The sequence below is a fragment of the Kitasatospora sp. HPM-01-4 genome (assembly GCF_051374625.1).
Taxonomy (GTDB): Bacteria; Actinomycetota; Actinomycetes; order Streptomycetales; family Streptomycetaceae; genus Kitasatospora.
Map to the genome: position 1 here is coordinate 4,976,264 of NZ_JBPQGP010000005.1, position 228,267 is coordinate 5,204,530.

The 228,267-nt window shown below is 72.0% G+C and carries 197 protein-coding genes, 5 tRNA genes, 3 pseudogenes and 1 riboswitch (2 of these 206 only partly in view); of the genes and pseudogenes, 138 read left to right on the top strand and 67 right to left on the bottom strand.

All coding sequences use genetic code 11. The features are described 5' to 3' along the window. Both ACSMTC_RS21660 and ACSMTC_RS21665 read right to left on the bottom strand, forming a co-directional pair. Positions 1–170 carry the start of a peptidylprolyl isomerase gene (locus ACSMTC_RS21660; protein WP_436561366.1) on the bottom strand. The gene continues 505 nt to the left of window position 1, outside the view, so only the first 170 of its 675 coding nucleotides appear in the window; the start codon lies at positions 168–170; its stop codon lies off the left edge, out of view. Positions 171–266: 96 nt separating this feature from the next. Next, positions 267–905, bottom strand: coding sequence for a TetR-like C-terminal domain-containing protein (locus tag ACSMTC_RS21665; RefSeq protein ID WP_436561367.1), 639 nt, complete (start codon positions 903–905; stop codon positions 267–269). A 116-nt stretch (positions 906–1,021) separates the two neighbouring features. On the opposite strand from ACSMTC_RS21665, the gene ACSMTC_RS21670 reads away from it, so the two are divergent. Then, positions 1,022–1,687: a CatB-related O-acetyltransferase gene (locus ACSMTC_RS21670; protein ID WP_436561368.1), complete on the top strand. Its 666-nt coding sequence runs from the start codon at positions 1,022–1,024 to the stop codon at positions 1,685–1,687. Positions 1,688–1,895: 208 nt separating this feature from the next. Here the strand turns inward: ACSMTC_RS21670 and ACSMTC_RS21675 are convergent, their stop codons facing one another. Together ACSMTC_RS21675 and ACSMTC_RS21680 are read right to left on the bottom strand one after the other, a co-directional pair. Beyond that, the gene (locus tag ACSMTC_RS21675; RefSeq protein WP_436561369.1) at positions 1,896–2,105 is read right to left on the bottom strand and encodes a DUF397 domain-containing protein; all 210 of its coding nucleotides are present in this window, start codon (positions 2,103–2,105) and stop codon (positions 1,896–1,898) included. Further along, a complete protein-coding gene (locus ACSMTC_RS21680; protein ID WP_436561370.1) occupies positions 2,102–2,935 on the bottom strand; it encodes a helix-turn-helix domain-containing protein in 834 nt (277 codons plus the stop codon). Before ACSMTC_RS21680 ends, ACSMTC_RS21675 begins: the two co-directional genes overlap by 4 nt. A gap of 113 nt (positions 2,936–3,048) precedes the next feature. Between ACSMTC_RS21680 and ACSMTC_RS21685 the strand changes: the two genes are divergently transcribed. Both ACSMTC_RS21685 and ACSMTC_RS21690 read left to right on the top strand, forming a co-directional pair. Beyond that, a complete protein-coding gene (locus ACSMTC_RS21685) occupies positions 3,049–3,405 on the top strand; it encodes a hypothetical protein (RefSeq protein ID WP_436561371.1) in 357 nt (118 codons plus the stop codon). 74 nt (positions 3,406–3,479) lie between these two features. Further along, a complete protein-coding gene (locus ACSMTC_RS21690; RefSeq protein WP_436561372.1) occupies positions 3,480–3,968 on the top strand; it encodes an NUDIX domain-containing protein in 489 nt (162 codons plus the stop codon). A gap of 275 nt (positions 3,969–4,243) precedes the next feature. Here ACSMTC_RS21690 and ACSMTC_RS21695 read toward each other — a convergent pair whose 3' ends face one another. Continuing rightward, positions 4,244–5,278, bottom strand: coding sequence for a hypothetical protein (locus tag ACSMTC_RS21695; RefSeq protein ID WP_436564760.1), 1,035 nt, complete (start codon positions 5,276–5,278; stop codon positions 4,244–4,246). Positions 5,279–6,107: 829 nt separating this feature from the next. Between ACSMTC_RS21695 and ACSMTC_RS21700 the strand changes: the two genes are divergently transcribed. The 18 genes from ACSMTC_RS21700 (at position 6,108) to ACSMTC_RS21785 (ending at position 27,791) form a co-directional block, all read left to right on the top strand. Then, on the top strand, positions 6,108–6,467 hold the full coding sequence (locus tag ACSMTC_RS21700; RefSeq protein WP_014137597.1) for an NADH-quinone oxidoreductase subunit A: 360 nt from the start codon (positions 6,108–6,110) through the stop codon (positions 6,465–6,467). 62 nt (positions 6,468–6,529) lie between these two features. Then, on the top strand, positions 6,530–7,084 hold the full coding sequence (locus ACSMTC_RS21705; RefSeq protein WP_436561373.1) for a NuoB/complex I 20 kDa subunit family protein: 555 nt from the start codon (positions 6,530–6,532) through the stop codon (positions 7,082–7,084). After that, positions 7,081–7,881: an NADH-quinone oxidoreductase subunit C gene (locus ACSMTC_RS21710; RefSeq protein ID WP_436561374.1), complete on the top strand. Its 801-nt coding sequence runs from the start codon at positions 7,081–7,083 to the stop codon at positions 7,879–7,881. The genes ACSMTC_RS21705 and ACSMTC_RS21710 overlap by 4 nt, the downstream gene beginning before the upstream one ends. Next, positions 7,881–9,224 carry an NADH-quinone oxidoreductase subunit D gene (locus ACSMTC_RS21715; protein ID WP_436561375.1) on the top strand — a complete coding sequence of 448 codons (1,344 nt, stop codon included), beginning with the start codon at positions 7,881–7,883 and terminating at the stop codon, positions 9,222–9,224. The genes ACSMTC_RS21710 and ACSMTC_RS21715 overlap by 1 nt, the downstream gene beginning before the upstream one ends. Continuing rightward, positions 9,221–9,973, top strand: coding sequence for an NADH-quinone oxidoreductase subunit NuoE (nuoE, locus tag ACSMTC_RS21720; RefSeq protein ID WP_436561376.1), 753 nt, complete (start codon positions 9,221–9,223; stop codon positions 9,971–9,973). The genes ACSMTC_RS21715 and nuoE overlap by 4 nt, the downstream gene beginning before the upstream one ends. Then, positions 9,973–11,331 carry an NADH-quinone oxidoreductase subunit NuoF gene (gene nuoF / locus ACSMTC_RS21725; protein WP_436561377.1) on the top strand — a complete coding sequence of 453 codons (1,359 nt, stop codon included), beginning with the start codon at positions 9,973–9,975 and terminating at the stop codon, positions 11,329–11,331. The genes nuoE and nuoF overlap by 1 nt, the downstream gene beginning before the upstream one ends. Then, positions 11,328–13,859, top strand: a complete 2,532-nt coding sequence (locus ACSMTC_RS21730; RefSeq protein WP_436561378.1) for an NADH-quinone oxidoreductase subunit G — start codon at positions 11,328–11,330, stop codon at positions 13,857–13,859. Before nuoF ends, ACSMTC_RS21730 begins: the two co-directional genes overlap by 4 nt. Then, positions 13,859–15,193, top strand: a complete 1,335-nt coding sequence (nuoH, locus tag ACSMTC_RS21735) for an NADH-quinone oxidoreductase subunit NuoH (protein ID WP_436561379.1) — start codon at positions 13,859–13,861, stop codon at positions 15,191–15,193. The genes ACSMTC_RS21730 and nuoH overlap by 1 nt, the downstream gene beginning before the upstream one ends. Before the next feature lie 63 nt (positions 15,194–15,256). Further along, positions 15,257–15,811 (top strand): NADH-quinone oxidoreductase subunit NuoI, encoded by a 555-nt coding sequence (gene nuoI / locus ACSMTC_RS21740; protein WP_436564761.1) that lies wholly within the window; start codon positions 15,257–15,259, stop codon positions 15,809–15,811. Further along, complete coding sequence (locus ACSMTC_RS21745; protein ID WP_436561380.1) at positions 15,808–16,668, top strand: NADH-quinone oxidoreductase subunit J; 861 nt, start codon at positions 15,808–15,810, stop codon at positions 16,666–16,668. The genes nuoI and ACSMTC_RS21745 overlap by 4 nt, the downstream gene beginning before the upstream one ends. Continuing rightward, on the top strand, positions 16,665–16,964 hold the full coding sequence (gene nuoK, locus ACSMTC_RS21750; RefSeq protein ID WP_436561381.1) for an NADH-quinone oxidoreductase subunit NuoK: 300 nt from the start codon (positions 16,665–16,667) through the stop codon (positions 16,962–16,964). The genes ACSMTC_RS21745 and nuoK overlap by 4 nt, the downstream gene beginning before the upstream one ends. Before the next feature lie 16 nt (positions 16,965–16,980). After that, a complete protein-coding gene (nuoL, locus tag ACSMTC_RS21755) occupies positions 16,981–18,879 on the top strand; it encodes an NADH-quinone oxidoreductase subunit L (RefSeq protein ID WP_436561382.1) in 1,899 nt (632 codons plus the stop codon). A gap of 151 nt (positions 18,880–19,030) precedes the next feature. Continuing rightward, positions 19,031–20,647: an NADH-quinone oxidoreductase subunit M gene (locus ACSMTC_RS21760; protein WP_436561383.1), complete on the top strand. Its 1,617-nt coding sequence runs from the start codon at positions 19,031–19,033 to the stop codon at positions 20,645–20,647. Continuing rightward, complete coding sequence (gene nuoN / locus ACSMTC_RS21765) at positions 20,644–22,281, top strand: NADH-quinone oxidoreductase subunit NuoN (protein ID WP_436561384.1); 1,638 nt, start codon at positions 20,644–20,646, stop codon at positions 22,279–22,281. Before ACSMTC_RS21760 ends, nuoN begins: the two co-directional genes overlap by 4 nt. Before the next feature lie 298 nt (positions 22,282–22,579). After that, positions 22,580–23,593 (top strand): polyprenyl synthetase family protein, encoded by a 1,014-nt coding sequence (locus tag ACSMTC_RS21770; RefSeq protein WP_436561385.1) that lies wholly within the window; start codon positions 22,580–22,582, stop codon positions 23,591–23,593. Between the two features lie 241 nt (positions 23,594–23,834). Then, on the top strand, positions 23,835–24,497 hold the full coding sequence (locus tag ACSMTC_RS21775; RefSeq protein WP_436561386.1) for a LuxR C-terminal-related transcriptional regulator: 663 nt from the start codon (positions 23,835–23,837) through the stop codon (positions 24,495–24,497). A gap of 281 nt (positions 24,498–24,778) precedes the next feature. Then, positions 24,779–26,737, top strand: a complete 1,959-nt coding sequence (locus tag ACSMTC_RS21780; RefSeq protein ID WP_436561387.1) for a 2-oxoacid:acceptor oxidoreductase subunit alpha — start codon at positions 24,779–24,781, stop codon at positions 26,735–26,737. Then, on the top strand, positions 26,730–27,791 hold the full coding sequence (locus ACSMTC_RS21785) for a 2-oxoacid:ferredoxin oxidoreductase subunit beta (RefSeq protein ID WP_436561388.1): 1,062 nt from the start codon (positions 26,730–26,732) through the stop codon (positions 27,789–27,791). Before ACSMTC_RS21780 ends, ACSMTC_RS21785 begins: the two co-directional genes overlap by 8 nt. 144 nt (positions 27,792–27,935) lie before the next feature. Here the strand turns inward: ACSMTC_RS21785 and ACSMTC_RS21790 are convergent, their stop codons facing one another. Beyond that, positions 27,936–29,444 (bottom strand): CehA/McbA family metallohydrolase, encoded by a 1,509-nt coding sequence (locus ACSMTC_RS21790; protein ID WP_436561389.1) that lies wholly within the window; start codon positions 29,442–29,444, stop codon positions 27,936–27,938. Positions 29,445–29,665: 221 nt separating this feature from the next. Continuing rightward, positions 29,666–30,331: a TetR/AcrR family transcriptional regulator gene (locus ACSMTC_RS21795; protein ID WP_436561390.1), complete on the bottom strand. Its 666-nt coding sequence runs from the start codon at positions 30,329–30,331 to the stop codon at positions 29,666–29,668. 115 nt (positions 30,332–30,446) lie between these two features. Here ACSMTC_RS21795 and ACSMTC_RS21800 point away from each other — a divergent pair, with 115 nt between their 5' ends. Continuing rightward, the gene (locus ACSMTC_RS21800) at positions 30,447–31,892 is read left to right on the top strand and encodes an MFS transporter (protein ID WP_436561391.1); all 1,446 of its coding nucleotides are present in this window, start codon (positions 30,447–30,449) and stop codon (positions 31,890–31,892) included. 7 nt (positions 31,893–31,899) lie between these two features. On the opposite strand, the gene ACSMTC_RS21805 is transcribed toward ACSMTC_RS21800, so the two are convergent. After that, positions 31,900–32,289, bottom strand: coding sequence for a winged helix-turn-helix transcriptional regulator (locus tag ACSMTC_RS21805; RefSeq protein WP_436561392.1), 390 nt, complete (start codon positions 32,287–32,289; stop codon positions 31,900–31,902). A gap of 98 nt (positions 32,290–32,387) precedes the next feature. Here ACSMTC_RS21805 and ACSMTC_RS21810 point away from each other — a divergent pair, with 98 nt between their 5' ends. The 3 genes from ACSMTC_RS21810 (at position 32,388) to ACSMTC_RS21820 (ending at position 35,039) form a co-directional block, all read left to right on the top strand. Then, positions 32,388–33,236, top strand: a complete 849-nt coding sequence (locus ACSMTC_RS21810) for an SDR family oxidoreductase (protein WP_436561393.1) — start codon at positions 32,388–32,390, stop codon at positions 33,234–33,236. Between the two features lie 236 nt (positions 33,237–33,472). Next, positions 33,473–34,450 (top strand): EamA family transporter RarD, encoded by a 978-nt coding sequence (rarD, locus tag ACSMTC_RS21815; protein ID WP_436561394.1) that lies wholly within the window; start codon positions 33,473–33,475, stop codon positions 34,448–34,450. A gap of 196 nt (positions 34,451–34,646) precedes the next feature. Further along, positions 34,647–35,039 carry a hypothetical protein gene (locus ACSMTC_RS21820; RefSeq protein WP_436561395.1) on the top strand — a complete coding sequence of 131 codons (393 nt, stop codon included), beginning with the start codon at positions 34,647–34,649 and terminating at the stop codon, positions 35,037–35,039. On the opposite strand, the gene ACSMTC_RS21825 is transcribed toward ACSMTC_RS21820, so the two are convergent. The 3 genes from ACSMTC_RS21825 to ACSMTC_RS21835 are packed head-to-tail and all read right to left on the bottom strand — an operon-like array spanning position 35,029 to position 38,157. Continuing rightward, positions 35,029–35,937 (bottom strand): ABC transporter permease, encoded by a 909-nt coding sequence (locus tag ACSMTC_RS21825; protein WP_436561396.1) that lies wholly within the window; start codon positions 35,935–35,937, stop codon positions 35,029–35,031. The two genes, ACSMTC_RS21820 and ACSMTC_RS21825, sit on opposite strands and share 11 nt — an antisense overlap. Beyond that, positions 35,924–36,937 carry an ABC transporter ATP-binding protein gene (locus ACSMTC_RS21830; RefSeq protein WP_436561397.1) on the bottom strand — a complete coding sequence of 338 codons (1,014 nt, stop codon included), beginning with the start codon at positions 36,935–36,937 and terminating at the stop codon, positions 35,924–35,926. The genes ACSMTC_RS21825 and ACSMTC_RS21830 overlap by 14 nt, the downstream gene beginning before the upstream one ends. After that, on the bottom strand, positions 36,937–38,157 hold the full coding sequence (locus ACSMTC_RS21835) for a LolA family protein (RefSeq protein ID WP_436561398.1): 1,221 nt from the start codon (positions 38,155–38,157) through the stop codon (positions 36,937–36,939). Before ACSMTC_RS21835 ends, ACSMTC_RS21830 begins: the two co-directional genes overlap by 1 nt. Before the next feature lie 219 nt (positions 38,158–38,376). Here ACSMTC_RS21835 and ACSMTC_RS21840 point away from each other — a divergent pair, with 219 nt between their 5' ends. Both ACSMTC_RS21840 and ACSMTC_RS21845 read left to right on the top strand, forming a co-directional pair. Continuing rightward, on the top strand, positions 38,377–40,941 hold the full coding sequence (locus ACSMTC_RS21840; protein WP_436564762.1) for a bifunctional FO biosynthesis protein CofGH: 2,565 nt from the start codon (positions 38,377–38,379) through the stop codon (positions 40,939–40,941). 330 nt (positions 40,942–41,271) lie between these two features. Beyond that, entirely contained in the window at positions 41,272–42,393 is a 1,122-nt protein-coding gene (locus ACSMTC_RS21845; RefSeq protein WP_436561399.1) for an ADP-ribosylglycohydrolase family protein, read from the top strand. Between the two features lie 71 nt (positions 42,394–42,464). Here ACSMTC_RS21845 and ACSMTC_RS21850 read toward each other — a convergent pair whose 3' ends face one another. From ACSMTC_RS21850 to ACSMTC_RS21860, 3 genes are all read right to left on the bottom strand, one after another. Next, positions 42,465–42,674 carry a DUF397 domain-containing protein gene (locus tag ACSMTC_RS21850; protein ID WP_436561400.1) on the bottom strand — a complete coding sequence of 70 codons (210 nt, stop codon included), beginning with the start codon at positions 42,672–42,674 and terminating at the stop codon, positions 42,465–42,467. Continuing rightward, positions 42,671–43,528: a helix-turn-helix domain-containing protein gene (locus ACSMTC_RS21855; RefSeq protein WP_436561401.1), complete on the bottom strand. Its 858-nt coding sequence runs from the start codon at positions 43,526–43,528 to the stop codon at positions 42,671–42,673. The genes ACSMTC_RS21850 and ACSMTC_RS21855 overlap by 4 nt, the downstream gene beginning before the upstream one ends. A gap of 435 nt (positions 43,529–43,963) precedes the next feature. Continuing rightward, positions 43,964–44,701: a GOLPH3/VPS74 family protein gene (locus tag ACSMTC_RS21860; RefSeq protein WP_436561402.1), complete on the bottom strand. Its 738-nt coding sequence runs from the start codon at positions 44,699–44,701 to the stop codon at positions 43,964–43,966. Between the two features lie 324 nt (positions 44,702–45,025). Here ACSMTC_RS21860 and ACSMTC_RS21865 point away from each other — a divergent pair, with 324 nt between their 5' ends. Continuing rightward, entirely contained in the window at positions 45,026–47,497 is a 2,472-nt protein-coding gene (locus ACSMTC_RS21865) for a serine hydrolase (RefSeq protein WP_436561403.1), read from the top strand. A 132-nt stretch (positions 47,498–47,629) separates the two neighbouring features. Here ACSMTC_RS21865 and ACSMTC_RS21870 read toward each other — a convergent pair whose 3' ends face one another. The 3 genes from ACSMTC_RS21870 to ACSMTC_RS21880 form a co-directional block, all read right to left on the bottom strand. Next, positions 47,630–48,406, bottom strand: coding sequence for a polyprenol monophosphomannose synthase (locus ACSMTC_RS21870; RefSeq protein WP_436561404.1), 777 nt, complete (start codon positions 48,404–48,406; stop codon positions 47,630–47,632). A gap of 39 nt (positions 48,407–48,445) precedes the next feature. Next, on the bottom strand, positions 48,446–49,981 hold the full coding sequence (locus ACSMTC_RS21875; protein ID WP_436561405.1) for a glycosyltransferase family 39 protein: 1,536 nt from the start codon (positions 49,979–49,981) through the stop codon (positions 48,446–48,448). Between the two features lie 149 nt (positions 49,982–50,130). Beyond that, positions 50,131–51,651 (bottom strand): carboxyl transferase domain-containing protein, encoded by a 1,521-nt coding sequence (locus ACSMTC_RS21880; protein WP_436561406.1) that lies wholly within the window; start codon positions 51,649–51,651, stop codon positions 50,131–50,133. 423 nt (positions 51,652–52,074) lie between these two features. On the opposite strand from ACSMTC_RS21880, the gene ACSMTC_RS21885 reads away from it, so the two are divergent. Further along, positions 52,075–52,147: transfer RNA gene (locus ACSMTC_RS21885), tRNA-Arg, on the top strand. A gap of 193 nt (positions 52,148–52,340) precedes the next feature. Here the strand turns inward: ACSMTC_RS21885 and ACSMTC_RS21890 are convergent. Further along, a pseudogene (locus ACSMTC_RS21890) lies at positions 52,341–52,739 on the bottom strand (Uma2 family endonuclease); the annotation flags it as partial. Positions 52,740–52,874: 135 nt separating this feature from the next. Beyond that, complete coding sequence (locus ACSMTC_RS21895) at positions 52,875–54,263, bottom strand: FtsW/RodA/SpoVE family cell cycle protein (RefSeq protein ID WP_436564763.1); 1,389 nt, start codon at positions 54,261–54,263, stop codon at positions 52,875–52,877. Between the two features lie 298 nt (positions 54,264–54,561). Between ACSMTC_RS21895 and ACSMTC_RS21900 the strand changes: the two genes are divergently transcribed. Beyond that, positions 54,562–55,701 (top strand): cytochrome c oxidase assembly protein, encoded by a 1,140-nt coding sequence (locus tag ACSMTC_RS21900; RefSeq protein WP_436561407.1) that lies wholly within the window; start codon positions 54,562–54,564, stop codon positions 55,699–55,701. Between the two features lie 46 nt (positions 55,702–55,747). Here ACSMTC_RS21900 and ACSMTC_RS21905 read toward each other — a convergent pair whose 3' ends face one another. Next, positions 55,748–56,383 (bottom strand): CGNR zinc finger domain-containing protein, encoded by a 636-nt coding sequence (locus ACSMTC_RS21905; protein WP_436561408.1) that lies wholly within the window; start codon positions 56,381–56,383, stop codon positions 55,748–55,750. 237 nt (positions 56,384–56,620) lie between these two features. Here ACSMTC_RS21905 and lpdA point away from each other — a divergent pair, with 237 nt between their 5' ends. Both lpdA and ACSMTC_RS21915 read left to right on the top strand, forming a co-directional pair. Then, positions 56,621–58,021, top strand: a complete 1,401-nt coding sequence (gene lpdA, locus ACSMTC_RS21910; protein WP_436561409.1) for a dihydrolipoyl dehydrogenase — start codon at positions 56,621–56,623, stop codon at positions 58,019–58,021. A gap of 221 nt (positions 58,022–58,242) precedes the next feature. After that, a complete protein-coding gene (locus ACSMTC_RS21915; protein WP_436561410.1) occupies positions 58,243–59,100 on the top strand; it encodes a metallophosphoesterase family protein in 858 nt (285 codons plus the stop codon). Positions 59,101–59,156: 56 nt separating this feature from the next. On the opposite strand, the gene murJ is transcribed toward ACSMTC_RS21915, so the two are convergent. Then, the gene (gene murJ / locus ACSMTC_RS21920) at positions 59,157–61,118 is read right to left on the bottom strand and encodes a murein biosynthesis integral membrane protein MurJ (RefSeq protein WP_436561411.1); all 1,962 of its coding nucleotides are present in this window, start codon (positions 61,116–61,118) and stop codon (positions 59,157–59,159) included. 388 nt (positions 61,119–61,506) lie between these two features. After that, the gene (locus ACSMTC_RS21925) at positions 61,507–62,310 is read right to left on the bottom strand and encodes a phosphatase PAP2 family protein (RefSeq protein WP_436561412.1); all 804 of its coding nucleotides are present in this window, start codon (positions 62,308–62,310) and stop codon (positions 61,507–61,509) included. Positions 62,311–62,687: 377 nt separating this feature from the next. On the opposite strand from ACSMTC_RS21925, the gene ACSMTC_RS21930 reads away from it, so the two are divergent. Both ACSMTC_RS21930 and ACSMTC_RS21935 read left to right on the top strand, forming a co-directional pair. Further along, a complete protein-coding gene (locus ACSMTC_RS21930; RefSeq protein ID WP_436561413.1) occupies positions 62,688–63,659 on the top strand; it encodes a sigma-70 family RNA polymerase sigma factor in 972 nt (323 codons plus the stop codon). A 116-nt stretch (positions 63,660–63,775) separates the two neighbouring features. After that, positions 63,776–63,955 (top strand): hypothetical protein, encoded by a 180-nt coding sequence (locus ACSMTC_RS21935; RefSeq protein ID WP_436561414.1) that lies wholly within the window; start codon positions 63,776–63,778, stop codon positions 63,953–63,955. A 55-nt stretch (positions 63,956–64,010) separates the two neighbouring features. Here ACSMTC_RS21935 and ACSMTC_RS21940 read toward each other — a convergent pair whose 3' ends face one another. The 4 genes from ACSMTC_RS21940 to ACSMTC_RS21955 form a co-directional block, all read right to left on the bottom strand. Further along, positions 64,011–64,319 carry a hypothetical protein gene (locus ACSMTC_RS21940; RefSeq protein ID WP_436561415.1) on the bottom strand — a complete coding sequence of 103 codons (309 nt, stop codon included), beginning with the start codon at positions 64,317–64,319 and terminating at the stop codon, positions 64,011–64,013. A 182-nt stretch (positions 64,320–64,501) separates the two neighbouring features. Further along, complete coding sequence (locus ACSMTC_RS21945; protein ID WP_436561416.1) at positions 64,502–64,810, bottom strand: FmdB family zinc ribbon protein; 309 nt, start codon at positions 64,808–64,810, stop codon at positions 64,502–64,504. 136 nt (positions 64,811–64,946) lie between these two features. Continuing rightward, positions 64,947–66,236: an MFS transporter gene (locus ACSMTC_RS21950; protein WP_436561417.1), complete on the bottom strand. Its 1,290-nt coding sequence runs from the start codon at positions 66,234–66,236 to the stop codon at positions 64,947–64,949. Positions 66,237–66,535: 299 nt separating this feature from the next. After that, entirely contained in the window at positions 66,536–68,020 is a 1,485-nt protein-coding gene (locus ACSMTC_RS21955) for a potassium/proton antiporter (protein ID WP_436561418.1), read from the bottom strand. Positions 68,021–68,272: 252 nt separating this feature from the next. On the opposite strand from ACSMTC_RS21955, the gene ACSMTC_RS21960 reads away from it, so the two are divergent. Continuing rightward, the gene (locus tag ACSMTC_RS21960) at positions 68,273–70,999 is read left to right on the top strand and encodes a penicillin acylase family protein (protein ID WP_436561419.1); all 2,727 of its coding nucleotides are present in this window, start codon (positions 68,273–68,275) and stop codon (positions 70,997–70,999) included. A gap of 121 nt (positions 71,000–71,120) precedes the next feature. Here the strand turns inward: ACSMTC_RS21960 and ACSMTC_RS21965 are convergent, their stop codons facing one another. Then, a complete protein-coding gene (locus ACSMTC_RS21965; RefSeq protein ID WP_436561420.1) occupies positions 71,121–71,702 on the bottom strand; it encodes a 5-formyltetrahydrofolate cyclo-ligase in 582 nt (193 codons plus the stop codon). Positions 71,703–71,790: 88 nt separating this feature from the next. On the opposite strand from ACSMTC_RS21965, the gene ACSMTC_RS21970 reads away from it, so the two are divergent. From ACSMTC_RS21970 to ACSMTC_RS22005, 8 genes are all read left to right on the top strand, one after another. Further along, positions 71,791–72,795 (top strand): GGDEF domain-containing protein, encoded by a 1,005-nt coding sequence (locus tag ACSMTC_RS21970; protein ID WP_436561421.1) that lies wholly within the window; start codon positions 71,791–71,793, stop codon positions 72,793–72,795. A 69-nt stretch (positions 72,796–72,864) separates the two neighbouring features. Continuing rightward, positions 72,865–73,785 carry a UTP--glucose-1-phosphate uridylyltransferase GalU gene (galU, locus tag ACSMTC_RS21975; RefSeq protein ID WP_436561422.1) on the top strand — a complete coding sequence of 307 codons (921 nt, stop codon included), beginning with the start codon at positions 72,865–72,867 and terminating at the stop codon, positions 73,783–73,785. 59 nt (positions 73,786–73,844) lie between these two features. Then, positions 73,845–75,167, top strand: coding sequence for a molybdotransferase-like divisome protein Glp (gene glp / locus ACSMTC_RS21980; RefSeq protein ID WP_436561423.1), 1,323 nt, complete (start codon positions 73,845–73,847; stop codon positions 75,165–75,167). A 158-nt stretch (positions 75,168–75,325) separates the two neighbouring features. Continuing rightward, positions 75,326–75,766 carry a cyclic pyranopterin monophosphate synthase MoaC gene (gene moaC / locus ACSMTC_RS21985; protein WP_436564764.1) on the top strand — a complete coding sequence of 147 codons (441 nt, stop codon included), beginning with the start codon at positions 75,326–75,328 and terminating at the stop codon, positions 75,764–75,766. Further along, positions 75,763–76,323: a MogA/MoaB family molybdenum cofactor biosynthesis protein gene (locus ACSMTC_RS21990; protein ID WP_436561424.1), complete on the top strand. Its 561-nt coding sequence runs from the start codon at positions 75,763–75,765 to the stop codon at positions 76,321–76,323. Before moaC ends, ACSMTC_RS21990 begins: the two co-directional genes overlap by 4 nt. Next, the gene (locus ACSMTC_RS21995) at positions 76,320–76,946 is read left to right on the top strand and encodes a GNAT family N-acetyltransferase (protein WP_436564765.1); all 627 of its coding nucleotides are present in this window, start codon (positions 76,320–76,322) and stop codon (positions 76,944–76,946) included. The genes ACSMTC_RS21990 and ACSMTC_RS21995 overlap by 4 nt, the downstream gene beginning before the upstream one ends. 152 nt (positions 76,947–77,098) lie before the next feature. Then, positions 77,099–78,187, top strand: a complete 1,089-nt coding sequence (gene sepX / locus ACSMTC_RS22000; protein WP_436561425.1) for a divisome protein SepX/GlpR — start codon at positions 77,099–77,101, stop codon at positions 78,185–78,187. 114 nt (positions 78,188–78,301) lie between these two features. Then, positions 78,302–78,375: transfer RNA gene (locus ACSMTC_RS22005), tRNA-Ala, on the top strand. A 111-nt stretch (positions 78,376–78,486) separates the two neighbouring features. Here the strand turns inward: ACSMTC_RS22005 and ACSMTC_RS22010 are convergent. From ACSMTC_RS22010 to ACSMTC_RS22020, 3 genes are all read right to left on the bottom strand, one after another. After that, the gene (locus tag ACSMTC_RS22010; RefSeq protein ID WP_436561426.1) at positions 78,487–79,197 is read right to left on the bottom strand and encodes a TNT domain-containing protein; all 711 of its coding nucleotides are present in this window, start codon (positions 79,195–79,197) and stop codon (positions 78,487–78,489) included. 215 nt (positions 79,198–79,412) lie between these two features. Next, on the bottom strand, positions 79,413–80,300 hold the full coding sequence (locus ACSMTC_RS22015) for a peptidase (RefSeq protein ID WP_436561427.1): 888 nt from the start codon (positions 80,298–80,300) through the stop codon (positions 79,413–79,415). 2 nt (positions 80,301–80,302) lie between these two features. Beyond that, the gene (locus ACSMTC_RS22020; protein WP_436561428.1) at positions 80,303–81,634 is read right to left on the bottom strand and encodes a VWA domain-containing protein; all 1,332 of its coding nucleotides are present in this window, start codon (positions 81,632–81,634) and stop codon (positions 80,303–80,305) included. A 537-nt stretch (positions 81,635–82,171) separates the two neighbouring features. On the opposite strand from ACSMTC_RS22020, the gene ACSMTC_RS22025 reads away from it, so the two are divergent. Beyond that, positions 82,172–83,653 carry an APC family permease gene (locus ACSMTC_RS22025; RefSeq protein ID WP_436561429.1) on the top strand — a complete coding sequence of 494 codons (1,482 nt, stop codon included), beginning with the start codon at positions 82,172–82,174 and terminating at the stop codon, positions 83,651–83,653. A gap of 186 nt (positions 83,654–83,839) precedes the next feature. Then, positions 83,840–85,402: a N,N-dimethylformamidase beta subunit family domain-containing protein gene (locus ACSMTC_RS22030; RefSeq protein ID WP_436561430.1), complete on the top strand. Its 1,563-nt coding sequence runs from the start codon at positions 83,840–83,842 to the stop codon at positions 85,400–85,402. A gap of 35 nt (positions 85,403–85,437) precedes the next feature. Here ACSMTC_RS22030 and ACSMTC_RS22035 read toward each other — a convergent pair whose 3' ends face one another. Both ACSMTC_RS22035 and ACSMTC_RS22040 read right to left on the bottom strand, forming a co-directional pair. Beyond that, positions 85,438–87,117 carry a penicillin-binding transpeptidase domain-containing protein gene (locus tag ACSMTC_RS22035; protein ID WP_436561431.1) on the bottom strand — a complete coding sequence of 560 codons (1,680 nt, stop codon included), beginning with the start codon at positions 87,115–87,117 and terminating at the stop codon, positions 85,438–85,440. A gap of 131 nt (positions 87,118–87,248) precedes the next feature. Continuing rightward, entirely contained in the window at positions 87,249–89,102 is a 1,854-nt protein-coding gene (locus ACSMTC_RS22040) for a dolichyl-phosphate-mannose--protein mannosyltransferase (RefSeq protein WP_436561432.1), read from the bottom strand. Positions 89,103–89,315: 213 nt separating this feature from the next. Here ACSMTC_RS22040 and rsmI point away from each other — a divergent pair, with 213 nt between their 5' ends. The 7 genes from rsmI (at position 89,316) to ACSMTC_RS22075 (ending at position 96,020) form a co-directional block, all read left to right on the top strand. Further along, positions 89,316–90,164, top strand: coding sequence for a 16S rRNA (cytidine(1402)-2'-O)-methyltransferase (gene rsmI / locus ACSMTC_RS22045; protein WP_436561433.1), 849 nt, complete (start codon positions 89,316–89,318; stop codon positions 90,162–90,164). Positions 90,165–90,502: 338 nt separating this feature from the next. After that, the gene (locus ACSMTC_RS22050; RefSeq protein ID WP_436561434.1) at positions 90,503–90,910 is read left to right on the top strand and encodes a hypothetical protein; all 408 of its coding nucleotides are present in this window, start codon (positions 90,503–90,505) and stop codon (positions 90,908–90,910) included. A 106-nt stretch (positions 90,911–91,016) separates the two neighbouring features. After that, positions 91,017–92,636 (top strand): methionine--tRNA ligase, encoded by a 1,620-nt coding sequence (gene metG, locus ACSMTC_RS22055; protein WP_436561435.1) that lies wholly within the window; start codon positions 91,017–91,019, stop codon positions 92,634–92,636. Beyond that, the gene (locus ACSMTC_RS22060; RefSeq protein ID WP_436561436.1) at positions 92,636–93,514 is read left to right on the top strand and encodes a TatD family hydrolase; all 879 of its coding nucleotides are present in this window, start codon (positions 92,636–92,638) and stop codon (positions 93,512–93,514) included. Before metG ends, ACSMTC_RS22060 begins: the two co-directional genes overlap by 1 nt. A gap of 85 nt (positions 93,515–93,599) precedes the next feature. Further along, positions 93,600–94,199: a Uma2 family endonuclease gene (locus ACSMTC_RS22065; protein ID WP_436561437.1), complete on the top strand. Its 600-nt coding sequence runs from the start codon at positions 93,600–93,602 to the stop codon at positions 94,197–94,199. A 28-nt stretch (positions 94,200–94,227) separates the two neighbouring features. After that, the gene (rsmA, locus tag ACSMTC_RS22070; RefSeq protein WP_436561438.1) at positions 94,228–95,112 is read left to right on the top strand and encodes a 16S rRNA (adenine(1518)-N(6)/adenine(1519)-N(6))-dimethyltransferase RsmA; all 885 of its coding nucleotides are present in this window, start codon (positions 94,228–94,230) and stop codon (positions 95,110–95,112) included. Then, positions 95,109–96,020: a 4-(cytidine 5'-diphospho)-2-C-methyl-D-erythritol kinase gene (locus ACSMTC_RS22075; RefSeq protein ID WP_436561439.1), complete on the top strand. Its 912-nt coding sequence runs from the start codon at positions 95,109–95,111 to the stop codon at positions 96,018–96,020. Before rsmA ends, ACSMTC_RS22075 begins: the two co-directional genes overlap by 4 nt. A 95-nt stretch (positions 96,021–96,115) precedes the next feature. Here the strand turns inward: ACSMTC_RS22075 and ACSMTC_RS22080 are convergent, their stop codons facing one another. Continuing rightward, on the bottom strand, positions 96,116–96,457 hold the full coding sequence (locus ACSMTC_RS22080) for a DUF6191 domain-containing protein (RefSeq protein ID WP_436561440.1): 342 nt from the start codon (positions 96,455–96,457) through the stop codon (positions 96,116–96,118). Positions 96,458–96,583: 126 nt separating this feature from the next. Between ACSMTC_RS22080 and ACSMTC_RS22085 the strand changes: the two genes are divergently transcribed. The 3 genes from ACSMTC_RS22085 to ACSMTC_RS22095 all read left to right on the top strand — a co-directional run bounded on the left by ACSMTC_RS22085 (position 96,584) and on the right by ACSMTC_RS22095 (position 99,322). Then, positions 96,584–97,219, top strand: a complete 636-nt coding sequence (locus tag ACSMTC_RS22085; protein ID WP_436561441.1) for a hypothetical protein — start codon at positions 96,584–96,586, stop codon at positions 97,217–97,219. A 75-nt stretch (positions 97,220–97,294) separates the two neighbouring features. Next, positions 97,295–99,103 (top strand): ABC-F family ATP-binding cassette domain-containing protein, encoded by a 1,809-nt coding sequence (locus tag ACSMTC_RS22090; protein WP_436561442.1) that lies wholly within the window; start codon positions 97,295–97,297, stop codon positions 99,101–99,103. A 78-nt stretch (positions 99,104–99,181) separates the two neighbouring features. After that, positions 99,182–99,322 (top strand): hypothetical protein, encoded by a 141-nt coding sequence (locus tag ACSMTC_RS22095; RefSeq protein ID WP_436561443.1) that lies wholly within the window; start codon positions 99,182–99,184, stop codon positions 99,320–99,322. 7 nt (positions 99,323–99,329) lie between these two features. Here the strand turns inward: ACSMTC_RS22095 and ACSMTC_RS22100 are convergent, their stop codons facing one another. Then, complete coding sequence (locus ACSMTC_RS22100; protein ID WP_436561444.1) at positions 99,330–101,168, bottom strand: FUSC family protein; 1,839 nt, start codon at positions 101,166–101,168, stop codon at positions 99,330–99,332. Positions 101,169–101,626: 458 nt separating this feature from the next. Between ACSMTC_RS22100 and ACSMTC_RS22105 the strand changes: the two genes are divergently transcribed. Beyond that, complete coding sequence (locus tag ACSMTC_RS22105; RefSeq protein WP_436561445.1) at positions 101,627–103,003, top strand: MFS transporter; 1,377 nt, start codon at positions 101,627–101,629, stop codon at positions 103,001–103,003. A 40-nt stretch (positions 103,004–103,043) separates the two neighbouring features. On the opposite strand, the gene ACSMTC_RS22110 is transcribed toward ACSMTC_RS22105, so the two are convergent. Then, complete coding sequence (locus ACSMTC_RS22110; RefSeq protein WP_436561446.1) at positions 103,044–103,640, bottom strand: flavodoxin family protein; 597 nt, start codon at positions 103,638–103,640, stop codon at positions 103,044–103,046. Between the two features lie 146 nt (positions 103,641–103,786). Here ACSMTC_RS22110 and ACSMTC_RS22115 point away from each other — a divergent pair, with 146 nt between their 5' ends. From ACSMTC_RS22115 to ACSMTC_RS22140, 6 genes are all read left to right on the top strand, one after another. Beyond that, positions 103,787–104,185: a winged helix-turn-helix transcriptional regulator gene (locus tag ACSMTC_RS22115; RefSeq protein WP_436561447.1), complete on the top strand. Its 399-nt coding sequence runs from the start codon at positions 103,787–103,789 to the stop codon at positions 104,183–104,185. A gap of 121 nt (positions 104,186–104,306) precedes the next feature. Beyond that, positions 104,307–104,379 (top strand) — tRNA-Thr (locus ACSMTC_RS22120). 212 nt (positions 104,380–104,591) lie between these two features. Then, a complete protein-coding gene (locus ACSMTC_RS22125) occupies positions 104,592–105,260 on the top strand; it encodes a LuxR C-terminal-related transcriptional regulator (RefSeq protein ID WP_436561448.1) in 669 nt (222 codons plus the stop codon). A gap of 283 nt (positions 105,261–105,543) precedes the next feature. Next, positions 105,544–106,647 carry a galactose-1-phosphate uridylyltransferase gene (gene galT, locus ACSMTC_RS22130; protein WP_436561449.1) on the top strand — a complete coding sequence of 368 codons (1,104 nt, stop codon included), beginning with the start codon at positions 105,544–105,546 and terminating at the stop codon, positions 106,645–106,647. Further along, positions 106,644–107,612, top strand: a complete 969-nt coding sequence (gene galE / locus ACSMTC_RS22135) for a UDP-glucose 4-epimerase GalE (protein WP_436561450.1) — start codon at positions 106,644–106,646, stop codon at positions 107,610–107,612. Before galT ends, galE begins: the two co-directional genes overlap by 4 nt. Positions 107,613–107,809: 197 nt before the next feature. Further along, entirely contained in the window at positions 107,810–108,682 is an 873-nt protein-coding gene (locus tag ACSMTC_RS22140; RefSeq protein ID WP_436561451.1) for a LuxR C-terminal-related transcriptional regulator, read from the top strand. Positions 108,683–108,780: 98 nt separating this feature from the next. Here ACSMTC_RS22140 and ACSMTC_RS22145 read toward each other — a convergent pair whose 3' ends face one another. The 3 genes from ACSMTC_RS22145 to ACSMTC_RS22155 form a co-directional block, all read right to left on the bottom strand. Continuing rightward, positions 108,781–109,275, bottom strand: coding sequence for a MarR family winged helix-turn-helix transcriptional regulator (locus tag ACSMTC_RS22145; RefSeq protein ID WP_436561452.1), 495 nt, complete (start codon positions 109,273–109,275; stop codon positions 108,781–108,783). A gap of 139 nt (positions 109,276–109,414) precedes the next feature. Beyond that, positions 109,415–110,017: a TetR family transcriptional regulator gene (locus tag ACSMTC_RS22150; RefSeq protein WP_280701072.1), complete on the bottom strand. Its 603-nt coding sequence runs from the start codon at positions 110,015–110,017 to the stop codon at positions 109,415–109,417. A gap of 200 nt (positions 110,018–110,217) precedes the next feature. Continuing rightward, the gene (locus ACSMTC_RS22155; RefSeq protein ID WP_436564766.1) at positions 110,218–111,177 is read right to left on the bottom strand and encodes an acyl-CoA desaturase; all 960 of its coding nucleotides are present in this window, start codon (positions 111,175–111,177) and stop codon (positions 110,218–110,220) included. A 221-nt stretch (positions 111,178–111,398) separates the two neighbouring features. Here ACSMTC_RS22155 and ACSMTC_RS22160 point away from each other — a divergent pair. The 6 genes from ACSMTC_RS22160 to ACSMTC_RS22185 all read left to right on the top strand — a co-directional run bounded on the left by ACSMTC_RS22160 (position 111,399) and on the right by ACSMTC_RS22185 (position 116,287). Next, positions 111,399–111,469 (top strand) — tRNA-Gln (locus tag ACSMTC_RS22160). A 154-nt stretch (positions 111,470–111,623) separates the two neighbouring features. Then, complete coding sequence (glmU, locus tag ACSMTC_RS22165; protein WP_436561453.1) at positions 111,624–113,087, top strand: bifunctional UDP-N-acetylglucosamine diphosphorylase/glucosamine-1-phosphate N-acetyltransferase GlmU; 1,464 nt, start codon at positions 111,624–111,626, stop codon at positions 113,085–113,087. A gap of 204 nt (positions 113,088–113,291) precedes the next feature. Next, entirely contained in the window at positions 113,292–114,269 is a 978-nt protein-coding gene (locus ACSMTC_RS22170) for a ribose-phosphate diphosphokinase (RefSeq protein WP_436561454.1), read from the top strand. A 277-nt stretch (positions 114,270–114,546) separates the two neighbouring features. Beyond that, positions 114,547–115,131 carry a 50S ribosomal protein L25/general stress protein Ctc gene (locus ACSMTC_RS22175; RefSeq protein WP_436561455.1) on the top strand — a complete coding sequence of 195 codons (585 nt, stop codon included), beginning with the start codon at positions 114,547–114,549 and terminating at the stop codon, positions 115,129–115,131. Positions 115,132–115,229: 98 nt separating this feature from the next. Then, positions 115,230–115,811: an aminoacyl-tRNA hydrolase gene (gene pth / locus ACSMTC_RS22180; protein ID WP_436561456.1), complete on the top strand. Its 582-nt coding sequence runs from the start codon at positions 115,230–115,232 to the stop codon at positions 115,809–115,811. A gap of 245 nt (positions 115,812–116,056) precedes the next feature. Further along, positions 116,057–116,287, top strand: a complete 231-nt coding sequence (locus tag ACSMTC_RS22185; RefSeq protein WP_436561457.1) for a hypothetical protein — start codon at positions 116,057–116,059, stop codon at positions 116,285–116,287. 140 nt (positions 116,288–116,427) lie between these two features. On the opposite strand, the gene ppc is transcribed toward ACSMTC_RS22185, so the two are convergent. Next, on the bottom strand, positions 116,428–119,295 hold the full coding sequence (gene ppc, locus ACSMTC_RS22190; protein WP_436561458.1) for a phosphoenolpyruvate carboxylase: 2,868 nt from the start codon (positions 119,293–119,295) through the stop codon (positions 116,428–116,430). Positions 119,296–119,629: 334 nt separating this feature from the next. Here ppc and ACSMTC_RS22195 point away from each other — a divergent pair, with 334 nt between their 5' ends. After that, positions 119,630–120,922 (top strand): histidine kinase, encoded by a 1,293-nt coding sequence (locus ACSMTC_RS22195; RefSeq protein WP_436561459.1) that lies wholly within the window; start codon positions 119,630–119,632, stop codon positions 120,920–120,922. A 31-nt stretch (positions 120,923–120,953) separates the two neighbouring features. Here ACSMTC_RS22195 and ACSMTC_RS22200 read toward each other — a convergent pair whose 3' ends face one another. The 7 genes from ACSMTC_RS22200 to ACSMTC_RS22230 all read right to left on the bottom strand — a co-directional run bounded on the left by ACSMTC_RS22200 (position 120,954) and on the right by ACSMTC_RS22230 (position 129,394). Further along, positions 120,954–121,523 (bottom strand): Uma2 family endonuclease, encoded by a 570-nt coding sequence (locus ACSMTC_RS22200; protein WP_436561460.1) that lies wholly within the window; start codon positions 121,521–121,523, stop codon positions 120,954–120,956. 87 nt (positions 121,524–121,610) lie between these two features. After that, positions 121,611–123,479: an AfsR/SARP family transcriptional regulator gene (locus ACSMTC_RS22205; RefSeq protein ID WP_436561461.1), complete on the bottom strand. Its 1,869-nt coding sequence runs from the start codon at positions 123,477–123,479 to the stop codon at positions 121,611–121,613. A 243-nt stretch (positions 123,480–123,722) separates the two neighbouring features. Further along, on the bottom strand, positions 123,723–124,013 hold the full coding sequence (locus tag ACSMTC_RS22210) for a hypothetical protein (RefSeq protein WP_436561462.1): 291 nt from the start codon (positions 124,011–124,013) through the stop codon (positions 123,723–123,725). A gap of 173 nt (positions 124,014–124,186) precedes the next feature. Beyond that, a complete protein-coding gene (locus tag ACSMTC_RS22215; RefSeq protein WP_436561463.1) occupies positions 124,187–126,262 on the bottom strand; it encodes a prolyl oligopeptidase family serine peptidase in 2,076 nt (691 codons plus the stop codon). Further along, on the bottom strand, positions 126,246–127,631 hold the full coding sequence (locus ACSMTC_RS22220; RefSeq protein ID WP_436561464.1) for an MFS transporter: 1,386 nt from the start codon (positions 127,629–127,631) through the stop codon (positions 126,246–126,248). The genes ACSMTC_RS22215 and ACSMTC_RS22220 overlap by 17 nt, the downstream gene beginning before the upstream one ends. A 25-nt stretch (positions 127,632–127,656) precedes the next feature. Beyond that, positions 127,657–128,847 carry a radical SAM protein gene (locus ACSMTC_RS22225; RefSeq protein WP_436561465.1) on the bottom strand — a complete coding sequence of 397 codons (1,191 nt, stop codon included), beginning with the start codon at positions 128,845–128,847 and terminating at the stop codon, positions 127,657–127,659. Positions 128,848–128,929: 82 nt separating this feature from the next. Further along, positions 128,930–129,394 carry a hypothetical protein gene (locus ACSMTC_RS22230; protein ID WP_436561466.1) on the bottom strand — a complete coding sequence of 155 codons (465 nt, stop codon included), beginning with the start codon at positions 129,392–129,394 and terminating at the stop codon, positions 128,930–128,932. Between the two features lie 203 nt (positions 129,395–129,597). On the opposite strand from ACSMTC_RS22230, the gene ACSMTC_RS22235 reads away from it, so the two are divergent. The 8 genes from ACSMTC_RS22235 to ACSMTC_RS22270 all read left to right on the top strand — a co-directional run bounded on the left by ACSMTC_RS22235 (position 129,598) and on the right by ACSMTC_RS22270 (position 139,047). Beyond that, positions 129,598–130,695, top strand: a complete 1,098-nt coding sequence (locus ACSMTC_RS22235) for an IS701 family transposase (protein WP_436564625.1) — start codon at positions 129,598–129,600, stop codon at positions 130,693–130,695. Between the two features lie 418 nt (positions 130,696–131,113). Next, entirely contained in the window at positions 131,114–132,214 is a 1,101-nt protein-coding gene (locus tag ACSMTC_RS22240; protein ID WP_436561467.1) for a radical SAM protein, read from the top strand. After that, positions 132,211–132,933, top strand: coding sequence for an iron-containing redox enzyme family protein (locus ACSMTC_RS22245; RefSeq protein WP_436561468.1), 723 nt, complete (start codon positions 132,211–132,213; stop codon positions 132,931–132,933). The genes ACSMTC_RS22240 and ACSMTC_RS22245 overlap by 4 nt, the downstream gene beginning before the upstream one ends. Further along, on the top strand, positions 132,930–133,133 hold the full coding sequence (locus ACSMTC_RS22250; protein WP_436561469.1) for an aroma-sacti cluster domain-containing protein: 204 nt from the start codon (positions 132,930–132,932) through the stop codon (positions 133,131–133,133). Before ACSMTC_RS22245 ends, ACSMTC_RS22250 begins: the two co-directional genes overlap by 4 nt. Positions 133,134–133,178: 45 nt before the next feature. Next, positions 133,179–136,367 carry an AAA family ATPase gene (locus ACSMTC_RS22255; protein WP_436561470.1) on the top strand — a complete coding sequence of 1,063 codons (3,189 nt, stop codon included), beginning with the start codon at positions 133,179–133,181 and terminating at the stop codon, positions 136,365–136,367. Next, the gene (locus tag ACSMTC_RS22260; protein WP_436561471.1) at positions 136,364–137,200 is read left to right on the top strand and encodes a S8 family peptidase; all 837 of its coding nucleotides are present in this window, start codon (positions 136,364–136,366) and stop codon (positions 137,198–137,200) included. Before ACSMTC_RS22255 ends, ACSMTC_RS22260 begins: the two co-directional genes overlap by 4 nt. After that, positions 137,197–137,817, top strand: a complete 621-nt coding sequence (locus tag ACSMTC_RS22265) for a GAF domain-containing protein (RefSeq protein WP_436561472.1) — start codon at positions 137,197–137,199, stop codon at positions 137,815–137,817. Before ACSMTC_RS22260 ends, ACSMTC_RS22265 begins: the two co-directional genes overlap by 4 nt. A gap of 27 nt (positions 137,818–137,844) precedes the next feature. After that, positions 137,845–139,047, top strand: coding sequence for a cytochrome P450 (locus ACSMTC_RS22270; protein WP_436561473.1), 1,203 nt, complete (start codon positions 137,845–137,847; stop codon positions 139,045–139,047). A gap of 8 nt (positions 139,048–139,055) precedes the next feature. Here the strand turns inward: ACSMTC_RS22270 and ACSMTC_RS22275 are convergent, their stop codons facing one another. Next, positions 139,056–140,111: a helix-turn-helix transcriptional regulator gene (locus tag ACSMTC_RS22275; RefSeq protein WP_436561474.1), complete on the bottom strand. Its 1,056-nt coding sequence runs from the start codon at positions 140,109–140,111 to the stop codon at positions 139,056–139,058. Positions 140,112–140,552: 441 nt separating this feature from the next. On the opposite strand from ACSMTC_RS22275, the gene ACSMTC_RS22280 reads away from it, so the two are divergent. Then, positions 140,553–140,873, top strand: a complete 321-nt coding sequence (locus ACSMTC_RS22280; RefSeq protein ID WP_436561475.1) for a hypothetical protein — start codon at positions 140,553–140,555, stop codon at positions 140,871–140,873. Positions 140,874–141,044: 171 nt separating this feature from the next. Here ACSMTC_RS22280 and ACSMTC_RS22285 read toward each other — a convergent pair whose 3' ends face one another. Both ACSMTC_RS22285 and ACSMTC_RS22290 read right to left on the bottom strand, forming a co-directional pair. Next, the gene (locus ACSMTC_RS22285; RefSeq protein ID WP_436561476.1) at positions 141,045–141,347 is read right to left on the bottom strand and encodes a hypothetical protein; all 303 of its coding nucleotides are present in this window, start codon (positions 141,345–141,347) and stop codon (positions 141,045–141,047) included. Beyond that, on the bottom strand, positions 141,344–141,784 hold the full coding sequence (locus ACSMTC_RS22290) for an ATP-binding protein (RefSeq protein WP_436561477.1): 441 nt from the start codon (positions 141,782–141,784) through the stop codon (positions 141,344–141,346). Before ACSMTC_RS22290 ends, ACSMTC_RS22285 begins: the two co-directional genes overlap by 4 nt. Before the next feature lie 251 nt (positions 141,785–142,035). On the opposite strand from ACSMTC_RS22290, the gene ACSMTC_RS22295 reads away from it, so the two are divergent. The 3 genes from ACSMTC_RS22295 to ACSMTC_RS22305 all read left to right on the top strand — a co-directional run bounded on the left by ACSMTC_RS22295 (position 142,036) and on the right by ACSMTC_RS22305 (position 143,534). After that, the gene (locus tag ACSMTC_RS22295; protein WP_436561478.1) at positions 142,036–142,893 is read left to right on the top strand and encodes a helix-turn-helix domain-containing protein; all 858 of its coding nucleotides are present in this window, start codon (positions 142,036–142,038) and stop codon (positions 142,891–142,893) included. A 28-nt stretch (positions 142,894–142,921) separates the two neighbouring features. After that, positions 142,922–143,131 (top strand): DUF397 domain-containing protein, encoded by a 210-nt coding sequence (locus tag ACSMTC_RS22300; RefSeq protein ID WP_436561479.1) that lies wholly within the window; start codon positions 142,922–142,924, stop codon positions 143,129–143,131. Positions 143,132–143,309: 178 nt separating this feature from the next. After that, positions 143,310–143,534, top strand: a complete 225-nt coding sequence (locus ACSMTC_RS22305) for a DUF397 domain-containing protein (protein WP_436561480.1) — start codon at positions 143,310–143,312, stop codon at positions 143,532–143,534. 66 nt (positions 143,535–143,600) lie between these two features. Here ACSMTC_RS22305 and ACSMTC_RS22310 read toward each other — a convergent pair whose 3' ends face one another. After that, on the bottom strand, positions 143,601–144,101 hold the full coding sequence (locus ACSMTC_RS22310) for an SUKH-3 domain-containing protein (RefSeq protein ID WP_436564767.1): 501 nt from the start codon (positions 144,099–144,101) through the stop codon (positions 143,601–143,603). A gap of 48 nt (positions 144,102–144,149) precedes the next feature. Continuing rightward, entirely contained in the window at positions 144,150–144,614 is a 465-nt protein-coding gene (locus ACSMTC_RS22315; protein WP_436561481.1) for a YwqJ-related putative deaminase, read from the bottom strand. A gap of 336 nt (positions 144,615–144,950) precedes the next feature. Here ACSMTC_RS22315 and ACSMTC_RS22320 point away from each other — a divergent pair, with 336 nt between their 5' ends. From ACSMTC_RS22320 to mfd, 8 genes are all read left to right on the top strand, one after another. Next, positions 144,951–146,138 (top strand): Gfo/Idh/MocA family protein, encoded by a 1,188-nt coding sequence (locus tag ACSMTC_RS22320; protein ID WP_436561482.1) that lies wholly within the window; start codon positions 144,951–144,953, stop codon positions 146,136–146,138. Then, positions 146,135–147,112, top strand: coding sequence for an NAD-dependent epimerase/dehydratase family protein (locus tag ACSMTC_RS22325; protein WP_436561483.1), 978 nt, complete (start codon positions 146,135–146,137; stop codon positions 147,110–147,112). Before ACSMTC_RS22320 ends, ACSMTC_RS22325 begins: the two co-directional genes overlap by 4 nt. Positions 147,113–147,146: 34 nt before the next feature. Next, on the top strand, positions 147,147–148,274 hold the full coding sequence (locus tag ACSMTC_RS22330) for a DegT/DnrJ/EryC1/StrS family aminotransferase (protein WP_436561484.1): 1,128 nt from the start codon (positions 147,147–147,149) through the stop codon (positions 148,272–148,274). Between the two features lie 180 nt (positions 148,275–148,454). Beyond that, positions 148,455–149,555 (top strand): DegT/DnrJ/EryC1/StrS family aminotransferase, encoded by a 1,101-nt coding sequence (locus tag ACSMTC_RS22335; protein ID WP_436561485.1) that lies wholly within the window; start codon positions 148,455–148,457, stop codon positions 149,553–149,555. A gap of 351 nt (positions 149,556–149,906) precedes the next feature. Further along, complete coding sequence (locus tag ACSMTC_RS22340) at positions 149,907–150,905, top strand: SMI1/KNR4 family protein (protein ID WP_436561486.1); 999 nt, start codon at positions 149,907–149,909, stop codon at positions 150,903–150,905. A 52-nt stretch (positions 150,906–150,957) separates the two neighbouring features. Next, positions 150,958–153,552, top strand: coding sequence for an SUKH-4 family immunity protein (locus ACSMTC_RS22345; RefSeq protein ID WP_436561487.1), 2,595 nt, complete (start codon positions 150,958–150,960; stop codon positions 153,550–153,552). 342 nt (positions 153,553–153,894) lie between these two features. Continuing rightward, a complete protein-coding gene (locus tag ACSMTC_RS22350; RefSeq protein ID WP_436561488.1) occupies positions 153,895–155,112 on the top strand; it encodes a coiled-coil domain-containing protein in 1,218 nt (405 codons plus the stop codon). 589 nt (positions 155,113–155,701) lie between these two features. Further along, the gene (gene mfd / locus ACSMTC_RS22355) at positions 155,702–159,325 is read left to right on the top strand and encodes a transcription-repair coupling factor (RefSeq protein WP_436561489.1); all 3,624 of its coding nucleotides are present in this window, start codon (positions 155,702–155,704) and stop codon (positions 159,323–159,325) included. 145 nt (positions 159,326–159,470) lie between these two features. Here mfd and ACSMTC_RS22360 read toward each other — a convergent pair whose 3' ends face one another. Further along, positions 159,471–160,064: a DUF4352 domain-containing protein gene (locus tag ACSMTC_RS22360; protein WP_436561490.1), complete on the bottom strand. Its 594-nt coding sequence runs from the start codon at positions 160,062–160,064 to the stop codon at positions 159,471–159,473. Positions 160,065–160,269: 205 nt separating this feature from the next. Between ACSMTC_RS22360 and ACSMTC_RS22365 the strand changes: the two genes are divergently transcribed. The 5 genes from ACSMTC_RS22365 (at position 160,270) to ACSMTC_RS22385 (ending at position 166,944) form a co-directional block, all read left to right on the top strand. After that, entirely contained in the window at positions 160,270–162,423 is a 2,154-nt protein-coding gene (locus tag ACSMTC_RS22365; RefSeq protein ID WP_436561491.1) for an N-6 DNA methylase, read from the top strand. Between the two features lie 152 nt (positions 162,424–162,575). Next, positions 162,576–163,112: a hypothetical protein gene (locus ACSMTC_RS22370; RefSeq protein ID WP_436561492.1), complete on the top strand. Its 537-nt coding sequence runs from the start codon at positions 162,576–162,578 to the stop codon at positions 163,110–163,112. Beyond that, positions 163,109–164,947 carry a protein kinase domain-containing protein gene (locus tag ACSMTC_RS22375; protein ID WP_436561493.1) on the top strand — a complete coding sequence of 613 codons (1,839 nt, stop codon included), beginning with the start codon at positions 163,109–163,111 and terminating at the stop codon, positions 164,945–164,947. Before ACSMTC_RS22370 ends, ACSMTC_RS22375 begins: the two co-directional genes overlap by 4 nt. A 166-nt stretch (positions 164,948–165,113) precedes the next feature. Continuing rightward, a complete protein-coding gene (locus ACSMTC_RS22380; RefSeq protein WP_436561494.1) occupies positions 165,114–165,758 on the top strand; it encodes a SurA N-terminal domain-containing protein in 645 nt (214 codons plus the stop codon). A 187-nt stretch (positions 165,759–165,945) separates the two neighbouring features. Beyond that, complete coding sequence (locus ACSMTC_RS22385; RefSeq protein ID WP_436561495.1) at positions 165,946–166,944, top strand: nucleoside triphosphate pyrophosphohydrolase; 999 nt, start codon at positions 165,946–165,948, stop codon at positions 166,942–166,944. Between the two features lie 136 nt (positions 166,945–167,080). Here ACSMTC_RS22385 and ACSMTC_RS22390 read toward each other — a convergent pair whose 3' ends face one another. Beyond that, entirely contained in the window at positions 167,081–167,497 is a 417-nt protein-coding gene (locus ACSMTC_RS22390) for an SDR family NAD(P)-dependent oxidoreductase (RefSeq protein WP_436561496.1), read from the bottom strand. 329 nt (positions 167,498–167,826) lie between these two features. On the opposite strand from ACSMTC_RS22390, the gene ACSMTC_RS22395 reads away from it, so the two are divergent. The 7 genes from ACSMTC_RS22395 to ACSMTC_RS22425 all read left to right on the top strand — a co-directional run bounded on the left by ACSMTC_RS22395 (position 167,827) and on the right by ACSMTC_RS22425 (position 176,070). Further along, positions 167,827–169,080, top strand: coding sequence for a cytochrome P450 family protein (locus ACSMTC_RS22395; protein WP_436561497.1), 1,254 nt, complete (start codon positions 167,827–167,829; stop codon positions 169,078–169,080). Positions 169,081–169,391: 311 nt separating this feature from the next. Beyond that, a riboswitch (cyclic di-AMP (ydaO/yuaA leader) is annotated at positions 169,392–169,573 on the top strand. A 4-nt stretch (positions 169,574–169,577) separates the two neighbouring features. Further along, positions 169,578–170,432, top strand: a complete 855-nt coding sequence (locus ACSMTC_RS22400; protein ID WP_436561498.1) for a transglycosylase family protein — start codon at positions 169,578–169,580, stop codon at positions 170,430–170,432. A 242-nt stretch (positions 170,433–170,674) separates the two neighbouring features. Next, positions 170,675–171,961, top strand: coding sequence for a phosphopyruvate hydratase (gene eno / locus ACSMTC_RS22405; protein WP_436561499.1), 1,287 nt, complete (start codon positions 170,675–170,677; stop codon positions 171,959–171,961). Between the two features lie 216 nt (positions 171,962–172,177). Continuing rightward, entirely contained in the window at positions 172,178–172,654 is a 477-nt protein-coding gene (locus tag ACSMTC_RS22410; RefSeq protein ID WP_436561500.1) for an FtsB family cell division protein, read from the top strand. Positions 172,655–172,670: 16 nt separating this feature from the next. Further along, positions 172,671–173,306 carry a DUF501 domain-containing protein gene (locus tag ACSMTC_RS22415; protein WP_436561501.1) on the top strand — a complete coding sequence of 212 codons (636 nt, stop codon included), beginning with the start codon at positions 172,671–172,673 and terminating at the stop codon, positions 173,304–173,306. Beyond that, positions 173,303–174,241, top strand: a complete 939-nt coding sequence (locus ACSMTC_RS22420) for a Ppx/GppA phosphatase family protein (RefSeq protein WP_436561502.1) — start codon at positions 173,303–173,305, stop codon at positions 174,239–174,241. Before ACSMTC_RS22415 ends, ACSMTC_RS22420 begins: the two co-directional genes overlap by 4 nt. Before the next feature lie 458 nt (positions 174,242–174,699). Next, a complete protein-coding gene (locus ACSMTC_RS22425; protein ID WP_436561503.1) occupies positions 174,700–176,070 on the top strand; it encodes an NAD(P)/FAD-dependent oxidoreductase in 1,371 nt (456 codons plus the stop codon). 392 nt (positions 176,071–176,462) lie between these two features. Here ACSMTC_RS22425 and ACSMTC_RS22430 read toward each other — a convergent pair whose 3' ends face one another. Together ACSMTC_RS22430 and ACSMTC_RS22435 are read right to left on the bottom strand one after the other, a co-directional pair. Next, entirely contained in the window at positions 176,463–179,036 is a 2,574-nt protein-coding gene (locus ACSMTC_RS22430; protein WP_436561504.1) for an ABC transporter permease, read from the bottom strand. A 58-nt stretch (positions 179,037–179,094) separates the two neighbouring features. After that, positions 179,095–179,868, bottom strand: a complete 774-nt coding sequence (locus tag ACSMTC_RS22435; protein WP_436561505.1) for an ABC transporter ATP-binding protein — start codon at positions 179,866–179,868, stop codon at positions 179,095–179,097. Positions 179,869–180,240: 372 nt separating this feature from the next. Here ACSMTC_RS22435 and ACSMTC_RS22440 point away from each other — a divergent pair. The 3 genes from ACSMTC_RS22440 to ACSMTC_RS22450 all read left to right on the top strand — a co-directional run bounded on the left by ACSMTC_RS22440 (position 180,241) and on the right by ACSMTC_RS22450 (position 181,776). Next, positions 180,241–180,325: transfer RNA gene (locus ACSMTC_RS22440), tRNA-Leu, on the top strand. A 117-nt stretch (positions 180,326–180,442) separates the two neighbouring features. After that, positions 180,443–181,321, top strand: a complete 879-nt coding sequence (locus ACSMTC_RS22445) for a Bax inhibitor-1/YccA family protein (RefSeq protein ID WP_436561506.1) — start codon at positions 180,443–180,445, stop codon at positions 181,319–181,321. A 116-nt stretch (positions 181,322–181,437) separates the two neighbouring features. Then, entirely contained in the window at positions 181,438–181,776 is a 339-nt protein-coding gene (locus tag ACSMTC_RS22450; RefSeq protein WP_436561507.1) for a hypothetical protein, read from the top strand. A 145-nt stretch (positions 181,777–181,921) separates the two neighbouring features. Here ACSMTC_RS22450 and ACSMTC_RS22455 read toward each other — a convergent pair whose 3' ends face one another. The 3 genes from ACSMTC_RS22455 to ACSMTC_RS22465 all read right to left on the bottom strand — a co-directional run bounded on the left by ACSMTC_RS22455 (position 181,922) and on the right by ACSMTC_RS22465 (position 186,083). Further along, a complete protein-coding gene (locus ACSMTC_RS22455) occupies positions 181,922–182,887 on the bottom strand; it encodes a hypothetical protein (RefSeq protein WP_436561508.1) in 966 nt (321 codons plus the stop codon). A 647-nt stretch (positions 182,888–183,534) separates the two neighbouring features. Then, a complete protein-coding gene (locus tag ACSMTC_RS22460; RefSeq protein ID WP_436561509.1) occupies positions 183,535–184,755 on the bottom strand; it encodes an acetyl-CoA C-acetyltransferase in 1,221 nt (406 codons plus the stop codon). 86 nt (positions 184,756–184,841) lie between these two features. Next, complete coding sequence (locus ACSMTC_RS22465) at positions 184,842–186,083, bottom strand: SGNH/GDSL hydrolase family protein (RefSeq protein WP_436561510.1); 1,242 nt, start codon at positions 186,081–186,083, stop codon at positions 184,842–184,844. A gap of 149 nt (positions 186,084–186,232) precedes the next feature. On the opposite strand from ACSMTC_RS22465, the gene ACSMTC_RS22470 reads away from it, so the two are divergent. From ACSMTC_RS22470 to ACSMTC_RS22510, 9 genes are all read left to right on the top strand, one after another. Next, positions 186,233–187,633 carry a cystathionine beta-synthase gene (locus ACSMTC_RS22470; protein WP_436561511.1) on the top strand — a complete coding sequence of 467 codons (1,401 nt, stop codon included), beginning with the start codon at positions 186,233–186,235 and terminating at the stop codon, positions 187,631–187,633. 548 nt (positions 187,634–188,181) lie between these two features. Continuing rightward, positions 188,182–188,517, top strand: a complete 336-nt coding sequence (locus ACSMTC_RS22475; RefSeq protein ID WP_436561512.1) for a hypothetical protein — start codon at positions 188,182–188,184, stop codon at positions 188,515–188,517. 233 nt (positions 188,518–188,750) lie between these two features. Beyond that, complete coding sequence (locus ACSMTC_RS22480) at positions 188,751–190,025, top strand: L,D-transpeptidase (protein WP_436561513.1); 1,275 nt, start codon at positions 188,751–188,753, stop codon at positions 190,023–190,025. Positions 190,026–190,131: 106 nt separating this feature from the next. After that, positions 190,132–191,070 carry a helix-turn-helix domain-containing protein gene (locus ACSMTC_RS22485; protein ID WP_436561514.1) on the top strand — a complete coding sequence of 313 codons (939 nt, stop codon included), beginning with the start codon at positions 190,132–190,134 and terminating at the stop codon, positions 191,068–191,070. Between the two features lie 73 nt (positions 191,071–191,143). After that, positions 191,144–191,620, top strand: a complete 477-nt coding sequence (locus ACSMTC_RS22490) for a DUF1203 domain-containing protein (protein ID WP_436561515.1) — start codon at positions 191,144–191,146, stop codon at positions 191,618–191,620. 202 nt (positions 191,621–191,822) lie between these two features. Further along, positions 191,823–192,977, top strand: a complete 1,155-nt coding sequence (locus ACSMTC_RS22495; protein ID WP_436561516.1) for a cystathionine gamma-synthase — start codon at positions 191,823–191,825, stop codon at positions 192,975–192,977. A 111-nt stretch (positions 192,978–193,088) separates the two neighbouring features. Beyond that, a complete protein-coding gene (ilvA, locus tag ACSMTC_RS22500; RefSeq protein WP_436561517.1) occupies positions 193,089–194,300 on the top strand; it encodes a threonine ammonia-lyase in 1,212 nt (403 codons plus the stop codon). Positions 194,301–194,557: 257 nt separating this feature from the next. Beyond that, complete coding sequence (locus ACSMTC_RS22505; RefSeq protein WP_436561518.1) at positions 194,558–195,568, top strand: ATP-binding cassette domain-containing protein; 1,011 nt, start codon at positions 194,558–194,560, stop codon at positions 195,566–195,568. A gap of 1 nt (position 195,569) precedes the next feature. Next, the gene (locus tag ACSMTC_RS22510; protein WP_436561519.1) at positions 195,570–196,433 is read left to right on the top strand and encodes an ABC transporter permease; all 864 of its coding nucleotides are present in this window, start codon (positions 195,570–195,572) and stop codon (positions 196,431–196,433) included. A 76-nt stretch (positions 196,434–196,509) separates the two neighbouring features. Here ACSMTC_RS22510 and greA read toward each other — a convergent pair whose 3' ends face one another. Then, entirely contained in the window at positions 196,510–197,007 is a 498-nt protein-coding gene (gene greA / locus ACSMTC_RS22515) for a transcription elongation factor GreA (RefSeq protein WP_436561520.1), read from the bottom strand. A 391-nt stretch (positions 197,008–197,398) separates the two neighbouring features. Continuing rightward, positions 197,399–197,815, bottom strand: coding sequence for a DUF4307 domain-containing protein (locus ACSMTC_RS22520; RefSeq protein WP_436561521.1), 417 nt, complete (start codon positions 197,813–197,815; stop codon positions 197,399–197,401). A gap of 151 nt (positions 197,816–197,966) precedes the next feature. Between ACSMTC_RS22520 and mca the strand changes: the two genes are divergently transcribed. The 12 genes and pseudogenes from mca (at position 197,967) to ACSMTC_RS22580 (ending at position 205,406) form a co-directional block, all read left to right on the top strand. Next, on the top strand, positions 197,967–198,851 hold the full coding sequence (gene mca / locus ACSMTC_RS22525; protein WP_436561522.1) for a mycothiol conjugate amidase Mca: 885 nt from the start codon (positions 197,967–197,969) through the stop codon (positions 198,849–198,851). Positions 198,852–198,930: 79 nt separating this feature from the next. Beyond that, positions 198,931–199,122 (top strand): hypothetical protein, encoded by a 192-nt coding sequence (locus tag ACSMTC_RS22530; protein WP_436561523.1) that lies wholly within the window; start codon positions 198,931–198,933, stop codon positions 199,120–199,122. 226 nt (positions 199,123–199,348) lie between these two features. Beyond that, a pseudogene (locus ACSMTC_RS22535) lies at positions 199,349–199,507 on the top strand (DUF255 domain-containing protein); the annotation flags it as partial. Positions 199,508–199,687: 180 nt separating this feature from the next. Then, entirely contained in the window at positions 199,688–200,041 is a 354-nt protein-coding gene (locus ACSMTC_RS22540; RefSeq protein ID WP_436561524.1) for a hypothetical protein, read from the top strand. Next, positions 200,038–200,289, top strand: a complete 252-nt coding sequence (locus ACSMTC_RS22545) for a hypothetical protein (RefSeq protein ID WP_436561525.1) — start codon at positions 200,038–200,040, stop codon at positions 200,287–200,289. The genes ACSMTC_RS22540 and ACSMTC_RS22545 overlap by 4 nt, the downstream gene beginning before the upstream one ends. Before the next feature lie 156 nt (positions 200,290–200,445). Further along, the gene (locus ACSMTC_RS22550; protein ID WP_436561526.1) at positions 200,446–200,730 is read left to right on the top strand and encodes a hypothetical protein; all 285 of its coding nucleotides are present in this window, start codon (positions 200,446–200,448) and stop codon (positions 200,728–200,730) included. Between the two features lie 72 nt (positions 200,731–200,802). Continuing rightward, a pseudogene (locus tag ACSMTC_RS22555) lies at positions 200,803–200,958 on the top strand (DUF255 domain-containing protein); the annotation flags it as partial. Between the two features lie 180 nt (positions 200,959–201,138). Then, positions 201,139–201,492, top strand: a complete 354-nt coding sequence (locus tag ACSMTC_RS22560; RefSeq protein WP_436561524.1) for a hypothetical protein — start codon at positions 201,139–201,141, stop codon at positions 201,490–201,492. After that, positions 201,489–201,740: a hypothetical protein gene (locus tag ACSMTC_RS22565; RefSeq protein WP_436561525.1), complete on the top strand. Its 252-nt coding sequence runs from the start codon at positions 201,489–201,491 to the stop codon at positions 201,738–201,740. The genes ACSMTC_RS22560 and ACSMTC_RS22565 overlap by 4 nt, the downstream gene beginning before the upstream one ends. A 156-nt stretch (positions 201,741–201,896) precedes the next feature. Next, positions 201,897–202,181, top strand: a complete 285-nt coding sequence (locus ACSMTC_RS22570) for a hypothetical protein (RefSeq protein ID WP_436561526.1) — start codon at positions 201,897–201,899, stop codon at positions 202,179–202,181. A gap of 72 nt (positions 202,182–202,253) precedes the next feature. Next, positions 202,254–204,299: a thioredoxin domain-containing protein gene (locus ACSMTC_RS22575; RefSeq protein WP_436561527.1), complete on the top strand. Its 2,046-nt coding sequence runs from the start codon at positions 202,254–202,256 to the stop codon at positions 204,297–204,299. A 102-nt stretch (positions 204,300–204,401) separates the two neighbouring features. Continuing rightward, positions 204,402–205,406, top strand: a complete 1,005-nt coding sequence (locus ACSMTC_RS22580) for a GNAT family N-acetyltransferase (protein WP_436561528.1) — start codon at positions 204,402–204,404, stop codon at positions 205,404–205,406. 10 nt (positions 205,407–205,416) lie between these two features. On the opposite strand, the gene ACSMTC_RS22585 is transcribed toward ACSMTC_RS22580, so the two are convergent. Beyond that, the gene (locus ACSMTC_RS22585) at positions 205,417–206,349 is read right to left on the bottom strand and encodes a hypothetical protein (protein ID WP_436561529.1); all 933 of its coding nucleotides are present in this window, start codon (positions 206,347–206,349) and stop codon (positions 205,417–205,419) included. Positions 206,350–206,611: 262 nt separating this feature from the next. Between ACSMTC_RS22585 and ACSMTC_RS22590 the strand changes: the two genes are divergently transcribed. The 3 genes from ACSMTC_RS22590 to ACSMTC_RS22600 all read left to right on the top strand — a co-directional run bounded on the left by ACSMTC_RS22590 (position 206,612) and on the right by ACSMTC_RS22600 (position 208,666). After that, entirely contained in the window at positions 206,612–207,268 is a 657-nt protein-coding gene (locus ACSMTC_RS22590) for a papain-like cysteine protease family protein (RefSeq protein WP_436561530.1), read from the top strand. Between the two features lie 10 nt (positions 207,269–207,278). Then, positions 207,279–208,112, top strand: a complete 834-nt coding sequence (locus ACSMTC_RS22595; RefSeq protein ID WP_436561531.1) for a hypothetical protein — start codon at positions 207,279–207,281, stop codon at positions 208,110–208,112. A gap of 305 nt (positions 208,113–208,417) precedes the next feature. Then, the gene (locus tag ACSMTC_RS22600; protein WP_436561532.1) at positions 208,418–208,666 is read left to right on the top strand and encodes a hypothetical protein; all 249 of its coding nucleotides are present in this window, start codon (positions 208,418–208,420) and stop codon (positions 208,664–208,666) included. A 43-nt stretch (positions 208,667–208,709) separates the two neighbouring features. On the opposite strand, the gene trhA is transcribed toward ACSMTC_RS22600, so the two are convergent. Further along, the gene (gene trhA / locus ACSMTC_RS22605; protein WP_436564768.1) at positions 208,710–209,348 is read right to left on the bottom strand and encodes a PAQR family membrane homeostasis protein TrhA; all 639 of its coding nucleotides are present in this window, start codon (positions 209,346–209,348) and stop codon (positions 208,710–208,712) included. 390 nt (positions 209,349–209,738) lie between these two features. Between trhA and ACSMTC_RS22610 the strand changes: the two genes are divergently transcribed. Then, a complete protein-coding gene (locus ACSMTC_RS22610; RefSeq protein ID WP_436561533.1) occupies positions 209,739–211,562 on the top strand; it encodes a phosphoenolpyruvate carboxykinase (GTP) in 1,824 nt (607 codons plus the stop codon). 120 nt (positions 211,563–211,682) lie between these two features. Here the strand turns inward: ACSMTC_RS22610 and ACSMTC_RS22615 are convergent, their stop codons facing one another. Then, a complete protein-coding gene (locus ACSMTC_RS22615) occupies positions 211,683–212,897 on the bottom strand; it encodes a pyridoxal phosphate-dependent aminotransferase (RefSeq protein WP_436561534.1) in 1,215 nt (404 codons plus the stop codon). A 314-nt stretch (positions 212,898–213,211) separates the two neighbouring features. On the opposite strand from ACSMTC_RS22615, the gene ACSMTC_RS22620 reads away from it, so the two are divergent. Then, complete coding sequence (locus ACSMTC_RS22620) at positions 213,212–213,841, top strand: prepilin peptidase (protein ID WP_436561535.1); 630 nt, start codon at positions 213,212–213,214, stop codon at positions 213,839–213,841. A gap of 295 nt (positions 213,842–214,136) precedes the next feature. Further along, a complete protein-coding gene (locus ACSMTC_RS22625) occupies positions 214,137–215,612 on the top strand; it encodes a S41 family peptidase (protein WP_436564769.1) in 1,476 nt (491 codons plus the stop codon). Positions 215,613–215,698: 86 nt separating this feature from the next. Here the strand turns inward: ACSMTC_RS22625 and ACSMTC_RS22630 are convergent, their stop codons facing one another. After that, positions 215,699–217,312 (bottom strand): chitinase, encoded by a 1,614-nt coding sequence (locus ACSMTC_RS22630; RefSeq protein WP_436561536.1) that lies wholly within the window; start codon positions 217,310–217,312, stop codon positions 215,699–215,701. Between the two features lie 383 nt (positions 217,313–217,695). Between ACSMTC_RS22630 and ACSMTC_RS22635 the strand changes: the two genes are divergently transcribed. The 4 genes from ACSMTC_RS22635 to ACSMTC_RS22650 all read left to right on the top strand — a co-directional run bounded on the left by ACSMTC_RS22635 (position 217,696) and on the right by ACSMTC_RS22650 (position 223,357). Continuing rightward, positions 217,696–218,490 carry an isoprenyl transferase gene (locus ACSMTC_RS22635; protein WP_436561537.1) on the top strand — a complete coding sequence of 265 codons (795 nt, stop codon included), beginning with the start codon at positions 217,696–217,698 and terminating at the stop codon, positions 218,488–218,490. Positions 218,491–218,897: 407 nt separating this feature from the next. Beyond that, the gene (locus tag ACSMTC_RS22640; RefSeq protein ID WP_436561538.1) at positions 218,898–220,232 is read left to right on the top strand and encodes a PhoH family protein; all 1,335 of its coding nucleotides are present in this window, start codon (positions 218,898–218,900) and stop codon (positions 220,230–220,232) included. A gap of 482 nt (positions 220,233–220,714) precedes the next feature. Further along, on the top strand, positions 220,715–221,416 hold the full coding sequence (locus ACSMTC_RS22645; RefSeq protein ID WP_473965318.1) for an aggregation-promoting factor C-terminal-like domain-containing protein: 702 nt from the start codon (positions 220,715–220,717) through the stop codon (positions 221,414–221,416). Between the two features lie 603 nt (positions 221,417–222,019). Continuing rightward, on the top strand, positions 222,020–223,357 hold the full coding sequence (locus tag ACSMTC_RS22650; RefSeq protein ID WP_436561540.1) for an AI-2E family transporter: 1,338 nt from the start codon (positions 222,020–222,022) through the stop codon (positions 223,355–223,357). A 99-nt stretch (positions 223,358–223,456) separates the two neighbouring features. Here ACSMTC_RS22650 and ACSMTC_RS22655 read toward each other — a convergent pair whose 3' ends face one another. Together ACSMTC_RS22655 and ACSMTC_RS22660 are read right to left on the bottom strand one after the other, a co-directional pair. Further along, positions 223,457–223,993 carry an alkyl hydroperoxide reductase gene (locus ACSMTC_RS22655; RefSeq protein WP_436561541.1) on the bottom strand — a complete coding sequence of 179 codons (537 nt, stop codon included), beginning with the start codon at positions 223,991–223,993 and terminating at the stop codon, positions 223,457–223,459. 2 nt (positions 223,994–223,995) lie between these two features. Continuing rightward, positions 223,996–224,547, bottom strand: coding sequence for a peroxiredoxin (locus tag ACSMTC_RS22660; RefSeq protein WP_436561542.1), 552 nt, complete (start codon positions 224,545–224,547; stop codon positions 223,996–223,998). Between the two features lie 124 nt (positions 224,548–224,671). On the opposite strand from ACSMTC_RS22660, the gene ACSMTC_RS22665 reads away from it, so the two are divergent. From ACSMTC_RS22665 to ACSMTC_RS22675, 3 genes are all read left to right on the top strand, one after another. After that, complete coding sequence (locus ACSMTC_RS22665) at positions 224,672–225,622, top strand: LysR substrate-binding domain-containing protein (RefSeq protein WP_436564770.1); 951 nt, start codon at positions 224,672–224,674, stop codon at positions 225,620–225,622. Positions 225,623–225,710: 88 nt separating this feature from the next. Next, positions 225,711–226,787, top strand: coding sequence for an AAA family ATPase (locus ACSMTC_RS22670; protein WP_436561543.1), 1,077 nt, complete (start codon positions 225,711–225,713; stop codon positions 226,785–226,787). Then, complete coding sequence (locus ACSMTC_RS22675; protein WP_436561544.1) at positions 226,784–227,530, top strand: HNH endonuclease; 747 nt, start codon at positions 226,784–226,786, stop codon at positions 227,528–227,530. The genes ACSMTC_RS22670 and ACSMTC_RS22675 overlap by 4 nt, the downstream gene beginning before the upstream one ends. 32 nt (positions 227,531–227,562) lie before the next feature. Here the strand turns inward: ACSMTC_RS22675 and ACSMTC_RS22680 are convergent, their stop codons facing one another. Beyond that, positions 227,563–228,267: the end of an ATP-binding SpoIIE family protein phosphatase gene (locus ACSMTC_RS22680; RefSeq protein ID WP_436561545.1), read on the bottom strand. Its footprint extends 1,059 nt past the window's final position; only the last 705 of its 1,764 coding nucleotides appear in the window; the start codon falls outside the window, past its right edge — the gene reads right to left on this strand; it ends in the stop codon at positions 227,563–227,565.

The window sequence follows — 228,267 nt, forward strand, 5'->3', positions numbered from 1 at the left end:
ACCGGTATGCCCTTGAAGTTGTCGGCCGGGACGGCCGGTGTGTAGGTGCAGGTGGCGGGCGCGGGCGTGGGCGCGGGGCTGGGGGTCGCCGCCTCGGCTCCGGTGGTGGTGAGGCCGAGGGGCAGGGCGATGGCGGCGGCGAGTGGCAGTGCCCAGTGCTTGTGCTTCATACGGGGTTCCCTCCCGGGTTGTGTGCCAAGGCAGTTGGCATGGCGTACTCACTGATGCCCTGGGGGTGAGCCCGGTATGCGTGGGGCGGACGGGTGTCAGAGAGGCTGCGGGGAGGCGGAGTCGGACTGCGGCTGGGCGGGGAAGAGACCCGCGCGTGCGGCGAGCAGGGCGGCGGCCGCGGCGCGGGCGGCGGTGGGCTCGTCGAGGGGTTCGCCGGTCAGGAAGAGGCGGTGGTAGAGGGGGGCGGTCGCGGCCCGGACCAGCTCCACCGGGTCGGTGCCGGACGGGAGTTCGCCGCGTTCGACGCCCCGGGCGGCAACCGCGGAGGCCTGCCGGTGCCGGGCGGTGAAGAAGGCGTGCAGAGCCTCGGAGCCCTGGGGTGAGCGGAGGGCGGCGGCGATCAGGGCGGTCGGGGTGGTGCGCAGTCCGGGGTCGGTGAAGGTGGCGTACACCTCGTGGGCGAGCAGGCGGACGTCCTCGTCGACCGAGCCGGTGTCGGGGATGGGCCAGGGCTGTTCGGCGGAGGTGGTGAGGGCCTGGGCGATCAGGCCGTCCATGCCGCCCCAGCGGCGGTAGAGGGTGGCCTTGTGGACGCCGGACCGGGTGGCGACCGCGTCCACGGTGAGCCGGTCGTACGGCTTCTCGGTGACCTCGGCGAGGGTGGCCGCGACGACGTCGGCCAGGACGCGGGCGCTCCGGCCGCCCGGGCGGGGTGTCGGGGTGGCGTTAGACAAAGTCGACTCCAGTCGCATTAAGAGTTGCCAGGCCGGTGACGACGCTGGCATGATCCATATTAATGCGACGTTGGTCGCGTTAGGTCTGACCGAGTCCGAGTTCCGGAGGTGCCGCTGTGCCCGATGTGATCCCCGACCCCGCCGTCCTGCACCCGCTGGCCGGGCACGACCGCGTCGTCCTGCTGCGCAACCTGGTCACCGATCCGCGGATCGAGGTGGGCGAGTACACCTACTACGACGACCCGGACGGCGCGACCGGGTTCGAGCGGCGCAACGTGCTGTACGCGTACGGGCCCGAGCGGCTGGTGATCGGCCGGTACTGCGCGATCGCGAGCGGTACCCGCTTCCTGATGGCGGGCGCCGAGCACCCCACGATGGGCGTTTCGACCTTCCCGTTCACCATGTTCGGGGGCACCTGGACCGAGCGGACGCTCGACCTGGTCACCGGGATGCCGAGCCGCGGCGACACGGTGGTCGGGCACGACGTCTGGTTCGGCTACGGCGTCACGGTGATGCCGGGGGTGCGGATCGGCGACGGCGCGATCATCGCGACCGGCGCGGTGGTCACCGCGGACGTCGCGCCGTACACCATCGTGGGCGGCAATCCCGCGCGGCCGATCCGGCGGCGGTTCGACGACGAGGACGTCGAGCGGCTGCTCAGGGCCGCGTGGTGGCACTGGCCGGTCGAGCTGGTCACCGAGCACCTTCGCGTGATCATGTCGGGTACGCCGGCGGAGATCGAGGAGATCGCCCGGCGGAACGGGCTGCTGGGCGAGGGATAGCGGCGAAGGGCGCTCGGGGGCGCAGGGCGGGCGCTGTGCGGGCTCACTCGCGTACCCGGCGGGCCAGGGGCGGGATCAATCACCGTATGTGTCAGGGCGGTTGGGCCGTCAGTCATCGATCGGCAGTGCCGCGAGCGCATCCACTGAGACGCAACGAGACCCCACCAGAAACCTTCACCGGTGGAGTCCCGCCCTGTGCTGTCGTTCGTCAGACGGCGCCGTACTCACCGCTCTTCACGCCTGCCACGAAGGCGGCGAAGGCGTCGGTGGAGAAGATCAGAGAAGGTCCCTCGGGGTCCTTCGAGTCCCGGACGGGGACGACTCCGGGGAAGTCGGGCGAAACCTCCACACAGGTACCGCCGTTGCCGCTGTAGCTCGACTTGAACCAGGAAGCGCCGGACAGGTCTGGGTCGGTCATTGCTGAAGTTCCTTTCGTGCCTTGCGGATGAGATCGAGGGATGCGGCTCTGGTCAGCGCTTCCACCTGCAGCCGATCGTAAGCCCTCTCCCAGTCCCTGACAGTCTCGTCCTTCCGCACGACGTAGCCCTGTTCCGCTGATTCGGTGTAGCCGACCACGGACCGGTCAGCAAAGGTCAACAGGGTGATGACGGACCGAAACGGAGCATGCTCGGCCAAGGCGTACGGAGCCACCTGGAGTAGCACGTGAGGGCGCCCTGCCAGCTCGGCCAGGTGGTCAAGCTGTGCGTGCATGGTCTCCAGGCCGCCCACCGGCCGACGGATGACGCTCTCGTCCATCACCGCGTGGATGAGTGGGGGTGTTGGCCGCTTGAGAAGGCGCTGCCGGGTGGCCAGGAACTTTACGCGCTCTTCCGCCTGATCTGGCGTGGTACTACCGCGCTGGACTGCCGCAGCTTCCAGGGCAGTGGCGTACGCCCGGGTCTGGAGCAGGCCTGGGACCATGTTCGGTTCGAAGATCCGGATCTCTGCCGCGCGGGCCTCCTGGGCAGCGTGCTCCGGGAACCCTTCGATGAATCCCTTGCGCCGCAGGCCGATCCACATCAGTTCGAGTGTCTGACCGGTTCCGAACGCCTTGTCAGCCGCTCTGGCGAAGTCACGGGAGGTGGATTTACGACCCGTTTCTACGGCGGAGATGTAGCTGTCCGAGTACCCTCCCATGCGCTCGCCCAGCTCGCCCTGGGTCCAGTCCCGTGCTTCGCGTGAGCTGCGAAGTTGTGCGCCGAACGCTGCACGCGGGGATGACTTCGGGTCAAGTTCCCTGCGGTTCAAAGGCCATGTCCTATTCCACCGGTGTGCGGGACAAGTTGAACAGTCCCAGATGGTAGGGGACAGTGAGTCGCCGTCGGTAGCGGAACGCAACGACCTCGGGACGGAGTGTGCACATGAGTGGGCTGGAGAGCGAGACGAACAGACTCCGCGAGTACCGCGCGGAAGCCGAGGCGGCGGCGGATGCCGTGGAGACCGCCTGGCAGCTCGCGGGTCTGCCGTCCGGCATCGACGTGATGCCCGTCGTGAGCGGGCGCGGGGTGCACGAGGGGCCTCACGTCTCGCTCGGAGGCTGTCACGCACGTGTGGCGCGGGCGCTGGCCGAGGTGCTGACGGAATACGCCAGGCTGACCGGCCGGCTGATCGACGGGGAGTCCTGGTCCCTGGTGGCTCGCATGCTCGCCGACTGCGGCGTGGCCCCCGCTCTTCCGCGTGACGGACTGTACGTCGTCGGGCGGGAGTTGAGCGCGTAGCGGTCCGCCGTGCGACACCCTGCCGCCCCGTGCGGGGCACCACCTACTGGCGCAACCGAGAGTGAGAAGCGCTGATGGCGCACGCTGACATCGCCCCTGGCGAACAGTCCCGGATCCGGGTGGGATGCCAGGCCCTGATCACCAATCCGCGAGGCTTCGTCCTGCTGGTCAACCGGGACGACCAGGACGGCTGGACCCTGCCCGGCGGTATCGCCCGCCAGGGTGAATTGCCGCACCTCGCCGCCACGCGCACCGTACGAGCGAGAACCGGGCTGGACCTGCCCTTCGCCGACGCCCTCATCATCGACGTCACGCCCGGGATGCACGCACTCCAGAGCATCGACCACATCTTCACCGCCCAGGTCTCCGCGCAGACTGCCGCCACCGCCACCATCCCGGCCAAGGCGCTCGCCGCCATCAGCGAAATCGCCTGGGTCGAACCCGACTTCATCCCCGACCGCTGCACCGACGACCAGACCCACCGCATCTGGTCCGCCCTGCTGCGCCTCACCGACCCGTTCGCGCCCGTCTACCACGTCGAAGGCCGCGCCATCGCGGACTGACGGCGACTCGAGCCCCCGCCACCGCAGCGCCACTGCCGGTCGCGGGCGCCGTGGAGGGTTCCTGGATCTCCCGAAGCGGCAGGCCGGAACAGGGGATCGGGCTCCCCGAGGACCGGCCGACCACCCCGGCCAGGCCACTTGTGCACGGCCTGGCCGGGGCCCATCGCGATCCCCCGAGAGGCCTGCCCTCTGAGGGCCGGATTGGTCCCAACTCTCCCGTGATGGAGTGAACTTCGAGCGACCATGGGGCCGGTGAGCCAGTGAGCCGGCGGTCGTCACGCGGGTACGGCCACGGACCACCTGGAGTTCGACCCCGAGGCCGACCCGGAGGCCGGACCGCCTCTGACCGCGCGCATTGCCGCTCTGACGCGTGCGGCCCCGGCGGCGGCCACCAGGGCGCCGCCGCCGACCGCGACCGTCGGCGTGCCGAGGCCCGCACAGGCGCGGCAGATGCCCGGCGAGGGCACGGGATCGTGGCACTCGGCGCACTCGGAGTACCGGGCCGCCAAGGGCAGTCCGGGGTCGGGGGCGGATCCGGGAGTGGGCGGCATCTTGCGCTTCAGGCGGTCGCGGACCACTCCTGCGGGGCAGTGCACGATGGCGGGCAGGCCGGGCAGCAGGGCCTGGGCCAGGTCGCCGGGGGTGCTGCCGCGATCCAGCCACTGGGCGACCAGCGGCGCGAGTTCGACGGCTTCGGCTTCACCCAGGCGCAGGCGCGGTTCCGGTCGGATCACCCGGAACAGCGTCGCGGCCGCCTGCCGGATCTGTTCGTCCGGTACCGGTGCGGCCGGAGGCTGTTGAACGGGATCGGCAGGAGCAGCAGGAGCAGCGGGAGCGGCGCGAGCGGCGGGTTCGTGGTGCTGATCGGGATCGCCGCACTCCTCCCGCCCCTCGGGCCGGTCGGCCGCCTCGCCGGCCTGCTCGGCCCGCTCGGCCTGCTCGGTCAAGTCGGCGGGGTGGGTGGGTACTTGGTACCGGTCCTTTACAAGAGGGCTGTCAGCGCGGCCGGTTGCCGCTTTGCCGGAGACCGGACGGGTGACACTCGGTACCGCCGGCAGCTGCGGGACCTCGTAGACGTGGGCCTGCGAGCGGATGGTGCCGTCGGGCATGCGGACCTTCTCGATCCGGTAGTGCCCGGCCTCGATCAGCTCGCGGAGGGCCTTGCGGACCGCGGCGCGCCCCTGCGGGCTGGAGTCGGCCATCTGCCGGCAGTCCTCGCGCCAGCCGTCCGGGCGGGAGAGGAGATCGCCCAGCAGGCCACGGGCGGTGTAGCTGAGTCGACGGTTCTGCAGCACGTGGTTCGACAACACGAGGAAGTTACGCGTGTGTTCGGTACGATGTACGCGCATCGGAGTTCTGGCTCCTGGTGCCGGACCCCGGGGTGTTGTAGCACCGCCGGGGTCGCCCATGTTCTGTTGATGTCACGGAACGTAGCACATTGATGGCGCAGGGTACCAAGCCGCTGGTCGGCAGCCTTGATCCGCGTCCTGGCGTAGTGAAGTGCACCGGTTTCAGAGGGGTTTGACCCCCGGAAGGGGGCCGTCCATCCTCCCTTCCGGGACTGCGGGATGCCGGCCGCAGGGGTGGCCGGGCGGGCAGCCACGAGGACCGCGTCGGCACCCCGAGGGCGCCCGCGCGACCGTGGCGCCCGCGAGCGCGACGCGAATCCTCATGCAGATTTTCGTACAGGAGTTCGTTCTCCCCGCCTCTCGTGAGCTTGTGAACGAAAGGTCAAGCGCGCGTTCGAGATGATCCACCCTGGCGAGTGAGCCCCTTTATCACGTCAACATGAAGCCATGGGATTTGCGTGGCACGCCGCATCATTGATATAGGCAGGTGCCTCTGACCAGTCGCTTCACAGGAGAATGCGACGGTATGTGTTCATTTGCCTTCGTTGCGTTGATGAATCGTGGCTTGATCGCCTTGGCGATCGTTTGTCAGGTGGCGTAGATCACAAAGATCGACGGGAACTGCGTGTCGCAGATCACAAGCGGACGGGCATAGGATGCGCTCGATCCGGGGCTTTGTGAACTGCCTCACATGAGGCGGGTCCGGGGAACCGGATCGCGGGTTCACCGCAGTGTGACCCGTCGGTTCCGATCTGCAGTCAAGGACGACTGGACGGAGGGAGCGGGGGCTATGAATGCCTACGCGCCGATCCTCGTACTCGGTGCCATCGCGGCGGCGTTCGCGGTCGGCTCCGTCGTGATGGCCTCACTCACCGGTCCCAAGCGGTACAACCGGGCCAAGTTGGAGGCCTACGAATGCGGCATCGAGCCGACCCCGCAGCCGGTGGGCGGCGGTCGGTTCCCGATCAAGTACTACCTGACGGCGATGCTCTTCATCGTCTTCGACATCGAGATCGTCTTCCTCTATCCGTGGGCGGTCAGCTTCGACGCCCTGGGGATCTTCGGGCTGGTCGAGATGCTCCTGTTCATCGCCACCGTCTTCGTCGCGTACGCCTACGTGTGGCGCCGCGGCGGTCTGGAGTGGGACTGAGCGAACCCGGTTTGTGAACGGGGGGACAAGCCACCGGACTTGAGAAGACTGAGAGGGATCTGATGGGTATCGAGGAGAAGCTGCCGAGCGGCTTTCTGCTCACCACCGTGGAGACCGCGGCGGGGTGGGTGCGCAAAGCCTCGCTCTTCCCGGCCACCTTCGGACTGGCCTGCTGCGCGATCGAGATGATGACCACCGGGGCCGGCCGCTACGACCTGGCCCGGTTCGGCATGGAGGTCTTCCGGGGATCGCCCCGGCAGGCGGATCTGATGATCGTGGCGGGTCGGGTGAGCCAGAAGATGGCCCCGGTGCTGCGCCAGGTGTACGACCAGATGGCCAACCCGAAGTGGGTCATCTCGATGGGCGTCTGCGCCTCCTCGGGCGGGATGTTCAACAACTACGCGATCGTCCAGGGTGTCGACCACATCGTTCCCGTGGACATCTACCTGCCGGGCTGTCCGCCCCGTCCGGAGATGCTGATGGACGCGATCCTCAAGCTGCACGACAAGATCCAGCACGAGCAGCTCGGTGTGAACAAGCGCCGCGCCCAGGAGGCGGCCGAGGAGCTCGCCCTGCGGGCCACCCCGACCAGCGAGATGCGGGGGCTGCTGCGATGAGCGACACCAACGGTGCGGGCGGCACCGCCAAGGACACCGGCGCGGGCGGCACTGCCAAGGACACCGGCGCGGGCGGCACCGCCAAGGACACCGGTGCGGGCGGCGCCGACGTCCCCGCCACCCGCACCGAGCTCCCGGTCGAGGTGATCGGCAAGCGCCAGGGCATGTTCGGCGCCAAGGACACCGGCGACACCTCCGGTTTCGGCGGCCTCGCCGCCCCGATCGCGCTGCCCCCCGCGAGCACCCGCCCGTACGGTCACGGCTTCGACGAGGTGGCCGACGAGTTCGAGGGCGCGCTGGAGGAGCAGGGGCTCGATCCGGCGGACGTGATCGAGAAGACCGTCGTGGACCGGGCCGAACTCACCTTCCACATCGCCCGCGAGCACCTGCTGAGGGCGGTGCGGATCCTGCGCGACGACCCGGCGCTGCGCTACGAACTCTGCCTCGGCGTGAGCGGCGTGCACTACCCGCACGACAGCGGGCGCGAGCTGCACGCGGTGTACCACCTGCGCTCGATCACCCACGGCCGGCTGCTGCGGGTGGAGGTCAGCGCACCGGACGCCGACCCGCGGATCCCGTCCGTGGTGAGCGTCTACCCGACCAACGACTGGCACGAGCGCGAGGCGTACGACTTCTTCGGGCTGGTCTTCGAGGGCCACCCGGCGCTGACCCGGATCATGATGCCGGACGACTGGCTGGGCCACCCGCAGCGCAAGGACTACCCGCTCGGCGGCATCCCCGTCGAGTACAAGGGCGCCCAGATCCCGGCACCCGACCAGCGGAGGTCGTACAGCTGATGCCAATCCAATCCGAGCACGGGGCCGAACACGAGGCGGCTGCCAGGGAGACCACCGAGGGCCGGGTCTTCACCGTCACCGGTGGCGACTGGGGCGAGGTGGCCGAGGCCGTCGCGCGCGCCGACGACGAGCGCATCATCGTCAACATGGGTCCCCAGCACCCGTCCACCCACGGGGTGCTGCGGCTGATCCTGGAGATCGACGGCGAGACGGTGAAGGAAGCCCGCTGCGGCATCGGCTACCTGCACACCGGCATCGAGAAGAACATGGAGTTCCGCAACTGGGTCCAGGGCACCACCTTCGTGACCCGGATGGACTACCTGACGCCGCTGTTCAACGAGACCGCGTACTGCCTGGCCGTCGAGAAGCTGCTCGGCATCGGCGCCGACGTCCCCGAACGGGCGAACGTCATCCGGGTGTTGATGATGGAGCTCAACCGGATCTCCTCGCACCTGGTCTGCCTGGCCACCGGCGGTATGGAGATCGGCTCCACCACGCTGATGATCTACGGCTTCCGGGACCGCGAAGTCATCCTGGACGTCTTCGAGTTGGTCACCGGACTGCGGATGAACCACGCGTACGTCCGGCCCGGCGGGGTGGCCCAGGACCTGCCGCCCGGGGCCATCGACCAGACCCGCGAGGCGGTCCGGCTGCTGCGCTCGCGGCTGCACGAGTACGACAAACTCGCCACCGACAACCCGGTGTTCAAGGCCCGCCTGGTGGACGTCGGCTTCCTCGACCTGCCCGGCTGCCTCGCCCTCGGCGCCACCGGACCGATCCTGCGCGCCACCGGACTGCCGCACGACCTGCGCAAGACCGATCCCTACTGCGGGTACGAGGACTACGACTTCGAGGTGGCGGTCGCCGAGAGCGCCGACTCCTACGGGCGGTTCCTGATCCGGCTGGAGGAGATCAGGCAGTCGCTGCGGATCGTCGAGCAGTGCCTGGACCGGCTGCGGCCGGGGCCGGTGATGGTCGCCGACAAGAAGATCGCCTGGCCCGCCCAACTGGCGGTCGGCCCGGACGGACTGGGCAACTCGCTCGACCACATCCGCAAGATCATGGGCACCTCGATGGAGGCCCTGATCCACCACTTCAAGCTGGTGACGGAGGGCTTCCGGGTCCCGGTCGGGCAGGCGTACGCGGCGGTGGAGTCGCCCAAGGGCGAGCTCGGGGTGCACGTGGTCAGCGACGGCGGCACGCGGCCCTACCGCGTCCACTTCCGCGATCCCTCGTTCACCAACCTGCAGTCGATGGCGGCGATGTGCGAGGGCGGCCAGGTGGCCGACGTGATCGTCGCGGTGGCCGGGATCGACCCGGTGATGGGAGGCGTGGACCGGTGACCGATTCTCAGGGCAGCGTCGAACTCGGCCTGCCGGCGCTGCCGGCCAAGCCGTACCCGCCCGAGGTGCACGACCGGCTGGCGGCGGACGCGCGCGAACTGATCGCCCGCTACCCCGTCGCCCGCTCCGCGCTGCTGCCGCTGCTGCACCTGGTGCAGGCCGAGGAGGGCTACGTCAGCGCGACCGGAATCCGTTTCTGCGCCGAGCAGTTGGAGCTCACCACCGCCGAGGTCACCGCCGTCGCCACCTTCTACACCATGTACCGCCGCCGCCCGGCCGGGACCTACCACGTCGGGGTGTGCACCAACACGCTCTGCGCGGTGCTCGGCGGCGACCAGATCTTCGCCGAGCTCAAGGAACACCTCGGGATCGAGAACAACGAGACCACCGAGGACGGCGCGATCTCCATCGAGCACATCGAGTGCAACGCGGCCTGCGACTACGCGCCCGTGGTGATGGTCAACTGGGAGTTCTTCGACAACCAGACCCCCCAGAGCGCACGGCAGTTGGTGGACCGGCTGCGTGCGGGTGACGAGGTGCGGCCCACCCGGGGCGCCCGGCTGTGCGGCTTCAGGGAGACCGCGCGGATACTGGCCGGCTTCCCCGACGAGCGGGCCGACGCGGTGGACGAGTCCGGTGCGGGCGGTGCGCCCTCGCTGGCCGGGCTCAGGCTCGCCAGGGGCGAGGCGCTGCCCGGTACTTCGGGAACCAAGGTGGTCTCCCCCCGGCACGAAGGGACGGACGCGTGATGACCTCCGTGGAGCCGGCCGAGAAGCTGCTCTCGCCGGTGCTGACCGCGTCCTGGGACGACACCCGTCCCTGGACGCTGGCCACCTACCGCCGCCACGACGGCTACCAGGGCCTCCAGGCGGCCCTCGCCATGCCCCCGGACGACGTGATCGCCCTGGTCAAGGACTCGGGGCTGCGCGGACGCGGCGGCGCGGGCTTCCCGACCGGGATGAAGTGGCAGTTCATCCCGCAGAACGACGGCAAGCCGCACTACCTGGTGGTCAACGCCGACGAGTCCGAGCCGGGCACCTGCAAGGACATCCCGCTGCTCTTCGCCAACCCGCACTCGCTGATCGAGGGCATGGTCATCGCCTCGTACGCGATCCGCTGCGACCACGCGTTCATCTACCTGCGCGGCGAGGTCGTCCCGGTGCTGCGCCGGCTGCACGCGGCGGTCGCCGAGGCGTACGAAGCCGGGTACCTGGGCCGGAACATCCTCGGCTCGGGGACCGACCTGGACATCACCGTGCACGCGGGCGCCGGGGCGTACATCTGCGGTGAGGAGACGGCGCTGCTGGACTCGCTGGAGGGACGGCGCGGCCAGCCGCGCCTGCGGCCGCCGTTCCCGGCGATCGCCGGTCTCTACGCCTGCCCGACGGTGGTCAACAACGTCGAGTCGATCGCCTCCGTGCCGTCGATCCTGGCGCGCGGCAAGGACTGGTTCAAGACGCTGGGCACCGAGAAGTCCCCGGGCTTCACGCTCTACTCGCTCTCCGGGCACGTCACCAACCCCGGCCAGTACGAGGCGCCGCTCGGCATCACCCTGCGCCAGCTGCTGGAGATCAGCGGGGGAGTGCGGGCCGGGCACCGGCTCAAGTTCTGGACCCCGGGCGGCTCCTCGACGCCGATGTTCACCGACGAGCACCTGGACGTCCCGCTCGACTACGAGGCCGTCGGCGCGGCCGGCTCGATGCTCGGCACCAAGGCGCTGCAGATCTTCGACGAGACCACCTGCGTGGTCCGGGCGGTCACCCGCTGGACCGAGTTCTACGCCCACGAGTCCTGCGGCAAGTGCACCCCGTGCCGCGAGGGGACGTACTGGCTGGTCCAGCTGCTCAAACGGATCGAGGCGGGCGACGGCGTCGAGGGCGACCTGGAGAAGCTCGCGGACATCGCCGACAACATCAACGGCAAGTCCTTCTGCGCCCTCGGCGACGGCGCCGCCAGCCCGATCGCCTCCTCACTCAAGTACTTCCGCGCCGAGTACGAGCAGCACCTCGCCGAGCGGCGCTGCCCCTTCGACCCGGCGGCCGCCACGGTCTGGGCCGACCGGCTGGACGCCCACCCGTCCGCCACCGAGAGGGAGGTGCACGCGTGAGTGCCACCACCGGGACCGAGACAACCACCGACCTCGTCACGCTCACCATCGACGGCGTCCAGGTCCAGGTCCCCAAGGGGACCCTGGTGATCCGCGCCGCCGAGCAGATCGGCACCCAGATCCCGCGCTTCTGCGACCACCCGCTGCTGGATCCGGCCGGTGCCTGCCGCCAGTGCATCGTGGAGATCGAGGGCCAGCGCAAGCCGGTCGCCTCCTGCACCATCCCGGTGGCCGAGGGCATGGTGGTCCACACCCAGCTCAGCTCGCCGGTCGCCGAGAAGGCGCAGCGCGGCGTGATGGAGCTGCTGCTGATCAACCACCCGCTGGACTGCCCGATCTGCGACAAGGGCGGCGAGTGCCCGCTGCAGAACCAGGCGATGACCAACGGCCAGGCGGACTCCCGCTTCGAGGGCATGAAGCGCACCTACGCCAAGCCGATCCCGCTCAGCAGCCAGGTGCTGCTGGACCGGGAGCGCTGTGTGCTCTGCGCCCGCTGCACCCGCTTCTCGCAGCAGATCGCCGGGGACCCGTTCATCGAGCTGCTGGAGCGCGGTGCGCTGGAGCAGGTGGGCATCGGGGACGGCGACGAGTTCGAGTCGTACTTCTCCGGCAACACCATCCAGATCTGCCCGGTCGGCGCGCTGACCTCGGCGGCCTACCGGTTCCGCTCCCGCCCGTTCGACCTGGTCTCCTCGCCCGGCGTCTGCGAGCACTGCGCGTCCGGCTGCGCTCAGCGCACCGACCACCGCAGGGGCAAGGTGCTGCGCCGCCTGGCGGGCGACGAGCCCGAGGTGAACGAGGAGTGGAACTGCGACAAGGGCCGGTTCGCCTTCCGCTACGCCCAGTCGCCGGACCGGATCACCACGCCCCTGGTACGCGCCGAGAACGGCGAACTCGTGCCCGCCAGTTGGCCCCAGGCGCTGGAGCGCGCCGCCGAGGGGCTGCGCGGGGCGCGGGCCGCGGTGCTCACCGGCGGCCGGGTGACGGTCGAGGACGCGTACGGCTACGCCAAGTTCGCCCGGGTGGTGCTCGGCACCAACGACGTGGACTTCCGCTCACGGCCGCACAGCGGTGAGGAGGCGGACTTCCTGGCCTCGGTGGTCGCCGGGCACGGGGTGGACCTGGACGGAACCGGGCTGTCGTACCGGGAACTCGAGGCGGCGCCCGCCGTGCTGCTGGTCGGCTTCGAGGCCGAGGAGGAGTCGCCGATCGTCTTCCTGCGGCTGCGGAAGGCCAACCGTGCCAGGGGACTCCAGGTCTTCTCGATCGCCTCGCACGCCTCCCGGGGGCTGGCCAAGCTGCACGGTGCGCTGCTGCCCGCCGCGCCCGGCACCGAGGCGGAGTGGCTGACTGCGTTGGCCGCGCCCCGAGCCGCTGCCGAAGTGCCCGGAGGCGAGCGGGCGAGCAGCCAGGAGGCGGTGCTCACGGATGACGCCGGCCGCGCCGCCGACGCGCTGCGCAGCCCCGGCGCGGTGATCCTGGCCGGTGAGCGGCTGGCGTCGCTGCCCGGTGCGCTGACCGCCGTGGTGCGGCTCGCGCGGGAGACCGGGGCCCGGCTGGCCTGGGTGCCGCGCCGGGCGGGGGAGCGGGGGGCGATCGAGGCCGGCGCGCTGCCCGGGCTGCTGCCCGGCGGCCGTCCGGTGTCCGTCCCGGCCGCCCGGTCCGACGCCGCCGCCCTCTGGGGTGTGGCCGAACTCCCGGCCCCGCTGGGCCGGGACACCGACCGGATCCTGTCCGCCGCCGCACGCGGCGAGCTGGACGCGCTGCTGGTCGGCGGCGTCGGCCTGGACGATCTGGCCGACCCGGCGCTGGCCGGGGAGGCGCTGGCCCGGGTGCCGTTCGTGGTGTCGCTGGAGCTGCGTCCGTCCGCCGTCACCGAACGGGCCGACGTGGTACTGCCGGTGGCCGCGGTGGCGGAGAAGGCCGGCACCTTCCTGGACTGGGAGGGCCGGGTGCGGATGTTCGAGGCCGCGCTCAAGGCCGACCAGCTGATGCGTAGTCAACTGTTCTCGGACGTAAGGGTGCTGGACATGCTGGCGGACGCGATCGGCCGGCCGCTGGGCCTGCCGGACGTCCGGGCCGCCCGGCTGGAGCTGGACCGCTTCGCGCCGTGGGCGGGCGAGTGCCCGGCCGCGCCGGCCGCGCACCCCGCCGCGCTGCCCCGTCCGGCCGGCGGGCAGGCGGTGCTCGCGGGCCACCGGCTGCTGCTGGACAACGGCACCCTGCAGCAGGGCGACGAGCATCTGGCCGGTACCCGGCACGCCGCCGTGGTCCGGCTCTCGGCGGCCACCGCCGAGGAGATCGGCGCCGTCCGGGCCGTCCGGGTCACCGGACCGTCCGGTTCGCTGGTCCTGCCGCTGGAGGTCACCGAGGCGATGCCCGACCGCACCGTCTGGCTACCGCTGAACTCCACTCCTGGCGGTGCCCATCGCACGCTCGGCACCACGGTCGGCCACCTGGTCACCATCGCCGCGGCCGACTCGGCCCTCGCCGTCTCGGACCCGGCAGTCCCCGCGGAGGAGTCATGATGCTTGCCGCGTACGAAACCCTCGGTTTCTTCGGCCGCGACCCGTGGTGGCTGGTCCTGCTGAAGGCGGTGTTCTGCTTCGCCTTCCTGGTGCTCACGGTGCTGATCGCGATCGTCTGGGAACGCAAGGTCGTCGCCTGGATGCAGCTGCGGATCGGCCCCAACCGGCACGGGCCCTGGGGCATGCTCCAGTCGCTGGCCGACGGCGTGAAGCTGGCGCTGAAGGAGGACCTGGTCGTCAAGCACGCCGACAAGGTGGTCTACGTGCTGGCGCCGATCGTCAGCGCGATCCCGGCGTTCATGGCCTTCGCGGTGATCCCGTTCGGCCCGGCCGACGACGAGGTGTCCGTCTTCGGGACCCGTACCCCGATGCAGCTCACCGACCTGCCGATCGCCCTGCTCTACATCCTGGCGGTGGCCTCGGTCGGCATCTACGGGATCGTGCTGGCGGGCTGGTCCTCCGGTTCGACGTATCCGCTGCTCGGCGGTCTGCGTTCGGCGGCCCAGATGGTGAGTTACGAGATCGCGATGGCGCTGTCCTTCGCGGCGGTGTTCATCTACTCGGGCTCGATGTCCACCTCGCAGATCGTCGCCTCCCAGGAGCCGACCTGGTTCGCGGTGCTGCTGCCGGTCTCGTTCGTCGTCTACATCATCGCGATGGTCGGTGAGACCAACCGCGCCCCCTTCGACCTGCCCGAGGCCGAGGGCGAGCTGGTCGGCGGCTTCAACACCGAGTACTCCTCGCTGAAGTTCGCGATGTTCATGCTGGCCGAGTACGTCAACATGGTCACCGTCTCCGCCGTCGCCAGCACCCTCTTCCTGGGCGGCTGGCGGGCACCGTGGCCGGTCTCCGGCTTCTGGCCCGGGGCGAACCACGGCTGGTGGCCGCTGCTGTGGATGGTCGTCAAGATCCAGCTGCTGCTGTTCTTCTTCATCTGGCTGCGCGGGACCCTGCCCAGGCTCCGCTACGACCAGTTCATGAAGCTGGGCTGGAAGGTGCTGCTTCCCGTCTCGCTGGTCTGGCTGGTGATGGTGGCCAGTGTCCGGGCGCTGCGCAACGAGGGCTACGACTTCGGCCAGGTGGTGCTCTACGTCGGCGCGCCGATCGGGGTGATCCTCCTGCTGGCACTGCTGCGGGACTTCGTCCGCAAGCAGCCCGAGCCCGCGGCAGCCGACCACGGGGCCCCGCCGGGCGGGGAGTTCGACCCCATGGCCGGCGGCTATCCCGTGCCGCCGCTGCCGGGCCAGCAGCTTCCGCCCGTACCGCGCCGCCGCAGCCGGGCCCCGCAACTCCAGGACGCCCTCAACGGGCCCGACCATTCCGAAGGGAGCTGAACCGGGATGTCGGACGACAGGACTGACAGGACCACCGGGCCCGAGCCGACGGCCAGGCCGTCGATGCTCGGACCGGCCGCAGGCTTCGGCGTGACCTTCAAGGCCATGTTCAAGAAGCGGCTGACCGAGCAGTACCCGGAGTACCACAAGCCCACCGCGCCGCGCTTCCACGGCCGCCACCAGCTGAACCGGCACCCGGACGGCCTGGAGAAGTGCGTCGGCTGCGAACTCTGCGCCTGGGCCTGCCCGGCCGACGCGATCTACGTCGAGGGCGCGGACAACCGCGACGAGGAGCGCTACTCGCCCGGTGAGCGCTACGGCGCGGTGTACCAGATCAACTACGCCCGCTGCATCCTGTGCGGGCTGTGCATCGAGGCCTGCCCGACCAGGGCGCTCACCATGACCAACGAGTACGAGCTGGCCGACGACTCCCGCGCGGACCTGATCTTCACCAAGGAGCAGTTGCTGGTGGGGCTGAGCGAGGGCATGGTCGACACCCCGCACGCCATCTACCCGGGCGCCGACGAGGGCGCGTACTACCGGGGCGAGATCACCGCCGCCGCGCCGGGCACGGAGCAGCAGGAGCGCACGGCACGGGACCGGGAGGTGCGGTCGTGACCTCCACCGGAGAGGCCGTCCAGTTCTGGGTGCTGGCCGTGGTCGCGGTCGGCGGTGCGCTCGGGATGCTGCTGATGAGGAAGGCCGTGCACAGCGCGCTCTGCCTGGCGGCGACCATGCTGGCGCTGGCCGTCTGCTACCTGGCGCAGGGCGCGGTGTTCCTGGGCGTGGTGCAGATCGTCGTCTACACCGGCGCGATCATGATGCTCTTCCTGTTCGTGGTGATGCTGGTCGGCGTCACCTCGGCGGACTCGATGAAGGAGCAGCTGAAGGGCCAGCGGATCGCCGCCGCGCTCTGCGGCCTCGGCTTCGGTGTGCTGCTGATCGCGGGCATCGCCAACGCGAAGCTGGGGCACTTCACCGGGCTGGCCGAGGCCAACGCCGAGGGCAATGTGCAGGGGCTGGCCAGGCTGCTGTTCACCAAGTACGTCTGGGCGTTCGAGGTCACCGGCGCCCTGCTGATCACCGCCGCGATCGGCGCCATGGTGCTGACCCACCGTGAACGGGTGAGGGCCCGCAGCACCCAGCGCGAGCTGGCCGCCCAGCGGATCAGGGACAACATCCAGGTGCCGCCGCTGCCCGCCCCCGGCGTCTACGCCCGGCACAACGCGGTGGACGTCCCGGCCCTGCTGCCGGACGGCACCGTCGCCGAGGACTCCGTGATGGGCACCCTGCGCGAGCGCGGCCAGATCCGCGACGTCAGCCAGGAGATGCTGCGGCGGATGGCCGAGCTGGAGTCCGCCACCGCCGACTGGCTGGGCCGCCCGCCGTCCGCCCGCCCGCCGGTCACCGGGCCGCACAAGGCACTGGAGACGGTCCCCAAGAAGGCTCCGAAGAAGGAGGAGGACGAGACGTGAATCCCGTCAACTACCTCTACCTGGCCGCACTGCTGTTCACCATCGGCGCGAGCGGCGTACTGGTCCGGCGGAACGCGATCGTGCTGTTCATGTGCGTCGAGCTGATGCTCAACGCGTCCAACCTGGCCCTGGTCACCTTCTCGCGGATGCACGGCAACCTGGACGGCCAGATCATCGCCTTCTTCACCATGGTGGTCGCGGCGGCCGAGGTCGTGGTCGGCCTCGCCATCATCGTCAGCATCTTCCGGACCAGGCACTCCGCTTCGGTCGACGACAGCAACCTGATGAAGCTGTAGGCGGAGGGCCCAACACGTGAACTCACTCATTCCGCTGCTGGTCGCGGCTCCGCTGGCCGGTGCGGCCCTGCTGCTGCTCGGCGGCCGGTCCTTCGACCGGACCGGGCCCTGGCTGGGCACGCTGGCCGCCGCGCTCTCCTTCGTCTTCGGCGCCGTGCTGTTCGCGGACATGCTGGGACGGCGGGCCGAGGCGCGGGCGGTGCACCAGCACCTGTTCAGCTGGATCCCGGTGAACGGCTTCCAGGCCGACGTCTCCTTCCAGCTCGACCAACTGTCCGTCACCTTCGTCCTGTTGATCACCGGCGTCGGCACCCTGATCCACCTCTACTCGGTGGGCTACATGGCCCACGACGAGAAGCGCCGCCGCTTCTTCGGCTTCCTCAACCTCTTCCTGGCAGCCATGCTGCTGCTTGTCATCGCCGACAACTACCTGCTGCTGTACGTCGGTTGGGAGGGCGTCGGCCTCGCCTCGTACCTGCTGATCGGGTTCTGGCAGCACAAGCCGAGCGCCGCGACGGCCGCCAAGAAGGCGTTCATCGTCAACCGGGTCGGCGACATGGGCCTGTCGATCGCGATCATGCTGATGTTCACCGAGTTCGGCAGCTTCGCCTTCGGGCCCGTCTTCGGGGCCGCCGGACAGGCGAGCGAGGGCAAGCTGACCGCGATCGGCCTGATGCTGCTGCTCGCGGCCTGCGGCAAGTCCGCCCAGGTGCCGCTGCAGTCCTGGCTCGGCGACGCGATGGAGGGCCCGACCCCGGTCTCGGCCCTGATCCACGCGGCCACCATGGTGACCGCCGGGGTCTACCTGATCACCAGGTCGGCCGCCATCTTCAACCTGGCCCCCGACGCGCAGACCGCCGTGGTGGCGGTCGGCGCGGTGACGCTGCTCTTCGGTGCGATCGTGGGTTGCGCCAAGGACGACATCAAGAAGGCGCTGGCCGGCTCCACCATGTCGCAGATCGGCTACATGGTGCTGGCGGCCGGTCTCGGCCCGATCGGGTACGCCTTCGCCATCATGCACCTGGTCACCCACGGCTTCTTCAAGGCCGGGCTCTTCCTCGGCGCCGGGTCGGTCATGCACGGCATGGACGACGAGGTGAACATGCGCCACTACGGCGCCCTGCGCAAGTACATGCCGGTGACCTTCGTGACCTTCGGCCTCGGCTATCTGGCGATCATCGGCTTCCCCGGCCTGTCCGGCTTCTTCTCCAAGGACAAGATCATCGAGGCGGCCTTCGCCAAGGGCGGCACCGAGGGCTGGATCCTCGGCCTGTGCGCACTGGTCGGCGCCGCCGTCACCGCGTTCTACATGACCCGGGTGATGGTCATGACCTTCTTCGGGGAGAAGCGCTGGCAGCCCTCGGCGGAGACCGGCCAGGAGCCGCACCCGCACGAGTCGCCCGCCGTGATGACCGTCCCGATGATCCTGCTGGCCGTCGGCTCGGTGTTCGCGGGCGGACTGTTCGCCCTGAACAGCGCGTTCCTGAAGTGGCTGGAGCCCGTCACCGGCCACTCGGAGGGCCACTCGCCGCTGCAGCCGCTCACCGTCACCCTGCTCACCACCCTGTGCATGCTGGCGGGCGTGGGCCTGGCGTACCTGATGTACGGGCGCTCGCCCGTCCCGGTCGCTCCGCCGGTCGGCTCGCCGCTCACCCGGGCGGCCCGCCGCGACCTGCTCCAGGACGACTTCAACCACGCCGTCCTGGTCCGCCCCGGCGCCGGGCTCACCGCCGCGCTGGTCTACCTGGACAGCAAGGGCCTGGACGGCTTCGTCAACGGCCTGGCCGCCACCATCGGCGGCCTCTCCAGCCGCCTGCGCCGGATCCAGACCGGGTTCGCCCGCTCCTACGCGCTCTCGATGTTCGGCGGTGCGCTGCTGCTGGCCGCCACCACTCTCCTGATGAGGTCCGTCTGATGACTGCTACTCGCCCGCTCGCCTCCGGGCGCTCCAACCCGGCGCCGACAGTCGTCGCTCCCGCGCTCCCTCCTTCGTCGCTCGCTTCCTCGTTCCTCCCTTACGGCACCGGCGCGCCCTTCGGCTCGGGGCGGGAACGGGAAGGACGGCCATGAGCTACCTGCTGACCGCGACCTGCGCCGTCCCGGCCGTCGGCGCGGTGCTCACCGCGGCGCTGCCGGCCGGCTCCTCCGAGGCCCGCCGCCGTACCAGCAAGGGTGTCGCGCTGGCCGTCTCGGCGGCCACCCTGGCGCTGACCGCCGCCGCCGCCGCGAGCTTCAGGCCCGGCGGGCCGCGCTACCAACTCGTCGAGTCCCACCCCTGGATCCGCAGCTTCGGGATCGGCTTCTCGCTCGGGGTGGACGGCATCGCGGTGGTGCTCGCGCTGCTCACCGCCGTCCTGGTCCCGATCGTCATGCTGGCCTCCTGGAACGACGCGGACCCGGTCCGCACCCCCGACGGCACCTTCGAGAACGTCCGCCGCACCCAGGGCTTCTTCGCCCTGATCCTGGCGGTGGAGGCGATGGTGCTGGTCTCCTTCCTGGCGACCGACGTCTTCGTCTTCTACGTCTTCTTCGAAGCCATGCTGATCCCGATGTACTTCCTGATCGGCGGCTTCGGCGACCGCGCGGGCGGTGCGGACTCCGGCGCCCAACGCTCCTACGCGGCCGTGAAGTTCCTGCTCTACAACCTGCTCGGCGGCCTGGTCATGCTGGCCGCCGTGATCGGCCTGTACGTGATCGCGCAGGACCAGGGCCAGGCCACCTTCGACCTGCCGGTGCTCACCGACGCCATCGCCGGCGGCAAGCTGGTGATCGACCCGACCGCGGAGAAGCTGCTCTTCCTGGGCTTCTTCTTCGCCTTCGCGGTGAAGGCCCCGCTCTGGCCGCTGCACACCTGGCTGCCGAACGCGATGGGCGAGTCCACCGCAGGGGTCGCGGTGCTGATCACGGCGGTCGTCGACAAGGTCGGCACCTTCGCGATGCTCCGCTTCTGCCTCGGCCTCTTCCCGGACGCCTCCCGCACCTTCGGCCCGTACATCCTGGTGCTCTCGCTGGTCGGGATCGTCTACGGCGCGCTGCTGGCGGTCGGTCAGAAGGACATCAAGCGGCTGGTGGCGTACGCGTCGATCTCGCACTTCGGCTTCATCATCATGGGCATCTTCGCCTTCACCAGCCAGGGGCAGTCCGGCGCCACCCTCTACATGGTCAACCACGGCCTCTCCACCGCCGTGTGGATGCTGGTCGCGGGCTTCCTGATCTCCCGCCGGGGCTCGCGGCTGATCTCGGACTTCGGCGGGGTGCAGAAGGTCGCCCCGGTGCTGGCCGGGACCTTCCTGATCGGCGGCCTGGCCACGCTCTCGCTGCCGGGGATGGCGCCCTTCGTCAGCGAGTTCCTGGTCCTGGTCGGCACCTTCGCCAAGTACCCGGCGGTCGGCGTCATCGCGACCTTCGGCATCGTGCTCGCCGCGCTGTACGCGCTGCTGCTCTACCAGCGCACCATGACCGGCCCGGTCAAGGCCGGGGTCGAGGGCATGGCCGACCTGCGGCTGCGCGAACTCCTGGTGGTGGCACCGCTGGTGGCGCTCACCCTGTTCCTCGGCGTCTACCCCAAGCCGCTCACCGACCTCGTCAACCCCGCGGTGAACGCCACGCTCTCCCAGGTCCACCAGACCGACCCGGCGCCCGCCCACCCGGTCGCCGCCACCACCGGAGGTGAGCACAAGTGAGCCAGTCCCTGTGGCTCGCCGCCGCTGGCGGCAACAGCCCCAGCATCCCGGCCCCGCACATCGAGTACGGCCAGCTCTCCCCGATGCTGGTGGTCTTCGGCGCCGCGATCGCGGGCGTCCTGGTGGAGGCCTTCCTGCCCCGCCGCCACCGCTACGTCGCCCAGGTGGCCGTCTCCCTGCTGGGCCTGGGCGGCGCCTTCGCCGCCGTGGTGGTGCTCGCCGCCCAGGGGCACGCCACCACCAGGTCCGGACTGCTGGCGATGGGCGCGGTCGCCATCGACGGCCCGGCGCTCTTCCTGCAGGGCGTGATCCTGCTCTCCTCGGTGGTCACCGTGCTGATGTACGCCGAGCGCCGTCTGGAGCCGCGCCTGAACGGGCACGGGGTGGACGCCTTCGCCGCCCAGGGCGCCGCCGTACCCGGGGGTGAGCAGGAACGGCAGGCGACCACGGCCGGGTTCACCACCACCGAGGTCTTCCCGCTCACCCTGTTCGCGGTCGGCGGGATGCTGCTCTTCCCGGCGGCCAACGACCTGCTGACCATGTTCGTGGCGCTGGAGGTCCTCTCCCTCCCGCTCTACCTGCTCTGCGCCCTGGCCCGGCGCCGCCGGCTGCTCTCCCAGGAGGCGGCGGTCAAGTACTTCCTGCTGGGCGCCTTCGCCTCGGCGTTCTTCCTGTTCGGCATCGCGCTGCTGTACGGCTACGCGGGCAGCGTCCAGCTCGGCGACATCGCGGACGTGGTGTCAGGGGTCGCCCCGGTCACACCCGCGCTGGCGGTCACCACCCAGAACGACGTGCTGCTGCTGATCGGCCTGGCGATGCTCTCGGTCGGCCTGCTGTTCAAGGTCGGTGCGGTGCCGTTCCACGCCTGGACCCCGGACGTCTACCAGGGCGCGCCGACCCCGGTCACCGGTTTCATGGCGGCCGCCACCAAGACGGCGGCCTTCGGCGCCTTCCTGCGGCTGTTCTACGTGGCCTTCCCCGGCCTCAAGTGGGACTGGCGGCCCGTCATGTGGGCGGTGGCGATCCTCACCATGGTGGCCGGCGCGATCCTGGCGGTCACTCAGCAGGACGTGAAGCGGCTGCTGGCGTACTCCTCGATCGCGCACGCCGGGTTCATCCTCACCGGTGTGATCGCCACCAACCGGCAGGGCCTGGGCGCGGTGCTCTTCTACCTGCTCGCGTACTCCTTCGTCACCCTCGGCGCCTTCGCGGTGGTGACCCTGGTCCGCGACTCCAAGGGCGAGGCCACCCACCTGTCCAGCTGGGCCGGGCTCGGACGCCGCTCGCCGCTGGTGGCGGCGGTCTTCGCGCTCTTCCTGCTGGCCTTCGCCGGCATCCCGCTGACCAGCGGGTTCACCGGGAAGTTCGCGGTCTTCCAGGCCGCGGCGGCGGGCGGGGCGACCCCGCTGGTGATCGTCGGTGTGCTGAGCTCGGCGATCGCGGCCTTCTTCTACATCCGGGTCATCGTGCTGATGTTCTTCTCCGACCCGAAGGCCGGCGGTCCGGCCGTGGCCGTGCCCAGCCCGCTGACCGCCACCGCGATCGGCCTCGGCGTCCTGGTCACGCTGGTCCTCGGACTCGCGCCGCAGTACTTCCTGGACCTCGCGAGCAAGGCCTCGTTCTTCGTCCGTTAACGGTCCGTCCGCTGGTTCCTCACCGGTTCCCCACCGGTCCGTCAACAGTTCCACACCCGCTGACACACCACCCGGCCGGGGCCCGCGGCACACCGCCGCGGGCCCCGGCCGTTCTCCCGCCCCGCCCCGCCAACGGGCGGGGGTGCCACCCGGCCGTCGGACGGGGGCGAGGGGCCACGCGCAACAGGGGCCCATGCCCGTGCTGGTGATCCACTCACGACCGGATACCCTCCTTGTAGGCCAGCGGCGGCACTCAGGGACCAGGCCGCTAGATCGACCAGGGACAGGAGTGGTCTTCGTGACCGTCGTGGGGCCCTTCGGGCTGACCGTGCAGGACCGCGATCTGACCCGCGACGTCCAGGCCGGCCTGGACGCCGTGGAGCGCGCACTGACCGAGACGGTCAAGAGCCACGTGCCGTTCATCACGATCACCGCCAGTCACCTGATCCAGGCCGGCGGCAAGCGCTTCCGCCCCCTGCTGGTCATGCTGGCCGCGCAGTTCGGCGACCCGAACGCGGCCGGTGTGGTGACCTCCGCCGTGGTGGTCGAGCTGACCCATCTGGCCACCCTGTACCACGACGACGTGATGGACGAGGCCCCCGTCCGCCGGGGCGCCCCCAGCGCCAACTCCCGCTGGGACAACTCGGTCGCCATCCTCACCGGCGACTTCCTGTTCTCCCGCGCCTCCCAGGTGCTCTCCGAGCTCGGCCCCGAGGCCGTCCGGATCCAGGCCGACGCCTTCGAACGGCTCGTCACCGGCCAGATCCTGGAGACCGCGGGCCCCGGCCCCGACGACGACCCGCTCCAGCACTACCTGGACGTCATGTCGGGCAAGACCGGCTCGCTGATCGCCGTCTCCTGCCGCTTCGGCGCGCTGATGGCCGGCGCCGAGGACTGGATCGTCGACACCCTCACCCAGTACGGCGAGAAGATCGGCACTGCCTTCCAGCTCGCCGACGACGTCCTGGACATCGCCAGCGACGGCGACGAGTCCGGCAAGACCCCCGGCACCGATCTGCGCGAGGGCGTGCCCACCCTGCCGGTCCTGCTGCTCCAGCAGACCCCGGTGGACCCGGCCGACCCCTCGGACGTGCGCCTGCGCGAGCTGCTCACCCTCGACCTCGCCGCGGACGACGAGCTGCACGCCGAGGCCCTCCGGCTGCTCCGGCGGCACCCGGCGCTGGAGCGGGCGCGCCGTGAGACGCTGCGCTACGCCGAGGAGGCCCGCGCCCTGCTGGCCCCGCTCCCGGACTGCTCGGCCAAGGACGCCCTCCAGGGGCTCTGCGACTCGGTCGCCATCCGCACGATGTGACCGACCCCTCGACCGGTGTGACCGACCCGCCGCCCGGGAGGACACCGGCGCCGCGGCGTGCGGAGCGGAAGCCCCCGTGCCGTGCGCTTCCCGGTACCGTCCCGCCCGGTGGGGCGAGGTGCGACCCGCCCACGGGCCGCTCGGACCGCAGGGCCGTCCGCCCCGCACGGCTGCCCGCGCCCCGGGACGTGAACCCGCCGGCCCGCTGAAGAACCTCTCCGACCCGAAGGGCCAAGCCAGAATGCTGCGCGTCGTCATCGCCGAGGACTCGGTCCTGCTGCGGGAGGGCCTGACCCGCCTGCTCACCGACCGCGGGCTGGAGGTCGTGGCCGGTGTGGGCGACGGGGAGTCGCTGCTGCGCACCGTCCAGGAGCTGGCGACCGCGGGCGCCCTCCCCGACGTGGTGGTGGCGGACGTGCGGATGCCCCCGACCCACACCGACGAGGGTGTCCGCGCCTGCGTGGCCCTCCGCGGCCTCTACCCGGACCTGGGCGTGCTGGTGCTCTCGCAGTACGTGGAGGAGCGCTACGCGAGCGAGCTGCTGGCCGGTTCCACCCGGGGCGTCGGCTACCTGCTGAAGGACCGGGTGGCCGAGGTCCGCGAGTTCGTGGACGCGGTGGTCCGGGTGGCCGGCGGTGGTACCGCGCTGGACCCGGAGGTGGTGCAGCAGCTGCTCAGCCGCAGCCGCAAGGGCGACGTGCTGGAGGGCCTGACCCCGCGCGAGCGCGAGGTGCTGGGCCTGATGGCCGAGGGGCGGACCAACACGGCGATCGCCAAGCAGCTGGTGGTTTCGGACGGCGCGGTGGAGAAGCACGTCAGCAACATCTTCCAGAAGCTCGGCCTGGCGCAGAGCCCCGAGGACCACCGCCGGGTGCTGGCCGTGCTGACGTACCTCGAGGGCTGATCCCCGGCGGTCGGGAGGGCCGGCCCCGGCGGCGGATCCGGGAGGCCGGCGCCCGGCCCCGGAGGAGTAATCTTGATCTTGAGGATGGGCCATCCCATCGAGCGCTGACCACGTAACTACCAGTGGGAGAGGCTCAGCGGCGAGCTGGCGAAGTCTGCGCCGTAGATTCGGAAGTTACGGCTCGGTCAACGTAAGCGAGCTTAGGATGCCTTCTGGTGCACCAGGCGGACGGGGCACAGGGCCCGCGCCCGCGGCTGGTGCCCACGAGGAGGTCCGCGGTAGTGACCAGCCAGGTCGATCAGACAGAGGCAGTGGGCGGCTCGGACGGCACCGGTCCGGGGGCCGCACCCCCACCACCGGGGCAGGCGCGTGCCAAGCCGGTCCGGCGGTTGGACCGGGTGATCATCCGGTTCGCCGGCGACTCGGGTGACGGTATGCAGCTCACCGGTGACCGGTTCACCTCGGAGACCGCCTCGTTCGGCAACGATCTCTCCACGCTGCCGAACTTCCCGGCCGAGATCCGGGCGCCCGCCGGGACGCTGCCGGGTGTCTCCAGCTTCCAGCTGCACTTCGCCGACCACGACATCCTGACGCCGGGCGACGCCCCGAACGTGCTGGTCGCGATGAACCCGGCGGCGCTCAAGGCCAACCTGCCCGACCTGCCGCGCGGCGCGGAGATCATCGTCAACACCGACGAGTTCACCAAGCGCGCGCTGGCGAAGGTCGGCTACGCGGCCGACCCGCTCGCCGACGGCTCGCTCTCCGCGTACAACCTGCACAAGGTGCCGCTGACCACGCTGACCCTGGAGGCCCTGAAGGACAGCGGCCTGGCCCGCAAGGACGCCGAGCGGGCGAAGAACATGTTCGCGCTCGGCCTGCTCTCCTGGATGTACCACCGGCCCACCCACGGCACGGAGAACTTCCTGCGCCAGAAGTTCGCCAAGAAGCCCGAGATCGTCGAGGCCAACATCCAGGCCTTCCGCGCGGGCTGGAACTTCGGCGAGACCACCGAGAGCTTCGCGGTCTCCTACGAGATCCCGCCGGCCAAGCTCCCCGCCGGCACGTACCGGAACATCTCCGGCAACCTGGCGCTCGCCTACGGCCTGATCGCCGCGGCCGAGCGCTCCGGGCTGCCGCTGTTCCTCGGCTCGTACCCGATCACCCCGGCCTCGGACATCCTGCACGAGCTGAGCAGGCACAAGAACTTCGGTGTGCGCACCTTCCAGGCCGAGGACGAGATCGCCGGGATCGGCGCCGCGCTCGGAGCGGCCTTCGGCGGCGCGCTCGGCGTGACCACCACCTCCGGTCCCGGCGTGGCGCTCAAGTCGGAGACCATCGGTCTCGCGGTCTCGCTCGAACTCCCGCTGCTGGTGGTCGACATCCAGCGCGGCGGCCCGTCCACCGGTCTGCCGACCAAGACCGAGCAGGCCGACCTGCTGCAGGCCATGTTCGGCCGCAACGGCGAGGCCCCGGTGCCGATCGTCGCCCCCGCCACCCCGGCGGAGTGCTTCGACGTCGCCATGGAGGCGGCCCGGATCGCCATCACCTACCGCACCCCGGTGATGCTGCTCTCCGACGGCTACCTGGCCAACGGCTCCGAGCCCTGGCGGATCCCCGACGTCGACCGGCTGCCGGACCTGAGGGCGGAGTTCGCCCATGGGCCCAACCACACCCTGGAGGACGGCACCGAGGTCTTCTGGCCCTACAAGCGCGACCCGCGGACCCTGGCCCGCCCCTGGGCCGTCCCCGGCACCCCCGGTCTGGAGCACCGGATCGGCGGCATCGAGAAGCAGGACGGCAGCGGGAACATCTCCTACGACCCGGCCAACCACGACCTGATGGTCCGCACCCGCCAGGCCAAGATCGACGGAATCACCGTGCCGGAGCTGGAGGTTGACGACCCGAGCGGCGACGCCCGGGTGCTGGTGCTCGGCTGGGGCTCCACCTACGGCCCGATCACCGCGGCGGTACGCCGGGTACGGGCCGACGGCGGCAGGATCGCCCAGGCCCACCTGCGGCACCTGAACCCCTTCCCCGCCAACCTCGGTGCCGTACTGAAGTCCTACGACCGGGTCGTGGTACCCGAGATGAACCTGGGCCAGCTGGCCCTGCTGCTGCGCGCCAAGTACCTGGTGGACGCCCAGTCCTACAACCAGGTGCGCGGACTGCCTTTCAAGGCCGCCCAGTTGGCGGACGTGCTGTCCGCGGCGATCGGAACGCTGGAGGAGAACCATGGCTGAGCCCCGCGGCAGGACCGCCGACTTCCCCTCGCTGAGGCTGGTGCCGAAGGCCGAGTCACCGCAGAGCGCGAAGGACTTCAAGACGGACCAGGAGGTCCGCTGGTGCCCGGGCTGCGGCGACTACGCCATCCTGGCCGCCGTCCAGTCCTTCATGCCCGAGCTCGGCATCCGCAGAGAGAACACCGTCTTCGTCTCCGGGATCGGCTGCTCCTCCCGCTTCCCGTACTACATGAACACCTACGGGGTGCACTCCATCCACGGCCGCGCCCCGGCCATCGCCACCGGCCTCGCCGCCTCCCGCCCCGACCTGAGCGTCTGGGTGGTCACCGGTGACGGAGACGCGCTCTCCATCGGCGGCAACCACCTGATCCACGCGCTGCGCCGCAACGTCAACCTGAAGATCCTGCTGTTCAACAACCGGATCTACGGGCTCACCAAGGGCCAGTACTCGCCCACCAGCGAGGTCGGCAAGATCACCAAGTCCACTCCGATGGGCTCGCTGGACGCCCCCTTCAACCCGCTCTCGCTGGCCATCGGCGCCGAGGCCACCTTCGTCGCCCGCACCATCGACTCCGACCGGCAGCACCTGCAGTCCGTGCTGCGGGCCGCCGCCGAGCACGAGGGCACGGCGTTCGTGGAGATCTACCAGAACTGCAACATCTTCAACGACGGTGCCTTCGAGGTGCTCAAGGACCCGGCGACCCGGGACGAGGCGCTGATCCGGCTGGAGCACGGGCAGCCGGTCCTCTTCGCCGGCCACGGCCTCTTCCTGGGGGCCGACGGCGAACTGCGGGTCGCCGAGGTGACGGACGACAACCGGTCGGACGTACTGGTGCACGACGCCCACCACCTCAGCGCCGCAAGGGCGTTCGCGCTCACCAGGATCGCCGACGCCGACGCCCTGCACCACACCCCGATCGGCGTCCTGCGGGACGTCCGGCGCCCGGTCTACGACACCCTGATGGCCGACCAGCTCGACCAGGCCGTCGCGGCCAAGGGGGAGGGGGACCTCGCCGCCCTCCTCACCGGCGCCGACACCTGGACGGTCGCCTGACCGCTCCGACGGACGGCCGGCAGCGCCCCGGGGCCGTCGAGGGGCCGGCGGGGGCGCGGGGCTCTGCTCGACCGGCTGTGGGTGACCGGCCGTGCCCGGATCTGAGCAGAGCCCCGCGCCCCCGAACCCCGGCCCTTCCGCCGGTCAGCGGGCGGCTTGGAGCAGGACCGGGTTGGTGAGGGCGGCCATCGGGCCCCACGGGAGGTCCGGGCCCATGGTGTTGCCCTGGCCGGGGGTGCCGTCCGCCCTCGGGTGGCGGACTTCCGCACGGACGTAGGTGGCGAGCGAGGCGGTGGTCCGCCAGGTGACCGTGCCGGCGCCGGAGGCGGGCAGGGACTCCTGGTGCAGCTGCCCCTGGTCGGTGACGAACCGCACCGTGCCTCCGGGCACCCCCGAGACCTCCAGCCGGACGTCCACGGGTGCGTCCCCGGGCACGGTCAGCCGCTCGCCGATCCCCGCCTGCCGCCCCTGCCCGGTGGCGGTGAAGTCGAGCCGGACACCGGCGGATTCGGCGATCCAGCTCCGGCCCGACCGGATCCCGTTCAGGACATCGGCCCGGGTCAGATCCTCGGCCAGCACCACGTTCTGCGGCAGGCCGATGACCTGCGGCACGCTGTGCGCGTCACTGTTGCCCATCGCGGGCAGCCACGGCCGCCCGTGCCGGAGCGACTCGGCCAGGCGGGCGTCCCAGCTGTCGACGGCGGACTCGTCGTCGTACGTCCAGGGACCGTTCCAGACCTCGACCGCGTCCGCGCCCTCGTAGCCGAACTTCCACTGGCAGGCGACGTACGGGCAGTAGGGGTGCGCGGGCACCACCAGGCCGCCGGAGCGGTGGACCTGGCGCACGAAGCCCGGGTAGGCGTCGTCCCGGGAGCGGTAGCGCCAGTCGATCCACTCCCCGGGCCCGATGCCGAGCGCCAGCCAGTGGCCGTTGCGGGTGGTGACCTCCTCACCGGTCACGATCAGCAGGTCGGGTCCGGCCAGCGGGCCCCAGACACCGTGCGAGGACGGGGTGTTGTGGTCGGTGGAGACGATGAAGTCCAGTTCGGCCGCCCGCGCGCCCGCGGCCACCTCGGCCGGCAGCCGGCGGCCGTCGGAGTAGACGGTGTGCAGGTGGCAGTCGCCCCGGTACCAGGCCCGGCCGCGCCCGCGGGCCCGCTCGGGCGGGTACGAGGGCGTGAACGCCGGCCCGGGGTCGCCGAACCGGAGCGTCACCTCGACCCGGTAGTCCATCCCCTGCGGTGCCACCTGGTACGGGCCCAGCACCACGTGCCAGGTCCCGGGCCGGACGGGTCCCGGCAGATAGCCGGGGGTGGCCGCGCCCCGGCTGAGCGCGAACGACGTCCGGAACCCGCCCGACCAGCCCCGGAACCCGGGCCCGCCGAGCCCGGTGCCGCGCTCGTCGAAGATCCCGATGTCGCAGGAGTTGCCCGCGGTGCCGGGCGGCACGGCGGGCCGGTCGTAGTCGTACGAGACGGCGATCTCCCGTACCCCGGCGGGTACCCGGACCGGCAGGTAGACGAAGTCGGCCGCCCCGGTGGGGAGGTGGCCGGTGATCACTTGGGTGCGCTCGCCCTCGGCGGCCGCCGCGAAGGCGACCGGTGCGAGGGTGACCGCGGCGGCCGCCCCGGCGGCCAGTCCGGCCTGGAGCACGCGTCGACGACCTAACGAATCCGGTGAATCGTCCGCCCTGCTGTGGTGCCGGCAGTTCTCCTCCACGCACACGGTGTCCCTCCGGGGGCTCGCGCGGGCCGGTCCGGGAAGGTGAGCTGCCGGCCCGTCCCCGGATCCCTTCCCCCTGCCGGTGAACCGCCGATGAGCTTCGACCTGCCGGGGCGGAGCCGGTGGACGTCGGTTGGTGGCCGGGAGGGGGATCAGCCGGGTGTGAGGAGCGCGGTGCCTTCGTAGGCGCGGGTGAGGAGCGCGAAGCCGCGGTCCAGGATCTCGTCGGCCGCGGCCTGGAGCCGCTCGACGGGTTCGCCGGCCGCCATGCCCCGGTGCAGCTCCTCGTGGGCGGCGGTGCTGACGGCCGCGACCAGGCGGGCGAAGAGGGCGAGTTCGGCGGTGTCGGCTCCGTCCGGGGCGAGGTCGAGCAGCGCGGCGGTGAGCACCTCCTGGCGCTCGCGCACGACGCCGAGGTAGGTGCGGCGCAGCGTCGGGCTGTCCAGCAGGATCCGGGCGAAGACGCGGCTTCGGTCGAGCACGTCCGGGGAGTGCAGCCGGCGGAACGCCGAACGGTACGACTCCTTCAGCTGGGAGAGGAGTTCGGCGGTCGTGGCGGCGGGGGCGACCGCCTCGAAGACGTGCTCGTTGAGCTCCTGCCGGCGGAAGAAGAAGAGGTCTTCCTTCGAGTCGAAGTGCGTGAACACGGTGGCCGGGGCGACGTCGGCGGCGGCGGCGACCTCGGTGAGCCTGACCGCGTCGAAGCCGTGCTCGGCGAAGAGCTCGAAGGCCGCGTCGGCGATCGCCAGGCGGGTGCGCTCACGCTTGCGTACGCGGATGCCGGTGGGGGGTGGGGCGGTGGGGTGGGCGGTCGGCATGTGGCCAGGATAGCCCGCCCTCCGAAAAGAAATAGAGCTGCTCTATTTTTAGAGCTACTCTGATTGGCGACCGGCGGGCCCGGGCCCGCGAGAGGCGCCGAGGAGAGGCATCCAGATGACCAGCGGCACCACGGCCATATCCGCTCGCCCCGACACCGCCGGCCGCAGACCCGCGTCCACCGCCGCGATCCTGGTCCTCGCCTGCGCGGCGCAGTTCATGGTCATCCTCGATGTCTCGATCGTGAACGTGGCCCTGCCGGACATGCGCTCCGCGCTGCACCTCGGCTCCGCCGGGCAGCAGTGGATCGTCAACGCCTACACGCTCGGCTTCGCCGGGCTGCTGCTTCTCGGCGGCCGGGCCGCCGACCTGGTCGGCGCCAAGCGGGTCTTCCTGGGCGGCCTCGCCGCCTTCACCTTCGCCTCGCTCGCCGGTGGGCTCGCCACCGGCGGTGCCTGGCTGATCGCCGCCCGGGCGGTGCAGGGTGTCGGCGGTGCGGTGCTGGCCCCGGCCACCCTGACGCTGATCATGACGACCTTCACCGAGCCCCGCGCGCGGACCCGGGCGATGGGTGCCTGGAGTGCGGTGATGGCGGCGGGCGGCGCGACCGGCGCGGCCCTCGGCGGGGTCCTGACGCAGTACGCGGGCTGGCGCTGGGTCTTCTTCGTCAACGTCCCGCTGGGTGTGGTGCTGCTCGCGGTCGCCGCGCTCCACGTACCCGCTGCGGACGCGGGCCGGGGCGGGCTGCGCCGGCTGGACCTGCTCGGAGCGCTCTCGGTCACCGCGGGGCTGACCGCCCTGATCTACGGGATCATCTCCACCGAGACCCACTCCTGGGGCTCGCCCGCCGTCTGGGCGGCACTCGCCGGGGGAGTGCTGCTGCTCGCCGCCTTCGTCGCGGTCGAGGCGAAGGTGGCCGAGCCGCTGGTCCCGCTGGGCGTCCTGCGCCGCCGCACCCTCGCCACCGCCAACCTGGTGATGATCTTCATGGGTGCCGCGATGTTCGCGATGTGGTTCCTGCTCTCGCTCCACATGCAGCAGGTCCTCGGCTTCGGCGCGCTGTCCGCGGGCCTGTGCTTCCTGCCGGGCAGTCTCTCGGTCATCGTCGGCGCGCAGCTCGCCACCCGGCTGGTCCCGCGCACCGGCCCCCGGCCGCTGATCGTCACCGGCATGCTGCTCGCCGCGGTCGGCTTCGGCTGGCTCTCCCGGATCTCCGCGGACGGCTCCTACGCCACCCAGGTGCTGGCGCCCCTGGTGCTCTGCACGCTCGGGACGGGGCTGGCGATGATGCCGGTGACCGTGGCCGCGACCGCCGGTGCCCAGCGCGCCGAGGCGGGCCTCGCCTCCGGGCTGGTCAACACCTCGCGCCAGGTGGGCGGCGCGCTCGGCCTGGCCCTCCTGGGCACCGTGGCCTCCCGCACCGCCGCCGCCCACGGCGGGCCGCTGCCGCAGGCGCTGGCCGCCGGGTACGGCCGGGCCCTGCTGTTCGCCGGCGCCTTCGCCGCCTGCTCCGCGCTCGGCGCCCTGCTGCTGCCGGGTCGTGGTGAGCGCCAGGAGGGTTGACGGGGGGTCACGGACGGGAGTCGTACGCCGCGCGGGCGCTCTGCACCTCGGGCAGCCGGTGCTCCACCCAGTGCGCCAGCTCGGAGACCAGCGCGGCGGCCTGCCGTCCGAGCGGGGTGAGGCTGTAGTCGACCCGGGGCGGGATCACCGGGTGCGCCTCGCGCAGTACGAAGCCGTCGCGCTCCAGCGTCTGCAGGGTCTGCGCGAGCATCTTCTCGCTCACCCCCGAGACCCGGCGGCGCAGCTCGCTGAACCGGTAGCCGCGCTCGGTCAGCGCGATCAGCACCAGGACGCCCCAGCGGCTGGTGACGTGCTCCAGGACGCCGCGCGAGGGGCACATCCGGTCGGTCACGTCGGGCGCGCGGTCCAGCGGCGAGAGGTCTGCACTTACCTTCATATCAGTACCGTACTTTGAAGTGGGTACTTACGAAAGGTTAGTACGCTCCGTACGGTGAGGAGGCAGGCAACAACCCCCGAAAGTCCCAGGGAGCAGAAATGATCGTCGTCACCGGTGCCACCGGACAGCTCGGCCGCCTCGTGGTCGCCGGCCTGCTGGAGCGGATCCCGGCGAGCGAGCTGGCGGTGGCCGTCCGCTCGGCCGAGAAGGCCGCCGAGTGGGCCGCGCGCGGAGTGGACGTCCGCGTGGCCGACTACGGCAGGCCCGAGACCCTGGCCGGGGTCTTCGGCGCCGGGGACCGGGTGCTGCTGATCTCCGGCAGCGAGGTCGGCTCGCGGGTCCCGCAGCACCGCGCGGTGGTGGACGCGGCGAAGGCGGCCGGGGTCGCCCTGCTCGCCTACACCGGTCTGCTGGGCGGCGACGAGGCGACCTTCACGCTGGCCGACGAGCACAAGGCCACCGAGGCGATGATCCGTGAGTCCGGGCTGCCCTTCGCCCTCCTGCGCAATGGCTGGTACACCGAGAACTACACCGCCGACGCCGCCGGGGCCGCCGAGCGCGGCGTCGTCCTCGGCAGCAGCGGTGACGGCCGGGTCGCCTCCGCGGCCCGCCGGGACTACGCGGACGCGGCGGTCGCGGTGCTCACCGGCGAGGGCCACGAGAACCGGGTGTACGAGCTGAGCGGCGACGTCGCCTGGAGCTTCTCCGAGTACGCGGCCGAGCTCGCGGCCCGCTCGGGCAAGCCGGTGGTCTACCGGAACGTCACCCCCGAGGAGCACCTGGCGGCCCTCCTCGCCGCCGGCCTCCCCGAGGGCTTCGCCCGGATCCTGGTCGATGTCGACGCCGGTATCGCCCGCGGCGAGCTCGCCCGCGGCACGGGCGACCTCTCCAGGCTGATCGGCCGCCCGACCACCCCGTTCGCCGAGACCCTCGGCGCGGCGCTCTGACCCCGTCCGCTCCGACCCCCTCGACGTAGGGGCGGGGCCGTGCCCGGGGGCGCGGGAAGGGCCCCGCGCAGTCGCGAGGGGCCCTCGCACCGTTCCCCGCACCCCCGGTGGCATCCGGCCGGGCCGGCGCTCACGGACCATGTCATGACCAAAATGTGGAAACGGAGATGACAGTCTCACCCTCAGCCGCTACGGTCGGCACGAGCAACTGTGCGCGCGTGGAGGGCAGGCCGGTCATGGCAGTGGGGTCCGAGCAGGAGACCGGGAAGGGGTTCTGGTTCGGCTTCGCCGCGTACGGGATCTGGGGTGTGTTCCCGCTCTTCTGGCCGCTGCTGGAGCCGAGCGGAGCCGCGGAGATCCTCGCCAACCGGATGACCTGGTCCCTGGTGGCGGTGCTGCTGATCCTGCTGGTGCAGCGCCGCTGGTCGTGGATCCGGCCGCTGCTGGCCCAGCCGCGCAGGCTGGCGCTCTCGGTGGCGGCCGCCGCGTTGATCTCGGTCAACTGGGGTGTCTACATCTGGGGGGTGAACTCCGGGCACGTCGTGGAGGCCAGCCTCGGGTACTTCATCAACCCCATGGTCACCATCGCCTTCGGCGTGCTGGCCCTGCGCGAGCGGCTGCGCTCCGTCCAGTGGGCGGCGGTCGGCATCGGCGCCGCGGCGGTCGTGCTGCTCACCGTCGCGTACGGGCGCCCGCCGTGGATCGCGCTCACCCTGGCGCTCACCTTCGCCACCTACGGCCTGCTCAAGAAGCTGGTCGCGCTCGGCGGTCTGGAGAGCTTCGCGGTGGAGAGCGCCGCGATGTTCCCGATCGCGGTGGGCTACCTCGTCTATCTGGAGGTGCAGGGGAAGAGCACCCTCGGGCACACCGGCGCCGGCTACGGCTGGGGACACACCGGGCTGCTGATGGTCAGCGGTGTGGTGACCGCGATCCCGCTGCTCTGCTTCGGCGCGGCCGCCGTACGGGTCCCGCTCACCACGCTCGGGCTGCTGCAGTACCTGGCGCCGGTGTTCCAGTTCCTGTGCGGGGTCCTGGTCTTCCACGAGTCGATGTCGTCGGCCCGCTGGGCGGGCTTCTCACTGGTCTGGATCGCGCTGGCGGTGCTCACCTTCGACGCACTGCGCCAGCTGCGGAAGTCCCGGGAGAGCCGGACGGCACCGGTGTCCGTCACCTCGGACGAGCCCCGGGCCGAGGCCGCCGTCCGCAGCAGCTGACCCGGGCGGCCCGAGCGGAACGCCGCCGGGCGGCCCCGTGGGACCGTGCGGCGTCACACCCCGTGGTGGCTTGGACTCCTCCGTGTGAACACGTCCTTTGGGGGCTCTTCAACCATGCCCCTCTCCTGCTAACGTCCGGCTACCAACGTCCGGAAGCCGTACCCGTCCCCGCGAAGGGGTAGCAGGAGGGGTTGCGATGGTCCAGCTCACGGGGCAGTTCGCCAGGCCGTTCCAGCGTGCCGCACTCGCCGCAGGCAGGACCGTACGGGTGCCAGCCGTACGGCGCGAGCTGGATGCCGCCGAGAGCGGCGAGCTCCTGCTCAGCTCCGGCGCGGGCGGCCAGCCCGCCATCCAGTGGCGGCGGCAGGGGCGCCCGGCGCTGGTGCTGAAGCCGCCCTACCGGCTGGACCGGGTGGAGCTCAGGGGCTCGCACCGGGCCCGGCTGTACGGCCTGACGGCCGGGGTCCGGCTGGTCTGCCCGGACTGGTCGCCGCTCTTCCTGATCTCCCCGGCCCAGCTGCCGCTGCTGGCCTGCACGGTGGCCGCCTCCCGGGTGGCCGGGGCCACCCGGGTCGCCGTCACGCCGTGATGTCCCGGCTGGTGAACCTGGCCCAGGCGGCCGAGCCGAAGACCGCGATGTAGAGGGCCTGCAGCCCGAGGTTCTGCAGCACGTTGTCCCAGTGCATCGGCTGGCGCAGCAGATCGCCGAAGCTCATCCACTGGTGGGTGAACAGGAACGGCTGGATCGCGTGCAGCTGGGGGAAGGCGTCCAGGATCTGCACCGTGATCACCAGGCCGACGGTGGTCGCCATCGCGGCGATCCCGCTGCCGGTCAGGGTCGAGACGAACAGCCCGATCGCCACCAGGCCGGACAGCGACAGCGCCACCACGCCGGCCACCAGCACCGCGCGCAGCAGCGCCGCACCGAAGCCGAGGGTGTCGCCGGACAGCAGGGTGACCGAGCCGAGCGGGAAGAGGGCCGCGCCCGTGGCGACCGCGGCCAGCACCACGGCCATGGTCGCGGCCACGCAGAACGCCAGCCCGGCGGTGAACTTGGCCACCAGCAGCCTGGTCCGCCCGACCGGGGCGACCAGCAGGTAGCGCAGCGTTCCGGTGGCGGCCTCACCGGCGATCGAATCCCCGGCCACCACGCCCACCGTCATCGGGAGGAAGACGGGCAGGGCCATCGCCAGCGCCGTGAACACCAGGAACAGGCCGTTCTGCGTCACCTGGGCGATGAAGGCCGGACCGTCGCCGTTGGAGGCGCCACCGGTCTCGATCCGCACCACCACGCCGATCAGCACCGGCAGCAGGGCCAGGATGCCCAGCAGCGCGATCGTCCTGGTCCGGCGGAAGGTGAGCCGGAGCTCGCCCAGGAACAGCGCGGTGAAGCCCGCCACCGTCTGCGGCCTGGGGCCGGCCACGGCCGTCGGCCGCTCGGGCGCCCGCGGCACCTCGCCGGCCGGAACCACCTCAGCCTGCGACATCGAAACCCTCCCCGGTCAGCGCCACGAAGGCGTCCTCCAGCGTGCCGCGCTCCACACCGAAGCCGTGCACCCGTACCCCGGCCGCGACCAGCGCCGCGCACAGCCTTGGCAGCGACTCCTCGTCGGCCGCGGCGGCGAGGCCGTCCAGCCGTGCCTCGCTGATCCGCAGGTCGGTCACCCGGTGCTCGGTCAGCACCTTCTCGGCGGCGGTGACGTCCGGGGTGCGGACCACCAGCCGGCCCTGCGCGCGGCCGGCCAGCTCGGCCATGGTGCCCTGCACCACGAGCCGGCCCCTGGACATCACCGCGGCGTGCGTGCAGACCTGCTCGATCTCGTCCAGCAGGTGGGAGGAGAGGAAGACCGTGGTGCCCTCGGCGGCGACCTCGCGGATCAGGGCGCGGATCTCCCGCATGCCCTGCGGGTCCAGGCCGTTGGTCGGCTCGTCCAGCACCAGCAGTTCGCGCGGCTGCAGCAGCGCGGAGGCGAGGCCGAGGCGCTGCTTCATACCGAGCGAGTACGCCCGCGCCTTCTTGCCCGCCGCCGCTGCCAGACCGACCCGGTCCAGCGCCTCGGTGACCCGGCGCGCCCTGGTGCGCGGGTCGGAGGTCGGGTCGGCCGCGTCGAACCGGGCCAGGTTGTCCCGCCCGGACAGGAAGCCGTACAGGGCCGGGCCCTCGATCAGCGCGCCGACCCGGGGGAGCACCGCGCCGACCGACTGCGGCATCGGGGCCCCGAGCACCGTGGCGAGGCCGGAGGAGGGCGCGATCAGGCCCATCAGCATCCGGATGGTCGTCGTCTTGCCGGAGCCGTTCGGCCCGAGGAAGCCGAACACACTGCCCCTGGGCACCGTCAGATCCAGCCCGTCCACCGCGAGCTGGCCGCCCCGGAACCGCTTGGTCAGCCCACTGGTGCGGATCACGTCGTCCGGAGCGGTGGCGGCGGCCGGGCCGCTCGCGGCGGCCCGACCCCCTACCTGCTCCGTGTCGGGAGCAGTCGTCACTACTTCACCCCGGCGGCGTTCTGCAGCACCTGCGGGGTCACGGCGCCGGCGAAGACCCGGCCGTCATCGGTGACCAGCACGTTCAGCACCTTGGTGCTGATCAGTGAGCCGCCGTCGACCTTCTTGCCGAAGGACTTGGCGAGGGCCGCCGGGTCCTGCGGGAGCGAGGAGCCGCCGTGCCTTCCGTGGCCGTCGGCGGGGGCGCTGTCGGGCTTCGCGGCCGGGGCGCTGGGCAGCTTGGCGCTCAGCACCGCGGTCCAGCCCTCGCCGATCGTCCTGACCTCGTTCGGCCCGGACTGCGGCTCGGCCCCGGGCTGCTTGTGCTGCTCGGCCGCGCCGGCCGGGCGGTCCGTCACCTTCGCGCCCTTGGGGGCCTTGAAGTCGAAGGTCGAGGCGGCGGGCTTGGCGAAGGAGACCGAGCTGAAGTGCACGTCCAGCACCTTGCTGCCGTCGGCGGCGTTCACCAGCACCGCGAGCGGCACGCCGTTGTCGGCGTCCACCGCGATCCGCACCTCACCGATGGTGGAGCCGGACTGCTTGGGCTTCACACTCAGCTCGTACGCCTTCTGGCCGGCCACCGTCGCCGTGCCGTCCACCGTGACCGAGGTGGTCGCGGCGCTCTGGCCGAGGAACAGCTTCGCCGCCTCCTGCGGGGTGGTCGGTGCGCCGGTGAGCGGGGCCTTGGCGGCCTCGCCGTGCCCGCCCCTGCCGTGCTGGGCCGCGTCCTTGGGGGCGGTCAGGTGCAGCGCCTGGTTGCTGCCGCTGTCCCAGGCCCAGAGCTGGTCGCCGTTGTGCACCAGCTCGTAGCCCGCGAGGTTCTCGATCAGGCCGATCCGCTGGCGGTCGGGGCCGTCCACCGCGACCTGCAGGGTGTGCTCGCCGCCGAGCAGCCCGGTCAGCTTGGCCGTCGGGTCCGCGCCGGCCCGACCGCCGCCGTGTGCGGCGCCGCCGAGGGAGCCGCCTGCCGCACCCAGCAGCTGAGCGGGCACGCCGAGGTCCGCCGACATCTTCACCGTGCCGGACAGCGACTGGGTGTCCGACCCGAGGGCCTTCGCGACCAGCTGCTCCGCCGTCAGCGACGGCAGGTTCGGCGAGGAGTCGCTCGCCAGCGCGGGTACCAGCCCGATCCCGGTCGCCGCGGCGGCTATCACCCCGACCGGTACCAGCGCGCGCACCGCGGCCCGGCGACGCGGCCGGTACGCGAAGTCCTGCTCCACCATGTCCAACCTCTCGGTAGCACTGAAGTGTTCTGCCAACTCCATTAGAGACCGCTGGGAGGGGCCTTGACATCGCCCTGCAGGGCCAGATCTGCATACATCCGACGACGCAGTCAACCCTGAGTCCTTATCAGGGTCGGGTCCTCCGAACGTAGCAAAGCTGGGTATCTTCGCTGCATGGCCGCAACCGATGCCTCACGTACCTCACCGACCGTCACCTCCATGCGGCGTGCACTGCGCCGCGCCAGGGACGGCGTCGCCCTGGACGTCGCGGAAGCGGCGGTGCTGCTCCAGGCGAGAGGCGAGGACCTGCGCGAACTCTGCGCCGTCGCGGCCCGGATCAGGGACGCCGGCCTGGCCGAGGCAGGCCGGCCGGGGACCATCACCTACTCCAAGAGCGTCTTCATCCCGCTGACCCGGCTCTGCCGGGACCGCTGCCACTACTGCACCTTCGTCACCGTCCCCGGCCGGCTGCGCAGGGCCGGTCACGGGATGTACCTGTCGCCGGACGAGGTGCTGGACATCGCCCGCAAGGGTGCCGCGCTGGGCTGCAAGGAGGCCCTGTTCACGCTCGGCGACCGCCCCGAGGACCGCTGGCCCGAGGCCCGGGAGTGGCTGGACGCGCACGGCTACGACGACACCCAGGCGTATCTGAGGGCGATGTCGATCCGGGTCCTGGAGGAGACCGGTCTGCTGCCGCACCTCAACCCCGGGGTGGTGAGCTGGACCGAGTTCCAGCGGCTCAAGCCGGTCGCGGCCTCGATGGGGATGATGCTGGAGACCACCGCCACCCGGCTCTGGTCCGAGCCCGGCGGCCCGCACCACGGCTCGCCCGACAAGGATCCGGCCGTCCGGCTGCGGGTGCTGGAGGACGCCGGACGCAGCTCCGTCCCGTTCACCACCGGTCTGCTGATCGGTATCGGCGAGAGCTACGAGGAGCGGGCGGACGCGGTGTTCGCGATCCGCCGGGTCGCCCGGCAGTACCACGGCATCCAGGAGGTGATCATCCAGAACTTCCGGGCCAAGCCGGACACCGCGATGCGGGCCATGCCCGACGCCGAACTGGCGGAACTGGCCGCGGTCATCGCCGTCACCCGCCTGGTACTCGGCCCCTCCGCCCGGATCCAGGCGCCGCCGAACCTGGTGGTGGGGGGCCCCTCCCAGCCGGAGGCTGGGGGAGAGTACGAGCTGATCATCAGCGCGGGCATCGACGACTGGGGCGGGGTCTCCCCGCTGACGCCGGACCACGTCAACCCCGAGCGCCCCTGGCCGCAGATCGAGGAACTCGCCCGCCGTACCGAGGCGCAGGGCTTCCGGCTGAGCGAGCGGCTCGCCGTCCACCCCGAGTACGTGCTGCACGGCGAACCCTGGCTGGACCCGCGCATCCTGCCGCACGTCACGGCGCTCGCCGACCCGGCCACCGGTCTGGCCCGCCCGGACGCCATGCCCACCGGCCTGCCCTGGCAGGAGCCCGAGGACCTGCCCTCCTCCTCCGGCCGCACCGACCTGCACCGCACCATCGACACCGAGGGCCGCACCGGTGACCGCCGCGCGGACTTCGAGGACGTGTACGGCGACTGGCAGGCGCTGCGCGAACAGGTCGCGGCAACTCCGGTGGAGCGACTGGACGGTGACGTGCGCGAGGCGCTGTCCGTCGCCGCCGACGACCCCGCCGCGCTCACCGACGGGCAGGCGCTGGCGCTCTTCCACGCCGACGGGCCCGCCCTGGACGCGCTCTGCCGGATCGCCGACGACCTGCGCCGCTCGGTGGTCGGCGAGGACGTCACCTACTGCGTCACCCGGAACATCAACTTCACCAACGTCTGCTACACCGGCTGCCGCTTCTGCGCCTTCGCGCAGCGCCGGACCGACGCCGACGCCTACACCCTCTCGCTGGAGCAGGTCGCCGAGCGGGCCGCCCAGGCCTGGGAGGTCGGGGCGACCGAGGTCTGCATGCAGGGCGGCATCCACCCCGATCTGCCGGGCACCGCGTACTTCGACATCGCCCGGGCGGTGAAGGAGCGGGTGCCGGGCATCCATGTGCACGCCTTCTCCCCGATGGAGGTCGTCAACGGGGCCAGCAGGACCGGGCTCTCGATCCGGGACTGGCTCCAGCAGGCCAAGGATGCCGGGCTGGACTCCATCCCGGGCACGGCCGCCGAGATCCTCGACGACGAGGTCCGCTGGGTCCTCACCAAGGGCAAGCTGCCCGCCGCCACCTGGGTCGAAGTGGTGAGCTCTGCCCATGAGTTGGGCATCCGCTCGTCCTCCACCATGATGTACGGGCACGTGGACACCCCCAAGCACTGGCTGGGCCACCTGCGGCTGCTGGCCGACATCCAGCAACGGACCGGCGGCTTCACCGAGTTCGTCACCCTGCCGTTCATCCACACCAACGCCCCGGTCTACCTGGCGGGCATCGCCAGGCCCGGGCCGACCATGCGGGACAACCGGGCGGTCACCGCGATGGCCCGGCTGCTGCTGCACCCGCACATCCCCAACATCCAGACCAGCTGGGTGAAGCTGGGGGCGGAGGGGGCCGCCGAGATGCTGCGCTCCGGTGCCAACGACCTGGGCGGCACGCTGATGGAGGAGACCATCTCCCGGATGGCCGGCTCCGCGTACGGCAGTTACAAGTCCATCCGCGACCTGGAGGCCATCGCCGAGGCGGTCGGCCGCCCGGCCCGCCAGCGCACCACCACCTACGGCGAGGTGCCGGCAGAGCGCCGCGCCGCCGCCCTGGCCTCGGACGGGCACCTGCCGAAGCTGCTTCCGGTCCTGGAGTAAGACCGACCGGCGATAGGGAGCGTGGATCGAGGAGCGGGTCGAGAGCCGAGTCTGGGCGTGCATCGTGAGGAGAGCGCAGCGGCGCTGCGCGCGACGAGGGATGTGCGTTCAGGCGAGAGCTATCGGCACGCGACGCCGCGCGCCCTATTGCCGGTCGGTCTAAGGGCGTGGGGTGCCGGCCGGCGGCGCGCGGGAGTTCCGTCCGGTCGGCCCGTCACCACGTTCGACTACAGTGCGGGGGCATGTGAGGTCCGCTCAGGTGTACGGATCCTCCGTCGTCCGGCGGCCGGCACCGCCCGGGCCCGGACGGCCGACGAAAGGTGCCACCCCGTGTTGCCACTGTGGTCGCGCGCGCAGCGACAGGACTTCCGCAGCCGGGTACGGGGCTGTCTGCTGGGCGGGGCGATCGGTGACGCACTCGGCGCGGGGATCGAGTTCGAGCCGCTGGAGCGGATACGCGCCGCCCACGGCCCGCAGGGCGTGACGGGGTACGTGCCCGCGTACGGGCGGCGCGGGGCGGTCACCGACGATACCCAGATGGCGCTCTTCACCCTGGACGGCCTGATCCGGGCGCACATCCGCCGCGACGGCGGCTCCTGGCACCCGCCCACCGACGTGCACCGTGCCTATCTGCGCTGGGCGGCCACCCAGAGCGCCTGGGGGCCGGACGAGCGCGAGCCCGGGCTCGGCTGGCTGGGCCGCCAGGAGTGGCTGTATGCCGAGCGCGCCCCGGGGACGGCCTGTCTGAGCGGTCTGACCGGTCCGGACGCGGCCCGGCCCGGAACCCTGGAGGCGCCGCGCAACCCGCACTCCAAGGGCTGCGGCACGGTGATGCGCGCCGCGCCGTTCGGCCTGCTGGTGTCCTGGGAGCCGCAGCTGGTCTTCCAACTGGCCGTCGAGTGCTCGGTGCTGACGCACGGCCACCCCACCGGCTACCTCTCCGCCGGAGCGCTCGCGGTGATCGTCCACACTGCGGCCAGGGGCGGCACCCTGGAGGAGGGCGTGCACCTGGCACTGGCCCTGCTCTCCGAGCGCCCGGCGCATGAGGAGACAACCGCCGCGCTGCGCGGCGCACTTGACGCGGTACGCGCCGGGGAGCCGTCCGCGGAGCGGGTGGAGTCGCTGGGCGAGGGCTGGGTGGCCGAGGAGGCGCTGGCGATCGGGCTCTACTGCGCCCTGGTGGCACACGATCTGCGGTCCGGCCTGCTGCTTGCGGTCAACCACTCCGGCGACAGTGACTCCACCGGCGCGATCTGCGGCAACCTGCTCGGTGTCCTGCACGGGGAGAGCGCCCTGCCGCCCGTGCTGCTGGCGGAGTTGGAGGGCCGGGGAACGATCCTGGAACTGGCCGACGACTTCGTGCTGGAACTGCTGCACGGCCCCGAGCTGCACGGCCCCGAACTCCCGCCCGCCGAACGGGCGGTGTGGACCGAGCGCTACCCGGTGCCCTGACCACCCCGGACCCGTCGGTGCCCGCCGCGAACGGGCGCGGCGGGCACCGACGGATCGAAGACCAACGGATCTCAGACCCGGCCGAACGCGCCATCGCCCGCAGCGGAGGCGAAGGCGGCCCAGGCCGACCTGGAGAAGTGCAGCTGCGGACCCTCGGGGTCCTTGGAGTCGCGGACGGCGACCGTCACGCCGGTCGGTACGGCGATCTCGATACAGGCACCGTTACCGCCGCTGTGGCTGCTCTTGAGCCAGGTGGGGCTACCCGTGGTCTTCGTGGTCATCTCTTGAACCTCTCTGCATAGTGCTGTATCAGAGACCGGCTGTCCGCAACGCTGAGCGCTGCCGCCCGCAGGTGGTCGTAGAGATTGGTATAGCGACGAACATCCGCGTCCTTCTCCAGGTAGAGATCGCTCGTCACTCCTTCGAAGTAGACGACTGTGGAATCCGCTGACTCCGGAAACTCCATCAGGGAGAATGTCCCGGTCATGCCGGGATGCGCACCGTGCTGGAACGAGATCACCTGCAGGTTGATGTTCGACCGCTCGCTCAGCAGGAGCAGCTGGAAGAGCTGGTCAGCCATCACCTCGCGGCTGCCCACCTCCCGGCAGAGCACCGCCTCGTCTATCACCGCCCAGAGGCTGCTGAGCTGGTTCTCCCCGTATATCCGGTTCTGCCGCTTGAGCCGGACCTCGACCCTGCGCCGGACGGAGGTGGCATCGGTGTCGGGCTGGGTGCCCGCGACCACCGCCTCGGCGTACTCGCGGGTCTGCAGCAGACCGGGCACGAAGGAGGACTCGTACGACCGGATCGAGGAGGCCTCGGCCTCCAGGCCGATGTACACGCTGTAAGGGATGTCGCCGAACTCGTGCCACCAGCCGCGCTGCCGGGACTCCCGCGCCATCTCCATCAGCCCGGCCCGCACCCGCTCGTCGGTCACCTCGTAGACCTCGCAGAGGTCGCGCACGTCCCGCATGCTGATGCTGCGTCGGCCGTTCTCCAGTCGGCTGATCTTCGACTGGGAGACCATCAGCCGTCCGGCCACCTCCTCGGCCGTCATGCCCCTCAGCTCGCGCAGGCGGCGGAGTTCGGCGCCGAGCCGTCGTCGCCGGACCGTGGGATTGACGTTGGCGGACACATCGACCTCCGGCCGTACCTCTGGCACGCCCGGGTACGGCGCACCTCGGAACACTGTGGAAATTGGTACCAACCCCCTGACTTGGAGCAGCATGTCATTTCGGCTCAGGTCGGCGCCGGGGATTCACCTGAGTGCAATAGAACAGATCATCGGAAAAACGCCCATTCAGGACCGTCCCCCTTGCGTCCGGAGTGCCGAACCGGTATGGGCGGCTCGGCCGCCGGAAGCGCCGCAGTGCCGCGACCACGCCACGGTGCCGGAAATGCGGTGATGCCGGAAACGCGGTGATGCCGGAGAAGCGGTGGTGCCGGGAGCCGCCACCACCTGGAGAGACCGGGGAAACCGGAGAAAGGCGGGGGGCGGCCCGCCCGGCACTCGACTGCCGGGCGGGCCGCCCCTCGCATACGTTGTCCATCGCTTAATGGCGCGGGCCGTTCATCGCGCGCCTACTCGCGCCGCGACGCTCCGGCTGCCGGCCGCGGTCCGCGCGACCGCCGGCCGCCCTGTCGCCGGGGCCCGTCCGTCCGCCGCGCCACCCTTCGCGGGTGCGGGCAGACCGTTCTGAACGTCCATCACGGCGTGTGCGACCATCCCGCCGAGCGGGTCGTACCGGATCAGATCGCGCAGGCGCGACCTCGACGATCTTCCCTCGTTGCCCGGGTAGAGGTGCTTGCCCAGGCCTACGGCGTGCGCCAGCGCGGCCAGCGCGGCCGTTCTCGGGTCCGGCGGTACCCCGGTACGGATGGCGGTGTCCAGGCGCTGCTTTATGGCGGCGTTCGTACAGTCGTCCGACGCCTGGTAGCGCGTCGTCGGCAGTACGCCGCACACCTGGCCCGGCACCGCCGTCACCATGCCGCACCGCTCCAGGTGCGCCAGGTACGTCTGACGGAGCCCCAGCCGGGGTCCGCCTATCCAGTGCGCGGCCCGCACCGGACTGCCGCGACGGCGCAGCAGTTCCAGCGCATGGTCCAGAGTCGGATCACCGGTCGGCCGTGGCAGCACCACGGCGATCCGGTCCCCGTCCGGGACTATCCTTCCGGCCAGGGACAGCTCGACGAGCTGTGCCCCGGCGAGTCCGAGGTCGAGGGTCTGCGGCTGCGCCGTGGTACCCGTGTTCGGGTCCAGTGCGAGCAGCAAGAGTTCCTCGGGAACTGTTCTGCGGCTCTTGCCCATCCAAGCCTCCCCGCGTGGATGAATGACAGAGTGACGCCTCTCACAGTGGCTTGTCGAGTGCGCCTCCGAATCGTGACCTTGGGCGCGTAGGCGGGAACCGGCCACCTCAGGCCCCGCGTCTGACTCTCAGACTGGTCGCCGCAGGACCCGGCGGGGAGAATAACGGCCGGTCGGGCGGGGTGCGGCAGCCAAAGCGGCCGCCGGTGGCGGAGACTGTACAGCTACAGAGGCGCGGCGAAAAGCCGTACCAAATCAGGTCGGCCCGTGGGCGGGTCGGCACGGGCTCGGGCGGCGGCGGCCGGGCGGACGAGGAGGATGGGTTACGTGGGCGAGTTCCCCGACAAGGTGCACGGCGACGGGGAAGCGGAGGCGACCGCGTCCGAGCGGTCAGTCGAGCGGACCGGCGCCAAGGCCGATGTCGCCGGCAAGCCCGGGAGTGCGGCCAAGGCCGCCGGCGGGTCCGGGGACGCCGAGACCGAGGCCGGCTCCGGCCGTGCGGGCAAGACCGCCGAGGGAGCCGCGTCGGCGGCCGGCGGCGAGCCCGGTGGTGCGGCCGAGGTGAAGGCCCGGACCCAGGACTCCAAGGCTGAGTCCAAGGCCGGGGAGTCCAAGGCCGGGGCCGAGAAGGTCGAGGCCGGGAGCAAGGCTGAGACCGAGGCCGAGGTCAGGACCGAGATCGGGGCCGAGGAGTCCAAGGCCGGGAGCAAGGCTGACCAGGCCGAGGACGAGGACGGCACCGAGGCCGACCGGGAGGCCGCTGCCGCCACCGGTGCGGCGGCTGACTCCGAGACCGGGAAGGCCGTCCGGGGCGGTGCCACGGTTCAGCTGACCGTCCGCGACGTGGACAGCAAGACCACCATGCTCCGCCTGCCGGTGGACAACCGCACCACGGCGCTCCGTATCCCGGACGAGCTCCGGGAGAGTGCGTCGAAGGCCGCGAAGTCCTCAAAGCCGCCGGTGAAGGGCGAGGACGGTGCCGAGTCCTCGGCCGCGAAGACCGCCGGATCGGACGGCGGCGCTGAGTCGGCCGGCGCGCCCGCGAGCAAGGCCGAGAAGGCCGCCGGGGCCGATCCGCGTCTCGCCATGCGGGACGGCCTGGAGGTGGGCGGCGCGGCGCTGAAGGAACTCCCGGAAGCCAAGGAAGCCAAGGAAGCCAAGGACGCCAAGGGCCCCAAGGAGGACCCGAGTTCGGCCGAGCCGTCGGAGGAGACGAAGGAGCTGAAGAGCGCTGACGCCGAGGAGGCGAAGCGCGCCGACGCCCGGGGAGCCAGGCCCGCCGGCCGGCCGGCGGCCAAGCCGTCCGAGGGCACCGTTCCCGAGCCCCCGCCCGAGCCGACCCCGGCGCCCGAGCCCACTCCCGAACCGGAGCCCACCCCCGAGCCGGAGCCCAGGCCGGCCCCGGAGCCCCGCCCGGTGCCCGTACCGCCGGTCCCCGCCCCGGCGCCCAAGCCGCTGCCGGTGCCCGACCCGGGCCCCGTACCGGCGCCCAAGCCGCTGCCGACCCCGCCGCCGCTGCCCGGTCCGGAGAACACCTCCGAGGCGATGGAGGTGCTGGCCGCGCTCAGCCGCCGTCCGGTCACGCCCTTCCGCCGGACGATGAAGCGGGTCACCATCTGGTCGGTCTTCCTGGCCGTGGTGCTCGGCGTGCTCGCGGTCGGCCAGCTGCTCCGTCCGCTGCCGGACCCGAAGTCGAAGCTGTCCCTCGCCGACTCGTTCACCTTCAACGGCGACAAGCTCGACATCCCGTGGCCGACCAAGGGCCAGGCCACCGCCGAGGTGGTCGGCGTGGGCAGCCTGGGCAGCGTGGGCGACGAGACCCCGCAGCCGATCGCCAGCGTCACCAAGGTGATGAACGCGTACATCATCCTGCGCGACCACCCACTGAAGAAGGGCGAGACCGGCCCCACGCTCACCGTGGACAAGCAGGCCGCCTCGGAGTCCAGCGACGCCGACCAGTCCCGGGTCACCCTGACCGAGGGGCAGAAGCTCAGCCAGTACGAGGCGCTGGAGATGCTGATGCTCCCGTCGGCCAACAACGTGGCCCGGCTGCTGGCCCGTTGGGACGCGGGCTCCGAGGAGGCGTTCGTCAAGAAGATGAACGACCAGGCCGCCAAGCTCGGCATGACCAACACCACCTACGCCGATCCGGCCGGCTACGACAACAACACCAAGAGCACCGCCAAGGACCAGCTGAAGCTCGCCGAGCAGGTGATGCGGAACGAGGTCTTCCAGCGGGTCGTCGCCACCCCGGACACCATCTTCAACAACCAGCGGATCTACAACACCAACTACCTGCTGTCCCCGAAGAACGGCGTCATCGGCGTCAAGACCGGCTCCAGCACCGCGGCCAAGTCCTGCCTGATGTGGGCGGCCGTCAAGGAGATCGGCGGCACCAAGCGGATGATCCTCGGCGTCACGCTCAACCAGCCGGTGACGGCCACCGACGACGTCCTGAGGGCCGCCCAGACGGTCAGCCAGAAGATCATCACCGCTGCCCAGAACGGCCTCACCGGCCAGACCCTCGCCAAGCAGGGCGACGTGGTCGGCTACGTGGACGACGGTCTCGGCGGCAAGGTCGCGGTCGTGGCGTCCAAGGACCTCACGGTGGCCGGCTGGTCCGGTGTCACCACCAAGCTCACCCTGGACTCGGCCAAGATCGGCCACACCCTCAAGGCCGGCACCGAGGTCGGCACCGTCTCGGCCGGCGAGGGTGACGACAGGACGGAGGTCCCGGTGACCCTGAAGTCCGACCTCAACCCGCCGTCGATCACGTCCCGCCTGCTGCGTCTGCTCTGACCGGCGGCTCGACCGACACGTGGGGGGCAGGCGCCCGGCGCCTGCCCCCCACGTCGTGTTCCGGAACCGGCCGCCTCGTCCCCCAGGGCCGCAAACCCCGGGCGGTTCACTCGAACGGGTCGGCGGGGAGGGCTACTTCTTCTTTCCGGTGAGCTGCTGGAGGCGGGTTTCGACGCCCCAGGCGGTGACGCGCAGCAGGGCTTCGACGACGATGTTGCGGCTCATCTTGGAGGCGCCCAGTTCGCGTTCGATGAAGGTGATGGGGACTTCGGTGACCTTGAAGCCGGCCTTGACGGCGCGCCAGGCGAGGTCGACCTGGAAGCAGTAGCCGGCCGAGGCGACCTGGTCCATGCCCAGGCCGAGCAGGGTCTCCTTGCGGAAGGCGCGGTAGCCGCCGGTGACGTCGCGGATGGGGACGTCGAGCATCAGGCGGGAGTAGGTGGAGCCGCCGCGGGAGAGCAGCACGCGGGACTTCGGCCAGTTGACGATCTTGCCGCCGGGGACCCAGCGGGAGCCGAGGACCAGGTCGCTTCCGCGCAGGGCGGTGAGCAGGCGGGGGAGTTCCTCGGGCTGGTGGGAGCCGTCGGCGTCCATCTCGACCAGGACGTCGTAGCCGTTCTCGATGCCCCAGCGGAAGCCGGCCAGGTACGCGGCGCCGAGGCCTTCCTTGCCCTTGCGGTGCATGACGTGGACGTGGTCGTCCCTGTTGGCGATCTTGTCGGCGGCCTCGCCGGTACCGTCGGGGCTGTTGTCGTCGGCCACCAGCACGTGCGCCTCGGGAACGGCGGCCCGCACCCGGGAGACGATCCGCTCGACGTTCTCGACCTCGTTGTAGGTCGGGATGATCACCAGCACCGGGCCGAGATCGGCGAAGGTGCCCTTTTCCGGGCTCTCCTTGGGGGCAGTCACGTCTGTGCCTTTCGAAGCGGCGGGAGTGGCAGCGGGCCGTTACGCGCGCCCTCGTGCGCGCACCAGCAGCGACACCGTCAGCCCGCGCACATGCCGGACCTCGCTCGGGGTGAACACCGCTCGCAGGGCACCGGCCTGGTCGGCCGGCAGCGCCTGGTACGGGTCGTCGCCAGTGCCGATGGTAACGACCCAGGTACGGCTGACGTCACCGATACAGCGGACCGGAACCGGGCACTCCGTCGGGAAGAGGTCGTCCGCCCGTACCGCCGTCCGGGCGATCAGCAGCGGCCTGGGACGGACACCGCCCGGCAGGTGGTACGCCACACCGGGGCCCACCATCATCCACGCCTTCCGCCCGCCCACCGCCACGAGTCCGTCCCCGTCCCGGTACCCGGACGCCACCAGCCGCGCCGCGCCCCGGTAGTCGGTCTCGGTGTGCGCCGTCACATGCCGCGCCCCCCGCTGCTCCGGCAGCCCGAGCAGTCCGGGCACGGCCACCACGGCGAGCGCCAGCGCGGCGGCGAGCCCCGGGCCCGTCGGCCTCCAGGCCCTGGGAAGCGCCTTCAGGGGGTCCCGCGCCCCCGGAGGCGCCGGCCGGGCGCCGAGGGCCCGTACGGCGGCGTGCACCGCCCCGACGCCGCCCCCGGCGAGCGCGGCCCAGGCGGGCAGGGTGAAGAGCAGATAGCGGTCGACGAAGTACGAGGTGCGGCCCTGCGAGACCAGCCAGACCCCGAGCACCGGCAGCACGGCCAGCGCCGCCGCCTGGACCGCCGCGGTGCGGCGGCCGCGCCACAGCAGGGCGGCCGCCGCGAGCGCCAGGAACGCGTACATCACCGAGAACGACCCGAGGAACTCCGGCCAGAACATCCGCAGCCGGTGCCGGGTCGCGACGGCGACCCAGTCCAGCTGGCGCCCCGACTGCCGCCGCCCCAGCAGCATCACCGGCACGGTGGGCAGCAGTGCCGCCAGCGCCGCCACCGGGAACCGCCGCAGTACCCGGGCGTCCCGCACCGACCGGAAGTGCAGGCCCACCAGCAGGCACTGCCCGGCCAGGCTGCTCAACGAGACCAGGTGGAACACCCCGGCGAGCGCCGTGCACAGTCCGTACCAGGCCCAGCGGGCCGCGCGGGGCCGCTCCAGAGCCCGCAGCAGGCACCAGCCGCCCGCCGCCACGGCGCAGGTGACGATCGCGTACGAGCGGGCCTCCTGCGCGTACGCCGAGACGTTCGGGAGCGCCGCCAGCAGCAGTCCGGCCGCCACCGCCGCCACCCGGCTGCGGAACCACCGCAGGGCGGCGAGCGCGGTGAAGGCGGCCGCCGCCGCCATCGCCAGCGCGGAGGGCAGCCGCAGGCTGAGCACCGAGTCGCCGAACACCCCGGTCCAGGCGTGCAGCACCAGGTAGTACACGCCGTTGCTGGCGTCGACGTTGCCGAGCATCGCGAACAGCTGCGGCAGGGTCCGGTTCGCGGCGCTCCAGCTGGAGATCTCGTCGCGCCAGGGCTCCGGAGTGGTGATCCGGTAGAGGCCGAGCAGCAGGGTCGTCAGGGCCGGCCAGCACCAGACGCTGCGGAGCACATGCGAAGGATGGCTCAAGTGTTCGGTGGCCATGGGTGGTTCAGGCGATCGATTCGACTGACTGGCAGTCAGTTCCCGAGGTGGACCGGGTCAGGATACGGGAGCCGGCCGGGCTCGCGAGCCCGGCCGGTCCGCACTCGTGGGCCCGGTCAGTCCGCGGTGGTGAGGTCGCCCAGGCGGCGGTTCCGGGCGGCCCGGGCGGCGGTGCGGACGTGCCCCGGCTGGGCGGTCAGTTCGCCCAGTGCCTGGCCGATCGCCCGGCCGACGCGGTCGCAGAAGGCGTCCGGCTCCACCGCCGCGTCCGGGAGTTCGGGCAGTACCCGGTCCACCAGCCCGGCCGCCGCGAGGTCGTACGCGCCGATGCCCTGGGCCCGGGCGAGTTCCGCCGCGTGCTCGCCGTCCCGGTGCACGATCGCCGAGGCGCCCTCCGGCGGCAGCGGTGCCAGCCAGGCGTGTTCCGCCGCCAGTACCCGGTCGGCGGGCAGCAGGGCCAGTGCGCCACCGCCCGAGCCCTGGCCGAGCAGTACCGCCAGGACCGGGGTGCACAGCGCGATCAGCGTGCTCAGGCAGTGGGCGATCTCCAGTGCCACGCCGTCGAGTTCGGCCTGGGCGGAGAGTTCGGCCCCGGCCGTGTCCACCACCGTGACCAGGGGGAGTCCGAGCTGTTCGGCGAGCTTCGCCGTGCGCCGTACGCACCGGAGGTCGGCGGCGGTGAACGGGCGCTCGGTGCCGGGTGCCGCCCGCTGCTGGCCGACCACCACGGCCGGCCGGCCGCCGAACTCGGCCAGCGCGCGCACCAGCGCGCCCTCCGCCCGCTCCTCCGTCGGGGTGGGTGCGGTCAGCGGCAGGACGTTCCCGGCGGCCCGTGCGAGCAGCTCGCGGGCCCCCGGCCGACCGGGCCGCCGGGTCAGCCGCACCGAATCCCAGGCGTCGGCCCGTCCGCCCGCCGCGGGGCCGGCCGGCTCCCGCGGGTGTGTCCCCGGGGCGGCCGGGCGGTCCAGCATGGCCAGCAACCGCCCGACGAAGGCGGCCAGTTCGGCCGGTGGCAGCACGGCGTCGACCAGCCCCCGGGCGGCCAGCGTCTCGGCCTGCTGGACCTCCTCCGGCAGCCGGACCCCGCGCAGTTCCTCGTACACCCGGGGGCCGAGGAAGCCCAGCCGCGCCCCGGGCTCGGCCAGTACCGGCTGCCCGAGCGTGCCCCAGGAGGCGAACACCCCGCCCATGGTGGGGTTGCGCAGATAGGTCAGGTAGGGCAGCCCGGCGGCCTGGTGGGCCTGGACGGCGGCGGCGATCCGGACCATGCAGAGGAACGCGGCCGCCCCCTCCTGCATCCGCGTACCGCCGGAGACGGGCAGGGCGAGCAGCGGCAGGCCCTCGGCCGTGGCCCGTTCCACGGCCCGGGTGATCCGCTCGGCCGTGGCGACCCCGATCGAGCCGCCCAGGAACCCGAACTCCGACACCACCACCGCCAGCGGCCGCCCGCCCACCAGCACCCGCCCGGTGGTCACCGCCTCGTCCAGCCCGGTCCGCGCCCGGGCCCGGGCCAGCGACGCCGCGTACCCCTCGTCGGCGGGGACCGCCGTGACGGGGGTGTCCCAGCAGTCGAACACTCCGTGATCGCCCAGCAGACCGATCAGCTGAGCTGCCGTCAGTGCGCTCCTGATGCTCATGGGCCCCCCGGCTCGCGGCTCGTCGGCGGCTCAGCGTACCCGCTGCTCCCCGGACGGGTCTCGCACCCCTTCGCGGCCTCGGTGGAGGCCGGGCGCCGGAGCGGCGAGCCGTCCGCCGAAGATGGGCTCCGGGCGGCTGAGACCTCCTCGGTCGTCCGCCGTCCACCGGCGGTCTCGGGGCCCCGCAACCGCCCGACGACCCACCGCGCGACGATCGGACCCCATCAGTCCCACCACATCAGCGCTCGCCCGACCCGAGATCCGGTACCCTGTGGATCGAGCGTCCGGCGGGCGTTGCACTCCGACCCGTGGAAACCCACGGCCGAAGAGCCCGCAACCCCGGCACCGCGGCGCTCAACGCCTTGTCGGCAGGCCGATCACGGCTCGGAGCACCGAGCCCGTGCGAGGTCTAGGACAAGCCCCGCCTCAGTAGCTCAGGGGATAGAGCACGGCTCTCCTAAAGCCGGTGTCGCAGGTTCGAATCCTGCCTGGGGCACGCAGCGCGCAGGGCCCCGAACCATGACCGGTTCGGGGCCCTGACTGCTTGAGCGGGAGAAAGCCGGGAGGCCGACCGCGGGGCCGGTCCAGCCCATCAGCCCGGGGCAGAGGGCCCGGTGGACCCGGTCTTCCCGTCTTCCCTTGAGCCTTCGGGCGGCTGTGCGGCTGTGGCGCGAACCGGTTGGAGCGGGTCAGAGCGCGCCGAGGTCGATCTCGATCTGGAAGGGCGCCGGAGTCCTGATCAGGCCCGTGAACACCTCGCCGTCGCGGTATGCCCTTCGCGCCGGATCGAGAAGGTGGGTGTACACCAGCGGAACGCCCGTGGGGGCCTGCTCGACCCGCCAGTAGAAAGGGATCCCGGCCTTGGTGTACTGATCGACCTTCACGATCCGGTCGGTGGTCTCCGAGCCCGGGGAGACGACCTCGACGGCCAGCAGTACATGCGCGGGGCTGGTCGGCGTGATGTCGATGGTGTCCGCGCGATAGACGACGACATTCGGGCGTCGGTTGGTGAGCGGTACGTCCTGCAGGCGGACGTCGAAGTCCGTATCGGCGTTCCACTCCGGGCCTGCGGCGATGTCCAGGCAGTGTGGACCGTTTCGCTAACGTAGTGTCGTGCGGTTGCCCATTAGTCCAGTGGTCCGGTCAGCCATGCCGCCCCACGCTTGGGACCGCCGCGTGCCGGGGCGGGAGGAGCCGGTGCTGCCCCCGGGTGCCAGGGAGGGTCAGAGCGCGGGCGCGGGTGCGGGCGCGCCGGGCACGGCCATGGTCGGCTGCACGGGCGGGATCGGTGCCGGATCGGGTTCGAGCTCGGCGCGTCCGGCCGCGTCGGAGAGTTTGATCAGTACGGCGGTGAGCAGCCAGTTGGCGGTCAGTGAGGAGCCGCCGGAGGCGAGGAACGGCAGGGCCTTACCGGTCAGCGGGACCAGGCCGGTCACGCCGCCGATCACCACGAAGACCTGGAGTGCCACGGCCGCCGAGAGGCCGGTGGCGAGCAGCTTGCCGAACGGGTCGGTCAGTGCGACGGCCGTCCGCAGTCCGCGCTGCACGAAGAGCGTGTAGATCAGCAGGAAGGCGGTGACCCCGGCGAGGCCCAGTTCCTCGCCGATGGTGGTGAAGACGAAGTCGCTGCGCCCGGCGAAGCCGATCAGGTACGGCCGCCCCTGGCCGAGCCCGGTGCCCAGCAGGTGCCCGGTGCCGAAGCTGAACATCGCCTGGGCGGGCTGGTCGGAGATCAGCGCCGGGTTGTGGACGGGCTTGTAGATGTCCAGCGGGTGCAGCCAGGCCTCCACACGGCCGTGCACGTGCGGCTCGATCGTCCCGACCACGGCGGCGCCGCCGACGGCCATCAGCAGACCGAGCACCACCCAGCTGGTCCGTTCGGTGGCCACGTAGAGCATCACGACGAAGATGCCGAAGAAGATCAGCGAGGTGCCGAGGTCGCGTTCGAAGATCAGCACCAGCAGGCTGGCCACCCAGATGGCGAGCACCGGGCCGACGTTGCGGCCGCGGGGCAGGTTCATGCCCCAGACCTTCCGCCCGGTCAGCGCCAGCGCGTCGCGGTTGGCCATCAGGTAGCCGGCGAAGAAGACGGTGATGGCGACCTTGACGAACTCGTCCGGCTCGAGCTGGATCCCGGGTAGCTTGATCCAGCGCTTGGCGCCGAAGTCCTCCGGGCTGGAGGGGAAGAAGGCGGGTGCGGCCAGCAGGGTCATCGAACCGGCCATGAGCAGGTAGACGTAGCGCTGGAAGAACCGGTGGTGCTTCACCACGATGATCAGCCCGGCCGCCACCAGCGAGGCGATCCACACCCACATCACCTGGTTCGGGGCCGCCGGGAGCTTCTGGTAGTCACCCTTGGCGGCGTGGAAGAGCGCGTACGACTGGTCGAGCCGGTTGAGCAGGACCAGGCCGAAGCCGGTCAGGAAGACGGCCAGCGGGAGGATCAGCGGGTCCGCGTACGGGGCGAAGCGCCGGACCGCCAGGTGCAGACCCATGGCCAGCAGCGGAAGGCTCAGGCCGTAGACCACCAGCCCCTTGGGCAGCGTGTGGTTCATCGCCTCGTTGGCGGTCACATAGCCCGCCAGGCAGACCAGGATCGCCGCAGCCAGCATGAAGAGTTCGAGGTTGCGGCGGCGGGTGGCCAGCCTGCGCCCGGTGCTTCGTGGGCTGTCTGTCACGGATTCCCCACCTCGGCGGCTTCGACAGTGATGTAGTAGACGACGCATCCTCGCACGAGAGTGACGCCGACGGGACCACAGGGGGTTCCGGACCCCGTTCCGGTGATCGTCGGGCCGTCGGCCATCATGTCCGAGGAGCCGCAAGCGCCGCAGCGCACCCACCGGCCGCCTGGCGGCCGGCTGCCCCGCACCGACCGGCTGCCCGCACCAGCCGGAACAGGAGAACCACCGGATGCCGACCACAGCACTCGCCCTCGGCCACGACGGCCCGCCACCCTGGCACTGGGCCGGCCTGGCCACCGACTGGACCGCCGAGCCCGTCGTCCTGACCCTCGCAGTCCTGCTCGGCGGCGCCTACCTGCTGGGTGTCCGGGCGTACCACCGCGGTGGCGCGACCGGCAACAAGGACGCCGGCGACGGCACCGGCGGCACCGGAACCGGCACCGCGACCGCCGCCGGCCGCTGGCCGTTCCACCGCACCGCCGCCTTCCTCGGCGGGCTGCTGGTCTGGGTCTGGGTGACCTGTTCGGGCCTCGGGGTGTACGAGCGGATCCTGTTCACCGACCGGGCCGTCCAGGTCGTGCTGCTGCTGATGCTGGTGCCGTTCCTGCTGGTCCTCGGCGCTCCCGTGTCGCTGCTGGTCGAGACGGCGCCCGAGGCCCGCCGGGAGCGGATCATGCGCGTACTGCGCAGCCGCCCCTCCCGGCTGCTGATGTTCCCCGCGGTGTCCACGGTGCTGCTGATGGCGCCGCCGTGGCTGCTCTACTTCACTCCCTGGTACGAGAAGACCCTCACCAGCGACGCCTGGAACATCGGGCTGCACCTCTCCCTGGTCGCCCTCGGCCTGCTGTACTACTGGCCGCGGCTACAGCTGGACCCGGTCGCGCACGAGTACCCGCTGCTGGTCAGCCTGGTCATCACCTTCGCTGAGGTGATCTTCGACGCGGGTCTCGCCCTGATCCTCATCTACGGCCACCATGTGATCGCCGAGTCGTACTACGCCGGCCTGGGCCGCACCTGGGGGCCGACCCTGCTGCAGGACCAGACCTGGGGCGGCAACGTGATCTGGGTGCTGGGCGACCTGATCGGCCTGCCCTTCCTCTGTGCGTTGATCCGCCGCATGATCGTCACCGGCCGGGCCGAAACGGCGGCGGTGGACGCCGCGCTGGACGCCGAGTACGAGGCACAGACGGCCAAGCGGCAGGCGGCGAAGGCGGCGAGGGAGGTCGCCGTAGTGGAGACGGCCGCAGGGGAGGCGGCGCCCGTCGCCGCGCGGGCCGAGGCCGAGGAGGACGACGAACCGCAGGGCACGCGCCCATGGTGGCTGGACGATCCCAACCTGCGGCACCGCTTCGGCGGCGCGCAGCGCTGATCCCAGGGGTGGCGGCCTCCGGGCCCCGGGGCGTGTCCGACACGCCCTAGTCGGGCGAGTGCCCGGCCGCCGGTTCGCGGTGGCGGCGGCTGTGCCGGGCGACCCGGACCCGGTTGCCGCAGGCACTGGTGCACCACTCCCTGCGGGTGCGGCTCTTGACGAAGTACTGGATGCAGTCGGGTGCCGGGCACGCCCGGACCTGCCCGGCCGACGGACCGGTGAACAGCGCCACGGCCGCCGCCGCGACCTCGCCGAGTGCGACCAGGTGCAGATCGGGCTCGGTCCAGCGGGGTACCCGGACCCCGGGCCGGGCCGGGTCCAGCTCCAGCCAGCCGGTCGAGAGCCGTGCGGCGGCGTTGACGGCGGCCACCGTGTCCGGCGCCGGAGCCGTACCCGAGACGGTGGCGGCGGCCAGGTCGCGCAGCGCGGCGCGCAGCTCGCGGTAGCGGTCGAGGTGGAACCGGGTGGCCGGGACGCTCCCGTCGAGCAGCGGGCGCAGTGACTCGCCGAAGTCCGCCGACCGGGTGTGCAGCCAGCGATCCAGGTCCGCGGGTTCCCGCAGGGCGTCCACCAGGGCACCACGGGCACCGCCCTGGATGAACGTGGTGTTCACCAGATCGAGTGCGAGGGACTCGCCGGTGAGGGGCAGATCGTCGACCGCCGAGGCCATGGGGCTGCTCATGGCTCCATCATGCCCGGACCGCCGGTTGTGCGACGCCGAACATAGCTAACGGCAAAAAGCAGCAAGCACCATTAGAATTGCCTGATCCCCGCCGTCCTTCCCCGGGGCCTTCCGGGAGACCCGGGGGGCCACGGTGACCGGCGCTCCCGGATAGGACAGGCTTGGGGCGGTCGGACTCTCCGGAGCCGGCTGTCCGGTTGAACCCGGACACGGTCACCAACCGAATCGAAGGCGAAAATGACCAACCACTTTGATGTCGTTGTCCTCGGTGCCGGCCCGGGCGGGTACGTCGCTGCCATCCGCAGCGCGCAGCTCGGCCTGAGCGTCGGCATCGTGGAGGAGCGCTACTGGGGCGGGGTCTGCCTCAACGTCGGGTGCATCCCGTCGAAGGCGCTGCTGCGGAACGCCGAGCTCGCGCACATCCTGACGCACGAGACCAAGACGTACGGCATCCAGGTCGAGGGCCGGATCAGCTTCGACTACAAGGAAGCGTTCCAGCGCAGCCGCCAGGTCGCCGACGGCCGGGTCAAGGGCGTCCACTACCTGATGAAGAAGAACAAGATCACCCAGTTCGAGGGCCGGGGTCACTTCACCGACGCCAACACCCTCCAGGTGACCGGTGCCGACGGCACGGTGCAGACCATCACCTTCGACCACTGCATCCTGGCCTCCGGCGCCACCCCGCGTCTGCTGCCCGGCACTTCGCTGAGCCCGCGCGTGGTGACCTACGAGGAGCAGATCCTGGCCGACCAGCTGCCGGAGAGCATCATCATCGCGGGTGCCGGTGCGATCGGTGTCGAGTTCGCGTACGTGATGCACAACTACGGCGTGAAGGTCACCATCGTCGAGTTCCTGGACCGGATGGCGCCGCTGGAGGACGCGGAGGTCTCCGCCGAGCTGCTCAAGCGCTACAAGCGCTTGGGAATCGAGGTGCTGACCTCCACCCGGGTCGACGCGATCGACGACTCCGGAGAGAAGGTCAAGGTCACCGTCACCGCCGGTGGCGAGCAGCGCGTGCTGGAGGCCGACAAGGTCCTGCAGGCGATCGGTTTCGCTCCCCGGGTCACCGGCTACGGCCTGGAGAACACCGGGGTCAGGCTGACCGAGCGCGGCGCGGTCGACGTGGACGGCCGCTGCCGTACCTCGGTGCCGCACATCTTCGCCATCGGCGACGTGACCGCCAAGCTGATGCTGGCCCACGCCGCCGAGTCGATGGGTGTCATCGCCGCCGAGACCATCGCGGGTGCCGAGACCATGGAACTCGACTACGTGATGATCCCGCGCGCCACCTACTGCCAGCCGCAGATCGCCAGCTTCGGCTGGACCGAGGAGCAGGCGCGCAGCCAGGGCTTCGACGTCAAGGTCGCGAAGTTCCCGTTCATGGCCAACGGCAAGGCCCACGGCCTCGGCGACACGGTCGGCTTTGTGAAGATCATCAGCGACGCCCAGTACGGCGAACTGCTCGGCGCCCACATGATCGGCCCCGAGGTCACCGAACTGCTGCCCGAGCTGACCCTGGCCCAGCAGTGGGACCTCACCGTCGCCGAGATCGCCCGTAACGTCCACGCCCACCCGACGCTGGGCGAGGCCGTCAAGGAGGCGATCCACGGCCTGGCCGGACACATGATCAACATGTAGTCGCCCGCGCCGGCCCTCCGCCCGCACCTCCTGCCGGGGGTTGCCGAGTCAGCTGTCTCGGCAACCCCCGGCCGGGATGGACCGATCCGCATCCGCCGACCGGGGCCGTCGGATCCGCATCCTCCCGGCTGGGGCGGTCGGATCCGCATCCCCTGCCGGGAATTGACCATCATTCACATCGGTTGACCCACAGGTCGCTTCCCGAACGAGATGATGGCCAGATGAGCGAGAGCACCGAACGGCCCGGCCGTCTGCTGGCGGTCTCCGACCTGCACGTCCACCATGCGGAGAACCGCCGCATCGTGGCGGAGGAGATCCTGGCGACCTCGCCCGAGGACTGGCTGATCGTGGCCGGGGACGTCAGTGAGACCGTGGAGCAGATCGAGTGGGCGCTCGGCGTGCTCAGGAGCCGCTTCGCGCAGGTCATCTGGGCTCCGGGCAACCACGAGCTGTGGACACCGCCGTCGGATCCGGTCCAGCTGAGGGGCGAGGCGCGCTACCGGCACCTGGTGGAGATCTGCCGCCGCCTCGGCGTGCTGACACCGGAGGACCCGTACGCCGTCTGGCGCGGCGCGGGCGGCCCGGTGGCCGTCGCGCCGCTCTTCCTGCTCTACGACTACTCCTTCCGCGCACCGGGGCTGAGCCGCAAGGAGGCGATGGAGCAGGCCTATGAGTCGGGCGTGGTGTGCTCGGACGAGTTCATGCTGCACCCGGAGCCGTACCCGGACGCCGCCGCCTGGTGCGAGGCCCGCCTGTCCTGGACGCAGCAGCGGCTGGCCGCCCTCGACCCCGCCCTGCCGACCGTTCTGGTCAACCACTTCCCGCTGGTCCGCGAGGACACCGCGATCCTGCGCTATCCGCAGTTCGCCCAGTGGTGCGGCACCGAGCGGACGGCCGACTGGCACCGCAGGTACCGCGCGGCCGCAGTGGTCTACGGGCATCTCCACATCCCCCGCACCACGGTCCACGACGGGATCCGCTTCGAGGAGGTCTCGATCGGCTACCCGAGGGAGTACCGGCGACGGGGCTTCCCCCGAGGGTTCCTGCGCGAGGTGCTGCCGCAGGCGGAGAGCGCCTGAAGCGTCCGGCCGGGGCGGGCCCGAGGAGACCGCCCCGCTCGGCCGGCGGGTGCGGCCTACCGCCGGTGCTTGCCGCTGTTGGCGACTGCCGGGGCCGGGTACGGGATCCGCAGCTTCCGGGCCAGCGGGGCCACCGCACCGGCGGCACCGAGCGGCTTGGCGAGCACCAGCACCGAGATCAGGACCGCCACCGAACCGGCGCCCAGGCCGACGAAGTTGCCGACGATGCCGCGCCCCAGCGAGTCCGCACACTGACCGACGATCCAGTGGGCCGCGAGCGCGCCAGGTGCGCAGGCGAGGGCCAGCCCCACGTGCAAGGTCGTCACCCGGACGCCGTCCAGGCCGCTGCGGATCCGGCCGCGCCGTCCACCGCCGATCTCGAGCGTGGCGTCGGCGGGCACCGTGGCCGCCGCCTCGCGGCGCAGCCGCTTGCTCAGTGCCCGGCCGGTGATGATCACGCCGAGCGTGGTGGCCAGAGTCTGCGCGAAGGCCATGCCGACGATGATCCAGCGCACCGGCAGGGTGTAGTACGCGACGGCGCAGAAGGCGACGTTGCTGCCCGCGATCACCGTGGTCAGCCAGAACGGGGTCCGGGCGTCACTCATCGCGTAGAACCCTCGGGCCAGCGCGTACTGGGCGCAGAAGGCGGGCAGGCCGATCGCGAAGGCGATCAGCACCTCGGACATGACGTTGACGTCCGCGGCCTTGACCTGGCTGCCGTGCCCGTAGGCGAGGCCGATGACCGGGTTGGCCATCGACAGGAAGATCGCCATCGCGGGGATGATCATTCCGGCCGAGCTGCGCAGCGTCTGGGCCAACTCCTGGCCGACATCCTCGAAACGGCCCGAGCTCACCGCACGCGACAGGCTCGGCAGGATCGCCGTGACCATCGAGACCGTGATGATGCCCTGCGGGACGACGAAGAGCAGATAGGCGTTGTTGTAGGGGGTGTAGCCCAGGCCCATCGGCAGACCCTGGGCCCGGTTGCCCGCGCCGGTCGCCATGTTGGTGATCGCGTTGAACGACAGCTGGGTCACCACGACCAGCAGCAGTGCCCATCCCGCCGCCCGCAGCGGGGTGGTGAGACCGGCACCCTTCCAGTCGAAGCGCGGCCGGAAGCGGAATCCCGAGGCGCGCAGGGAGGGCAGCACGGAGAGCGCCTGCACCAGGATGCCGAACGCCGTGCCCATGCCCAGCAGCATGCTGGCGCCGCTGCTCATCTGGTCGGCGGTCTCCGCGTGCTTGCAGATCCCGATGTAGAGGCTGAAGACGCCGATGACCACGACGTTGTTCATCACCGGCGCCCAGGTCATCGCACCGAAGCGGTCACGCGCGTTGAGCACCTGGCTGAGCAGGCCGAATACGCCGTAGAACAGGATGGCCGGCAGGCAGTACTGCGCCAGCGCGATGGTCAGGTCCCGCTGGACGTGGTCCGCGGGGCCGTAGTTCGTGTAGGAGTCCACGATCTGCGGTGCGAAGAGCCAGGCGCTCAGGGTGATGACGATCAACGCCACACCGCAGGCCGTCAGCAGACGGTTGGTGTAGGCGACGCCACGGTCCTTGTGGGTCTGCGCGGCGCGCACCAGTTCGGGAACGAAGACCGAGTTGAGCACACCGCCGATCAGCATCATGTAGACGGTGGTCGGCAGCAGGGTGGCCACGGCATAGCCGTCAGCGAGTTGGTGGGTACCCAGCGCGGCGGCGATCACGCCGGCCCGCACGAACCCCAGCGCACGCGAGGTGAGCGACCCCAGGGCCATGATCAGCCCGTTGCGGGCGGTGGAGGACCCCTTGTCCGCCGGGGCCTCCTCGGCCTCCGCCGGGGGCTGCTCCAGTGGCTGGCGCGGCGGCGGCAGCTGGGTGCCCAGCTGCATGGTCGGCTGTGCACCGTACTGCGGCTGCTGCTGTGCCTGCGGGGGCATGGGCGGCATGAACTGCTCGTCGGTGATCTGACGCAGGGGCATGGTGGGCGGGTCGCCGTACGAGCCGGAAGGCTCGCCCGTCGTGTGCATGGTCATCGGACCCCCGTCACTCGGTGCCTGGGCAGTGCGCGGTCACGGGGCTTCCACAACCGCTGTCCGGCGGTCCCTTGGTGTACGGAGCCGGTGCTGCCTCGTACGACCGGCTCGGTCCGCGCCGTCGTGCTTGGTTCCCCCGGGACTGGGCGCAGCTGCACCCAGCCGGAGAAGTCTGCCTCAACTCGGCACTCGATGGGGAGCGGTGTGCCGTGTGCCCGAGATCTCCCACCGGTGCCGGATGGTCCGGAATCCGCTCCAACCGGACGGAAGCCTGCCCCTAATGACCAGATTTGCGGTGTTTTCCTTGATGGCGGCACGGAGGACTTTGGCCGGCGCGGCACTGTACCGATTCCCCTTCGAAGATCACTCCAACGGGATGTGACCTTTCTCACTGACCGTCAGGTGAGGTGGCGGATTCACCCTCGTGACGCGCCCCCGTCTCTCCCGAGGCCAGGACGCGCTGCACCCTCGGCCGGGTGTGCCGGTCGATCCGGCGCACGTCCCGGTTCAGTGCGCCGGGCCGCCACAGCTCGACCGCGACCGTCACTCCGGCGACCACCAGGCCGGCCGCCAGCCATCCGGCCAGGACGTCGCTGGGCCAGTGCACACCGAGGGCGATCCTGGTCCAGCCGATGATCAGGACGGCGAGTGCGGCGACGGTGCAGGCGACGGCCCGCCCGGCGCGGTTGGCGTGCGGCCAGAGGAGGATCACCAGGGCGGCGCCGGTGATCGCCGAGGCCATCGCGTGCCCGGAGGGGAAGGCCGCGCCCGAGGCGTACGACACCGGGTCGGCGAAGTGCGGCCGGGCTCGGTCGACCAGTATCTTCCCGCCCCAGCCGGCCAGCCAGCCGAGCAGCAGCTGGGCCGCGGCCCAGCCGGCCAGCATCCGGGCGCCGATCATCCAGAGCCAGACGGCCGCCACGCCCAGCACGATGCGGGTGGTGGCCGGGCCGCCGATGTCGGAGACCATCTGCATGGAGGCCGTCCAGGCGGTGTGGCCGCGGGCGAAGCCGTGCAGTGCGTCCACCCAGGACCGGTCCAGTCGGGCCAGTGGGCCCCAGTGGCTCGCCACCAGGGCGAGGAGCACTCCCAGGAGGGCGGCGCAGCCGAGGGCCGCCGCCGCGGAGTCGAGCAGTCGGCTGCGGCGGCGCCGGGCGGGGGTGGCGATGGCGCCGTCGATGGGCAGGTGCATGGCTGACACCTTCCCCGGGGCAGGGGTGGAGCCCGCACCGCGCCGATAGCGATTTTGCATCTTTTGTGAGGAGAGGCTGCGGATGTCGAATCTCATTCGTTGATTCGGTGGACGGGGCGATTTAGGCACACCCTGTCTCCAATCGGTCACACAATGTGCGTGATCATGGACCAAATTCCGCAGGATACTGCATCGCGCGAAGAATCTGGCCGAGTTGGGAATGTTGTCCGAAATCTGTGCGTTGGATCGTTACGTGTGAGCCTTCACGGGGCCCGCATCTCTTTGCCTTCAACTCTCTGCCTCTTCTCTTCGGCCCCGGCTCGCCCCGTCGGGGGGTGAAGTCGAGGCAGACCGGCACCAGCAGCAAGGGAGCAAGCATGGCCACTCGTGCCGTCGTCCGTGGCAGTGCCGACCGCACTCGCTCGGCCCGCCCGAACAACCTTGAGGCGGACCGCGACCTTGTCGGCATGTACCTCGACGAGATCGCCCGGACGCCTCTGCTCGATGCCGCCGAGGAGGTCGAGCTCTCGCTGCGCATCGAGGCGGGTGTCTACGCCCAGCACCTGCTGGACGAGGACGCCATTCCCGAGAGCACCACGCGCGAGGAGCTGGAGGCGATAGCCGATGACGCCGAGCGCGCGAAGGACGTCTTCATCCGCTCGAACCTCCGCCTGGTGGTCGCGGTCGCCCGGCGGTACCCCCGCAGCGGCCTGCCCCTGCTCGACCTGATCCAGGAGGGCAACGCCGGCCTGGTCCGGGCGGTCGAGAAGTTCGACTACGCGAAGGGGTTCAAGTTCTCCACCTACGCGACCTGGTGGATCCGCCAGGCGATCACCCGCTCGATCGCCGACCAGTCGCGCACCATCCGACTGCCCGTCCACCTGGTCGAGGAGCTCGGCCGGATCCGCCGGGTGCAGCGCGAGAAGGCCAAGGAGCTGGGCCGCGAGCCCGAGCCCGCCGAGATCGCGGCCGAACTCGACACCACCGAGGACCGGATCAAGGACGTGCTCGACTGGGCCCGTGACCCGGTCAGCCTCAACATGTCCGTGGACGACGAGGGCGAGACCCAGTTCGGTGACCTGGTCGAGGACACCGGGGCGGTCTCCCCGGAGGACGCCGTGATGGTCATGCTCCGCCGTGAGGAGCTGGATGACCTGATCGGCCGGCTGGACGACCGGACGGCCTCCATCATCCGCTCCCGGTACGGGATGGAGGACGGCCGTGAGCGCACGCTGACCGAGGTGGGCAAGCAGCATGGGCTCACCCGGGAGCGGATCCGCCAGATCGAGAAGCACGCGCTCGCCGAGCTGAAGAAGATCGCCGACCACGCGGGGTTCGAGGCCGCCTGACCTTAGCGCCCTCGGGGCCCTGGTCCGATACCGACCGGACCGGGGCCCCGCGCTGTCCGCGGCCGCCGGCGCCGTGCCGCCTACGCTGGATGCAGTTGAGAAGGAACGGAGCAGAGATGGCCGAGCAGGAAGAACCGACCCGGCCGAAGGCGAAGCTGGTCTTCGGCGACCCGCTGGACCGGCAGACGCGGGACGACACCGACCGGGGCTGGGGCGAGCGCCCGGAGGCGGCGGAGCTCGGTGGGCGCGGGCTGGACTGGTATCTGAGCCAGCGGCCGCCGCACCACGGCGACTGATCGCCCGGTCCCGCCCGGTGTCACCGGGCGCCGCGCTACTGAGCCGCCGGGAGTCTCAGCCGCTGGGCGGCGCCGCCCCGGTGCAGTGTGGGGTGGTCGCGGCCGTGGCCGGGGCGGCGGGCGATGACGGGCCGGGCCGCAGTGGCCCGGCGGTGAGCGCGGTGGCGGCGGCCAGCAGCCCGGTCACCACCACCCCGGGCCGGTGCCGGACGGCCTGCTGGAGCCGGTGCCGTCCACCACCCCTGCGGCGGATCGGCGGGAAGGGCGGTACGGCGCGCCGGGGCGGCACGGCCGAGGACATGGCCGTTGTCGTGGTGGCGGTGGGGTGGGAGTGCAGTCGGTGGTGTTCCAGGTAGGTCGTCATGCGCATCAGGGTGCGCGCACCGCACCTGTCGGGGAATCCCCCCGCGGATTCCTGTGGAAAACCCGGCCCTGTGGACAACCCACTTCACTCACAGGAGTGGTGCGGTCATACGAAAGGCCCGGAGTTCGTCTCCGAACCCGGGCCTTTCGCGCGAATGTCGCGGACGGCGGTGCCGTGCCGTGTCAGCTCGCGGTGCTGGTGCTCGCCGCGGCGGCCGAGGGGGCCGGAGCCGACGTGGACGACGAAGTACCGGACGACGAAGCGCCGGACGACGAGGTCGAGGACGACGAGGAGCTCACGGAGCTGCTCGAAGCGGAGCGGCTGTCGGTGCGGTAGAAGCCGGAGCCCTTGAAGACCACGCCCACGGCCGAGAAGACCTTGCGGAGCTTTCCCTGGCAGTCGGGGCACGTGGTCAGCGCCTCGTCGGTGAACTTCTGCACCGCCTCCAGGCCGTTGCCGCACTCGGTGCACTGGTACTGGTACGTGGGCACTTGTCTTCCTCCTGGCACTCTCGCCTGATGAGTGCTAACGACGGTCAATGATGCGGCATTCCGCTGGATCAGTCCAGCGTCGCCGGGTGTGAGATGTCCCCGCCCCGGCCCCCGGCCCCGGAGCGGGGAACCGGTCTCAGCCCTTGGACGCCCCGGCCAGCCGCACCTGGGCCCCGCCCTGTGCCACGACGCGGCCGCTCTCGCCGGGAGCGTCCAGCAGGCGGCGCAGCGAGACCAGCGCGACCAGGCCGAGCCCGGCTCCGATGACGGGCACCACGAAGCCGGCCCAGGCGCCGTGCGAGTCCACCAGCATCCCGGCCACGATCGAACCCGCGGCCAGGCCGAGCCCGATGGCGCCGGTCAGCCAGGTGAACGCCTCGGTCTTGGCACCGTCCGAGACCAGCGTCTCGACCAGGGTGTAGCCGCTGATCAGGGTCGGTGCGATGGCCAGACCGCAGCACAGCCCGGCGATCGACAGCGCGACCAGGTTGGGCATGGCCCAGAGGGTCGAGCAGCCCAGCACCAGCAGCGTGTAGCTGCCGAGCATCCGCTGCTTGACCGAGCGCCGCCAGGAGATCATTCCGTACAGCACACCGGCCAGCATGCTGCCGCCGGCGAAGATGCCGTACACCACGCCGTTGAGGTCGGGCTGCCCCTCGGCCCTGGCGAAGGCGGCCACCGAGACCGTCATGGCGCCGAAGACGGAGCCGACGCCCAGGAAGGAGCCGGCCAGCAGCCGGACGCCGGGCGAGGAGAGCGCCGACACCTGCGCGGCGCCGGGCACGTACGGGTGCAGCGCGGGCGCGGTACGGCGCTGCGCGGCGAAGGCCAGGCCGCCCACCACGGTCAGCGCGGCCTCGGTGATCAGCGCCACCGAGGGCGAGGCCAGGGCGGTGATGCCGGTGGCCAGCACCGGGCCGATCGCGAAGGTGAACTCGTCGGTCACCGACTCGAAGGCGAACGCGGTGTTCAGGGTCCGGGGCGAGTCGGAGAGCTTGGCGACCCAGCGGGCCCGGACCATCGCGCCGATCTGCGGCACGCTGGCGCCGGCCGCACCGGCGGACACGAAGAGCGTCCAGGTCGGCGCGTGGCCCAGCGCCAGCGCGATCAGCGCGCCCACCGAGACCGCGTGCACCACGACGGTGGGCACCAGCACGGTGGCCTGGCCGTACCGGTCGGACAGCCGGCCGGTCTGCGGTCCGATCAGCGCCTGGGTCGCGGCGGCGAACGCCACCACCAGACCTGCCGTGCCGTACGAGCCGTAGGCGCTCTGGATGAGCAGGACGATGCCCGCGCTGAGCATCGCGTAGGGGAGTCGGGCCGCGAAGGCGGGGACCAGGAAGGTCCAGGCTCCGGGGGTGCGGAGCAGGGTCCCGTAGCCGACGCGGGTAGGGGTGGGCTCTGCGACCGTTCGGCGCGCCGTCACGGTCGGTCCTTCCTGCTGTCTGGTAGCACCGACCGGGAAACGGGGGTGGCCCGGCAGCGCCGAGAGTCGTCCTCTCATGCGTTGACCGGGGTAGATACCGGGGGTCCACCTCGGCCGGTGCGGCTCAGCAGCGGGCCGGCAGCGGAGGGACCACGGCCGCCGAGCGGTCGCGCCAACTCTGCATCAGACAGATGTAGCGGATTTTCGGTGATGAAAACAGATGAGTTGGTCCATAGTACGCACTTCGGACCCGTTCCGCCCGGTCAACGCAAGGTGAACGCCGCGGAAAAGCACCGAACCTAGCGTCCGTTGAGCCATCCGGCAAGCTTTCCGCCCTGGTCGACCGCCCGCAGTCTGCGCTCCGCGGCCTCGCTGACCTCCTCGGTGGTGACCACCAGCAGTTCGTCCTGGGCCCGCAGCACGGTGGTCTTGTCGGGGACGAAGCTGCTGTCGTCGCGGACCACCAGGGTGACCGCCGACCCGGCGGGGAGCCGCAGCTCGCCCACCTCGACGCCGGACATCTTCGACTCCCCGGAGAGCGCGACGGAGAGCAGCCGGCCGTGCAGGTGCTCCAGCGGCGCGGACTCGATGTCCAGGTCCTGGCCCAGCGAGCCGTCGGAGATCCGCAGGTGGCGGGCGACCAGTGGCAGGGTCGGGCCCTGGAGCAGGGTGAAGACCACGACCAGGATGAAGACGATGTTGAAGACCTGCTGTGCCTGCGGCACCTCGGCGACCAGCGGGATGGTCGCCAGCACGATGGGTACCGCGCCGCGCAGCCCGGCCCAGCTCAGCAGGGCCTGCTCGCGCCAGGGCAGCCGGAACGGCGTCAGGGTGGCGAAGACCGAGGCGGGTCTGGCGACGAAGACCAGCACCGCGCCTATCACCAGCGCGGGGACGACCGCCGAGCCCATGGTGTCGGGGTTGCAGAGCAGGCCGAGCACCACGAACATGCCTATCTGCCCTATCCAGGCCAGTCCGTCCGCGAAGCCGCGGACGGCGGGGCCGTGCGGCAGCTTGGCGTTGCCGAGGATCACCGAGGCTATGTAGACCGCCAGGAAGCCGGAGCCGTGCAGCAGCGCGCCGCCCGCGTAGGCCAGGACCGCCAGCGACATCACGGCGATCGGGTAGAGGCCGGAGGAGGGCAGTGCGACGTGCTTGACCGCGTACGCGCCCAGCTTGCCGACGACCAGGCCGACGACGGCGCCGATGGCCAGCTCGGCGATGATCGTGCCGACCAGTGCGTACCAGGAGTCCATCGGCCCGGTGGTGGCGAAGGCGACCACCAGGATCACCACGGGGGCGTCGTTGAAGCCGGACTCGGCCTCCAGCAGGCCGGTCAGCCGGGCCGGCAGCGGCACCATCCGCAGCACCGAGAAGACCGCCGCGGCGTCGGTGGAGGAGACGATCGCGCCGAGCAGCAGCGAGACCCGCCAGTCGAAACCGGCCAGCCAGTGCGCGCCCGCGGCGGTGACGAAGACGCTGACCGCCACACCGACGGTGGCCAGTACCGAGGCGGCCGGCATGACCGGCTTGATCGCCTTCCAGCTGGTTTTGAGGCCGCCTTCGGCGAGGATCACCACCAGGGCCGCATAGCCGAGGACCTGGGTGAGTTCGGCGTTGTTGAAGCTGACTCCGAGGCCGTTCTGGCCCAGCGCGACACCGATCCCCAGGTAGATCAGCAGGCTGGGCAGCCCTGATCGGGTGGAGAGTCGCACGGCCACCACCGCGAACAGGAGGATCACGGAGAACTCGAGCAGGAAGCGGTTCAGGTGGTCGACAGTCACGCAGTGGCACCTCGGCACGTCAAAGGGGCGGTCGGGGGCAGGCGAGTATGGCCGGAAACGAATGGCTCGTTCGGCGACTTGTTACTCAGTCTAACATTTTACCTGCTCTTTGATTGTCGACCTCCGCCCATCGAGACCGGATAGGGTCCACCTCGGCCGACCGTGGACGTCCCCGGTGCATGTCCGCCAGCCGAGTCGCCCTAATGTGGTGACCTGTCACGGCCGTAAACGCAACCCCAGCCAAGGACCCAGATGCCCCGCTCGAAGAAGTTCCGGCGCGCCCGTCTGATCGTGCTCGTGCTGGTCGTGCTGCTCGTGGCCGCAGTCGGTGGCGGCGGTTACTGGGCGGTGAGCGCCGTCCGTGCCTCCTTCCCCGACGTCGACGGCAGCGTCTCGGTGGCCGGCATGTCCGCGCCGGTCGACGTCAAGCGCGACGCCAACGGCATTCCGCAGCTGTACGCCGACACCCCCGAGGACCTGTTCCGCGCCCAGGGCTACGTCCAGGCCCAGGACCGGTTCTGGGAGATGGACGTCCGGCGTCACATCACCTCGGGCCGGCTCTCCGAGATGTTCGGTTCCGGCCAGGTCGAGAACGACACCTTCCTGCGCACCATGGGCTGGCGCCAGGTCGCGCAGCAGGAGTACGACACCCAGCTCTCCGCCGACACCAAGAAGTACCTGAAGGCCTACGCGGACGGCGTGAACGCCTGGCTCGGCCAGCACCCCGGCGGCCAGAGCGCCTCGCTGGAGTACACCCTGCTCGGCACGGTCAACAGCGGCTACAAGCCCGAGCCGTGGGACCCGGTGGACTCGGTGGCCTGGCTGAAGGCGATGGCCTGGAACCTCTCCGGCAACATGCAGGAGGAGATCGACCGCTCGCTGCTCTCCCAGGACTTCACGCAGGACCAGATCGCCCAGCTCTACCCGGACTACCCGTACGACCGCAACGGCACCATCGTGAAGACCGGGAAGGTCGGCAAGGACGGCAACTACGTCCCCGCCGACGGCTCCACCGCCCCGGCCGGTACCGCCGCCGCGACCGCCCAGGGCCGGGCCGCCACCGAGTCGCTGTTCACTGACATCTCCGGCAAGATGGCCGGGCTGCCGCAGCTGCTCGGTCCGCAGGGCCAGGGCATCGGCTCCAACTCCTGGGTGGTCAGCGGCGATCACACCACCACCGGCAAGCCGATGCTCGCCAACGACCCGCACCTCGGCCCCGGTCTGCCCTCCGTCTGGTACCAGATGGGCCTGCACTGCCGGACCGTCAGCGCCAAGTGCGCCTACGACACCTCGGGCTTCACCTTCGCCGGCATGCCCGGTGTGGTGATCGGCCACAACCAGAAGATCTCCTGGGGCTTCACCAACCTCGGCGCCGATGTCCAGGACCTCTACCTGGAGAAGATCACCGGCCCCGACAGCTACCTGGTCGACGGCCAGCAGGTGAAGTTCCAGACCCGCAAGGAGACCATCAAGGTCGCCGGCGGAGCCGACCGGACCATCACCGTCCGCACCACCAACCGCGGCCCGCTCATCTCGGACCAGAGTTCCGAGGAGCAGACCGTCGGCAAGTACGCCCCCGCGGGCAACTCCGCCCCGGACCGCGCCCAGGGCTACGGCGTGGCACTCCAGTGGACCGCCCTCATCCCGGGCAAGACCATGGACGCCGTGTTCATGCTGGACCGCGCCACCAACTGGACCGAGTTCCGCGCCGCCGCCGCCGACTTCGCGGTCCCCGCGCAGAACCTGATCTACGCCGACACCGCGGGCAACATCGGCTACCAGGCGCCGGGCATGATCCCGCAGCGCACCAAGGGCGACGGCACCTACCCGGCGCCCGGCTGGGACTCCAGCTACGGCTGGCAGAAGGACTTCGTGCCCTTCAACTCCCTGCCGTACAGCTTCAACCCCAAGAGCGGCTACATCGTCACCGCCAACCAGGCCGTGGTCGACCCGTCGTACCAGTACCTGCTCACCAAGGACTGGGAGTACGGCACCCGGGCCAAGCAGATCACCGATCTGATCGAGGGCAAGCTGAAGAACGGCGGCAAGATCTCGCTGGACGACATGCAGTCGATGCAGCTGGACAACACCAACGTGATGGCACAGACGCTGGTCCCGCTGCTGCTCAAGGTCAACATCACCGACCCGTACGTGCGTGAGGCGCAGGACCTGCTGAAGAGCTGGAACTACCGCCAGGACGCCGACTCCGCCGCCGCCGCGTACTACAACGGCGTCTGGCGCCAGCTGCTCGCCCTCGCCTTCGGCCAGAAGTTCCCGGCCGACCTGCGGGCCAAGGGCGACTGCCTGCTGGTCCGTCAGAAGAGCAGCACGCTGCCCGACGGCGCGGTCGGCGCCGACACGCGACCGGTCACCGAGTGCGGCACCCGTGACGCGCACTTCGCCCAGCCGGACGGCGGCGACCGCTGGACGGAGGTGGTCCGGCAGCAGCTCGCCAATCCCAAGAGCCCGTGGTGGGACTACGTCGACTCCAACCACGTCCAGCAGCACGGCCTGAACAACCTGCTCGCCGAGGCCCTCAAGGACGCCCGCCAGGACCTCACCGCGCAGATGGGCAAGGACATCAAGACCTGGAACTGGGGCCGGCTGCACTCGCTGACCCTCAAGGAGCAGACGCTCGGCACCGACGACTCCTCGATCGCCTCCGGGCTGGTCCACCAGCTGCTCAACCGCGGCCCGTACCAGCTCTCCGGCGGCAGCGCGGCGGTCAACGCCTCCGGGTGGAACGCGGCGGCGGGGTACGACGTGGACTGGATCCCCTCGATGCGGATGGTCGTCGACCTCAGCGACTTCAACGCCTCCCGCTGGATCACCGTCGGCGGCGCCTCGGGCCACGCCTTCCACGCCAACTACAACGACCAGACCTCCCTGTGGGCCGGCGGCAACCTCCTGCCCTGGGCCTGGTCGGCGGACGCGGTGGAGAAGGCCACCAAGCACAAGCTGGTCCTCAGCGCGCAGTGAGCCCGAAGGGGTAGCACTCAGGGCGCGGGGAACCGTGCGACCGGCCTCCACGGAGGTGCACGGCCGCGCAGGGTCCCCGCGCCCTCGCACGTCCGTGTCGGCCCTGTGCCCTCCGAGCCGCTCAGTGAGGGCCGAAGCGGTGCAGCCCGCCGGGCGTGACCACCGCGTGGACCGGGTGGTCGTGGGGCTCGGCGGGGACGGCGTCGAGGAGTTCGGCGTCGTACAGCAGGGTGGCCAGCAGTGGGTGCGCCCGGGCGCGGGCCAGCCGGGCCAGCACCCGGTCGTACGAGCCGCCACCGCGGCCGAGGCGCAGGCCGCGCCGGTCCACCGCGAGCCCGGGCAGCAGCACCAGCTCGGCGCCGCAGACCGCCTCCGGGCCGAGCCGCCGCCCGGTCGGCTCCAGCAGCCCGCGCCCGGCGGGGGCCAGTTCCCCGGGGCCCCGGTACTCGGCCCAGTCCAGGTCGTTGTCGGGGAGCAGGACCGGAAGCAGCACCCTCACTCCCCGCGCCCGCAGGGCCTCCAGCAGCGGCCGGGTCCCGGGCTCCGCGCCGACCGAGACGTACGCGGCGACGGTCTGCCCCGGTTCGGCCAGCTCCACGGCGTGTCCGGACAGCGCCGCAGCGGCGGTTTCCCGCCATTCGGGCGACAGTGCACGCCGGTCCGCGAGCAACCGTGACCTCAGCCCGGCCTTCTCGTTGTGCAATGGATCCTCCTGGGTTCCGCTCCCGCCGACGCCACGGGTCCGTCCCGTGCCGGCCGGCGTTCAGAGCCTGACATGCGGAAGGCGATGGATGTCCACCCAGCTGCTGGCCGGCGCCCTGGCCGGGCTGAGCGCCACCGGGCTGGCCACGGCCGTGCTGTCCGGTACGCGGCTGCGTCGGCTCGCCACGTGCTCCGCCGAGCGGGAGTCCCGGCTGCGTCAGCGGATCGCCGAGCTGGAGGCCGAGCGGGACGAACTGCGGCGCACCGCCTCCCGCGACCCGCAGACCGGGGTCTGGAACTACCGCCACCTCCAGCTCACCCTGGACCGTGAGGTGGAGCGCTCCCGCAGGTCCGGGACGGACAGCGGCCCGCGCCGGCTGGCGCTGCTGATGGTGGAGATCTCGGGCTTCGAGGCGGTGGTCGCCCGGCACGGGCGACGCCGGGCCAACGCCGTGCTGCGCGATCTGGCCCAGCGGCTGAGCGTGGAGATCCGCCGCTCGGACACCCTGGGCCGGTACGGCGGCGAGGAGTTCCTGGTGGTCCTGCCGGACACCGGCGCCGAGGGCGCGGCCCACGTCGCCGAGCGGCTCTGCTGGTCGGTGCGCCGGCACCAGCTGCTGGACTGGTCGCCCGCGGGCCCGCAGCCGCGGAGGCCGCCCGGCGGCAACGGTCTGACCGCCGCCGTCGGTGTCGCGGTGCTGCCCGCCGACGGTGTGCACCCAGCCGTCCTGCTGCGCGCCGCCGACCGCGCGCTGGCCCGTGCCCGCAGCGCCGGGGGCGACTGCTGGCGCACCGCGGACCAGCCCGACCGTATCGGGGACGAGAGCCCCGTCAGCCACACGAGACCCGCCGATCCCGCGCACCGCACCAGTCCCGTGCGGCACTCGCACCCAACTGTCCTCACCCGCAGCACGGGTGGCGGCAGACCCGCGACATCCACGGATCAACCGGAAGATACGAATATTCGGCGCGAAAGCTCTGAAAACACCGGTAATCTGGCGCCCTGCACCGAAGAGGCGGCCCCGCTCACCTCCATCGGTGCCGCCCGCACCACTGCCGCCACAGCCGCCGCCCACGACGGGATCCGAAGGTGATCTCGGGTTTCACGGTCGGTTAACCCGGATCTCAGTTCAGCGGAACCCTGCCTTAGTAAGGTCAACGCCATGACGAAGACGCACCCCCGTATGCCCGTCACGAAGGCGGTTGTACCTGCCGCCGGGTTGGGGACCCGCTTTCTGCCGGCCACCAAGGCGACGCCGAAGGAGATGCTGCCGGTCGTCGACAAGCCGGCCATCCAGTACGTCGTCGAGGAGGCCGCCGCCGCGGGGCTCTCCGACATACTGATGGTCACCGGACGCAACAAGCGCGCCCTGGAGGACCACTTCGACCGGGCGTACGAGCTGGAGGAGCTGCTCGCCCGCAAGGGCGACCGGGACAAGCTCAAGCGCGTCCAGGAGTCCGCCCGTCTGGCCAACATGCACTACGTCCGCCAGGGCGACCCCAAGGGCCTCGGCCACGCGGTCTCGGTCGCCGAACAGCACGTCGCGGGCCAGCCGTTCGCCGTTCTGCTCGGTGACGACCTGATCGACCCGCGCGACCCGCTGCTGTCCCGGATGATCGAGGTGCAGCAGGAGCTCGGGGGCTCGGTGGTGGCGCTGATGGAGGTCGACCCCTCGCAGATCCACCTCTACGGCTGCGCCGCCGTGAAGCCCAACGGCCTCGGCGACGACGTGTTCAGGGTCACCGACCTGGTGGAGAAGCCGGACACCGCCGACGCACCGTCCAACTACGCGGTGATCGGGCGCTACATCCTCGACCCGGCGGTCTTCGACGTGCTGCGCGACACCGAGCCCGGACGGGGCGGCGAGATCCAGCTGACCGACGCGCTGCGCGAGCTGGCCCAGCGGGACGAGTCCACCGGCGGACCGGTGCACGGTGTGATCTTCAAGGGCCGTCGTTACGACACCGGCGACCGCGCCGACTACCTTCGCGCTATCGTCCGACTTGCGTGTGAGCGCGAGGACCTGGGCGCGGAGTTCCGTTCCTGGCTCAGGGAGTTCGTGGCCACCGAGATGCAGGACTGAGCCGCGGCCGACCGGCCGCTGGAGCGCGACCGAGCTGCGGAGAAGGCGAGCGTGAGGCGATGACCGGGACGAACGACCCCTGCTGCGAAGAGAGTTCGACCCCGGCCCCGCCCCGGATGTGGACGGTCGACGAGCATCTCGCCGACATCCTCGGGCAGATCGCGCCGCTCCCGCCGATCGAACTCCAGCTGCTGGACGCCCAGGGCTGCACCCTCGCCGAGGACGTGGTCGCCGCAACCGACCTGCCGCCCTTCGACAACAGCTCGATGGACGGCTACGCGCTGCGCACCGCGGACACCGCCGGAGCCACCAGGACGTACCCCTCGGTGCTCACCGTGGTCGGCGACATCGCGGCCGGCGCGGGCGAACTGCCCAAGGTCGGCCCGGGGCAGGCGGCCCGGATCATGACCGGAGCCCCGATGCCCCCCGGCGCCGAGGCGGTCGCCCCGGTCGAGTGGACCGACGGCGGCACCGGCACCGGGCAGGCCGTCGACAGCATGGGCGCCGCGGTCGAGAGCGAGGAGGTGCGCGTCCTGCGTCCGGTCGACGAGGGCGCGTACATCCGCCGCCGCGGCAGCGACATCACCGCCGGAGACCGGGTGCTCCCGGCGGGCACCGTGCTCGGCCCGACCCAGCTCGGCCTGCTGGCCGCCATCGGCCGCGGCACCGTCCGGGTCCGGCCCCGGCCGCGCGTGGTGGTGCTCTCCACCGGCAGCGAACTGGTCCAGCCCGGCGAGCGGGTGGGCCCCGGGCAGATCTCCGACTCCAACAGCTTCACCCTCACCGCCGCCGCCCGGGACGCGGGCGCCATCGCCTACCGGGTCGGCGGCGTCCCGGACGACACCGCCACGCTGCGCTCCGTCCTGGAGGACCAGCTGGGCCGGGCCGACCTGATCATCACCAGCGGCGGGGTCAGCGTCGGCGCGTACGACGTGGTCAAGGAGGCCCTCCGGACGGTCGAGGGCGGCGAGGGCGCCGGGGTCGACTTCCGCCGCCTGAAGATGCAGCCCGGCAAGCCCCAGGGCTTCGGCCGGATCGGCGCGGGCGCCGGCGTGCCGCTGCTGGCGCTGCCCGGCAACCCGGTCAGCGCGTACATCTCCTTCGAGCTCTTCGTCCGCCCGGCGATCCGCACCATGCTGGGCGCCACCGGCGTCCACCGCCCGGTGGTCCGGGCCGTCTGCGCGGACGAGCTGCGCTCCCCGGCCGGGCGGCGGCAGTACCTGCGCGGCTGGTACCAGAACGGCGAGGTGCGCCCCGTCGGCGGCGAGAGCTCGCACCTGGTCGGCGCGCTCGCCAGGGCCAACTGCCTGATCGCCGTCCCCGAGGAGGTCACCTCGCTGACCGCGGGCAGCACCGTGGATGTGGTCCTTCTCACGGACTGAGCAGGCCGGGGAGGTACGGTAGCGCGGTATTCGTACCCGCGGCGCGGTATTCGCGCCGCGGGCCCTGGCCGTACCCCTGGAGTTTCCCCGTGACCGCACCCTCCGGAGAGCATTCCGGCGACCGTCTCACACACGTCGATGACACCGGCGCCGCCCGCATGGTCGACGTCTCCGAGAAGGCGACCACCGTACGGACGGCCGTGGCCGCCGGACGGGTGCGGGTGGCCCCACGGGTGATCGAACTGCTGCGGGGCGAGGGCGTGCCCAAGGGCGACGCGCTGGCCGTGGCGCGGATCGCCGGGATCATGGGAGCCAAGCGGACCCCCGACCTGGTCCCGCTCTGCCACCCGATCGCCATCTCCGGCGTCAAGGTCGACCTGACCGTCGCCGACGAGGCCGTCGAGATCACCGCGACCGTGAAGACCGCCGACCGGACCGGCGTCGAGATGGAGGCCCTCACCGCGGTCGCGGTGGCCGGCCTCACCGTGATCGACATGGTCAAGGCGGTCGACAAGGGCGCCGCGATCGAGGACGTCCGGGTGGTCAGCAAGACCGGCGGCAAGAGCGGCGACTGGTACGCCCCGGAGGCCTCGCGATGAGGGCACTGGCGGTCACCGTCTCCAACCGGGCCTCGGCCGGGGTGTACGAGGACCGGGGCGGCCCGCTGCTGGTCGCCGGACTGCGGCGGATGGGCTTCGAGGCGGACGGCCCGCGGGTCGTCCCGGACGGCGACCCGGTCGAGGCCGTACTGCGCGAGGCCGTCGCCGCCGGCTACGACGTCGTCCTCACCACCGGCGGCACCGGGATCTCGCCGATGGACCTCACCCCCGAGATGACCGCCCGGGTCATCGACCGTCAGATCCCCGGCATCGCCGAGTCGATCCGGGCCTACGGACGCGAGAAGGTGCCCACCTCGGCGCTCTCCCGGGGCCTGGCGGGCCTGGCCGGGCGCACCCTGATCGTCAACCTGCCCGGCTCCACCGGCGGCGTCAGGGACGGCCTGGCGGTACTGGAACCGCTGCTCGCCCACGCCGTGGACCAGCTCGGCGGCGGCGACCACCCCGCGCCGGCCGCGGGCGGCGACCGGCCCGCCCGGCCCGCCGCGGGCGAGGACGGCACTCCCGGGTCCGCCGCTGCCGAGGGAGGCGCGAACTGAACAGCGGCTGGCAGGTCGAGCTGCGCGCGGGCGAGGTCACGCTGCGCCCGATCAGGGTCCGTGACCAGCGCGCCTGGCAGGAGGTCAGCCGGCGGAACCGGGACTGGCTGCGCCGCTGGGAGGCGACCGTCCCGCCCGCGCAGCCCCTCAGGGCGGCCGGCCCCCGGCCGACGTACCGGCAGATGGTCCGCTATCTGCGCGGCGAGGCGGCGGCCGGGCGGATCCTGCCCTTCGTGGTGCTCTACCGGGGCGAACTGGTGGGGCAGCTGACGGTCGGCAGCATCACCTGGGGTTCGATGTGCTCGGCCAACGTCGGCTACTGGATCGACGAGGCGGTGGCCGGCCGGGGGATCATGCCGACCGCGGTCGCGCTTTCCGTGGACTATTGCTTCGGGGTTCTCGGCCTGCACCGGATCGAGGTCTGCATCCGGCCGGAGAACGGTCCGAGCCGCCGGGTCGTCGAAAAGCTCGGCTTCCGCTCGGAGGGAATGCGTCCACGATATCTGCACATCGACGGTGACTGGCGGGACCACCTGGTCTATGCGCTGACCGCCGAAGAGGTGCCGGAGGGCCTGCTCAACCGCTGGCGTGCGGTCAGTTACCGAGGTCACCACGGTAATTGAATATATGTTCGATTAGAAGATATCGATATGGCATCGCCACGCCCGCGAGTGGTCACAAATACCGGCAAAATAGTCGGAGAATCAGCTTGATCACACGACACGCCGCGCCAAATTGCTGCAGTGCCTTCGCCGACCCCCGTACCGTGTGAAAGGTGAGCAGCAGCGGCCTTATCTACGCAGTCATCGTAGGGGCCTGGGCTGCCTATCTGGTGCCGATGTGGCTCCGCAGGCAGGACGAACTCAACGAGGCTCGTCCTACGGAACGCTTCAGTACCGCGATCCGCCTGCTGGCCGGCCGTTCGGCGCTGGAGCGGCGGGCGGCCCGGTCCCTCGGTGACGATGACGACAGTCCGGCTTCGGAGCCGGTCCCCGGTACGGGGTCGGTGGACTCTTCGGAGTCCGCCGACGGGGGCGACTCGGACGTCCCCTCCCAGGCGGCCCAGGGGGCGCCGCACCGGGGGGCGCAGGAGTACCCCGGTGAGCGGCGGGCCCAGTTGCTGGCCCGGCGGCGGCGGATGGTCACCACGCTCTTCCTCGCCTTTGCGGCGGGCGCGGTGATCGCCGCGGTGGCGGGCGTGGCCTTCCTCTGGGTCCCGGCCGTCCCGGCGGCCCTCCTGACCTTCTACATCGGCTACCTCAGGCGGCTTGAGCGCCAGCGGTACGAGGTCAAGCTGGACCGCGCCCGTGCCGCCCAGGCCGCCGAGCGCCTCCGTGAGCGGGAGCGGGCCCGTGCGGGCCGTTCCGAGGCCGAGGAGGGGGACGGCTCGTTCCCTACCGAGCGGGGGGCTGAGCCGGCCACCGAGCGTGTGGACGGGCCGGCGGCGGAGCACGGGGCGGAGCGGCCGGCGGGCCGGGCGGGGGAGCGGACCCCCGAGCGCCCCGCCGACTCCGGGCGCCCGCGTCTGCGGGTGGCCGGGGCGGGGCACCGCGAGCCGGCCGAGAGCTCGGCCGCCGCCCTGGCGGAGGCGACCGACCACGAGGAGTGGGTGGACGGCATGCGGGAGAACGGTGCCGCGGGGCCGGAGTCCTGGGAGCCCGTCCCGGTCCCGCTGCCGACGTACGTCACCGCCCCGGTCGCCCCCCGGGTCACCCGGGGCCTCGACCTCAACGCACGCGACGCCTGGGACTCCGGCCGCTCCGCCGAGCCCCGCAGGACCCCTCTCTTCGACCAGTACGCCGAGGCCGCCCCGGCCGCGCCCGAGGTGGAGTACCTCACCCGCCCCCGGGCCGCCAACGAGTAGCCCGCCCCGTCTCCACTGCGCCCCGCCGCCGGTCAGCGACCTGCGGCGGGGCGTCCTGCTGTCAGGGGGGTGGTCACGAGCCCCCTCGAAAAGGTGCTAGAGTTCTTTCTCGTTGGGGCTGTGGCGCAGTCCGGTAGCGCACCTCGTTCGCATCGAGGGGGTCAGGGGTTCGAATCCCCTCAGCTCCACCCAACACGAAGGCCCTCCCGGGATCATCCGGGAGGGCCTTCGAGCGTCTGTGGGCAATTGGTGCCCGGGGGCCCCTGGCTGTCGTGGGATCAGCCAGGGGGCGGGGCCGGTCAGTTCAGGCGGGCCAGGTAGCCGTTGTCGACCAGCCAGAGGACGTTGAGGCGGGTCGGGGCGCTGGGGACGAGGGCGGCGTCGAGCTGGTACTGGAGGCCGTAGCCGGGCTGGCCGAACCAGGGGGCGATCGGTCCGGCGTGGACGGCGAAGGGCTTGAGGACGCGGTAGTCGTGGTAGTTGCAGGCGGCCGCGGGGTTGCCGTCGAGGCTCTGCGGAGGAATGGAGCGGGCGGCGTAGGGGAGGCCCTCGGGGGCGAGGAAGCCGCCGTACTCGCTGCCGTAGCGGTCGATGGCCTGGCCGGGGAACAGGCTGACGGTGAACTCGACGGGGGTGCCGTCGGGCCGCAGTACGTAGCCGTCGGAGGGCGGGTAGACCCAGCCGGGCGAACCGGAGTTGGCGGTGGGGCTGTAGTAGGTGGCGAGGAACTTCTCCTCGGTCAGGCCGCCGGTGCGCCGGTAGCCGATCAGCTCGCGGCCGACCTGGCCGGTCCTGGGCAGGTCCTGGGGGCCGAGTCGGGGGTCGCCGCCGTGGAAGTCGGCCGAGCACTCGTCCGCCGGATTCACCGGGCGGGTGGCCGCGGCGTGGGCGGCCGTCGTGTGGGCGGCAGCGGGACCGGCGGCGGGGCCGGTGGCGGCCGCGGCCGGTACGGCGGGGGCGAGGAGTGCGGCGGCCGCGAGGATCGGCGCTAGGAACGGGCGAAGGCGCACGTCGTCTCCGTGGTGGGAGGAAGGGTGGGCCCGGAGAGCGGATGGTCACCCTCCGTGCCCAGGTCGTCGCATAGGCAATCGGATCGGATGACGATCCGTCAATCGAACGGTCCCGCAGTGCTAAGCGGAGGGCCGGATTTCGGCCAACCGCCCGGAGAACGCGGCGGGCCCGGAGCCGTCGGTACGGCTCCGGGCCCGCGGTGGGTCGGCTCGGGTCAGCTGTGCGGACCGTGGGGCCGGGTGAGCCGGCTGCCGTGCGGGTGGCGGGTCAGTTTGTAACCCCCGACGCCGGCCAGGGCGGCCAGGGCGCCACCGCCGAGGGTCCAGAACCACCGGGTGTTCCAGCCGGAGAACAGGTTGGAGTACCAGTGCGTCTTCGCCGCGACCGGTGCGGCGGCCCGGGTGGCTCCCGAGCCGTCCGCCGCCGCGGTCGGTGCGGCGGAGGCGCCGGCGGCGGCCGATCCCGCGTTGACCGGGGGCGCCAGCGGCGCCTTCAGCTCGCCGCCCTCGGGCTGGGCGTCGTCCGGCCCGCCCTTGGCGGCGATGTGCAGCTTGACCTGGGCCGCGAGGCCGAGGTCCTGCTGGTCCACGTCGCTGGTGGTGAGCCGGATGTAGTAAGTCCCCGGCAGCGGGTCGCCTGACCAGGGCTCGGCCCAGGAGCGGATCTGCCGCAGCGTGCAACTGACCGAGAGCGAGGCGTCCTTGGGCGCCGCCGTCGCGTTCTGCGGCCCCGCGGTGCAGGACTGGCGGCGGCGCAGCCCGTCGAAGAGCTCCACCGTCCAGGTCTGCGGCGAGTGCCGGTCCATGCTGGGGGGCAGGGCGACGGTCACCTGCACGGTGTCGGTCTGCCCCTCGGAGGCGGGGAACGCCCAGTAGAGGTAGTCACCGGTGGAGGCGGCCACATCGGCTTCCTGGCCGGCCGCCAGGGTGGTCGCGGTCAGGAAGGAGCTGCCCGCGGTGGTGGCGGGGGCCTGGCTCCCGCCGGACGGGCTCGCCGAGGGCGAGGCCGCCGAGGCCGCGGGCGCCAGTGCGGGCAGCAGCCCGAGCGCCAGCAGCGCGCCCGCGGTGAGGCGGCGCGGTGCGGTGGTGAGTCCGGTGCGCATCGTCAGTTCTCCTGCCAGACGGCGATCCGCCAGCGTGCCAGCCAGCCGAAGATCAGGCCGGTCAGCAGGCCGGCACCGGTGAGCACCAGCAGCAGCACCCAGCCCCGGCCGAGTCCGGCGGCCGGGCCGTCGGGGGCGGGGGAGGCGGCGGCCACGTCCACGGTCAGCTCCAGCGGCAGGCCGGGGTCGGTGGACACGCCCGGCTGCGGGGCGAAGGAGTTGCTGACGACCAGACAGACCGTGTGGTCGGCGTTGGTGGCGGCCGAGCTGCCGGTCGTGGTGGTCCTGCCGACGGCGTCGGAGGCCGACCAGCGCACGCCGGTCGAGGCGACGTCGGTGCGGCCGCTGCCCGCGTCGGTGCCGCGGACCAGCTCCTGTCCGGTCGGGTCGGTGGCCTGGAGCAGTACGCCGTAGTCACGGGCGACCGCGCGGTCCATCGCGACGCTGACCGAGGCCCGCAGCTCCTGGCCCGCCTTGACCGGCACCCGGTAGACGCGGTGCTCGGAGAACTTCTCCCGGTCGCTGTAGACGCCGGGGGTCAGCAGCGGTGCGGTCTCGCACTTGTCGGTGCCGGCGGTCTTCGCGGGGGTGATCCGGTAGGTGTCCCCGGACTCCTTGACCAACTGCTTCACCTTGCCGGTGAGCTGCTCACCGGTGCGGACGTCGGTGTAGGTGCCGCCGGTCGCGTTGGCGATGCAGAGCAGCTGCTGGCGGGTCTTGTCGTCGTGGGCCAGGCCGAGGGTGTCGACCACCAGGTGGGTGCCCTGGGCGGCGAGTTCGCGGGCGACGTCGCAGGGGTCGGGTGGGGCGCAGTCGTCCTCGCCGTCCGTGATCAGGACGATCCGGCGGGTGGTGTCGCCGTTGCCGAGGTCCTGGGCGGCCCCGCGCAGCGCGAGCCCGATCGGGGTCCAGCCGGTGGGGCGCAGGGTGGCCACGGCGGTCTTGGCCTCGACCTTGTTGGTCTTGCCGATCGGGAAGAGCTGCTGGGTGTCCTTGCAGCCGATGGTCTTGTCGTTGCCCGGGTAGGTCGCGCCGAGGGTCCGGATGCCGAAGTCGGTCTCGGTCGGCAGCGCGTCGATCACCTCGTCGATGGACTGCTGGGCGACCGAGATCCGGCTCTTGCCCTGGATGTCGGCGGTCCGCATCGAGCCGCTGACGTCGAGGATCAGGTCGACCCGTGGCGCGTCGGAGCTGGTGGGGCTGGTGGGAGTGGTCTCGTCCGCCTGCGCGGGCAGCCCGCTGAGCAGGGCTCCGGCGGATATCGCCAGCGCGGCCAGCAGGCCCAGCGGCCGCCTGACCGGCAATCGTCGTCTCATGGTCGTCACGGGCCGCATCCTATGGATCATCAGTTTGGAAAGACCAATGCCCCATGGGTGCCCGAACTGCCTTGCCGGGGAAGGCCGGAGCGGGCTCGGCCGCCTCGGCGGACCCGGTGCGGCGGAGTGCGGTGCGCGGAGTGCGGTGCGAGGGTGATATCGGACACATCGCGATCATCGGCAAGAAGCATGACAAACGGCCGTCGAGGTCGAGGGGTGCGTCGCCGCGCGGAAGGGCCCTCCCGGCGGGCAGGCCGGGGGAGCGAGGGCGTCCTGCGGCCGGGATTCCGGCCACCGGCTTGGCGTGCGGGGTGTGTTGACGGCGTGTGCGGTGACCTGTCCACAGCCTGTGGGTGGGCCGGTCGAGGGCGATGGGTGTCTCCTGGCCGGCCGCTCGGGCACCGTCCGCGCCGTGGGTCTTGGCGATCCGGCGGGCCGGTCGGCCCGCCGAAGTGCCGCAAAGGCCCCGCCGCGCCGCCGGCTCGCTGTCCGGTCGGTGAGGTTTTATGCGACCATTCGTATAAGCATCCTCCCCGCTCAGAAGGAACCACCGCGTTGACCACCCAGAGTTCCCCCAGCGCGCGTCTGTTCAGACGGAAGCCGATCGACACCCTCATCTCCGAGGCCGGGTCGCCCGAGGGCCTTCCCGCCGGGGCTCCGGAGGAGGGCGGCCGGTCCGGGATCCATCTGCGCCGCTCGATCGGGCTCTGGCAGCTGTCCTCGATCGGCATCGGTGCGACGGTCGGGACCGGGATCTTCTTCGTGCTGAGCGGCGCGGTCCCGCAGGCCGGTCCCGCGGTGATCATCTCCTTCGTGCTGGCGGCGGTCACGGCGGGTCTGACGGCGCTCTGCTACGCCGAGATGGCCTCCGCCATCCCGGTGTCCGGCTCCTCGTACAGCTACGCCTACGCGACGCTCGGCGAGATCGTGGCCTTCGGGGTCGGTGTCTGCCTGCTGCTGGAGTACGGGGTCTCGGCCTCCGCGATCGCGGTGAGCTGGGGGCAGTACCTGAACAAGTTCTTCGATCTGGCCTTCGGCTTCAGGATCCCCGAGTGGATGGCGCAGCCGCCCGGTGACGGCGGGTACTTCAACCTGCCCGCCGTGGTCCTGGTGGCCATGGTGGTCCTCCTGCTGGTGCGTGGGGTCAGCGAGTCGGCCAAGGTCAACGCGGTCATGGTCGGTATCAAGATCGTGATCCTGCTGCTGTTCATCGTGATCGGCCTGACCGGCTTCAACTCCGGCAACCTGAGCCCGTTCATGCCGTTCGGCGTCGGCGGCGTCCAGGTGGCGGCGTCCAGCATCTTCTTCTCGTTCATCGGCCTGGACGCGGTCTCCACGGCCGGCGAGGAGGTCAGGAACCCGCGTCGCACCCTGCCGATGGCGATCATCATCTCGCTGGTCGTGGTCACCATGCTGTACATCGGGGTGGCCATCGCCGCGCTCGGCGCCCAGCCGTGGGGGAAGTTCGACGGCCAGGAGGCCGGGCTCGCCCAGATCCTCCAGGACATCACCGGCCAGAGCTGGCCCGGCCTGATGTTCGCGCTCGGCGCGATCATCTCGATCTTCAGCGTCACCCTGGTGGTGATCTACGGGCAGACCCGGATCCTGTACTCGATGGGCCGCGACGGCATGCTGCCGAAGAAGTTCGCCGAGATCTCCCCGAAGACCGGAACCCCGGTCTGGAACACCCTGGTGGTGGGCGCCGGCGTCGCCGTCCTGGCCGCCTTCGTGCCGCTGGACATCCTGACCGACCTGACCAGCCTGGGCACGCTGGTGGCCTTCTCGGTGGTCTCGGTCGGCGTGATCATCCTGCGCCGTACCCAGCCGCACCTGCCGCGCGGCTTCCGGGTGCCCGGCTACCCGGTGGTCCCGCTGCTCAGCATCGGCTTCTGCGCCTACCTGATCTCCGGGCTGCACCCGGTGACCTACCTGTTCTTCGGGATCGCGCTCGCCCTGGCGGCCGCCTTCTACTTCGGCTTCAGCGTCAAGCACTCCAAGCTCAACCGGGCCGAGAACGAGCTCAGCACGACCGGCTGAGCCGCGGCGGCGGGAGGAGCGGCCGAGGGGCCACCGGGAAGGCTTCCGGTGGCCCCTCGGCCGTTGCGGGCGCCTCCCCGTCCGGCATCCGGGATGCCGCAGGGGCGGATCGGGGGTTTGATGCGTAACGATGGGCCCCGGAGGCGGACCGAGCGGGGGAGTTCACGGGTGGCAGGGGAGTCGGGTATGGGCACCGGACGGCGGCGGTTTCTGGGGATGGCGGTGGGGACCGCGGCCGGGCTGAGCGCCTGCGGTCCCGCGGGTACGCAGGGTGGGGCGGCCGCGGCGGGCGTGGCGGGCAACGGGAGGCCGACCGGCGCACCGTCGCCGAGCCCGTCCGCGACCCAGGCCGAGAACGCGCGGCCCGGCGACGCCGACTGGGCGGTGAGCAAGGCCGGTCCGGCGCGGGCGATCGAGGGGTTCGCCGACCGGGTGAGTGTGCTGCCGGGGGAGCAGTTCGGTCTGCATGTGTCGACCACCGCGCCCGCCTACACCGTCTCGGCGTACCGGATGGGCTGGTACGGCGGTGCGCGGGGCCGGCTGGTGTGGCGCTCCGGGCGGCTGCCGGGCAGCAGGCAGGCCGATCCGACGGTGGACCAGCGGACCAGGGCGGTCCGCACCGACTGGGCCAGAAGCACCGCGGTGGACACCACGGGCTGGCCGGAGGGCGCCTACCTGCTCCGGCTGGACGCCGAGGACGGCTCGGGCCAGCGGTTCGTCCCGGTCACCGTGCGGTCGGCCGGCACAGCGGGGAAGACGGTGATCGTCAACGCCCCGGCCACCTGGCAGGCGTACAACGAGTGGGGCGGGTACAGCCTCTACAACGGTCCGACCGGTGGGCTGGCGACCCGTTCGCTGGAGGTGACCTTCGACCGGCCGTACCTGTACGACGACGGCGCCGGGCTGTTCCTGGTGTACGAGGCGCCGCTGATCGCGCTGGCGGAGAAGCTCGGTCTGCAGCTGGCGTACACCACCGGGGTGGACGTGGCACGCGATCCGGACCTGCTGCACGGGGCGAGGGCCGTGCTGTCGCTGGGACATGACGAGTACTGGTCGCCCGAGCAGCGGCAGCACGTCACCGCGGCCCGGGACGCCGGGACCAATGTGGCGATCCTGGGCGCCAACTGCTGCTTCCGCCGGATCCGGTTCGAGCCCTCGGAGCTCGGGCCGGACCGCACCGTGGTCTGCTACAAGGGCGCCTGGCAGGAGGACCCCGGCTACCGGTCGGGCAAGCCCGCGACCACCGACTTCCGGGAGCAGCCCGGGGCCGACCCGGAGAGCTCACTGCTCGGGGTGATCTACGACGGCTACCCGGTGGACGCCCCCTACGTGGTGACCAACCCGGGCCACTGGCTGTTCGCCGGGACGGGGGTCGGGCAGGGCGACGGCTTTCCGCACCTGGTCGGGGTCGAGTACGACCGGGTGCTCACCGGCTTCCCGACACCGAGGCCGATCGAGATCCTGGCGCACTCGCCGGTGGTCTGCGACGGGCGGCGCAGCTTCGCGGACTCCGCCTACTACACGGTGCCCAGCGGTGCCGGGGTGTTCGCGAGCGGGACGATGCGCTGGGTGGAGTCGCTGGACGCCAACGGCCCCGGCGGCGGCCGGGCCGACCACGGGATGGACGCCAGGGCCGGAGCGATGACCCGGCAGGTCACCGAGAACCTGCTGCGGGCCTTCGCCGCCGGCCCGGCCGGGCGCAGTCACCCGGCCAGTGACAACGTCGAGGCCGTCTACGGGAAGGGCTGAGCGATCGGGAGGAGCTGCGCGGGACGGAGCCTGGGTCAGCCGTCGTTGCCGACGGCCAGCACCGTGGCGGCGGCGGGCGCGGCGGCCTCGGAGCCGTGACCGCCGCCCTGGACCTCGGCGGCCACCGCGAGGTTGTCGCGGTAGGCGGTGAACCAGCTGTTGTCCGAGGACTGGCCGCCGACCTGGGCGGTGCCGGTCTTGGCGCCGGTGTCCCCGCCGATCCCGGACATCGCGGAACGCGCGGTGCCGCTGGTGACGGTCAGGTGCATCATCCGGCGCAGCGACTTCAGGGTGGACGAGGAGAGCCTGCCCCCGGCCGGGACCTGGTCGTAGCCGGGGATGAGGATCGGCTGGTGGAAGGTGCCGTTCTGGACGGTCGCGGCGACCGAGGCCATGGTGAGCGAGTTCATGGTGATCTGGCCCTGGCCGATCAGCTGGGCGGCCCGCTCGGTGGCGCTGCCCGGGGCCGGGACCTTGGCCGGGGACAGCTTGAGGCCGGTCTTCCAGGTCGGGCCGATGCCGAAGAACTTCCGTGCGGTGTCCTGGAGTTGACTGCCGGTGAGGGTGGTCATGCCCTGCTGGATGAAGGCGGTGTTGCAGGACTGGGCGAAGTCCTTGCTGAAGCTCCAGCCCTCGCCCGACTCGTCGTCGTCGTTCTTGAAACTGAAGCCGTTCACCGAGTAGTTCTGCTTGCAGGGCATGGTCGCGTCGGCGGAGACGCCGCTCTCCAGCAGGGCGGCGGCGGTGATCACCTTCATGGTGGAGCCGGGGGCGATCGCGCCGAGGAAGGCCCGGTTCTGCCCGGCGGCCGGGGCGTTGGCGAAGGCCAGGATGCTGCCCGTGCTGGGCTCGACGGCGACCAGGGAGGCGGGCTTGCCGTCCCCGCCGGAGGCCTGCCGCACGGCCTTCTCGGCGGCGGCCTGGAGCTTGCCGTCGATGGTCAGCCTGGCCTTCTGGCCGCCCTTCGGCTCGGTGACGGTGAAGAGCTTCTCCTGGCTGCTCTGGCCGCTGTCGTCGGTGATCACCACGGCGGTGCCGGCGGTGCCGGGGGCGCCCTGGGGCACCCGGTCGGCCAGTTCGCCCAGCAGCGGTTGCAGCGAGGGGTAGTCGGCGAGGGAGCCGCCGTCGCGGTCCGTCAGCGAGGTGGCGGAGGAGGCGGGCAGCGGGCGGACCGAGATGCTCCGGCCCGGGGTCAGATGCGGGTGGATCACGGTCGGGGCCCAGTGCACGGCGCTCTTGCCGTCGTTCATCTCGACCATCGGGACCGTGCCGTCGTAGCTCCACGGCGTCGGGCTGCCGGTGAACCGCACGGTGGCCCTGAACGTCAGTGGGACCTGTCCGGCCGGGGTGGAGGGCGCCGGCGAGGGGGCCCCGGAAGCGGTCGGCGCTCCGGTGAGGGTCAGCTCGATCGAGCTCGGCCCGACCTTCTCCTGGAAGGCCGCCAGCATCGCGGTGGCGGCGTCGGGCTGGTCGGTCAGCGCGGCCGCGGTCTTCAGGTCGCCCTTCGCCCAGGCGGCCAGGAAGGCCTTCGCCCCGTCCTCGGCCTGCTGCCGGGTGGGGGCCTGGGCGGTCGCCGTACGGACGTGGGGCTCCGCGTCCGACTGGCCCGTCCGCCCGTCCATCACCGCACCGGCGATGTTGTACACCCCGTACCCGGCGACCGAGAGCATGCCGGTGCAGACGACGCCTATGCCGATCTTCACGCCCTTGTGCATGATGCGGTTTCCCCCCGCGGCTAGAGAGTGTCCGACCCACCCTAGGGGGACGGTTCCGTCAGCCCCATGCGGAGTCTGCACTCGTGACATATTCGGTATCGGAGGTCTGGACCTCAGGGGTGGGTCCGGCGTCAGATCCAGCTGGTGAACCACATCCTGGCCCGCCAGTCGTCCATCGGGATCATCTGGCCGGTGTACAGCGGGAGGAAGTACAGGAAGTTCCACATGATCGCCAGCACCAGCAGCGCCGCCGCCGTGGTACCGATCACCCGGCGGTCGTGGGTGGCGTTCGGCGGGCCGATCAGCGCGCCCACCAGCATCGTCACGGCCAGCACCAGGAACGGGACGAAGGCGACCGCGTAGAAGAGGAAGATGGTCCGCTGCTGGTACATGAACCAGGGCAGGTAGCCGGCCGCCAGGCCGCAGAGCACCGCGCCCGCCCGCCAGTCCCGCCGCAGCGCCCAGCGGTACAGGCAGTACGCCAGCGCGGCGATGCCCGCCCACCACAGCAGCGGTGTGCCGATGCCGAGCACCTCGCGGGCGCACTCGTTGGCGGTGCAGCCGGACTGGCCGTGCTTCGGGGACTCGTAGAAGTAGGAGACCGGCCGGCCCAGGAACAGCCAGCTCCACGGGTTCGACTGGTAGGTGTGCGGGTCGCGCAGGTTGACGTGGAAGCTGTACATCGTCGCGTGGTAGTGCCACAGGCTGCGCAGCGCGTCCGGCACCCAGCTCATGTCGAACTGGAACGGCATCTTCACGCCGAACACGTACTCCGGCGAGAGCCCGGCGCGGTGCACCGCCCAGTCCCGGCCGTAGCCGCCCTGGCCGGGGACGGCGCTGCTGAGGAACCAGCCGGTCCAGGAGGCGAGGTAGACCGCGGTCGCGATCAGCGAGAGCAGCGGCAGCGCGACCGTCGCGTCCCACAGGCCGAGCCGCAGCCAGTGCCTGGCGCCCGCCATCCGCCGGGCGCCGATGTCCCAGCAGGCGCCGAGCAGCCAGAACGCGACCAGCACGTACATCCCGCTCCACTTGGTGGCGCAGGTCAGACCGATGCAGACGGCCGCCGCAAGCCGGTACGGGCGCCAGCCCAGGCTCAGCCACTCGCCGCCCGGCCGGGTCTCCAGCCGCCGGGCGATCAGGGCCCGGGTGCGGTCGCGGTCCAGTAGCAGGCAGCCGAAGGCGGCCAGCATCCAGAACATGACGATCAGGTCGAGCAGCGCGGCGCGGCTCATCACGTAGTGCAGGCCGTCGACGCTCAGCAGCAGGCCGGCGACGCAGCCCAGCAGGGTCGAACGGAACAGCCGGCGGGCGATCCTGGCCAGCATCAGGATCGAGACGGTGCCGAGCAGCGCCACCATGAACCGCCAGCCGAACGGGTGCATCCCGAACAGTTGCTCGCCGATGCCGATCAGCCACTTCCCGACCGGCGGGTGCACGATGTACGCCGCGTCGGTGCGGAACGGGACGCTCGGGTGCGGCGCCACGATCTGCGAGTTGGCGTCGTCCGGCCAGCTGGTCTCGTAGCCGACGTGCCAGAGCGCGTAGGCGTCCTTGGCGTAGTACGTCTCGTCGAAGATCAGGGAGTTCGGCTCGCCGAGGCCCCAGAAGCGCAGCACCCCGCCGAACAGGGCCACCGCGAGCGGGCCGATCCAGCCCGACCAGCGGCAGAGCCAGGACCAGAGCGGGGCCGGGAGGGCGATGCCGAACCGCGCCGCCAGCGGTGCGGGCGGGACCAGGCGGGGCGTGACCCCGGGGCCGTCCGGCATCGGGGGGACCAGCTGCTCGGCGGGCTCGGGGCGGACCGGCGCCTGGTAGCCGTACCGGGCCAGACCGCGTGCCCAGACCGAGCGCGGCGGGGCCGACGCGCGAGGGGCGGGGACGGCCGCCGCGGGCGGCCGGCCGTCGGGCGCGGGCAGCACGGCGAGGCCGCCCTGCTCGGGGTGGTCCACGCCAACGGGCCTCTCGGGTGCCTTCTCGCCGCTCACCCGCCACATCGTAGGGGCGGGGCATGAGCAGGCAAGGGGGAAACCCTGCGGGACGGAGGGAGAGCCCGGGGCAGAGGGGGACCGGAGGGGCGCGGGGCCCGGCGCGACCGCGCGCGGGCAACGGCGGCGCGGGCGCGGGGTCTTCCGCGCGCGCCGTCAGGTGGGCCGAACCGTGTGCGGCCGGGGGAGTGTCCGCTCTGGGAGGATGGGGGTGTGACAGGAGTACTGGTTCTCGCAGGAACGCCCATCGGTGATGTTTCGGACGCGCCGCCCAGGCTGCTGACCGAGCTGGCCACCGCGGATGTGATCGCCGCCGAGGACACCCGGCGGCTGCGCCGGCTGACCCAGGCGCTGGGGGTCACCCCGGCGGGGCGGGTGGTCTCGTACTTCGAGGGCAACGAGGTGGCCAGGACGCCCGAGCTGGTGGAGGCGCTGCGGGGCGGCGCGCGGGTGCTGCTCGTGACGGACGCCGGGATGCCCTCGGTCTCGGACCCGGGCTACCGGCTGGTCGACGCCGCGGTGAACGCCGAGATCAAGGTGACCGCGGTACCGGGCCCGTCCGCGGTGCTGACCGCGCTGGCGCTGTCCGGCCTGCCGGTGGACCGGTTCACCTTCGAGGGCTTCCTGCCGCGCAAGTCCGGCGACCGGTCCAGGCAGCTGGCGGAGATCGCCGCCGAGCCGCGCACCATGGTGTTCTTCGAGGCCCCGCACCGGATCGCCGAGACCCTGGCCGCGATGGCGGAGGCGTTCGGCGCGGACCGTCCGGCGGCGGTCTGCCGCGAGCTGACCAAGACGTACGAGGAGGTCAGGCGCGGCCCGCTGGACGAGCTGGCCCGGTGGGCGGCGGACGGCGTCAAGGGCGAGATCACCGTGGTGGTCGCGGGCGCTCCGCCGGCCGCGCCCAAGGAGTACGGCCCGGCGCAGCTGGCCGAGCTGGTGGCGGCCCGCGAGGAGGCCGGGGAGCGCCGCAAGGAGGCCATCGCGGCCGTGGCGGTGGAGCTCGGGCTGCCGAAGCGGGAGGTCTTCGACGCGGTGGTGGCGGCCAAGACCGCCCGGCAGTAGGGGGCGGGGCCGCCGCCGGTCCCACGGCCGGCCGGTCCGGGCACGGCGCCGACCCGCGGGCCGGGTTCACCCGAACGTCGCAGCTCAGGATGCGGGTGCCGGAGCCCTGAGCCGGTCCTACCCTGGAAGGAAGCGCCGGGACGTGCCCCCGATCCGTCGGTCGTACGCGGCTTTCTACAGCCCTCTCCAATTCGGCGCCAAGACTTGGCAAGCCGGGTAGCGGAAGGCATGTCCCGGGCATTCCCTGAGAGGGAAAGACCCGAGCCGGACGGGTGTCCGGCGGGCGCTGGGAGACGGCTATGAGCGAGACGATCGGTAGCCCTCTGAGTGGTAGTGCAGTGCGCGACACCGGGTCGGCCGGGCTCGGCCTGACGAGCAGGCCGGCCACCCCCGTGGAGACCGTCCGGGAGGCTTACTCGTTCGCCTGCCTGAGCTGCGGTTACGGCTGGGAGCAGGCGTACGAGATCGAGCACCACGTGTCCAAGGACGGGCACACCGTGTTCGAGTACCACGCGAACGGTGTCCGGGTGCCGTCGCCGCTGCTCCAGCCCACCTGCCCGGGCTGCGGCGGGCACAAGGTGCGGATCATGAGGGCCGGCCGGGTCGCCAGCGCCGAGCAGTCCTGGCACCACGGTCCCGGTTACGCCAGGCACGCCGAGCCGGATGACGCGCCGGTCGACCGCCCCGTCCGGGTGCGACGCGGGTTCCGCGCGTGGGTGCGGAGCATGTTCTCCAGCGCCGCCTGAACCGTCCCGCGCGGCGGAGGGCCGCGGTACGCATCCGTGTACGAAGGAGCCACCCTCGAACAAGTCGGTCGAGGGTGGTTCCTTCGCGCGACTAAGATTTCTGAGCATGGCGGCCACTGAAGACCACAGCACCACCGAGCGCCCGGACTCGGCGTACTACGTCACCACCCCGATCTACTACGTGAACGATCGCCCGCACCTGGGCCACGCGTACACGACCGTCGCGGGCGACGTGCTCACCCGCTGGCACCGCCAGCGCGGCGAGCGAGTGTGGTACCTGACCGGTACGGACGAGCACGGTCAGAAGATCCTGCGCACGGCCGAGGCCAACGGCGTCACCCCGCAGGAGTGGTGCGACAGGCTGGTCGAGGAGGCGTGGAAGCCGCTCTGGCAGCACCTGAACATCGCCAACGACGACTTCATCCGGACCACCCAGGAGCGGCACACCGACCGCGTCCAGGAGTTCGTCCAGGACCTGTTCGACAAGGGCGAGATCTACAAGGGCGGCTACTCCGGCCCGTACTGCGTCGGCTGCGAGGAGTACAAGCTCCCCGGTGAGCTGCTGCCGGGCGCGAGCGAGGACGAGAAGCTCTGCCCGATCCACAAGCGTCCGGTCGAGTGGCTGGAGGAGGAGAACTACTTCTTCCGGCTGTCCGCCTACGGCCCGAAGCTGCTGGAGTTCTACGCCGAGAACCCCGACTTCATCGCGCCCGCCTCGGCCCGCAACGAGGTGCTGCGCTTCGTCGAGCAGGGCCTGCAGGACCTCTCGATCTCCCGGTCCACCTTCAACTGGGGCGTGCCGCTGCCCTGGGACGAGAAGCACGTGCTGTACGTGTGGGTGGACGCGCTGCAGAACTACATCACCGCCGCCGGTTACGGGGCGGACCAGGCGCGCTTCGAGCAGCTGTGGCCGGCCTCGGTGCACCTGGTGGGCAAGGACATCCTGCGCTTCCACGCGGTGATCTGGCCCGCGATGCTGATGGCCGCCGGGCTGCCGCTGCCCAAGCGGGTCGTCGCCAACGGCTGGCTGATGGTCGGCGGCGAGAAGATGTCCAAGTCCAACCTGACCGGTATCGCGCCCACCGACCTGACCTCGCACTTCGGCGTGGACGCGTACCGCTACTACTTCCTGCGGGCGATCCCGTTCGGCACCGACGGCTCGTTCTCCTGGGAGGACTTCACCGCCCGGTACACCTCCGAGCTGGCCAACGACTTCGGCAACCTGGCCTCGCGGGTCGCGGCCATGGTCGGCAAGTACTTCGAGGGCTCGCTGCCCGCCGCCACCGCGCACGGGGAGGCCGAGCAGGCCGTCGCCGACGCGCTGGTCAAGGCCACCGGGCTGGCCGACCGGAAGATCGGCGAGGAGCTGGACTTCGCGGGCGGCATCGCGGCGGTCTTCGACTTCATCAAGCTGGTCAACGGCTACCTGACCGAGCAGGAGCCGTGGAAGGTCGCCAAGGACGGATCGGAGGAGGGCCAGGCGCGCCTCGCCAGCATCCTCTACACCGCCGCCGAGGCGCTGCGGGCCACCGCCGTGCTGCTCAACCCGCTGATGCCGGTCGCCGCGCAGAAGCTGTGGGACTCGCTGGGCGCCCAGGAGTCGCTGGGCGCGCTGGAGGCGCAGACCATCGCCACCGTCGCCGACTGGGGCCGGCTGCCCGCCGGGTCCACCGTCACCAAGGGCGACATCCTGTTCCCCCGTCTGGAAGAGAAGCCGACCGCCTGATGGCCGACAACAGGGACGACCGCTCGACCCCGCCGCCGCTGCCCGAGCCGCTGGCGGTGGCGGTGGCCGACTCGCACACCCACCTGGACATGCAGTCCGGCACTCCCGCCGAGGGGCTGGCCAAGGCCGCCTCGGTCGGGGTGACCACGGTGGTCCAGGTGGGCTGCGACGTGCCCGGCTCGCGCTGGGCGGCGTCCCTGGCCAAGGAGTTCGAGCAGGTGCACGCCGCCGTGGCGCTGCACCCCAACGAGGCGCCGAGGATCTTCCTCGGCGACCCCGACGGGTGGTCCGGGCAGCGGCGCCCGGCCGGCGGCATGACCGCGCTGGACGCGGCGCTGGCCGAGATAGACGGGCTGGCGGCGCTGCCGCAGGTGAAGGCGGTCGGCGAGACCGGGCTGGACTACTTCCGTACCGGGCCGGAGGGCGTGGACCTGCAGAAGGAGTCCTTCCGCCGCCACATCGAGATCGCCAAGCGGCACGGCAAGGCCCTGGTGATCCACGACCGGGACGCCCACGAGGACGTCATCGCGGTGCTGCTGGAGGAGGGCGCCCCCGAGCGCACGGTCTTCCACTGCTACTCCGGTGACGCCGAGATGGCCAAGGTCTGCGCCGAGCACGGCTGGTACCTCTCCTTCGCGGGGCCGGTCACCTTCAAGGCCAACCAGCCGCTGCGGGACGCCCTGGCCGCCACCCCGCTGGACCGGATCCTGGTCGAGACCGACGCCCCCTTCCTCACCCCGCACCCGTACCGGGGCCGTCCCAACGCGCCGTACCTGATCCCGGTCACGGTCCGCTCGATGGCGGCGACGCTCGGCCTGCACGAGGACGAGCTGGCGACCGCGATCGCGGCGAACACGGCGCGGGCGTTCGGGTACTGAGGTACCGGCGCGACCGCGACTCGCACGAAGATCGGATTGTGGAGAGACGATTCGGCACCCTCGGCGCGCCGCCATGCTGGCTAGCATGAGTGCAGTGAGGGAGGTGGCGATGACCGCCGAGCCGATCGACTGGATGAACGCACCGTCCCAGGGCTGGACGTACGAGCAGGTCAAATACCTCGACCTGCCGTTCGACTGGGAGCTGGTGGACGGAGTCATCGTGCCGAGGGGTCTGGCGAGCATGTGGCATGACCAGGTGCGCAACGCGCTGTACAACGCCCTGCGCGGCGCCCGGGTCGAGTCATACGCGGGGAGCGTCGAGAGCTGCGTCCTACTCGACGAGCACAACACGTGCAAGCCGGACGTCGTGGTCTTCGACAGGACCGGGCTTGATGTCTTCGAGCCGGAGTGCCTTCCAGTGGAGTCCGTAGTTCTCGCGGTCGAGGTCGTCTCGCCCGGCTCGCGGGCCACCGATCGTTTCCGCAAGCCCGCGCAGTACGCCGAGAAGAAGATCCCCTACTACTGGCGGGTCGAGCGCGGCATCGACAACCTCCCCGTCGTCCACGAGTTCCACCGTGACGAGGAGAAGGGCGTCTACCTCCCGGTCGCCCAGCACGAGCACGTGCTCCGCACCGAGCTGCCCTACCCCGTCGAGATCGACCTCGGGAAGGCCGTCGAACTCTGACCACCGCTCCCGCCCGTATCCTTGGCGCGTGAGCAGCACTGACCCCACCCCTTCCGACAGCCACCTCCTCGGCGCCTCCGACATCCGCGAGCTGGCCGAGGCGTTCGGCGTGAAGCCGACCAAGCAGCGTGGGCAGAACTTCGTCATCGACGGCAACACCGTGCGACGGATCGTCCGGGCCGCCGAGGTGACGCCCGAGGACGCGGTGGTGGAGGTCGGGCCGGGGCTCGGGTCGCTGACCCTGGCACTGCTGGAGGTCGCCAGGCACGTCACGGCGGTGGAGATCGACCCGCTGCTGGCCCAGCACCTGCCGACCACGGTCGCGGCCCGGATGCCCGAGAAGGCCGAGAAGTTCAACCTGGTGCTCTCCGACGCCATGGAGGTCACCGAGCTGCCCGGCCCGGCGCCGACCGCGCTGGTCGCCAACCTCCCCTACAACGTGGCCGTCCCGGTGCTGCTGCACATGCTGGCCACCTTCCCGAGCATCGAGCGCACCCTGGTGATGGTGCAGTCCGAGGTCGCCGACCGGCTCGCCGCCAAGCCCGGCAACAAGGTGTACGGCGTGCCGTCGGTCAAGGCCAACTGGTACGCGGACGTGAAGCGGGCCGGGGCGATCGGCCGCAACGTCTTCTGGCCCGCGCCGAACGTGGACTCCGGCCTGGTCTCGCTGATCCGCCGGGAGCCCCCGAAGACCGCCGCCAGCCGGGAAGAGGTGTTCGCCGTGGTGGACGCCGCCTTCGCCCAGCGCCGCAAGACCCTGCGGGCCGCGCTGGCCGGCTGGGCCGGCTCCCCGGCCGCCGCCGAGCAGGCGCTGGCCGCCGCCGGGATCGACCACAAGCTGCGCGGCGAGATGCTGACGGTGGAACAGTTCGCGGCCATCGCCGAGCACAAGCCGAAGGCGCACCAGCAGTGATCAAGGTGAGGGTGCCCGCCAAGGTCAACGTCCAGCTGGGCGTCGGCGGTCTGCGGGCCGACGGCTTCCACGACCTCGCCAACGTCTTCTTCGCGGTCGCCCTGGGCGACGAGGTGACGGCCGAGCCGGGCGAGGGCGTCACGCTCACCTGCAGCGGGCCGGACGCCGCGAGCGTGCCGCTGGACGACAGCAACCTCGCCGCCCGGGCGGCCCGCCTGCTGGCGGCCCACCACGGCTTCACGCCGAACGTCCGGCTGCACATCGCCAAGGCCATCCCGGTCGCGGGCGGGATGGCGGGCGGCAGCGCGGACGGCGCCGCCGCGCTGGTGGCCTGCGATGCGCTCTGGGGCCTGGACACCCCGTTCGAGACGCTGCTGGAACTCGCCGCCGAGCTCGGTTCGGACGTGCCGTTCGCGCTGGTCGGCGGGGTCGCGCTGGGCCGTGGCCGGGGCGAGATCCTGCAGCCGCTGCCGGTTTCCGGTGCGTTCCACTGGGTCTTCGCGGTCGCCGACGGCGGCCTCTCCACCCCGGCCGTCTTCCGTGAGTGCGACCGGCTGCGCGAGGAGGCGGGCACCGGTTCCTCGGAGGCCGACGTCCCCACCCCGGACGCCGACCCGGCACTGCTCGCGGCACTCGCCGACGGCGACCCGGTCGCACTGGCCGCCGCCCTCACCAACGACCTGCAGGCTCCGGCGATCTCGCTGCGCCCCGCACTGGCGGACACCCTGCGGGCCGGCACCGAGGCCGGGGCGATCGGCGCTCTGGTCTCCGGCTCGGGGCCGACCTGCGCGTTCCTGGCGAAGGACGCGGAAGCGGCGGCCGCCATCGCCAAGTCCCTCGAGGCTTCGGGGACTTGCCGGGCCGCTCACGCTACGTACGGTCCGGTGCCCGGCGCCCGGGTGCACTGAGCATCCGGGGCGGCAGGGGTCCCGTCCCGCCGGGAGAGTGGGGGCGCCGGTGGCTCAGGGCCGCTCGGTACAGCCGGGAGCCCGCCGCCGGTGGCTCAGGGCAGCTCGGTGCCGGACGGCCTGCTGATCCTGGCCGTGCCCGCGGCGAGGTCGATACCGGTGCGCTTGGGGGCGCCGTCGTGCTCGTCGTCGCGCAGCACCAGGGCGATCCGCCGTTCCTCCAGCTGGACCCGCTTGCCCGGGTAGAGCAGGGCGTGCAGCTCCTCGGTGGCGGTCGCCCCGGCGCCCCGCGTACCGGGCTCGGCGTACACCGCCAGCCGGCCGGGGAGCAGCCCCCGGCGCTGGGCGCGGGCGAGGGCCGTCTTCACGGCGGCCGCCAGGAAGAGCGGGACCACGATCAGCAGGACCGCGAACGGCCCGGTCAGTAAGCGCACCATGAGTGGGGAACGCCCGCGCGCGGGAGGCCGTTCCGCTGGATCTTGTTCAGGATATTACTTTGACCGCCGTGCTGAGGCTGTCGGAAAGCCCCGCTACGCTCCCGCCGGAACACGGGAGGTACGGGGATGGAACAGCAGGCCGCAGGTGCGGAGGAGAACGCCGGAGCGCGGCGCGTGCCGGCGAAGGACCCAGGGCCCAGCCGGCTGCTGACGGCGGTCGGCACACTGTTCGCGGTGGGGGTGCTGGCGCTGGCCGGCTGGCTGGTGCGCTTCCCGGCGGACGAGCTCCGCTACACGTCCGGGACGTCCGGCACGCCGGGCACCTTCACCGCTGCCCACTGCCACACCGTGGGCGCGGGGAAGGGCCGCCAGCGCGTCTGCCAGGGCCCCTTCGTCCCGCACGACGGTTCGCCCACCGACCCGGCCGCGCACATCACCGACGCCCGGGTGGACGTCGGCAAGCCCGCCGAGCTGCGGCGCACGGACGGCGGCGGCTACGTCCAGCCCGGGGTGCTGAACGCGGGGATGGACCTGGCGGGGATCTTCGGCATCCTCTGCGGGGCCTCGTTCCTGCTGATGCTCCCGGCCGCCGGGCCTCGGAGGGTCAAGGTCGAGAAGGGCGTTCCGCTGCGGGCCAACCCGCAGCCCTGGGGGACGCTGATACCGCTGCTCCTCGGCCTGTTCGTGTTCTGCGGGGCGGCCGCGATGCTGAGCCTGTTCGGGGCGCTGGCGCTGGGTGCGATCGGGGCGATCTTCTTCTAGTCCACCCGGGGGACGGCGACCACTAGGCTGGTAGCTCGGAGAACACTCCCGACCCCTCCCAGGAGCGCAGCAGCAGTGGCCGTCAACCTCGCCACCATCGAGTCCGTCACCAAGGTCTACGGCACACGGGCCCTGCTCGACGGCGTGAGCCTCGGCGTCAGCGAGGGTGACCGGATCGGCGTCGTCGGCCGCAACGGTGACGGCAAGACCACCCTGATCCGGATGCTCGCCAAGCTGGAGGAGCCGGACAGCGGCCGGATCACCTGGTCCGGCGGGCTGCAGATGGCGGTGCTCACCCAGCACGACTCGCTCGACCCGAAGGCCACCATCCGGCACGAGGTGATCGCGGACCGCGCCGACCACGAGTGGCTCGGCGACAGCCGGATCCGCGACATCATCCAGGGCCTGTTCGGCGGTCTCGACCTGCCCGGCTTCAAGGACGGCCTGGACACCGTGATCGGGCCGCTCTCCGGTGGTGAGCGCCGCCGGATCGCGCTGGCCAAGCTGCTGCTCGGCGAGCCGGACCTGATCGTGCTGGACGAGCCCACCAACCACCTGGACGTGGAGGGCATCGCCTGGCTCGCCCAGCACCTGCAGAAGCGCCGTTCCGGGCTGGTCTGCGTCACCCACGACCGCTGGTTCCTGGACCAGGTCTGCACCCGGATGTGGGACGTCCAGCGCGGCGAGGTCCGCGAGTACGAGGGCGGCTACTCCGACTACGTCTTCGCCCGTGCCGAGCGCGCCAGGATCGAGGCCACCGAGGAGCAGAAGCGGCAGAACCTGGCCCGCAAGGAGCTGGCCTGGCTGCGCCGCGGCGCCCCCGCCCGCACCTCCAAGCCGCGCTACCGGATCGAGGCCGCCAACGCGCTGATCGCCGACGTCCCCGAGCCGCGTGACAAGAGCGAGCTGATGAAGTTCGCCAACGCCCGGCTGGGCCGCACCGTGTTCGACCTGGAGGACGTGACCGTCAAGGCCGGGGAGAAGCTCCTGCTGGAGCGGCTCACCTGGCAGCTCGGCCCCGGCGACCGGATCGGCCTGCTCGGTGTCAACGGCGCGGGCAAGACCTCGCTGCTGCGGGCCATGCAGATCGCGTTCGCCACCGAGGGCGATGTGCAGCCCTCGGGCGGTGTGATCAAGGTGGGCAAGACCGTGCGGCTGGCGTACCTCTCGCAGGAGGTGCACGAGCTGGACCCGCAGACCCGGGTGCTGCAGGCGGTGGAGCAGGTGCGCGGCCGGGTGGACCTCGGCAAGGGCCGGGAGATGAGCGCCGGTCAGCTGTGCGAGCAGTTCGGCTTCGGCAAGGACAAGCAGTGGACCCCGCTCGGGGACCTGTCCGGTGGTGAGCGCAGGCGGCTGCAGCTGCTGCGGCTGCTGATGGACGAGCCCAACGTGCTGTTCCTGGACGAGCCCACCAACGACCTGGACATCGAGACCCTGAACCAGCTGGAGGACCTGCTGGACGGGTGGCCCGGGTCGATGATCGTGATCAGCCACGACCGGTTCTTCATCGAGCGGACCACGGACACCGTGTACGCGCTGCTCGGCGACCAGCGGATGCGGATGCTGCCGGGCGGGGTGGACGAGTACCTGGAGCGGCGACTGAAGCTGGCCGAGTCGGCGGCTTCGGCGGCGGTCGCCGCGGTACCGGCGGCCCCGGTGGCGGAGAAGTCCGCCGCGGACGTCCGGGCGGCGAAGAAGGAGATGCAGAAGCTGGAGCGGCAGATCGCCAAGCTGGACGACCAGGAGTCCAAGCTGCACGCCCAACTCGCCGAGCACGCCGCCGACTTCTCCAAGGTCGCGGAGCTGGACGGCCGGCTGCGCAAGGTCCGCGAGGAGAAGGAGGAGCTGGAGATGGCCTGGCTGGAGCTGGCCGAGCAGGTCTGACCGGATCGCGCCGTTGACGGCTCGGGCCCACCGGGTTTGACTCGGACGACCGTTCGTCGGAGTTCCAGGAGGCTCGTGATGCGCAAGTCCGTTGTCGCCGCTGCCGTCGGGGTGCTGGCCGGGTTGGGGCTGCTGTTCACGGCGATGCCCGGCTCGGCGGCTCCAATGCCCGCGCCGGCCGTCCACCAGGACGGCGGCTCCAGCGGGGGCTGCTGCTGACCGGTCGTCAGCCCAGCAGGACGTCGAGTTCGTCGGCCGCCCGGCCGATCGCGCTGCGCGAGGGATCGTGCGGTCCGGTCGGCCGGGCGGCCTTTCCGGTGGGCGGCTGGTGGGCGCGGGCGGCGGCGGTGAGGTGGTCGAGGGCGTCGAACACCCGCTGGATCTCGGCCGGTTCGGGGGTCCGGCCGCCGTAGCGGATCTGGGCGGCGTAGGCGGCGACCGCGCCGCTGAGGCGTTCCAGGGCGGCGGTCGCGGTCAGCCACTGGGCGGCGAGCCGTCCGGCGGGCGGGGGTTCGGTGAGTCCCTGCCGCACCTCCTGGCGGACGTCGGCCAGGGCCCGGTAGGCGGTGCGGCGCAGCCAGACCTCGGCGACCGGTGCCTGCGGGGACTCGACCACCGAGGCCAGGTAGGCGCGCAGCGCGGTGGCCGCGGTGACCAGCCTGGGTTCGATCCGGTGCGGGGGTCGCTCGGGCCACAGCAGGTAGCCGAAGACCAGCACGATCAGGCTGGCCAGGGCGGTGTCCAGCACCCGGGGCCAGAACTCGGCCACCCCGCTCTCCCCGCCGAGCTGGACCAGGATCAGGGCCATCGGGGTGATCACGGCGGTGTTCAGCCCGTAGTGGGCGGCCGCCGAGTACGGCAGCAGCGCCACGCAGCCGGAGGCGATCAGTGCCAGCGCCCACTTGTCGGTGGTGGTCAGGAGCAGCGCGGCGGTCACCGCCACGCCGAGCACGGTGCCGACCGAGCGGCTGACGGCCCGCAGGAAGACCGAGCCGAGGTCGGGCTTGAGGACGAAGGCGATCGTCATCGGCACCCAGTAGCTGCGGTTGAGCGGCAGTACGGCGGTGGTCAGTTCCGCGACCGCGATGCAGAGCGCGACCCGCACGCCGTACCGGACCGAGCCCGCGGAGAACAGCCGGACCCGAAGCCGCCAGGGGTCGGGGGGCGGTACGGGCGCGGTGCCGAGTTCGGCGGGGCGGCCCGCGACGGTGTCGGTGGCGGCCCGCAGGGCGGCGTCCAGGGCCTTGTGGGCCGGGGTGGCGGGCTCCCAGTCGGGGTATTCGGGCTGCGGGCCGCCGAGTACCGCGCGGGCCAGCTTCCCGGGCAGTTCGGCCACGGCGGGCGGGACCGGGCGCCAGGCCCAGAGCAGGCCGGTGGCGGTCTCGGTGGCGGCGAGCCCGGCCTCGTACATCCGGCGCAACCGCTGGACGTGGTCCGGTTCCTGACGGCCCGGGCGGGTGTGCGGGAGCAGGTCCTGGAGCTGGTTGAGCCGGGCGGTGAGCACCTGGCGGCGGGCCGCGCCCTGCGGCGTACCGAGTGCGGCGAGGGTGTCGCCGAGCGCCTCGTACGCGGCCGCCAGGGCCCGGCGGCGCGGGTCGGAGCGGGGGAAGGTGCCGTGGGCGCGGCGCGGCAGCCCGAGCAGGACCACGTACGCCGCGCCGACCGGCATCATCAGCGGCGCCGCCCACCACGGGTGCGGCGGCGCCATACCGCCGCCGAGGGAGGCCGAGACCAGCAGCAGCATGCCGGCGGCCGAGCCCCGGGGCCCGGTGGCGCTGATCGCGCCCGAGGCGAAGGCGACGGCGGTCAGCGCGAGGCCGACGGTCAAGGGGCCGCTGCCCGCGTGCTGGAGGGCGGTGCCGATCAGCATGCCGACGGAGGAGGCGAGCAGGGCGGCGGCGATCCTCGGGGCGCGCAGCCGGGTGGGTTCGACGCGGTCGTTCATGGTCGCGTGCATCGCGCCGAGACCGGCGAAGACGCCCAGGTCGAGCCGGTCCAGCAGCAGGCCGAGGAAGAGCGGGGTCCCCATCCCGAGGGCGGCCCGGACCATCAGCGCCCGGGGCATCGGCGGTCTGACCGGCCGGGCGGCCCGGGCCCACCACGCGGGCGAGCGGTCGGGGGGAGGGCTGCCGGGTCCTGAGGGTCCAGGGGCTGACAAGGGGGTCACATGCCTTCCGCTGATGTCCTGGCCCGCCCACGAGGGCGGCGGACGTCGCTGCTGTGCGACATTGCGCGGCAGATGAGGTCGGACCGGGTGAACCGGGTCACGGCAAGTCTATCGGCGCCTGAGCGGCGGAATCTTCGACGGCGTCGGCGAAGTGGCTGACGGACCGTCCGGCTCCCGGTCGTGCTTGCGGGGGCCGCCTCGGCCCTCTGCTTGCGGAGGTCGGCGGGTCGCTGCACTCCCGCTCCCCGGGGACCGGCGGCTCGGTGCATCCCCCGGGCGGGCGGCGGTTCGTGCACTCCCGGTTCACCCGTGTGCCTGATGTCACCCAAGGTGCCGGTGGAGTCACCGTGGGTGGCATGACTCCTGCACCAGAGAGCACTCCTGACGTATCGTCCCGACAACCGTCAACGGGCGCACCGGACCTGCGCCCGGTCGCCGCCTCGGCGATGATCGGCACCACGATCGAGTACTACGACTTCTTCATCTACGGGACGGCCGTCGCACTGGTCTTCGGCAAGGTCTTCTTCCCGGAACTCGGGCGCGCCGGCGGGCTGCTGGCGTCCTTCTCGGTGTACTCGGTGGCCTTCGTGGGGCGCCCGCTGGGCGCCCTGGTGTTCGGGCACTTCGGCGACCGGCTGGGCCGCAAGACGACCCTGGTGGTCTCGCTGCTGCTGATGGGCTTCTCGACGGTGGCCGTCGGCGTGCTGCCCGGCTACCGGTCCTGGGGGATCTGGGCGCCGGTGGCCCTGGTGCTGCTGCGGGCCCTGCAGGGCTTCGGGCTGGGCGGGGAGTGGGGCGGCGCGGCGCTGCTGCTCGCCGAGAACGCCCCGCCCGAGCGGCGCGGCCGGTACGGCGGATACCTGCAACTCGGGCCCTGTCTGGGCTTCTTCACCGCCACCGGGGTGTTCCTGCTGCTCTCCGAGGTGCTGAGCGAGCAGACCTTCGCCGACTGGGGGTGGCGGGTGCCGTTCCTCGCCTCGGTCGGGCTGGTCGCGGTCGGGCTGTTCGTCCGGCTGCGGATCTCCGAGACCCCGGTCTTCGCGCGGCAGACCGAGCGGGCCAGGGTGCCGGCCGCGGAGGTGCTGCGCGAGCACGGCCGCACGGTGCTGCTGGCGGGCGGCGGGATCATGATCGGGTACGCGCTGTTCTACCTGACCACCACCTACGCACTGGCGTACGCCACCGAGCAGTTGGGGATCGGCCGGGGGCTGATGCTGACCCTGCTGCTGATCGGCGCGGTGGTGAAGGGTGCGGCGGCCTGGTACTGCGCCGGGCGCAGCGACCACTGGGGCCGGCGCCGGATCCTGCAGCTGGCCACCGTGTTCGCGATCGGCTGCTCGCTGGTGCTCTTCCCGCTGCTGGAGACGGTGCGCACGCCGCTGGTGGCGCTCGGGGTGCTCAGCGCGATGGCGGTGCTCGGGTGCCTGTACGGGCCGGTCGCGGCCTACCTGCCGGAGCTGTTCCCGACCCGGGTGCGGTACACGGGCGCCTCGCTCGCCTTCAACATCGGCGGGGTGGTCGGCGGGGCGACGGCGCCGCTGGTGGCGGCCCAGCTCACCGGGGCGTACGGGACGGCGGAGCCGGTGGGCTGGTACATGGCCGGGATCGGGGTGGTGTCGCTGCTCTGTCTGCGCGCGCTGACGGAGACGCGGACGCTCGCCCTCGGGGCGGTGGTGGTGCGCCAGAAGCGCGGGGAGCCGCACGACCAGCCGAGTACCCCCGTGGAGCGCTGATCGTGCGGCCCCCGAGCCCGGGGTGCTGCCTACCGGTCCGTCAGATGCCCAGTGCGGCGCGGCCGGCGAGCTGGACGGCGGCCTGCTTGGCGACGCGCTCGCCCAGGTGCTCGGCGGTGGCGATGTCGGCCTTGTGGACGCCCTCCGGGCCCTGGTCGTTGTTGCTCTGCGCGGTGGCGCCGAGGAAGAAGCCCAGGCGGTTGAGGTCGTCCTCGGAGGCGGTGGTGCTGTTCCAGCCGGGCTTCAGGCCCAGGTTGACCCACTGCATGCCGTGCTGGGCGGCCAGGATGGTGAAGAACTGCAGGGTGTGCATCTTGTCGCCGCTCTTCGAGGCGGAGTTGGTGAAGCCGGCCGCCAGCTTGCCCTGCCAGGCGTCGACGAACCAGCGCTTGGAGGAGGCCTCGGCGAAGGTGTGGAAGGCGCCCGAGGCGGTGCCCATGTAGGTCGGCGAGCCGAAGACGATCGCGTCGGCGGCGTCCAGCTGGGCCCACTGCTCGTCGGTGATGGCGTCCACGGCTATCAGGACGGCCTCGGCCCCACCGGCGGCGGCACCGCGGGCAACGGCCTCGGCGAGGACGGCGGTGTGGCCGTAGCCGGAGTGGTAGGCGATGGCGACGGTGGGGGTGGCGGTGGTCATGGCGGGATGACTCCTGTGACGTCGTGACGAACGGGAGGACCGGGGAGGGTGATGAGCCGCTCCCCGGCCTTTCGGTCTCCAATGTAGACCAAGTCTCTATTGGTTACCAAGTACTGATCGGAGACCGTCGGCGTACCCTGGGTCACATGGCCATCCAGCAGCAGCACTCCGATTACGACGTCTTCGCCGCCTTCTGTCCGAGTCGGAACGTCTTCGCCGAGCTCGCTGACAAGTGGTCGCTGCTTCTCCTGCTCAGCCTGCACAAGCTGGGTGAACAGCGGTTCTCCGAACTGCAAAGGTCTGTCACCGGAGTGAGCCGCAAGATGCTCACCCAGACCCTGCGCGAGCTCGAACGGAGCGGGCTCGTGCGGCGCACCGTCCACCCCGAGACGCCGCCGAGGGTGGTGTACGGCCTGCTGTCGCTGGGCCACTCGCTTGCCGAGCGGCTGGTTCCGGTCGCCGAGTGGGTCGAGGAGCACAGCGGCTCCGTCCTGGAGGCCCGGGCGGCGTTCGACGAGTCCCGCTGCCCCTGTGCCACCGACTGAGGCCGCCCCGGCGGGTGATCCGGGCGCGGTGCGGCCGTCCGCAGGGGTCGATTTCACTTTCGGGCCGCTGACCGGGTAATGTCTTCCTCGTTCGAGCGGGACGGAAAAGCCCGCAGGACAGGCCCCTATAGCTCAGTCGGTAGAGCGTCTCCATGGTAAGGAGAAGGTCAACGGTTCGATTCCGTTTGGGGGCTCAGCAGAGCACGAGGCCCTCGCCGCAAGGCGGGGGCCTTCGTCGTTTCACATCGCCGGTTCCGTCGGCACGTTCCGCGCCGGTCGCGCCGCATGGCCTGTGGGGGCATGCGGCCTAGCGGTCCCGGCTCGGTATGCGCTGTGATGGTGGGTCATTGGCGGTCGGCCGTGCGGCGGTTCCGTGGGCCGGCCGGACGGGGACTGGGAGGGCGCCATGGGCGTTCGGCTCGTGGTGGTCGACGACCACCGGCTGCTGGCGGAGGCGCTGGCGGCGGCCCTGCAGCTGCGCGGGCACCGGGTGCTCGCGATCGGCTCGCCGTCCCGGACGGTCGGCGAACTGATCGTGGGGCGCCGCCCCGAGGTCTGCCTGTTCGGTGTGGCGGGGCCGGGCGAGCCGGACGCCTTCGAGCCCGTCCGGCGGCTGCGCCGGGAGCGTCCCGAGATCTCCGTGGTGGTCCTCGGTCCGGTCGGCGAACCCGGGCGGGTCGCGACCGCCTTCGCGGCCGGAGCCGCCGGCTACGTCCGCAGTGACGAGCGGATCGAGGTCGTGGAGCGGGCCATCACCCGGGTGCGGGCCGGGGAGGCGGCGGTCGCCGTGGACGTCCTGCAGGGCGCCTTCGAGCGGCTGCTCCGGCCGGCGGCGGAGCCGGACGACGACGCGCTGCGGCTGCTCAGGCTGCTGACGCGGCGTGAGGTCCAGGTGCTGCTGCGGATCGCCGAGGGCGAGGACACCGCCGCCATCGCCGCCGGTATGGGCATCGCCCCCAGTACCGCCCGTACCCACGTCCAGCGGGTCCTGATGAAGCTCGGCGCCCGTACCCGCCTGGAAGCCACCGCAGTCGCGGCCCGCACCGGCCTCCTGGACCGGGCGCCGCGCGGCTGAGCATGTTCCCGGGGCCAGGTCCTCGGGTGTCCGGCGGAAGCAGCGGATCGTGGGCGGCCCGTGTCTTGGTCGCGCGCCGGATGCGCCGTCTCCGCCCCCGGCCGGCCGAGGTGTCCGCGCTGAGAGTGCGGCGGGGGAGCCCGGCCGTGCGGCCCGCGCCGGGCCGGTCGCGCGGGCAATCGGCGGAGTGAGAAGTCCCGTATGCCTCGGCGCACATCCTCACATGTTGACTTGTGGTTGGTTGTGTTGGATTGTGTTTCCATCCTGCGAGGAAGGCGAGGCCGTGAGGAAGACCACGACCAAGCTCGCGGACGGTCGCGAGCTCATCTACTTCGACGCGGACGACGCCGCGCCCCGGGGCGCCCCCGACCTGCGCCCGCTGGACCCCGTCGCCCCGCGGTCCGAGGTGCGTCGCGACCCGGTGACCGGCGACCACGTCACCATCGCCGCCCACCGCCAGGCCCGCACCTACCACCCGCCGGCCGACGAGTGCCCGCTCTGCCCCTCCAGGGACGGCCGGCTGAGCGAGATCCCCGCCGCCGACTACGACGTCGCGGTCTTCGAGAACCGCTTCCCCGCCCTGGCCCTCGGCACGGCGGCCGCCGCTGTCGTCGGCACCGGCCCGCTGCACCTCTCGTCGCCCGGCACCGGCCGCTGCGAGGTGGTCTGCTTCACCGCCGACCACGACCTCTCGTTCGCCGACCTCACCGAGGCCAAGGCCCGCCTGGTGCTGGACGCCTGGACCGACCGGACCGCCGAACTCTCCGCTCTTCCGGGCGTCCGGCAGGTCTTCTGCTTCGAGAACCGGGGAGCCGAGATCGGCGTCACCCTGGCCCACCCGCACGGCCAGATCTACGCCTTCCCGTTCACCACCCCGCGCACCGCCCGGATGGCCGAGCAGGCCGCCGCCCACCGCGCCCGCACCGGCCGCAACCTCTTCGAGGACCTGCTCGCCGCCGAACTCGCCGACCCCGCACGGCTGGTCCTCGCGGGCGAGCACTGGACGGCCTTCGTCCCGTACGCGGCCCGCTGGCCGTACGAGTGCCACCTCTACCCCAACCGCAGGGTCGCCGACCTGACCCGGCTGACCGAGCCCGAACGCTCAGAGTTTCCCAAGCTTTACCTCGAACTGCTGCGCCGTTTTGACCGGCTCTTCATGCGGGCGGGGCACACTGCCCCGGTCGCACCGACGCCGTACATCGCGGCCTGGCACCAGGCGCCCACCCTTGGGGGTGACGAACTCGCGCTTCACCTGGAGCTGTTCACGATCCGGCGTACGGTGGGCAAACTCAAGTTCCTGGCCGGGGTGGAATCCGGAATGGACGCGTTCGTCAACGACGTGTCGCCAGAGGCGGCGGCACAGCGCCTGCGGGAGGTCGCATCGTGAACAAGTACCTGGTCACCGGCGGGGCCGGTTACGTCGGCAGCGTGGTCGCCGCCCACCTGCTGGAAGCCGGCCACCAGGTCACCGTGCTCGACGACCTCTCCACCGGGTTCCTGGCGGGCGTGCCCTCGGGCGCCGAGTTCGTCCGGGGGCGGATCCAGGACGCCGCCGAGGTGCTGGACGGTTCGTACCACGCGGTGCTGCACTTCGCCGCCTCCTCGCAGGTCGGCGAGTCGGTCGCGGACCCGGAGAAGTACTGGCGCAACAACGTGGCCGGTTCGCTCGAACTGGTCAGCGCGATGCGCAAGGCGGGGGTGCGCAGGCTGGTCTTCTCCTCCACCGCCGCCGTCTACGGCGAGCCCGAGGGCGTCCCGATCGCCGAGACCGCCCGCACCTCCCCGACCAACACCTACGGCGCCACCAAGCTCGCCGTGGACCACCTGATCGCCGGCGAGTGCGCCGCCCACGGCCTCGCCGCCGTCAGCCTGCGCTACTTCAACGTGGCCGGGGCGTACGGCTCCCACGGTGAGCGGCACGAGCCGGAGTCGCACCTGATCCCGCTGGTCTTCCAGGCCGCTCTCGGCAGGCGCCCGCACATCGCCGTCTTCGGTGACGACTACCCGACCCCCGACGGCACCTGCATCCGCGACTACATCCACGTCGCCGACCTCGCCGAGGCCCATCTGCTGGCCCTGGACGCCGCCAGGCCGGGCGAGCACCTGGTGTGCAACCTCGGCAACGGCAGCGGCTTCTCGGTCCGCGAGGTGATCGAGTCGGTGCGCCGGGTCACCGGCCGCGAGATCCCGGTGGTCACCGCCGAGCGCCGCCCCGGCGACCCCGCCGTGCTGGTCGCCTCGGCGCAGCGGGCCCACGAGCTGCTCGGCTGGCGCCCCGCCCGCCCGCTGCTGGACGACATCGTCGCCGACGCCTGGGCCTTCGCACTGGCGCAGGAGGGCGCGGCCTCCTGACGGGAGCCCGGCGCGGGCTCGGCGCGGCTGATCTGACACAGCATCAACCCGGCTTGGGCGTAGTCTGGTTCAGTACATCCTGACGTCGCGCGGGGCAAGGGCCGAAAGTTCCCCAAACCTCCGCCGAGTCGCCCCGCGCGCCGTACCCTGAGTGCGGTACCTGTGGGGGTCGGGCGCCTGAGCAGGGGGGTACGACGATGGGGCGGATCCGGGTCCTGGTGGTCGACGACCACCGCATCTTCGCCGAAGCGCTGGCGGCCACGCTCGCCGCCGAACCGGACGTCGAGGTCGGTGCGGCCGGCAGCACACTCGCGGCCGAACGCGCGCTGGAGCGGGCCGCCGCCGAGGGCAGGGCCTTCGACGTGGTCCTGATCGACGCCGACCTGAGCCCGGCCGGTCCGCCGCCGCGCCGTCCGCGGACGTTCGCCGAGGCCGAGCCGCAGCCCGGTGCCAGACAGTTCCCCGTCGCCGTGCCCGCCCGCCGGCCGCCCGGACTGACGCTGAGCGGACCGCACCGCGTCCCGGCTCCCCCGGTGGCGGCCCCGGGTGCCGCTCAGGCCGCGGACGGGCTGGCCCTGCTCGCCCGGGCCTGCCGCAACCACCCCGCGCTGCGGGCGATCGTGCTCGCCACCGAGGACGACACCGGGCGGGCGGTGCGCGCGCTGCAGGCGGGGGCCTGCGGCTGGGTGGCCAAGGACAGTTCGCTGCCCCGGCTGATGGCGGTGATCCGGGGAGTGCTGCGGGGTGAGACGCATCTGCCGCCGGCGCTGCTGACCGGTGTGGTGCGGGAGTTGACCTCCGCCCGGCGTGACCGTACCGAGAGCGAGCGGTTGGTGGAGACGCTGACTCCCCGTGAGGAGGAGGTGCTCCGCTGCATGGTGGCCGGGCTGGGGCGGCAGGCGGTGGCCGAGCGGCTGTACCTCTCGCCGCACACCGTCCGCACCCATATGCAGAACGTCCTGGGCAAACTGGGCGTCCACTCCACCCTCGCCGCCGTCGCGGTCGCCCGCCGGGCAGGCGTCAGCCCCTCGGAACCGCCCCTCCCCGCCGCCAACTCCGCCCGGGCGTAGGCACCCCGTACGGGGGCTCGCCCTTCAGGGAAGGCCCGCGCGGCACCCGGGGGCCGGGAATCACGCGAAGGGAGCACCCCCATGCCGCTGAGGGCGCGTCACCCGGCGCTGTCGAAGGGGGCGACCAGCTGCCGGAGCAGGGTGGCGAGGTCGTGCTGCTGGGTGGGGCTGAGCTCGGCGAGCAGGGCGCGCTCGTGGGTGAGCAGACCGGCCAGCGCCTGGTCGGCGCGGTCGCGGCCGTCATCGGTGAGCCGGACCAGCACACCGCGCCGGTCGTCGGGGTCGGGCAGCCGCTTGACCAGGCCCTTCCCGGTCAGCCGGTCGATCCGGTTGGTCATCGTGCCGGAGGTCACCAGGGTCTGGGTGAGCAGCTGGCCGGGGGAGAGCTGGTAGGGGGAGCCGGCCCGGCGAAGGGCGGTCAGGACGTCGAACTCCCAGGGCTCGAGACCGTGCTCGGCGAAGGCGGTGCGGCGGGCTCGGTCGAGGTGGCGCGCGAGCCGGCTGACCCGGCTGAGCACCTCCAGTGGCCCAACGTCGAGGTCAGGGCGTTCGCGACGCCATGCTGCGACCAGACGGTCGACCTCGTCCTCCATGTGGATCAGTGTATCGGTGGGTGTGTCGATATGAAGCCTCTTGACGTCAAGATGAACACTCCCGACATCGGGAAAACCTCCCGTATCCCCACCAATCACCTGGCCGCCCCGGCCGGAAGCTCCTGCCGGGAGCCCCCGGCTACTGCTTCCGCTCGCCGACCAGCTTCGGATGGCGCTCCAGCCCCTCCAAGCCGTGCCAGGCGAGGTTGACCAGGTGGGCGGCGACCTCGGCCTTCTGTGGCTTGCGCACCTCCAGCCACCACTGGCCGGTCAGCGCGACCATGCCGACCAGCATCTGGGAGTACATCGGAGCCAGCCGGGGGTCGAAGCCGCGCGCCTTGAACTCCAGGCCCAGGATGTCCTCCACCTGGGTGGCGATGTCGCTGATCAGCGAGGCGAAGGTGCCGGTGGACTGGGCCACCGGCGAGTCCCGGACCAGGATCTTGAAGCCGTCGGTGGAGGTGTCGATGTAGTCCATCAGCGCGAAGGCGGCCTGTTCCAGCAGTTCGCGGGAGTGCCCGCCGGTGAGTGCGCCGGTCACCATGTCGAGCAGCAGCTGCATCTCGCGGTCGACCACGACCGCGTACAGCCCTTCCTTGCCCCCGAAGTGCTCGTAGACGACGGGCTTGGACACCCCGGCCCGCTCGGCGATCTCCTCGACCGAGGTGCCGTCATAACCGCGTTCCGCGAAGACCGAGCGGCCGATGTCCAGCAGCTGTTCGCGGCGCTGCTTGCCGGTCATCCGGACCCGGCCGCCCTTCGCGGGGCGGGCGGGTGCGGCGGAGCGAGTACGGGGGGCCTCGGGGCTCGCGGCCCCCGCTCCCGAGGTCCGGTGCTGGCCGCCTGCGCTGTCTCCGTTGCTCCCGTTCACCCCTACATCATGCTGCAGGGAGCGGCTCATGCCCCAGCTCGATTCGGCGCACCTCTCGACGACGGGCTCGCTCACCCGGTGCGGCGGGCGGCGATCCGCTCCGGGCCGGGCCAGCGCACGTCGTGGACCCAGCCGGCCCGCTCGAACCAGTGGATCAGCCGGGCCGAGGAGTCGAGCTGTCCGCGCAGCACGCCGTGGCGGGCGGAGGTGGGATCGGCGTGGTGCAGGTTGTGCCAGGACTCGCCGCAGGAGAGCACCGCCAGCCACCAGACGTTCCCGGAGCGGTCGCGGGACCGGAACGGGCGCGCGCCGACCGCGTGGCAGATGGAGTTGATCGACCAGGTGACGTGGTGCAGCAGCGCGATCCGGACCAGCGAGCCCCAGAAGAAGGCGGTCAGCGCCCCCTCCCAGGAGAGCGAGAGCAGCCCGCCGACCAGCGGGGGGAGCAGTACGGAGATGGTGGTCCAGAGCCAGAACAGCCGGGAGATCCGCCGCATCGCCGGGTCGTTGACCAGGTCGGGGGCGTATTTGAGCTGAGGGGTCTGCTCGGCGTCGAACAGCCAGCCGGTGTGCGCCCACCACAGGCCCTTCACCAGCGCGGGGACGGTCTCGCCGAAGCGCCAGGGCGAGTGCGGGTCGCCCTGGCGGTCGCTGAAGCGGTGGTGTCTGCGGTGGTCGGCCACCCAGCGGACCAGCGGGCCCTCGACGGCCAGGCTGCCGGCCACGGCCAGGGCGATCCGCAGCGGGCGGTTGGCCTTGAAGGCGCCGTGGGTGAAGTAGCGGTGGAAGCCGACGGTGACGCCGTGGCAGGTGAGGAAGTACATCACCACGGTGATCGCCAGGTCCCGCCAGCCGAGCCCGCGGCCCCAGGCGACCGGCACCGCCGCCAGCAGGGCCAGGAACGGTACGCAGATGAAGAGTGCGAGTGAGATCCGCTCGACGGGGCCCTGCCGCTCGCCGCCTCTGGTGGCCGAGAGCTGGGTGATGGCGGCGGCCCCGGACGGCTCCGGGGGCGCTTCGCTGGCCTGCATGGTCATATGCGGTCCTTGTGGGAGCAGCGAAACCTACGTGACCGTAACCTACGGCATCGTAGGTAGTGCGGGGCGGCTCTGGCGGACGTGTCGCGGCGCGAGCCGGGACCGGTGTGGGTACGGGGAGTGCCGGGTTCTTTGCGATTGGTGGTGGATGCCCGGGCTGGAACCCCGTAGGCTGTGGACCGCGCTGTCCCCTGCGGGTGGCGAGATACCGTCCGTCCCGGATCGTCTAAGGGCAGGACAGCTGGTTTTGGTCCAGCTTATGGGGGTTCGAATCCTCCTCCGGGAGCACACCGTGCAACCCCCCGGCCGAGCGCTGAGCGGGCCGGGGGACAACTCCGGTCGGCCGTGATCGCACTATCCTCAGGTCTGCCTGGGTGCGGATCCGTGGCTCGGGCCCGCCGTGCCGATCCCTCCCCACGAACGACCGAGGAGCCTCCCGCGTGAGCGCCAACACCCCTGCCGCCGTCATCGTGCTCGCCGCTGGTGGCGGGACCCGGATGAAGTCCAAGCGCCTGCCCAAGGTGCTGCACGAGATCTGCGGGCGCACGCTGGTGGGTCACGCGGTCGCGGCCGCCCAGGAGTTGACCCCCGAGCACCTGGTCGTGGTGGTCGGTCACATGCGCGAGCAGGTCGAGCAGCACCTGGCGGAGCGGTACGAGGGCGTGCGTGCCGCCGTCCAGCTGGAGCAGAACGGCACCGGTCACGCGGTGCGCACCGCGCTGGAGGCGCTGGCGGCCGACGGGATCGAGCCGGACGGCACCGTGGTGGTCACCACCGGCGACGCGCCGCTGCTGACCGGCCAGACGCTGGCCGCGCTGGTGGCGGCGCACGCCGAGCAGGGCAACGGTGTGACCGTCCTCACCGCGGTCGTCCCGGACTCCTTCGGCTACGGCCGGATCCTGCGCAGCGAGGCCGACGGCTCGGTCGCCGCGATCGTCGAGGAGAAGGACGCCAGCGAGGCCCAGCGGACGATCGACGAGATCAACTCCGGTGTCTTCGCCTTCGACGCCAAGCTGCTGGCCGAGGCGCTCGGCCGCCTGAGCACCGACAACTCGCAGGGCGAGGAGTACCTCACCGACACCCTGGAGATCCTGCGCACCTCGGGCCACCGGGTCGGCGCGGTGGTCGCGGACGACTACCGCGACATCCTCGGCATCAACGACCGGGTCCAGCTGGCCGAGGCCCGGCGGATCCTGAACGCCCGGCTGGTCGAGCGCGCGATGCGCGCGGGCGTCACCGTGGTGGACCCGGCGTCCACCTGGTTCGACGTCCAGGTGACGTACGAGCCGGACGCGGTCGTGCGGCCGAACACCCAGCTGCACGGCGCCACCCACCTCGGCGAGGGCAGCGAGGTCGGCCCGAACTGCACCCTGACCGACACCCTGGTCGGTACCGACGCCCATGTGAGCAACGCCACCACGGTCGGCGCCGAGATCGGCGAGGCGGCCTCGGTCGGGCCGTACGCGTACCTGCGTCCGGGCACCAAGCTGGCCCGCAAGGCCAAGGCCGGCACCTATGTGGAGATCAAGAACTCCGAGGTCGGCGCGGGCTCCAAGGTGCCGCACCTGTCGTACATCGGGGACACCACGATCGGCGAGGGCAGCAACATCGGCGCGGCCTCGGTCACCGTCAACTACGACGGCGTGAACAAGCACCGCACCACCATCGGATCCCACTGCCGCACCGGCTCCGACAACATGTTCATCGCCCCGGTGACGATCGGGGACGGCGCCTACACCGCCGCCGGATCGGTGATCATCACCGATGTCCCGGCCGGCGCGCTGGGTGTCTCCAGGGCGCAGCAGCGCAACATCGCGGGCTGGGTGGAGCGCAAGCGCCCCGGCACCGACTCCGCGCGTGCCGCCGCTGCGGCGAGTGAGGCTGCCGCTACGGTCGAGGACTGAGCGGACGACGGTGGATCTTGGGGAGTACGAGCCCGGGGCCCACGCTTCCCGCCGGGACGCGTAACCTGGAGTACATACGTGCGCCACTGGGCTGAATGCCCGTGTCCGGGCGTACTCCCAATCCCCCGTTGACCACCGGCCGGGCGCCTGCCTGGCGCGGACGCGGCGGGTCCATGAGCGGCAGCAACGCGAGGAGACGGTGCAGTGAGCGGGATCACGACGTCGGGTGAGAAGAAGCTGAAGCTCTTCTCCGGCCGTGCCCACCCCGAACTGGCGAGGGAGGTCGCGGCGGCGCTCGGCACCGAGCTCGTTCCGACCAAGGCCCTGGACTTCGCCAACGGTGAGATCTACGTCCGCTTCCTGGACTCCGCCCGCGGCGCGGACTGCTTCGTGATGCAGAGCCACACGGCTCCCATCAACCAGTGGATCATGGAACAGCTGATCATGATCGATGCTCTGAAGCGGGCCTCCGCCAAGAGCATCACCGCGATCCTGCCGTTCTACGGCTACGCCCGCCAGGACAAGAAGCACCTCGGCCGCGAGCCCATCTCGGCCCGCCTGGTCGCCGACCTGCTGCGCCAGGCCGGTGCCGACCGCCTGATGGCCGTGGACCTGCACACCGCGCAGATCCAGGGCTTCTTCGACGGCCCGGTGGACCACCTGTTCGCGCTGCCGCTGCTGGCCGACTACATCGGCCAGAAGGTCTCCAACGACAAGCTCACCGTGGTCTCCCCGGACGCCGGCCGGGTGAAGGTCGCCGACCAGTGGTGCGACCGCCTGGACGCCCCGCTGGCGATCATCCACAAGCGCCGCGACATGACCCAGGCCAACACCATCCTCTCGGCCGAGGTGGTCGGTGACGTCAAGGACCGGGTCTGCGTCCTGGTCGACGACATGATCGACACCGCCGGCACCATCTGTGCCGCCGCCGACGCGCTGTTCGAGAACGGCGCCGCCGACGTCATCGTGGCCGCCACCCACGGTGTGCTCTCCGGCCCGGCCGCCGACCGCCTGAAGAACTCCCGGGTCAGCGAGTTCGTCTTCACCAACACCCTGCCGACCCCGGCCGAGCTCCAGCTCGACAAGGTGACCACCCTCTCCATCGCCCCGTCGATCGCCGCCGCGATCCGCGAGGTCTTCGAGGAGGGCTCGGTCACCAGCCTGTTCGAGGGCGTGCACTGATCGGGTAGCCGCACGAACGGCCCCGGCGCCTTCCGGCGCCGGGGCCGATTTCGTGCTCGCTGGGGGGTGCGGTTAGACTCTTGAGACTGCTCGGCGAGGGATGTCGTGTGCCCGTACGGGTACCTGATCCGTGATCGACGCGCTGCCTCGGCCGTGGTTTGGCCGATTGCAGTCCCGTCTGCCGCCGAGTGGCCCCCCAACGTACTTGAGGGTGTGCCCCGGCGGTTTTTCGTCTGTCGTCCGCACCCCGCGTCCAGTTCTCACGAGGAGTGCCGTCGTGTCCGAGATCCGCCTTGCCGCTGAAGCCCGTACCGAGTTCGGCAAGGGTGCCGCCCGTCGCGCCCGTCGCGCCGGCCTGGTCCCCGGTGTCGTCTACGGCCACGGCCACGCCCCGGTTCACCTGAACCTGCCCGGCCACGACCTGATGATGGCCCTGAAGACCCCGAACGCCCTGCTGGTCGTGCCGATCGAGGGCAAGGACGAGTACGTGCTGCCGAAGGCCGTCCAGCGTGAGGCCATCAAGCGCACCATCGAGCACGTCGACCTGCTGCTGGTCAAGCGTGGCGAGAAGGTCACCGTCGAGGTTCCGGTCCACACCGAGGGCGAGCTGGCCGCCGGCGGCAACCTGCTGGAGCACGTCCTGAACGCTCTGCCGGTCGAGGCCGAGGCCACCCACCTGCCCGAGGCCGTCACCGTCTCGATCGAGGGCCTGGAGGCCGGCGCCTCGGTCCTGGCCAAGGACATCGTCCTGCCGAAGGGCGTCTCCCTGGCCGTCGAGGCCGACGCCGTCGTGCTGCAGGTCATCGGCGCCCAGGCCCCCGAGGCCGCCGAGGCCGCCGAGGGCGAGACCGCCGAGGCCTGAGCCCAGTAGCTCATTCGACCGCTGCCCCGGTCCGCTCCGCTGGAGCGGGCCGGGGCAGCGGCATGTCCGGGATGATGAGGAAAAGTGAGGAGCGGTTCATGAGTGACGAAGCGTACGAGGGCCCCTGGCTGATCGTCGGCCTGGGCAACCCGGGCGAGAGCTACGCCCGGAACCGGCACAACATCGGCTTCATGGTGGTGGACCTGCTGGCCGAGCGGATCGGGGCGAGGTTCAAGGCCCACAAGAGCCGGGCCCAGGTCGCCGAGGGCCGCCTGAGCGGGCGCCGGGTGGTGCTGGCCAAGCCGATGACCTTCATGAACCTGTCCGGCGGGCCGACCACCGCGCTGCGCGACTTCTACAAGGTGCCGAACGAGGCGATCGTGGCGGTCCACGACGAGCTCGACATCGACTACGCGACCCTGCGCCTCAAGCTGGGCGGCGGCGACAACGGCCACAACGGCCTGAAGTCCATCACCAAGTCGCTCGGCCCCGGCTACCACCGGGTGCGCTGCGGCATCGGCCGCCCGCCGGGCCGGATGGAGGTCGCCGACTTCGTGCTCAAGGACTTCTCGTCCGCCGAGCGCAAGGAGCTCGACTGGTTCGTCGACCGCTCCGCCGACGCGGTCGAGGCGCTGCTCTCCGAAGGGCTCGAACGGGCCCAGGGCACCTACAACTCCTGACGGCTTCGCGGTGAACTCCTGACGCGGCTCTGACGATCTTCTGACGTGATGTCAATCCGGCGCGCCTCCTTGCACAACGGTCGTACAACGCTTGCGCGGAGGGGCCGTGATCGGTGTGGGAACGCCACCTCTGATCGGATACGGTCATCCCCTGTACGCGCAGGATTGAGCGCAGGAATCTGGGGGTAAGGACCATGGTTCGGTCACATCGCGTCCGGGTGGGGCGTGCGGTCGGCGGAGCGGCGATGCTCGTCGGCCTCACCGCACTGGGGGCACCGGTGGCTCAGGCCGCCGACTCCTCGGGCAGCAGCGACGCGCCCGAGCCGGCGGCCGCGCAGCTGACGCCGCCGGTCAGCGGTGGCAAGGTGGGCGGCTCGGCCGGCCTGTACGCGGTCGGCGGCGGCCTGGTGATGGTCGCGGGCGGCGCGACCCTCTGGGTCAAGCGCAAGCGCGCCGGCCAGGTCACCATCCACTGAACGGCCCTACGGGCCAGGCCTCTCGGGAGCGCCCAGGGGCGCGGGGAACCACGCGAACAACCAGGCACCTCCGTAGAGGGCTGGTCGCGCAGTTCCCCGCGCCCCCGGTGGTCTCCCAACGTCCGGAGGGGCCGTGAGCGTCAGCCCGTGTTGCGCAGCCCGGCCGCGATGCCGTTGACGGTCAGCAGCAGGGCGCGGGCCCGCAGCGGGTTCTCGGGCCGTCCGGCGGCGACCTCCTCGCGCTGCCGGCGCAGCAGTGCGACCTGCAGGTAGGAGATCGGGTCGAGGTAGGCGTCGCGGACCGTGAAGGTCTGCTTCAACACCGGGTTGTGTTCGAGGAGTTCGCTCTCACCGGTGAGGCGGAGCACCTCACGCAGGGTCAGCTCGTGCTCGGCCGTGATCTGGTCGAAGACGTGGTGCAGTTCGGCCGGGACCAGCTGCTCGACGTAGTGGCGGGCGATCCGCAGGTCGGTCTTGGCCAGCGTCATGGCGACGTTGGACAGGAAGTTCCGGAAGAAGTGCCACTGGCCGTACATCTCGTCGAGCACGTCGCCGAGCCCGGCCTCGCGGGCGGCGGCCAGGCCTGAGCCCACGCCGTACCAGCCCGGGACGATCTGGCGGGACTGGGTCCAGCCGAAGACCCACGGGATGGCGCGCAGGCCGTCCAGGCCCGCCCCCGAGTCGGGGCGGCGGGACGGGCGGGAGCCCAGGTGCAGCGAGGCGAGCTGGTCGACCGGGGTGGCCGCGAAGAAGTACTTCGGCAGGTCGTCCTGCTCGACCAGGGCGCGGTAGGCGGTGTGGGCGGCCTCGGAGACCTGGTCCATCGCCGCGTCCCAGCGGGCGAGTTCCTCGGGGGCCTGGCGCGGCGCGGTGTGCAGCGCGGAGGCGGAGAGGGTGGCCGAGAGGGTCAGCTCCAGGTTCTCCCGGGCCAGCGAGGGCAGCAGGTACTTGTCGGAGATGACCTCGCCCTGCTCGGTGACCTTGATCTCGCCCTCCAGGGTGCCCCAGGGCTGGGCGAGGATCGCCTCGTGCGAGGGGCCGCCGCCGCGGCCGACGGTGCCGCCGCGGCCGTGGAACAGGCGCAGCCGGATGCCGTACCGGTGGGCGACGTCGCGGAGCCGGCGCTGGGCGCGGTGGATCTCCCACTGGGAGGTGGTGATGCCGCCGAACTTGGAGGAGTCGGAGTAGCCGAGCATGACCTCCTGGACGTCTCCGCGCAGCGAGACCAGCAGCCGGTAGGAGGGGTCGGAGAGCATCTCCTCCATGATCCGGTCGGCCTGCTGGAGCTCCTCGGTGGTCTCCAGCAGCGGCACGATGCCGATCCTGGCGATCCCGGCGTGCAGGTCGATCAGTCCGGCCTCGCGGGCCAGGACGGTCGCCGCGAAGACGTCGTCCGCGCCCTGGCACATCGAGATGATGTAGCTCTCGACGATCTCGTCGCCGAAGCGCTCGAAGCCCTCGCGGATGGTGTTGAAGACGTTCAGGGTCTTGGTGGCGGCGGCGTCCAGCGGGGCCGGGGTCGGGGCCAGCGGGCGGCGCGAGCGCAGCTCCTTGGCGAGCAGCTTCTGCCGGTACTCGCGCGGCATGTCGTTGTAGCGCCAGGCCTCCTCGCCGAGCCGGTCGAAGAGCTGGCCCAGCGCGTGGTGGTGCGCCTCGGCGTGCTCGCGCACGTCCATGGTGGCGAGCTGCAGGCCGAAGGCCTCGATGGTGCGGATCGCGCGGGCCAGGCGGCCGTCGGCGATCAGCTCGCCGCGGTGGGCGCGCAGCGAGTCCTGGATCAGCTTGAGGTCGGCGATCAGCTCGTTGGTGCCGAGGTAGTCGCGGCCGGCCGTGTGCGGGGTGCCGGTGACCAGGCGGTCGCGGGTGTTCTCCAGCTTGAGGCGGACGCAGGTGGCCTTGAGCCGGTACGGCTCCTCGGCGTTCATCCGCTTGTAGCGCGGGCTGAGTTCGGGCAGCAGCTTGAGGTCGGCGTCCAGCGAGGCGAGCAGCTCGTCGGAGGCGCCGGCCAGCCGGACCGAGGTGGAGAGCGTGGCGCGCAGGTCGTCGATGGTGGCCAGGGCGTCCTTGATGCCGTACTCGTGCTGGAGGTTGAGCACGTCCCAGGTGACGTTCGGGGTGACGTTCGGGTTGCCGTCGCGGTCGCCCCCGATCCAGGTGCCGAAGGTCAGCGGGCGGACGCCCTCGGGGAGGTTCAGGCCCACCCGGGCCAGCTCCTCGTGCAGCTCCTCCAGCACCTCGGGGACGGCCTCGCGGTAGAGCTCGTCCAGGTAGTAGACGGCGTTGCGGGCCTCGTCGGTGGGCTCGGGGCGAGCGATCCGCAGCTCGTCGGTCTGCCACAGCAGGTCGATGACCTCGGCGAGTCTGCGGTCGGCGGAGCGGCGGGCGGAGGTGTGGCGCTCGGGGTCGGTGGTGGCGAGGCCCGTGGCGGCGTGCTCGCGGTGGCTCTGCTCTTGCCTGAAAGCGTGCTCCAGCAACTCGCCGATCCGGCGCAGCTTGTTGAGCACGCTGCGGCGGGCGGCCTCGGTCGGGTGCGCGGTGAAGACCGGGCGGACGGCGAGGTGGGCCAGGGTGTCCGAGAGGTGCTTGGGGTCGGCGTCGGACAGCTGGTCGGCGGTCAGCGCGAGCGGGGAGCCTTCGCGGGCCCGGCGGGCGGCGAACTCGCGGCCGCGGTGCACCTGTTCGGTGACGTTCGCCAGGTGGAAGTACGTGGAGAAGGCCCGCACCAGCTTCGCGGCCGTGTCCAGGTCGATGCCGGAGAGCAGTTCGGCGGTGGCCTCGCCGTTGGTGCGGCTGAGCAGTCGCACCTGTTCGACCAGGCCCAGCAGTTCGGGGCCCTCCTGGCGGACCAGGGTCTCGCCGAGCAGATCACCGAGGCGGCGGATGTCCGCGCGCAGGGCCGCGTTGTCGGCGGCCGGGTCGGCCGGCTGGCTTGGGTTGTCCGCAGAGGTGGGGACCGGAGCGGTCACGGCTGGCTCCCTGATGTGGTGGGGTTCGGCAACGGCTCTCATCACCACTGTGAAGGTGACGTGTGCGGACCGCGCTGTCCGACGCGACCAGCATAGGTGGCACCGGGTGCCGCGATGGTGACATAACCGTATGCCGGACAGGCGGTTGGACCCGGGGTACCGCCGGAACCTTCCCGGTGGCGGGGGCGGTTACTCAGGGGCGCGGACGGCCTCCCGGCGGTGAGGGGGAGACCCCTCGGGGTGCGGGGCGCCGCCCGGTCGGCCGGGTGCGCGCGGCGGGAGGCGGCTGCGCCGGACCAGGGCCGGTCGCGGGAGCCGTACCCGGTGGACGCGGGCGTTCAGCGGACGTCAATAAGCCCCCCGTACGCTGTCTCCCATGAGTAAGTCGCCTGACGGGGGCAGGCCGGTCCACTCGCTGTGGTGGTGGCGTCGGCGCCGCAGCGTGCTGCTGGACAGCGGTCTGGCCGCACTGGCCGGGCTGGAGTGTGCCTTCGGCGCGTACGGAACGGTGCACGACCGGCTGGGCTGGGGCGTGGGACCGGTGGCGGTGTCGGCGGTGCTGGGAGCACTGGCCGGGGTCAGCCTGGTGGTGCGGCGGCGCTGGCCGGCCGTGCCGGTGCTGGTGGCGCTGGTGTTCGTCCCCGGGATGTTCGGGGTCGTACTGCTGGTGGTCTCGCTGTACACGCTGACCGGGACCTGGGAGTGGCCCTCGCGGCGGGGGCGGGTGCTCGGGCTCTCCGCGGTGGCGCTGCTGGAGACCTTCGCGATGGTGCTGTTCTCCATGTTCCACCCGGCGCCCGGGAAGGAACGGCCCCAGGGCGCCACGCCCGACCAGCTCCCGCCGACCTGGCTGCTCGTCGTGCTGGCGGCGCTGGTCGCGGGCGGTCTGACGGTGCTGCCGGTGGTCACCGGGCTGTACGTGGGTGCGCGCCGCCGCCTGGTCGAGTCGCTCAAGGACCGCGCCCAGGGCCTGGAGACCGAGCTGGCGCTGCTGGCCGAGCAGGCCCAGGAACGTGCCCGCCGCGCCCGGCTGGAGGAGCGCACCCGGATCGCCCGCGAGATGCACGACGTGGTGGCGCACCGGGTCAGCCTGATGGTGGTGCACGCTTCGGCGCTGGAACGTATCGCCGCCAAGGACCCGGAGAAGGCGACGCAGAGCGCCAGGCTGATGGGCGAGGTCGGGCGCCAGGCGCTGAACGAGCTGCGCGAGATCCTCGGCGTGCTGCGGATGTCCGAGGAAGCGGTGGAGATCCAGGACGGCCTGGAGGACCTGCCGCAGCTGGTCGAGCAGTCCGAGGCGGCCGGGATGGCGGTGACGCTGACGGTCAGCGGTACCCGCAGGCCGTTCAGCACCGAGGCGGAGCAGACCGCGTACCGGGTGGTGCAGGAGGGGCTGACCAACGCGCACAAGCACGCGGCCGGGGCGCGGGTCGAGGTGCTCCTGGCGTACGTGCCGAACGGGGTCCGGGTGGCCGTGGTCAACGACCGTGCGGACGGCGGCGGTAGCCGGGTGGCACTGCCCAGCGGGGGCAACGGCCTGGTCGGGATGCGCGAGCGGGTGCTGGCGCTGGGCGGCAGCTTCTCGGCCGGCCCGGAGGAGGACGGGGGCTTCCGGGTGGAGGCGGTCCTGCCGTCCCGGCTCGCGGTCCCGGCGGAGCGGCTGTCCTGAGGTCGGCGCCGGGCCCGACGCCCCCCGTGCGTCAGGCCGGGTAGCGGATCAGGGCGCCGGTGGCCAGGGCGAACGCGAACGGCTCCGGGATCGGCACACGGTCGCCGAACTTGCCGTTCCACCGGCGGTGGTAGACGCCGTCCGCAGGCTCGGAGTAGAGCGTGACCACACCGTCGCGGGGGTCGATCAGCAGGTAGAGCGGGATGTGCATCAGGGGATAGTCGCGGACCTTGCCGACCAGGTCGTTCTCCGGGTTCGACGGAGAGACGATCTCGACCGCGATCGCGGCCTGTTCGGCCGGGACCTCGTTCCCGCCGTGCTCGACCACTGCGATCGGGATGTAGGTCAGGTCGGGATTGCGGAGCTTGCCGACGTTCGGCGAGGCCAGGTCGGTGTTCTCGCTGGGCATCAGGTCCGCGGGGCGGTGTGCGTCGAACTGCTCCCGGACGATGAGCAGATTGCGCTGATGGATCACCGACGGCCCCGCCATCATGATGATCTCGTCGCCGGACACCTCGATCTTCCAACCCGACGGAGGGGTCAGACTCCGTGCGTACGCCAGCAGCTGGGCGTGACGGTCGGGAACCTGGGACTCGGCCATGCCATCATCCTGTCACTTCCTCAGGACGTGGGCCCGGGCCGGCACGGGATCCCGGCTCAGCGGCCGGGCTGCCCCGGCCGTGGCCCGCTACGGCAGTTCGGCCTGTTCCCTGATGTAGGACTGGGCCAGGGCGGGGAGTTCGTAGAGTGCCGCGTGGGCGGAGACCTCGGCGACCGGACAGCTCAGCACCGAGATCTCGATCATGCCCTCCAGTACCCGTTGGGCCGTCTGCTCGCCGCAGCCGAGCGCGGTCACCGCCTCGGCGAGACTGAACAGCGGGGAGGGCAGTGCGGCCAGGCGGCGCAGCACACCCCTGACCACCTGGGGGAGTCCGCCCCACCACTCGGCCAACCTGGTGCGGACCGCCAGGTCGCCCGCGACCAGCTCGTCGAGCAGGGAGCCGGACTGCTCGAGGCGCCGTGCGTAGTCGGCGAGCGGGAGTTGGCGCTGCACGGCCAGCTTGCTCCCGCTCACCCGGACGGCCAGCGGCAGCCGGCCGACGGCCGCGACGATCCGCTCGGCGGCGTCCCGGTCGGCCGGGACCCGGTTCTCGCCGACGATCCGGGCGAGCAGCTCGACCGCCTCCGCCTGGCTGTACGAGGGGAGTTCGAGCAGGTGGTGCGGGCCGAGGCCGGCCATCCGGCTGCGGCTGGTGATCATCACCGAGCTGGGCCCGGCGCCCGGCAGCAGGTGCCGGACGGCGGACTCGTCCGGGGCGTCGTCGAGCACCACCAGCACCCGGCGGGCCGCCAGCCAGGACCGCCAGACGGCCGCCACCTCCTCCTCGTCCTCCGGGCGCACGGTCTCCACCAGGCCGGTGATCCTGGCCAGTTCGGCCATCACCGAGCCGGTGTGCCGCGGTGTGCCGTCATCCCGGCGCAACCGCACGCTGATCCGGCCGTCGGGGTACTGCCGCTCCAGCCGGTGCGCGACGTGCACCGCGAGCGCGCTCTTGCCCGTGCCCACCGGACCGCTGATCACCACCAGCCGCCCCTCCCCGGCGAGCAGGTCGGCCAGCGCGTGCACCTGGTCGGTGCGGCCGGTGAAGTCCGGCAGGTCGGCGGGGAGCACGGCGGGCGGACGCTCCTGGTGCGGTGCGGCCGGTGAGCGGCGGGTCGCGGCGGCGGGCGGATGCTTCCCGTCGCCTCCGTCGCGCCCGTTCAGGATGGCCCGGTAGTGCGCCTCCAGCGCCGGGCTGGCCCGCAGGCCGAGCTGGCCGGCCAGCAGCTGGCGCAGGTTGTCGTAGACGGCCAGCGCCTCGCTCTGCCGTCCGGCCCGGTAGAGCGCGGTCATCTGGGCCGCGCAGAGCCGCTCGCGCATCGGGTACTCGGCCACCAGCTCGGCCAGCTGCTCGGCCACCAGGGCGGGCCGGCCGGCGGCCAACTCGGCCTCCGCCCAGTCCTCGTGGACGGCGAGCCGGCGGTTGGCGTAGCGGACCGCCTCCCCTCCGATCACGTCGCCGTGCACGAGGTCGTCGAGGAGCGGGCCGTTGCCCAGGTCGAGGGCCTCGCGGAGCAGCCGGGCGGCGTGCGCGCCGCCGCCGAGCCGACCGGCCTGCCGGCCCGCCCTGGCCAGCTCCTCGAAGCGGAGCAGGTCGAGCTCGGCCGGGTCGACCCGCAGCAGGTAGCCGGCCGGCTTGTGCACCAGCCGGTCAGGACCGCCCGCCGGTCCGAGCAGCTTGCGCAGCGCCGAGACGTACGCCTGGAGGTTCTTGCGGGCCGAACGCGGCGGCTCGTCGCTCCACAGCGCCTCGGTCAGCACGTCGGTGGAGACCGTGGTGTTGGCCCGGCAGAGCAGGGTGCCGAGCAGCAGCCGCCGCTTGATGGGGCCCAGCGGAACGGGTCTGTCGTCGATCTCCACCGCCAGTTCGCCCAGGACCCGGAACCGGACCGTGGCCGAGTCCCGGTTCGTGACGGCGGACGGTTGGGAGCGCGGTGTCGCGAGATGGTGCAGCATGGCGTCGACCCCCGGTGACGAGAACGCTGGATGGCGCGGTACCTCGGGGCCGGCCCGCGGAGGGGAGCCGGACCCGTTCGGCCGGTGCCTCCCTGGCCGGCCGCGGGTGCACCCGGGGGCGGCCGTCCCGGGGCGGAGTCAGCGCCCCGCACCAGCAGGGCCCCCGACGCGCCCCCGAACAGGCCGGGGACGAACGGCGCCGGACTCCGACCGGAGCTCCACCCCGGGTGCGCGGTCGTGGGCTCAGTGGCCCCAGCCGGTGTCGTCGGTGACGATCGGGATGACGAAGTGGTGGCCCGCCAGGCTGAAGTCGGCCGGGTCGACGTGAACGGCGGTCGCGGTGCCACGGTCCACGGCGGGGCCCTCGGTCGTGGCGGCGGCGAGGCCGGCCGGGGTGGCCGGGGCGGTCTGGGTGGCCGGGGCGGTCTGGGTGGCCGGGGCGTTCTGGGCGGTCTGGGCCGACGCGACGGGAGCGGCTGCGACGGACAGGCCCGCCGCACCCAGCACGGCCAGCAGAAGACGCGGATGGTTCATGTGGTCCCCCATGGGAGCTTTTCTGATGAATCGACCAGATTTGGTGGATTCCTTGCTCCTCAGACTGCCGTTCCGGTGCGACCTGGCAAAGGGGGCGCGTCGTGCAGCATGCTGCATGCAGCAACTCACCCGCGACGCAAATCGGACGAATACCTATACGAATTGACTCCTGTTCACCGAGCGGGGAAGAGGCGGTCGAAGAGAAACGCCAGTACGTCCGTGACCAGCCCCGACAGCGCGCCGACGCCCCGTTCGGCATGGCCGACGTCCGACTCCCGGCGCAGCAGCACCGGCCCGGGGCCGGTGGTGGCGTGCTGGAGCGCGGCGCACATCTTGCGCGCGTGCAGCGGGTCGACCCGGGTGTCCCCGTCGGCGACCGCGAGCAGCACCGCCGGGTAGCGCACGCCCTGGCGCACCCGGTGATAGGGCGAGTAGCCGAGCAGCACCGCCAGTTCGGCCGGATCGTCCGCGCTCCCGTACTCGTCGCGCCAGCTGGGGCCCATGCCGGAGCGCTCGTAGCGGACCATGTCGAGCAGCGGCGCGACGCAGACCACCGCCGCGTACTTCTCGGGCTGCTGGGTGAGCGCGGCGGCCGCGGTCAGCCCGCCGTTGGAGCTGCCGACCAGGCCGAGCCGCCCGGGGTCGGCCCAGCCCTCGGCGACCAGCCAGTCGGCGGCCGCGTCCAGGTCGTCGAAGGTGTTCTGCTTGTGCTCGCGCCGGCCGGCCCGGTGCCACCGCTCGCCCTCCTCCCCGCCGCCGCGCAGGCACGGAAAGGCGTACACCCCACCGGCCTCGGCCCAGGCCAGCGCCTGGGCCGCGTACCCGGGCAGGGCCGGGACGCCGAAGCCGCCGTATCCGCTGAGCACGGTCGGCCTGGGCACGTCCGGCTCGCCCTCCGGCGCGATCACGAACATCCGCACCGGCGTGCCGTCGTGCGAGCGGTAGACCACCTGGCGGGTCCGCACCGGGGCGGCCGGCGCGCGGCCGGGGGCGGCCCAGGGATCGACGCGCCCGGTGCGCGCGTCGTAGCGCAGGACGTGCGGCGGGGTGGCGTGGTCGGCGTAGCCGAACCAGGCCAGATGGCCGGGGGCCGCCGCGGTGCGCAGCGCGCCGACGGTGCCGCTTCCCGGCAGCGCGAGCCCGCCGAGCCGCTCGCCGTCGGCCAGGTCGTGCACCGTGACCTCGGACAGTGCGTGCCTGGTCCGGGTCACCAGGGCGAGCGGGCGGGGCAGTTCGGGTCCGTCCAGGACGGCGAAGCCGGTCAGCACCGCCTCGGGGTCCTCCGGGATCACCACCCGGCGCCCGCCGTCCCCGGTCACCAGCTCGACCCGGCCGCGCGGGGCGTCGCGCCGGGTGCGCAGGTAGAGCGCGCCGGCGTGGGGATGCGCCACGGTCTGCGCGTCCACGTCCTGCTGGACCGGTCGCAGCGGCGGCCTGGCCGGATCGGCTCCGGTGAGCTCGGCCAGCCAGACGTCGGTGCGCGGCGAGGCGCCGACGGTGGCGGTGACGGTGAGCAGCCGCCCGTCCGGTGTGGTGGCGACCGCGTAGTACTGGTCGGCCGGCCTGCCTTCGCCGAACACCAGCACGTCCTCGGCCGGATCGGTACCGAGGACGTGCAGCCAGACCCGGCGGTGGTAGTGCTCCTCGCCCGGGTGCAGCTCGGGCGGCAGCCGTCGGACGTAGTAGAAGGCCCGGCCGCCCGGCAGCCAGGCGACGGTGGCGCGGCGCAGCCGGTCGATCGGGCCGTCGAGCACCGCTTCGGTGGTGACGTCCAGGACCCGCAGGACGGAGTCCTCGGTGCCGCCGACCGAGGTCTGGACGGCCACCAGCTCCCCCTCCCAGCTGGGCGTCCACTCGTCCAGCACGGTACGGCCGCTCGGGTCGAGGGCCAGCGGGTCGAGCAGTACGCGCTCGGCGCCGTTCTCGGTGACGACCAGGACGGGCTGGTCCTGTCCCGGCGCACGGCGGGTGGCGAACCACCGGGAGCCGCGCACCAGCGGTGCGGAGACCGAACCGGTGTCGAGCAGCTCCGTGACCCTCGCCCGGACCCGGGCCAGGGCCGGCCAGTCGGCCCTCGCCCGGACGAACAGCGCGTCCTGGGCGGCGGACCAGGCGGCGGTACGCGGATCGGCCGGGTCCTCCAGGACCCGGTAGGGGTCGGCGACCCGGTGCCCGTGCAGTTCCTCGACCAGCTCGATGCGGGGAGCCGGCGGGTAGTCGGGGAACGGGAGGTCAGGGGAGGGTGTCATGGAACTCCTCGGCGGGATGCTGGGCGGTGGCCGCAGCGGCCGGTGGCGCTCCGGGACCGGCGGCTTCGGGACGGGCGGCTTCGGGACGGGCGGCTTCGGGACGGGCGGCTTCGGGACGGGCGGCCTCGGGACGGGCCGCTTCGGGACCGGTCGGCGCCGGCGGTCCTGAGACGGCCAGCTCGTCCCCGCGCAGCAGCGGTACCGCCGAGAGCAGGGTGGTGGCGGCGACCAGGGCCGCCAGCAGCAGCCAGCTGCCCGGGATGCCGAGGCCGTCGAGCAGCGTGCCGGCCAGCATCGGGCCGAGCGCGGCCAGACCGGCGATCAGCAGGTTGGCGGCGGTGCTCACCCGGCCGAGCAGCTCGCGTGGGGAGCGGCTGATCAGTGCCTGACCGACCACGATCCCGGCCGGCGGGGTGAGCAGGATCAGCAGTACCAGCAACGGGCCGACCAGCCACGGCTGTTGGGTGAGGGCGACGACCGCGAGTCCGCCCGACCACACCGTGCCGATCAGCAGGAAGAGCCGGCTGGGCGGCAGCAGCTTCATCACCCGCGGCGCGGCCAGCGAGCCGAGCACCGCGCCGACCCCGGCGCAGGCCATCACCACACCGATCGTGGTGCCACCGGTCCCGGTGTCCCGCAGGGTGACCACCATGGCCACGTCGGCCGCGCCGCCGACCAGGTTGAGCAGCGCGCCGAAGGCCATCGCGCGCATCAGGTCCGGCTGGCCGAGCAGCCAGCGCAGCCCGGCCGTCGCGCCGTCGTCCGCCGGTCCGTCCCCGGCGGCAGGTCGCGGCCGGGTGACCATGCGCAGCAGCAGCCAGGCGGAGACGGCGTACGACAGGGCGTCGGCGGTGAACGGCAGCACCCGGTCGAGGCCGAACAGCCAGCCGCCCAGGAACGGCCCCACCAGACCGGTGGCGGCCAGCGCCGCCTGGTCCTTGGCCAGCGCGTCCGAGAGGTGCTCGTCGGGCACCACGTCCCGGACCGCGATCAGGCCGGCCGGGCTGAAGACCGCGGTGGCGACGCCCTCGACCACCGCGACGGCCAGCAGCTGCGGATAGCCGAGCGGGCCGAGGCCGGCCGCCAGGGGGATGCTGCCGACCGCGACCAGCCGGACCAGATCGGCGCCGATCATCAGCCGGCGCCGGTCCATCCGGTCGGCCAGCTGCCCGGCGGGCAGCCGGCAGACCATCCGGGTGACCAGCGAGCAGGAGCCCAGCAGTCCGGCCTGGGTGGCGCCGCCGCCGAGCGAGAGCACCAGCAGCGGAAAGGCGATCAGCGACATCTGGGAGCCCAGGGTCGAGACCGCCGAGCCGATCCACAGCCGGCGGAAGTCGCGGTTGGCGCGGAGCACCCCGGGGTCAGCCATGGTCCACCTCCGAGACGGGCGCGGCTCAGCGCCGGGCGGCCGGGTACATGAGCGCGAGCAGGGCGCTGTCCACCTCGTCCTGGAACGCGGCCAGCGCCTCGGCGTGGTCGCCCAGGCGGTACTCGTCGTCGCAGGCGATCCAGCGGCCCTCGGTCGCCGTCGCCGACAGGTAGCCGTCGTCGATGGTGCCGACCTCCCAGCCGGGACGCCCGGCCGTCTCCCAGCAACTCGACAGCACACCGTCGGCGTTGACCACCGCGCCGTACTTGCCGTCCCGGAAGGAGCACGCCTGGCAGCCGGTGTCCGCCTTGGGCGGCGTGATGGCGAAGCCGAGCTCCATCGCCCGGGCGTGCCAGCGGGTGAACTCGCCCGCCAGCGGGGTGCCGTAGTCCAGTTCGTTGCCGTAGCCCACGCCCACGTCGCCGACCAGGGAGAACTGAAGGCTGGCCCGGGTCGGGTCGAGCTCGGTGGCGAGGCGCTCGACCAGGTTCGCCATGCCGTGCCGGTTGTAGTGCGAGACGTTGATCCGCAGGTGCCAGCGCAGGTCGGTCGCGGCCATCGCCTTGGCCAGGTTTCGGACGATCAGGTCGAAGGTGCCGCCGCCGGAGCGCTTGACCCGGATCTCGTCGTGCTCCCCCCGGTCGCCGTCGAAGGTGATCTGCACGGTGCGCAGTCCGGCCGCGTACAGCTCCCGGGCGACCAGCGGGGTGAGCAGCGTGCCGTTGGACACCATGCCCGCCTCCAGCTCGCCCAACTCGGCCGCCCGAAGGAGCAGTTCACGCGCGCCGCGCAGATTGAGCAGCGGCTCGCCGCCGAACAGCATCAGCGCCAGCCGGTCCAGACCGGCCTCCGCCATCCGCGCGCGGGTGAAGTCCAGCACCCGGGTGATCATGTCCGAGTCGAGCCGGGAGTGCTTGATCCGGGGCGGGCGGCTGCCGCCGGACGGGTCCTGCCCGGTGTTCTGGAAGCAGTAGCCGCAGCCCAGGTTGCAGGAGGTGCTGGTCAGTACGGTCAGCGAGTACGAGCGGATCGGCTTCGCCCGGTAGAGCCCGGCCTCCCGCAGGTAGTGCTCGGCGTCGGGCAGCAGCGTGCCGTCCGGACCGACCTGGGTCGGCCGCACGCGCGCGACGCCGCCGGCGCCGAGGAACCACCAACCGTTCTCCGCCTTGATCAGACGGCTCCCGTCACCCGCGGTCGCGGGTCGTGTTGCGGACACAACTGCCTCCAAAAAGGGGTGGACTGCGGGGAGATGGGGCCGGGGCCTGCCGCCTGGGCGGCAGGCCCCGTACGGATCCGGATCAGGGGGTCTGGAGGAAGACGCCGCACCACGACGGGGTGTCCTCACCCTCGTTGTGCGCCACGACCTCCGGGCCGTCCGCCACCGAGGGCCGCTCGATGAAGACGACGCAGCCCGGGTTGGCCTCACCGCTGTGGGCGACGACCTCCGGCTCCTCGGTGTTCTGCGGACCCGCGTAGACGCCGCACCAGCCGCTGTAGCCCTCGCTGTGCGCCACGACCTCCGCCTCCTCGGAGTTCTTCGGGCCCGCGTAGACGCCGCACCAGCCGCTGTAGCCCTCGCTGTGCGCCACGACCTCCGCCTCCTCGGCGTTCTGCGGAGTCGCGTAGATGGCACACCAGCTGCTGGCGCCCGCGCTGTGGGCGACGACCTCCGCCTCCTCGGTGTTCTGCGGACCCGCGTAGATGCCGCACCAGCCGCTGTAGCCCTCGCTGCCGGCCACGACCTCGGGCTTGTTCTCAGCCATCGCACTCTCCGATCACAACTCGGCACACGGGATGCCCACCCCGCGTGCTGGGACGAGCCGGCGGCCGTTCCCGCCGACACCGAGCAAGCTAGTACTGCAATCACAGTTACGGGTGGGGCGGTTGTGAGTTCTGCCGGTGGCTGTGGTTGTGTTTCGCCGTGTCTGTGGATCTCGGGGTGGGGCAGGTTGAGGCCTGGCAGGAGATGCTGTCCGGGCTGCACGCGCGGTTCGCTGCGCGTTTTTCCAGGTCGGAGCCGCGTGCGCGTGCCCTGACGTATATGGCAGGGCTGATCGCTCCGCTGGAGAGGAAGAACGGGTGGACCCTCGCGGAGCGCGCGGGCGAGGGACATCCGATCGGGATGCAACGCCTGCTCGGCGAGGCGGACTGGGACGCGGACGATGTCCGTGACGACGTGCGGGACTTCGTCGTGGAGACCATCGGTGCCAAGGACGGGATCCTTATCGGCGACGACACCGGCTTCCTGAAGAAGGGCACGCGGTCGGCCGGGGTCCAGCGCCAGTACACGGGGACGGCGGGACGGACGGAGAACTCCCAGATCGGCACGTTCCTGGCCTACGCCTCGGCGAAGGGCCGCGCGCTGATCGACCGGGAGCTGTACCTGCCGGCCTCGTGGACGGACGACCGCGAGCGCTGCCGGGCGGCCGGCGTGCCCGATGAGGTGCCGTTCGCGACGAAGAACGAGCACTTCCGCTGGATGCTGCAGCGCGCGATCGACGCCGGGGTGCCGTTCGCGTGGGTGACCGCGGACGAGGCCTACGGGCAGGTCAAGCACCTGCGGGTCTGGCTGGAGCAGCGCGGCATCGGGTATGTGCTGGCCACCAGGGTCAACGACACCGTGATCACGACGCGGTGGCGTGAGGTCCGGGTCGACGAGTTGGTCGCCGCGCTGCCGCGGCAGGCCTGGAAGCGCCTGTCCGGTGGTAAGGGCTCCCATGGCGAGCGGGTCTACGACTGGGCCAGGGTGGCGATCCGCCCGGTGTGGGAGGACGGCGTCGGGCACTGGGTGCTGGCCCGCCGCTCGGTCAGCGACCCGACCGAGATCGCCCACTACGTGTGCTACGGGCCTGTGGCCACCCGGTTGAAAGACCTGGTCAAGGTCGCCGCGGCGAGGTGGGCAATAGAGGAGTCGTTCCAGGTCGCGAAGAACGAGTGTGGCCTGGACCACTACCAGGTCCGCCGCTACGACGCCTGGTACCGGCACATCACCCTGTCCATGGCCGCCCTCGCCGCGCTGACCGCGATCCGCGCCCACGAGCTGGAAAAAGGGGCTGCCGATTAGGACAAAGCGACCTCATACCCCTGTCTGTCGCGGAGATTCGCCGCCTCATCGGCCTGATCCTCCACCCCCACCACCTCACTCCGGCGCATCATCTGCGCTGGTCATGGTGGCGACGTCTCAGCCAGACCCGAGCCCGCCTCAGCCACTACAAACGCCGAGGCCACATCCCATAACTGTGATTGCAGTACTAGGAACGCCCGGCACGGGATCGGTTCAGCGCCGGTACAGCCTCCGCCGAGCCCCAGCTCAGCGGCCCCGCACCGGCCGCCAGGCCCCCGCCACAGCCCCCGGATCCCTCCCGCCGGACCCACTTCGAGCTGCGGATATACCGGATTCGGCGGCGTGCTGAACCCGTTCCCAACCGGCCCCGCGCAGGGTGAGGGGCGAACGCGTCGAGGGGCGAACAGGAGGGGTGGCCATGGAGTTGGCCGAGTTGATCGGGCTCCGTCCGGAGCCCTGTGCCGGGCTGCTGGTCATGCTCACCCAGCGCTGTCCGCTCGCCTGCGCCCACTGCTCGACCTCGTCGTCGATGCTCGGCGTCGACGCCGACGCGGCCGACCTGCTCCGCTTCGTCCGCTCCTTCACCACCGCGGACCGTCCGGAGCTGATGCTGCTGACCGGCGGCGAGCCGCTGCTGCGCCCGGAGCTGGCCGGCGAGCTGATCGCCGCCGCCCGCGCCGCCGGCACCCGGACCGCGCTGCTGAGCGGCATGTTCTTCGCCCGCGCGGCGCGGCCGCCGGAGCGGATTCGGGCCGTACTCACCGCGCTCGACCACTTCTCGGCCAGCCTCGACGCCTTCCACGAACGGGAGGTGGCGCGCGCCGACGTCTTCCGGACCCTGCGGACCGTGCTCGACGCCGGCGTGCCGGTCAGCCTGCACCTCACCGGCGTCGGACCGGACGACCCGTACCTGGCCGAGCTGACGGCCGACGTCCGCCGCACCTTCGGCGACGCCGTGCCGATGCTGGTCAACGAGGTGCGCGCGGTGGGCCGGGCGGCCGGCTGGGCCACCGGGGCGGCCACCGCCCCCGGCCCGGCCGGACGGCCGCTGCCCTGCGCGATGGCCGCCTGGCCGGTGGTCGCGCACGACGGCACGGTGCTGGCCTGCTGCAGTCAGGAGACGGTGGACCGCCGACCGGTCCCGCCGCACCTGCTCCTCGGCCACACCGCCACGGACGACTGGTCGCGGATCCGTCAACGGGCGCTCTCCCGGCCGGTGTTGCGGATGCTGCGGGCACTCGGCCCGGCCCACCTCTACCACCGCTACGGCACCCCGGCCGCCTGCACCGGCTACTGCGCGGGCTGCCGGCTGCTGCCCGACCACCCCGAGGTGATCGACGGCGCGACCCGGGAGGGCTCGGGCCCGGTCGGCGAGCTGATCGACCTCGCCTCGGCCCGCATCCAACGCGCCGCCGGCCCGACCGAGTTGGTCCGCCGCTTCGGCAGCGCCCGGTACGCCGCCCTGGTGGCACCGGGCCGTGCCGAGGACCCGGCCGTACCCGAACAGGCGCCGGCATGAGCGCCGCACTGTCGCGCAGCGCCGCGCTCAACCTCAAACTCGCCCTCGCGGCACCGCCGTTGCACACCGCACTGGCCGCGCTGTGGCGCCCCGAGGGGCTCGCCGAACGGTACGGCCGCTACCTCAGCACCATGCACGAGGTCATCCGGGCCTCCGTCCCGCTGATGGAGCTGGCCGCCCGGCGGTGCGCCGAACGCGGCCCGGCCGATCCGGTGGCGGTGCCGCTGCGCCACTACCTGGAGCGGCACATCGAGGAGGAGTCCGGCCACGACGACTGGCTGCTGGCCGACCTGGCCGCGGCCGGAGAGCAGCCGCCGGGGACCGACCGGCAGCCGCCGCCGGTGGTGGCGCGGCTGGTCGGCCCGCAGTACTACTGGATCGAGCACCATCACCCGGTCGCGCTGCTCGGCTACGTCACGGTGCTGGAGCGCAACGCCCCCGCACCCTGGCTGGCACGCCGGCTCGCCACCGAGACCGGGCTGCCCGACGCGGCCTTCCAGACCGTGCACCACCATGCGGAGCTGGACCGCGGCCACGGCGCGGACCTGGAGCTGCTGCTCGACCGGCTGCCGCTCGACCGGGCCCAGGAGACCGCCGTGGCGGTCAGCGCGCTGCACACCGTCGCGGCCGCCACCGACCTGTTCCTCGGCCTCGCCCGCCCCCGGCTTCCGCTGCCGGTACCCGCCACCGTCCCAGACGAGAGGAACCACGACCGATGAGCACCCCCGAGTGGGACGGCATCGCCGCCCTGGCCGCCGCCGGCTTCCCGGTGGACGCGCTGACCGACGAGCAGTTGGCGGTCTTCGGCTCGCTCAGCCAGGAGGAGCTCACCCTGCTGGTCGACCTCAAGGCCCGGCTGGACGAGGTCGCCCCCGACGTCCAGGCGCACGGCGCGGTCGCCGGCGGCGCCCTGTTCTGAGCCGCTCCATCCCCGACTCCAAGCCGGCCCACCCGGAGGCAGACCATGACATGCCCGTCGTGCCAGGGCGAACTGCCCGACACCGCACGGTTCTGCCTGCACTGCGGCGCGCCGACCGGCCCGGTCGGCTCATCGCCGGCCCGGCGGGCCGACGAGCGCAAGGTGGTCAGCGTGCTCTTCTGCGACCTGGTCGGCTCGACCGCGCTGTCAAGGCGGCTCGACCCGGAGGCCCTGCGCGCCATCACCCTGCGCTACTTCGAGCTGATGACCGGCCGGGTCGAGGCGCAGGGCGGCCGGGTGGAGAAGTTCATCGGCGACGCCGTGATGGCGGTCTTCGGCATCCCGGCGATGCAGGAGGACGACGCCCGCCGGGCGCTGGCCGCCGCGCTCGACATGCGGACGGTGCTGGCCGGCCTCAACGCCGGCCTCAGCACCGGCCTCGGTGTCCGGCTCGACGTCAGGATCGGCGTCAACACCGGTGAGGTGGTGACCAACGCCGACGCCTCGGCACGGCAGGCGCTGGTCTCCGGCGAGGTGGTGAACGTGGCCGCCCGGCTGGAGCAGAACGCCGCCCCCGGCCAGATCCTGATCGGCCCCGACACCCTGCGCGCGGCCGGGCCCGCCGCCGTGGTGGAGAGCGCGGGAGCGCTCGCCCTGCGCGGCCGCGCCGAGCCGCTGCAGGCCTACCGGCTGCTCGGCCTGCGGGCCGACGATCCTGAGCTGTCCCGCCGCTTCGACACCCCGTTCGTCGGTCGTGAGCGCGAACTCGCCGAGCTGGACGAGGCGTTGGCGCGGTCCTCGGCCGACCCCGAGGGCCGCCTGGTGGTCGTGCTCGGCGAGGCCGGGCTCGGCAAGACCCGACTGGTGCGCGAGTGGCTGCACCGCACCCCGGCCCGCCGGGGGTTCGGCCGCTGCCGCCCGTACGGCGAGGCCGGCAGCCTCAGCCCGCTGGCCGACGCGCTGCGCCAACTCCTCGCCGACACTGGGCGGAGCGACGAGACCGGCGCCGCCGAGACGCTGCGCAACGGCCTGCTCCACGACGGCACCCCCGGCCCGTCCGCCGAGGACACCTGCGCCACCATCGTCCAGCTGCTCACAGCGCTCTCCCGCCGCCGCCCGGTGGTGGTGGTCCTGGACGACTTCCACTGGGCCACGCCGGTCCTGCGCGAGACCGTGCTGAAGCTGGCCGCCGCGCTCGCCGGGCGGCCGGTCCTGCTGCTCTGCCTCGCCCGGCTCGAACTCCTCGACCAGGGACCCGAGCTGACCCGCGGCAGGCACCAGGTCCAGCTGACCGGGCTCTCCCCGACCGAGAGCGCGCGGCTGGCGCAGGCCCTGGCCGAGGTGGTCGGCCACCCGGCCGCCGAGCAGGGCCGGGCCCAGGCCCAGGACCAGGACCAGGACCAGGGCCGGGCCCGGGCCCGGGCCCAGGTGCTGCGCCGGGCCGAGGGCAACCCGTTCCATCTGGAGCAGCTGCTCGCCATGACGACCGAGCAGCGCACCCCCGAGGGTCTTCCCCCCACCCTCCAGGCGCTGCTCGGCGCGCGCATCGACGCACTGGACCCCGCCGAGCGGACCGCGCTGACCCTCGCCGCCGTGGTCGGCCGCGAGTTCCACGGCGACGAGCTGGCGCGGCTGGCCGACAGCGGTCCGGAGGGCGGGCCCGGCGGCGAGCTCCAGCCGGACCCGGCCGGCTCCGACCCGGTCCGGTCCGCACTGCACCGGCTGGCCAGGCGGCGCCTGGTGGAGCCGGACGGCCGAGCGGCCCGCTACCGGTTCAGCAGCGGGCTGGTCCAGGAGGCCGCCTACCAGGGGACGGCCAAGCGGGTCCGGGCCGAGCGGCACGAGCGCGTCGCCCGGCTGCTCGCCGACCGCGCCGCGCCGGACAGCCTGATCGGCGGCCACCTCGCCAGGGCCCACCGCTACCGGGGCGAACTCGGCCTGCTGGATTCGCACGGCGTGGAGCTGCGCCGCCGGGCCGCCGCCCATCTGGCCGCCGCGGGGGCCCAGGCGCTGGCCCGGGCCGACCTCGGCTGGGCCGACGAGCTGTTGACCGAGGCGAGCACCCTGGCCCGGCCTGGCGAGCCCGACTGGCTGCCGACCACCTGGCGGCTGGCCGAGGTCCGGCTGGCCACCGGCCGCACCGAGGAGGGCCGCCGGCTGCTGCGCCGGGTGGCCGCCGCAGGTCCGCCCGTACTGGCGGCGCACGCCCGGCTCGCGCTGGCCGTCCTCGACCCCGGCCCCGCCCTGGAGCACGCCACCCGTACCGCCGGCGAGGTGCTGCCGCTCTTCGAGGCGGCCGACGACAGCCTCGGCATCGCCCGCGCCTGCCTGCGCCTGGCCCAGCACCAGCAGCTCCTCGGACGGCACGGCGCCGCCGAGAGCCTGCTCAGCCGCGCCCTCGACCACGCCGTACGGGCGGACGCCGAACCGGAACGGGCGGCGGCGCTCGGCGCCATCGGGGTCTCACTCTGGCTCGGTCCCGTCCCGGTCCCGGTGGCGGTGGCCCGCTGCCGCGCACTGCTGGCCGAGCACGGCACCGGCCGCCGGACGGTCCAGGTCACCCTCAACCTCCCGCTCGCCGTCCTGCTGGCCCTGCGCGCCGACTGGGCCGGGGCCCAGCGCTGCCTGGACGAGGCCCGCCGGGTCGCCGACCAGCTGGGCTTCGCCGAGGCCCGGGCCTTCCTGCCGGTGTTCGAGGCCGAGGTGGCGCTGCTGGCCGACCGGCCCGCCGAGGCCGTCGAGCTGCTCCGCGCGGCCGAGACCGCCTGCCACGAGCTCGGTGCCACCGCCCTGCTCAGCGCGATCACCCGGGACCTGCCGCGCGCCCTGCTCGCCGCGGACGACCACCCCGCCGCGCTCGCCGCCCTCACCGCCGCCGGGCCCGCCCCCGACGACGCCCCGCCTCCCCCCGCCGACGCCGCCGCCCTGCACGGAGCCCTCGCCCGCCTGCGCGCCGCCTCCGCCCCGGCCGATGCCTCCGCCCTGGCCGAACGCGCCCTGGCCGATGCCGCCCGGACCGACTCGCCCGTCGTCCGGGCCACCGCCGCCCTGGACCGGGCACTCACCGCCCTGGCCGTCGGCGACCGGACCCGCGCGGTCACCGCCGCGCGGCTGGCCGCCCGTCACTTCGCCGCCAAGGGACACCTGGTCGGCGCCGGCTGGGCCGCCGGACTCGAGTCCGCCGAACCGTCCGGCCCGTCCGGACCGACCCCCAAGGAGCGAGCCTCCCGATGACCAAGCCATCCACGCCCGCGCTCACCTGGAGCCTGCGTGGCCGTCGCCCGGCGGACATCCCGGTCACCGCCGACGGCCCCGCGCTGACCAGGGAGTGGGCCTGGGGCGGTTCCACCGGCCGCGGCGTGCGGGTCTGCGTCGTGGACAGCGGCGTCGAGCGCGACCATCCGCTGGTCGGCCGGGTCGACGGCTCGTACGTCGTCCGCGCCGACGGCGACGGCGCCCGGGTGGAGCCGACCGAGAGCGGCGACAGCTGCGGCCACGGCACCGCCTGCGCCGGCATCATCCGCCGCACCGCCCCCGACTGCGAACTGCACAGCGTCCGGGTGCTCGGCGAGCGCTTCTCCGGCACCGGCGAGGTGCTGCTGGCCGGGCTGCGCTGGGCCGTCGAGCAGCGCTTCGACGTGATCAACCTGAGCCTGTCCACCACCCGCGAGCAGTACACCGAGGTGCTGCGCGCCATCGCGGACCAGGCGTACTTCGGCCGCAGCGTGATCGTCGCCTCCGCCCACAACACCCCGGTGGAGAGCTACCCGTGGCGGTTCTCCTCGGTCATCTCGGTGGGCAGCCACCAGGAGGAGGACCCGGAGCTGTTCCTCTACAACCCGCGCCCGCCGGTGGAGTTCTTCGCCCCCGGCCAGAACATCGCGGTGCCCTGGCTCGGCGGTAGCACCATCCGCACCACCGGCAACAGCTTCGCCACTCCCTACATCGCCGGCCTGTGCGCCCTGGTACTGGCCAAGTACCCGGGCCTGACGCCGTTCCAGCTCAAGTCGATGCTCTACCTGTCCGCAGCCAACGTCCACACCAGCAGCGACCGAGGTGCCCGATGACCGCGACCGCCACCCACCCGACCACGCCCGACCCGGTCGCCCGCGAGCTGCTCCAGTCCGTGGTCGACACCGCCCGGGCCATCTTCGGCGCCGCGGCCAGCTCGATCTTCCTGTTCGACCGCGACCGCGACGAACTGGTCTTCCAGGCGGTCTCCGGCCAGGGCGAGGAGTTCCTGGTCGGCACCCGCTTCCCGGCCGGACGCGGCATCGCGGGCTGGGTGGTCCACACCGGTGAGCCGATGGTGGTCGACGACCTCTCCCGGAACGACAGCTTCGCCCGCGATCTGGCCGAGTCCACCCGCTACGTACCCGACGCCCTGATGGCCGCGCCGCTGCTGCACGCCTCCGGCGTCCTCGGCGTCCTCGAAGTGCTCGACCCGAGCCCGCAGGCCCGTTCCGACCTCGGCGAACTCGACCTGCTCGCGATGTTCGCCCGGCAGGCCGCCACCGCCCTGCGCGCCGTCCTGGACCGCCGGGTACCGGCCGGCCTCGACACGCCCGGTATCGAGCCAGCCGCCGCCCGTGCGCTGAGCCAACTCGCCCTGCTCGACGGCCCCGGCCGGACGGCCGGCCTGCGCGTGGTCGACGCCCTGCGCGAGCTGCTGCTCATCCGCTGACCTGCCCACCACCGACCGGAGGACCCGTTGAACCCGCCGTCCCGCTCGCCCCTGGGCGCCGACTTCCTCGCTGCCCCGGACACCGTCCTCGCCGAGCTGCGCGAGCGCTGCCCGGTGGTCCGGACCACCACGCCGGCCGGGCGCCCGGTCTGGGTGGTCACCCGGGAGGCCGACGTCCGGGCCGGCTTCCTGGACCCGCGGCTCTCCCTGGACAGCCGCCCGCCGAAGCCGGACCGCCCGCACCGCGCCCTCGACCTGACGCTGGTCAACTACGACCCGCCCGAGCACACCCGGATCCGCCGCCTGGCCACCGCCGCCTTCGCCGCGAGCCGGATCGCGGCCCACCAGGAGCGCATCGCGGAGCTCGCCGAGGCCCGGCTCGACGCACTGACCGAGGGCCGGCCGGTCGACCTGATGGCCGAGTTCGCCGCGCCCTTCGCCTTCGAGGCGCTCTGCACGGTCTTCGGCATCCCCGGGCCGGAGATACCCCGGCTGAGCCGTACGCTCATCGATCTGACCAACCGCCACGACCTCGAACGCGTCGTCACCGACCTCGACGCGGTGGTCCGCACCCTGATCGCCGCCGCCCACGCCCGGCTCGACGCCGAACCCGCCACGGCCACGGCCACCGACCCCGACGTCCACACCGCCGTGGTCCGGGCCTGGCGGGAGAGCGGCCGGGTCAGCGAGGACGAACTGGTCGACCTGATCGCGATGCTGATCACCGCGGGCTTCGACAGCACCGTGCAGGCGCTCGGCCTCGCGGTGCTCGCCCTCGCCCGCCATCCCGAGCTGCTCGCCCGGCTGCACGCCGAACCCGCGCTGCTGCCGGGCGCCGTGGACGAGCTGCTGCGCTGGGACACGCCGGGACCGTTCGGCACCCCCCGGATCGCACGGGACGACCTGGAGATCGGCGGCACCGTGATCCCGGCGGGCAGCACCGTGCTGCTGTCCGTCCTGGCGGCCAACCGCGACCCGCGCCGCTTCGCCGAACCGGACCGGCTCGACCTGGACCGGCCCGGCAGCGGCCGTCACCTCACCTTCGGCCTCGGCCCGCACTACTGCCCGGGCGCCCCGCTGGCCAGGGCCGAGCTGACGGCGGCGCTCGGCGGTCTGGTCCGCCGCTGGCCCGGCCTCCACCTGGCCGTACCGGTGGACGAGTTGCGCTGGCTCGGCGGACACCACCACCGCCGCCTCGGCGCCCTCCCGGTACGCCTGCGGCCGTCCTGACCGGTGGCCTACGCCCGGTCCAGCGGTCCGGACCGGGCATAGGCCAGGTAGCCGGCCTGGAAGCGGCTGCTGGCGCCCAGTGTCTCCATGGTCTCGGCGATGTGCTTGCGGCAGGTCCGCAGCGACATCCCGAGCCTGCGGGCGATCATCTCGTCCTTCATCCCCTCGGCCAGCAGCCGGACGATCGCCTGCTTCACCTCGTCGAACGAGAGGTCGCCGGGGGCGGCGGGCGCGTAGGGATCGGCCAGGGCCCAGGAGTGCTCGAAGGTGCCGCACAGATGCGCCACCGTCGAGGGGTCCCGGATCACCACCGCGCCGTCGCGCGACTCGTGATGCGGGATGATCACCACCTCCCGGTCGAACGCGATCATCCGACCGAACAGCGCGGGCAGCGTGCGCACTTCGGCACCGGCGGCGCTGACCCGCCGGACGTACTCCTGGGTGGGCTGGTGGCGGCGCGAGGTGTGCTGGTAGAGCGTGCGCATCCGCACCCCGCGCCGGATCATCGCCAGGTCGCGCGTGAACGCCTGCTCCAGCAGGTGCGGCGCCCGGGGGCCACCGGGCTGGCAGGTGAGCGCCTCGCTGTGGCAGCTGGCCGTCAGCGAGCTGATCAGATCGATGACGGCATCCAGTTCGAGGATCTCCTGCAACTGCTCGGGTCCCTGCCCCGACCGGTTCCTGGTGTACAGCAGGCCCAGTTGGACCAGTTCGGACCGCACTCGCTCCGCCTCGGCCAACTGCCGCCGCAGTTCCGCCTCGGCCGGCACCAGCAAGCTGGCCGCCGCCAGCTGGGGCGCCACCGCCACCAGCTCGACCTCGCCGCCCGGCCCGCCGGGCAACTGCCGCAGCAGGTGCAGCCGTTGCAGCGCCTTGGCCGACTGAGCCAGCTCCGCCTCCGACAGCCCCAGCTCCCCGGCCGCCGTCGCCTCCAACCGCTCGTGCGCGACCACCCACTGGAAGACCCGGACGTCACGGTCGCTCAGCGCGGGCAGGCTACTGGGTGGGACGGCATCGGTCCGCTCCGCCATCCAGCCCCCCGCAGGCTTCGGGTGATCGTTTGTCACACGCGGAAAGATAGTAGTTATTCTCGTCGTCCCCGTAGGACGAACCGGACGTCGATGGGCCGGTGTTGGCATCGTGAACCTCGATCCGCGGTGGGGTGGGGGAGAGTTCGAACCGGATCCGGATCACGCGGCCGGGCGGCCCGAGGAACTGCCCGTGGAAGGCTCGCCCCTGGCCGTCAACAGAGTGTCGACCTCCGATGGACGGGGGCCGGAGGCGCGTTGACGAACTCCGGACCTCGGTCTCCACCGTGGTGTGTCAGGTCGGGTGGCGGATCAGCGCCGGTGGCCGCACCCGCCGGAGGGGCCGTCGGGATCGTCCTCCGCCCCGCGCCCCGGGCGATCAGCTCCGGCAGCAGCGGGTCCTGACGCATCGTCCCGCCGCACCGCGGCCGTGTCCGCCACCCGGTTGACCGCCCCGCGCACCGGGGTAAGTCAGCATGCATGGACGAGATCCTGGTGGAAGAGAACTTCGCGCACATATCCGGCGACGACATGAACGTCATCCTCGACCTGCTCGACGAGCTGCACCTCGAGGCCGAGCCCACCGCGCCGCGCGGCAACGGCAGAGGCCGCCGCTGGGAGCTGACCATGCACTGGCAGTCGGCGGGACCGCTCCCGGAGAACACCGGCGCGGCACTGTCCGGCGCGGTCGCCAGGATCAGGGACCACTTCGTCACCGCGGGGAAACAGCCGCCGTCGAGGGTCGCCGTGTACGACCGGGACGGACTGGTGCTCCGGACCTTCCAGCTGGACGCCGACTAGCGATCAGCCTCGGGACGTGGCTCCGGCGCGGGCGGGCACGAAGCCGTGAGCGCCCGGGGCCGGCCCCACCGCGGCGAGGGGCGGCACCGCCGGACCGGGTCGGCGGCACCTCATCGACCGTACGGTTACAGGCGGCCGCCGGCGCCGGATGTGTGCTCGGCCACCGGGTGTTCACCGTTCGTAGTCGGGCTCTGCATGGTGGGGGCGGAGGCGGACGGTGTGGGGTTGGCCGTCGAGGGTGAAGGCGAGGTTGAGCCCGCCGTCGCGTCGGAGGAACTCCAGGGTGCGTTCGGCGGCGTCGGGGCGGGTGAGGAAGTAGCGGAAGGCGTCGGCCTGGAGCGCGCCGAGGGGGAGCAGGCGCAGGGATTCCCAGAGGGCGGCGAGGGCGTCGGGGAGGCGAGTGAAGGTCGCGGGGCCGGTGATGCCCTCGATCTCCACGACGACCGGGGCGTTGCCGGTGTTCGGGGCGTTCATGAGGAGGTCCGCCGGGCCGGGCCGACCAGGCACCAGACGGCTTTGCCGATGCCGCCCGGTCTGGGGTGGCAGCCCCAAGCGGTGGAGAGCTGGTCGACCAGCCAGAGGCCTCGGCCGGATTCGTCGTCCTCGTCGGCTGAACCGGCTCTCGGGTGGCCGGTGTTGGCGTCGTGGACCTCGATCCGCAGTGCGGCGGGGGAGAGTTCGAAGCGGATCTGGATCAGGCGGCCGGGCGGGACGGCCGCGTGCTCGACGGCGTTGGCGACCAGTTCGGAGAGCAGCAGCTCGCCGGTCTCCGCGTACTGTTCGCCGCCGTCGAGCCCGGCGAGGAAGTCGCGCAGCAACTTGCGGGCTCTGCTCGCCGACTTGCGGTGACGCGGCAGCCAGCACGAGTGCTCACCCGCCGTCGCGGGCGGACTCTCCAACGTTCCGGACATGGTAAGACGCCTTCCTTGCTTGGCAGTTGGGCTTGATCGGTTGGCGGTCTCGATGGCTGAAGGAAGGCATGGGAATGCCCGAGTGGCTAGCCGCCGTGATCACGCTGTGTCTAGCAAACGACTACTACACGTAGCATGCTCCTGTGTCGGTGCGACTTGCAACAAGAACAGATGCAACTGTGCAGATTGGTTCTTCTTGGCCTCGACAGCCCGTCAGGGGGCAGACTGGGCGCGTCAAGGGAGGAGCGGGCATGACCGACGAATCAAGGCCGACCGTGCGTGGCCGTCGTCTGGGCTCGGAGCTTCGCCGACTCCGAGAATCGGCGGGCAAGACGACCGAGGACGCGGCAGGCGCACTCAAGTGCTCCCGCGCGAAGATCAGCCGCATAGAGACCGGCGCGGTTGGCATTCGGCGACTCGATCTCGGCATCCTGCTGGACCTCTACGGCATCGCCGAATCGAGAGACAGAGACGTCCTTGAGCGTCTGGCACGGGACAGCAAGAAGCGCGGCTGGTGGCACGACTACGGTGACACCATTCCGCCCGCCTATGCCGACTTTCTCGGTCTGGAAGGAGATGCCCGGTACATCCGGACATGGCAACCGCTGGTCCTGCCGGGGTTGTTGCAGACCGAGGATTACGCCCGCGCCTTGTTGGCGGCCAATCCGGCAGCCGTCCGCCCGGAACGCATCGACCAGTTGGTAGAGGTCCGGATGGAGCGCAAGGATGTTCTGGTCAAGCCGGACCCGGCTCGCTTCTGGGCGATCATCTGGGAACCGGCCCTGCGGTGCCCGGTGGGTGGCGTGGACGTGCGCAGAGCACAGCTGGGTTACCTCACCGAGGCGGCACAACTGCCCAACGTCACGCTGCAAGTTGTTCCGCTCGACGTTGGCGCGACCGCTGGGGCATGTGGAGCGTTCGTGATGTTCGGGTTCACGGACTCGCCCACCCCGGGAGCGGTGTTCCTGGAGACGTTGACGAGTAGCCATTACCTGGAGCAAGAGACGGAGCTCGATGGTTACGGGCTCGTCTTCGAGTACCTGCGGTCTTCAGCGCTGAACCCCGCTCAGTCGCTGGATATGATCACCGCCATCGCGGCGGAGACATGAGTACGAGATCAGACAAGAGGGTGAGCGCATGACCGTGCCGGAGATCTCCGCCCGGGGTTGGTACAAGAGCAGCTACAGCGCACAGGCAAACGACTGTGTGGAGACGGGCCAGGTCGTCACCAGCGGAATGGCTGTCCGGGACTCGAAGGACCCGCACGGTCCCGCCCTGGTCTTCCCCGCCGATGCCTGGTCGGCGTTCGTGGCCGGGGTCAAGGCAGGGGAGTTCCCAGCCCTCTGACCCACGGGGTTCCACAGGGCCCCACAAGAATCGCGTAGTTGTGGGAGTGCAGCACGGTCTTCACCGTTTGAGCGGTGGCCGGGCCGTACGCCGTATCCGCCGAGTCCTGGCGGAATCGATGCCGCGCACAGAATCAATCGCGCTCATCGAGCGCACCGCAAAGGGAATGGTTTAGATCATGGTGAGCAAGTCCCTGTCGTCCGCCCCTGCTGCTGGACTCATGTGGCGCAAGTCTTCGTTCTCGGGTGCGCAGAGCAACTGCGTCGAGGTCGCCGACGGCGTCCCTGGCGTCGTCCCCGTCCGGGACTCGAAGGACCCGCACGGTCCCGCCCTGGTCTTCCCCGCCGATGCCTGGTCGGCGTTCGTGGCCGGGGTCAAGGAAGGCGAGTTCCCGACTCTCTGACTCACTGGCCGCGCACCAGGCAGCCCCGGCACGGAACATCCGGCCGGGGCTGTGGCGTATCGAGAGCTACGGCTGGACCTTGAGGCGTTCCGGGATGTGGCCGAGGACCAGGCTGGTGACCGCGTGGTCGATGCTGGGGCCGAGGTACCACTCGCCGGTGTGGTCGAGGCTGTAGACGCGGCCGTCCTCGTCGATGGCGAGCAGGGCCAGTCCGTACTGCTCCTCGCCGAGGGGGGCGACCTGGCGGCCCAGGGCCCGGCCGAGGTCGGCCAGGGTGCGTGGCTGGTGCAGTCCGCAGAGCGGGTCGATCAGGAACGGGGTACGGGCCATCAGCCGGCCGGCGCCGGACTGGTCGAGGAACAGGCCGCCGAACTCGGCCCAGACCTCCACGGCGGCCGGGAACACGGTGTGCCGTGGCCCGGCCGGGCTGCCGTGACCGGCCAGTGTGTCCGCCCACTCCTCGGCCTGGCGGATCTCCCAGCGTCCCGGGTGCCAGCCGGCCTGCTTGAGTGCGGCGGCGACATCGGCGGGGAAGCGGGGCTGGGTGCGGAGGGCGGACGCGTTCAGGAGGTGCTCCGGTGGTCGGCTACGGGGCGGCGGACAGGGCGCGGCGGTTTACGGCGCGGTAGGTCCGATGGCGACGCTCGCGACGGTGAGGTGTTCGAGCAGCGGGGCGCAGGAGCGGCACGGCGGCGCGTGCGTACCGTGCGCGGGGTCGCCCTCCTCGCGGATCCGGACGGTGGTCAGCCGGGCGCCCTTGAGCGCCTTGCGGGCGTCCTGGATGGAGAGCGGCTTGCGGGAGGCGCGCTTGGAACGGGCCGAGTCCACCTTGACCAGGTACTGGGAGAGCAGTACCGCCTCCGGGCAGCGCCCGAGGAAGCGCTCCCGGTGCTCCATCGGGAGGGTGGCGAGGAAGTCGCCGACCAGGGGGTGCAGCCGGGGCCGGTTCTCCGGCTTGTCACCGGCCAGGGTGTGCACCTCGCCGTTTCTGAGTGAGAGCGCGGCGGCCACCGCGGGCAGCAGGCTGTCCCGGTGGTGGCGCAACACCGGGGCCGCGCCTGGCTGTTCCGGGTGCTGCACGCTGCTCCTCGCTCTCCACTGCCCGGCAGGCTCGGGCTGCCGGAGGTCTGCTGACGGTCGGTGACACCTTGCGGTGAGGATCCAAGACTGCCAAACATCCATGACGATCGCCGACTCGGGGTGGAGGGACCGCCGCTTCGGGGCCGTTCGGGCGGTGGCGGGTACGGCCGCGGGTTTCCGGATTCGGACCACGACCGGTGGCGGCGGCCGGTAGCGTTCGGGCAGCGGAGCAGGGCCGTTCGAACTGCGGGGAGCGGTTCGGGCCGGTTCCGGACAGGGGCGGTGGGGGCTGCCGGGCCACGAGGTGCCCAGGCGCCGGGCAAGGGGGGTCTTGCGATGACGTACGCGCCTGCGGGCGAACCGGATCGACCACGGGCGAGGGGCGGCCCGGCTGCCGGGCAAGGGGCGCGTCAGGAGCCCGACGCGCGGGGTGCGGACGCCGCCGCGCCGGAGCGGATCGGCCTGGCCGTGGTCGGCGCCGGGTACTGGGGGCCGAACCTGGTCCGCAACGCCCAGCAGACCCCGGCGCTGCGCCTGCACTGGCTCTGCGACCTGGACGAGGAGCGCGCCCGCCGGGTGCTCGGCCGGTACAGCACGGTGGGGACGACCACCTCCTTCGACGAGGTGCTGGCCGACGAACGGGTGCGGGCGGTCGCCATCGCCACGCCCGCCGCCACCCACTACCGGCTGGTACGGGCCGCGTTACGGGCCGGAAAGCACGTCCTGGTCGAGAAGCCGGTCACCACCACCGCCGAGGAGGCCGCCGAGCTGGTCGAACTGGCCGAGCGCGGCGGGCTGGTCCTGATGTGCGACCACACCTTCTGCTACACGCCGGTGGTCCGCCGGATCCGCGAGCTGTTGCACGGCGGTGACCTCGGCGACCTGCAGTTCTTCGACTCGGTGCGGATCAACCTCGGCCTGGTCCAGCCCGATGTGGACGTCCTGTGGGACCTGGCCCCGCACGACCTGTCCATCCTCGACTTCGTCCTGCCGCCCGGCGTGGTCCCGGTCGGCGTCAGCGCCCAGGCCGCCGACCCGATCGGGGCCGGGCGCGCCTGCGTGGCGTACCTGACGGTGCGGCTCAGCAACGGCGCGCTCGCCCACTGCCACGTCAACTGGCTCTCCCCGACCAAGGTGCGGACCACCCTGATCGGCGGGTCCCGGCGCACCCTGGTCTGGGACGACCTCAACCCGCAGGCCCGCCTGGCGATCCACGACCGGGGCGTGGACCTCACCCCGCCCGAGCGGCTGACCGAGGAGATCCGCCACCAGGCCCAGGTCTCGTACCGGGTCGGGGACATGGTCGCGCCCGCACTGTCCGAGCAGGAGGCGCTGCGCGCCGTGATGGCCGAGTTCGCCAGCGCCGTCACCGAGGGCCGGGCCCCGCTCACCGACGGCCGTGCCGGGCTGCGGGTGCTGCGCCTGCTGCACGCCGCCGCCCGCAGTCTGGAACTCCGGGGCGCCACCGTGCCGGTGGACGCCGAACAGCCGACCATCACTCAGGAGAGGGCTGCCGCCCGATGAACGCTGTCACCATTGAGGGCTCCCGCTGCCTGGTCACCGGAGGGGCGGGCACCATCGGCTCCACCGTGGTGGACCAGCTGCTCGCGGCCGGGGCCCGCGAGGTCGTGGTGCTGGACAACTTCGTCCGCGGCCGGATGGCCAACCTCGCGCACGCCGAGTCCGTCGCCGCCCCGGGGCAGCTGAGGGTGGTGGACGGCGACATCCGCGACCGCGCGCTGCTGCGCGACCTGCTCGACCCCGCGACCGACCTGCTCTTCCACCTGGCCGCGATCCGGATCACCCAGTGCGCCACCGAGCCCCGGCTCGCCCTGGAGGTCATGGTGGACGGCACCTTCGACGTGGTCGAGGCCGCCGCCGAGAAGGGCGTCGGAAAGGTGATCGCCTCCTCCACCGCCTCCGTCTACGGCCTCGCCGACACCTTCCCCACCCCCGAGACCCAGCACCCCTACAACAACGACACCCTCTACGGCGCCGCCAAGGTCTTCAACGAGGGCCTGCTGCGCAGCTTCCACGCCATGTACGGCCTGGACTACGTCGCCCTGCGCTACTTCAACGTGTACGGGCCCCGGATGGACGTGCACGGCAGGTACACCGAGGTGTTCATCCGCTGGATGGAGCGGATCGCCGCCGGGCAGCCGCCGCTCATCTTCGGCGACGGCGCGCAGACCATGGACTTCGTCTACACCGAGGACATCGCCCGGGCCAACCTGCTGGCCGCCGCCGCCCCCGTCACCGACCGGGTCTACAACATCGCCAGCTCCACCGAGGTCTCGCTGCGCGGCCTCGCCGACGCCCTGCTGGCCGCGATGGACTCCGGCCTCGACGTCGAGCACGGCCCGGCCAGGGGCACCGCCGGCGGGGTGGTGCGGCGGCTCGCCGACATCTCGGCCGCCCGGCGCGACCTCGACTGGAAGCCGGAGACCGGCCTGGAGGACGGCCTGCGCAAGCTGGTCGCCTGGTGGCGCGAGCAGTAACCCTGTTGTCCGGCCGCGTAGTTCGGAGTTCACAGTGACCAACATTCCCGTCATGGTGCCGTGGCTCGGCGAGGAGGAGGCCGAGGCCGCCGCCGAGGCCGTCCGCTCCGGCTGGGTGGCCCAGGGCCCCCGGGTCGCCGAGTTCGAGCGGGCCTTCGTCGCCCACCTCGGCGTCCCGCACGCCGTCGCCGTCTCCTCCTGCACCACCGCGCTGCACCTGGCCCTCATCGGGGCGGGCGTCGGCCCCGGGGACGAGGTCGTGGTGCCCTCGCTCTCCTTCATCGCCACCGCCAACGCCGTCACCTACCTCGGCGCCGTGCCCGTCTTCGCCGACGTGGACCCGGCCAGCGGCAACCTCACCGCCGGCACCGTCGAACCGCTGCTCACCGAGCGTACGAAGGCCGTGATCGCGGTGGACCAGGGCGGCGTCCCGGTGGACCTGGACGCCATCGGGGCGCTGGCCCGCCCGCGCGGCATCGCCGTGGTCGAGGACGCCGCCTGCGCGGCCGGCGCGCTGCTGCGGGGCCGGCCGGCGGGCAGCACCGCCGAGATCGCCGCCTTCTCCTTCCACCCGCGCAAGCTGCTCACCACCGGCGAGGGCGGCATGGTCACCTGCCAGGACGGCGAACTCGCCGCCCGGCTGCGGCGGTTGCGCGAGCACGGGATGAGCGTCTCGGCCACCGACCGGCACGCCGGCGGCGGGGCCGCCGCCCTGGAGACCTACGACGAGATCGGGTTCAACTACCGGATGACGGACGTCCAGGCCGCGATCGGCCTGGTCCAGCTGCGCAAGCTGCCCGAACTCGTCCGCCGCCGCCGCGAACTCGCCGACCGCTACCGTGCCCTGCTCGGGCCGCTGGGGACGCGTCTGGTCGCCGACCCGGAGCACGGCAGCGGCAACTACCAGAGCTGCTGGCTGCTGCTGCCCGAGGGCGCCCCGGACCGCGCCGAGGTGCTGGACCGGCTCGCCGCCGCCGGGATCTCCGCCCGGCGGGGCATCATGGCCGCCCACCTGGAGGCCCCGTACAAGGGCACCGGGCGGGTACCGCTGCCCGCGACCGAACTGCTCACCCGGCGCTCCCTGATCCTGCCGCTCTACCACTCGCTGACCGAGGAGCAGCAGGACCGGGTGGTCGCCGCGGTGCGCGCCGCCGTGGGGTGAGAAGTCCGGGGTGCGACCCGGCCGTCGGGTAACCGGGAGTCCTCCGCTCCCGGCCTCCGGCCGGGGCCCCGCGCGCTTCCCGCGCCCTCGGTGCGCCGCCCGCGCCCGGGGGCGCCGCCTGGCCGATCACCCGCGCCATCGACCGACCGTCCTGTCCCAGAGCCGCCCGAGGGGGCCCGTATGACCGCCATTCCGCTCGTCGATCTGCAAGCCGCGCACGCCGAGGTGGCCGAAGAGGTACGCGAGGGCTTCGACCGGGTGCTGGCCACCGGTGCCTACATCAAGGGGCCGGACGTCGCCGCCTTCGAGGCCGAGTACGCCCGGTTCTCGGGGGTACGGCACGCGGTCGGCACAGCGAACGGCACCGACGCCCTGGAACTGGCCCTGCGGGCGCTGCGGCTGGCACCCGGCTCGGGTGTGGTGCTGCCGGCCAACACCTTCGTGGCCACCGCCGAGGCCGTGGTCCGCGCGGGCCTGCGGCCGGTCCTGGTCGACGTCGACCCCGAGCACCTGCTGATCGACCCGGCCCGGGCCGCCGAGGCGCTGCCCGGTGCCGCCGCGCTGATCCCGGTCCACCTGAACGGCCAACTCGCCCCGATGCGGCCCCTGCTGGAGCTCGCCGACGGCCGCCCGGTGATCGAGGACGGCGCCCAGTCCCAGGGCGCCCGCCAGGACGGCCGGGTCTCCGGCTCCTGGGGCCGCATCTCGGCCACCAGCTTCTACCCGGGCAAGAACCTCGGAGCGTACGGCGACGCGGGCGCCGTGGTCACCGACGACGAGGAACTCGCCGCCGCCGTACGCCTGATCGGCGACCACGGCTCGGGACGCAAGTACGTCCACGAGACCTTCGGCTTCAACTCCCGCCTGGACACCCTGCAGGCCGTGGTGCTGCGGGCCAAGCTGCGCCGCCTGCCCGGCTGGAACGAGTCCCGCCGGGCCGCCGCCGCCCGCTACGACGAACTGCTCGGCGGGCTGGCGGGGATCTCACTGCCGCGCACCCTGCCCGGCAACGAGCACGTCTGGCACCTGTACGCGGTGCGGGTGGCCCGGGGGCGGGACGAGGTGCTCGCGGAACTCCACGCCGCCGGGATCGGCGCGGGGATCCACTACCCGGTGCCGGTCCACCTGCAGCCCGCCTTCCGGGAACTCGGCCACGCCGAGGGCAGCTTCCCGGTCACCGAACGGGCGGCGGCGGAGATCCTCACCCTGCCGCTCTTCCCGCAGATCACGGCGGCCCAGCAGGAGCGGGTGGCCGAAGTCCTGGTCAAGGCCCTGCGCTGAGCCCTTTGAGGGCAGGACTTCTCGGGCACGGACCTTTCGGACACGCACCTTTCAGGGCAGCGGGGTGACCATCAGGGGCGCGGGGAACTGCGCGAAGCGGGAGGCATCGATGCCGCACGTACCTCCGGCGGACAAGGTGCACCGCCCCACGGGCTCTCGGGGTGCAACCGGCTCGACAGATCCGACCGACCGCAGTCGCCTTCCGACTCGCGCAGTTCCCCGCGCCCCTGATCGTTGTCCCGTCGCTGCGGAGGCTCTCCGGACCGTCCCGGCAGGGTGGTGCGGGGACCCCCTAGGCTGGGTCCAGCAATCGGCATGGACAAGGTCGCAGCAGCCAGTGGGGGCAACCAGATGACGACTCGGCCCGGCATCGCCGCGGCGCCGAACGCGGCGTACGCGGGCCAGGTGGTGTACTTCCCGGACCCGGTCCGGGCCGCGAGCCACCCGGTCGGGGTGCGGGTGGACGAGCGGGGCTACCCGGACTTCAGCCCGTACGCGGTCGCCGCCGCCGAGGTCGCCGACCCGCCCGAGGACCTGGGCGTGGACGAACTGCGGCTCACCGACTACGTGTCGGCGAACGCCGCGCTCTTCACCCGGGGCCATGAGCTCTGGGCCGACCTGGCCACCGGCGTGGCCACCCCGCCCGGCTGGACCTGGCACCACGTGGTGGGCCGGGCGGCGCCGGGCTGGCGCCGGATGGAACTGATCCCGGTCGAGGTCAAGGCGCTGCTGCGGCACCACGGAGGGCTGGCCTGCTCCCGTGCCGACCACGGCCGCCGGGGCACCCGTCCGCTCCAGGAGCACCGCCCCGCGCACTTCCCGCTCGCCATGGACGGCGGCGACCCGCTCAGCGTCGGCGAGGACCTGGTGCAGCGGGCCGAGCAGCGGCTCGGCCACCCGCTGCCCGCCGCCTACCGCAGCTTCCTCAAGCTGGCCGGCGGCCGGGGGCCCGCCGGGGTCGCGCTGGACACCGAGTTCGGTCTGCTGCTCGACCAGCCGTTCCTGACGCTCAGCGAGGAGTACGGGATCCGCGACCTGGTCTATGCCAACAAGTGCCTGCGCGACCACCTCACCAAGGACTACCTGGCCATCGCCTACGTCCAGGGTGGTCTGCTCGCGCTCAAGGTGCGCGGCGAGCAGGTCGGTTCGGTCTGGTTCTGCCTCTACGACGACGCCCGCGACACCGGCGCGCCGGAGAGCCCCGAGGACCGGGTCGCCCGGCTGCTGCTGCCCTGCGGCGCGACCTTCGACGAGTTCCTGCTCCGGCTGGCCGGCAGCCCGCCGGAGCTGGAGACCGTGGCGGGGATGATGGTGGACGGCGGGTTCGCCCGCGCCGTACCGGTGAACTGATGATGCGTTGGGGCGCAGGCCGCAGGAGGACTGAAGGGGTGGACCTGGCGTGGTGACGTACGCGCAGGCGCAGGAACTGGCCGACGACTGGATCAACGGCGGGGTGCCGCGCTCGCAGCAGCGCGAGGTCCGGGTACGGGAGTTCGACCTGGGCTTCGTCTGCTGGGCGGAGGACCGGGCGGCCGCCCCGTCCGACACCGCCGGCGGACCGGCCGGACCGGTCGGTCCGGGTACGGAGATCCGGATGGTGATCGCCCGGGAGGGCGGGGCCAGCACGCTCTGGCCGCCGCTGCCCGTCAACGAGGTGGTCCGCCTGTACGAGGAGCAGTACGGCGGGCAGAGCGCCCCCAACCCGGCGGGTGCGGCCAAGCCCGTCCAGGGGGCGGTCGAGGCGACCTCCTTCCTGCTCACTCCTCCGCAGTGGCTTGAGGAGGCAGGTCAGGCGGCGATCGCGGCGGAGGCCGCGCACCTCGACGGGGCGGCCGGTGCCGCCGCTGACGCCGGTTTCGGCGCGCTCCCCGTGCCGCCGCCCGCGCAGCCGGTGCGGCTGACCGCGCCGCCCGTCTCGGACCGTCCGGCGGGCGACGCCCCGACGATGCTGGGCCCGTCCGAGCCCATGGCCGCCATGGCGCCCGGTACCCCGGTGCCCGGCGTCCCGGTGCCTGGTACCCCGGTGCCCGGCGTCCCGGCAGCGGGCGCGCCACCGTTCCCGCAAGCCCCCGTGCCGATGGCGGGAGCCCCCATCCCGTACGCCGGCGGTGTGCTGCCCGGTGACCACCCGGCCCCGGACGGCGCGCCGGGTGAGCCCGCGCTCCAGTCCACGCCGCCGATGCCCTCCCAAGCTCCCGCCGCCGGTGGCCCGGGGATCGAGTACGCGCCCACGATGCTCGCGACCGACGGTGCACCGGGCCTGATGGGTCTGCCCGGTGCCCCGGGGGTTCCCGGCGGGCCGGGGGCGACCGAGGCCCCGTCCGCAGGGCCGGCCGGCCGTTCGGCGCCGACCGCGCCGCCGCCTCCGCCGCCCGCCGAGCTGCGCGGTCCGTCCGCCGCCCAGCCCGGCCCGGCGGCCGGGGGGCGGGGGCCGAGTGCGCCTCCGCCGCCTCCGCCCGCCGAACTGCGGCCCGCCGCGGGCGTCCCGGCACAGGCCGGGCCCGGCGGCCGTTCGATGCCGACCGCGCCGCCGCCCCCGCCGCCCGCCGAACTGCTCGGCGGGGGAGCCCAGCGGCCCGCCGCCCCCGCGGCGCCGAACCCGGCTGCGGCGGGCATCGCGTACGAGGCGACCCAGCTGGCCCAGGCGATCGAGATGCCGCCTCCGGGGCACGGCACGCCGCCGCACGGCGGCCCGGCCGTTCCGCCGCCCGGTGTGCCGAACGGCGCCGGTGTTCCCGTGATGCCCAATGCGCCGGTGCCTCAGGGGGCGCCCGGTGTGCCGCCGTCGCCGCCCGGGCCCGCTCCGGTGCCGGGTGTCGGGTACGGCTACCCCGTGGCCGGTGCGCCGGTGCCTCAGGGGGCGCCCGGTGTGCCGCCGTCGCCGCCCGGGCCCGCTCCGGTGCCGGGTGTCGGCTACGGCTACCCCGTGGCCGGTGCGCCCGGGCCTGCCGTACCCCCGCCGGCCCCGGCCGTGCCGGTCCAGAGCGCGCCCCCGGTGGCGGGTGCGCCGGGCGGTGCCCCCGGTGTGCCGTCGATCGGGCCCGGCACGGCGGCCGTGGTCAGCTACCGGGGCCCGGACGGCTCCGAGCAGAAGCTGATCCTCCGCAGCGAGCCGGGCACCCCGCACCCGGAGTGGAAGGCGCTGCACGAGCTGCGCCGGCTCAACGTCCCGCCGGACCAGGTGCTCGAACTCCACACCGACCTGGAGCTGTGCGACGTGCCCGGCGGCTACTGCGCCCGGATGGCGCGTGCCTCCTGGCCGAATGTCCGGCTCAGCCACACCGCCCCCTACGGCCGGGACCACCAGTCGCGGCAGGCGGGCATGGCGGTGCTGGTCGACCACGTCGACCAGCTGCACCAGCTGGCCGCCGCGCCGCAGCGCCCGCGGCCGGTCCGCGCGCCGCTGCCGCCGCCCGGCAGCGTTCCGCAGCTGCCGCCGCTCGCCCCGCAGCAGCTCGCGGGCGAGCTCGGGCAGGCCTTCGGTCCGGGGGTGTTCCGCTTCGAGCAGCGGGCGGTCTCCAGGCAGGGCGTGCCCGAGGCGGTGGCGCAGACCCTGGTGTGGGCCGGGCTGCCGCGCGACTTCGCGCCGTTCTTCTGGGCCCACGCCCAGGAGGGCAGGCCGATCCCGACCCTGGCGGAGCTGGCCGCCGAGCGCGGACTGCCGACCGGTCCGGACTTCGGCGGCTACCTGGTGCTCGGCAGTGACTACGGCCGCCAGCTCTGCGTGCAGTACGGCACGGCCGCGGTGATCTCGGTCGAGATGGAGCCGGGCGGCGAGCCGGTGCGCTTCGTCAACTCCGGGGTCCCGGAGTTCGTCCGCAGCCTGGCCCTGCTCGGCCGGATGTGGCGCCTGCGCTACGGCCTCACCCCGGAGCAGGCGGGCCGGTGGACCACCGACTTCCAGGCCCAGCTGCTCGCCATCGACCCGGCGGCCCTGCAGTCGCCGGAGACCTGGTGGGGAGTGCTGCTCGAACAGTTCTGGGACGGGATCCTCTGATCCTCGCGGACCCTCGTACGGGCCGTGCCGGCGCGCCGGCACGGCCCGTACGCGTCCGGCGGGCCAGGAGGAGAACCGGACATTCCGGTGAGGCCGGCCGGGGCCGGGGAACCAGGAGCCGACCGCCGAACGTCCTTACTGGTCATGCGCGATGCACGGGAGGTTTCGAGCAAGCGGAACGGGACTGATCGGGGTACCCGTTCACGCGGTCGAGTGGCGCTGTCCTGTTTGGGTTTCCTCCGTATCCGCGCAAAATAGGTCAAGAGGACGGGCCGACCGGTCCCGTCCTTGTTCACGTCCGACCATGGGCTGCGCAGCCCGCGAGCACGAGGGGAAGAGCCCATGAGCGACGCCGTCTCCCAGCACGGGTTCATGCTGACCCGGCGCGGTTACGCGCCCGACCAGGTCGAGCGGGCACTGCTGTCCCTGACATCGGAGCGGGACCGGGCGTGGGAGCGGCTCAGTGTGCTCGGCGCCGGGATCCGCGAGATGGAGAAGCGGCTCGAGGACATCGTCCAGGCCGCCGCCGACGCCCCCGAGCCCGACTACCACGTGCTCAGCGACCAGGCCGCCCGGCTGATGGCCATCGCCGAGGCCGAGTCGCAGGCGATCCAGGAGGCCGCCGAGCGCGCCGCCGAGGAGGCCAGGAACAACGCGTACGAGGCCGGGCAGCGGGCCGCCACCGAGTCCCGCGAGTTCTCCACCACCACCCGCGGCGAGGCCGACACCTTCGCCCGCCACACCGCGGAGAGCACCAGCGCCGAGGCCGAGCGGATCCGCGCGGAGGCCGACCGGGACGCCCGCAGCATCCGGGACATCGCCACGGCGGAGGCCGCCAAGGTCCGGGTGAGCGCGGCCGAGGCGGAGGAGCGGGCCGAGGCCAAGCTGGCCGAACTGCGCCGCCGCGCGGACGAGATGTTCTCCGCCGCCGAGGCCAAGGCGGACGTCGAGGACGAGAAGATCTCCGCCATGGCGGAGCGCCGGCTCAGGGAGGCCGAGCAGCACCGCGAGGAGGTACTCGCACAGATCCGGGTCACCGACGCGGAGGCCCAGGCCATCGCCGAGCGGCTGGTCGCCGAGGCGCGCCGGGAGGCCGAACTGATCCAGGCGGCCAGCGAGCGCGAGCAGCGCGAGTACGCCGCCCGGCACGAGCAGGTGCAGCTGCACCTGGACCACATCAAGCGGACGCTGGCCGCGCTGACCGGTGCGGCGGTCGGCGCCGTCGAGGGTGCCGCGGCCGTACGGGCGCTGGAGGCCGCCCCCGCGCCGCAGCGGGCCGCCGTCGAACCGGCTCGCCCGGCCCCGGAGCCGGACGGGGCGCACGAGACCCGGGAGCTCAGGCTGCCGGCCACCGCCGAGAACCCCACCACCGCGCTGCGGGCGCTCGCCCCCGTACCGCCGCGGCCGAGCGCTGCGCCGCAGGCCGCCTCCGCCCCGGCCCTCGCCCCCGCCCCCGCCGAGCCGGCCGCCCCGGCGCCGGAGGAGAGGCGGATCGTCCCGAAGATCGTGATCGTCGACGACGGTGCGGAGTACCCGAGCCAGGTCGTGCACCGGCGCTAGGCGCACCGGCGTCAGAACCCCTCCCGCCGCGGCCCGGGCCACCGGCTCGGGCCGCGGCGGTGCGGGACGGAAGATCTCGAAAGCCGTGCCGCTCTCGGCGGGCCGGCCGCGGCGCGCTGATGCGCCCGCCCTCGTCCTCAAGCCGTTCGGAGTTCCACGGCGGGCTCGTCCCATCCGGACGCAAGGGCCGTCACGACGGGCCAGGACTCGTGGCGCCCTCCAGGACAGGGCGCCACGACTCCCGGCGAATGGGCGCGGGCGCCCCCACCCAGGGTCGCCCGGCCACGCACTCCCGACCCCCATCGGGGTGCGTCGGTGGCCACCGCCTCCATCCCCCACGGTTGGGTGCGGCGGGCACGAACTCAATCCTGCGCGACCACCATGGACAGGCAGTGACAGGAGTATGTCCAGTTCGTGTGATCTCCGCTGCATGATCGCGATGGGCCTCGGTGGTGCTCTTCGCGTGCGCGTCGGCGCCGCGGCGTAGGCTGGAGTTCCCCCGGGCGCGCCGCGTGCCGGGCCGTTCGTGTTGCCCGGCCGGTCGTCCGGCGCCTGGGCACTCCAGCCACGGGACGAAGAAGAGACTCGTATGAGCCTGTCCGGACTGCTCGATGTCGTCGTACGGGATGCCGCGCTCGCCGAGGCGATCGAGGCCGCGGCCGCCGGTACCACCGCGGGGGGCAGGTCCCATCTCGACCTGGTCGGGCCACCGGCCGCGCGTCCGTTCGCGATCGCCGCGCTCGCCCGGTCGCTGGCGGCGAAGGCTGGTGACCAGGGCCGGCCGGTGCTCGCCGTGACGGCCACCGGCCGGGAGGCCGAGGACCTGGCGGCCAGCCTGCGTTCGCTGCTGCCGCCGGACGCGGTGGCCGAGTTCCCCGCCTGGGAGACGCTGCCGCACGAGCGGCTGTCGCCGCGTTCGGACACGGTCGGCCGACGGCTGGCGGTGCTGCGCCGGATCGTCCACCCGCGGGCCGACGACCCGGCGGCGGGCCCGGTCCAGGTGATCGTGGCGCCGGTGCGCTCGGTGCTGCAGCCGCAGGTGAAGGGGCTGGCCGAGCTGGAGCCGGTGGCGCTGCAGCGCGGTGAGCAGCACGACCTGGAGGAGGTGGCCCGCAGGCTGTCGGCCGCCGCCTACGCCAGGGTCGAACTGGTCGAGAAGCGCGGCGAGTTCGCGGTGCGCGGCGGCATCCTGGACGTCTTCCCGCCGACCGAGGAGCACCCGCTTCGGGTGGAGTTCTGGGGCGACGACGTCGAGGAGATCCGGTACTTCAAGGTGGCCGACCAGCGGTCGCTGGAGATCGCCGAGCACGGTCTGTGGGCGCCGCCCTGCCGCGAGCTGCTGCTCACCGACGAGGTCCGCTCGCGGGCGGGGGCGCTGTCGCAGGAGCACCCCGCGCTGGCCGAGATCCTGGACAAGATCGCCCAGGGCATCGCGGTGGAGGGCATGGAGTCGCTGGCGCCCGTCCTGGTCGACGACATGGAGCTGCTCCTCGACGTGCTGCCGTCGGGCTCGGTGGCCGTGGTGTGCGATCCCGAGCGGGTCCGGACCAGGGCGGCCGACCTGGTGGCGACCAGCCAGGAGTTCCTGCAGGCCTCCTGGGTGGCGGCGGCGGCCGGCGGGGACCGGCCGATCGACCTGGAGATGATCGACGTCTCGGCCGCCTCGCTCTGGTCGCTGGCGGACGTGCGCGAGCACGCGGCCGAGATCGGGCTGCCCTGGTGGTCCGTCAGCCCCTTCGCCACCAGTGACTCCTCGATGAGCGAGGTGCTGGAGGCGGATGCCAACACGCTCACCCTCGGCATGCACGCGGTGGAGGCGTACCGGGGCGACACCGCCCGGGCGATCGCCGACGCCAAGGAGCGGCTGAGTGCCGACTGGCGGGTCGTCATGGTGACCGAGGGCCACGGCCCGGCCGTCCGGCTGGCCGAGGTGCTCGGCAACGAGGGCATTCCGGCCCGGCTGGTCGCCGACCTCGCCGAGGCGCCGACCCGGGACGTCGTCTACGTCTCCTGCGGCTCGATCGAGCACGGTTTCGTGGACGAGAACCTCAGGCTGACCGTCGTCACCGAGACCGATCTGTCCGGCCAGAAGTCCTCCACCAAGGACATGCGCCGGATGCCGTCCCGCCGCCGCAACGCCATCGACCCGCTCGCCCTGCAGGCCGGCGACTACGTGGTCCACGAGGCGCACGGCGTCGGCAGGTACGTGGAGATGGTGCAGCGCACCGTCCAGGGCGCGACCCGCGAGTACCTGGTGCTGGAGTACGCCCCGGCCAAGCGCGGCCACCCCGGCGACCGGCTCTTCGTGCCGACCGACCAGCTGGACCAGGTGACCAAGTACGTCGGCGGCGAGGCCCCGACGCTGCACCGGCTCGGCGGCGCGGACTGGGCGAAGACCAAGCAGCGCGCCAAGAAGGCGGTCAAGGAGATCGCCGCCGACCTGATCAAGCTGTACTCGGCGCGGATGGCGGCCCCCGGCCACGCCTTCGGCCAGGACAGCCCCTGGCAGCGGGAGCTGGAGGACGCCTTCCCGTACGCGGAGACGCCCGACCAGCTCACCACCATCGCCGAGGTCAAGACGGACATGGAGAAGTCCGTCCCGATGGACCGGCTGATCTGCGGCGACGTCGGCTACGGCAAGACCGAGATCGCCGTGAGAGCCGCGTTCAAGGCGGTGCAGGACGGCAAGCAGGTGGCGGTGCTGGTGCCGACCACGCTGCTGGTGCAGCAGCACTTCTCCACCTTCGCCGAGCGCTACGCCAACTTCCCGGTCAACGTACGGGCGCTGTCGCGGTTCCAGACCGACACCGAGGCCAAGGCGGTCCTGGAGGGGCTGCGCGACGGCTCGGTGGACGTGGTCATCGGCACCCACCGGCTGTTCTCCAGCGAGACCAGGTTCAAGGACCTCGGCCTGGTCATCGTGGACGAGGAGCAGCGCTTCGGCGTCGAGCACAAGGAGCAGCTGAAGAAGCTGCGGGCCAACGTGGACGTGCTGACCATGTCCGCGACGCCGATCCCGCGCACCCTGGAGATGGCGGTCACCGGGATCCGGGAGATGTCCACCATCACCACCCCGCCCGAGGAGCGGCACCCGGTGCTGACCTTCGTCGGACCGTACGACGAGAAGCAGATCTCGGCGGCGATCCGGCGTGAACTCCTGCGCGAGGGCCAGGTGTTCTACATCCACAACCGGGTGGAGACGATCGACAAGGCCGCCGCCCGGCTGAAGGACCTGGTGCCCGAGGCGCGGATCGCCACCGCGCACGGGCAGATGGGGGAGACCCAGCTCGAGAAGGTGGTCGTCGACTTCTGGGAGAAGGAGTTCGACGTCCTGGTCTCCACCACGATCGTCGAGTCGGGCATCGACATCTCCAACGCCAACACCCTGATCGTGGAGCGCGGCGACACCTTCGGCCTCTCCCAGCTGCACCAGCTGCGCGGCCGGGTCGGCCGTGGGCGCGAACGCGGCTACGCGTACATGCTGTACCCGCCGGAGAAGCCGCTCACCGAGACCGCGCACGAGCGCCTGGCCACCATCGCCCAGCACACCGAGATGGGTGCCGGTATGTACGTGGCGATGAAGGACCTGGAGATCCGCGGCGCGGGCAACCTGCTCGGCGGCGAGCAGTCCGGGCACATCGCGGGGGTCGGCTTCGACCTCTACATGCGGATGGTCGGCGAGGCGGTGGCCGAGTTCCGCGAGTCGCTGGCCGGCGGCGCGGAGCCGGAGGAGGAGCCGCTGGAGGTGAAGATCGAGCTGCCCGTGGACGCCCATGTGCCGCACGACTACGCACCCGGTGAGCGGCTGCGCCTGCAGGCGTACCGGTCGATCGCGGCGGTGAACTCGGAGGAGGACATCGTCCAGGTCCGCGAGGAGCTCACCGACCGCTACGGCAAGCTGCCCGAGCCGGTGGAGAACCTGCTGCTGGTGGCAGGCCTGCGGCTGTTCGCGCGCCGCTGCGGCGTCGCCGACATCACCCTGCAGGGGGCGAACGTGCGCTTCGGCCCGGTCTCGCTGCGGGAGTCGCAGCAGCTGCGGCTGAACCGGCTCTACCCGCGCAGCCAGGTGAAGGCGGCGGCCGAGCAGGTGCTGGTGCCCAGGCCGAGCACCGGCCGGATCGGCGGCAAGCCGCTGGTCGGGCGGGAACTGCTCAGCTGGTGCACCGAGTTCCTCACCACGATGTTCGACGACCTGGCGGGCGCGAGGAAGTAGCGGTCGTCGGCCGGTCGTTCGGCGGTCTCAGGCTCAGCCGGGCCTGAGACCGCCCTCTTTCGTGCCCGGCGGCTCGGTCCCTTCCCGGCGCGAGGGCTCGGTCCCTTCCCGACGCGGAGGCTCGGTCCGTGCCCGGCGCGGCGGTTCAGGCGACGGTCCACTGGCCGGTCTGCGGGGCCATGCCGCTGTCGAGGCCGAACTGGACCTTCGCGATCCTGGTGTCCTTGGGGACCTCGAAGGTGATGAAGCCCATGCCGCTCTCGCCGGGGGCGATGTCGGCGGTGCCCCCCGAGAAGCCCGGGCCGGCCTTGGTCTCGGAGAACGTCGGGCTGAAGGACTGGCCCTGGCCGTCGAGCAGCTTGGCGCCGTTGGCCGGGGAGTCGCTGTAGGCCTTGGTGCCGGTGGCGTTGATCTTGAACTGGACGGCGACGAAGCGCTTGCCGTCCTCCGGCTTGGTGAACTCGTCCGCGCCCTCCGGGCTGTCGACGATCTTGACCACCGTGACGTCTGCGGTGTTCGCCTTGTCGAAGCCCTTGAGCGAGATGGTGTCGCCGACCTTGGCGGCGGCCGGGGCGTCCGACTTCTTGTCCGCACCCGCCGGTGCGGCGGCGGAGGTCTGCTTGGCCTCGGTGGAGACCGAGGAGCCGGTCGAGGTGCAGGCGGTGGCGCCGAGGACGACCAGGCCGGCGCCCAGCAGGAGGGCGGCGCTGCGGCGAACGGCGGTGGCGGTACTGGCCATGACGTGAACTCCCATGCGGTGAGGGCTGCTTCGGCTTCGCTGCGGCGGCTGCCGCTTTCGGCGATGACCAGATCACACCACTCAACTGTGAACAATGTCAACGGCGTTTCATGAAACCTCTCTGTTCACGTGTGAACGATGGATTTGGGCGGCGTGGCTATGCTGTGTGGCCACAGCCGTGCCTTGCCGCCAGAAGGAGCCTCAGATGCCGGACCGTCCCGAGGTGACCGCCGTCGAGATCGCCCGACTGGCGGGGGTCGGCCGCGCCGCCGTCAGCAACTGGCGCCGACGGCACCCCGACTTCCCGCGTCCGGCCGGCGGCAGCGACAGCAGTCCGACCTTCCGCCTGGACCAGGTCGAGGAGTGGCTGCGCGCGCAGGGCAAACTCGCCGAACTGCCGCTGCTGGAGCAGACCTGGCGCCGGCTCGAAACCCTCCGCGATCCGGCCGGGCACCCCGCCGCACCGCTGATCGGCGCCGGCGCCTTCCTGCTGCTGCTCCGCCATGAGCCCGCGGGCTGGGACGCCCTGGCGGGCGAGCCCGAGACCCGGCTCGCCACCGCCCTGCCGCGCACCCTGAACCACCTCGCCGCCCGGCTGCTCGGGCCGGCGGGCGCCGCCCTGCTCGCCCTGCCGGCGCTGTACGGCAGCACCGAGCTCGACCTGGCCCGGCAGCTCGCCCGGCTCGTGGCGGAGCAGCGGCCGGAGCCGACGACGGGCGCCGACGCCGTGGCCCGTCCGGCCGCGGTGTACGAACAGCTGCTGGCCCGCCACGCCGAGGCCAACACCCGCCAGCTCAGCCCCACCCCGCCCGAGGCCGCCCGGCTGCTCGCCGCCCTGGCGGCGGGAGGGGAGGGCGGCCCCGGCAGCGTGCTGGACCCGGCCTGCGGCCTCGGCGCACTGCTGCTCGCCGTGCCGCCCACCGCCACCCGGTACGGCCAGGAGCTCGACCCCGTGCTCACCGCGCTGGCCCTGCTCCGCCTCGCCCTGCACGCACCCGACGGCGGCGCGGCACCCCTCGCCCTGGACCTGCGCCCGGGCGACACCCTGCGGGCCGACGCCCACCCCGGGCTCGCCGTGGACGCCGTGCTCTGCCAGCCGCCCTACAACGAACGCGACTGGGGCCACGACGAGCTGCAGTACGACAGCCGCTGGGGAAGTCTGCAGGTGCCGCCGCGCGGGGAGTCCGAACTCGCCTGGGTCCTGCACTGCCTGGCGCACACCCGTCCCGGCGGCCTCGCCGCCCTGCTGCTGCCCCCCACCGTCGCCTCCCGCCGGGCCGGCCGCCGGCTGAGGGCCGAACTGCTGCGCTCCGGGGCGCTGCGCGCCGTGATCGCCCTCCCGGCCGGGGCCGCCCCGCCGTACGGGGTGCCGCTGCACCTGTGGGTGCTGCGCGGCCCCCGGCCCGGGGACGGCTTCCGGCAGGTGCTGCTGCTCGACGCCGGGGCCGGGCAGGCGGCCGGCGAGGGCGGCCGCGACCGGATCAACTGGCCGGAGCTGCACCGCACCGTGCTGGACGCCTGGCGGGCCTTCGACGCCGCCGCCACGGCGGGCACACCGCTCCCGGCGGACCGCCCGGGCGTGCGGCGAGTGGTCGCCGCGATCGACCTGCTCGACGACGAGACCGACCTCTCGCCCGCCCGGCACCTCCCGCCGCCGGTCCCCTCGGGCGGCCCGGAGGGCCTGCTCCACCTGCGGGGCAGGCTCACCGAGCTGCTCGGTGAACTCGGCGACCCGGCAGCCCTGTTGCCCGCCGTCGCCGCCGCCGGTCCGGCGCGGCCCGCCAGCGCCGTCACCGTGGGGGAACTCGCCCGGGCCGGGGCCGTCGAGGTGTACTCCTCCGGCCAGGGGGCGCCGAGCCGCCCGGGCGGCGACGGCGGGTCGGGCATCGCCCTGCTGACCGATGGCGACCTGATCGCCGGTACGGCGCCCAGCGCGCTGCTGGACGCCGGGCGGCCGCCGTTCACCACCCGGCCGGGAGACGTCCTGGTGCCCGCGCTGGGGCCGGGTGTCGCCCGGGTCGTCGAGGCGGGCGGGCCGCTGGACGGCGTGGCCCTCGGTCGGCAGATCCACGCGCTGCGGCCCGAACCGGCGCTGCTGGACCCCGAGTTCCTGGCCGGACAGCTGCGCTCCACCCATGTCGCCCGGCGGGCCGCCAGCCATGCCTCCACCACCGCGCGACTGGACATCCGCCGCGCCGAGCTGCCCCGCCTCCCGATCGACCACCAGCGCGGACTCGGCGCCGCCTACCGCCGCATCGCGGCCTTCGAGGCCTCTCTCGACCAGGCCGCGATCCTCGCCCACCGCCTCGCCCAGGGCCTCACCGACGGCCTCGCGACGGGCAACCTGACGGTCGAATAGGGCCTTTGGGGGCAGAAAGGAGTAGCTTCCCAGATGATCTGAAGCCGTATCAGGCGGTCAACGAGGCCTGCTTCGGGAGTGGTTGCGGGCGGTACCGTGTGGGGAACGCACTTTCGTCCACGGAGCCTTCACCATCCCGCCCAGGAGCGCACATGGCACACCCGTACGGGCAGTTCGGCCCGCCCGCCGGCGGACCGTACGGCTGGCGGGGCAAGCTGCTGTGCTGCCTGGTCCCGCTGCTCACCCTCGGACTGCTCGGAGTCGTGCCCTCGCTGCTGCTGGCGCTCCGCCGCCGGAGCCCGGTCGACGTCCTCGGTGCGGTGTTCCTCGGAGCGGTCCAACTGACCGCCTACGTCTGCCTCGGCCTCGTTCCGCCGAACCCGGTCCACAGCACCGTCAACACCGTCCTCGGACTCTCGCTCGTCGTGCTCTGGCTGCTCACCCCGGTGCACTTCCTGGTGATGGACGCACCGCCGCTCTGGTCTCGCCGGCGGCAGGACGCCCAACCGGCCCCGGTGGCACCGCAGCCGGATCACCTGTATCCGACGCTCCCGCTCTCCGCGCCGCTTCCCCGGGCCGCGCGGCCGCCCGCGCCCACGCCGCCGCCCGCATCGGAGCCCCGGACCGCCGACGACCTCCAGCAGCTCGGAGAACTGCTGCGCCGTCAGGTCCGCGAGCCCCGCCCGTGAGCGAGCCGCGCGTCATCGACGGCCGCTACCGCCTCGCCGAGAAGATCGGCCACGGCGGTATGGGCCAGGTCTGGGCCGCCTACGACGAGCGGCTGGACCGCCGGGTCGCCGTCAAACTGCTCCGCACCGACCTGCTGCTGGCGGCGACGGCCGAGCCGGGCACCGAGAACCGCCGCAGCCGGGGCGACGAGCTGCGCCGCCGCTTCCTGCGCGAGTGCCGGATCACCGCCGCGCTGGACCACCCCGGGCTGGTGACCGTCTTCGACGCGGGTGAGCAGGACGGCGAGCTGTACCTGGTCATGCAGCGCATCCCGGGCCTGAGCCTCGCCGACCTGATCGCCGAGGAGGACCCCTTCCCGATCGGGTGGGCGGTCGCGGTGGCCGCCCAGATCTGTGCGGCCCTCGCCGTGGTGCACGCCGTCCCCGTGGTGCACCGCGACCTGAAGCCGAGCAATGTGATGGTCCGCGAGGACGGCCGGGTGGTGCTGCTCGACCTCGGCATCGCCACCGCGCTGGACGCCGACGCGACCCGGCTCACGCTCACCGGCGTCCCGGTCGGCAGCCCCGCGTACATGGCCCCGGAACAGGCCCTGGCGACCGTGGCCGACCCGCGCAGCGACCTGTACGCGCTCGGCTGCATGCTGCACGAGATGATCGCCGGTGAGGCGCCGTTCCGGGCACCCACCGCGCTCGGACTGCTCCACCGGCACCTGGGCGAACCGCCCTGCCCACTGCGCGAGTTGCGCCCCGAGACCCCGGCCGCGCTGGAGGCGCTGGTCCTCGACCTGCTGGCCAAGCAGCCGGGCGACCGGCCGGCCGGCGTCCAGCAGGTGTACGCCCGGCTGCTCCCGCTGCTGCCGGAGGCCGCCGGTGCGCCGCAGCCCCGGTACGTGCCGCTGCCCGATCCGACCCGCCCGTACCGGTACCCGCACCAGCCGCAGCCCGCACCGGTCCCGGCCGTGCCCGCACCGGCTTCGGCCGTGCCGCCGAAGCCCCCGGTGGCGTCCGGCCCGCAGAGCCCGGTGCGGCGGGAGCCCCAGCCGGTGCGGTCCGTCCCGCTGGCGCCGCAGCCACAGCCACAGCCACAGCCACAGCCACAGCCACAGCCACAGCCGCAGCCGCCGCAGGCCGAATCCGACCTGACCGCCGCCTGCGCCGACCTCGCCGACCTGGTCACGGCGCGCCGGTACGCCGAGGTGATCGACCTCGCCGCCCGTCTGCTGCCGAGGGCGCGGGCCGAACTCGGCGACGCCGCACCGCCGGTGCGCACCATCCGCGCGATCTACGCCCGCACCCTGCTCCAGGAGGGCCGGTACCGGGCGGCGCTGCCCGAGTACCGCGTGCTCGCCGCCACGGTCGCGGCCGAGTACGGGGCGCGGCACCCGGAGGCCCTCGACGCGCGCCGGAAGGCCGCCGGCTGCCTTGAGCACCTGGGGCAGGGGCCCGAGGCCCGCGCCGAGTACCAGGCGCTGCTGGCCGAGTACCAGGCCCGGCTGGACGCCGGACTGGACACCGATCCCGAGCCGGCCCTCGAACTGCGCGAGCGCATCGGCCTGTTGGCGGCAGCGGCGGGTGAGGTCGAGGAGGCCTGGCAGGGGCTGCTGCAACTGCTCTTCGACCGCGAGCGGCGGCTCGGGCCGCACCATCCCGACGTCAGGCGCCTGCGGCAGAGCCTGGACCAGTTGAACGCCCGCCGTACCGGGACCGGTCCGGTCGCTCCGCCCACGGCCGGCCCGCGTGCCGTCGATCCCCGTGCCGTCGATCCCCGTGCCGTCGATCCCCGGGTGGCGGGGTGGCCCGCGCCCGGGCCGGTTCCCGGGACTGGCGTTCGCTGAGCGGCTGTCCGACCGACCCGGCGTACCCCGTTCGGCCCAAGGTCTGGGCAAGGCGTCGTGCCGCTCCCTATTGTCTGTACCTGCCAGGAGAACCATCGGACACCGCACCAGCCACACCGTTCCTCCGCGCCCCGGCCCGGAGGCACCCATGTTCGGGAGGCCACACGTGATCCGTACCAACTCCGCCCAGCGCCGCACCCGTACCGCCGCCGGTGCCGTCGGCGTCCTGATCGCCGCGGCCGCCCTCACCGCCTGCGGCGGCAGTCCGGCGCACCAGGGGGCGGCGGCCGTGGTCGGCGGGCAGCGGATCACCATCGCGACCGTGGAGGCCAAGGTGACCGCGCTGCGGGACGAGGTCCTGGCCCAGGGCGGCGGGCCGCGTACCGAGCGCGCCGGGCTGACCAAGCGCACGGTGTCCGACCTGGTCCTCGACCGGGTCGTCGACCAGGCCCTGTCCGACCGCCGGCTGGATGTCACCGAGACCGAGGTCACCCAGGCGCGGGACTCCGACGCGAAACTGCTCGGAGGTCAGGACGAGCTCCAGCGGGAACTGCTCCTCAAGCAGGGGGTCACCAGCGGGGACACCGACGCCTTCTACCGCCAGCAGCTCGGTATCCACAAGCTGGCCGCCGCCGAGGGCAAGGACGCCAGGACGGCGGAGGGTGACGCGGTGGTCCGCGGGGCCCTCGCCACGGCCGGCCGGGAACTGAGGATCGTGGTCAACCCCCGCTACGGCGCCTGGGACCCGCAGCAGATCGCCCTGGTCGACACCGCCGAGGACTGGCTGCCGCAGCGCACCGCCGCCGCCTGAGCCCGCCCCGGGCACCCGGAGCTCCGGTACCGGGCTCCGGCCGGGCCCGTGGACGGGACCGGGGCGGGCGGGGGCGCGAAGAACCGCGCGAAGGTGGGGGCACGGCACCGGCGCCCTCCGCTCCGCGCGGTTTCGCGCGGGCCCTGGTCGGCTGCCCGGCCCTCGGCCCAGCAGGTAGGTTCGGAGCGTGGACGACACCGCGAAGCTGATCCTGCTCACCACCACCCACCGAGTCGCCCCCGGCCTGCTGTCCTGGCCGGCCTGGGAAGCCCTGCGCGGGGCCGCCCGGGTGCTGGCCGCCGATCCGGCGCACCCGCAGCTGCCCGCACTCCGCCAGGCCGGGGTCGAGGTGGAGCTGGTCGGGCAGGACAGCGCCCCGGCACTGGCCCGGTTGCTGACCGAGGCGGCCCCGGCGGTCTGGCTCGGCAGCCCGGACGGCGATCCGGGTCTGACCGACGCGCTGGCCCGGATCGCGGTCGAGGAGGCGGGGAAGGCCCCGGAGATCGAGATCCTCCCCGGTTCGTACGACCTCCCCGGTGCCAGGCTGCTCGACCTGGTCTCGGTGATGGACCGGCTGCGCTCGCCCGGCGGCTGCCCCTGGGACGCCGAGCAGACCCATGCCTCGCTGGTGAAGTACCTGGTGGAGGAGGCGTTCGAGCTGGTCGAGGCGATCGAGGAGGACGACCGGGAGACCCTGCGCGAGGAGCTCGGGGACGTGCTGCTCCAGGTGTTCTTCCACTCGAGGATCGCCGAGGAGCACCCCGAGGACCCGTTCACCATCGACGACGTGGCCGGGGACATCGTCGAGAAGCTGATGTACCGCCACCCGCATGTCTTCGGTGACGTCGAGGCGTCCGGGACGGCGCAGGTCGAGGCCAACTGGGAGCAGCTCAAGGCGGCCGAGAAGCAGCGCGAGTCGGTCCTGGACGGGGTGCCGGCCGGACTGCCCGCACTGGCGTACGCGGCCAAGCTGGTCTCCCGGGTCCGCCGGGCCGGCTTCACGGGGGTACCGGACGAGCCGTACGAGCTGCCAGCCGAGCTCACGCCCGAGTCGGCCGGAGCGCTGGTCCTCGCCGTCGTCCAGCGGGCCCATGACGCGGGGGTCGACGTGGACGCGGCCCTCCGTGCGGCCGCCCGTGCGTACCGCAGCGCCGTGCGCGCCGCCGAGGGACTCACCACCGACTGACGGCGCGCCTCGGGGCCGAGCGCACTCGCCCGTCAGCGGCAGGGGCGGTCACCCCTTCATCGGCAGGGGGCGACCGAGCCGGCCGCACCCCTGAGCAGTGCCCCGGTGCCCTTCCCGAGCACCGGGGCCCGGAGGGTCAGACGGACTGGGGCTGGTCGACGCGGCGGCGCTGGGCCGGGACGACCTCGCTGATGGCGTCGCCCACCAGGGCGAGGAGTTCGGCCAGCGGGTCGAGGTGGTCCGGCAGGTCGCAGAGGGCGACGATCCGCTCGCCGTCGGGGCCGGAGACGCAGAACAGGTCGATCGGGCCGAGGTGCTTCGCGGCGGTCCCCACCAGCGCCGCGATGTCGCTGGGCTGGTGGATGTCGCTGGACACGCCGACCACCGGGCAGCCGGGCCGGTCGAGTTCGGCGGCGAGGTCCTCGGCGACACCGGCGCGCAGGTCGGCGACCAGGATCCCGGCGGCACCCGCAGCGGCGAACCGGCGGGCCAGCCCGTCCCCGGACCCGCCTTCGAGTACCGCGATGACCACCACTGCCCCGGCTACTCGCATGGCCTGCTCCTCCTTAGAGCCGCACCCCGTGGACGGCCCCGCACTGCCGTCCATCAGAGTCATTGCGGAGGATCGTAGGCACTGCTCGACCCTCCGCGACACTCATTACCCGGCAGGTGACCAGGCTCACTCCTGAGAGGGCGGACCGGTACGCCCGCCAGCGGCGTTATCCGGACGTCACGACCCTGTCATCCTCGCGCCCCCTACCGACAGCCCCACGGCCCCCTGTCCGTCCCCTGTCCACCTTCCGTCGGGACGCCGACCCACCGCCGCTCAGGCGCCGTCCGCCCGCGTGGAGCCGCCCGCCCGCCGCCGGATACCGTCGTGACATGCCGGAAACGCCCGAATCCACCCCGCAGCCCGCACTCTTCACCTGGGAGTTCGCCGCCGACCCCTATCCCGCGTACGCCTGGCTGCGCGAGCACAGCCCGGTGCACCGCACCACGCTGCCCAGCGGGGTGGAGGCCTGGCTGGTCACCCGGTACGCGGACGCCCGGCAGGCGCTGGCCGACAGCAGACTGTCCAAAAACCCCGCCCACCACAGCGAGCAGGCGCACCGCAGCGGCCGGGTCGGCATCCCGGGGGAGCGGCAGGCGGACCTGATGACCCACCTGCTGAACATCGACCCGCCGGACCACACCCGGCTGCGGCGGCTGGTGTCGAAGGCGTTCACCCCGCGCCGGGTGGCCGAGTTCGAGCCGAGGGTGCAACAGCTGACGGACCGGCTGATCGACGGCTTCGCCGGGCGCGGTTCGGCCGACCTGATCCACGAGTTCGCCTTCCCGCTCCCCATCTACGCGATCTGCGACCTGCTGGGCGTCCCTCCAGAGGACCAGGACGACTTCCGGGACTGGGCCGGCATGATGATCCGGCACCACGGCGGCCAGCGCGGCGGTGTGGGCCGGGCGGTGAAGCGGATGCGTTCGTACCTGGCCGAGCTGATCCACCGCAAGCGGGCCGACCTCGGGGACGACCTGATCTCCGGTCTGATCCGGGCCAGCGACCACGGCGAGCACCTGACCGAGAACGAGGCCGCCGCGATGGCCTTCATCCTCCTCTTCGCCGGCTTCGAGACCACCGTCAACCTGATCGGCAACGGTGTGTACGCACTGCTGCGCAACCCCGGGCAGCTGGCCCTGCTGCAGGAGTCGATCGGGCGCGGCGAGCAGGAGCTGCTGGCCACCGGGGTGGAGGAACTGCTGCGCTACGACGGCCCGGTGGAGCTGGCCACCTGGCGGTTCGCGACCCGTCCGCTGAGCATCGGCGGGGTGGAGATCCCGGCCGGCGACCCGGTGCTGGTGGTGCTGGCGGCCGCGGACCGCGATCCGGCCAGGTTCGCCGAGGAGAACACGCTCGATCTGGCGCGGAAGGACAACCCGCATCTGGGGTTCGGCCACGGCATCCACTACTGCATCGGCGCGCCGCTGGCCCGGCTCGAGGGCCAGCGGGCACTGGCGACCCTGCTGACCCGGCTGCCGGATCTCCGGCTCGCCGCGGATCCCGCCGAACTGCGCTGGCGCGGCGGTCTCATCATGCGTGGCCTGCGCGAACTCCCGGTTTCATTTACCGCGCGGCAGGGCTGATCTTCCCCGTAATCCGGCCGTCATTCTCAGGATTTCGGTGAGATGTGCCACATGGCGTCCAGGGACTTCCGGACACCCGGCAAACCGGGCGTGTCGGGCTGACGGAGTGTCGGGTTAGTCCGATTTGGGAACCTCTGAATACGCATCAAACCGGACAAAGTTGCACCGTTTGTAGGCATACATAAACTGACTGTAATTCCCGTGTGATGTACGGGATATGAGCTTGTGATTGATACGAAGGTATGCGTAGTCTCCGTGGAGTTCGCACTGCGAACCCCGCTGCGAGGAACGCCAAACCTTGCCCGCCGCGCTTCGGGACACCGACCAGAACCCTTGGGCAAGGGCGGGGGACCCAGGTTATTCCGCCGTTCTCACGGCTTGGGGTGAAGCCGCGTCAGCAGGGCAGGAGGCACTCCTGTCCCGCCCGCCGCGGCCGGGCCAACCTCCCGGTCCGAACCCGACAGCTCACCTCGCAGGCGTGCGGAGAGGACACCTTCATGCTGTTCACCGGTTCGGGCCGTCATCGTCGCAAGACCCAGACCGAGAAGGCCATCGCCGCGGCCGGTGTGGCCGGCGTCGGTCTCGCGCTGCCGCTGCTCACCGCCACCGGCGCACACGCCGCCTCCGTGACGACCTGGGACAAGGTCGCGGACTGCGAGAGCGGCGGCGACTGGAGCATCAACACCGGCAACGGCTTCTACGGCGGCCTCCAGTTCACCTCCAGCACGTGGAAGGCGTACGGCGGCGGCCAGTACGCCGGCCAGGCCAACCAGGCGACCAAGGGTCAGCAGATCGCGATCGCGGAGAAGGTCCTCGCCTCGCAGGGTCCCGGCGCCTGGCCGGTCTGCTCGGTCAAGGCCGGTCTGGCCAGGGGCGGTTCCGCCGCCGACGTCGACACCGGCAGCCACAGCGGCTCCAAGTCCGGCTCCTCCGGCGGCCAGAGCAGCGCCAAGAGCTACAAGAAGCAGTCCTCGCAGGACACTTCGCCGCAGAGCGCCACCCCGTCCTTCCCGGGCAAGGCCGGTTACGACGCCGCCTCCGGCAAGTACTGGTACCAGAAGAACGGCGGCTGGTACTGGACCAGCCACCAGAGCATCTACAACCAGTTCGCCGGCGGTGCCGCCGCCAAGGCCCCGGCCCAGAGCCCGGCCCCGGCCGCGGCCCCGGCCGCCGCCACCACGCAGAGCGCGGCCACCGGCGGCTACACCGTCAAGGAGGGTGACACCCTGTCGGGCATCGCCCAGGCCCAGCACCTCTCCGGCGGCTGGCAGCACCTCTACGAGAGCAACAGCGCCACCATCGGAGGCGACGCCAACCTGATCCTCCCCGGCCAGGTGCTGAAGCTGGGCTGACCCCCGGCGGCATGAGGGGCCGTTTCCGCAGCCGTCGCGGGAACGGCCCCGTCCGCCCTCGTCGCCTCCCTGTCATCATTCAGGTGAACTACCGGCGAGTAGAGCGGCCACACGATGAGACGGGACCAAGGGCAGCGTGGCCCGGCGGCCCGGTGCGGTTAGGCTCTGGTCGTAACGACTCCGCAACCGTCCGCAGACCGCACCCCCTGTCCGCTGGACCTGCTTCCGCTAGGAGATGCCTCGTGCCGTCCATTGATGTCGTCGTAGCCCGTGAGATTCTCGACTCGCGCGGCAACCCCACGGTCGAGGTCGAGGTCGGCCTCGACGACGGCAGCACCGGCCGTGCCGCTGTCCCGTCCGGCGCCTCCACCGGTGCCTTCGAGGCCCTGGAGCTTCGTGACGGCGACAAGAGCCGCTACTTCGGCAAGGGCGTGGAGAAGGCCGTCCTCGCCGTCATCGAGCAGATCGGCCCGGAGCTGGTCGGCTACGACGCCACCGAGCAGCGCCTGATCGACCAGGCCATGCTCGACCTGGACGCCACCCCGGACAAGTCCTCGCTCGGCGCCAACGCCATCCTGGGCGTCTCCCTCGCCGTGGCGCACGCCGCCTCCGAGGCCAGCGACCTGCCGCTGTTCCGCTACCTCGGCGGCCCGAACGCGCACGTGCTGCCCGTTCCGATGATGAACATCCTCAACGGCGGTTCGCACGCGGACTCCAACGTCGACATCCAGGAGTTCATGATCGCGCCGATCGGCGCCGAGTCGTTCTCCGAGGCCGTCCGCTGGGGCGTCGAGGTCTACCACACCCTCAAGGCCGTGCTGAAGGACCGCGGTCTGTCCACCGGCCTGGGCGACGAGGGCGGCTTCGCCCCGAACCTGGACTCCAACCGCGAGGCCCTGGACCTCATCACCGAGGCCATCAAGAAGGCCGGCTACACCCCGGGCAAGGACATCGCCCTGGCCCTGGACGTCGCCGCCACCGAGTTCTACAAGGACGGCGCCTACCAGTTCGAGGGCAAGGCGCTCTCCGCGTCCGAGCTGATCGACTACTACGCCGACCTGGTCGCCAACTACCCGCTGGTCTCCATCGAGGACCCGCTGAACGAGGAGGACTGGGACGGCTGGAAGGCCATGACCGACCGCCTCGGCGACAAGGTCCAGCTGGTCGGTGACGACCTGTTCGTCACCAACCCGGCCCGCCTGGCCAAGGGCATCGAGACCGGCACCGCCAACGCGCTGCTGGTGAAGGTCAACCAGATCGGTTCGCTGACCGAGACCCTGGACGCCGTCGAGCTGGCCCAGCGCAACGGCTACCGCTGCATGATGTCGCACCGCTCCGGCGAGACCGAGGACGTCACCATCGCCGACCTGGCCGTCGCCACCAACTGCGGCCAGATCAAGACCGGTGCCCCGGCCCGCTCCGAGCGCGTCGCCAAGTACAACCAGCTGCTGCGCATCGAGGAGATCCTCGACGACGCCGCCGACTACGCGGGTCGTTCGGCCTTCCCGCGCTTCCGCTCTGCGGAATAGTCAGCACAGCCGCTCCGCGGAGTAGTCAGCACGGCCGCCCCACGGAGTGGCCGGTACAGCCGCTCCGCGGACCGGCAGACGCGGCGAGTACGAGGCTGACACGTACGTCCGGCCGGACGAGGTCTGACACGTACGGCTCGTGATCGGTGCCCCGCAGCCCGACCCCGTAGGGTTGGGCGGCGGGGCACCGGCGCGCGGTGCCGACGGGAGGGGTACATGGCGAGGTGGAAGATCCCCGGGATCGCCGGGCGGCCACGGTTCACCAGCAGGGCCACGGTGCTCGTCCTGGTGCTCTGCTCGCTGGTGGCGATCCTCGCCTACCCCACCCGTCAGTTCATCGCGCAGCGCTCGGAGATCAACGCGCAGCGCGCCAAGGCCGAGCGCGCCACCCAGCAGGTGGAGAAGCTCCGCACGGAGCGGGCCCGCTGGCAGGACCCGGAGTTCGTCAAGGCGCAGGCCCGCGAGCGGCTGCACTACGCGCTGCCGGGTGAGGCGCCGTTCGTCTCGGTCGACCCGAGCCCGCCCGCCACCGAACAGTCCGCACCGGGCGCGGTGGCGGCCGGTCCGGCCGCCCGGTCCGGCGTGCCCTGGTACACCAGTGTCTGGGCCTCGGTCGCACTGGCCGACGCGCCTGTCGTGGCCGCAGCGCCCGCCGCCACTCCCACCGCCGCCCCGTCCACCGCCCCTCGCTAGAGACAGCAGCACCGCCATGACCTCTGAGAACCCTTCCGTTTCCGACCACGACGTCGCCGCCATCGCGGCCCAGCTCGGCCGTGTGCCGCGAGGCCTGCGGGCCGTGGCGCACCGCTGCCCCTGCGGCAACCCGGACGTCGTGGAGACGGCGCCCCGGCTGCCGGACGGCACGCCGTTCCCGACCCTCTACTACCTGACCTGCCCCAAGGCCGCCTCGCTGATCGGCACCCTGGAGGCGGACGGTGTGATGAAGGAGCAGACCGCCCGCCTCGCCGAGGACCCCGAGCTGGCCGCCGCCTACCAGAAGGCGCACGAGGACTACATCGCCCGCCGGGACGCCATCGAGGTGCTGGAGGGCTTCCCGAGCGCCGGCGGTATGCCGGACCGGGTGAAGTGCCTGCACGTGCTGGCCGGCCATGCGCTGGCGGCCGGTCCCGGCGTCAACCCGCTCGGCGACGAGGCGCTCGGGATGCTGGAGGACTGGTGGGCCAAGGGCCCGTGCGTGAGCGAGGCCGAGGTCGCCGAGAGCGCGGCCAGGGTGGCCGCCCAGCGCGCGGAGGTGGAGGACCACGCCGCGGTCATCGCCGCCAAGCAGCAGAAGACCACCGAGCGCGCCGAGAAGAAGCGCAAGGCCGACGAGGAGAGTGAATGACCGCCACCCGGGTCGCCGCGATCGACTGCGGCACCAACTCGATCCGCCTGCTGATCGCCGATCTCGACCCCGAGACCGGTGCGATCGCCGACCGCGACCGCCGGATGATCATCAACCGGCTCGGCCAGGGTGTGGACCGGACCGGCCGACTGGCGCCCGAGGCACTGGAGCGCACCTTCGCCGCCTGCCGGGAGTACGCCGCGGTCATCGCGGAGCACGGGGTCGGCCCGGACCGGATCCGGATAGCTGCCACCAGCGCCTCGCGGGACGCCGAGAACGCCGAGGAGTTCACCGAGGGCGTCCGGGAGATCCTGGGCGTCGAGCCCAGGGTGATCAGCGGTGACGAGGAGGCCCACCTCTCCTTCGTCGGTGCCACCAAGGAGCTGACCGGCGGTGCCTTCGAGGCCCCGTACCTGGTCTTCGACCTGGGCGGCGGCTCCACCGAGTTCGTCCTGGGCCACGAGGACGTCGAGGCGGCCCGGTCGGTGGACGTCGGCTGCGTCCGGATCGCCGAGCGGCACTTCGCCGGCACCGAGCTGCCGACGCTGAATCAGATCTCGGCCGCCCAGGCGGACATCCGGGCCGCGCTGGACCGGGCCGCCGAGGTGGTCCCGCTGGACCGGGCGGCGACCCTGGTCGGCCTCGCGGGCACCGTCACCACGGTGGCCGGGATCGCCCTCGGCCTGCCGGAGTACGACTCCGCGGCGATCCACCACTCCCGGCTGTCGGTCGAGGCCGTCCGCGAGGTGACCGGCCGGCTGCTGAGCTCCACCCACGAGCAGCGCGCCGCCAACCCGGTCATCCACCCGGGCCGGGTGGACGTGATCGCGGCCGGTGCCCTGGTGCTGCTGGAGATCATGGAGCGGACGGGCGCCGCCGAGGTGGTCGTCAGTGAGCACGACATCCTGGACGGCATCGCCTGGAGCATCGCCTGACCGCCGGGCACGGCTGTCGGGAGCGGTCAGCCTGCTGACCCCTTACCGAACCGGCCCCGGGACGCCCTCGGCGGGCCCGGGGCCGGTTGTCCGGAGGGAGTTCCGGAAAAAACTTCGTGAATTTCTTCACATGGCGATCCAGTCTTTCGTCGCACTCCGCTGCCCGCTACGTCCGTTATGCGAGACCGAAGGTCGACTCGCCGGCCGGCTCGCTGGATCGCAGGCGGCGCTCCTGACTGGCCGGTGAAATCGAAATGGCGCGCGGGAACCCTGGTGTCACAAGGATCGTTGCTGCTCAGGAGTACCGTCCGTGCCAAGGTGCTCGCCGTGTGCGTGACAGGGGTGTGACGGGGCATCAGATCCGGCCGGACGGGGCCGCGTAGTGTAGCAGACGGTGTCCAGACGGCTGTGACGGGCCTCACGAAAGGTCCGCCGAACGGTGCTGGATACTTTCGGATATGAGCACCACGGAGCGTCCTCGCATCCTCATTGTCGGCGGTGGTTACGTCGGCCTGTATGCCGCGATGCGCATCCTCAAGAAGATGCGCTACGGAGAGGCGACCGTCACGGTCGTCGACCCGCGGTCGTACATGACGTACCTGCCCTTCCTCCCGGAGGCGGCCGGCGGCAACGTCGCGCCTCGAAACCTCGTCGCGCCGCTGCGCACGGCCCTGAAGAAGGCGGAGGTGCTCACCGGTTCTGTGACCGGTGTGGACCACGCCCGCAAGGTCGCCACCATCCAGCCCGCGGCCGGCGACTCCTACGAGCTGCCCTTCGACTACCTGGTCGTGGCCACCGGCTCGGTCTCCCGCACCTTCCCGATCCCGGGTCTCGCCGAGCACGGCATCGGCATGAAGACGGTCGAGGAGGCCATCAGCCTCCGCAACCACGTCATGTCGCAGCTGGACAAGGCCGAGTCCACCACGGACGAGGCGGTCCGCCGCAAGGCGCTGACCTTCGTCGTCATCGGCGGTGGCTTCGCCGGTGTCGAGACGATCGCGGAGATCGAGGACATGGCCCGCGACGCGGCCAAGATCTACAAGACCGTCAGCCGCGACGACATGCGCTTCATCATGGTGGAGGCGGCCAACCGCATCCTCCCCGAGGTGGGCCCGGACCTCGGTCTGTGGACCAAGGAGAAGCTCGAAGAGCGCAACATCGAGGTCTTCATCGAGACCTCGATGGACTCCTGCGTCGACCAGCACGTGGTGCTGAAGAACGGCGTCGAGGTCGACGCCTCCACCATCGTGTGGACGGCGGGCGTCAAGCCCAACCCGGTGCTGTCCAACTTCGGCCTGCCGCTCGGCCCGCGCGGCCACGTGGACACCGCGCCGACCCTGCAGGTCCAGGGCTTCGACTACGTCTGGGCCGCCGGCGACAACGCCCAGGTGCCGGACCTCGCCGCCGGCGAGGGCGCCTGGTGCCCGCCGAACGCCCAGCACGCGTGCCGCCAGGCCGTCGTCCTCGGTGACAACGTGGTGGCCGGCATGCGCGGCTTCCCGCAGGCGGAGTACAAGCACAAGAACCTCGGTGCGGTCGCCGGTCTGGGCCTGCACAAGGGTGTGGCGATCCTCTTCGGCAAGTACAAGCTGAAGGGCCGTCCGGCCTGGTGGTTCCACCGCCTGTACCACGGCGCCATGGTCCCGACCATGAACCGCAAGATCCGGGTCTTCACCGACTGGACTCTGGCGATGTTCCTGAAGCGCGAGACGGTTGGTCTGTCCGAGATGGAGAGGCCGTTCAGCGCCTTCCAGGAGGCAGCGGGCCCCGCCCCCAAGCCCGTCGAGGCCGCCAAGCCCGCCGAGAAGGAACTCGCGAACAGCAAGTAAGCGACCAGATCCGGGCGGAGGAGCAGCCCGGGTACGAGTCGGAGGCCCTCCGCCCGGCAGTGTCGCCGGACCACGACCTCCGTGGTGCTCAGCCGGCCGTGCGACCGGGCGGAGTACAGAAGTAAGAAGCAGGGCCCCTGCCGGAACCTCCGGCAGGGGCCCTGTCCGTTGCCCGCGCCGGGCCGGAGGCGGAGCCCCCTGCCGCCCGTTCCGGGTGGGCCGCCTGCCGTCTGCCCCGGGTGGAGCCACCGGCGGTCACGGCCGGGGCCGGTGCCCGGCGGGCCGGGGCGGGGTGTGCCGCCGGTGCTTCGGCCGGGCGGACAGCCGGAGCCCCGGCGCAGCGAGAAGGCCCCCGCCGAACCGGCAGGGGCCTTCCGTCGGCTTCCGGGCCGTCAGTCGGTCTTGATGCTGGTCAGGATGTCCAGCTTGGACGCCTGACGGGCGGGCCACATCGCGGCGAACAGACCCACCAGGCCGGCCAGGAGCAGGAAGAGCAGCAGCTGGCCGTAGGGGACCACCGTGGTGAGGGTCGGCAGGCTGGAGATCAGCGTGCGGTTGACCGCCCAGGCGGCGAAGGTGCCGAGCGCGACACCGATCACCGCGCCGAAGAGCGAGATCACCACCGACTCCAGCCGGACCATCCGCTTGATGCCGCTGCGGTCCAGACCGATCGCCCGCAGCATGCCGATCTCGCGCTTGCGCTCGAAGACCGACATGGCCAGCGTGTTGATCACGCCGATGACCGCGATCACCACGGCCATGCCCAGCAGGCCGTACATCATGTTCAGCGCGAAGGTGATCATCTTGTTGAACTCGTCGCGCATGTCCTGCTTGGTCTTGACCTCGACCACCGGGTTGTTGCCGGTGGCCTCCTTGATGGACTGCTTGAGAGCGGCGCTCGGCCCGTCGGTGCCCTTGACCAGGACATCGCTGAAGTAGGGCTCGGGGTCGTGCTTGATGATCTCGGCGTTGGCCATGATGACCTCGGAGATCATCGCGTTGCCCTCGTACACACCGCCGACCGTGACGGTGCCGTCGCGGTCGACGCCCTCGCGGTCGGCGCGGAAGTCCACCTTGAGGGTGGAACCGACCGACAGGCCCTCCTTCTTGGCCATGTCGCTGTCGACCAGGATCTGGCCCTGCTTCAGCGCCGAGGCGGAACCGCTGATCATCTTCGGCTGGACCAGCTGCTCGAAGCCGGCGGCGTCGAAGCCGCGGACCGAGTGCGAGGAACCGTTGAACTCCCAGAAGACCCGGGCGATGGGGCTGGAGACCGCGACACCGTGGGCCTTGGAGACGGCGGTGGCCAGCTCGGGGGTCAGGTCGCCGGTGGCCGTGCTGACGTCGTAGTCGGCCTTCATGGAGCTGGTGACGGCCTTGTTCACCATGTCGGTGATCGAGGAGCCCAGCACGCTCAGACCGGTGACCAGGGCCAGACCGATGGTGAGCGCGGCCGCCGTGGCGGCGGTACGGCGCGGGTTGCGCACCGCGTTCCGGCGGGCCAGCTTGCCGGGCGTACCGGCCAGCTTGGCCAGCAGCGGGCCGACCAGGGCGATCACCGGACGGGAGAGCAGCGGCAGCAGGACGAAGATCCCGATCAGCGCCAGCGCGACACCGGCGCCCACCGGCATCCGGCCGGAGCTGTTCTTGGCGGCCGCGCCCATCAGGACCAGGCCGAGGCCGCCGATGGTGATCACCGAGCCGATGACGTTGCGGACCACCAGGCTCTTCTGGCTGGCCGGCTGGTCGCCGCTGCTCATCGCGGCCACCGGGGCGATCCGGGAGGCGCGCAGGGCGGGGAGGACCGCGGAGAGGACGGTGACCAGGACACCGACCACCAGGGTCACCACGACCGTGGTCGGCGCGATCACCAGCGGGCCGGTGGGCATTCCGGTGGTGGTGGCGTGGATCAGCGACTGCATCCCGGCGCCGATGCCGACACCGGCGAGCAGACCGGTCACCGAGGCGGCGACGCCGAGGGCCAGCGCCTCGACCAGCACCGAGCGGGTGACCTGCGAGCGGCTGGCGCCGACCGCGCGGAGCAGGGCCAGCTCCTTGGTGCGCTGGGCGACCAGCATGGTGAAGGTGTTGGCGATGATGAAGACGCTGACGAACAGCGAGATGATCGCGAAGACCAGCAGCATGGTCTTCATGCCGTCGGTGCCCTGGGCGATCATCTTGGCCTGCTCGTCGTTGAGGTGCTGGCCGGTCTCGGTGCGGAAGTTGCTGTCCTTGGGCAGGACCTTGTCGACCTCGTCGAGCAGGGCGGACTCGGTGGTACCGGACTTGGCCAGCACCGAGACGGAGCTGTACTGGCCGGGCGTCAGCAGCATCTTCTGCGCGCTGGCGGTGTCCAGCAGGGTGAGCGTGCCGCCGGAGGTGACCTGCGGGTCGTCGGTGGTGACGATGCCGGCCAGCTTCACGTCCAGGGCCGGGCCGTTGCTCGCGATCCGGACGGTGTCACCGACGTGGTAGCCGCCCTTCTCGGCGGTCGCCTTGTCGAGCGCGACCTCCTTGGGGCCGGAGGGCGCCTTGCCCGCCACCAGCGGGTAGCGGCTGTCCTTGCCGGAGGCGTCGGGCGCGTAGTTGCTGCCCATGGCGCTCCAGACCTGGCCGATCAGGTTGCCGTTCTTGTCCGACACGCCGAGGAAGCCGGAGACCACGCCGCGGGCCCGGTCGGTTCCGGGCAGGGCGGCTATCTGCTTGACCGTGGCGTCGGTCAGCTTCTCGGCCGGCCTGGCGTCCTCCTTGGTCCTCGAACCGAACCGGGTGCCGGCGGTGGGGTCGGTGACCAGGACCGAGACGTCGGTGTAGCTCTTGGCGTAGCTGTTCTTCATGGCCTGGCCGAGCGTGTCGGAGAAGACCAGGGTGGCGGAGACGAAGGCCGTGCCGAGCAGGATGGCGAGTGCCGTCATCAGCAGGCGGCCCTTGTGGGCCAGCACATTGCGCAGTGCGGTGCGATACATGGAATGCGTCCTGGGAGGGTGGGGGCGGCTACTGGCTTGGCGTCAGTTCGTCCGGCCCCTAGTTCGTCCGGCCCTTGGCGTCGAAGCGGCGCATCCGGTCCAGGACGCTGTCGGCGGTCGGCTCGATCAGCTCGTCGACGATCCGGCCGTCGGCGAGGAAGACCACGCGGTCCGCGTAGGAGGCGGCAACCGGGTCGTGGGTCACCATCACCACGGTCTGGCCGAGTTCACGCACGGAGTTCCGCAGGAAGGAGAGGATCTCGGCACCGGAGCGGGAGTCGAGGTTTCCGGTGGGCTCGTCGGCGAAGATGATGTCCGGCTTGCTGGCCAGGGCGCGGGCGCAGGCGACGCGCTGCTGCTGGCCGCCGGAGAGCTGGGAGGGGCGGTGCGAGAGCCGGCCGGAGAGGCCGACGGTGTCCACCACCCGGTCCAGCCAGGCCTGGTCGACCTTGCGGCCCGCGATGTCCATCGGCAGCGTGATGTTCTCCAGCGCCGTCAGGGTGGGCAGCAGGTTGAAGGCCTGGAAGATGAAGCCGATCTTGTCCCGGCGGAGCTTGGTCAGCTGCTTGTCCTTCAGCCCGACCAGCTCGGTCTCGCCGATCATCGAGGAGCCGGAGGAGACGGTGTCCAGGCCGGCCATGCAGTGCATCAGGGTGGACTTGCCGGAGCCGGAGGGGCCCATGATCGCGGTGAACTCGCCCTGCGGGAACACCACGCTGACGTTGTCCAGCGCGACCACGCGGGTCTCGCCCTCGCCGTAGACCTTGTTCAGACCGGTGGCGCGGGCGGCCGCCTGGCCGGTGCGGACGGCGTATGCGGACGTCGTGGTCACGGGAGGGCTCCTTGGCTGTGGCCGGCCGGCCGTGATCGGCCGACCGTGATCGGTTGGTGAAGCTCTGGCCGGCAGGACGCAGGGTTCCGGCCGCTACTCCATCGTCCTTCGGCGACTGCGGAAATCAGTCGGCCGGGGGAACGGTTGAGCCCACCGCCGCTGGTCGTACCCGGCCCGCCGGATCTCCTCCTCGGGTATGACACCGACCCTGATGCCGCTGACGTGGCCGAATATCGGCCAAGGGCTGTCCGAATCGCAGACGATTCGTCAGATGGCAAGGAAACATGACAATTTCCGCGCCAAGAACATGCGAAAGGGGTGGCCGGGAGACTAGTCTCAGGGGTGGCCCGCACAGGGCGCGGAGGGGTTCAGGCCCGGGTGGTGGAACGCAGACACGGGCAGCTTAAAACTGCTTGGCCGACAGGCCGTGCCGGTTCGAGTCCGGCTCCGGGCACCAACTCCGTCCCCTCGTCCCGTCTGCGAGATCCTCCTCGCGGCGTAGCCGCTTCTCTTTGCCAAGGCATTACTCTTGGGGGGCGTGGGTGGCGCCCTGCCGCCCCCGGAGGGAATGAGCATGAGAAGCAGCAACCCGGTCTTCTCGCGGGAGGGGTCCTTCACCCGCGGCACCGGATACGCAGGATTCGGTACCGGAGCCGCCCAGCAGCCGCAGGCCGGCGGCCCCTACTCCGGCAGCCCCTACGACAGCAACCCGTACGCGCAGCAGTACGGCCAGCCGCTCACCGACGAGCAGCTGCAGCAGATGTACCAGGCGCCCGACGCCGGCCCGCTGCAGACCGGCCGGATGACCATGGACGACGTGGTGGCCCGGACGGCCCTCACGCTGCTCACCCTGGTCGCCGGCGGCGCCGTCGCCTGGTTCGCGCTCCCGGTGGGGAACTACGGCCTCGCGGTGGGCGCCATGATCGCCGCCGCCGTGCTCGGCCTGGTGATCAGCTTCAAGCGGAGCGTCAGCCCGCCGCTGATCCTGGCCTACGCGGCACTGGAGGGCTTCTTCCTCGGGGCGATCACCAAGGCGCTGGAGGCCGCCCTGCCGGGCATCGCGATCCAGGCCGTGCTGGGCACGGCCGCGGTCTTCGCGGCGATGCTGATGGCCTACAAGAGCGGCCGGATCCGGGTCACCGCGCGCTACACCCGGGTCGGCACGGCGATCGCCATGGGCTTCGTGATCCTGCTCCTGGTCAACCTGGTGGCGTCGATGTTCAGCGCCGACCTGGGGCTGCGCTCGGGCCCGCTGGGCATCGTGGTGGGCCTGATCGGAATCGGCCTCGGCGCGTTCTTCCTCTCGCTGGACTTCGCCGAGATCGAGGCGGGCATCCGGGGCGGCGCTCCGCAGCGGGAGTCCTGGCGGGCCGCCTTCGGGCTGACCGTCGCGCTGGTCTGGATCTACCTGGAGATGCTCCGGCTGATCGCGATCCTGCGCGGCGACGACTGATCCCGGGCATACGAGACGGCCACTCACGGGCTCTGGAGCACCCGCTCCGGGGCCCGTGGCCTTCTCTTCGACGCTCCGGTGCCGATCGCCCGGAGGAAGAGGGATAGCCTCGAAGTATGTCCGCTGAACTTCATCTGTCCGCCGACCGGACCGCCCTGCTGGATGCCGTGGAGAGTCTGGCGGACCGCTACCGCACGATGCCGCAGAGCCGGTTGCTGGGCGAGGTGCCCGGGCACCCCTCGAGGGCCGCCGCCGGGCTGGCAGTGGCTCGGCAGCTGGCTTCCGCCGCGCTGGCCGCGGCCGGTGAACCGCCGCACGAGTTCCCGGATGCGGGCCCGTTCGCGGTCGGGGACCAGATCGCCGTGGCCGGGTACGAACTCGCCGACTCGGGTGACGACGCGCAACTGGCAGAGGCCCTGGCCACGGTCAGGGCAACCCTCGAACTGATCTCCTAGGGCGCACTCCCGGGGAGGCGCCGGCGATGGGCCCGCGGCGCGTCGTGGGCCGTTGCCCGCGCACGGCCGCCCGCGCACGCGGTCGGTCGAGCGGAGTCGTGCGCCCCCGGTGGTCGCTCTGCTTCCACCGACCCCTGGCGGGCTGTCAGATGCTGGCGACGACGCGGTCGGCCAGGACGTAGACGGCGTCCTCGTCGGTGGAGAAGGTCAGGGAGTAGGAGCCCGAGAAGCGGGAGCCGCCGAGGAGGCGGACGTCCTCGCCGGCCCGGACGGCGTCGATGAGGCGGTAGGTGGCCTCGCTGTCGCCGGGGGCCACGCAGAGGGTGGTGCCGTCGGCGAAGGCGTACACGTCCAGGGTGCCGAGCGGGCCGGGGCGGACGTCGGTGAGGGGGATGCCGTCCTCGGCCAGGGTGGCCAGCTTGGTGTCCGTCCACTCGCGGGACGGGGTCGGGCTCGGGACGAAGTCGGGGTGCGAGGGGTGGCGCCGCGGGTCGGGGGCGGCGGCCGACTCGGCGTCCAGCAGGCCGGACTCCAGGCCGGTGGCGAGCAGGTCGGCCTCGCGGCGGGCGCGGGCCTCACCGGAGCCCTCGGTGCCGCCGGGCGTCTGCTGGCCGGGAACGGACTGCGCGGGGTGGCCCGAACCGCCCTTGGCGCCGGCCTCGGTGGCGGGCAGCCCGTACTCGCCGCTGCGGTCCTTGCCGATGAGGTCCTCCAGCGCGGAGCGCAGCGCCTCGCTGAACCCGGGGTCCATGACGCCGTTGTCGGCCGCGTCCTGCGGTCCGGTCGGGCGCGGGAAGAACAGCGGCCACTCCTCGGGCGCGGTCAAGTGGGCGCCGGTGAACGGGGAGTCGAAGAGCGGGGCGTCCTCGGCGGCCTTGGCCTCCTGCTCGGCCCAGAACGCACGTGCCTCGGCGATCTCCCGCTCCCGGTCGGCCGCCAGTGCCTCGGCCACCGCGCGGCGTATGACGGCCTCGTCAACCACGGCCGGGGAAGGGGCGGTTGCGACGGTCCGCTGCTCCTCCAGGCGGCGCGAGAGGCCACGTACGCAGAGCAGGACGGCGGTACACACGGCGATCAGGACCAGCAGCAGGATGGTGTCGACGGCGCTCACTGAACGTACTCCTAGCGAGGAGTGGAACGGGGTTACACGTCCACACTGCCGTATGAGGAGCTGTTACTGCAGTGGCAGATGTCCGATTTGGGTGTGATGTACATCCTTGTCCCCAAATCATCTGCGGGACCCGTTATACGCTGCGAAGTTGACTGATCTCGCGGTGTTCGCAAAACGCCGCCCCGGGCCGGGAGCGAGGGCTGGATCACACCCGAAATGTGATCCAGCCCTCAGTCACCGTCCGTCACCTCCAGGCGGGGGTGAGGGGCGGGCCGGTTCTCAACTGGCTCGGCTCAGCTGCTCGGTGTCTGCCGACCGCGACTGGGCTGCTCCTCCGCTGCGTCTCAGCTCAGCCGCTCGGTGTCTGCGGGTCGCGGCTGAACTGTTCCTACGCTGCGGGCGGGTGCCGCCTCGTTCCTCGGCGACCCCCACCCTCCGCTGCGTCTCAGCTCAGCCGCTCGGTGTCTGCGGGTCGCGGCTGAACTGTTCCTACGCTGCGGGCGGGTGCCGCCTCGTTCCTCGGCGACCCCCACCCTCCGCTGCGTCTCAGCTCAGCCGCTGGGTGTCTGCGGGTCGCGGCTGAACTGTTCCTACGCTGCGGGCGGGTGCCGCCTCGTTCCTCGGCGACCCCCACCCTCCGCTGCGTCTCAGCTCAGCCGCTCGATGACCATCGCCATGCCCTGTCCGCCGCCGACGCACATGGTCTCCAGGCCGAACTGCTTGTCGTGCCACTGCAGGGAGTTGATCAGCGTGGTGGTGATCCGGGCGCCGGTCATGCCGAAGGGGTGGCCGACGGCGATCGCGCCGCCGTTGACGTTCAGCCGGTCCAGGTCGATGCCCAAGTCCCGGTAGGAGGGGATGACCTGGGCCGCGAAGGCCTCGTTGATCTCGACCAGGTCGATGTCGCCGATGGTCAGGCCGGCCCGCTTGAGGGCCTGCTTGGACGCCTCGACCGGGCCGTAGCCCATGATCTCGGGGGAGAGCGCGCTGACGCCGGTGGAGACCACGCGGGCGAGCGGGGTGATGCCGAGCTCGCGGGCCTTGGTGTCGGACATGATCACCAGGGCGGCGGCGCCGTCGTTGAGCGGGCAGCAGTTGCCCGCCGTGACCGTGCCGTCCGGGCGGAACACCGGCTTCAGGCCGGCCACGCCCTCCAGGGTGACCCCTGCACGCGGGCCGTCGTCCTTGCTGACCACGGTGCCGTCCGGGGTGGTGACCGGGGTGATCTCGCGCTCCCAGAAGCCCGCCTTGATCGCGGCCTCGGCCAGGTTCTGCGAGCGGACGCCGAACTCGTCCTGCTCGGCCCGGGTGATGCCCTTGAGTGCGGCCAGGTTCTCCGCGGTCTGGCCCATGGCGATGTACGCGTCGGGGATCAGTCCGTCCTCGCGCGGGTCGTGCCACTCACCGCCACCGACCTCGGCGCGGTGCGCGGTGCGGGCCACGGCCTCGGCGAAGATCGGGTTCTGGGTGTCCGGCAGGCCGTCCGAGGTGCCCCTGACGCTGCGCGAGACGGTCTCGACACCGGCCGAGATGAAGACGTCGCCCTCGCCGGCCTTGATCGCGTGCAGTGCCATCCGGGTGGTCTGCAGCGAGGAGGAGCAGTAGCGGGTGATGGTGGCGCCGGGCAGGTAGTCCATGCCCATCTGGACGGCGATGATCCGGGCCAGGTTGTGGCCCTGCTCGCCGCCGGGCAGGCCGCAGCCGAGCATCAGGTCGTCTATCTGGCGCGGGTCCAGTTCGGGGACCTTGGCGAGCGCGGCGCCGATGATCTGCGCGGTGAGGTCGTCCGGGCGGACGTCCTTCAGCGAGCCCTTGAAGGCCCGGCCGATCGGCGAACGGGCGGCGCTGACGATGACGGCTTCGGGCATGGTGGCTCCTCGCTGGGTGACCCTGGGGCTTTGCGTGCCGCCGGACACGGCAGTGCCAAGTGGGACGCTCGGGAGGAAAGTTACCGTTAAGTAGATCGCGCGTCATCAGTGCCCGGGTGTGAGCTGGCCGACGCGGTCCGCCCCGAGGCCGGTGCCTCCTTCCGTTCCGGCGACGCATCCCGTGACGCGTCCGACGGCATGTCCGACGGCATGTCCGACGGCATGTCCGACGGCGTGTCCCGTGACGCGTCCGACGACGCATCCGGCCCACCGCCCGGCGAGGTGTCCGGCGACGCGTCCGACGAGGCGGCCGTCGTACCGTTCTGCTGCCCGGCTCCCGGCAGGCCCAACCGCAGCCGGTGCACCACCTGTGCCCAGCGCCGTCCGATGTCCGGCATGCCCGCGCGGTCGGCCGCCGCCACCTCGGTGCCCGAGTACCCGGCCGCCGTGGCCGCCGCCATCGCCACCGGCAGCACCGACTCATGGCCGCCGTCGGGTGCGATCTCGTCCGGCCAGAGGTCAAGGGCCGCGCAGAGCGAGGGCAGTACGGCCATCGCCGCCGTGGCGTACCCCTGGGAGGAGGGGTGGTAGCGGTCCGCGGCGAACATCTCGGGGCGGGTGGCGAACTCGGGGCCGAGCAGCGAGCCCAGCGAGACGGTCCGGCCGCCGTTCTCCACCACCGCTATGGTCTGGGCGGCCGCCAGCTGGCGGGACAGCCGTCGGGCCACCCAGCGCAGCGGCGGCCGGACCGGCTTGATCGTCCCGAGGTCCGGGCAGGTGCCGACCACCACCTCGCAGCCGCCGGCCCGCAGCGCCGCCACCGCCTCGCCCAGCTGCCGTACCGACTGGGCGGCCGAGCTGTGCCTGGTCACGTCGTTGGCGCCGATGATGACGACGGCGATGGTCGGCCGGTGCGGCAGGACCAGCTCCACCTGCCGGGCCAGGTCCGCCGAGCGGGCGCCCGACCTGGCGACGTTCAGCAGTCGTACCCGGCGTTCGGCGACCGAGGCGAGCCCGCCCGCCAGCAGTGCCCCCGGGGTCTCGTGCCCCCGTGTCACCCCGAGGCCGGCGGCGGTCGAGTCGCCGAGGAAGGCCAGCACCATCGGCGGCTCGGTCTCCAGCGGATCGGCGAAGGCCGCTCCGTACACCCCGTCCGCCCTCGGCGGATCGCCCTCCAGCAGGCCGACCGCGCGCACCGCCATCCTGGTCTCGGTGAGCAGCAGGCCCACCAGTCCGACCCCGAGCAGTCCGATGCCGCCGCCGCCGTACGCCGCCGCCGTGGCGATCCTGCGGGCGACCCGGGCCCGCGACTCCTGCGCCCCTGACACCCCGGCCCCCTTCTCGTGGTGCTGTTCCCGACTCCGTCCACCTGCTGGTACCCGCCGGAGCCCGGTGCTACCTGCCTGGGTCGGCCATCCGTGGCCCTAGGCTTGCAGTACCGAACATCACCTGCATCGCACTTACCGGGAGGACCCCCGTGAGGTACCACAATTCGATCATCGAGCTGGTCGGCAACACGCCCCTGGTGAAGCTCAACAAGGTCACCGAGGGCATCAGCGCGACCGTGCTGGCGAAGGTCGAGTACTTCAACCCCGGCGGGTCGGTCAAGGACCGCATCGCGATGCGCATGATCGAGGCCGCCGAGGCGTCCGGTGCACTCAAGCCCGGTGGCACGATCGTCGAGCCGACCTCGGGCAACACCGGTGTCGGTCTGGCCATCGTGGCCCAGCAGAAGGGCTACAAGTGCATCTTCGTCTGCCCTGACAAGGTCTCCACCGACAAGATCAACACGCTCCGTGCGTACGGCGCCGAGGTGGTGGTCTGCCCGACCGCCGTCGCGCCCGAGCACCCGGACTCCTACTACAACGTGTCCGACCGCCTGGTGCGGGAGACCCCCAACGCCTGGAAGCCGGACCAGTACTCCAACCCGGAGAACCCGGCCTCGCACTACCACTCCACCGGCCCGGAGCTGTGGGAGCAGACCGAGGGGAAGATCACCCACTTCGTCGCGGGCGTCGGCACCGGCGGCACCATCTCCGGTACCGGCAACTACCTGAAGGATGCCTCCGGCGGCAAGGTCAAGGTCATCGGCGCCGACCCCGAGGGCTCGGTGTACTCGGGCGGCACCGGCCGTCCGTACCTGGTCGAGGGCGTCGGTGAGGACTTCTGGCCGACCGCCTACGACCGCAGTGTCGCGGACGAGATCGTCGCGGTCTCCGACAAGGACTCCTTCCAGATGACCCGCCGCCTGGCCAAGGAGGAGGGCCTGCTGGTCGGCGGTTCCTGCGGGATGGCCGTGGTGGCCGCGCTGGAGGTCGCCAAGCGGCTCGGCCCGGACGACGTGGTCGTGGTGCTGCTGCCGGACGGTGGCCGCGGCTACCTGTCGAAGATCTTCAACGACGACTGGATGGCCGACTACGGCTTCCTGCCGTCCGAGACCGACGAGGCGCACATCGCCGAGGTGCTGGCCCGCAAGGTCGCCATCCAGCAGGGCGGCATCCCGCAGTTCGTCCACATGCACCCCAGCGAGACGGTCGGCGACGCGATCAAGGTGCTGGGCGACTTCGGCGTCTCGCAGATGCCGGTGGTCTCGCCGGGCGCCGGCCACCCCGACATCATGGCGGGCGAGGTGATCGGCTCGGTGGTCGAGCGCGAGCTGCTCAACGGGCTGCACGCGCAGGAGATCCAGCTCACCGACACCCTGGACAGGGTGATGTCCAAGCCGCTGCCGGTGGTCGGTTCCGGTGAGACCGTCACCAGCCTGGTGGCCGTGCTGGAGAAGGCCGACGCGGCCGTCGTCCTGGTCGAGGGCAAGCCGCAGGGCATCGTCACCCGCCAGGACCTGCTGGCCTTCCTGGCCGGGCGCGGCGGCCACTGAGGCGGCGTCAGCGGGGCTGCCCCGCCGGGAGGATGGGAATCCGTCCGGGCGTGAAGTGGTACACCGACGACATGTCCACGCAGCGCGGGGTTAACAACCGTCGGGCATCGTAGGGGTCAACGGCGAGACGCCGAGCAAGGCGACGGCAGCGATCGGGAGCGGCTCCCTGGTGCTGTGGTCGCCGGGACGTGCCGGTCGGTTCCGACCTGTCCGGCCTGTCCTGTCCTCCGTCGCGGTCTCCGCGGCGGAGGGGCCCTCGCGGGGGTTGCCGTCGTCCCGCCCCTGTGCCGGGAACCCGGCCTTCGGGCCGGGTCCGGCCGACAGGGTGCGGCTGCCCCCGCGGCAACACACCGCGCCGTGCGGCGCGTCTTCGGCGGCTCCCGGGTGGGGGAGCCGCCGGAGGGGTCGGGCCGGTCCGCGATCCGCGGACCGGCCCGCACCGTCCGCCCGTTCCGGGGTCTGTCCCGTTCCGGCGTTTTCCCGTCCCGGCGGGGCGGTACCGGCTCGGCGTTTCCGCCGGATGGTCCGGCTCGCCTACGCTCGCACATATGACCAGCACTGACCTGCCGGAGCAGGACGCTCCCCGTTACGTTCGCCTCACCATCGAGCTCATCGCCGAGATCACCGACGAGCAGGCTCTGAAGACCGCCGCCCTGACCCAGGTCTCGGGCGACGAGTACCTCGACGACGAGGAGCGCGCCCAGTCCGTCGAGGCCATCGAGCTGGACCCGTCCGGCTCGCTCGCCCACTTCGTCGACCCGGTCGCGCTGCTCGGCGACGTCCCCGGGGTCGAGCTGACCTCCGCCACCTGGGAGTCCGCGCGGACCGACTTCGACCCGGACGAGGAGAGCTGGGACGAGTACCAGGTCGGCCAGGAGGACTGACCCGCAGCCGCGCACCCCATGAACCGCCCGATCCGGAATGTCCGGATCGGGCGGTTTGTTCATTATTCGGCTTTTGATGTCGTCTGGTGCTTTTGAAGCATCTTGCGGTTATTGATGGGTGTTGAGTTGATCTTGAGTAATCTCATACGATCTCAATCCTTAAGTGACGGAACCACTTCGCCCGATATCGCGTTGTTTTGTCCGTAACGCCTTGACGAACAGGAGAGCGCGAAGTGACGGCATCGGAGAAGCAGCAGCCCCCCGCAGCCGGAGACTGGAGCCGTCGTGGTGTGCTCGCGGGGCTGCTCAGCGTCCCGCTGGTGCTGATGACCGGCTGCAACAGCAAGGCCCAGCAGGCGAGTGCCGCGGGCTCGGGCGCGGGCGCCGGCGGCGGTGCGAGTGGGGGCGCGAGTTCGGCGCCCGCTCCCAAGACCTCGGCCGCGAAGATCACCGTCATGCCGGCCGACGGCACCAAGGACGCCTCCTTCACCAAGCCGGTCACCGTCACCGTGGCCGACGGAACCCTCGGCTCGGTCAGGCTCGTCGACTCGGCCGGTACCGAGATAGCCGGCCGGCTGGCCTCCGACGGCTCCGGCTGGACCTCCACCGGGCGGCTCAGCAGCGGTACCAGGTACCGGCTCACCGCGGTCGCCACCGACGGGGACGAACTGCGGGCCGACGCCGGTGCGGGCTTCGCCACCGCCGCCCCCGCCTCCACCTTCACCGGTTACTTCTCGCCCGAGGACGGCTCGGTCGTCGGCGTCGGGATGCCGGTCACCATCCGGTTCAGCAAGCCGGTCACCGACCGCAAGGCCGTCGAGCAGGCCATCACCGTGGTCGCCGACTCGGGTGTCGAGGTCGTGGGGCACTGGTTCTCCAGCACCCGGCTGGACTTCCGTCCCGCCCAGTACTGGGCGAAGGGCACCGAGGTCACCGTCAGACTGCGACTCAAGGACGTCGAGGGGGCGAAGGGGGTCTACGGCACCCAGTCCAGGGACGTCCGCTTCACCATCGGGCGCAGCCAGACCAGTGTCGCCGACCTCCAGGCCGGCACCCTCACCGTCACCACCGACGGGGTGGTCACCGCCACCTACCCGATCATCGGGGGTTCTCCGCAGCACCGCACCTGGGCGGGCAAGCTGGTGATATCCGAGCAGTACCAGCAGACCAGGATGAACTCCTCGACGGTCGGGCTCGGCGACGAGTACGACATCCCGGACGTGCCGCACGCCCAGCGCCTGACCACCTCGGGCACCTTCATCCACGGCAACTACTGGTCGTCCGCCTCGGCGTTCGGGCACGCCAACACCAGCCACGGCTGCATAGCCCTGCGGGACGTCAAGGGGGCGGGGGACCCGGGGACCAACGGGGCGAAGTTCTTCAAGAGCTCGATGACCGGCGACGTGGTCGAGGTCGTCAACTCCGGTGACCGCACGGTCGACCCGTCCAACGGCCTGAACGGCTGGAACCTCTCCTGGGCGGACTGGAAGGCCGGCAGCGCCCTCTGAGCGGCCCGTCCGGCGGGGAGCTGCGGCGCACTCCGAGTGCCCGTCAGAGGTTGCCCCGGTCACTACGCTTGAGTCTCCAGCGACGGGAGACCCCAAAGTGGCGGACATGGACGACGACGCCCTCCGCAGCATCGGGGACCTGTCCCGGCTGACCGGGATACCGGTGAAGACCATCCGGTTCTGGTCCGATGCGGGAGTGCTGCCGCCGACCGACCGCACACCCGCCGGCTACCGGCTCTACGACCGTGCCGCACTGGCCCGCCTCGACCTCGTCCGTACGCTGCGCGACCTCGGCGTCGACCTCGCCACCATCCACCGGGTGCTGGCGCGGGAGATCACCGTGGCCGAGGTGGCGGCGGCGCACTCCGAGGCACTGGACGTCCAGATCCGGACGCTCCGGCTGCGCCGCGCGGTACTCAGGGCGGTGGCCAGACGCGGGTCCGATCCCGAGGAGTTGGAACTGATGCACAAGCTGGCCAAACTCACCGATCAGGAACGCCGGCGCCTGATCGGCGACTTCATCGACGAGGCGTTCCAAGGGCTGGACGTCGGGCCCGAGTTCGTGGCCAAGATGCGCGGCGCCATGCCCGAGCTGCCCGAGGACCCCAAGCCGGAACAGGTGGACGCCTGGGTCGAGTTGGCGGAACTGGTGCAGGACGAGTCGTTCCGGGCGAGCGTCCGCAGGGCTGCCGAGTACCAGGCGAAGGAGCGGGCCCAGGGGGCCGGGACCGGGGGCCGGGCCGACGGGCAGCTGGTCGCGCTGGTCCAGGAGCGGGCCGGCGCCGCGCTGGCCGAGGGCACCGAGCCGGACAGCGCCGCGGCCCGGCCGGTGCTGGAGGAGCTGGTCACCGCCTTCGCCGAGCTCTTCGGCCGCGGTGACGGCCCGGAGTTCCGGAGCTGGCTGCTGGAGCGGCTGGAGACCGGCAGCGACCCCCGGATGGAGCGGTACTGGCAGCTGCTCGCGCTGATCAACGGCTGGCCGCCGGTGCCTCCGCTCGGGCCGGTCTTCAACTGGCTGATCGGAGCGCTGCGCAGCAGCCTGTAGCGGCCGGGACCCCTCGGAACGCGATGGCCGATACCCGCCGGAATCGGCGGGCCGGTCCGAGCAGGCTGTCGGTATGACGACACTGCGGATCAACCCGATCGCCCCCGAGGTCCACCGGCAGCTGCTGGTGAGCGATGACGCGGGGCGCCCGCCCGTCCGTTCCGTGAGCGAGGAGGGCGGCTCCCCGCTGCGCTGCTGTCTCACCCGGGCCCGTCCCGGCGAGCGGATCGCCCTGGTCTCGTACGCCCCGCTCCGCCGCTGGGCGGCCGGGCTGGGCGTCGACCCGGGGCCGTACAACGAGGTGGGCCCGGTCTTCGTCCATGACGGGAACTGCGGCGGAACGGGGGACGGTTGGCCCGAGGGGTTCCACAACGGGACCCGGGTGCTGCGCGGTTACGACCGGGAGGGGCGGATCCTGGACGGGGTCGCGGTGGAAGCGGCCGAGGCCGAGGCGAAGGCGGCGGAGCTGCTCGCGGATCCCGCGGTGGCGGTGGTGCATGTCAGGGCGCTCGGTTTCGGCTGTTTCATGCACGAGGTCACACGGGGCTGACGGGTCGGCGTCGCGGAGCCGGCCCGTCCGCCCCGGGCTCCGTCCGTCCGCGGCCTGGGGGTCAGGGGGCGGCGGGGCCCGGGGTGTCCGGGCCCCGGCCGTCGTCGGCAGTGCTTCGATCACAGCCGGAATACGCCGGGTGTGCGGCGGTGTTCCGGTCTTGTGCCAGGTCGCACGCCGGCCGAGCACTAGGCTCACTGGTATGACCGAGCACCAGCTTCCCCAGGGCTTCGAGACCCTCGCCATCCACGCGGGTCAGGAAGCAGACCCCCAGACCGGGGCCGTCGTCACGCCGATCTACCAGGTTTCCACCTACAAGCAGGACGGTGTCGGCGGCCTCCGCGGCGGCTACGAGTACAGCCGTTCCGCCAACCCCACCCGTACCGCGCTGGAGGAGTGCCTCGCCGCGCTGGAGGGCGGCTCCCGCGGCCTCGCCTTCGCCTCCGGCCTCGCCGCCGAGGACACCCTGCTGCGCACCGTGCTGCAGCCGGGCGACCACATCGTCATCCCGAACGACGCCTACGGCGGCACCTTCCGCCTGTTCGCCAAGGTGCTGACCCGCTGGGGCGTGGAGTTCAGCGTCGCCGACATGCAGGACCTGGCGCACGTGCGCGGGCAGCTGCGGCCGAACACCAAGGCCGTCTGGGTGGAGACCCCCTCCAACCCGCTGCTCGGCATCGCCGACCTGACCGGACTGGCCGAGATCGCGCACGGCGCGGGCGCGCTGCTGGTGGTCGACAACACCTTCGCCAGCCCCTACCTGCAGCAGCCGATCGCGCTCGGCGCGGACGTGGTGGTGCACTCCACCACCAAGTACATGGGCGGGCACTCGGACGTGGTCGGCGGTGCGCTGGTCGCGGCCGACGCGGAGCTCGGCGAGCAGCTGGCCTACCACCAGAACGCGATGGGTGCGGTCTCCGGCCCGTTCGACGCCTGGCTGGTGATGCGCGGCATCAAGACCCTGGGCGTCCGGATGGACCGGCACTGCTCCAACGCCGAGAAGGTCGCCGAGCTGCTGAGCCGCCACCCGAAGGTCTCCCAGGTCCTCTACCCGGGCCTGGCCGAGCACCCGGGCCACGAGATCGCCGCCAAGCAGATGAAGGCCTTCGGCGGCATGGTGTCCTTCCGGGTCGCCGGCGGCGAGGAGGCGGCGGTCGAGGTCTGCAACCGGGCGCAGCTGTTCACCCTCGGTGAGTCGCTTGGCGGTGTGGAGTCGCTGATCGAGCACCCCGGCCGGATGACCCACGCCTCGGTGGCCGGTTCCGCGCTGGAGGTGCCGGCCGACCTGGTCCGCGTCTCCGTGGGCATCGAGTCGATCGACGACCTGCTGGCCGACCTCCAGCAGGCCCTGGGCTAAGCAGCCACCCGGGGGCGCGGGGAGCCGCGCGGCCGGCCCGCCACGGGGCGGACGGTCGCACACGGCTCCCCGCGCCCCCGAAGGGGCGCTCCGCGGTTCTAGGCTGGCCCCATGCGGAGCTGGCCGATCACCACGGACGACGTCCGGGGTGCGCACAAGATGCTCGCCGGGGTCGCCCGGGTCACGCCGATGGAGAGCAGCCGGCACCTCTCCGGGCTGATCGGCTCCCCGGTGCACCTGAAGTGCGAGAACCTGCAGCGCACCGGTTCGTTCAAGCTGCGCGGCGCGTACGTGCGGATCGCCGGGCTCTCCCCCGTGCAGCGCGCCTGCGGCGTGGTCGCGGCCAGCGCGGGCAACCACGCGCAGGGTGTGGCACTGGCGGCGTCGCTGCTGGGGGTGCACTCCACCGTGTTCATGCCGGTGGCGGCCCCGCTGCCGAAGGTCGCCGCCACCCGGGAGTACGGCGCCGAGGTGCGGCTGCACGGCGCCACCGTGGACGAGGCGCTGCAGGCCGCGCAGCGCTACTCGGAGGCGACCGGCGCGGTCTTCATCCACCCCTTCGACCACTGGGACATCATCACCGGCCAGGCCACGGTCGGCCTGGAGATCCTGGAGCAGTGTCCCGAGGTGCGCACCATCCTGGTCGGGGTGGGCGGTGGCGGCCTGATCGCCGGGATCGCGGCCGCGGTCAAGCCGCTGCGGCCGGACGTCCAGGTGATCGGGGTCCAGGCGGCCGCGGCCGCCGCGTACCCGCCCTCGCTGGCGGCCGGGCGCCCCGTCATGCTGGAGCACTTCGGCACCATGGCCGACGGGATCATGGTCGGCCGCCCCGGCGACATCCCCTTCGAGGTGGTCAACACCCTCGCGGACGGCATCCGCACGGTCTCCGAGGACGCGCTCTCCCGGGCCCTGCTGCTCGGCCTGGAACGGCTCAAGCTGGTGGTCGAACCGGCCGGGGCCAGCCCGATCGCGGCGATGCTGGAGCAGCCGGAGAGCTTCCGCGGCCCGGTGGTGGCGGTGCTGTCCGGCGGCAACATCGATCCGCAGCTGATGCAGCGGGTGCTGAGGCACGGGCTGGCGGCGGCCGGCCGCTACCTCTCGCTGCGGGTCCGCCTCGCGGACCAGCCGGGCTCGCTGGCGGGTCTGCTGGCGGTGCTGACCCGGGTGGACGCCAATGTGCTGGACGTGGCGCATGTGCGCACCGACCCCCGGCTCGGGCTGACCGAGGTCGAGGTGGACCTGCACCTGGAGACCAAGGGGCCGGAGCACTGCGCCCTGGTGGTGAGCGAGCTGCGCACCGCGGGCTACGTGGTCGCCGAGTAGGCCAACCCGCCTGGCGGGCCGGGGGGTTCGCCGGTCCACCGGATGCTGTCGGTGGTGCGTGGCAGGCTCGGGGCCGGACCGGTTCACGGGATGGCGGCATGCCGCAACCATGAGTCTTGACGCGATATATCGCAATCTGCCATTCTCGCGATGTATCGCGTTGGTGTCCCTGTCGACGGGTGGAGTGTGCCCTGTGTGCGGCGGGGGCGGGACGGAACGCTGGAACCGCGAATCGCAACAGGAGATGAGGCAGGCCCATGGCGCCAGCCATCCAAGCCGAGAACCTGGTCAAGACCTTCGGGGACGTCCGCGCCCTGGACGGCGTCAGTCTGGACGTCCCCGAGGGCACGGTACTGGGCCTGCTCGGCCCCAACGGGGCGGGCAAGACCACCACCGTTCGTGTCCTCACCACCCTGCTCCGGCCCGACTCGGGCCGGGTCACGGTCGCCGGGGTCGACGTGCTGAAGCACCCGAACAAGGTGCGCAGCCTGATCGGCCTGTCCGGTCAGTACGCCGCCGTCGACGAGTACCTGACGGGGCATGAGAACCTCCGGATGGTCGGCGAGCTCTACCAGATGAGCTCCCGCGACGCGAAGGCCCGCGCGCTGGAGCTGCTGGAGTGGTTCAACCTCACCGAGGCCATGGACCGCCCCGCCAAGACCTACTCCGGCGGCATGCGCCGCCGGCTCGACCTGGCCGCCGCCCTGGTGGTCCGCCCGCCGGTGATGTTCCTGGACGAGCCGACCACCGGCCTCGACCCGCGCAACCGGCTGGCGCTGTGGGAGGTCATCGAGTCCCTGGTCGAGCAGGGCACCACCCTGCTGCTCACCACCCAGTACCTGGAGGAGGCCGACCGCCTCGCCCACGACATCGCGGTGGTCGACCAGGGCAGGGTGATCGCCCGGGGCAGCGCCGACCAGCTCAAGGCGCAGATCGGCGGCGAGCGGGTGGAGGTCGTGGTGCACCGGCGCGAGGAGCTCACCGAGGCGCTGGCCGCGCTCACCCCGTACGCCAAGGGCGACCCGGCGGTGGAGAAGAACACCCGCCGGATCACCGTTCCGGTCAGCGGCGGCGCCAAGGTGCTCGCCGACGTGATCCGCGAGCTGGACGCCCGCTCGATCGAGATCGACGACATCGGCCTGCGCCGCCCCACCCTGGACGACGTCTTCCTCTCCCTCACCGGCCACGGCGCCGAGGCCGGGGACGGCGCGGAGAACGGCGGGCAGCAGCCGGCCAAGGGCCACCGAGGCCGCGGAAAGGACGCCTGAGATGACCACCACCACGGCCACCGAGCACGCCGTCGGCCGCCCCGTCCCGGTCCGCCGCAGCGGCGTCGCCGCCACCCTGCACGACTCCTGGGTGGTCGCGAAACGCAATCTGCGCCGGATGACCCGAATACCCGAGATCGTGGTCTTCGGGCTGATGCAGCCGGTGATGTTCGTCCTGCTGTTCTCGTACGTCATGGGCGGTGCGATCCAGATCCCCGGGACGCACGCCAGCTCCTCCGCGTACACCCAGTTCCTGATGGCGGGCATCTTCGCCCAGACCGTGACCTTCGCGACGGCCGGCGCCTCCGCCGGTATCGCGGAGGACATGACCAAGGGCCTGGTCGACCGGTTCCGCTCGCTGCCGATGGCCCGCTCGGCGGTGCTGGTCGGCCGTACCCTGGCCGACCTGGTGCAGACCGCCTTCACCCTGCTGGTGCTGGCACTGGTGGCGCTGCTGGTCGGCTGGCGGATCCACGACGGTCTCCTGCCGGCGCTCGGCGGGTTCGCGCTGCTGCTCCTGCTCGGCTACGCGTTCTCCTGGATCGGCGCGCTGATCGGCCTCTCGGTCCGCAGCCCGGAGGCGGCCACCTCGGCGGGTCTGATCTGGCTCTTCCCGCTGACCTTCGTCTCCAACGCCTTCGTGCCGATCACCAGCATGCCGGGCTGGCTGCAGGCGGTGGCGTACTGGAACCCGTTCAGCGCGACCGTGCAGGCCGCCCGCCACCTCTTCGGCAACCAGGTCGGCCCGGTGGACCCGGCCTGGCCGATGCAGCACGCCGCGCTGGTGTCGATCGGCTGGTCGGTGGTCATCACGGTGGTGTTCTCCTGGCTGGCGGTCCGCAAGTACCGCAGGGCCGCGGGCTGAGCACCCGGCCGGGCGACGCGGAAGCGGCCGGACCCCCTCGAAGGGGTCCGGCCGCTTCGGCGCGTACGGGGTCGGGTCAGCCCTCGTAGGGCTTGACCTCGACGATCTTCACGCTGGCCTGCTTGCCGTTCGGCAGCTCGTAGCGGGCCTCGTCGCCGATCTTCTTGCCGTCGATGGCACGGCCGAGCGGGGACTGCGGCGAGTAGATGTCCAGGTCCTCGCCGCCCGCCTCGCGGGAGCCGAGCAGGAACTTCATGGTGTCGTCCAGGTCGCCGTCGAAGGCGACGGTGACGACCATGCCGGGGGCCACCACGCCGGAGTCCTTCGGGGCCTCGCCGACCTTGGCGCGCTCCAGCAGCTGGGTCAGCTGGCGGATCCGGGCCTCGTACTTGCCCTGCTCGTCCTTGGCCGCGTGGTAGCCGGCGTTCTCCTTGAGGTCACCTTCCTCACGCGCGGCCTCGATCTTCTGGGCGATCTCGATGCGCCAGGGGCCGGTCAGGTGCTCCAGCTCGGCCTTGAGCTGGTCGTAGCCGGACTGAGTGAGCCAGGTCACGTTCTCGCTGGTCTGGGTCACGGGTGCTCCTCATCGGTGCTGGGCTGTGCTGAGGGTTGGTCATCAGCAGGGGTGGTGCCGTCGTGTTGCAAAGGCCGGTCTTGCGGGGTTGGTCGTACTACAAAGCAACGCCCGCTCCCAGGCCGATCGGCGCGGAAGGGGCGAAACCACGAGCCTAACAATTTCCGCACCGGAGCGGGAGAGGCTGGTACGGAGCCTTGACGCGCGGGCGGGGGCAGGCGGTCTGACCTGCTCCCGGACGGATTCCCGCCCGCACCGGGGAGTATGCGTCAGCCGGGTACCCGGGCGCCTCCCGAGCGTCCCTGCCGCCGGGTCGGTCGGTCCTGCCCGCCCGGTGGTCCTGCTTGCCCGGTGGCCCTGCCCGCCCGGCGGTCCTACTTGTCCGGCGGTCCTACTTGCTCGGCGTGCAGCCGAGGAGCTCGGCGGTGGTGCCCCAGTCGGTGGTCTTCAGGGTGACCACCTTGCTGTAGCTGCTGCCGGCGGCAGGCACCGGGAAGTCGTACTGGCCGACCACGGAGCCGTTCTTGTCCTGGGAGCGGACGGTGCAGACCCCTCCGGTGCCGTCGTCCTTGCGCACCGACAGCTGGAGCTGGACCTCGTGGGCGGAGACCACCTGGAAGGTCGGGACCGAGCCGTTCATCGCCGTCGCGCGCAGCAGGTAGGAGCCGCCGAGCCAGGCCACCAGGCCGAGGAGGAGCACCCCGCAGACGATCGCGGCGATCCGCAGCTTCCGGTCGGCCTCCTCGTCGCTGCGGCGGCTGTAGCGGCCCTCGGGCAGTGGCGGGGCGGACGTAGGGCTGGAGGTCATGGCGGGCTCGGTCCTTTCGACGAGGGGCGGTCGGCCGGTGGAGGGAATGGACGAGCCCTTCAGTCAGTCACTATAGGAGGGGCTTGGCCGCGCCGGAGGCGGCGGGGGAGCCGGCCCGACGAACCCGGACATACCCGGAAGGAACCAGGCGTTGACTGAGCAGTTGCGACTGATGGCGGTGCACGCGCACCCGGACGACGAGTCCAGCAAGGGCGCGGCCACCATGGCCATGTACGTCTCCCAGGGCGTGGACGTCCTGGTCGCCACCTGCACGGGCGGGGAGCGCGGATCCATCCTGAACCCGAAGCTCCAGGGCGACCCGTTCATCGAGAAGAACATCCACGAGGTCCGCCGCAAGGAGATGGACACCGCACGCGAGATCCTCGGCGTCAAGCAGGCCTGGCTGGGCTTCGTGGACTCCGGTCTGCCCGAGGGGGACCCGCTGCCGCCGCTGCCGGAGGGCTGCTTCGCACTCCAGGACGTGACCGAGGCGGCGGCGCCGCTGGTGAAGCTGATCCGTGAGTTCCGTCCGCACGTCATCACGACGTACGACGAGAACGGCGGCTACCCGCACCCGGACCACATCATGACCCACAAGATCTCCATGGTGGCCTTCGACGCCGCCGGTGACCCGGACGCGTATCCCGAGGCCGGCGAGCCCTGGCAGCCGTCCAAGCTCTACTACAACCACGGCTTCCCGATGGGCCGGATCCGGGCCCTGCACGCCTACCTCACCGAGCACGGGATCGACTCCCCGTACGGTGAGTGGATCGCGGGCTGGGAGAAGAGCGGCCGCAAGGAGCGCGAGATCACCACCCGGGTCCGCTGCGACGACTGGTTCGAGGTCCGGGACAAGGCGCTGATCGCACACGCCACCCAGATCGACCCGGACGGCCCGTGGTTCCGCGTCCCGCTGGACGTCCAGCGCGACGTCTGGCCCACCGAGGACTACGAGCTGGCCCGTACCCTGATCGACACCGACCTGCCCGAGGACGACCTCTTCGCCGGCCTGCGTACCCCCAGCCCGGTCGCCTGACCTGCGGGCCGCCCGCCTGGCGGGCGACACGCCCCACCCCGGTGACCCGGCCGATGTCGGGCCGGGTCACCATGGAGGAATGAGCACCCCGATGAACCTCACCGACCTCGCCACCGGCCTCGCCCTCGACGACGCCAAGGTGACCCCCGGCCTTCTCGGTTTCGTCGTCTTCGCCGCCCTGGGTGTCGCCACCTGGTTCCTGGTGAAGTCGATGAACAAGCAGATGAAGCGCGTGGACTTCGCGGAGGAGCCCGAGGCCGCCAAGGAGTGACCTGAACGGCAGGCCACGCCGTTTCGCTGGCCGTCGTAGCAGCCGGCCGCACGGCGGGGTCCGGCGCGCGCTGGCGCGCGGAACGGCGTAGGGGCTCGCGGCGGGCCGGAGCGCCGGCGACGGGGGTGCTGATCGCCGGCGTGCCGGCCCGGGTGTCATGAGCCGGACGGCCGCCCGGTGCCCGGGCCTCCCGACCGCGAGGGACCGGATGCGCGAGGATGGGGGCATGCCGAACCGACTCGCGGGTGCCACTTCGCCGTATCTGCTGCAGCACGCCGACAACCCGGTGGACTGGTGGCCCTGGGGGCCGGAGGCGTTCGCCGAGGCCGAGCGCCGGGGCGTGCCCGTGCTGCTGTCGGTCGGCTACGCCGCCTGCTACTGGTGCCAGTAGATGGAGACAACCCGGCAGTTCCGACCTGGTGAGTTCGCGAGCAGGACTGGTGCCAGCATGCGCTGTGACTGGTGAGGACAGGTCACCTCCAGCAGGTCCCACCGCAGCATCTATGCCACCAGTACAGGGCTGTCGCGCTGTAGCGTGATATCGGCCGAACTTCACGGAGGAGACGTGACCGCACAGCCGGAGCACCACGCTGAAGAGCTGATCCCGCGCCCTGAGCGGACCATCACTGCCCTAAGGGCCGCCCTTGCCGTCGTGGCTTCAGATCGTCTGCTGGAGATGCAGACCGAGCAGGCCGAAGCGATCACCAAGGCCATTGACTCCGACACCCTTGATCCTCTCCGAGGGTTCCTCTTGCGATGGGCTGTCGTGGTCGAGATCGAACGGTATCCAGGGACAGCCTTCAAGCTCCGCCGAGCCGAGTACCTCATGGAGGTGGCGGAGGATCCTGATGACTCCCGGCGTCATGCCCTCACTGCAGCCGAGATCGTCCGAGCCGCATACCGGGCGCTGGGCGCATGACGTGGTCCTGGGAGTACCTCCCCAGCGAGGATCACGTCATCGACGGAGCGCCGCCGGCGTTCGTCGCCGAAGTAGAGAAGAAGGCTGACGAGCTGGTTCGAGCCGCGGAAGCCCTTTACCTCGACGGGACCTCGTACCGGGGCGAGAACCCCAGGAGCAAGACCGCCGACGTCCCGGGCGGCATGTTCGAGTACCTGACCGTCGTACGACACGAGCAGATCTACATCGTCCAGGTCACGTACCTGTAGGCCGCAAGGAAGGCCGTTCGGTGCCGTCCGCTGCAAGGGGAAGTCTGTTGTCATCCAACGGGAGTCCGTGCTGGACGTTCAACTTCCGAGGCGTTCGTGCAGAGCATGCGCGGATACCTGGCTTGGGAACGGGAGGGGGTCGGCAGATGGGCGGACATGGCGAACGTCGAGTTCGCACCGAATGACATCGTCAAGCCGTTCAAGAACGACTACGGCGAACCCATGGTCTTCTGGCAGAAGCGCGGAGAGCCGTTCGCTGTGTTACTCCACCATGATCTCGACTGGGATCCTGTCCCTGTACAGGAGTGGATGCTTCGCTTCGGTCTCATACCGTCGATCGGTGACATCATCCTCGATGAGGCGGAAGCGCACTGGCTCATGGGGTGCTTCAAAGCCACTGAGTGGTGGCGTCGCCCAGCCGAACCGAGTGTTGCTGATTGATTCCGGACAGTCCTGCGTGCCGCCGAGTGGTGCGTCCGGACCTCGCTGAGCTTGGGTGGCAGACTGTCAACCATGAACCGGTTGGCCGACGCCACTTCGCCGTATCTGCTGCAGCACGCCGACAACCCGGTGGACTGGTGGCCCTGGGGGCCGGAGGCGTTCGCCGAGGCCGAGCGCCGGGGCGTGCCCGTGCTGCTGTCGGTCGGCTACGCCGCCTGCTACTGGTGCCAGTAGATGGAGACAACCCGGCAGTTCCGACCTGGTGAGTTCGCGAGCAGGACTGGTGCCAGCATGCGCTGTGACTGGTGAGGACAGGTCACCTCCAGCAGGTCCCACCGCAGCATCTATGCCACCAGTACAGGGCTGTCGCGCTGTAGCGTGATATCGGCCGAACTTCACGGAGGAGACGTGACCGCACAGCCGGAGCACCACGCTGAAGAGCTGATCCCGCGCCCTGAGCGGACCATCACTGCCCTAAGGGCCGCCCTTGCCGTCGTGGCTTCAGATCGTCTGCTGGAGATGCAGACCGAGCAGGCCGAAGCGATCACCAAGGCCATTGACTCCGACACCCTTGATCCTCTCCGAGGGTTCCTCTTGCGATGGGCTGTCGTGGTCGAGATCGAACGGTATCCAGGGACAGCCTTCAAGCTCCGCCGAGCCGAGTACCTCATGGAGGTGGCGGAGGATCCTGATGACTCCCGGCGTCATGCCCTCACTGCAGCCGAGATCGTCCGAGCCGCATACCGGGCGCTGGGCGCATGACGTGGTCCTGGGAGTACCTCCCCAGCGAGGATCACGTCATCGACGGAGCGCCGCCGGCGTTCGTCGCCGAAGTAGAGAAGAAGGCTGACGAGCTGGTTCGAGCCGCGGAAGCCCTTTACCTCGACGGGACCTCGTACCGGGGCGAGAACCCCAGGAGCAAGACCGCCGACGTCCCGGGCGGCATGTTCGAGTACCTGACCGTCGTACGACACGAGCAGATCTACATCGTCCAGGTCACGTACCTGTAGGCCGCAAGGAAGGCCGTTCGGTGCCGTCCGCTGCAAGGGGAAGTCTGTTGTCATCCAACGGGAGTCCGTGCTGGACGTTCAACTTCCGAGGCGTTCGTGCAGAGCATGCGCGGATACCTGGCTTGGGAACGGGAGGGGGTCGGCAGATGGGCGGACATGGCGAACGTCGAGTTCGCACCGAATGACATCGTCAAGCCGTTCAAGAACGACTACGGCGAACCCATGGTCTTCTGGCAGAAGCGCGGAGAGCCGTTCGCTGTGTTACTCCACCATGATCTCGACTGGGATCCTGTCCCTGTACAGGAGTGGATGCTTCGCTTCGGTCTCATACCGTCGATCGGTGACATCATCCTCGATGAGGCGGAAGCGCACTGGCTCATGGGGTGCTTCAAAGCCACTGAGTGGTGGCGTCGCCCAGCCGAACCGAGTGTTGCTGATTGATTCCGGACAGTCCTGCGTGCCGCCGAGTGGTGCGTCCGGACCTCGCTGAGCTTGGGTGGCAGACTGTCAACCATGAACCGGTTGGCCGACGCCACTTCGCCGTATCTGCTGCAGCACGCCGACAACCCGGTGGACTGGTGGCCCTGGGGGCCGGAGGCGTTCGCCGAGGCCGAGCGCCGGGGCGTGCCCGTGCTGCTGAGCGTGGGGTACGCCGCCTGCCACTGGTGTCATGTCATGGCCCATGAGAGCTTCGAGGACGAGGCCCTGGCCGCCTACGCCAACGAGCACTTCGTCGCGGTGAAGGTGGACCGCGAGGAGCGGCCCGACGTCGACGCCGTCTACATGGAGGCGGTGCAGGCGGCCACCGGGCAGGGCGGGTGGCCGATGACGGTCTTCCTGACACCCGACAAGGACCCGTTCTACTTCGGGACGTACTTCCCGCCCGAGCCCCGGCACGGCATGCCCGGCTTCCGGCAGGTGCTGGAGGGCGTCGCCGCCGCCTGGCGGGAGAGGCGGGACGAGGTCGGCGAGGTGGCCGCGCGGATCCGGGCCGACCTGGCCGAGCGGGCCTCGGTGTACGACGCCGGGGCCGGGGTGGTCGGCCCGCCCGGTGAAGCGGACCTGCACCAGGCGCTGGTCGCGCTCAGCCGGAGCTTCGACCAGCGGCGCGGCGGCTTCGGCGGCGCGCCCAAGTTCCCGCCGTCGATGGTGATCGAGTTCCTGCTGCGCCACCACGCCGGGACCGGCTCCGAGGCGGCGCTGCAGATGGCCGAGCGGACCTGCGAGGCGATGGCCAGGGGCGGCATCTACGACCAGCTCGGCGGCGGTTTCGCCCGCTACTCGGTGGACGCCGACTGGGTGGTCCCGCACTTCGAGAAGATGCTCTACGACAACGCCCTGCTGCTGCGGGTCTACCTGCACCTGTGGCGGGCCACCGGCGGAGAGCTCGCCCGCCGGATCGCGCTGGAGACCGCCGACTTCCTGCTGCGTGAACTCCGCACCGCCGAGGGCGGGTTCGCCTCCGCGCTGGACGCCGACAGCCTGGACGAGGAGAGCGGGAAGTCCGCCGAGGGCGCGTACTACGTCTGGGAGCCGGGGCAGTTGGTGGACGTGCTCGGTCCGGCGGACGCCGCGCTCGCCGCCCGGCTGTTCTCCGTGACGGCGGCCGGGACGTTCGAGCACGGCACCTCGGTCCTCCAGCTCCTCGCCGATCCGGACGACGTGCCGCAGTACGAGCGGCTCCGCGCCCGGCTGCTCGAAGCCCGTTCCCGGCGCCCCGCGCCCGCCCGGGACGACAAGGTGGTGGCCGCCTGGAACGGACTGGCCATCGCCGCCCTCGCGGAGACCGGCGCGCTGCTGGAGCGGCCGGACCTGGTCGAGGCGGCCGAAGGCGCGGCCGACCTGCTGCTCGCCGTCCACCTCACCGCCGACGGACGGCTGCTGCGCACCTCCCGGGACGGCAGGGCAGGGGGGAACGCCGGAGTGCTGGAGGACTACGCGGACACCGCCGAGGGCTTCCTCGCCCTGTACGCGGTGACCGGCGAGGCCGAATGGCTGGACCTGGCGGGCGGACTGCTCGACACCGTGCTGGCGCACTTCACCGACGAGGCGTCGGGCGCCCTGTACGACACGGCGGACGACGCCGAGGAGCTGATCCGCCGCCCGCAGGACCCGACCGACAACGCCACCCCGTCCGGCTGGACCGCCGCCGCGGGCGCCCTGCTCACGTACGCCGCCTACACCGGCTCGGCCCGGCACCGCAGCGCCGCCGAGCGGGCGCTGGGCGTCGTCGGCGCGCTCAGCGGCCGGGCGCCGCGCTTCATCGGCTGGGGGCTGGCCGTGGCCGAGGCGCTGGCCGACGGGCCGCGCGAGGTCGCCGTGGTCGGCCCGGCCGCCGACCCGGCCACCGCGGCGCTGCACCGCACCGCGCTGCTCGGCACCGCGCCCGGCGCGGTCGTCGCCGTCGGGGAGCCCGGTTCGACGGAGGTCCCGCTGCTGGCCGACCGTCCGCTGGTGGCCGGGCGGCCCGCCGCGTACGTCTGCCGGCACTTCACCTGCGACGCCCCGACGGCGGATGCGCGGGTACTGGCGGCGAGCCTGGGAGCGCGGGAGGAGTAGCGCGCGGCGCTGTGGCGCACAACTCAGCGGCTGGAGCGGCCAGGGGATGTGCGCCTTTCTCTCCGGACAATCACGTCGGCCGTGCTTCCCGGACATGGCCTGTTGCGTCTGCACACCGGCCTCAGCGCCGCCGAGCGCGACGAGCGGGCCGCCGAACTGCCGGCGCGGGTCGGCCTGTCGGGCGACCACCTCCTGCGCCGCGCGGCCGGCGGAAATTCGGCTGCGCCGTGTCCGGGGCACCGGCCATCATGGGCCATGACCTGGACCCTGAGCTCATCACTGGACGAACTCCATTCCGAGGCCGGTGACTTCCTCGCCGCGCACCCCGCCGAGAACACCGTGCTGCTCACCGTGGTGGACCGCCTCGCCGTGGCGGGTTCCGGCCGCCCGGCCGAAAGGGCCCCGCGCTTCGGCTGGTGGCGCCCTGAACCGGGAGCGCCGGTCGCCGGGGTCTTCCTGCAGACCCCGCCGCTCCCGATCAGGTTCGGGCTGACCCCGCCGGAGGCGGGGGCGGAGCTGGCCGAGCTGCTGCGGGTGCAGGGCGTCGAGTTGGGCGGGGCGGGCGGCGGGCGGGCGCCGGTCGAGGCGTTCGGCGCGGCGTGGTGCCGAGGCGGCCGTGCGGCCTCCAGGGTCCAGGTCGAAGAACGGCTCTACCGGCTGGGCGAGTTGACCGGTCCGTCGCCCGCGCCGAGCGGCCGGGCCCGGCGGGCGACGGTGCGCGACCGGGAGCTGCTGGTGGACTGGTACGCGGCCTTCGCGGCCGAGGTCCGCTCGCCGCACCCGGCCGATTACGCGGCGATGGTCGACCGGCGGATCGCCGAGGGCGGGCTGTGGCTCTGGGAGGACGGGGGCCGCCCGGTCTCGTTCGCCGGGGTCAGTCCGGTGCTCGCGGGCATGTCCCGGATCGGTCCGGTCTTCACCCCGCCCGGGCTGCGCGGCCGGGGCTATGCGAGCGGCCTGGTCGCGGCCGGTTCCGCGTACGCCCGTACGGCGGGCGCCGAACAGGTCCTGCTCTACACCGACCTGTCCAATCCGACCAGCAACTCGATCTACCGGAAGCTGGGTTACCGGCCGGTCGAGGACTGCCTGGTCCTGGAGTTCGTCTGACCCCGCCGCACTACTCCCAGTCCCAGCGCACGCCGAGCAGGCACGGCCGCAGACCGCTCGCCACCAGGTGTACGCGGTGCTGCCCGTCCAGCGTCAACTCCTCGGTCTCGCTCGGTTCCCGGCCGGGTGCCGGGCTGAGGAAGCGGTGGCAGCGGACGGGCAGTGCGTCCCGGTGGAAGGTGATCTGCAGGACGTACTGCCCGGCGCTGGAGTTGAAGCCCCGGACGTACTCGCCGCTGGGCGCGGGGTCGGACCCGTCGTCGAAGCCGTACCCGAGCAGGTGGGTGTCGCCGGCGCGCAGCCTGCGGTCGAACAGCAGCTCCACCGCGAGCAGCCGGCCGGCCGGGTCGCGGCGGACGCGTCCGACCCGGCAGTTCTCCTCGGCCCGGACCGCGACCCGGTCGATGTCGCAGCCGGGGTCGCCCTGGTAGATGGCCAGGTAGCGGTCGATGCCGTCGCAGTGGGCGCGCAGTGCGTGCTGGGAGTCGCGGCTGAGCAGCTGGCGATCGGCGCCGAGCCGGACGCGTTCGATGTGGGTGACGGTGTGCAGGCCGGTGTCGCGGGGGCCCGTGACGGTGGCGAGCAGGCGGTCCACGGCGGCGGCGGGCGTGATCAGGTCGCGGTAGGGCCGGACGGCGGGGGTGGCGGGCTCGGGCCGGGTGGTCTGCCGGGGGCCGAGCAGCCGGGTGAGCGAGTGCTCCGGTACGTCCAGGACGTCCTCCAACGCCCGTACCGCGCGCAGGGATTCGGCGCGCTCCGGCTTCCTCCGGCCCTGCTGCCAGTAGCTGAGGCTGGTCACACCGACATGGACCCCGCGCTGGGCGAGGTGCTGCTGCACCCGGTGCAGGGCGAGCCCACGGGTCGCGATCGCCGTGCGCAGGGCGAGGTGGAAGGGGCCGGTTCGGAGTACGGCCGAGAGCTCGGGCCGGCTGGTGGGCTGCATGTCCCGCTCCCCGGGTGGCTAGCGGTCTGTCCGTTTGACCGTGAATATTCACACGCGGGCGGTGGATTGTCATCTGGTCTGGACAACTCAACGGCACTGGGGTAGTGCCGCGTTCACTCCTGACCGGGCCCGTTCACACCGGCGCCGACCCCGCCCCGGGGCCCGTTGACCGCCTCCGCCCGCCCGGACGATGCTCGCTTCCAACGCGTCCGGACGCGGTCCCCCCAGCGCACTCCCTGTGCACCCCGCAGGAGGAACCCACATGTCACAACCTCGGATACGGCTGCGCCGCGCGGTCGCCGCGCTCGCGGTCGGCGTCCTGGCGCCGGTCCTCACCGCCGCCGCCACCGCTCCGGCGCAGGCGGCCGGGCAGCAGTCCGGCCACCTCGCGGCGCAGCCCCGGCTCCGGGCCGAGCAGCGCCCGGCGGTCGCCGCCGCCACCTTCCGCAAGCTGGACATCAGCATGCAGCAGCAGCAGAAGGACAACTGGTGCTGGGCGGCGAGCGGCAACACCATCGCCACCTACTTCGGCTACCACTACAGCCAGAACCAGTTCTGCAACGCCGCCTTCGGCCGGTCCGCCGACTCCGCCTGCCCCAACAGCCAGGCGGCGCTGGACGACGTGCAGAACGCCCTGAGCCAGGTGGGCGTCAACCCCGGCAGGTACGTCTACGGCCACCTGCGCTACTCCACCGTGCAGAGCGAGATCAACGCCAACCGGCCGGTCGAGACCCGGATCCAGTGGAGCTCCGGCGGCGGGCACATGCATGTGCTGTACGGCTACGACACCGGCAGGCACTGGGTCTACTGGGGCGACCCGTGGCCGTCCGACTACCGCTACAACTGGGCGGACTACGACTACTACGTCGACAACGGCTCGTTCTCCTGGACCCACTCCCTCTACCGGATCGGCGCGTGAGGAGACGACCATGACCGAGATCCGCAGGAGCCCTGGCCGCGCCGCCGCCCTCGCCGTCCTCGCCGCCGCCCTCGGCCTGGCGGCCGCACCGCCCGCCTCGGCGGCGGACCGCACCGGCGCCCCGGCCACGGTGGCCCAGTCCGATCTGACGGCCGCCCGTGACGCCGCCCAAGCGCCTTCCGTCATGGACGAGTTGAGCCACTTCTTCGCCCGCAAGGGGGTCCCGCCGAACCAGCCGCTCCAGATCACCGCGGCGGACGAGGCCCGGGCCGCCGCCCAGGCCGCGCCGCGGCTGAGCGGTGCGACCGTCCCCGTCTACACCCTGGACGCGGCCTTCGTGAAGGGCACGTCCGGCGCCCCGGTCGCCAGGCCCGACTTCGTGGCCACCAAGGCGGTCTCGCGCGACGGCCGGACCGCCTCGGTCTGGACGGTCAGGGAGGGCACCGGCTGGCGGGTGGTGAACATCGCCTCCGGCGGCGACGAGGTCGACTACGCGGCCCGCGCCGCGAGCGACGGAGGTGGTACGGCCTTCCGCGAGCCGCAGATGAACGCCTGGTACGTACTGCGCGGCGGCCGGGTGCTGCCGCTGGACGACGAGGCCCGCCGCTCGGTCGGCGCGGCCGGGGTCAGCCTGGCGCAGTACCGCACGCTGGTGCACCAGCGCTACGCCGACAAGCTGCCCGGGTCCGCCTACGACCGCGCGGGCAAGGGCGGCGGCTACCAGCTCGGCGCCGAACCTCAGGGGAAGGGTTCGCGCGTACCGGTGCTGGTGGCCGGCGCGGCGCTCGGTGTCACCGTACTGGCGGGGGCGGGGCTGGCCGCCCGCCGCCGGGCCCGGGGCTGACCCCGGGCGAACAACAGGGCGGCCCGGGGAGCTTCGACCCCCGGGCCGCCCTTTTCGGTGCCCGGAAGTCCTCCGGTGGGGAAGGACCGGTCGGCTCAGGCCGTGACCAGGCCCGGCCACCGCCGACAACGCCTGCGCTCCCTCCGTCCCGGCCCCTCGCCCGGCCGCTCGCCCGGCCGCCGACAGGGCGTTCCGCACGCGGAATTGATGCAACGTTGATCCCCTGTTCGCCCCGGAGGGCAGCCGCGCATGTCACCGTGGGTGGAGACGGTGTGGCATGCGGTCATGCGGCTGGAGGGGCGCCGATGGCGAGGGATGGGCAGCTCTGGGGGGCTGTGGCGGGAGTGTCGGCGGCGCTGGCGGTTGTCGCCGGCTATCTGGTCGGCGGGGAGCGGATGGTCTGGGCGGTGGCGGCCGCCGAGACGCTGGTGTTCATGGGCTGGGTGGCCCGCCGCTTCCGCAGCAAGGTGCTGACCAGGCCGGCCGTCCACGGCCCCGGCGCCGCCCACTGCGAGCGCTGCGCCCGCGCCCGCGCCCGGCTCGATCACCACTGAGCCGGGCCGGGGCCGAACTGGGCCGGGCCGGGGCGGAGCGGCGTCAGCCCGCCGGGCTGTACGCGACCAGGGAGACGCCGACGTACTGCACGATGAACGCGCCCAGGGTGAAGGCGTGGAACACCTCGTGGAACCCGAACCAGCGCGGTGAGGGGTTGGGGCGCTTGAGCCCGTACACCACGCCGCCCAGGGTGTAGAGGACACCGCCGACGATGAGCAGGGTGAGGACGGCGGCGCCGCCGGTCCGCAGGAAGTCCGGCAGGAAGAAGACCGCCGCCCACCCGAGCGCGAGGTAGCAGGGCGTGTAGAGCCAGCGCGGGGCGCCGACCCAGAAGACCCGGAAGGCGATCCCGGCGAGCGCTCCGCCCCAGACCAGCCAGAGCAGGATCTGCCGACGGCCGCCGTGCAGCAGCAGGATCGTGAACGGCGTGTAGCTGCCCGCGATGATCAGGAAGATGTTCGCGTGGTCGAGCCTGCGCAGCACGGCCTCGCCGCGCGGGCCCCAGGTGAAGCGGTGGTAGACGGCGCTGACGCCGAAGAGCAGCCAGGCGCTGACCGAGTAGACCGCGCACGCGGCCTTGGCCGCCGTCGATTCGGCGAGGCAGATGAGCACGATCCCGGCGGCGACCGAGGCCGGGAACATCCCGGCGTGCAGCCAGCCCCGCCACTTGGGCTTGACCATGCCCGTGACCGGATCCCTGGGAAGGCCCGTGGCCGGGTCCGCGACCGCCTGCGCGGCCGGGTCCGCGAGTGGGTCGGGGAGGTTCTCACAGGCCGTGCTCTGGTCGGCAGTCATGGCCAACATGCTACTTACGGAACCGTAGGTTACCAATGCGTAGAAAGTGGCCATGCTCACTTTTAGACGTTCTGTAGTGTTCGGCTCTGGCATTCGAGGTCGTACGCGCGCCGCTGGAGCCCGAAAAGCGACTCCAAATTCGACGTGGAGGCGCAAAAGTTGCGTCAAAAGCGCCAAGGCGCCGTATTCGGGCTGATGTGGCGGGGCTACGGTGTAACCACCCTCAAACCCCCGCAACGCCGTCTCCTGTCCGGGATGGCGTGAAACGGAGCGATCGTGTCGTACGAGAACTCTGCTCTCGCAACAGCGCCCACCCGCCACAAGGCCCTGCTCGCCTGGGTGAGCGAGATCGCGGAGCTGACCCAGCCGGACCGCGTCGAGTGGTGTGACGGCTCGGACGAGGAGTACCAGCGCCTCGCCGACCTGCTGGTGGCCCAGGGCACCTTCAAGAAGCTCGACGAGAAGAAGCGCCCCAACTCCTACTACGCGGCCTCCGACCCCTCGGACGTCGCCCGCGTGGAGGACCGCACCTTCATCTGCTCCGAGCAGGAGAAGGACGCCGGCCCGACCAACCACTGGAAGGCTCCCGCCGAGATGCGAGAGATCTTCCAGGGTGAGAAGGGGCTGTTCCGCGGTGCGATGAAGGGCCGCACGATGTACGTCGTGCCGTTCTCCATGGGACCGGTCGGCTCCCCGCTGGCCGCCTACGGCGTCGAGATCACCGACTCCGCCTACGTCGCCGTGTCGATGCGCGTGATGACCCGGATGGGCCAGGCCGTCATCGACCAGCTCGGCGAGGACGGCGAGTTCGTCAGGGCCGTGCACACCGTCGGCGCCCCGCTCGTGGAGGGCGAGCAGGACGTCGCGTGGCCGTGCAACAGCACCAAGTACATCTCGCACTTCCCGGAGACCAGGGAGATCTGGTCCTTCGGCTCCGGCTACGGCGGCAACGCCCTGCTCGGCAAGAAGTGCTACGCGCTGCGCATCGCCTCGACCATGGCCCGTGACGAGGGCTGGCTGGCCGAGCACATGCTGATCCTGAAGCTCACCCCGCCCTCCGGCGAGGCCAGGTACGTCGCCGCCGCCTTCCCGTCCGCCTGTGGCAAGACCAACCTGGCCATGCTCCAGCCCACCATCGAGGGCTGGAAGGTCGAGACCATCGGCGACGACATCGCCTGGATGCGCTTCGGTGCCGACGGCCGCCTCTACGCGATCAACCCGGAGGCCGGCTTCTTCGGTGTCGCCCCGGGCACCGGCACCGACACCAACGCCAACGCGATCGCCACCCTGCACAGCAACACCGTCTTCACCAACGTCGCGCTCACCGACGACGGTGACGTCTGGTGGGAGGGCCTCACCGAGGAGCCGCCGGCCCACCTGACCGACTGGCGCGGCAACGACTGGACCCCGGAGTCCGGCACCCCGGCCGCCCACCCCAACGCGCGGTTCGCCGTCCCGGCCGCACAGTGCCCGACCATCGCCCCCGAGTGGGAGGACCCGGCGGGTGTGCCGATCTCGGCCATCCTGTTCGGCGGCCGCCGGGCCACCGCGGTCCCGCTGGTGACCGAGTCCTTCGACTGGCAGCACGGTGTCTTCCTGGGCGCGAACATCGCCTCCGAGAAGACCGCCGCCGCCGAGGGCACCGTCGGCGAGCTGCGCCGCGACCCGTTCGCGATGCTCCCGTTCTGCGGCTACAACATGGGCGACTACTTCGCCCACTGGCTGAAAATCGGCTCGCAGGCCGACGCCGGCAAGCTGCCGAAGATCTACTACGTGAACTGGTTCCGCAAGAACGGCGCGGGCGAGTTCGTCTGGCCCGGCTACGGCGAGAACAGCCGCGTGCTCAAGTGGATCGTCGAGCGCCTGGAGGGCACCGGCGAGGGCGTCGAGACCCCGATCGGCGTGCTGCCCACCGTCGAGGGCTTCGACCTCGACGGCCTGGAGATCCCGCAGGACGACCTGGACCTGCTGTTCTCCGTCGACGCGGAGATCTGGCGCCAGGAGGCGGCGCTGGTCCCGGCCCACCTGGAGCTCTTCGGCGACCACACGCCGACCGAGCTGTGGGACGAGTACCGCGCACTGGTGAAGCGCCTGGGCTGACGGCCCGGGTTTGAGGGGCCGCCGTCCCTGTTCCTCACCAGGGGCGGCGGCGCTCAAATACCAGCGGCATCCGACGCGTTGCCGCCGCCGGCCCTCGGCGGATCAGTCCCGAGGGCGGGTTCAGCGCTGTGTGTACCCCGAGAGGAAGTCCCCGATCCGGGTGACCGCGTCCGTGATCTCCTCCGGGCGCGGCAGCGTGACCAGCCGGAAGTGGTCGGGCTCGGGCCAGTTGAAGCCGGTGCCCTGGACGATCAGGATGCGCTGCGACCGCAGCAGGTCGAGCACCATCTGCTGGTCGTCCCTGATCTTGTACACCTGCGGGTCCAGCCGCGGGAACGCGTACAGCGCGCCCTTGGGCTTCACGCAGCTCACGCCCGGGATCTCGTTCAGCAGCCGGTACGCCGCGTCCCGGGACTCCAGCAGCCGGCCGCCGGGCAACACCAGGTCCTTGATCGACTGCCGTCCGCCCAGTGCCGCCGCCACGGCGTGCTGCGCGGGCATGTTGGCGCACAGCCGCATCGAGGCGAGCACGCCCAGGCCCTCGATGTAGCTCCGGGCCCGCCCGCGGTCGCCGGAGAGCACCATCCAGCCGGAGCGGAAGCCCGCGACCCGGTACGACTTGGACATGCCGTTGAAGGTGACGCAGAACAGGTCCGGCGCCAGGGTGGCGAGCGGGACGTGCTCCGCGTCGTCGTAGAGGATCTTGTCGTAGATCTCGTCCGCGTAGATCACCAGCCGGTGGCGGCGGGCGATCTCGACCAGGCCCTCCAGGACCTCGCGCGGGTACACCGCACCGGTCGGGTTGTTGGGGTTGATCACCACCAGCGCGCGGGTCCGGTCGGTGACCTTGGACTCGATGTCGGCCAGGTCGGGGTACCACTCCGACTGCTCGTCGCAGCGGTAGTGCACGGCGGTGCCGCCCGCCAGGCTGACCGAGGCCGTCCACAGCGGGTAGTCGGGGGCCGGGACCAGCACCTCGTCACCGTCGTCCAGCAGCGCGGTCATGGCGAGCTGGATCAGCTCGGACACCCCGTTGCCGAGGAAGACGTCATCGACCGAGAGGCCGTGCAGTCCGCGCTCCTCGTAGTGGTTGACCACGGCGCGGCGCGCGGAGAGCAGCCCCTTGGAGTCCCCGTAGCCATGGGCGCCGGCCAGGTTCCGCAGGATGTCCTGGAGGATCTCCACGGGTGCCTCGAAACCGAACAGGGCCGGGTTTCCGGTGTTCAGCTTGAGGATGCGATGCCCCTGGTCCTCCAGTCGCATCGCCTCGTCGAGTACCGGGCCGCGGATGTCGTAGCAGACATTGGCGAGCTTGCTGGACTGGATGACCTGCATGTCTCAGTACTTTACGGGGCCCCGCCGCCACGGTCCCCCGCGGTCGGTCACCTCGCCGCCCGGGCCACGGTCCGATGCGCTCCCTCCGTCGCCGCGTACCGGTCCGTCGCGGCGTACGGTGCGCTGCGACGACCGGTGTCGCCGCAGTGCACCGGCCCACTCCGGGTGGCAGCGCGTGGTTGCGCGCACCGGGCCGGGTGAGCATCCACGCGCCGCGCGTGCGCGGGTACCGGCCGCGCACCCCCACCGCCCGGACGCTGGCTCCGCAGACGGTACGGCCGTACGCTCGGCCCAGTCGGGCGGAGGGGGCGGCCTTGGTCGGGGAACTGGTGGGAGCGGCGAGCGGTGTGCTCGCGGCACCGCTGCTGCGCGCGGCGTCGGCGCGTTACGCGGTGCCCTACGGCGAACCGTGGCGCGCCCCCGGGGCACCGGGCGGCCCCGGTCTCCTGCCGGTCGGGCTGGTCGCGGCCGGGACGGGCGCGGCGGTCGGTGCGGCCGCCCGGTGGCCGATCCTGCTGCCGCTGGCCTGGGTCGCCGTGTTCGGGGTGGTGCTCGCCTTCGTCGACGCCGCCGTCAACCGCCTGCCGGACGCGCTCACCCTCCCGTTGTTCCTCGGTGCCGCCCTGCTACTGGTTCTGACCGAACATCAGGGCGCGGTGCTGCTGCGCTGCCTGTACGCCGCGTTGGCGCTCGGCGCCTGCTACGGAGCGCTCGCACTGCTGGCGCCGATGGGCTTCGGGGACGCCAAGCTCGCGCCCACCCTGGGCGCGGTCCTCGGCTGGTACGGCTGGAGCACCGTACTGGCCGGCTTCTGGTACGGCTTCGTACTCGCCGCCCTGTGGGGCGGCGCCCAGCTGCTGGCCCGCCGGATGAAGGGCGGCGACGCCGTGCCCTTCGGCCCCTGCATGCTCCTCGGTGCCCTGCTGGCGGTCCTCCTCCGGTGATGCCGGTCCCGGGGGTGCGGCGGACCACGGGCACGCCCGCCCGCCCGCGGCGGGACGCTCGTGCGCTTCCCCGTGGCCTGGTTCCGCGTTCCCGGTCCCGCGGACCCGGTCCTGTGCCCGGCACCCTTGGGGGAGGGGTGCCTGCAGGGTGGTGCTGGCGCCACCCGAACTCGGTAGCCAGCACTATCGCCGCCCCAGGGCCACCGCCGGGAGCATGGTCACCAGACGTCACCGGAAGCCGGGTCGGCTGCCGGACGTCACCCGACGCCGGGTCAGCCACGGGGAGGACACCACCATGCCGCTCAGGAACTCCACTGCCAGGACCGCCCTCGCGGCCGCACTGCTCGTCATCACGGGCGGAGCGTCCCTGTCCACCCAGCCCGCGAGCGCCGCCGCCCGTCCACCGGACACCTCGGCCGCCGACTGGGCGGACGGCACCTGGCGGATGGACGGCTACGGCACCGTCCTCACCATCGCGGGCGACCGTCTCCAGACCTACCAGACCACCTCGATCAGCTGCCTCAAGGGCTCCGGCGCCCAACGCTCGCGCACCTCACCCGGATCGGCCGTCTTCACCACCGCCGACGCGACGGTCCTCACCGTCCGGGCCCAGCACGCCCGGGCCGAAGCGGCCCTGCACATCGACGGTTCACCCAACGACCGCATGCTGCACCGCATCCCGGCCCTGCCCGCCGACTGCACCCGCCCGGCGCCCACCGGTCCGGTGGCGAGCTTCGACGTCTTCTGGCAGACCTTCGAGGAGAACTACCCCTTCTTCGCCGCCAAGGGCATCGACTGGCACGCCGTCAGGGAGCGATACCGGCCGCAGGTCAACGCGCAGACCACCGACGCCCAACTGTTCGCCGTCCTCAGCGAGATGGTGCGGCCGCTGTACGACGCGCACGTCTCCATCGGGGCCGGGGGCACCGGCTTCTTCGCCCAGGGCCGCCCCGGCACGGTCATACCCGGCCCCGAGCTGGACGGCCGGGTCAGGGCCTACATCGAGCAGCGCGACCTCGGCGGCAGGCCGCTGCGGTACTACGCCAGGAACCGGATCGGCTACGCCGACCTGCCGAACGGCCAGGGCTATCTGCGGATCTCCGGCTTCGGCGGCTACACGGACGATCCGAACGACAGCTACGCCGCCAACAGCGCCGAGCTGCAGCGGGCCCTGGACGACATCCTCACCCCCGAGCGCACCGCCCGGCTGAGCGGTCTGATCATCGACCTGCGGATCAATGGCGGTGGGTCCGACAGCCTCGGTCTGAACATCGCCTCGCGGCTCACCGACCGCGGCTACCTCGCCTACAGCAAGGTGGTGCGTGACGACCCGGCCGATCCCAGTGCGTTCACCAGGCCGCAGCCGATCGTCGTGCAGCCCGCCCAGGGCGCCCGCTACACCGGCCCGGTCGCGGTCCTGACCAGCGGGTCCACGGTCAGTGCGGGGGAGACCTTCACCCAGGCTCTGATCGACCGCCCGGGCGGCGCGGTACGGATCGGCGAGCCGACCCAGGGGGTCTTCTCGGACGTCCTTGAGCGCACCCTTCCCAACGGCTGGCAGATCGGCCTGCCCGACGAGGAGTTCCGCACCCGCTCCGGGCGGACTTTCGACGGGCCGGGCATACCGCCGCAGTACCCGGAACCGGTCTTCACCGACGAGGAGTTCGGCCGACACCGCGACTCGGCCTTCGACCGGGCGGTCCGTCTGCTGGCGAGCGACGGCCGGGCACACGGCGTGGCCCGACCGCAGACGGCGGCCGGGCCACGGTGACCGGGAGGGCCCGCCGCACCTGGCTGGTACGGCGGGCCCCGGCCGGAGCACCGCCCCACCCTCGAAGGGCGGTGTCCCGAGGGGAGTTACGGCATCGCGTGGACGTGGGCGCCCACATTGGTGGAGAAGTCGTTGCCGTTGGCGGCGTCCCAGTTGGTCGACCAGGTCATCGCACCCCGGATGGTCGGCCACTTGGCCGGCGGGACGAAGCTGCCACAGTGGGTGCCGTTGGCCAGGCAGTCCAGGGCGTTGTCCACCATGGTGGAGTTGATGTAACCGCCGCCCGCCGCCTTGCCGGAGGCAGGGACTCCGATGCCGACCTGGTCCGGACGCAGACCGCCCTGGATATGGGTGCAGACCTGGCTGGTGATGAAGTCCACGGTGCCCTGGTTGTAGACCTTGCCGTCACAGCCGTTCATCCCACCGGAGTTGTAGAACTGGGTGTTGACGACGGTCAGGATGTCCTTGGTGTTCAGCGCCAGTTGGAAGTACGCGCCGGAGGTGCTGTACATCCCGATGGTCTCCGGCGCCATGGTCAGTACGAAGCCGGAGCCGACCTTGCTCTGCAGGGTGTGCAGCGCCTGCGCCAGGTAGACGGGGTCGACCCCGTTCTCCAGGTCGATGTCCACCCCGTCGAAACCGTAGTTCCGGATCAGGGTGTACGCGCTGTCGGCGAAGTTGGCGGCGGCCGCGGCGTTGTTCACCACGATGGTGCCGTTCTGGCCGCCGATCGAGAGTACGACCCGCTTGCCCGCCGCGTGCTTGGCGGCGATGTCGGCCCTGAAGTCCGCGTCGGTGTAGCCGCCCAGCTTGGCGGCGAGCGCCGGGTCCAGGGTGAAGCTGATCGCACCGGGCGTGCTGGTCGCGTCCGCGAAGGAGACCGCGATGATGTCGTACGCGCTCTGGACGTCGCGCAGCCGCTGCACGGTGGCGCCGTTGTCGAAGTTCTGCCAGTAGCCGGTCAGCACATGGGCCGGAAGGCCGCCGCTCGGGGGGTTGACGGGCCCGGTGGGTGAGGGGCTGCCGCTCGGCGACGAGCTGGGGCTCCCGCTCGGGCTCCCGCTCGGCGACGAGGACGGTGTGCTCGACGGCGAGGAGGAGGGTGAAGAGGAAGGCGAGGAGGAAGGGGACGCGCTCGGGGCCGGTGTCGGTGAAGAGGTACCGGCCGGGCCGGTCAGCGTGATGTCGTCCGCGCCGTAGGCGCTCTGGCCGTACCAGCCGTGCACGTACACCGTGACGGTGTTGGTGCCGGCGCCCGTGGTGAAGCTGGTGCTGAGCTGGTTCCAGCCGCTCTGGCTGGACCAGGTGGACGGGTCCGTGCCGCCGGTGCCGCTCGCACCCAGGTAGACGTACGGGCCCTGGACCCAACCGCTCAGCGTGTAGCTGGTGTTGGGCAGCACGCTGATGGTCTGCTGGCAGTTGGCGGTGTCCGAGCCGCCGGGGGTCGCCTGCAGGGCGTACGAGCCGGAGCGCACCGGGGAGGAGACCACACTCGCGGTACCGGAGCAGCTCCAGCCGGTCAGATCACCGCTCTCGAAACCACCGTTGGCGACGAGGTTGCCGACCGCCGCGCTGGCGCCGCCCGCGAGCAGTGCGAGGCCGCCGCCGGCCAGGGCGAGTGCGGTGGTGCCGGCCGCGAGGGCCGTGGGGATGTTGCTTCGGCGGCGCCGGGGGGACGGCGGCTGCAGCGTACGGGCCATGAAGGCGCTCCGTGGAAAGAGGGGGAGCCGCCGCGGTGGGGGCGCGGCGACTCCGTGTGGGGGAGGGTGATCCGCAGAAGAGCTGTGGGGCGGCCGGCCACGCGTCGCCCGCCGCCCTCGCACAGAAAGCTGGACTAGACCAATAGCGGGCGTCAAGCATCCGGATCGGGTCTTACGGCTCAGTTAAGGAAGAGGTGACCGTTTCGTGTCCATGACGACAGTGGCGGCGCCCGCACCCGATCGGCAGACGGCCGGGCGCCTCTGTTCACTCTTGTGACAGCTTCGCTACGTGCAGCTTTACCTTCGTGCACCCGTGCGGGAGTACGCTGCGACGGGGGTTTTCAGTCACACCGGGGGACCAAGCACGGAGGGGCCGTAACGTCATGGGTCTGCGCGATGTGGTCGAGCGCACGCCGGGTCTGCGTACCCTGCTGGACAAGGCGTACCGGCTCTACGGTCGCCGGGTCGAGGTGCACCTCGACAACACCCCGCACCACATCGGGGTGATCCTGGACGGCAACCGTCGCTGGGCGAAGGCGACCGGCGGCACCACCGCCTACGGTCACCAGCGAGGTGCGGACAAGATCAGCGAGTTCCTGGGCTGGTGCGACGAGACACACGTCAAGGTCGTCACGCTCTGGATGCTCTCCACCGACAACCTCTCCCGGCCTGCCGAGGAGCTGGTCCCGCTGCTGGGGATCATCGAGGACGCGGTCCGCGGGCTGGCCGAGTCCCGCCGCTGGCGGGTCAACCCGGTCGGTGCGCTCGACCTGCTGCCCGAGCACACCGCGGAGGTGCTCAAGCAGGCGGCCCAGGCCACCGCGCACATCCAGGGCATCACCGTCAACGTCGCCGTCGGCTACGGCGGCCGGCACGAGATCGCCGACGCCGTCCGCTCCCTCCTCCAGGAGCACGCCGGCCGGGGCACCTCGATCGAGGAATTGGCCGAAATCCTCACCGTCGAGCACATCGCCGAACACCTCTACACCACCGGCCAGCCCGACCCCGACCTGATCATCCGGACCTCCGGCGAACAGCGCCTCTCCGGCTTCCTGCTCTGGCAGAGCGCCCACAGCGAGTTCTACTTCTGCGAGGCGTACTGGCCGGCCTTCCGCAAGGTCGACTTCCTGCGGGCCCTCCGCGACTACCAGCTGAGGCACCGCCGACTGGGACTCTGAGCGGGCTCGTGCGGGCTGGGCCGGCCGGGGCGCTCCCCGCGACAGTGGGGCCTGCCTCAGCGGGCCGTACCCGACTGCCTGGCACGATGCCTGCCCGGCACGACACCGGCCTGCCACGGCACCGCCCTTCCGCGTGCCCTCGGTGAGCGCTCGGCTGTGCTGTCCGGGGGGCTTCGACGAGTGGCGCGCCGGAGCGGTTGCGGGGTCCCGGTGCTGAGGCGGGTTCAGATCGTCTGCCCGTGAGGCGCCCGGGTAAACGTTCGTCGACAATGATCCGTCAGTTCCGTGCGGCGGGTATGCACCATGGTTCGCCTGGGAATACCCCAGTCAGACCGGTACCCCGACCATCGGGGTCGCGGGGACCGGCTTGCCGCGGGTGACGCTGGGTCATCCGCTCGGGAGGCCTAGTGGTCAGTACCAAGAGCCGCCGGACACCGGACCGGCGCACGTACGTTCTCGACACCAGCGTGCTCCTGGCCGACCCGTTCGCCATGACGCGCTTCGAGGAGCACGAGGTCGTCCTCCCGGTGGTGGTGGTCACCGAGCTGGAGGCCATGCGGCACCACCCGGAGCTGGGCTACTTCGCCCGCCAGGCGCTGCGCCTGCTGGACGACTACCGCATCCGCAACGGCCGGCTCGACGAGCCGATCCCCGTCGGGGACTTCGGCGGCGCCATCAGGGTCGAGCTCAACCACTCCGACCCCTCCGTACTGCCGGCCGGGTACCGCTCGGGCGGAGGCGAGGCGGACACCCGGATCCTGGCGGTCGCTCGCAACCTGCAGGCCGAGGGCTACGACGTCACGGTCGTCTCGAAGGACCTGCCACTGCGGATCAAGGCCAGCTCGGTCGGTCTGCTGGCCGAGGAGTACCGGGCCGAGCTGGCGATCACCTCGGGCTGGACCGGGATGTCCGAGCTGCATGTGTCCGGCGACCAGGTGGACGCCCTGTTCGGGGCCGGCCACGACGTCGCGGTGGACATCGACGGCGCCGGTGAACTGCCCGTGCACACCGGTCTGGTGCTCACCTCGGAGCGGGGCCGCGCGCTGGGCCGGGTGACGCAGGACGGCCGGGTCCGCCTGGTCCGGGGGGACCGGGAGGCGTTCGGGCTGCGGGGCCGCAGTGCCGAGCAGCGGGTGGCCCTGGACCTGCTGCTGGACCCCGAGGTGGGCATCGTCTCGATGGGCGGCCGGGCGGGTACCGGCAAGTCCGCGCTGGCACTCTGCGCCGGTCTGGAGGCGGTGCTGGAGCGGCGGCAGCACCGCAAGGTGATGGTGTTCCGTCCGCTGTACGCGGTCGGCGGCCAGGAGCTGGGCTATCTGCCGGGCACCGAGGCCGAGAAGATGGGCCCGTGGGCGCAGGCGGTCTTCGACACCCTGTCCGCGGTCACCACCCCGGAAGTGATCGAGGAGGTGATCGCCCGGGGGATGCTGGAGGTGCTGCCGCTGACCCACATCAGGGGGCGTTCGCTGCACGACGCGTTCGTGATCGTGGACGAGGCGCAGTCCCTGGAGCGGAACGTCCTGCTGACCGTGCTCTCCCGGATCGGCCAGGGCTCCCGGGTGGTGCTCACCCATGACGTCGCCCAGCGCGACAACCTGAGAGTGGGCCGGTACGACGGCGTGGTCGCGGTGGTGGAGAAGCTCAAGGGCCACCCGCTGTTCGCGCACGTCACGCTCACCCGCTCCGAGCGCTCCCCGATCGCCGCCCTGGTGACGGAGATGCTGGAGGACATCCAGCCCTGAGCGCATCCAGCCCCGAGCTCTGCCCGAAGGCGCGGAGCGAGAGGTCACCCGGGTGGCGCCGACATCGTCATAATGGACCAAATCACCCTAAAAGGTCATCAGGGAACCTGTCGCATAGCGGCAGGTTCCCTGGCTGTCACCACATCTGACTGTCCCTTCAATGGAGTACCGACAAACCCGCTGCTCGTAGGAATTGTGAGATGCGCCACGCAACCGGGAATTGCGTAGACACGTCCTGGTGCGGCATGGTGAGGGTTCTGTCAGGCCCCGCATGCGGCACAACTTCGCCCGGCAACTCCGGTCGGCGGGCGGACAACTGAACACCGATTGAGCCGCATGCCGCCCGATCCACACGCTTGTCCGACTCGGTTTCGGCCTGGCGCCGGGCCCGAGTCTCCCGTGACCAGCATCTGTGGAGGCCAGCGCCAAGGGGCATGTTGCGTCCGAACGGTCACGCGCGGGCGATGCTGGAAGGAAACCATGTGACTCGGATCTCGGTCCGGGGAGTCGCTGTGGCCTCTGCCACCGCGGTCACCGCTGTAGGTGCCGTCGTCGGCGTGGCGTCCGGTAGCGAGGGCAAGAACACCCAGACGGTCGACGTCGCAGGCGCAACCCTGCTCGCCGACGTCCCGACGGGTGCTCACGCACAGACCGTCAGCGACAACTTCAAGCAGCAGGCCTCCGCTCAGCAGGCGTCCGCCGACCAGGCCGCGCAGGAAGCCGCCGCCAAGAAGGCCGCCGACGAGGCGGCGCGCCAGAAGGCCGCCGCCGACGCTCAGGCCAAGGCCGACGCGGAGAAGGCCGCCAAGGCCGCCGAGGAGAAGCGGAAGGCTGACGAGGAGGCCGCGAACCGCGCCAAGGCGCGGACCGAGATGGCCGCCGTCAGCGCCGACCCCGGTTCGGTCCAGGCGCTGGCCGCCTCGATCGTCGGCGACTCCACCCAGTTCCAGTGCTTCAGCCAGATCGTGAAGCGCGAGAGCGGCTGGGACTACACCGCGACCAATGCGGGCTCCGGTGCGTACGGCCTGGTCCAGGCGCTGCCGGGTTCGAAGATGGCCTCGGTCGGCTCGGACTGGCGGACCAACCCCGCGACCCAGATCAAGTGGGGCCTGAACTACATGAACGACCGCTACGGCTCGCCGTGCGGTGCCTGGTCCTTCTGGCAGTCGCACCAGTGGTACTAGGAGCGTGACCGCTTCCCCGAGAGGCTCCCGATCAGTGTCGGGGGCCTCTCGGCGTTCCGGGACTTGGCGTTCCAGGGCTCGGCGCTCTGGGGCGCGGCGGGAAAGATCCGGGGCGCGGCGCGCCGGCGCTCTGAACAGAACGGGAGCTCTGAACAGAACGAGGGCGCGGAACGGGGCGGGATCTCCGGGTGCGGCGAAACGGGGCCGGACGCACTGCGGGCCGCGCCGCCCAGCGCTGCGCTGACCATGACGCCGGTGGGCGGTGCGGTCCGGATGCGGACGCGGGGGCCGGGGAGGGTCCTGGTGTGCCCCGGCGCCAGCCGGTCCGCCGACAGTTGGCCCCTGTTACCCGACCCCTCCCCGCCAGGTCTTGGTCCGAAACCGGAGGATTATCCGATATTGGGATATTTTCTGCCTCTGTGACATCGGAGATTCCCCGCGTACACCCCGCTCCAGGGGCGAAACTCGGCCCGGCGGGCGGGTAGCGTCGTCCTGGACAGCCGTGACAGGGACGACCCACGGCGCAACAAGGCCGATCGGGGAGCGGTGGTGTCGAAGGTGGCGCGGGGCGCAAGAGTGCTCGCGGTGTCAGGGGCGGGGGCATTGGCCTCGCGCCTGGTGGCGGTGCTGGCGGAACGGCGCCGGGCCGCCCGCGCCGCGGAGGAGCGGCTGACGGATCCGGGAGACGTCCTGGCGTCCATCGACTACGTGCCGGTGCCGCGTTCCCCGCAGCCGGAGGGCGCCGAGCGGCGCACCGGGCAGGCCGCGCACGGGCGGGAGGCCGGCGTGCCGGGCCGCCCGGCGAACCCGGTCGACGCCGTGCCGTGGACGCTGCGGGTGGCCGCCGAGTCCACCTGGCGGCTGCTGCTGCTCGCGGCGGCGCTCTACCTGGCCTTCCGGGTGGTGGACATGCTGCGGCTGGTCGCCTTCGCTGTGCTGGCCGCGCTGCTGATCTCCGCGCTGCTGGAGCCCACCGTCTCCTGGCTGCGACGGCACGGGGTGCCCCGTTCACTGGCGGCGGCGGCCACCTTCCTGAGCGGCCTGGCCGGGATCGGGCTGGTCGGCTGGTTCGTGGTCTGGCAGGTGTCCACCAACCTCGACTCGGTCACCGGCAAGGTCCAGGCCGGTGTCAACCAGCTGCGTGAGTGGCTGGTCACCGGGCCGCTGCATCTGACCCAGCAGCAGATCAACGACTTCGCCAAGCAGATCACCAGCGCGATCGGCACCAACTCGGAGCAGATCACCTCGGCCGGGTTCACCGGCGTGACGATAGCGGTGGAGGTGCTCACCGGTGTCCTGCTGGCCGCCTTCACCACCTTCTTCCTGCTCTACGACGGCGCCAGGATCTGGAGCTGGCTGCTGCGCGGGCTGCCCCGTCACTCCCGTTACGCGATAGCGGGTGCGGGCCCGAAGGCGTGGGCCACCCTCACCGCGTACGTGCGCGGCACGGTCTGCGTGGCCTTCATCGACGCGCTCTGCATCGGTATCGGCATCCAGCTGCTGGGTGTGCCGCTGGCGATGCCGCTGGCAGTGATCATTTTCCTCGGGGCGTTCGTGCCGCTGGTCGGCGCGCTGGTCACCGGGACCATCGCGGTGCTGATCGCACTGGTGACGCAGGGCCCGTTCATCGCGCTGATGGTGCTGGTCGTGCTGGTCGCGGTGCAGAACCTGGAGGGCCACCTGCTCCAGCCGCTGATCCTCGGCCGTGCGGTCCGGGTGCACCCGCTGGGTGTGGTGCTGGGTGTGGCGGCCGGCTCGATCATCGGCGGGATCGGGGGTGCGATCGTGGCCGTCCCGCTCATCGCGGTGACCAACACCGTCGTCACCCACCTGCGCCAGCGCAACGCGGCCGGCCAGCAGGTCTTCGAGGCGCTCGAAGCGGCTCGCGGCACCTCCGAGCAGCAGGGCGCGTCCGTCGCTCAGGGCTCCGCCGAAGAGTAGGGCGCACCGCTCAGGGGCCCCGCCTCCCCGATCACCACCCCGAACAGCGCGAAGGGCCCCGCCGGACGGTTGTCCGGCGGGGCCCTTGTGTTCCGTGCGTCAGAGCGCGGCCAGGACGGCCTCGGAGTCGAGGGTCGCGGCAACGGCCTGGACGATGGCGGCGATCCTGATCGACGCCTGGACGGTCGTGGCGTCCACGCCCGCCTTGCGCAGGACCTGCTCGTGCGAGTCGAGGCACTGACCGCAGCCGTTGATCGCGGAGACCGCGAAGCACCACAGCTCGAAGTCGGCCTTGTCCACACCCGGGGTGCCGATGATGTTCATCCGCAGCCCGGCGCGCATGGTGCTGTACTCGTCGTTGGAGAGCAGGTGCAGCGTCCGGTAGTAGACGTTGTTCATGCCCATGATCGCGGCGGCACCCTTGGCGGCGGTGTACGCCTCCGGGGTGAGGTTCGCCTTGGCCTCGGGCTCCAGCTCACGCAGGACGGCGGTGCTCCGGGTGGCCATGGTGCAGGCCAGCACCGTGCCCCAGAGCTGCTGGGCGGGGAGCTCGGAGTTGCCGATGACCGCGCTCAGGTTGAGCTTGAGGTCCTTGGCGTAGTCCGGCAGCGCCGCCTTCAGTTCGTCGAGAGCCATGATCAGCCGGCCAGCAGGGCCTGGACGTCGAGGGTGTCCTCGCCCTTGTTCCAGTTGCAGGGGCACAGCTCGTCGGTCTGCAGGGCGTCCAGCACCCGCAGGACCTCCTTGGGGTTACGGCCGACGGAACCGGCGGTCACCATGACGAACTGGATCTCGTTGTTCGGGTCCACGATGAAGACGGCGCGCTGGGCGGTGCCGTCCGCACCCTCGACGCCGCAGGCGCGCATCAGGTCGTGCTTGATGTCGGCCAGCATCGGGAAGGGCAGGTCGCGCAGGTCCTTGTGGTCCTTGCGCCAGGCGTGGTGGACGAACTCCGAGTCGCCGGAGACGCCGAGGATCTGGGCGTCGCGGTCCGCGAACTCCTCGTTCAGCTTGCCGAACGCGGCGATCTCGGTCGGGCAGACGAAAGTGAAGTCCTTCGGCCAGAAGAAGACCACGCGCCACTTGCCCTCGTAGGACTTGTGGTTGATCTCGGCGAAGGCGTTCGCCGGGTCGAGGTCGACGCAGGCGGTGAGTTCGAACTCGGGGAACTTGTCACCGATCGTGAGCACGTTCGCTTCTCCTGTGTGATGCGATGGAAGGGAGGACCGTCCGGATTGCGGACAGCTCCAGCCTGACACACCGCTCACTGATCGGGGAAATAGCTAGACTCGATTCATCTGATCGGAGAGAGCTATCAGTAGTCCACAGCACCCCAAAGCCCGTACGCCGACCATCGCCCAGCTGAGGGCGTTCCTGGCCGTTGCCGAGCACCGGCACTTCCGTGACGCGGCCTCCGCCGTGGGCCTCAGCCAGCCGGCCCTCTCGGGGGCGGTCGCGGCGCTGGAGGAGATCCTCGACACGCAGCTCGTCGAGCGTACGACGCGGAAGGTGATCATCACCCCACTGGGGGAGCGGGTGGCCGAGCACGCGCGCCGGGTGCTCGCCTCGCTGCACGACCTTACCGAGGAGGTGGAGGCGGCCCGCCGCCCGTTCACCGGCCCGCTGCACCTCGGCGTGATCCCTACCGTCGCCCCGTACCTGCTGCCCGCTGTGCTCCGGCTGGTCCGCAGCAGCTACCCCGACCTGGACCTGCACGTCCACGAGGAGCGCACCCCCTCGCTGCTGGAGGGGCTCGCCGCCGGCCGCCTCGACCTGCTACTGCTCGCGCTCCCCGCCTCAGGGGTGGCGCCCACCCGCGACATCCCGCTGTTCGACGAGGACTTCGTACTGGTCACCCCGCCCGACCACGAGCTGGCCGGACGCACCGACGTGCCCCGGGACGTCCTGCTCGACCTCGACGTGCTGCTGCTGGAGGAGGGCCACTGCCTGCGCGACCAGGCGCTGGACATCTGCCGCGAGGTCGGCGCCGACACCTCGGGCGGCTCCACCAGGGCCGCCGGGCTCTCCACCCTGGTCCAGCTGGTCGCGGGCGGCCTCGGCGTCACCCTGCTGCCCGCCACCGCCCTGGACGTCGAGGCCGGCCGCACCGACCGGCTGGCCGCCGTCCGCTTCGCCGCCCCGGCCCCCGGCCGCCGGATCGGCCTCGCCACCCGCCCGGGATCGGCCCGCAGCACCGAGTACGAACGGTTCGCCGCCTCCCTGCGCGAGGTGCTGCGCGAGTTGCCGGTCCGCATCGTGACCTGACCCCGGGGGGCCGGCGGGGCCGTTCGAGCCGTTGTTCCGGCGGGTACTCAACCCATGCACCGTGCCGATCGGTTGAGGGGTGGCCGCCATGTACGTCGCCAGGATCGGGATCGAGGACATCGGGGGCTTCCGGGGCGAGCGGGCCCTGGAACTGGAGCTGACCAGGCCCGACGGCTCACACGCCGGCTGGACGGTGTTCGCCGGGCCGGGCGGCTCCGGCAAGACCGCACTGCTGCACGCCGTCGCCCACACACTGGGGCACGCGCCCGGTGACCCGTCCTGGCTGGACGAGGGCGAGGTGCGGATCGTCACCGACGAGGCCGAAGAGGTGCGTTGGCGGCTCACCCGCAGCGGTGGCACCCTCGTCGAGCACCGCTCTGGTGCCCCCGTGGGCACCGCTCCGGTCGCCACCCGGTTCCACGGCGCCACCACCCTCGCCGCCGGCCTGCACTGGCTGGCCGGGCAGCGCGGCGATCCCCTGATCGCGCTGCTCGACGACGGACTGCTGCCCGAGGGCCACCGCATCGCCCGGCTCGGCCCGGATGGCCTCAGGGTCGGCCGGGGCGGTCGCACCCTCCCGGTGGACGCGCTCGGCGAGGGCGTCCGGACGGTCCTCGCGCTGGTTCTCGACCTGCTCAGGAGTGCCCAAGCGGCCGACCCCGACGAGGAGTTGGTGGTCGACGGTGAGGCGCCCACCGTTCCCGCGCCCGGCCTGGCCCTGATCGACGAGGCGGAGGCCCATCTCCACCTCGCCCGGCAGCAGTGGCTCGGCGAGTGGCTGGTCGCGCACTTCCCCAAGGTCCAGTTCCTGGTGTCCACCCACAGCCCGTACATCTGCCAGGCCGCCGATCCCGGCGGCCTGGTCCGCCTGCCCGGCCCCACCGAGCAGGCCGCGCCGTACGTCCTGGACGAGGACCTGCACCAGCGGATCGTCTACGGCAGCGGCGACGACGCCGCGCTCACCGAGCTCTTCGGGCTGCCCAGCGTCCACTCCCCGCAGGCCGAGGCCGAGCGGGAGCTGCTGATCGCCCTGGAGCGCAAGCTGTACGCGGGCAAGGCGTCCACCGCCGACATCGCGGAGTACCACGCACTCGGCGCCCGCCTGGGCAGCCCCCTCGCCGCCCGGGTCGACGAGGTCCGCTCCCGCCGGGGCGGCAGCCGGTGATCCCGCTCCAACGCCCGCCGCTGCACGACAAGCTGGCCGCCGACCTGGCCCGGCGCACCCAGGCGCTGCGCAGCGGCGGGCCCAGCACCGCCGCCGGACGGGCGGCCTGGCGCGACGCCCGCGAAGCCAAGGCCAGACTGCGCACCCTGCTGCACCGGATGGCCCCCGGCCTGGCCCGCTGCATGTACTGCGGTGACAACCTCGGCACCGACATCGACCACTTCGAGCCGATCGCCCGCGCCCCGCTGCGCACCTTCGACTGGCACAACCACCTGCTCGCCTGCGCCTACTGCAACAGCAACCTCAAGCGCGACCGCTTCCCCTGCGACCCCGTCACCGGCGCCCATCTGCTGATCGACCCCTCCCATGAGGACCCGGCCGACCATCTGCTGCTCTACCTGGAGTCCGGCGCCTACCGGGGGCTGACGCCCAAGGGGCACGCCACCATAGACGTCTTCGGGCTCAACTCCCGCGGTGAGCTGGTCCGGGGGCGGCGGCTGGCCTTCACGGTGGTCAAGTCCCTGCTGCGGGAGTGGCACCGCCACAGCGCCGAGTCCCCGGAGACCGCGAAGGAGCTGGCCGACGCCCTCGCACTGCTCTGGCAGGCCGACGTCCTCCGCGCGGTCGTCCGCCTCGCCCGCACCCCGCCCCTCGCCGAAGCGGTCCTCGGTCCGGGGGCCCACACGGCACTCCGCCGGCTCGCGGACCAGGACCCCCGGTTCGGTTGGACCGACCTCCGATAGCCGGAGCGCACCCCTGTGCCGGACTCGCGCCGCTACCGGGGAAGCTGCTGCTCGAACCAGACCACCTTGCCAGCGCCGAGCCTGGTCGCGCCCCAGCGGTCCGCGCACCTGGCCACTATCTGCAGCCCCCGCCCCCGTTCCTCCTCCGGCCCGACCCGCCTGGCCCGGGGCAGTACGGGACTGTCGTCCCCCACCTCGCAGCGCAGTACCGAAGTCCGGACCAGTCGCAGGGTGACCGGCCGGGTGGCGTGCTGGACGGCGTTGGTGACCAGCTCGCTGACCATCAACTCGGTGTTCTCGGCCAGCGGTTCGAGCCCCCAGCGGCGCAGCGCGTGCCCGGCCAGGCGGCGGGCCCGGCCGGGGGTCTCGTGCCGGGGCTGGAGGTACCAGTACGCGACGTCCTCGGCCGGGATGCCGTCGAAGGCGGCGGCCAGCAGGGCGATGTCGTCGGCCCGGTCGCCGGGCGGGAGGACCCGCAGCGCCTCCTGGCAGAGGTGCTCGGGCGAGCGGCGGTGTGCGTCGCCGAGGCGGCTGCGGAGCAGTTCGAGGCCGGTGCCGATCGGCCTGCGCCGGGACTCGACCAGCCCGTCGGTGAAGAGCAGCAGCGCGGAGCCGGGCGGTGCGGGCAGCTCGACGGACTGGAAGTCGACTCCGCCGACCCCGATCGGCGCGCCGGGTTCCAGCTCCAGCAGTTCGCTGCGGCCGTCCGGATGGATCAGGACCGGCGGCACGTGTCC

Bases quoted from the DNA above. Each gene is read 5' to 3' on its own strand.
- ACSMTC_RS21675 (WP_436561369.1), bottom strand. From the start codon at position 2,105: ATGACCGACCCAGACCTGTCCGGCGCTTCCTGGTTCAAGTCGAGCTAC.
- ACSMTC_RS21685 (WP_436561371.1), top strand. From the start codon at position 3,049: ATGAGTGGGCTGGAGAGCGAGACGAACAGACTCCGCGAGTACCGCGCG.
- ACSMTC_RS21690 (WP_436561372.1), top strand. From the start codon at position 3,480: ATGGCGCACGCTGACATCGCCCCTGGCGAACAGTCCCGGATCCGGGTG.
- ACSMTC_RS21700 (WP_014137597.1), top strand. From the start codon at position 6,108: ATGAATGCCTACGCGCCGATCCTCGTACTCGGTGCCATCGCGGCGGCG.
- ACSMTC_RS21705 (WP_436561373.1), top strand. From the start codon at position 6,530: ATGGGTATCGAGGAGAAGCTGCCGAGCGGCTTTCTGCTCACCACCGTG.
- ACSMTC_RS21710 (WP_436561374.1), top strand. From the start codon at position 7,081: ATGAGCGACACCAACGGTGCGGGCGGCACCGCCAAGGACACCGGCGCG.
- ACSMTC_RS21715 (WP_436561375.1), top strand. From the start codon at position 7,881: ATGCCAATCCAATCCGAGCACGGGGCCGAACACGAGGCGGCTGCCAGG.
- nuoF (WP_436561377.1), top strand. From the start codon at position 9,973: ATGACCTCCGTGGAGCCGGCCGAGAAGCTGCTCTCGCCGGTGCTGACC.
- nuoH (WP_436561379.1), top strand. From the start codon at position 13,859: ATGCTTGCCGCGTACGAAACCCTCGGTTTCTTCGGCCGCGACCCGTGG.
- nuoI (WP_436564761.1), top strand. From the start codon at position 15,257: ATGCTCGGACCGGCCGCAGGCTTCGGCGTGACCTTCAAGGCCATGTTC.
- ACSMTC_RS21760 (WP_436561383.1), top strand. From the start codon at position 19,031: ATGAGCTACCTGCTGACCGCGACCTGCGCCGTCCCGGCCGTCGGCGCG.
- ACSMTC_RS21775 (WP_436561386.1), top strand. From the start codon at position 23,835: ATGCTGCGCGTCGTCATCGCCGAGGACTCGGTCCTGCTGCGGGAGGGC.
- ACSMTC_RS21785 (WP_436561388.1), top strand. From the start codon at position 26,730: ATGGCTGAGCCCCGCGGCAGGACCGCCGACTTCCCCTCGCTGAGGCTG.
- ACSMTC_RS21795 (WP_436561390.1), bottom strand. From the start codon at position 30,331: ATGCCGACCGCCCACCCCACCGCCCCACCCCCCACCGGCATCCGCGTA.
- ACSMTC_RS21800 (WP_436561391.1), top strand. From the start codon at position 30,447: ATGACCAGCGGCACCACGGCCATATCCGCTCGCCCCGACACCGCCGGC.
- ACSMTC_RS21805 (WP_436561392.1), bottom strand. From the start codon at position 32,289: ATGAAGGTAAGTGCAGACCTCTCGCCGCTGGACCGCGCGCCCGACGTG.
- ACSMTC_RS21810 (WP_436561393.1), top strand. From the start codon at position 32,388: ATGATCGTCGTCACCGGTGCCACCGGACAGCTCGGCCGCCTCGTGGTC.
- rarD (WP_436561394.1), top strand. From the start codon at position 33,473: ATGGCAGTGGGGTCCGAGCAGGAGACCGGGAAGGGGTTCTGGTTCGGC.
- ACSMTC_RS21820 (WP_436561395.1), top strand. From the start codon at position 34,647: ATGGTCCAGCTCACGGGGCAGTTCGCCAGGCCGTTCCAGCGTGCCGCA.
- ACSMTC_RS21825 (WP_436561396.1), bottom strand. From the start codon at position 35,937: ATGTCGCAGGCTGAGGTGGTTCCGGCCGGCGAGGTGCCGCGGGCGCCC.
- ACSMTC_RS21835 (WP_436561398.1), bottom strand. From the start codon at position 38,157: ATGGTGGAGCAGGACTTCGCGTACCGGCCGCGTCGCCGGGCCGCGGTG.
- ACSMTC_RS21840 (WP_436564762.1), top strand. From the start codon at position 38,377: ATGCGGCGTGCACTGCGCCGCGCCAGGGACGGCGTCGCCCTGGACGTC.
- ACSMTC_RS21850 (WP_436561400.1), bottom strand. From the start codon at position 42,674: ATGACCACGAAGACCACGGGTAGCCCCACCTGGCTCAAGAGCAGCCAC.
- ACSMTC_RS21860 (WP_436561402.1), bottom strand. From the start codon at position 44,701: ATGGGCAAGAGCCGCAGAACAGTTCCCGAGGAACTCTTGCTGCTCGCA.
- ACSMTC_RS21880 (WP_436561406.1), bottom strand. From the start codon at position 51,651: ATGAGCATCAGGAGCGCACTGACGGCAGCTCAGCTGATCGGTCTGCTG.
- ACSMTC_RS21895 (WP_436564763.1), bottom strand. From the start codon at position 54,263: ATGCTGGCTGCGGCGATCCTGGTCTGCCTGGCGGGCTATGTGACCGCC.
- ACSMTC_RS21900 (WP_436561407.1), top strand. From the start codon at position 54,562: ATGCCGACCACAGCACTCGCCCTCGGCCACGACGGCCCGCCACCCTGG.
- ACSMTC_RS21905 (WP_436561408.1), bottom strand. From the start codon at position 56,383: ATGAGCAGCCCCATGGCCTCGGCGGTCGACGATCTGCCCCTCACCGGC.
- lpdA (WP_436561409.1), top strand. From the start codon at position 56,621: ATGACCAACCACTTTGATGTCGTTGTCCTCGGTGCCGGCCCGGGCGGG.
- ACSMTC_RS21915 (WP_436561410.1), top strand. From the start codon at position 58,243: ATGAGCGAGAGCACCGAACGGCCCGGCCGTCTGCTGGCGGTCTCCGAC.
- murJ (WP_436561411.1), bottom strand. From the start codon at position 61,118: ATGACCATGCACACGACGGGCGAGCCTTCCGGCTCGTACGGCGACCCG.
- ACSMTC_RS21925 (WP_436561412.1), bottom strand. From the start codon at position 62,310: ATGCACCTGCCCATCGACGGCGCCATCGCCACCCCCGCCCGGCGCCGC.
- ACSMTC_RS21930 (WP_436561413.1), top strand. From the start codon at position 62,688: ATGGCCACTCGTGCCGTCGTCCGTGGCAGTGCCGACCGCACTCGCTCG.
- ACSMTC_RS21935 (WP_436561414.1), top strand. From the start codon at position 63,776: ATGGCCGAGCAGGAAGAACCGACCCGGCCGAAGGCGAAGCTGGTCTTC.
- ACSMTC_RS21940 (WP_436561415.1), bottom strand. From the start codon at position 64,319: ATGACGACCTACCTGGAACACCACCGACTGCACTCCCACCCCACCGCC.
- ACSMTC_RS21960 (WP_436561419.1), top strand. From the start codon at position 68,273: ATGCCCCGCTCGAAGAAGTTCCGGCGCGCCCGTCTGATCGTGCTCGTG.
- ACSMTC_RS21970 (WP_436561421.1), top strand. From the start codon at position 71,791: ATGTCCACCCAGCTGCTGGCCGGCGCCCTGGCCGGGCTGAGCGCCACC.
- galU (WP_436561422.1), top strand. From the start codon at position 72,865: ATGACGAAGACGCACCCCCGTATGCCCGTCACGAAGGCGGTTGTACCT.
- glp (WP_436561423.1), top strand. From the start codon at position 73,845: ATGACCGGGACGAACGACCCCTGCTGCGAAGAGAGTTCGACCCCGGCC.
- moaC (WP_436564764.1), top strand. From the start codon at position 75,326: ATGGTCGACGTCTCCGAGAAGGCGACCACCGTACGGACGGCCGTGGCC.
- ACSMTC_RS21990 (WP_436561424.1), top strand. From the start codon at position 75,763: ATGAGGGCACTGGCGGTCACCGTCTCCAACCGGGCCTCGGCCGGGGTG.
- ACSMTC_RS22015 (WP_436561427.1), bottom strand. From the start codon at position 80,300: ATGCGCACCGGACTCACCACCGCACCGCGCCGCCTCACCGCGGGCGCG.
- ACSMTC_RS22020 (WP_436561428.1), bottom strand. From the start codon at position 81,634: ATGCGGCCCGTGACGACCATGAGACGACGATTGCCGGTCAGGCGGCCG.
- ACSMTC_RS22030 (WP_436561430.1), top strand. From the start codon at position 83,840: ATGGGCACCGGACGGCGGCGGTTTCTGGGGATGGCGGTGGGGACCGCG.
- ACSMTC_RS22035 (WP_436561431.1), bottom strand. From the start codon at position 87,117: ATGCACAAGGGCGTGAAGATCGGCATAGGCGTCGTCTGCACCGGCATG.
- metG (WP_436561435.1), top strand. From the start codon at position 91,017: ATGGCGGCCACTGAAGACCACAGCACCACCGAGCGCCCGGACTCGGCG.
- ACSMTC_RS22060 (WP_436561436.1), top strand. From the start codon at position 92,636: ATGGCCGACAACAGGGACGACCGCTCGACCCCGCCGCCGCTGCCCGAG.
- ACSMTC_RS22065 (WP_436561437.1), top strand. From the start codon at position 93,600: ATGAGTGCAGTGAGGGAGGTGGCGATGACCGCCGAGCCGATCGACTGG.
- ACSMTC_RS22080 (WP_436561440.1), bottom strand. From the start codon at position 96,457: ATGGTGCGCTTACTGACCGGGCCGTTCGCGGTCCTGCTGATCGTGGTC.
- ACSMTC_RS22085 (WP_436561441.1), top strand. From the start codon at position 96,584: ATGGAACAGCAGGCCGCAGGTGCGGAGGAGAACGCCGGAGCGCGGCGC.
- ACSMTC_RS22095 (WP_436561443.1), top strand. From the start codon at position 99,182: ATGCGCAAGTCCGTTGTCGCCGCTGCCGTCGGGGTGCTGGCCGGGTTG.
- ACSMTC_RS22100 (WP_436561444.1), bottom strand. From the start codon at position 101,168: ATGCCCCGGGCGCTGATGGTCCGGGCCGCCCTCGGGATGGGGACCCCG.
- ACSMTC_RS22105 (WP_436561445.1), top strand. From the start codon at position 101,627: ATGACTCCTGCACCAGAGAGCACTCCTGACGTATCGTCCCGACAACCG.
- ACSMTC_RS22110 (WP_436561446.1), bottom strand. From the start codon at position 103,640: ATGACCACCGCCACCCCCACCGTCGCCATCGCCTACCACTCCGGCTAC.
- ACSMTC_RS22115 (WP_436561447.1), top strand. From the start codon at position 103,787: ATGGCCATCCAGCAGCAGCACTCCGATTACGACGTCTTCGCCGCCTTC.
- ACSMTC_RS22125 (WP_436561448.1), top strand. From the start codon at position 104,592: ATGGGCGTTCGGCTCGTGGTGGTCGACGACCACCGGCTGCTGGCGGAG.
- ACSMTC_RS22140 (WP_436561451.1), top strand. From the start codon at position 107,810: ATGGGGCGGATCCGGGTCCTGGTGGTCGACGACCACCGCATCTTCGCC.
- ACSMTC_RS22145 (WP_436561452.1), bottom strand. From the start codon at position 109,275: ATGGAGGACGAGGTCGACCGTCTGGTCGCAGCATGGCGTCGCGAACGC.
- ACSMTC_RS22150 (WP_280701072.1), bottom strand. From the start codon at position 110,017: ATGACCGGCAAGCAGCGCCGCGAACAGCTGCTGGACATCGGCCGCTCG.
- ACSMTC_RS22155 (WP_436564766.1), bottom strand. From the start codon at position 111,177: ATGCAGGCCAGCGAAGCGCCCCCGGAGCCGTCCGGGGCCGCCGCCATC.
- pth (WP_436561456.1), top strand. From the start codon at position 115,230: ATGAGTGACGAAGCGTACGAGGGCCCCTGGCTGATCGTCGGCCTGGGC.
- ACSMTC_RS22185 (WP_436561457.1), top strand. From the start codon at position 116,057: ATGCTCGTCGGCCTCACCGCACTGGGGGCACCGGTGGCTCAGGCCGCC.
- ppc (WP_436561458.1), bottom strand. From the start codon at position 119,295: ATGAGAGCCGTTGCCGAACCCCACCACATCAGGGAGCCAGCCGTGACC.
- ACSMTC_RS22195 (WP_436561459.1), top strand. From the start codon at position 119,630: ATGAGTAAGTCGCCTGACGGGGGCAGGCCGGTCCACTCGCTGTGGTGG.
- ACSMTC_RS22200 (WP_436561460.1), bottom strand. From the start codon at position 121,523: ATGGCCGAGTCCCAGGTTCCCGACCGTCACGCCCAGCTGCTGGCGTAC.
- ACSMTC_RS22205 (WP_436561461.1), bottom strand. From the start codon at position 123,479: ATGCTGCACCATCTCGCGACACCGCGCTCCCAACCGTCCGCCGTCACG.
- ACSMTC_RS22210 (WP_436561462.1), bottom strand. From the start codon at position 124,013: ATGAACCATCCGCGTCTTCTGCTGGCCGTGCTGGGTGCGGCGGGCCTG.
- ACSMTC_RS22215 (WP_436561463.1), bottom strand. From the start codon at position 126,262: ATGACACCCTCCCCTGACCTCCCGTTCCCCGACTACCCGCCGGCTCCC.
- ACSMTC_RS22220 (WP_436561464.1), bottom strand. From the start codon at position 127,631: ATGGCTGACCCCGGGGTGCTCCGCGCCAACCGCGACTTCCGCCGGCTG.
- ACSMTC_RS22230 (WP_436561466.1), bottom strand. From the start codon at position 129,394: ATGGCTGAGAACAAGCCCGAGGTCGTGGCCGGCAGCGAGGGCTACAGC.
- ACSMTC_RS22235 (WP_436564625.1), top strand. From the start codon at position 129,598: ATGCTGTCCGGGCTGCACGCGCGGTTCGCTGCGCGTTTTTCCAGGTCG.
- ACSMTC_RS22240 (WP_436561467.1), top strand. From the start codon at position 131,114: ATGGAGTTGGCCGAGTTGATCGGGCTCCGTCCGGAGCCCTGTGCCGGG.
- ACSMTC_RS22245 (WP_436561468.1), top strand. From the start codon at position 132,211: ATGAGCGCCGCACTGTCGCGCAGCGCCGCGCTCAACCTCAAACTCGCC.
- ACSMTC_RS22250 (WP_436561469.1), top strand. From the start codon at position 132,930: ATGAGCACCCCCGAGTGGGACGGCATCGCCGCCCTGGCCGCCGCCGGC.
- ACSMTC_RS22255 (WP_436561470.1), top strand. From the start codon at position 133,179: ATGACATGCCCGTCGTGCCAGGGCGAACTGCCCGACACCGCACGGTTC.
- ACSMTC_RS22260 (WP_436561471.1), top strand. From the start codon at position 136,364: ATGACCAAGCCATCCACGCCCGCGCTCACCTGGAGCCTGCGTGGCCGT.
- ACSMTC_RS22265 (WP_436561472.1), top strand. From the start codon at position 137,197: ATGACCGCGACCGCCACCCACCCGACCACGCCCGACCCGGTCGCCCGC.
- ACSMTC_RS22280 (WP_436561475.1), top strand. From the start codon at position 140,553: ATGGACGAGATCCTGGTGGAAGAGAACTTCGCGCACATATCCGGCGAC.
- ACSMTC_RS22285 (WP_436561476.1), bottom strand. From the start codon at position 141,347: ATGAACGCCCCGAACACCGGCAACGCCCCGGTCGTCGTGGAGATCGAG.
- ACSMTC_RS22290 (WP_436561477.1), bottom strand. From the start codon at position 141,784: ATGTCCGGAACGTTGGAGAGTCCGCCCGCGACGGCGGGTGAGCACTCG.
- ACSMTC_RS22295 (WP_436561478.1), top strand. From the start codon at position 142,036: ATGACCGACGAATCAAGGCCGACCGTGCGTGGCCGTCGTCTGGGCTCG.
- ACSMTC_RS22300 (WP_436561479.1), top strand. From the start codon at position 142,922: ATGACCGTGCCGGAGATCTCCGCCCGGGGTTGGTACAAGAGCAGCTAC.
- ACSMTC_RS22305 (WP_436561480.1), top strand. From the start codon at position 143,310: ATGGTGAGCAAGTCCCTGTCGTCCGCCCCTGCTGCTGGACTCATGTGG.
- ACSMTC_RS22320 (WP_436561482.1), top strand. From the start codon at position 144,951: ATGACGTACGCGCCTGCGGGCGAACCGGATCGACCACGGGCGAGGGGC.
- ACSMTC_RS22325 (WP_436561483.1), top strand. From the start codon at position 146,135: ATGAACGCTGTCACCATTGAGGGCTCCCGCTGCCTGGTCACCGGAGGG.
- ACSMTC_RS22335 (WP_436561485.1), top strand. From the start codon at position 148,455: ATGACCGCCATTCCGCTCGTCGATCTGCAAGCCGCGCACGCCGAGGTG.
- ACSMTC_RS22340 (WP_436561486.1), top strand. From the start codon at position 149,907: ATGACGACTCGGCCCGGCATCGCCGCGGCGCCGAACGCGGCGTACGCG.
- ACSMTC_RS22350 (WP_436561488.1), top strand. From the start codon at position 153,895: ATGAGCGACGCCGTCTCCCAGCACGGGTTCATGCTGACCCGGCGCGGT.
- mfd (WP_436561489.1), top strand. From the start codon at position 155,702: ATGAGCCTGTCCGGACTGCTCGATGTCGTCGTACGGGATGCCGCGCTC.
- ACSMTC_RS22360 (WP_436561490.1), bottom strand. From the start codon at position 160,064: ATGGCCAGTACCGCCACCGCCGTTCGCCGCAGCGCCGCCCTCCTGCTG.
- ACSMTC_RS22365 (WP_436561491.1), top strand. From the start codon at position 160,270: ATGCCGGACCGTCCCGAGGTGACCGCCGTCGAGATCGCCCGACTGGCG.
- ACSMTC_RS22370 (WP_436561492.1), top strand. From the start codon at position 162,576: ATGGCACACCCGTACGGGCAGTTCGGCCCGCCCGCCGGCGGACCGTAC.
- ACSMTC_RS22390 (WP_436561496.1), bottom strand. From the start codon at position 167,497: ATGCGAGTAGCCGGGGCAGTGGTGGTCATCGCGGTACTCGAAGGCGGG.
- ACSMTC_RS22395 (WP_436561497.1), top strand. From the start codon at position 167,827: ATGCCGGAAACGCCCGAATCCACCCCGCAGCCCGCACTCTTCACCTGG.
- ACSMTC_RS22400 (WP_436561498.1), top strand. From the start codon at position 169,578: ATGCTGTTCACCGGTTCGGGCCGTCATCGTCGCAAGACCCAGACCGAG.
- ACSMTC_RS22410 (WP_436561500.1), top strand. From the start codon at position 172,178: ATGGCGAGGTGGAAGATCCCCGGGATCGCCGGGCGGCCACGGTTCACC.
- ACSMTC_RS22415 (WP_436561501.1), top strand. From the start codon at position 172,671: ATGACCTCTGAGAACCCTTCCGTTTCCGACCACGACGTCGCCGCCATC.
- ACSMTC_RS22420 (WP_436561502.1), top strand. From the start codon at position 173,303: ATGACCGCCACCCGGGTCGCCGCGATCGACTGCGGCACCAACTCGATC.
- ACSMTC_RS22425 (WP_436561503.1), top strand. From the start codon at position 174,700: ATGAGCACCACGGAGCGTCCTCGCATCCTCATTGTCGGCGGTGGTTAC.
- ACSMTC_RS22430 (WP_436561504.1), bottom strand. From the start codon at position 179,036: ATGTATCGCACCGCACTGCGCAATGTGCTGGCCCACAAGGGCCGCCTG.
- ACSMTC_RS22445 (WP_436561506.1), top strand. From the start codon at position 180,443: ATGAGAAGCAGCAACCCGGTCTTCTCGCGGGAGGGGTCCTTCACCCGC.
- ACSMTC_RS22450 (WP_436561507.1), top strand. From the start codon at position 181,438: ATGTCCGCTGAACTTCATCTGTCCGCCGACCGGACCGCCCTGCTGGAT.
- ACSMTC_RS22460 (WP_436561509.1), bottom strand. From the start codon at position 184,755: ATGCCCGAAGCCGTCATCGTCAGCGCCGCCCGTTCGCCGATCGGCCGG.
- ACSMTC_RS22475 (WP_436561512.1), top strand. From the start codon at position 188,182: ATGACCAGCACTGACCTGCCGGAGCAGGACGCTCCCCGTTACGTTCGC.
- ACSMTC_RS22485 (WP_436561514.1), top strand. From the start codon at position 190,132: ATGGACGACGACGCCCTCCGCAGCATCGGGGACCTGTCCCGGCTGACC.
- ACSMTC_RS22490 (WP_436561515.1), top strand. From the start codon at position 191,144: ATGACGACACTGCGGATCAACCCGATCGCCCCCGAGGTCCACCGGCAG.
- ACSMTC_RS22495 (WP_436561516.1), top strand. From the start codon at position 191,823: ATGACCGAGCACCAGCTTCCCCAGGGCTTCGAGACCCTCGCCATCCAC.
- ilvA (WP_436561517.1), top strand. From the start codon at position 193,089: ATGCGGAGCTGGCCGATCACCACGGACGACGTCCGGGGTGCGCACAAG.
- ACSMTC_RS22505 (WP_436561518.1), top strand. From the start codon at position 194,558: ATGGCGCCAGCCATCCAAGCCGAGAACCTGGTCAAGACCTTCGGGGAC.
- ACSMTC_RS22510 (WP_436561519.1), top strand. From the start codon at position 195,570: ATGACCACCACCACGGCCACCGAGCACGCCGTCGGCCGCCCCGTCCCG.
- ACSMTC_RS22520 (WP_436561521.1), bottom strand. From the start codon at position 197,815: ATGACCTCCAGCCCTACGTCCGCCCCGCCACTGCCCGAGGGCCGCTAC.
- ACSMTC_RS22530 (WP_436561523.1), top strand. From the start codon at position 198,931: ATGAGCACCCCGATGAACCTCACCGACCTCGCCACCGGCCTCGCCCTC.
- ACSMTC_RS22545 (WP_436561525.1), top strand. From the start codon at position 200,038: ATGACGTGGTCCTGGGAGTACCTCCCCAGCGAGGATCACGTCATCGAC.
- ACSMTC_RS22550 (WP_436561526.1), top strand. From the start codon at position 200,446: ATGGCGAACGTCGAGTTCGCACCGAATGACATCGTCAAGCCGTTCAAG.
- ACSMTC_RS22565 (WP_436561525.1), top strand. From the start codon at position 201,489: ATGACGTGGTCCTGGGAGTACCTCCCCAGCGAGGATCACGTCATCGAC.
- ACSMTC_RS22570 (WP_436561526.1), top strand. From the start codon at position 201,897: ATGGCGAACGTCGAGTTCGCACCGAATGACATCGTCAAGCCGTTCAAG.
- ACSMTC_RS22575 (WP_436561527.1), top strand. From the start codon at position 202,254: ATGAACCGGTTGGCCGACGCCACTTCGCCGTATCTGCTGCAGCACGCC.
- ACSMTC_RS22585 (WP_436561529.1), bottom strand. From the start codon at position 206,349: ATGCAGCCCACCAGCCGGCCCGAGCTCTCGGCCGTACTCCGAACCGGC.
- ACSMTC_RS22590 (WP_436561530.1), top strand. From the start codon at position 206,612: ATGTCACAACCTCGGATACGGCTGCGCCGCGCGGTCGCCGCGCTCGCG.
- ACSMTC_RS22595 (WP_436561531.1), top strand. From the start codon at position 207,279: ATGACCGAGATCCGCAGGAGCCCTGGCCGCGCCGCCGCCCTCGCCGTC.
- ACSMTC_RS22600 (WP_436561532.1), top strand. From the start codon at position 208,418: ATGGCGAGGGATGGGCAGCTCTGGGGGGCTGTGGCGGGAGTGTCGGCG.
- trhA (WP_436564768.1), bottom strand. From the start codon at position 209,348: ATGGTCAAGCCCAAGTGGCGGGGCTGGCTGCACGCCGGGATGTTCCCG.
- ACSMTC_RS22615 (WP_436561534.1), bottom strand. From the start codon at position 212,897: ATGCAGGTCATCCAGTCCAGCAAGCTCGCCAATGTCTGCTACGACATC.
- ACSMTC_RS22625 (WP_436564769.1), top strand. From the start codon at position 214,137: ATGCCGCTCAGGAACTCCACTGCCAGGACCGCCCTCGCGGCCGCACTG.
- ACSMTC_RS22630 (WP_436561536.1), bottom strand. From the start codon at position 217,312: ATGGCCCGTACGCTGCAGCCGCCGTCCCCCCGGCGCCGCCGAAGCAAC.
- ACSMTC_RS22635 (WP_436561537.1), top strand. From the start codon at position 217,696: ATGGGTCTGCGCGATGTGGTCGAGCGCACGCCGGGTCTGCGTACCCTG.
- ACSMTC_RS22655 (WP_436561541.1), bottom strand. From the start codon at position 223,993: ATGGCTCTCGACGAACTGAAGGCGGCGCTGCCGGACTACGCCAAGGAC.
- ACSMTC_RS22670 (WP_436561543.1), top strand. From the start codon at position 225,711: ATGTACGTCGCCAGGATCGGGATCGAGGACATCGGGGGCTTCCGGGGC.